Here is a 224162-nt window from a genome sequence, read left to right as displayed (position 1 = left end):
CCGCGAACCGGGCCGATGCTCGAGCTCGAAGGTTTCGTGTTCATTTCCTCGCCGGGCTCGATCACGCCGTTCCATTTCGATCCCGAACACAACGTGCTGCTGCAGCTGCGCGGCTCGAAGACGATGACCGTGTTCCCCGCGCACGACGACCGGCTGGCCGATCCGCGCATCCACGAGGCGTTCCACCTCGGCCAGCATCACCGCAACCTGCCCTGGCAGGAGGAATTCGGCGCGGCCGGCCAGGCGATGACGATCCGGCCGGGCCAGGCGCTCTACGTGCCGGTCAAGGCGCCGCACTGGGTGCAGAACGGTCCCGAAGTCTCGATCTCGCTATCGGTCACCTGGCGCTCCGAATGGAGTTTTGCCGAGGCCGATGCGCGCGCGTTCAACCACATGCTGCGCGGGCTGGGCCTGAACCCTGCGAGCCCCGCGCCCTACCCGCATCGCAACCTCGCCAAGTCGCTGGGCCACCGCGCGATCCGCAAGCTGCGCGGCGGCCTGGGCCGCTGACACCGGTGACTCGGGTCTACATCACGATCGATACCGAATATTCGGCGGGCATGGTCGTACGCCAGGGCACCGACTGCCGCGCCGAGAACTTCGCGCGCGCCATCGGCTGCGAGACGCCGTCGGGTCCGGTCGGCGTCGGTTACCAGCTCGACCGGTTCGACCGGCACGGTCTCAAGGCGGTGTTCTTCGTCGATCCGATGCCGGCGCTGGTCTGGGGCGTCGAAGCGATCGCCGACGTCGTCGGCCCGATCGTCGCGCGCGGGCACGACGTCCAGCTCCACCTGCACAGCGAGTGGCTGGCCTTCGCAGGCAACGCCAATCCGCTGGGCACGCGTGTGGGTACGCACATCAAGGACTTCACCTTCGACGAGCAATGCCGCCTGCTCGACTATGCGCGCGACACCTTGGTCGCAGCCGGAGCGCCCGCACCGATCGCCTTCCGCGCGGGCAATTACGGCGCCAACGACGACACCCTGCGCGCGCTCGCCGCGGTCGGCCTGGCCTACGACACCAGCCATTGCCCGGGCATCGCCGGATCGGACTGCGCGATCGGCCTCGGCCCCGACGATCGCCTGCCGGTCGAGCGCTGCGGCGTGATCGAGGTGCCGATCGGCGCGATCGCCACGCGCGGCGGCGGGCTGCGCCACGGCCAGCTCACCGCGCTCTCGGCCGGTGAGATCCTCGCCGCGCTGCGCCACACGCAGGCCGTCGGCGGCGAGAGCTTCACCCTCGTCTCGCACAGCTTCGAGCTCGCCAGCCGCGACCGGCTGCGCACCAATCAGATCGTCAAGCGCCGCTTCGAACAGGTCTGCGCCGGCCTCGCACGAATGCCCGGCGTCACCACCGCGACCTACGCCGACGCGCCGCCCGCCCTGCCCCGCACCGCGGCGGCACAAGGCGTTCTGCCGCACAGCGCCTGGCGCACCGGCCTGCGCCTGGTCGAGCAGGCCGCGGCCAACGTGCTCTACGGAGCCGCCTGATGCGACAGTGGATCGACGACCGCTTCGGAACCCCGCGCGGCGCCGTACGCCTCGGCCTGTCCTATGCCGAGGTCGCGAGCGGCCTGGCGCCGATCCGCCGCCCGCAGCGCGACGAAGTGCGCCGGCTGGTCTTCGTCTGCCACGGCAACATCTGCCGCAGCGCCTATGCCGAAGCCCTGGCCCAGCGCGCGGGCTATGCCACGGCCTCGTTCGGTCTCTCGACCAGCACCGGCAGCCCCGCGCACCCGCCGATCGCCGCGATCGCGGCCGAGCGCGGGCTCGACCTCTCAGCGCACCGCACGACGCGGGTCGAGGACTTCGAAGCCCTGCCCGGCGACTATCTGCTGGCGATGGAAGTGCGCCACTTGCGCAAGATGGCGGCGATCCCGGCGATCGCCCAGCTGCCGCGCGGCCTGCTGGGGAGCTACGCCGGCCTGCCGCTGCCGCATCTGCACGATCCCTACAAGCTCGGCGACGGCTATACGCGCGTCTGCCTGACGCGCGTCGAGCACGCGGTCGAGCGGCTCTGCGTCAGCTTCCCCGCCGCAAGGCGCGCCTGACGATCCCCATCATGTCGCCGAAGAACGGCTTGGGATCGCGCCACGACCAGACGTAGTAGCGCACGCGCGGATCGGCGAAATCGGTGACGAAGGCCACCGCCGCGCGCAGACGCCGGCCCAGCGGCAGGCTGGAATCGCGCAGGATCGCGACGATGTGCTTGCTGTCGGGGATGACATAGCGCGCGCGGCGTGACTTCAGCCTTGGCGCGGTAACGTCGCGCTCGCCGAGCATCCGGCAGCGATAGGTCTCCCAGGCAAAATGCGCGCCGGCGTGATAGGCGAGCGGGATCGAGCCCCAGAAGCGGCCGTTGATCTCCATCAGCCAGTAGGTCCCGGTCGCGGGATCGTGACGATATTCAACCATCGCCGGCCCCTGCCAGCCGATCTCGCGCAGCAGCGCTTCGGACAGCGCCATCTGCGCGGCGTGGCGGTCGAGCGGCACCGATTCGCAGAAGCTCGAGACCCCGCCCGAGGGCGGCCATTCGCGCAGGCGGCGGTGCTGGAAGCGCAGGGTCGCGCGGCCCGCGTGCATGTGCAGCATCTGGCCGAGCCCCTGGCCCGGACACCACGTCTGGACGAGCGGCCAGAGCCCGACCTTGTCATAGCGCGCGAGGATCGCGAGCAGCTCCGCGGCCGACTTCGCATATTCGACCTTCTCGAGATCGATCCCCTGCGCGGCGAGCGCCGCGACGACCCCGTTTGGATCGGGCCACTTGATCGCCACCGGATAGGCCAGCGCCGCGGCCCTGGCGGCGAAATCCTCGCCCAGGCTGGGCGACCAGCTCGCCGGCACGCTGATGCCGACACGCGCCGCGGCATCGAAGGTCTGCTGCTTGTCGAGCACCAGGGCGAGCTTGTCGGCATCGGGCGCGAGCACCGGGCAAGCGCCGAGATCGTCCTTGAGCGCTGCGAGCTGGAGCAGGTGATGCTCGGAATAGGCGAGCACCGCGGTGACGCCGTGCTCGGCGACGAGCTGCGGCAACCACGCGGCGATCGGCGCCGAGGTCGCCAGGAAGTGCTTTACATGCCGGGAATAACGGCCCAGCGCGTGCCCGGTCTTGCCCTGCGCGAGCACCGACAGGCCGCGTTCGCCGAGCTCGCGGATCACCGTGAGCCCGATCGGGCTGTCCGCTCCCAGGACGGCGATCATGCCTAGGAGCAGGCCTCGCACATGCCGCGCAGCTCGACCACGGGGCGCACGTCGGCGAAGCCCGCCGCCTTGGCCGCGCCGATCAGCGCGCCGGTCAGCTTGTCATCGTCGATGTGGACGACCTGGCCGCACGAATCGCAGATCAGGAAGATGCAGTCGTGGCGGCAGCCCGGATGGGTGTTGGCGACATAGGCGTTAGCGCTCTCGACCCGCCGCGCGAGATTGCTGCGCACGAACAGATCGAGGATACGATAGACGCTGTTGGCCGCGACGCGCTTGTCGCGCAGCTTGGAGACGGCCTCGGCGATGTCGTAGGCCGAAGCCGGCCGATCGCGCTCGGCCAGCGCGGTGAACACGTCGGCGCGCATGTCGGTCCATTGCTCGCCCGATTCGACGAGCGCGTGGCGCGCCGCGTCGATCAGGTTCTCGCCGCTGTGCTCGTGGTGGTGATGTTGCCCGGACATGGACCCGATATAGGCAGCAATCAGCGGCTGGTGAAGCCGGCCTTGTAGTATCCGGGAAACAGCTGGCGCAGCGCCGCCACCTTGGGCGCGTCCCAGCGCCGGATATAGGGGTGGTCGGGGTTCGCAGCCATGAAGTCCTGGTGATAGGCCTCGGCCGGGTAGAACCGGCGATAGGCCTCGATCCGCGTGACGATCGGCGCGCGCCAGACCTTCGCGGCGCGCAGCTGGGCGATATAGGCTTCGGCCACCGCGCGTTGCTCGGCGCTCAGCGGCACCAGCGCGTTGCGGTACTCGCGGCCGACGTCGGGGCCCTGGCGATCGAGCTGGGTGGGATCGGTGACGACCGAGAAGAACACGCGCAGCAGCTGGTCGTAGCGCACGCGCGCGGGATCGTAGGTCACGCGCACCGATTCGGCGTGGCCGCTGTCGCCGCCGTGGATCCGCTCATAGCGCGCGGTGTTCGCCTCGCCGCCGTGATAGCCCGAGACCACGCTGGTAACGCCGCGGACGTGGCTGAACACGCCTTCGACGCCCCAGAAGCAACCGCCCGCGAAGATCGCGGTCTTGGCGCCGCCCGGCTCGTTGGCCTGGCGCTCGGCGAGCGGGGCGACGACCGTGGTTTCGGCCGAGGCCGGGCTCGCCTGCTGGCAGGCCGCGGCGACCGCGAGGATGGGGATGAGGAGAACCCGGCCTAGCGAAGCGGAGGGCTTCACCGGCGCGGCCTTTACTGGGCCGATGCCGCGACGGCGGACGTGACCATGCCGCCCGGCTGTTCCTGGGTGCCGCCGATGCCGATCGTCGCGAGCACCAGCATCGCGCCGGCGCCGAAGCCCAGGGCGAGGTAGCGATAGAACTCGGCGTTGAAGATGGACATGGCAGCAGCTCGTGATTCGTCGTGTGGAAGGCTCCATGCCACCGCTGCTCTTGCAACGAAGTGAACAAAGCCACATTCCCGCGGCCCTTGCGACGAATTGCGCAGGCCGCGGGATCGGACCGTCTATTTAGTGACGGAAATGGCGCATTCCAGTGAAGACCATCGCAAGATTTGCTTCGTCCGCCGCAGCAATGACTTCGTCGTCGCGGATCGAACCGCCCGGCTGGATGATCGCCGTGGCACCCGCCTCGGCCGCCGCCAACAGCCCGTCGGCGAAGGGGAAGAAGGCGTCCGAGGCAACCGCCGAACCGACCGTGCGCGGCTGCGCCCAGCCATAGGTCTCGGCGGCTTCCTTGGCCTTCATCGCGGCGATGCGCGAGCTGTCGCGACGGTTCATCTGGCCCGCGCCGATGCCCGCGGTGACGCCGTCCTTGGCATAGACGATCGCGTTCGACTTGACGTGCTTGGCCACGGTCCAGGCGAACAGGCAGTCGCGCACTTCCTGGTCGGTCGGCTGGCGCTTGGTGACGATCTTGAGATCGTCCTGCGTGATCGAGCCGATGTCGCGGTCCTGGACCAGCAGGCCGCCGGCGATGACGATCTGGTTGAAGCCCTTGCGCGACGGATCGGGCAGGCCCTGGCTGATCAGCAGGCGCAGGTTCTTCTTCTTGGTGAAGGCCTCACGCGCCGCCGCGTCGGCGCCTGGCGCGACGACGACCTCGGTGAAGATCTTGCAGATCGCTTCGGCCGTGGGCCCATCGAGCGGGACGTTGGTCGCGACGATGCCGCCGAAGGCCGAGACCGAATCGCAGGCCAGCGCAGCTTCCCAGGCTTCGAGCAGGGTCGGCGCCGTGGCGACGCCGCAAGGGTTGGCGTGCTTGACGATGACGACGGTCGGCTGCTGGCCGGCGAATTCGCCCGCGAGCTCGAGCGCGGCGTTGGCGTCGTTGTAATTGTTGTACGACAGCTCCTTGCCCTGGATCTGCTCGGCCTGGGGGATACCCGTGCCGAGCGACGAGAAGGTCGGCAGGTAGAGCGCCGCGGTCTGATGCGGGTTCTCGCCATAGCGCAAGGTCGTGGCGAGCTTGCTCGCGACCGCGCGGGTCGGCGGGAAGTGCTGCTGCTGGTCGACCTGCGCGAACCAGCCGGCGATCGCCGCGTCGTAGCTCGCGGTCGCGGCGAAGGCCTTGGCCGCCATCGCCTTGCGGAAGTCGATGCGCGTCGCGCCGTTCGTCGCTTCGAGCTCGCCCAGCAGGGTCGCATAGTCGGCGGGGTCGGTCAGGATCGTGACATAGGCGTGGTTCTTCGCCGCCGAACGCACCATCGAGGGGCCGCCGATGTCGATGTTCTCGATCACCTCGTCGCGCGTGCCGCCCTTGGCCACGGTTTCGCGGAACGGGTAGAGGTTGACCACGACGAGGTCGATCGCGCCGATCTCGTGCTCGGCCATCGCCTTGGCGTGCTCGGCATCGTCGCGCACGGCCAGGAGCCCGCCGTGGACCTTGGGGTGCAGTGTCTTGACGCGGCCGTCCATCATTTCGGGGAAGCCGGTCAGCTCGGATACGTCCTTGACGGTCAGCCCGGCGTCACGCAGCGCCTTGGCCGTGCCGCCGGTCGACACCAGCTCGATCCCGCGCTGGCTGAGCGCCTTGCCGAGGTCGGCGAGCCCCGTCTTGTCGGAAACGGAAAGCAGCGCGCGGCGGACGGTCACATCGGTCATGGGGTGGGGCTCTCGTTGCTGGCGGAGGAGTCGCGGCTCCCCATAGGCCTTTGCGCGAAAATGGCCAGCCGGTGGACCCGGTTCAGCTCATCTTCTTCAACAGCCAGGCGAAGTTTCCGCCCCCGCGCGAGACCAGACCGCTGACCACGAGCTGCTGCGCGGGCACCGGCCGGCCCTGGCCGTCGACCCAGAACGAATCCTCGACCGAGACTTCGCCGCCCGCGGCGCGGAACTGCCAGTAGGAGCCGTCGGGCAGCGCGATGCCGACACCCTGGCCGTCCTCGGACAGGCCGAGCTCGATGTTCGGACCGAGGTGGAAGCGGATCGCGAAGCCGACCTTGCCGCGCTTGCCCTTCTTGCCCGTGGGCACGAGCAGGTCCTCGCCGCGCAGCTCGTTGCCGTCGTCGGCCAGGATCAGGATGCGGCGGTGGACCAGGCCATAGCGCGCGGCATAGCCGTTGTGGCTACCTTCGAGGCGGGTCGCGCGGCCGCGCTTCTCGCCTTCGAGCGTGCGGCGGTCGATGTCGACCTCGGACACGCCCGAACCGATGCCGCCATTGATCAGCACCGCGGTCGAATTGGCGTCGTCGAGCACCAGGGTCGAATGCGCGGCCGTGGCGCGCAGACCCTGTTCGAGGCGCACAGGCACGAGCCCGCCGGCGCAACCCGAGCCGCCGCAGTTGACGACGATGCGGTGGCCGCCCTGCGAGAATTCGAAGGCCAGGGTCGAGGCGCAGCCGTTGCGCGCGTGCTTGGCCATCGGCGGCGGCGCCGCGTCGAACAGCAGCAAGCCTTTCTGCGCGACCACGCGCTGGAAGCCCCACTGGCGCACGTCGCGCAAGGGCCGCGTGCGCACGCCGCTGGCATCGACCAGCCGCGCGATCGTCTCGGCATCGATCGCCCAGGAGCCCTGCCATGAGCCGAGCGAGCCGTCGCCATGGGTCAGCGCCAGCAAGGGCGGCACCAGCACCGCGATCAGGTTGTCGAGCGAGGCCGGCGGCTCACGCCGCGTCGCGCGGTAGCAGGCGCGCAGGGTGACGAGGAGGGCGATCGCCTCCATCTGGCCGAGCGGGCTGCGCGACAGCACGCCGCCGTCGTCGCCCATCAGATCGCCGAGCGCGCGGATCAGGCCGGCTTCGCCATAGAGCCGGCGCGGGCGACCGTCGGGCAGCAGCAGGCCCGAGGCGACGATGCCGCACCAGCCGGCGACGGCACCGAGCAGGTCCTCGGCCCGGCTGACATTCTTGTCGAGCCAGCGGGCCCCGTCGCTGATCGCGCCGAGAATCCGCGCCCGCAGGCGCTTGTCCTTGCCCGACAGGATCAGCGGCGCCTGGACCAGCCAGTTGAGCTGGCGCGAACCGGCGTTGGCCAGGCTCCAGGCCGGGCCCTTGCCGGGCTTCGACGGCGGCTTGCCATTGGCGTCGAGCCAGCAGGCGATGATCCGCTCGGCGACGGGCGCACCCTGCTCGCGCGGGCAGCTCGCTTCGAGATCGGCGAGCCAGGCGAAGCTGTGGACCACGCGTTCGAGCGGCGGGGTCATGCGGCCCGCACCGGCGAAGTCGATCTGCGCGATCGGGGTCTTGGCGCCGTGGACCAGGAAATGGCCAGCGCGCAGCGCGGTGCCGGCGGCGCGATCGCCGGGCAGCGGATTGGAGACGGTGGCGAGCAGGCGGGTCTTGGTGGCCTTGCCCAAAGGCGAGGTCAGCATCGACGTCGGCACGCCGAGCTTGTAGGCGAAGCGGACCAGCCATTCGCCGGCACCGAGCGACGGCGGCGAGAAATCGGCGAGCGCCAGCGCGCGGCCGGGCTCGATCAGCTCGCCCCGCCCTGCCGGAATTTCGGTCTCGGCATCAGGATCGCTGCCGCCCGTCTCGATCAATCCGCTCTCCTCGCCCGCTGCGACCAGCGGAATGGCTCCGTTGTCGGCGCCGGAGCGGCGCGTTGCGGCGAGATCGGAAATGGCCGTCTCGCCCATCGGTCAGTCGCCCAGCGCCTTGAGTGCGGCAATGTTGGCGGCATAACGATCGGGGCCGCCGCGGAAGGTCGCCGTGCCCGCGACCAGCACGTCGGCACCGGCCTCGACGCAGGACCGGATCGTCCCGACGTCGACGCCGCCGTCGACTTCGAGCCGAATGTCGCGGCCCGTCTTGTCGATCATCTTGCGCACCGCCTCGATCTTGCGGAGCTGGTTCGAGATGAAGCTCTGACCGCCGAAGCCCGGATTGACGCTCATGATCAGGACCAGGTCGATGTCGTCGATCAGGTAATCGAGCATCTTGGCCGGGGTGCCCGGGTTGAGCGAGACGCCCGCCTGCTTGCCCAGCCCCTTGATCGCCTGGACCGTGCGGTGGATGTGCGGGCCGGCCTCGGGATGGACCGTGATTATGTCCGCCCCGGCATCGGCGAAGGCCTGAAGATAGGAATCGACCGGCGAGATCATCAGGTGGACGTCGAAGGGCTTGGTCGTGTGCGGGCGCAGCGCCTTCACCACCATCGGGCCGATCGTAATATTAGGGACGAAATGGCCGTCCATGACGTCGACATGGATCCAGTCGGCCCCGGCAGCGTCGATCGCGCGCACCTCCTCGCCGAGGCGCGAGAAGTCGGCGGACAGGATCGAAGGCGAAATCAACGGCGCGGACATGGAACTAGCTCCTTGGCACGGCGATTAGACACCACATCTTGGGGCGACAAGGATGGAACGTGGCTTTTTCCACACGCGATGGCTTTATGCGACGACCACGGCAGAGCTTGCGCCGGATCGCCAATGGCGGGGCTTGCGCAAATTCAGTCTGTATTCAGCGCCCGAATCGCATATGGGAGGCGTTCGAAGGCGACACCGACCGCCTCGCTCTGGCCTCTTCGCCTTGAAAGCAACACATTGTTGCTGAGAAAGCCGCCCCCGCTCATATCCGATTCAACGTCAGGACCGAATAAGCCCATGACCCTGCCCAGCCGTCTGAGCGCCGCGGCGCTCGCCTGCGCCTCCGCACTGACCCTGTTCACGGCCCCCGCGGCCGCCCAACCGGCTGCGACGCCGCCGCTCGGCTGCACCGGCACACCCAGTTCCACCTGGATCAACGTCGTCGCGCAGGGCCTGCGCAACGGCAGCGGCCTGCTCGCGGTCACGCTCTACGAAGACAAGCCCAGCAAGTTCCTCGTCCGCCACGGCTCGCTCTACGTCGGCCGCGTCAACGCCGAAGCCGGCACCACGCGCATGTGCATCTTCGTGCCCAAGCCGGGCGTCTATGCGCTGGCGCTCTATCACGACGAGAACGGCAACCGCTCGTTCGACCGCACGGGCATCGGCTTCCCGGCCGAAGGCTATGGCTTCTCGAACAATCCGCCGACCCTGGCTGGCCTGCCCTCGTTCCGCTCGGTCCGCCTCAACATCCCGCGCGCCGGCCTGACCACGCGCGTGCAGATGAAGTATCCGTGATGTGATCCTCCCCGCTCGCGGGGAGGTGGCAGGCGCACAGCGCCTGACGGAGGGGGTTGTCCGGCAACGCAGCGTTCGCCGAGAGTCCCCTCCACCGCCTGCGGCGGTCCCCCTCCCCGTTCCGGGGAGGATTTATTACCCGTAGATTTCCTTGAGTTCGACCGGGGCCTCGGCCTCGGCGAGCGCATGGGCGCGCGGATCGTCGACGTCGAGCCACCAGGCTTCGCCGATGTCCATCGTGCCTGCGCGGCCCGCGTCGGCCAGCCGCTGCATGCCGTCGGACAGGCTGCCGGCCTTGCCCGAAGCCACGGCCGCGGCGATCGCCTTGGCCAGTTCGGGCGTGGCGAGGAAGGCGCCGCAATCGACCGCGTCGTATTCGGGAATCGTCTTGCCGATCGCACGGATGCGGCCGCAGGGATCGGTCGCGACCCAGGTCGCGTCGTCGGGATCGATCAGCGGGCTGGTGACGCGCCGGTCGACCGCCAAGGTCACGCCGCGCTCGGCCGAACCGGCCCGCGCCAGATCCTGGAGTATGCCGGCCGAAAAGATGTGATCGGCCATCATCAGCAGATAGTCGCCATCGATCCGCGCCGCGCCGGCCATGACCGAAAAGCCGTTGGGCTTCGACCAGTCGTCGACGCGCTGCGCGACGACGGGAATGCCCGCGATCTCGCCCAGGGCCGGCAGCACCGCCTCGACGCGGTCGGCCGCGTGCCCGGTCACCACGACGACTCGCGTCGCACCCGCCGCAGCGGCCTGGCGCACGCCGAGCTCGATCAGCGGCACGCCCGCGACCGGCGTCAGCGGTTTCGATTCGGAGATGTCCCGCAGGCGGCTCCCGTAGCCCGCGGCGATGATCAGCGCTTCCATCGTCCCTCTGGCATCGTCCTATTCGGCATTACAGCCGGTAATATGACAACGGCGCCGGCCAGAACGTGCTGACCGGCGCCGTCGCTATGCAGATCGCTGCGCTTACTCGGCGGCGAGCGCCGTGTCGGCGATGTACTCTTCGACCATCTGCGCGGCAACGTCGTCGTTGAACTGCTGCGGCGGATGCTTGCAGAAGTAGGCCGACGGACCGATCAGGGCTCCGCCTTCGCCGCGCTCCAGCGCGACTTTGGCGCAGCGGATCGCGTCCATGACGCAAGCTGCCGAGTTCGGGCTGTCCTCAACCGAGAGACGCAGCTCGAGGTTCATCGGCACGTTGCCCCACTGGTTGCCTTCGAGGCGCAGGAAGCACAGCTTGTTGTCCTTCTGCCAGGGAACGTAGTCCGACGGACCGACGTGGATGTTCTCGTCGGCCAGACGCTCGGCGAGCATGGCCTGCACCGCCTCGGTCTTCGATTCCTTCTTGCTGCCCAGACGCTGGCGGTCGAGCATGTTCATGAAGTCGGTGTTGCCGCCGGTGTTGAGCTGGTAGGTGCGCTCGACCTGGACGCCGCGGGCGGCGAAGAGGCTCGACAGCACGCGGTGGACGATCGTCGCACCGACCTGCGCCTTGATGTCGTCGCCGACGATCGGCAGGCGCTTTTCGCGGAAGCGCGCTTCCCACTCGGGGCGGCTGGCGATGAACACCGGCATGCAGTTGACGACGCCGACGCCCGCTTCGAGCGCGCATTCCATGTAGAACTCGGTCGCTTCCTGCGAACCGACGGGCAGGAAGTTCACGAGAACCTCGGCGCCCGACGCCTTGATGGCGGCGACGATCGATTCCTTGGTGGCTTCGGCTTCGTCGGCGACGACGAAACCGCGCTCGCCCATGTTGGTCATGTGCGGGGCGACGCCGTCCGAGACGCGGCCCATGATGACCTTGGCGCCGGTGGCGGGCACGTCGGCGTGGAACACGGCGGTGTTGTTCGGAGCTGCGAAGATGGCTTCCGCAATGTCCTTGCCGACCTTGCGCGCGTCGACGTCGACGCCCAGCACGAAGTCGACGTCACCAGCGCCGTAGCCGCCGATGCGATCGTGGATCAGGCCCTGCGAGGAATTGTTGGAGCGGTAGTGCGCAACCCCCTGCACCAGCGAGCTGGCGCAGTTGCCCACGCCGATCACGGCGACCTTGATTGGCTTCATTTGATTTCGATCCCTTTCGAAAGACGCTTTGGCGCCCTAATCGCACGTCATTGTTAAATCACGCGGCAAAAGCAAGAAGTTTGCGCGCGGTCAAGTCGGATGGTTGGGGATGATGGGTACAACCCCGCATAATCCCCACCTATTGTGGCGGATTTGCCAGTCGCCGCTGATGATTCTCCAACCGTACCCGGCCGCGCCGTTAGCCGATTGCAAGCGTTCCGACAAGCTGATCCAGCCGCTCCAGCAGCACGATCTGCGGATCGATCGCCCGGAAATCCTCGGCCGCGAAAGCCGATGTCAGCAGCGCACGAAAGGCGACACCGGTGTCGCGGGCGATGCGCGCGTCGTTGGGCGAATCGCCGGTGAAGACCATCCGTTCACGTCCCAGACCGAACCGGGACTCGAGCGCGCGGAAGTGGTCCTCACCCTTGCCGAAGCCGTCCTCGGGGCGGAATCCCAGCGCGAAATCGACCGGCCAGTCGCGCGCGAGACGATCGACGTAGACCTGCATGTTGTTCGACGAGATCGCCACGCGGAAACCGCGCTCGCGCCATTCGCCGAACAACTGCTCGACCTGCGCGGGCAGCACGATCGCCCGCAGATAGCCGTCCTTCCACTGCTCGAATCGCTCGGCGACGGCGTCGGTATCGGCGCGTTGCGGGTAGAGCTGGCGCAGCTGCTTCTGGAAGGGCAGGCCCGACGTGCGGAAATAGTCGGCGCGCGCCGCGTCCCAGGGCGTGCCGAGATGCGTCTCCATCAGGCTCGCCGCCTGGTCGGCATAGTCCTCCATCGTCGGCACCAGCGTGCCGTCGAGATCGAACACGAGCAGGTCGACGGTCATGCGCCGAGACCGCCACGGGCGAGATCGAGGTCCTCCTGGGTGTCGACCTCGTACCAGCGCAGGCCCTCGATCCACTGCAGGCGCGGCGCGGTCGCCGTGTCGCGCGCGAGCCGCGCCAGCACCATCTCGACCGAGGCGGTGCGGATGTCGGCCTCGGCCGCCACCGCGTCGAAAGCCGCCCAGTAGTGCGCCGTCCTATCGGCGCCGACCGCGGTCGTGCCGATATAGGCGCCATCATACTGCGTCAGCGTCTTGGCGATGTCGGTCAGCCGCTCGCCGGCGGCGAGCACCTTCATCTCGTCGTCGAGGATCGTGCGGTCGCGCTCGCAGGCGATCGTGACGTCGGCGCCGGGCCGGAAATGGTCGACATACATCGTTGCCGGGAACAGGTGATCGGCATTGGTGACGACGAAAGGCTCCTGCCCCAGCAGCGCGCGCGCGGCGCGCAGCGAGGTGAGATTGCCGGCTTCGAGATCGGGATTGCGCACCGTGCGGATCGGACGGCCGCCCCAGTGCTGCGCGAGGTGCGCCTCGACCTGGTCGGCCTGATAGCCGGTGACGACCACCACTTCGGACACGACGCCGAGCAGCGCCTCGACCGCGAAGTCGATGCAGGCGCGCCCGCCGACCGCGAGCAGGGGCTTGGGCAGCGACGCCGTCGCCTCGCCCAGTCGGCTGCCGCGTCCGGCGGCGAGAATGACACCCCTCATCGTTATGACTTGGACTTTACACGCATCGTGCATCGCGATGACGAAGCGCGATCACACCGTCAAGATACCTGCACAGATAGTCCATACCATTGAGTACGGTTGTACTCAGGCCTTCAGATGCGCGGGCAGTAGGTCGCCACTCTTGTCGGCGATGATCACCGGCGCGCACCACAGGATCGCCGCCAGCCAGATGCAGATGCCGCCGAGCGCGAGCTGCGGCACCAGCCAGGGAATGCCGGCGAGACACAGGCAGGCGGCGAACAGCGCATAGAAATCGCGCTTGAACAGCTTCTCGGCGGTGAGCACGACCGTGGCGAGCCGCGGGGTAGACGCCAGCCGCAAGGCCAAAGCCTGGCGCAGGACGTCGAAGCTGCCGCGCCGCGGGCCGAGGCGGACGAGCAGCGCCATCAGGCTCATGCACAAGGCGGCGATCACCACCATGGCTCCCGCGACCTGCAGCTGCCCCATGCCGTAGGTCCGCACCAGGCCCACGGTCAGCCCGCCGGCGAAGCCGAGATTGGCCAGCATGTCGAAGCCCGTATCGAGCACCGCGCCCGAGCGGCTGTTCTGGTGGCTGACGCGGGCGATGTCGCCGTCGACGCAATCGACCACCGAGACCACCTGATAGAGCAGCCCCCCGATCGCCAGCCACCACAGGCCACCGTGCGCGAGCAGCACGGTCATGACCACGGCGATGGCGAAAGTGGCCCAGGTGACGGCATTGGGCGAGACGTCGCGTCGCATCAGCCAGGCGGCCATGCGGAACGAGATCGGTCGGTTGAGATGGCGGCCGAACCAGCCCTCGCTGGGCTTCATCGAGGCCTGCAGCATCTGCCAGGTCACGGCATCGGGCGCGCCCGGTCCGAAACCGTCGCCGGGCGCGTCGAGCGCGGCTGCCGGATCCTCGACGAGCCGGCGCAGGCCCTGCTGCGTCAGCAGGCGGTCGGCGGGAAGCATGACCAGACGCGCCTGCGCGGGAATCTCACCGGCATCGGCGACGAAGACGACCTCGGGCAGCGGCCGCTCGCGCAGCGCGAAGCTGCGCGGCCAGTCGATCGGTTCGGCGCGCGACGAGACCACGTAGATGGTCCGCGCGCCGACGAGATCGGCGAGGATCACCGAACGGCCGATGCCGGTCAGGCCGCCCATGCGCTGGCGAAGAAACGGAGATGTCGGGATCGCGACCGAAAAGTCCGGCGAAATCGCGGGGGAGGAAGCGGACATTGTTATGGCGGAAACCGAGGTATGTAGAACTTGGCCGGCAATTTAGGTGCTGCCCCCGGTTGCGTCCACTGCGAAACGTTCGCCCTGCGCCGGTTGCCTTCGCGCGCGCCGCTCTCTAGGGAGCGGCCGGGTCCGCGCGGTGCGGGTCCGCCGCAGCCCCCGCCGGGAGTTCGACGCGTGACCAAAACAGGTTCCGACGGCAAGATCAGCCGGCCCGTGCGCGCCCGCGAGCTGCAGGACCCGCTCAACCACTATCTCTATCACCCGCTGGCCTGGCAGCTGGCCCGGCGCCTCGCGCATACGCCGCTGACCCCCAACATGGTCTCGGTGATCGGCGCGCTCTGCGTGATCGGTGCGGCCGTCGCCTATGCCCAGCCCGGCTGGCCCGGCCCCGCACTGCTCGGCCTGGTGCTGCACATGACCTGGCACGTCGTCGACGGCGCCGACGGCGATCTCGCGCGGATCACCGGCAAGTCCAGCCCCACCGGCGAGCTCGTCGACGGCCTCTGCGACTATCTCAGCCACATCGTGCTCTACTTCGTGCTCGGTTGGCTGCTCGACCAGCAGATGGGCTGGACCGCCTGGCTGTTCATGGTGCCCGCGGGGCTCAGCCACATCGTCCAGTCGAACCACGTCGAGGTCCAGCGCCGGCAGTACCAGTGGTGGGTCTACGGCACGCCGTGGCTGCGCAACACCGCCAAGGGCGACAGCGCAACCGGCAAGGGCGGGCTCGGCGCGATCGTCGGCGCCTATCTCGAACTCGCTTCGGGCATGACCCCGCACGCGCTGCGCATCGACGCCGCGGTCGAGGCGGCCAAGGGTGATCCGGCGCGGCAGGAAGCGATCCGCGCCGCCGTGCGCGCCGAGGCACCGCCGCTGCTGCTGATGTGCAAGTTCCTCGGCCCCAACCCGCGCGCGCTGGTGCTCGGCGCGTCGATGCTGTTGGGCAGCCCGATCTGGTACTTCCTCTACCAGGCCGTGGTGCTCAACCTATTGCTGGTGGTATCGGTCAAGATGCACAACGCCGCCGCCCGCCGCATTGCCGCCGAGATCGGCGCCTAAAGCCCGGGAACCGGCAATAGCCGACAACCGGAGCGCGCGATGAAACTGCAAGACCTGATAGCCGGCGCCAGCGAACTCGCGCCCCGCATCACCGAACTGCGCCGGGCGATCCATGCCGAGCCCGAGCTCGGCCTCCACACGCCCAAGACGCGCGACAAGGTCCGCGCCGCGCTGGCTCACCTGCCGCTCGAATGGCGCGAGGGGCCCTCGACCACGGGGCTCGTCGCCACGCTCAAGGGCGACAAGCCCGGGCGTTCGGTCTTGCTGCGCGGCGACATGGACGCGCTGGCGATGCCCGAGGAGACCGGGCTCGACTTCGCCTCGACGATCCCGGGGACGATGCACGCCTGCGGCCACGATGCGCACACCGCCATGCTCGCCGGCGCGGCCGAACTGCTCTGCGCGCGCCGCGACACGCTCGCCGGCGAGGTCCGCTTCATGTTCCAGCCGGGCGAGGAGGGCTATCACGGCGCGCGCTTCATGATCGAAGACGGATTGTTGGATCCGATGCCGGACGCGGCCTTCGCGCTCCACGTCATGCCGACCGCGCCGCATGGCCTGATCGCCGGGCGCTCGGGACCGCTGCTCGCCGCCGCCGACCAGCTCGATATCGTGATCGAAGGCCGCGGCGGCCATGCCTCTATGCCGCACCAGACGCTCGATCCCGTGCCTGTCGCCGCCGAGCTGGTGCTGGCCTTGCAGACGATGGTCACGCGCCGGTTCAACGCGCACGATCCGGTGATCGTGACGATCACCAAGATGGAAGCCGGCACCGCGCACAACGTCATCGCCGACCGCGTCTCGCTGCGCGGCACGATGCGGACCCTGAGCCGCGAGAACCGCGCGTCGCTGGCCGAGGCCGTGCGGCTGCTCGCAGCGGGGATCGCCGGCGCGCACGGGCTGACCGCCGAAGTGACGATCACCGAGGGCTTCCCCGTGACGATCTGCGATCCGCGCGCGGTCCAGTTCGGCGAGGCGCTGAGCCGGCAGATGTTCGGCGCGCAGAGCTTCCTGCGGCTCGAAGACCCGATCATGGGTGCCGAGGACTTCGCCTACGTGCTCGACAAGGTGCCCGGTGCGATGTTCTTCCTCGGCGTCAGCCATGCCGGCGAGGACTGGACCAAATGCTGCGGCATCCACTCGACCCGGATGATGCTCGACGAGAGCGTCATGCCGCAAGGCGCGGCCTTCCTGGCTGGGCTGGCCGAGAGCTTTCTGGAGAATGGCTTCGATTGAGCCGATCCTCCCCCACCGGGGGAGGGGGACCGCCGCCGCAGGCGGTGGTGGAGAGGGTGCGGCAGCGCCAGCGTAGCGGCTGCCCGCGCCCCCTCCGTCAGCCGCTGCGCGGCTGCCACCTCCCCCGTTGGGGAGGATCGGACAATTCGTCTGCAAGCGCGATTGCCGCGCCGGTCATCACCGCGCACTTGCATTGCCTGCGCGCCTGCCCTTGGTTCGCCGCCGAGGAGAGCAGGCATGGACAGGCTGGAACGGCTGGAAGCGATCGAGGAGATCCGCAGTCTCAAGGCGCGCTATTTCCGCCTGATGGACACCAAGCAGTGGGACGAGCTGCGCCAGGTGTTCGCCAGCGATCTCAAGGTCCTGACCCCCGAGGGCAAGGTCTATACCGAGGGCGGCGACACCTATGCCGCGGCGCTGCACCATTCGCTCGAACACGCGGTCTCGATCCACCAAGGCCTGATGGGCGAGGTCGAGATCGACGAGACCGGTGCCGAGCCGATCGGCCGCGCGATCTGGGCGATGCAGGACGTCATCTCGTGGGAAGATCGCCATCCCAAGACCGGCTGGAAGTCGATCCTCGGCCGCGGCCATTATCACGAAACCTACCGCCGCGAGGGCGGCCGCTGGCGTATCGCCACCTTGACGCTCACGCGGCTCTCGCTCGACATCATCTGGCCTGAAGGACACGAACCCGCATGACCGCCGACCTCAGCTTCGCCGACTATTTCGGCGAAGGCCGCGACGACAATCCCTATTGGAACGAGAGCGTCTGGTTCTCGTTCTCGATCCCCGAGCGGCGGATCCACGGGATGCTCCAGTACTACTTCCGCCCAAACATGGGCATGCTCAACGGCGGTCCCTGCATGTGGGATGCCTCGGGCACCTACCAGTGGAACGCGCTCTACTATAACTGGGCGCACCTCCAGGGCATGCCCGCGGGCGCGCAGAAGTTCGACATGCAGGCGCGCAATTCGCTCAAGGTGAAGATGCTCGAGCCGCTCAAGCGCTACAAGATCGACTACGACAAGGAAGGCTTCGAGATGGACCTCGTGTGGGAGGCGATCGGCCCCTGCCACGAGCTCAAGACCGGCGATCCCGGCCAGCAGTCGACCGCCAAGTTCCACATCGAGCAGCCCGGCCGGATGCAGGGCACGATCCGCCGTCACGGCGAAGAGTTCGCGATCGACTGCTTCTCGATGCGCGACACGTCCTACGGCGCGCGCGAGTACGAATCGCTGGCCACCGGCGGCTATTTCTGGGGCATCGCGGAAAACAGCTCGTTCCACGCGCTCTGCATGACCAGCGAAGGCCTCTATGGCCGCGAGGCCAAGTGCATTGGCGGCTACATCATGCAGGACGGCGAGATGGCCAGCCTGGTCTCGGGCAAGCGCACGGTGCTCGAATTCGGCGAATTCGGCCCGTCGAAGTTCGTCTTCGAGGGCACCGACACGCTCGGCCGTTCGATGACCGCCACGGGCACGATCGATCCCGGGCTGGTGTTCACCGGATATACCGACCACACCGTGGTCTGGTCGCTGGCCGAGTGGGACTGGAACGGCGTCAAGCACTGGGGCGACAACCAGGAGTTCTCGCCCGCCGAACCGTTCCGCCAGCTGGCGCGCGGCGAAATCAAGCTGGGAGAATGACCTTGGCCGAAACCACACCCGGTCAGATCGTCATCATCAACGGCACCTCGGGCTCGGGCAAGTCGACCACGGCCGAGCTGTTCCAGAAGCGATCCGACGACTACTGGCTGCTCTACGGCATCGACCACTTCCTGGCGGGCACCCAGCCTTCGCAATACGGCCACCACGGCCCCAAATCGCGCGAGGGCATCCATGCCGAGCCGGCCGATCCCGCCAAGCCCGACGGGCCGCTCAAGTGGGTGCTCGGCCCCAAGGGCGTCCAGGCCTTCGCGGCGCTGCACGAATGGCTGGCCGCCTCGTCGCGGGTCGGCTGCAACATCGTGTTCGACCACCTGCTGATGACGCAGACCCCGGTCCTGGCCGACTGCGCCTGGCGGCTCGAGGGGCTGCCCGTGCTGCTGGTCACGCTCAAGCCGCCGTTCGAAGTGCTCGAACAGCGTGTCGCCGAGCGGCAGATGGACAAGAAGATCCCGGTCGACCTGCTCGGCGAGGACGCCGCGCGCAAGATCGTCGACCGGCTGACGCGGCTGCGGCCGTGGTTCTACGAGGCGGTCTATGCCAACGACGAGGCCGATCTGACGATCGACACGAGCGTACACGGCCCCGACGCAGTCGCCGCGATGATCGCGGCGCGGCTGGCCGAGGGGCCGGGAACCGCCTTCGATCGCATCCGCGCGAAATACCCGCGGCCGTAGGGCGCGAAGAGCGCCACTCCACACACCAGAAACGAAAACGCCGCCCCCGCGCTAGCGAGGACGGCGTTTTCGTATGGGATCCCGGGCGAACCCGGGATCCTCACGATCGTCAGAACGAGGTCGGACGCAGGGTCAGGCGCAGGAACACCTGACGGCCCGGATCGGCGATACAGGCAAGTTCGTCGACGCCCGAGGCGTTGCGGCCCGGCGCGCCGGTCAGCGGCGGCGCCAGCACCTGGCCGGTGGCACCGCTGAACTGCGTGCAGTTACCCGCGGTGTACTTGTTGGTCAGGTTGTTGCCGATCACCGCCAGTTCCCACGAATCGTTGTCCGAGGCGAGGCTGACGTTGGCGTTGAGCTTGGCGAAGGCCGGTTGGTAGAAGTCCGCGCGGCGGCCGAGGTTCTTGAGGAACTTCGACGAGTACTGGACATTGACGCCGAGCCCGAGCTTGAGCCCGTTGCCGACGCTGCTGTCGTAGTCGAGCCCGCCGTTGGCGGTCCAGTCCGCCGCCTTGGGCAGCGGCAGGCCGGCGAGGTCCTGTGCCTGGAACCGGCCCGTGGCCGGGTTGAGCACGCGGTTGCAGCCGTCGGCGATGGTCTGGCCGCCAGCGCAGGGCGCATTGGCGAACTCGGTGAAGCGCGCGTGGTTCCAGTTGACCGCAAGGCGGGCGCTGAGACCTTCGAGCGAGGGCGGACGATAGGTCGCCTCGAAGTCGACGCCGTAGACGGTCGACTTGCCCGCATTGATCGTGCGGATCACCGGCAGGCCGCCCGCGGCGACTTCGTTCGCGCCGACCTGGAGGTTGTCGTACTTGTAGTAGTAGAACGCGGACTCGATGCTCAGCGCCCGATCGGCGAGACGCGCCTTGAGGCCGACTTCACCGCCGCGCACGCGCTCGTCGCCGAACGAGTTGTCGCCGCCCGGGGTCGCCGGCACGGTCATGATGAACGAGCCCGACTTGTAACCCTGCTTGAGCGCACCGAAGACGGTGAGGTCGTCGGTCGGCGTATAGGTGATCGTCAGCTCGGGCGACCAGTTCTTGGCACGCAGGGTCGGGTTGGCGATCGTGATCGGGGTCAGCGCCGAGAAATAGCTCGTCGCGCTGGCCGCATCGTCGTGACGGCGCTCGTCGGCATAGCGGACGCCGCCGGCGATCTCGAGCACATCGACCGGCTTCCAGCGGAGCTGACCGAACAGCGACCAGGCCTCGATCTTCACGTCGTTGATGCCCGAGGTCAGCGTGGCCGGGAAGCCATAGGCGGTGTTGCCGCCCACCCAGATGCGGTTCGAGACGCGCGCATTCTGGTAGTAGCCGCCGAGCAGGAAGTTGAGCGGCGTGTTGAAGTCCGATTCGAGGCGCAGCTCCTGGGTCCAGTCGCGGCGGCGGAAGCGGTTGTCGGCGATCAGGGTCGGGCCGGCGAAGCCCGAGTTGACGCCGTTGAGCAGGCCGTCGAAGCGCGTGTTGTAGTAGCCCGTGGTCGAGGTCAGGCTGAGCTGCGGGGCGACGTTGTAGCCGACCTCGAGCGTGCCGAAGCTGGTCACGTACTTCTGGAACGGCGTGCCGCCGTTGCGCACTTCGGGGAAGGCCGAAGGCAGGATGTCGACGATGTAGACGTTGCGATCGATCTTGCAGTCGTCGGCCGGGTTGATGAAGGGAATGCCCGCGGGCGCGCCGTTGCCGTCGGGGCACGAGCCCATCGGGGCGCCGCCGCCGACCACGCGCTTCTTGGTGTTGTTGACCTTGAGCCGCACGTTGACGTCGGCATCGGGCTTCCACACCAAGGTGCCGCGCAGGATGTATTCCTCGGTGGCGTTGTAGCGGTTGCTGCTCGGCGTCTTGGCGCCGGTGCCGGGGGCTGCGGTCGCCTTGTTGAAGAAGTAGCCGTCGTCGTCCGAATACATGCCGGCGAGGCGGATGCCGACGGTGTCGCTGAGCGGGCCCGAATAGATCAGCTCGCCGCGCTTCTCGCGGGCTTCGACGCCATAGGTGGCGCGGGCGATGACTTCGAGCTCGTCACCCGGATCGGCGGTGCGGATCGAGATCACGCCGCCGGGGCTGTTCTTGCCGAAGAACAGCGCCTGCGGGCCCTTGAGCACTTCGACCTGCGCCATGTCGAACATGCCGACCGCATAGGACGCGCCCTGGGTCAGCTGGAGGCCGTCGATGTTGAGCGAGACCGACTGGTCGACGCCCGCGTCGAGCGACGAGGTGCCGACGCCGCGCAGCGAGATCTGCGCACCGACCGACAGCACGTTGTTGCCGATCTGCAGGCCGGCGACCTGCTGGGTCAGGCCGGTGATGTTGGTGACCTGGCGATCGGCCAGGACTTCGGGGGTCAGCACCGTCTCGATGATCGGCACCTTGAGGATCGATTCCTGGCGCTTGCGCGCGGTGACGATGATGTCGCCGTTGTCGACGTAGGCCGACGAGGACTTGGGCTCCTCGGTCTCCTGCGCGAAGGCCGGCGCGGCCCAGACTGCGATCATCGGTACTGCGGCCGCGGCCAGCAGTGCTGCTTTCCTCATGTTCCCCTCCCTATGGCCGACGGCTTGGTGCCGCCGCGCACCCGGCCCACAGGCCGGGAACTCCGCAATTTTTGCGGCAGCGCGATCGCCCGGCTTCCCATCGGCGCGAGACCGGACAAGCGGGTGCATAGGGATTTGATCGACCAAGTCGCGCAGATTACGCGGCTTGCCGCGGCACCTGCCGCTTGCGTCAATTTTCGGCGCCGGCGCCTGCCGCCGCAGTCAGAAAACTGACCATCTGTTCAGCAAATTGCCCTACAAGACGAGGGGGCAGGAATCCTCAGGCGTGAAGGTCGGCCCACTCGGGGTGCCGCTTGAAGGCAACCGCGACGTAGCTGCACAGCGGGTGGATCTTGAAACCCTCGGCCCGGGCATCCTCGATCATGCGCTCGACGAGCTTCGCGGCGATCCCGCGATTGCCGATCTCGGGCGGGACCAGGGTGTGGTCGGCCACCTTGACGCCGTTGGCATCGACCCAGGTCAGGCGGCCCACGGTCTCGGTGCCGGGCACGTGCGCGCGGTACTCGCCGCCGGTGGCATGATCGTGCCGGGTAATCGTGAGGCCTTCCATGGACTGAGCTCCTGACGCTTGACGGAACCGCTCTCCGCCGCAAGGCATATGGTCATGCAGTTCATGTCCGACAATGCCGCCGCGGTGCACCCGAACGTCTGGGCCGCGCTGCTCGCCGCCGATGCGCCCGACGCGCCCTATGATGGCGATGCGCTCTCGGCCCGCCTCGATGCCGCTTTCGCCGAGGTCTTCGGGCGTCCCTGCTGGACCCTATGGGTGGCCAGCGGCACCGCCGCCAACTGCCTGGCGCTGTCGACCATGGTGCCGCCGCAGGGCGCCGCGGTGTGCCACAAGCTCGCCCATATCGAACAGGACGAAGGCGGCGCGCCGGGGTTCTTCACCCACGGCGCCAAGCTGCTGCTGGCCGAGGGGGATGGCGCCAAGCTCACTCCCGCGGGGATTGCCGGCGTGATCGATCCGATCAAGCGCGGCGTGCATTGGGTCCAGCCGGCGGCAATCTCGATCACCCAGGCAACCGAGCGCGGCCGCGTCTATACCCCCGCCGAGGTCACCGAGATCGGCCTGATGGCGCGCGACCGGCGGCTCTGGCTGCACATGGACGGCGCGCGTCTGGCCAATGCCGTGGCCTTCCTCGGCTGCGAGCCCGCGGCGATCAGCTGCGACGCCGGGGTCCACGCGCTGAGCTTCGGCATGGTCAAGAACGGCGGCATGAGCGCCGAGGCGATCGTCTTCTTCGACGAGGGCCTGGCCGAGATCGCCGGCTATCGCCGCAAGCGCGCCGGGCACCTGCAATCGAAGGGCCGCTTCCTCGCCGCGCAGATCCTGGCGATGCTCGAGAACAAGCTCTGGCTCGAAAACGGCTTGGCCGCGAATCAGGCCGCGGCGATCGTCGCGCGCGGCGCGGCCGACCGCCTGCTCGAGCCGGTCGAGGGCAACCAGCTGTTCCTGCGCATGAGCGCAGCCGAGCGCGCGCGGCTGCGCGAACAGGGCTTCGCCTTCTACGACCAGGGCCCCGACGGCGCGCGCATGGTCACCGCCTGGGATTCCAAGCCCGAACATTGCCAGGCGCTGGCCGAGGCGATCGCGGGGCTGTGACGATATCCTCCCTGTTTTTCGCGCAGCGACAAACGGGGAGGGGGACCGCCGGTGCGAAGCGCCGGTGGTGGAGGGGTAGTTGCGCCAGATACCCCTCCACCACCAGCCCCTGCGGGTCTGGCGGTCCCCCTCCCCATTTATGCTTCGCAGAAATAGGGAGGATCTAGATAAGATCAGCCAGCCCCTCACGATAGGTCGGATAGCGCGGGCGCCAGCCGAGCACGCGCCGCGCCTTGCCGTTGGCGACGCGGCGGTTCTCGGCATAGAAGCCGCGCGCGGCGGGCGAGAGGCCGGCTTCGTCGAGCGCCTGCATCGGCGGCTGCGCGATGCCCGCGAGCCGGCAGGCCTCCTCGATCACCGCGTTCTGGCCACAGGGCAGGTCGTCGGCGAGATTGTAGGCGCCGGGCGGCGCCCCATCCCCCTTGGCAAGCGCCGCGATCACCCCGCTGGCGATGTCGGCGACGTGGACGCGGCTGAACACCTGGCCCGGCAGGTCGATCCGATGCGCCTTGCCCGCACGCACGCGATCGAGCGCCGAGCGTCCCGGCCCATAGATCCCCGGCAGCCGGAACACGCGCGCGCCGCGCGCCAGCCATTCGGCATCGGCCTCCACCCGCGCCGACCGCCGACCGCCGCCGACCGGCGCGGTCTCGTCGACCCAGGCACCGCCGGTATCGCCATAGACCCCGGTCGAGGACAGATAGCCGAGCCAGCCATGATCGAGCGCGTTGCCGTAGCGCGTCAGCACAGGGTCCACGCCCTCATCGGTTTCGGCGCCCGGCGGGACCGACGAGAGGACGTGGCTCGACTGTGCGAGCTCCTGCCGCACGCGATCCTCGTCGTCGAAGCGCAGGTTGCCGCCGCCGGTCCCCGCGACGCTCCAGCCCCGCACGCGCAACTCGGCGGCGATCACCCCGGCCGAATAGCCGAGCCCGAAAATAAACAGGCGTTTCATGGTGCCGATTGATAGCGCAGCCGCTGGCAATCGGAAGCACGCGCGCTAGATAGTTTGCATGGACATCGCCAGCAGACCGTCGACCCCGATCGAGAACCCCGAGACGGCGGACGCCGCCGTGCCGCCGCAGGCGCCCGCGGTGATTCGGCGCGAGGAATACCAGCCGCCCGAGTGGCTGGTGCCCGAGATCAGGCTCGATTTCACGCTCGACCTCGATTCGACCAAGGTTGTCACCACGCTCGCGGTCACGCAGAACCCCCAAGGTTCGGGCGGGCAGACCTTGCGGCTCAACGGTGACGGCGTGGCCGCGCACGCGGTGACGGTCGACGGCCAGGCCGCGAACGACTGGCGGATGGACGGGCAGGACCTGTTGATCGAGCTGACCGGCGCGAACCACACGGTCGAGATCGAGACCGTGGTGAACCCCACGGCAAACAGCCAGCTGATGGGGCTCTATGCCTCGAACGGCATGCTCTGCACCCAGTGCGAGGCCGAGGGTTTCCGTCGCATCGCCTTCTTCCCCGATCGTCCCGACGTGCTCAGCGTCTATTCGGTGCGGATGAGCGGCGACAAGGCGCGCTTCCCCGTGCTGCTGTCGAACGGCAACTGCACGGCACAGGGCGACAACGCGGACGGCACCCACTGGGCCGAATGGCACGATCCCTGGCCCAAGCCCTGCTATCTCTTCGCGCTGGTCGCGGGCGAGCTGATCGCCAACCACGCGCAGTTTACCACGGCAGGTGGCCGCCAGGTCGATCTCAACATCTGGGTCCGCCCCGGCGACGAGGACCGCACCCAGCACGCGATGGATTCGCTGATCGCCTCGATGAAATGGGACGAGGAGGCGTTCGGCCGCGAATACGACCTCGACCTGTTCAACGTCGTCGCGGTCTCGGACTTCAACATGGGGGCGATGGAGAACAAGGGACTCAACGTCTTCAACACGCGCTACGTGCTGGCCGACCCCGAGACCGCCACCGACGCCGACTACGACGCGGTCGAAGGCGTGATCGGTCACGAATACTTCCACAACTGGTCGGGCAACCGCATCACCTGCCGCGACTGGTTCCAGCTGAGCCTCAAGGAAGGCTTCACCGTGCTGCGCGACCAACTGTTCTCGGCGGACATGGGCTCCGAGGCGGTCAAGCGCATCGAGGACGTGCGCGTGCTGCGCTCGGCCCAGTTCCCCGAGGATTCGGGGCCGCTGGCGCATCCGATCCGGCCCGATTCCTACCAGGAGATCTCGAACTTCTACACCTCGACCGTCTACAACAAGGGCGCCGAGGTGATCCGCATGATGCGCTCGATGTCCGGCGTCGAGGCCTTCCGCAAAGGCACCGACCTCTACTTCGACCGGCACGACGGCGAGGCCGCGACCTGCGAGGACTTCATCCAGGCGATCGAGGACGGCGCCGGGCTCGATCTGACGCAGTTCCGCCAGTGGTACAGCCAGGCGGGCACGCCGAAGCTGCGCGTGCGGCTCGATCACGAGGGCGACGTCGCCACCCTGCACCTGTCGCAGGTCGTGCCCGCGACGCCGGGCCAGCCGGTCAAGCAGCCGATGCCGATCCCGCTGCGCCTCGCGCTGTTCGATCGCGACACCGGCCAGCATCGCGGCGAGGAACTGATCGTGCTCGACGCCGCCGAGGCGAGCTTCGCCTTCTCGGGCTTCACGCGCACGCCCGTGCTCTCGATCAACCGGGGCTTCACCGCCCCCGTGGCGATCGACAGCGACGTGCCGACCGCCGACCTCGTCTTCCTCGCGGCCAACGACGACGATCCCTTCGCGCGCTACGAAGCGATGCAGAGCCTGATCGTCCAGCACCTCGTCGCTGCCATCGACGGCGGTATCTTGTGTGACGCCGAGCGCCAGGCCGGGCGCGACGCGATCGGCCGCGCACTCGCGCCGGTGATCGACGACAAGGCGCTCGACGACCTGATGCGCGGCGAGCTGATGATCCTGCCCTCGGAGGCCTATCTCGCCGAACAGCTCAAGGTCGCCGATCCCGGCGCGATCCACGCCGAGCGCGAGGGGCTCAAGGCCTGGCTCGGCCGCGAGCTGAAGGACCGGCTGACCGCGCTGCACGACCGCGTCTCCGCCCTGCCCTATGGCCGCAGCGCCGAGGCGCGCGGCGCGCGCAAGCTCAAGACCCAGGCGCTGGTCTATCTCGCCGCGGGTGCACCCGAAGAGGCCGCCCGGCGCGCGGCGGCCCAATATGCCGCGGCCGACAACATGACCGACCGCCAGGGCGCGCTGATGGTGCTCTGCGGGCTCGATACGCCGGCTCGCGAAGAGGCTCTCGCCGATTTCCGCGAACGCTACGACGGCAATGCCCTGGTCATCGACAAGTGGTTCTCGCTCCAGGCGGGCTCGCTGCACCCCAAGGTGCTCGAACACGTCAAGGCGCTGGCCGCGCACCCCGATTTCACCCTGAGCAATCCCAACCGCGTCCGCGCGCTCTACATGTCCTGCGCGGTCAATCCCAAGGCGTTTCATGCCGAAAGCGGCGAGGGCTATCGCACGATCGCCGATCTGATCCTCGCGCTCGATCCGATCAACGCGCAGACCGCGGCACGCTTCGTCGCGCCGCTCGGCCGCTGGCGGCGGATCGAGCCCAAGCGCTCGGCGCTGATGCGCGCCGAGCTCGAGCGCGTGGCCAAGGCGCCCAAGCTGTCGCGCGACACGCTCGAGCAGGTGACCAAGAGCCTTGGCTGAACCCGTCGAAGTCAACCGCGCCGAGGTGCTCGCCGGCATTCCGCACGGCTTCCTCGGCCGGCGCGGCGGTGTCTCCACCGGGCTGGTCGCGGGGCTCAACATGGGCCTGGGTTCGGGCGACGACGCCGCAGCCGTCGCCGAGAATCGCGCGCGCGGCGGCGCAGCAGTGCTGCCCGGTGCGCCGATCGTCGCCTGCTATCAGGTCCATTCGCCCGACTGCGTGACCGTGACGGAACCCTGGAGCGACGCCGAGCGCCCGCAGGCCGACGCCCTGGCGACGAACCGCCACGGCCTGCTGCTCGGGATCGTCACAGCCGACTGCACGCCCGTGCTCTTCGCCGACCGCGAGGCCGGCGTGATCGGCGCTGCCCATGCCGGCTGGAAAGGCGCGATCGGCGGCGTCACCGACAACACGATCGCGGCGATGGAAGCCCTGGGTGCACGGCGCGGAGCGATCGTCGCGGCAATCGGACCGACGATCGCGCAGGCCAGCTACGAGGTCGACGAGGGCTTTCGGTCGCGTTTCCTCGAAAGCGATTCGGCAAACACGCGGTTTTTCATGGCTGGGAAGCCCGGCCACTGGCAGTTCGACCTGCCCGCCTATGTCGCCGCCAGGCTGGCCGCGGCGGGGGTCGGCCGGGTCGAGGACTTGGCGCTCGACACCTATGCCCAGGCCGACCGCTTCTATTCCTTCCGCCGCGCGACGCATCGCGGCGAGCCTGCCTATGGACGGCAGATGGCCTTGATCGGTCTCTCCGAACGCTAGCTGAACCTCGCCCGCGGGCGTGCTTAAAACGCCAAAAAGGCTGTTGGCACGGTGGATTTTCGCGTCTATCAGCGCGCCAAGCCGGGGTCCGGCATGGGTAAAACCGTGCAGAATTCGGCGTCAGGGGGCTACTTCGCGTAGCACTGGGCGAATAGGTCCGCACCTTTTCTCGGTAGCGGACATTAAAGCAAGGCAAGGTCAACCATGGCACATGATGCGGGCACTGACACTCCGGAACTTATTGCCGGAGATGGGGTGCGGCGGCGCGATTTCATCAACATTGCTGCAGTCAGCGCGGCTGGTGTGGGCGGTGCGCTCACTCTGATTCCGCTGATCAGCCAGATGGCCCCTTCGGCCGACGTTCTGGCGGAGAGCTCGGTCGAGATCGATCTCTCGCAGATCAAGCCGGGCCAGGCGATCAAGGGCATCTTCCGCAAGCAGCCCGTGTTCCTGCGCAATCTGACCCCGCACGAAATCTCCGAGGCCGACAAGGTCGCGGTTTCGAGCCTGCGTGACCCGCAGTCGCTGGCCGAGCGCACCAAGCCCGGCAAGGAAAACTGGCTGATCACCATGGGTGTCTGCACCCACCTCGGCTGCGTCCCGCTGGGCGCCGGCGAGGGCGAGGTCCGTGGCGAGTTCGGCGGCTACTTCTGCCCCTGCCACGGTTCGCACTACGACACCGCCGCCCGTATCCGTAAGGGCCCCGCGCCCAAGAACCTCGAGGTTCCGGTTTACGAGTTCACCTCCGACACCGTCGTCAAGATCGGCTGAGGCCAAGAGATTCGCTGAGGACAAACCATGAGCTTTCCCTGGGCCAATAATTACACCCCGCAGCATCCGTTCATGAAATGGATGGACGAGAAGCTGCCGGTGCCGCGTCTCGTCTACAACTCGGTGGGCGCCGGCTATCCCGTGCCGCGCAACCTGAACTACTGGTGGAACTTCGGTTTCATGGCGCTGACCTGCCTCGCGCTGCAGATCGTCACCGGTATCATCCTGGCGATGCACTACGCGGCCAACGCGGGCGTCGCCTTCGATTCGGTCGAGCACATCATGCGCGACGTCAATTGGGGCTGGATGCTGCGCTATGCGCACGCCAACGGCGCCTCGGCGTTCTTCGTGGTGATCTACATCCACATCTTCCGCGGTTTCTACTACGGCTCGTACAAGGCCCCGCGCGAAATGGTGTGGCTGCTCGGCGTCGTGATCTTCCTGCTGATGATGGCCACCGCCTTCATGGGTTACGTGCTGCCCTGGGGCCAGATGAGCTTCTGGGGTGCCAAGGTCATCACGGGCCTGTTCGGCGCGATCCCGCTCGTGGGTGAGCCGATCCAGCACTGGCTGCTCGGCGGCTTCGCTCCCGACAACGCCGCGCTGAACCGCTTCTTCTCGCTGCACTACCTGCTGCCCTTCGTGATCGTCGGCGTGGTCGTGCTGCACATCTGGGCGCTGCACATCCCGGGTTCGTCGAACCCGACCGGCGTCGAGGTGAAGAGCGAGAGCGACACCGTGCCGTTCTTCCCCTACTTCATCGCCAAGGACGGCTGGACGCTCGGCGCCTTCCTGTTCATCTACTGCGCCGCGGTGTTCTTCGCACCCAACGCGCTGGGCCACCCGGACAACTACATCCCGGCGAACCCGATGAGCACCCCGGCGCACATCGTTCCCGAATGGTACTTCTGGCCGTTCTACGCGATCCTGCGCGCCTTCACCTTCGACTTCTTCATCGTGCCGGCCAAGCTGATGGGCGTGCTCGCGATGTTCGGTGCGATCCTGGTCTGGTTCTTCCTGCCCTGGCTCGACAAGTCGCCGGTGCGCTCGGCCAACTACCGTCCGCTCTACCGCAAGTTCTTCTACGTGCTGGTGTTCTTCATGGCTGCGCTGTTCTACCTGGGTGGCGCCCCGGCTGCCGAACCCTACGTGATGATGAGCCAGGTCGCGGCGTTCTACTACTTCGCCCACTTCCTGATCATCGTGCCGATCGTCTCCTCGATCGAACGGCCCGATCCGCTGCCCTTCTCGATCACCGAGGCCGTTCTCGGCCACGACGAGAAGCCCGCTTCGGCTCCGGCCGCCTGACCCTCAGAGAGACGGAAAGACAGACACATGATCCGCATGCTCTCCATCCTCGTCGGGCTGTTCTTCACGGTCGCGCTGGCGTGGTCGTTCGGTAACGGCGCCTACAACGCGATCACCGAGCCCGCCGCGCCCACCGCCGAGCACGAGTTCCACAAGCACCCGAAGGAGCTCGAGCTCGCCAGCAACGGCGCGTTCGGCAAGTTCGACAAGGCCCAGCTGCAGCGCGGCTTCCAGGTCTACAAGGAAGTCTGCTCGGCCTGCCACTCGCTGCGCCTCGTCGCCTTCCGCGACCTGAAGCAGCTCGGCTACAACGACGACGAAGTGAAGGCGATCGCCGCCGGCTTCCAGGTCCCGGGTCTCGATCCGGCCACCGGCGAAGCCAACACCCGTCCGGGTCTGGCGACCGACTACTTCCCCAAGCCCTTCGCCAACGACATCGCCGCGCGCGCCGCCAACAACAATGCGGTTCCGCCCGACCTATCGCTGATGACCAAGGCCCGCCACGACGGCCCGGCCTACGTCTACTCGCTGCTGACCGGTTACCAGAACCAGCCGGCCGAGCTGCTCAAGAAGTTCCCGGATTCGAAGACCGGCCCGGGCCTTCACTACAACCCCTACTTCGCCAACCTGAACCTCGCGATGGCCCCGCCGCTGACCGCAGAGGGCCAGGTGACCTTCGGCGACGGCACCAAGTCGACGGTTCCGCAGATGGCCAAGGACGTTGCCGCGTTCCTCGTCTGGACCGCCGAGCCCAAGCTCGAGAAGCGTCACCAGACGGGCTGGCCGGTGCTGCTGTTCCTGCTGTTCGCCACGGTCCTGGGCAACCTCGCCTACCGCAACGTGTGGCGCAACACGAAGCACTGAGGTCCAGACCTCGACGGCTGAACGAAATGCCCCCTGCATCCACGCGATGCGGGGGGTTTTTCTTTATGGGATGACGTGATGACCATCGATGACCTCAAGGCGCTGGTGCGCTCGATCCCCGACTTCCCGATCCCGGGCATCCTGTTCCGCGACGTCACCACCCTGATCGGCGACGGCGACGGCTTCGCCGCGACGGTCGCGCTGCTCGCCGAGCAGGCGCAGGCGATGGGCGCGCAGGCGCTGGCGGGGATCGAGGCGCGGGGCTTCATCTTCGGCGCGGCCGCCGCGGCCAGGCTCGGCCTGCCCTTCGTGCCCGTGCGCAAGCCGGGCAAGCTGCCCGTCCCCGTGCTCGCGCTCGACTATGCGCTCGAATACGGCACGGGCACGCTCGAGATCGATCCCGATGCCGTGAGCCAGGGCCAGCGCGTTGTGGTGCTCGACGACCTGCTGGCGACGGGCGGCACCGCGCTCGCGGCGACGCAGTTGCTGCGCAAGGCCGGGGCCCTGGTCGAGGACGCGCTGTTCGTCATCGACCTGCCCGACCTCGGCGGCGCGGAACGGCTACGCGGCGCGGGGCTGCGGGTCACGGCACTGATGGATTTCCCGGGGCACTGAGCGCCCCCCGGGATCCTTCCCTGCAAGGGGAGGTGGCAGTCGCGCAGCGACTGACGGAGGGGTGTCGCCCTCTCGATAGCGGGACACCCCTCCACCACCGCCCTTCGACAGCTCAGGACGGCGGCCCCCCTCCCCCACAGGGGGAGGATCAAGTATGGCTCAAGCCGCCTTTTCGACCTTCTTGGTGTCCTTGGCTTCCTTCGGCAGGCCTTCCTCGACCAGCGCGTGGACGGCCTTCGAGGCCGCCACGGTGCCGAGTTCCATCAGCGCGAAGTGGTTCGCCTCGATCTCGGCGAGATCGTAGACGTAGTTGACCATCACGCCGTGCGACTGGCGCAGGCCGTTGGCCGAGAGATCGGCGTTGGCGTGAATCGCCTCGAGCCGGGCACCGTTGCCGAGGTGGAAGCGCGCGACCGAATCGGCCGGGCCACCACGCTTCGAACGCGCCGTCGTCAGGTAGCGCGCGGCCTCGCGGCGCAGCTCCTTGGCGGCGGGCACCTTGGCATCCTTGCCCTTTTCGCCCGCGAGCCACTTGGCGAAGCCCGGCACCGGCGACAAGGTCGCGGTGCACTTGAGCTGGGGCAGTTCTTCCTTGAGCAGGCCGACGACGCGCTTGATCAGGTAGTTGCCGAAAGGAATGCCGCGCAGGCCGTCCTGGCAGTTCGAGATCGAATAGAAGATCGCGTGGCTGGCCTTGTGCGGATCGACCGTCTTGCGCTTCTCCGCGGTGATCTGGGCGATGCCGCTGGGCAGTTCGTCGGTCAGCGCGACTTCGACGAAGATCAGCGGATCATCGTGCATCTGCGGGTGGAAGAAGCCGTAGCAGCGGCGATCGACCGGTTCGACGCGGCGGCGCAGTTCGTCCCAGCCGGCGATCTCGTGCACGGCCTCGTACTTGATGATACGCTCGAGCAGCGCCGCGGGCGAATCCCAGGCGATGCGGCGCAGTTCGAGGAAACCGGCGTTGAACCAGGCGGTGAAAGCGTCCTCGAGCTCCTGGTCGAGCGCCTTGAGGCCCGGGGTCTGTTCGGGCGCGTTCAGCAGGTCCGAACGCATGGCGATCAGCCGCTGCGTGCCCTGCGGCGCAAGGTTGAGCATGCCGATGAGCTTCTGGCTCGGCGATTCGGCGGCGTCGCTGAGCGCCTTGGCCGAGGCCTCGTCGCGCTTGTCCTGCCAACGCGCGATCGCCTTGTCGATCGCCACGGCATCGCGCGGATGCAGGTCGTGGATCTGCGCGAGAAAGGCCTGGCGCGCCTTGAGGTCGCTGGCTTCGTAGAGATCGAAGAAGGCCGAGGCGAGCGCCGGCCCCGAGGCCTTGCCGCGCAGCGAGAGCAGCGCGCCGGCCAGGTCGAGCAGGCCTTCGCTGCTGGCCGGACGCGGCGCGATGCCGATCCGCGAGAGCAGCTTGCCGAGCCGGGAATTCATCACGAGCTCGAGCGGGTTGCGCCGCGCAGGGCGCGACCGGGGCATATCCATCGCCAAATCCTTCTTCCCCGCCGGGACGGACGAGAGCGTCGGTCCGGACGATTCGGTCTTAACCACAGTCCGTTTAGAATGAATGACCTGACAATGCCGTGACAAGTGCCTGTGGACGCGGTGAAACGATTCAACGCTGCGGCGTGCCGGATGTTGCCGCCCGAAGCGCACGAGCAATGCTTCGAAGATTGACCACGCAGTCGCGCTCGGGCATTGGGAGCGCCACACGAGCGGGTATAGCTTAGTGGTAAAGCTCCAGCCTTCCAAGCTGGCTATGCGGGTTCGATTCCCGCTACCCGCTCCAATCCTCCCTTCTCACAAAATTTCAAATCGGCTATAAACGCCCCCGAATTCTGGTGCTTTGAGCCAGTCTTCGTCCATCGGCGTCTTACGGCATCTCACTGCATCTGCTCCGATTCGGGGGCCACAGTGGGGGCCAGCTGGACGAGAAGAAATTGGTCGCTCCGCTGCGACAGCGGCAGGAAGGGGCTCTTGTTATGCCACTTTCGGACATCGCCATTCGCAATGCTCGCCCCCGTGCCAAGCCATACAAGCTTGGAGACGCGTTGGGCCTGTTTCTTCTTGTGCAGCCGACAGGTGGCAAGCTCTGGCGAGTGAAGTACCGTTTCCACGGAAAAGAGAACAAACTGGCGGTCGGGATTTACCCTGCTGTAGGCCTTGCCGAGGCAAGGCGTCGATGTGAGGGTGTCAAACAGCTGTTAGCAGCTGGCAAAGACCCTTCTCGTGAAAGAAAGCGCGAGAAGATCCGGACTCGAATTCAAGCCGAAGCCACGTTTGAGGCCGTGGCCAATGAATATTGCGAAAAGCGGAAGCGGGATGGAGACAAAGGCTGGGCGAATAGTACTTCAGTTCGATGCAAATATCTGTTGTCTCTCCTTAAGAACTCGATAGGAAATCTGCCAATCAGCTCCATCGAGCCGGCCGATGTCCTTTTTGCAGTGCGCAAGATTGAGAAGACAGGCAAATTGGAGAGTGCGAGGAGGACTCTGCAACTCGCAGGCTCGGTGTTTCGCTATGCGGTGGCCACAGCGCGATTGTCCTCCGATCCGACGCGAGATCTCCGCGGAGCCCTCACTACCCCGACGGTATGCCATTACGGCGCGATCCTTGACCCTTCACGATTGGGCGAACTGTTGCGAGCGATGGATAGGTACGACGGCCAGTTCGTAACCCGTGCGGCAATGCGGTTGGCGCCCCACCTGTTTGTCCGCCCCGGCGAGCTAAGGCAGGCGGAATGGGAAGAGATCAATCTTGAGCACGCACTTTGGACAATCCCTGGCCGCAAGACGAAGACGCGCAAGGACCACTTGGTGCCTCTATCACGGCAATCGATCGAGATGTTCAGACAGGTGCGCGCATTGACGGGGCCAAGCGGATACGTCTTTCCGTCTATGCAGACTCCAAACCGGTCGATGAGTGGCAACACGATCAATGCCGCCCTGCGACGCCTCGGCTTTGCTAGCGATGAGATGACGTCTCATGGCTTTCGGGCCACCGCTTCCACTCTTTTGAATGAAAGCGGGAAATGGCACCCGGACACCATCGAGCGGGCGCTGGGACATGGCGACGCGGACAATGTGCGATCTGCCTATCATCGCGGTGCACATTGGCAGGAACGAGTGGCAATGGCTCAGTGGTGGAGCGACCATCTCGATCAACTCCGACAGCCGCGCAGCAGTCCCGCCAATTAAGCCGGCAATTAGCTGCTGATCCAGGCCTATTTGGCTAGAGGCGCGTCTTTCTCGAGCCTGTAGCAATAGGTGCTGTCGGCGCTGTCTTCGCCCGGCTCGCCCATGACCAGGCGCACCTCGCCGTCGACTTCTTCGCGGCGCACGGGAAGTTTCTCCCAGCGGTCGAAGCCGATCGCGCGGTTGAGCATGATCGCGGCGGGGTTGGTCGACAGGACGTAGCCCGTCACCATGGCGACCCCGGCGTTCGCGAACAGCCAGTCGATCAGCGCACGACCCGCGATCTGCAGCAGTTTGGGGTGCCCGCCGCGTTCGCCGCGCATGGCATTGTCGAGCAGCACCGTGTCGTGGGTCAGTTCCTTGAAGCCGAAATGGCCGATCAGCACGTCGTCGGCCTCGATCAGGAAGATCATCTGGGTCGACGACGCGAGCACGCCGTTGCGCAGCCAGTTGCGCGTGCGGTCGGGTGTCGCGGTGAACTGGGTCAGGAACGAGCCCATGCTGGCGTTGCGCCAGTCGGTCAGCTTGCCGATCACCGTGTCGTCGGCCAGATGCGCCTCGGTCAGCGGCGCCAGGCGGCCGATCAGGGCGCCGGCGTCGTCGTGCAGTTCGATCGCCAGGCGCTCGCGCCCCTCGACCACGTCGCGGATCCGGCCCGCGATCCGGTTCGCCGGCTCAGGCGACATCGTCGCGCGCCAGCAGGGCACCGGCCTCGACGTCGCGCGCCAGGGTGCGGCCGATCAGCGTTGCAAGTTCGGTCGGCGGGATGCCGTCGCCGGGGCGTTTGGTCTCGAGATCGCCGGCGGCCAGGACCTCACCGGCCTTGAGGCCGCGCGCCGCGATCACGCTGCGCCGCATCTTGGGGATCTGGGCGAGCTCGGCATCGCTCAGCAGGCGTTCGGTCCCGCCGAGCGCGGCATGGACCGTGCGGCAGGCGGCGATCATCCGCGCCATGTCCGCCGGCTCGGTCGCCATCTGGTTGTCCATGCCGATCTTGCTGCTGTCGAGCGTGAAATGCTTCTCGATCAGGCAGGCGCCCAGCGCCACGGCCGCGGCGGGGATCTCGCTGCCCAGGCTGTGATCCGAATAGCCGATGGGATGCGCGGGAAACGCCTCGCGCAGCCCTTCGATGTTGCGCAGGCGGATCGTTTCGGGCGGCGAGGGATAGACCGAGGTGCAGTGCAGGATGACGATCTCGCCATTGCCCGCCGCTTCGATCGTCTCCACCGCGCGCACGATCTCGTCGAGCCTGCCCATGCCCGTCGACAGCACCAGCGGCACGCCGAGACCGGCCAGGTGCGCCAGATAGGGCAGGTTGTTGAGCTCCATCGAGGCCACCTTGAGGAAGGGGACGCGGCAGGTTGCGACCAGGAATTCGGCTTCGGCATGCGAATAAGGGGTGGAGGCGAAGTCGATCCCCACCGCGCGGCAATGGGCGGCGAGTTCGGCGAGTTCGGCATCGCTAAGCGCGAACTTCGTGACCATGCGCTTGGCGATGGGGTTCTGCCGGTAATAGGCCTCCGAATAGAGCGATTCCGCGCTCCACGACTGGAATTTGACGCAGTCGCACCCCGCCGCCTTGGCCTCGTCGATCATCGATCGGGCGGTATCCAGGTTGCCGAAGTGGCTCGTGTTGAGTTCGGCGACGAAATAAGGGGCGAGATAGTCGCCGACCAGCCGTCCGTTGGGCAATGCGATGGAAGACATGGGCAGCTACTCGTTGCTTTACTGGTCGATCGGATCGACGATCATTTCCGACAGGAACAGGTCGCGGTCGAGGAACGGCGCCTGGTCCTCGAGCGGACGGCGCACGAAGCGACGGTCGACCGCGCTGCGCGTGTGCCACATCTCGATATAGCCCTGATCCTCGCGGCCGAAAATCTCGCAGAGCACGGGGCCGCTGCGCGCGAACAGGTCGCTCAGGCCGCCGCGCAGATCCTCGGGCTTTTCGATCGTCGTGTAGTCGAGGCCGAAGCAGGCGGCGACCTGCGAGAATTCGGGGCAGCTCACGCCATTGGCCGGGTCGGTGCCGATCACGCGCTTGCGGAACAGCTCCTGCTGCCGCCGCCGGATGATCGAATAGACGTTGTTGTTGATGACCACGATCTTGATCGGCAGCGCATGATACCGGATCGTCTCCAGCTCCTGCAGGTTCATCATGATCGAGCCGTCGCCGATCACCGCCACCACCGGGCCTTGGCCCGCGAAACAGGCGCCGATCGCCGCGGGCAGGGCGAAGCCCATCGCCCCCTGCATCGCCGGATGCACACAGGCTTGGCCCTCGGCGAAGCGCACGTTGCTCGGCAGGATCACGTCGTTGAGCCCCGAATCGACGACCAGCGCCGCCGCCGGGGGCAACAGGTCGGACAGGCCCTCCGCCAGCTCGTAGAGATCGACCCGCTCGGTGTCGCGGAAGGCGGGCTCGACCTCGGCGAACAGCGCCTTCCAGTGCCGGCACTTGGCCACCCAGGCGGGATCGGTTCGCTTGGTCGTCGCGTCTTCCAGCGCTTCGAGGAAGCGCGCGACGTCGGCCTCGACGAAGCGGTCGATCCTGATGCCGTCCTTGCTGTGCTCGACGGGATCGATGTCGACCACGATGGTCTGCGCATGGCGCGCGAACTTGCAGAACTCGGGTCCGGTGACGAGCGAGGTCAGCCGGCAGCCGAGCACAAGCACGAGGTCGGCGTTCTGCACGGCGAAATTGCCCGCGCGCGAACAGCCTTGCGCCCCGACCGACCCCAGCGAGAGGTCATGCTGGCTGCCATAGGCATCGGGCGCCGACGGCGCATAGGTCACCGGAATGTCGCGGTCCTCGACGAAGCGGCGCAGCGCCGCCTCGGCCCCGCTCGATCGCACGCCGCTGCCGATCAGTACCACCGGCCGCTCGGCCGCGGCCAGCGCGGCGGCGACTTCGCGGACAGTCGCTGCATCGGGGCACGGGCGATCCTGCTCGCTGTCGAAGCGCGGGACCGGAATCGCGTCGAGGTCGATCTGTGCGCTTTGCAGGTCGAGCGGCACGTCGATCCAGACCGGTCCCTTGCGCCCCGACTGGGCCAGATGCAGCGCGGTTTCCAGCGCCTCGACGATCTCCTCGGCCGCGGTGATCATCCGCGCATATTTGGTGATCGGTTCGACCAGCGCGACGATGTCGGCCTCCTGCTGGCCATAGGTCCGCAGCGGAATGCCGGTGAAGCGGGTGGTCTCGCGCAGCACGTTCTGGCCCGAGATGAACACGCAGGGCACGCCGTCCTGCCAGGCCGAGAGCACGCCGGTGATCGCATTGGTCGAGGCGCAGCCGGTCGAGACCAGGCAACCACCGAGACCGCCGGTGCGGCTGGCATAGCCCACCGCGGCGAAGGCGGCCGACTGCTCGTGGTGGACCGAGACCGCGGTCAGGTCGGCATTCTTGGCCAGCGCATCGGTCAGGAACAGCGCGCCGCGCCCCGTGACGAGGAACAGATGGCCGATGCCGGCCTCCGCCAGTCGCTGCATGATGTAGTCGGCAACGCGCATGGGGTTCCGCCTAAAGCCTCAGGTCCGGGGTTTGAAGCGGTCGAGGATCGCGGGCACCGCGACGACGAAGTCGCCGCTGCACGCCGCCTGGCCGTCGACCGTGCTGCGCACCGATCCCTTGGCCACGCCGCGCTTGAACGAGTCCAGGCTGGCCTCGATCGTCAGCACGTCGCCGGGCACGATCTTGCGCTTGAACTTGACGTTGTCGATCGAGACGAAGCTCGTCTTCATGCCCTGGTATTCCTCGATGCAGAGGAAGCTCATGATGAAGGTCTGCGCCAGCGATTCGATCTGGACGAAGCCGGGCACGTTGGGGTCGTCCTCGAAATGCCCGGGGAAGAACCACTCGTTGTAGGTGAAGCACTTGATGGCCGTGGCGCTCTTGCCCGGATCGAAGGCGATCACGCGGTCGATCAGCAGCACCGGGAAGCGGTTGCGCTGGTGATGGATGATCGCCTGGATGTCGAGCGTCGCCGCGGCCTCGCGCATCAGACGGGCTCGATCTTCACGTCGTACTTGCTCAGGATCGCCTTGCCCGCCTCGTAGCTCGAGAACTCGATGATGTCGTCGATGTCGAGCTCGATGGCGAAGGCCTCTTCCAGCGCCGCGATCAGCGCCATGTGGCCGACGCTGTCCCAGGATTCGACCTCCTGGTACTTGAGCGCGGCCAGATCCTTCGGTTCCAGCAGGAACGTCTCGATGAAGGCTGCATCATACTTCTCGGCGCTGCTCATTTACTGCCTTCCTTGCCCATTTCCCCGGTCGCGAAGCACTGTGTCACGTCGCGGTGCTCACGCGCTATGCACGATCCGCGAGAGTTCTTCGACCAGCATATAGCCATCCCAGACGACGCCCATGTCGAGCGCCTTGCCCACCGGCACCACCCGGTCGATCCCGGGCAGCCCGCGGTCGACGATGAAGTCCACCACCTCCTGCCGGTCCACGCCGAAGCAGGTGAGCGTCTGATAGCGCTCGGTGACGATCGCCGCCAAACCTTCGAGGTCTTCCGCCGCATGTTCGAAGAAGGTGCCGAACTGGCCGCGATGCGCGGCGATGTCGGCGGGCAGGGCGGTGAGCGCGATGCGGTAGATCAGGTTGCCGTGGCGCGTGGCGCTTCGCACTTCCGCGACTTCGCTGGCCGTCCGGCACAAGTGGGTGAACTTGTCGACCGTCCGCGCATCGGCCAGCGGATAGGCGGCCTGCACCACGCGTTCGAGCGCCGGCCAGAAGCGTTGTTGCGCCGCCGCCACGCTCGCATCGGACCCGCGCCACAGCACGAGATGCGGTGACGAGCAGCCGTTCTGGTCGAACAGATAGCTGTCGTTGAAGAACCCGCGCACGAGCTCGGCCAGCGCCTTGTCGTCGGTCGCGAGCACCGCCTCGGCGCCGAGCAGGCACAGCGAATAGCGATCGGCGAAGGCGACGTCGACGCAGCGCGGGTGCGCGGGAAGTCGCTTGAGGTGCGCCACGGTCGCGTCGCCGCCCCAGATCATCCGGCCCTGACATTCGGCCGAGAGCGCGGCGGTGATCGCGTCGTCGCGCGGATAGCGCACGAGCCGGTTCATCGATGCCACCCGCGCATGTTCGGGCCGGTCGAACAGCGCGGCGATCGCGTCGCAGATAATCTCGACCTGGACGAAGCCCTCGGGAATGCGCACCAGGTTGGCATTGCCCGCGAGCAGGCCGAAGGCGAACGAATAGGCGAAGTTCACCGGCACGTTGCTCGGCGCGATATGCAGCACCAGTCCGCGCCCGAGCCGCGCATGGCGCCGGTCGAACTCGGCCGAGAGCCGCGCGAGATTGGCTGCGCGGCACCAGAAGGCGAAGGTCGCCACGTCGGGATGCTCGCGGACCTCGGCCTGGCTCAGCAGCGCCTTCGACAGCGCCGCCAGGAAGGCCAGCACCGGCTCGGCATAGGGCTTGAGCGGGCGCCGATCGAGCGTGCCCAGCGGTCCGCCGACGCGGATGGTCAACGGCAGATCAGGCAGCGGCTTCATAGGTGTCGCTACAGCCGCGGACTTCGGCGCGGGCCACGCGTCCGGCGATGGTGAAATGAGTGCCGCGCCGCCCGCAGGCGCAGTGGTCGAGGCCCTCGATCCGGCCGAGGTCCTCGGTCAGCAGGGCATGGCCCGGATAGGAGCGCGGGATCATCGACAGAACTTCGACGAGGCCCGTCTCGCCCGGTGGCAGGGTGCTGAAATCGCCGAGGTCGCGGACGATGACATCGGCATAGGCCGGCGCATGGAGAAAGCCCTCCTCGCATTCGAGGAAGATCGAGCCCGTCTGCTCGACCATGCCGTAATAGTTCACCACCCGGTCGATCCCGGCGCAGTCCTGCAGGGTGGCGCGGAAATCGCGGCTGGAGACCGCCTCGTCCTGCAGCTTCTTCCAGCCGCCGCCGTGCAGCAGCACCCCCTGGTCGATCGCCAGTCGCTGCCCCAAGGCCTGCAGCGGCTTGTAGAAGTGCTGCCAGATCATGAAGGTGAAGCCGAACAGGAACACCGGCTGGCCGGCATGCCGATCGAGAAAGGCCTCGATCGCCGGCAGGTCGAGGTTCATCTTATCGTCGAGCGCATAGGTCACGTTCTGGCCGAACATCGAGAAGCCGAGGATGCCCGCGCCTCGCGCCGAAAAGGCGTTGCGGTCCTTGAGCACGGAGGGCGAATCGATGACCAGCATCGGCAGGCGCTTGCGGCCGATCACTTCGCCCATGATGCGCGACAGGATCTTGGTCTGCAGCGCGGAGGTCTCGCGGTCGAGGAAGATCCGCGAGACCTGCTGGCCGCTGGTGCCCGACGAGGTCATGGTCTTGAACACCTGATCCTCGGGCACGCTGCGCAGGTCCATTTCCTTGAACAGCCGCACGGGGATGAACGGCACCTGGGCCAGGGTCTGCACCGGTCCGTCCGCGTCGGTGGCGACGTCGAGGATCCGGGCATAGGCCGGGCAATGCTGGCGGTGCCATTCGGTCAGCGCGTTCATCGTCTGCGTCAGCGCCGCGGCCTTGGCTTCCGCGTCCATGGCGAAAGGCGGCTGGTCGAGCCAGAAGGTGGGATCGAGGCCCGTCATGCCAGCAGCACCTTCTCCAGCCCGTCGAGCAGTCCGTAGAGGACCTTGCCCGCATCATTGCGCGGCACGCGGTCGATGGCAAAGACACCGATCGCCTGCGGCGTGACTTTCAGCTCGGCCGCCAGCGTCTTCTTCACCTGCTTGCCGACCTCGGCATCGGCATCGACGAGATAGACGTCGAGGCGATCGTCACGCCCGCCACACACCGCCTGATGGCCGGCGGCCTGGAGCGCATGCTCGACGTCCTGCAGGTTGATCCGGTTACCGAACAGCTTCACGAAGCGCTTGAGCCGCCCGACGATCGTGAAATCGCCCTCGGCGTCGCGCGTGGCGAGGTCGCCGGTGTGCAGCAGGCCCTGCCACTCGTCGCCGCGGCCGAGGTCGGCATGGCTCTCGGCATAACCCAGCGCCACGTTCGGTCCGCGATAGACGAGCTGGCCCGGCCGATCGGGCTCGGCCACGCGGGTGCCGTCCTCGTCCTCGAGCCATAGTTCGCCGCCGGGAATGGCCTGGCCGATCGAACCCGGCTTGGTCGCGGCCTTGTCGGGCGGCAGATAGGCCATGCGTGCGGTCGCCTCGGTCTGCCCGTACATCACGAAAAGGCGCCGGTTCCGCTCGGCACAGAGCACGGCGAAGTCCCGGACCAGCGCCGGATCCATGCGTCCGCCAGCCTGCGTCATGGTGCGAAGGTCGGGCAGGTCCATCTTCGCGAAACGCAGTTTGGCGAGCATTTCGTAGTGATAGGGCACGCCGGCGAAGCTGGTCACCCGGGCATCGCGCAGGAAGTCCCAGAAGCCACGGTCGAACAGTGTCTTGGCGGTCAGCGCGATCGTGCTGCCCGCGAGCAGGTGGCTGTGCAGCACCGACAGGCCGTAGGAATAAGTCAGCGGCAGGCTGGTGACCGGCACGTCGTCGGCGCCGATGCCCAGATAGTCGCGGATCGCGCGGGCATTGCCCAGCAGGTTGCCCTGCGAAAGCCGCACGAAGCGCGGGCTCCCCGTGCTGCCCGAAGTGCCGAGCAGCAGCGCCAGATCGTCGTGCAGCGGCACGGCCACCGACGTGCGCCGCGCGAGCAGGCCATAGCCGCGCTCGGACAGCACCAGGTCGGCGTCGGGGACATCGGCCATGCGCGCTTCGGGCAGCCAGAGGAAGCTTGGCTCGTAGGCTGCGATCAAAGTTTGCAGTCGCGGCGTCGGCAGTCCGGTCGCCACCATCATCGGCACCGCCTGCGCCTGCAGCAGCGCCAGGTAGCCGAGCGCGCCGCCCGGGTCGTTGTCGCTGAGGCACATCACCAGCCGTCCTCGGCAGGCGGCGATCTCCGGCCGCTGGGTCAGATCGGCGAGCGCGGCGACCGCGATCTCCGCCCCGTCGTCGGTCCTGAACAGCGGGCGCGTCCCATAGGCGGCGGCCAGGTCCGCGAACATGTCACCCATGGCGCGCCGCTGCCGTCATGACCGCGTGCGTTTGAGGAACCCGTCGGGCGAGACGGTGATCTGCAGCTTGTGCTCGATCGCCTTGTCGATGACGAAGTCGTCACGGTCCTTCAGAAAGGCGTGGACCGCGGTCTTGGGATTGTCGCCCTTGCCCCAGGGCCGGTCGGCCGACAGGTGATCGGGCGCGTCCTCGACGATCGTGTCGCTGACCACGCAATAGCAGCCTTCGGTGACCAGCGGCGCGTAGAGCTCGAGCTCGCGCAGCACATGGTCGTGGGTGTGGTTTGAATCGAGACAGACCATGATTCGCGCATGGTCGGCCGCGAAGGCGCGGACCTGCTCGGCGAGGCCCGGGTCGATGCTCGATCCCTGGAGCATGTGAATGCGCGGCGCCATCGGATGGGCCTCGATCGCCTCGCGGTTGTGCTGGCGGATGTCGATGTCCAGGCCGAGCACCTTGCGCTTGGGGGCGCGTGGATCGAGCACCTCTCCCGCCTCGAAGGCATCGGCATAGTCGAGCAGTGCCAGGGTGGCGGCATTGGCGATTAGCGAACCGCCGTGGGCGATCCCCGTCTCGATGATCAGGTCCGGCCGCGTCTCCCAGATGATCTCCTGGAAGGCGACCATGTCCTGCGGGAACTGGATGATCGGCCGCCCGAGCGCGCGGAAGTTGTAGGTATATCTGTGCCGGGCCGAGGCCAGGTTCCAGTCGAGCGACTGGCGCTGGAACGCGTCGTCGCGCCCCAACCCTTCGATGTTCCCGCGAACCTCTTCGGCAAAGGCTTCGTGCATGGTCGTGTCCTCGGCCTTTTCGTTTAGCGGTTGGCGAGCGCCGTGACGACCGCGCAGACCCGTGCGATGTCGTCGTCGGTCATGTCGTGATAGCTGGGCAGGTTGATCGCCCGGCCGGGAATGTCCCAGGCGTGGCGGTTCTCGGGTCGGGCCTCGAACATCGGCAGCTCGGACAGCGGATGGAAGAACACGCGCGCGTCGATGTTCGCCGCGGCGAAGGCCTGCTGCATGTCTTCGCGGGTGACGCCGCTTTCGCGCGCGAAGACCACCGTCGGCATCCAGGCGCCGTTGACCGTGCCCGCGGGCTCGGGGTTCATCGACAGGCGGGGCAGTCCATCGAGCGCGGCGCGATAGCGCGCCAGGATTGCGCGCTTGCGCGACACCAGATCCTCGATCCGCTCAAGCTGCGCGCAGCCCATCGCCGCCTGGACATTGGACATCTTGTACTTGAAGCCGACCATGTCGGGCCAGAACTGCTTGACCTGCCCGCGCGCGCGGCCGTGGTTCGACAGAGTCAGCACGCGCTCGTAAAGCGCGGCGTCGCTGGTCACGAACATGCCGCCTTCGCCCGTCGTCAGGGTCTTGGTGCCGTGGAACGAGAAGGTGCCGAACCGGCCCATCGATCCGGCGCGCCGGCCGCCGTGCCAGGCCGATCCGATCGCTTCGGCGCCGTCCTCGATGATCGGAATGCCGGTGCGTTCGCCCAGCGCCAGCAGCGCGTCCATGTCGGCCATATTGCCGTAGACGTGGGTGGCGACGATCGCGCGCGTGCGCGGCGTGATCGCGCGTTCCGCCGCCTGCGGATCGATGCACCAGCTGGTCGGGTCGATATCGACGAAGACCGGCGTCGCGCCCAGATGCACGACGGGCGCGACCGTCGCGATCCAGTTGGTATCGGCCAGGATCACCTCGTCGCTGGGGCCAATCCCTAGCGCCGCCATGCCCATGTGCAGCGCACCCGTGCAGCTCGAGGTCGCGATCGTGTGCGTGCTGCCCAGCCAGGCGCCGAACTCGCGCTCGAAGCGGATGATGTAGTCATAGCACTGCGCGCCCCAGCCGTTCGCGGCGGCATCGGCAGCATAGTCCCGTTCCAGCGCGGTGATGGACGGCTTGGTATAGAAGATCCGGTCGTTCACCGAAGGGCTTTCCCGTCCGCGTTCAGAGCAGGACGTGCTGGGTCAGGTCGAGATCGGAGAAGATCACGGTCGGACGGTAGCCCTTGGCCAGATAGTGGTCGCGCCGCGCTTCCTCGCTGACGAAGACGATCGAGCCTTCGATCAGTTCTTCGGCGGACAGGCCCGCGGGCTCCTCGGAGACGATCGCCACCTCGGCGGGCAGGCCGAGATCCTGGAGCAGCTCGGCCACCATTTCCGGGTCGGTCATGCCGTCGAGGATCAGGCGATCGATTCCCGTCATCGCGGCGACCTTGCCGGCCAGGGTCTGGAGCCCGACCATCGCGGGCAGGGTGTCGGCGATCTTGGTGACCTCGACGTTGTCGCCGTGGCCCGCGAAGATCATCCGCGCGCAGAGCTCGTAGGCCTTGATGTAGTCCTTGCGCGCGAACCAGAAGCGGATGGCCACGCCCATGCGCACCATCATGAAGTGCCGGCACATCTGATCGTAGGCGATCCGCGATTCGTCCGACATGTCGATGACGCCGCGCTTGGCGCCGATGTGGAGGAAATATTCGAGCCCGCCGCGATAGCGGTCCCACGAGGTCACGACGTCGTCGAAGCCCGCCTGCTGGCGCGACGGGGCGATCTTGGACACCGCGACCGAGCGGTAGAACGGCGTCTTGAGGAAGGTGACCGCGCCCATGTCGAGGAAGTGGGCGAGATGCGAGAAGGCGTAGAAGCACAGCTCACGCGGCACCCAGGCCGAACGCATCGCCGACGATCGGACGATCGCGATCTCGGGGAAGATGTGACCTTCGAACAGGAAGCAGAACAGCTCGAAGAAGTCGCGGCGTTCGAACCTGCGGTCCGCGGCGACGGCGTAGAACTGCGACAGGTCGAGGTCCTGCACCTCGTCGTAGATCGTCCAGGGGGCATGCGCCGCGACGACGTCGGGGTTCTCGTCGAGATAGCGGACCACGTTCTCCACCTCGGGCGCGATCAGCAGATCGTCGTCGGCGAGGTAGATCGTGTACTCGCCCACCGCGTGCTGGAAGGCGTTGATCTGGTTGGGCGTGGCACCGCCGTTGGTCTCGCGCCGGAAATAGCGGATCGGCAGGCCGCGTTCGATGAACTCGGCGACCATGGCCTCGGTGCCGTCGGTCGAGGCGTTGTCCGAGATGACGATCTCGTAGGGGAAGCTGAACGCGTAGTCCTGGCAATATTCCAACGCGTTCCGCAGGTAGGCCTCGCGGTTGTAGGTCGGAATGCAGATGCTGAGCTTCACCGGACTATCTCCTGGTCATAGGACGGATAGGTCGCATCGCGTTCTCCGATCACCACCGGCGCGAAAGGCCAGGTGATGCCGAACAGCGGATCGTCCCACCGGACCCCGCGGGCGAGGTCCGGGGCGTAGTTGGACGACAAATGGTAAATAAGTTCGCAACCATGTTCTAGGGTCAGGAAGCCGTGCGCGCAGCCGGTCGGTATGGCGAAGGCATTGCGCCGGTCGGCGCTCAGTTCGACCGAGGCCCAGCGCAGGTAGGTCGGTGATCGGGGGCGCAGATCGACGGCGACGTCGAACACCCTGCCGCGCGTCGCGCGCACCAGCTTGGCCTCGGCATGCGGTTCGAGCTGATAATGCAGCCCGCGCAGGGTGCCGCGACTGGTGTTCACCGAGACGCTGGCTTGCGGATAGAACGAGGGCAGGCCCTGGGCCGCGAAGGTCTCGGCGCAGAATGTCCGCGCGAACAGGCCTCTTTCGTCCACCGATGGCTCGACCTCGACCTCGAAGGCGCCGTCGATGGCCGTCGGCAGGAATTTCATCAGAACACCGTGAGTTCCGGCACCGCGACGACGAACTGCCCGCCCCATTCCCGGATGCCGCGATTGATCGAGACCACCTCATCGAGAATGTTCCAGGGCAGGACCAGCACGTAGTCGGGCCGCGTCTCGAAGATGCGCTCGGGCACCAGGATCGGCAGGCGACTGCCCGGCATGAAGCGGCCCTGCTTGGCGGTATTGGCGTCGACCGCATATTCGACGAGGTCGGTGGTCACGCCGCAGACGTTGAGCAGGGTGTTGCCCTTGGCGGCGGCGCCATAGACCGCCACGGTCTTGCCCTCGGCCTTGGCCTGCTTGAGGAAGCCCAGCAGCCCCTCGCAGATCGGCGCGACGCGGTTCTGGAACCCGGTATAGACCTCGACCTGGTCGAAGCCGGCGGCGGCCTCGTCGCGGCGGACCTGCTCGACGGCCGGCGTCACCCCATCGCGCATCGCCGAAGTGCGGCGCGCGAAGACGCGCAGACTGCCGCCGTGCGTGGGCAGTTCCTCGATATCGAACACAGAAAGTCCGTGCGCGGCGAAGATGTTCTCCACGGCCAGCAGCGACAGATAGTAGAAGTGCTCGTGGTAGATCGTGTCGAACTGCGCGCCGTTGATCAGGCGGAGCAGGTGCGGGAACTCCATGCTGAGCACGCCCTCGGGCTTGAGGAGCCGCGCCAGGCCACCGACGAAGTCGTTGACGTCGGGGGCATGGGCCAGGACGTTGTTGCCGATCACCAGGTCCGCGGCGAGCCCGCGTGCGACTAGGTCATCCGCCACGGCGCAGCCGAAGAACGAGGCTTCGGTCGGCACGCCGATGGCGCGCGCGATCTGCGCGACGTTCTCGGCCGGCTCGATCCCGAGGACGGGGATCCCCGCGGTCACGAAATGCTTGAGCAGGTAGCCGTCGTTGCTCGCGACCTCGACGACCTGCGAAGAGGCGTCGAGGCCGAAACGCTCGCGCGTCGCGGTGGTGAACCGGCGCGCATGCTCGACCCAGCTCTCGGAGACCGAGGACAGGTAGGCATAGTCGCTGAAGATCTCCTGCGGGGAGACGGCGACGTCGGTCTGCACCAGCCAGCACTGGTCGCAGACGCTGACCCGCAGCGGATAGGTCGGTTCGGGCTGCTGCAGCTGTTCGGCGGAAAGGAAACTGTTGGCCAGCGGGGTCGTGCCAAGGTCGACGAAGTCGTGCTGCAAGACCGCATCACAAAATCGGCACCGCCGCTCGCTCATCATTCAAATCCTCACAAGCCAAGCGGTTAGAGACGAAGCCCCCTCGGGCCGTCCCTGTCTTTCGATGTTCTCTTTGCGGTTCATGTTAGGCCGCTCGAACTTTCTTTTTCTTTACCGCCTGCGCCGTAGCGGGCCTGCCTTGGATGAATTCCAGGAGACCGGTCTCGTCCGATGCGTCGGCTGGCGCATCGGAGGCCCTTCCCCCGCAAGTTCCCCTGAGCCGGGGGTAGCGGGCCGGCGGCCCCCACACAAGGGGAACGCGGCGCGCGCTCCTATCATGGATGCAGATTTCGACAGGCTCGATGGCTACCCCGTCCGCGCCGGCTGGCCCGAAGCCAGGGCCAGCGCGCGGGCAAGGTCACACCAGGCTGATGTCGGGCGCGTCTTCCTGCTTCATGCCGACGACGTGGTAGCCCGCATCGACGTGATGCGTCTCGCCGGTGACGCCCGACGACAGGCCCGACAGCAGGTAGAGCCCGGCACCGCCGACATCGTCGATCGTGACGTTGCGGCGCAGCGGCGAGTTCAGCTCGTTCCACTTGAGGATGTAGCGGAAGTCGCCGATGCCGCTGGCCGCCAGGGTCTTGATCGGACCGGCCGAGATCGCGTTGACGCGGATGTTGCGCGGCCCGAGATCGTTGGCGAGATACTTGACGCTGGTCTCGAGCGCGGCCTTGGCCACGCCCATGACGTTGTAGTGCGGCACGACCTTCTCGGCGCCGTAGTAGGTCAGCGTCAGGATCGTCCCGCCGCCGGTTCCGTCTTCCTGGACGGGGGGCATCATCGCCGCCGCACGCTTGGTCACGGCGACGAGGCTGTAGGCCGAGATGTTCATCGTCATCAGGAAGTTTTCGAGGCTGGTGTCGACGTACTGGCCGCGCAGCTCGTTCTTGTCCGAGAAGCCGATGGCGTGGACCACGAAGTCGATCGTCGGCCAGCGCGCGGCGAGCGTTTCGAAAGCCGTGTCGAGCGCGGCCATGTCGGACACGTCGCAATCGATCAGGAAATCGCTGCCCAGGCTCTCGGCCAAGGGCTTGACCCGCTTGGCCAGCGCTTCGCCCTGGTACGAGAAGGCCAGTTCGGCGCCGTGTGCGTGCAACTGCTGGGCAATGCCCCATGCCAGCGACTTGTCATTGGCGAGGCCCATGATCAGGCCACGCTTTCCCTCCATCAGACCCGTCATTCTTCGATCGTCCTGCTTTCTGTACGTGTTTGGCGCGCTCTGTCGTCGGCCTGGCCGATCGCGTCGCGTTCTTCCGGCGTCTCGGCGAGCGCCGCGTTGAGCTCGGCTCCCATGACCATCCCTAGGCCAACCAGCCAGAAAAAGAAAAGCGCGATCATCACCCCGGCAAGGCTCCCGTAGGTGAGATCGTAGGAAAACAGATTCCTGAGGACACCGGGCAACAGTACCGTGATCGCCACCCACCAGACCGTCACCAGCAGCGCGCCCGGCCATTTCGGATAGCGGCGGTTGCGATAGGCCGAAGGCGTCAGCGACAGGAACAGCACGTAGATCGACAGGTAGAGCATCGCCGCGGGGATCAGCCGCGAGGTGGTCAGGGTCAGCGTCCAGGTATCGAGCAGCGGAAACCAGGCGGCGATCACCTCCTGCGCCGCGGTGATCGCGACCTGGGCGAACAGCGAGAGCAGCAGCAGGACCACGGCGCCGACGATGAAGGCGGTCGAGAACAGCCGATAGCGCCAGAAGGCCGCGGTCGGGCGCGTGCCGTAGGCGCGGCGCAGGATGTCGCGGATCGTCTCGATCAGGCTCGACACGGTCCACAGCCCGACCAGGCCGCCGATCCACAGCAGCCAGCCGCTGCGCGCCTCGCTGACCGACAGCGCCACGGGCTCGAGCGCGCGCGCCACCACCGGCGGCGCGGCCGAGAGGAAGGCGCGGATCGAGGCTTCGCGCTGGCTGCCCTCGCCGAGCGCGGTGATCACCGCGGTGATGACGATGACGAAGGGAAACAGCGCGAGGATCGCGGTATAGGCGAGGTTGCCGGCGTGGATGAAGCCGTCGGACCAGGCGCCGACGAGCACGCGCTTGACCACGGTGAACACGCGGCTGGCGGGGCCGAGGTTCCGGTCGAACTGCGCCTGGAGCTTGTCCCGGTCAAGCAGCGCCCGGCGGCGACGCGCCTCGGGCGACTGATCGATGGGCCCCGCGGGTGCGTCGATCGGGACTTCCTCCACGGCGCCTCAGACGCCGAGCTTGGCGCGCAGCGGCCGCGTATCCTGCCAGCCTTCGAGCCGGCGGATCAGATCCTCGTCACCCTCGGGCAGCGCGATTTCGAGCGTTATCAACTGGTCGCCGCGCGTCCCGTCCTTGCGTGTCATGCCCTTGCCCTTGAGGCGCAGGGTCTTGCCCGAGCTGCTGCCCGGCGCGACCGTCAGCATGACCGCGCCGTCGACCGTGGGCGCCTTGACCTTGGCGCCGTTGACCGCCTCGTCGAGGCTGACGGGCAGGTCGAGGCGCAGGTTGTCGCCGTCACGCTTGAAATAGGCATGCGGTTCGATGTGGATCGTGACGATCGCGTCGCCGGCGCCGCCCGGGCCGGGCTCGCCCTTGCCGCCGAGCCGCATCTGGGTGCCGTCCTCGACTCCGGCCGGGAGCTTGAGGTCGATCGTCTTGCCGTCGCCCAGGGTGATGCGCTGCGGCGCGAGTTTGGCCGCGTCGGTCAGCGAGACGCCGAGCCGGTATTGCAGGTTGTTGCCGCGCGGCGCCGCGCGGCCACGGCCGCCGAAGCCGCCGCCGGGGCCACCGCCGCCGCCGAATATGCCGCCGAAGATGTCGCCGAGGTCGATGCCCTCGGACTGGAAGCCGCCGCCGCCGAAGCCGCGATGCCCGCCACCGCCGAAACCGCCGCCGCCGAAGCCCATCGGGTTGCCGTCGCCGTCGATCTCGCCGCGGTCGAACTGCGCGCGCTTGTCCTTGTCGGACAGTAGGTCGTAGGCGCGCGTGACCTCGCTGAAGCGCTCGGCCGCGTTCGGATTGTCGGCGTTGCGATCGGGATGCAGCTCCTTTGCCAGCTTGCGATAGGCGGACTTGATGTCCTTCTCGCTCGCGCTGCGCGCCACGCCGAGAGTTGCGTAAGGATCTGCTGCCATGCGCGACTACCTAGGTGCGGTGGGCCGCTTGGACAAGCCGCGCTTTCCTACCGATTGCGCCGCGGCTATTCGTCGTGCGACGCAGCCTTCGCTGCGCAAGCGCATTTCATCGGCAGGACCGTGTCAACTATGTCAACTTCGTCACCTTGTACGGGAGCCTGCGTTGGAAGCTGAACAATTCGCCGATACGATCCCGACCGGCAATCCCTTCACCCTGTTCGACAGCTGGTATCTCGAAGCGCGCGGCGCCGAAGAGGATTCGAACGCCATGGCGCTCGCCACTGCGACCCCGGGCGGGCTGCCCTCGGTGCGGATGGTGCTGCTCAAGGGGCATAGACCCGACGGCTTCCTGTTCTACACCAACAGCCACAGCCGCAAGGGACAGGAGATCCTGGCCAATCCCAATGCCGCGCTGCTGTTCCACTGGAAGTCGCTGCGCCGACAGATCCGCATCGAGGGACCGCTGACCCCGGTCTCGGCCGAGACGGTCGACGCCTACTTCGCCAGCCGCACCCGCGATTCGCAGCTCGGCGCGGTCGCGTCGGACCAGTCGGCGCCGCTGGATTCGCGCGCGACCTTCCTCGCACGCTTCCAGGATGCCGAGGCGGAATTCGCCGATCGAGCGGTCGAGCGGCCCCGGCACTGGCTCGGCTTCTGCCTGACGCCGAGCGCGATCGAGTTCTGGCAGGACCGGCCGCATCGCCTGCACGAGCGGCGCCGGTTCACCCGCGCCGAAGGCGGCGGCTGGGTCTCCACACTGCTCTATCCATGAGTTCCGCGCGCCCTTGAGCATCGACCAGCATTTCGCGCGGCTCAACCGCAGCGCCGCCTATGCCTCGATCGGCGTGGCGCTGCTGCTCGTCGGGCTCAAGGCCTGGGCCGCCTGGTCGACGGGCTCGACCGCGATGCTCGGCAGCCTTGCCGATACCGCGCTCGACCTCATCGCCAGCCTGGTCACCTTGATCGGCGTCCACATCGCCGCCCAGCCGCGCGACGATCAGCATCGCTTCGGCCACGGCAAGGCCGAGGCGCTCGCCGCGATATTCCAGGTAACCCTGATCTCGGTCTCGGCGCTAGGTCTCGCCGCGCGCGCGGTCGAGCAACTCGTCGTCGGCGGGCGGACCGAAGCGGCGGAGGGCGGCATCGCCGTCTCGATCGTCGCGCTGGTGGCGACCCTCGGCCTGCTTGCCTGGCAGCGTCATGTGATCCGCCGCACGCGCAGCCTCGCGATCGAGACCGACCACGTCCATTACCAGTCCGATCTGCTGCTCAATCTCGCGGTGATCGCCGCGCTTGCGCTCGATCACTACCTCGGCCTCGCCGGGGTCGACCCGCTGTTCGGCCTTGCCATTGCCGCCTGGCTCGGCTGGGGCGCCTGGCAGGCGTCGCATCGCGCGATCGACGAACTGATGGACAAGGAGTGGCCCGAGGAGAAGCGCGCGCGCTTCGTCGCGGTTGCGGCGCGACATCCCGAGCTCAAGGGCATGCACGACCTGCGCACGCGCACGTCGGGCAACCGCGACTTCGTCCAGTTCCACGTCTGGGTCGATCCGCAGATGTCGATCCGCGACGCGCACAAGGTGATGGACGAGATCGAGGCGCGGCTGCGCGTCGAATTTCCCGGCGTCGAGATTCTGATCCACCCCGACCCCGAAGGCCTGATAGACGAGGCGGGACTGGCGGCCGAGGACGTGCTGCCGCAGCAGGACGATCGCCAGGAGCACGGCCGGACATGACGCTTTCCATTCCCTACTGGCACGTCGATGCCTTCGCCGACCGGCCCTTTGCCGGGAACCAGGCGGCGGTCATGCAGCTCGACTCTTGGCTCGACGATGCGACGCTCCAGGCGATCGGCGCCGAGAACATGTTCGCCGAGACCGCCTTCATCGTCCCCGATGCGAGTGGGGAAGCCGACTGGGAGCTGCGCTGGTTCGCGCCCGAGGTCGAAATCGGGCTCTGCGGTCACGCGACCCTGGCCTCGGGCCATGTCCTGCTGAGCCGCGATCCGGCGCGCGAGCGCGTCCGGTTCCGCACGCGCAAGGCCGGCGTGCTCGAAGTGCGGCGCCTCGGTGGTAACTACGAGGTCGGTCTCCCGGCGATCGCGACCGAACCCAGCAGCTGGCCCGAGGCCGTCACGGCGCTCGGTGCGGCGCCGCGCGAGGTCTGGCGCTCGCCGGCGGGTTACAATGCCTTCGTCTACGAGAGCGAGGCGCAGGTTCGCGGGCTCACGCCGGATTTCCGCGCGCTGGCCGCGCTCGGCACCGACCTTTTCGTCGTGACCGCCCCGGGCGGGGATACTGACGTGGTCAGCCGCGTCTTCGTGCCCGGCGCGGGGATCGACGAGGATCCGGTCACGGGTTCGGCCCATTCGGTGCTGGCGCCGATCTGGGCGGCCAGGCTGGGACGCGAACAGTTCACCGCCTTCCAGGCTTCGGTGCGGGGCGGGCGGATCGACTGTCGGCTCGACGGTGACCGCGTCTGGCTCGGCGGTAGCTGCGTCACCCTCGTCGAGGGGACCTTCTTCCTCTAGTCGCGCGGAAATACCGCAAGGATGTTCGCCAGCCGCTCGCGCAGGCGCGCGCGGTGTTCGCCGTCGGTCTTGCCGAGCCGCACCAGAGTCAGCTTCTGGCCGGGCGAGACGATGACATACTGGCCGAGGTGGCCGATGCAGGCGAAGGCGGTGCGCGATGCGCGGTCGGGGAACAGCATGTCCTCGCCGCGGGCATCGCCACCCGCGGGCTTGTTGAGCCACAGCTGCGCGCCATAGGCGGGGTTGCGCGGGCTCGAGGTCTTCATGAAGTCGATCCAGCCGCGCGGGACGAGCTGCGCGCCTTTCACCGCGCCGCCGTTGCGCAGGAACTCGCCGAACTGCGCCCAGTCGCGCGCGGTCGCGTGCATCAGGCTCGATCCGATCAAGGTGCCCGCGGCGTCGAATTCGACCATGGCCGATTTCATACCGACGGGATCGAGCAGCCGCGTGTGCAGATAGTCGCGCACCGCCTTGCGGCGGAAGGCGGGGTCGGGATTGTCGGTCAGCGCGCGCGCGGCGATGTCGGCGAGGATCACCGTCGTCGCCGACGAATATTCGAACTGGCGGCCCGGCTCGGCCTCGAGCGGCTGGGCCTCGGCATAGGCGGCCATGTCGTCGCGGCCGTCGAGAAACAGCATGCGCACCTCGTCCGAGTCGTAGACCGGCGATCCCGCCTCGGTGTGGCGCAGGCCCGAGCGCATCTGCAGCAGCTGGCGCAGGGTGATCTCGCCGCGCGGATCGCCCGAGCGCTGCCAGGCGGGCACCGGCGCGGTCTCGTTGAGCCGCAGCCGGCCGTCGGCGACCAATTGCCCGATCATCACCCCGGTGACCGTCTTGGCCATCGACCAGCCGATCAGCCGGCTGTTGCGATTATAGCCCTCGCCATAGCGTTCGGCGACGATCCGCCCTTCGGACAGCAGCACCAGCGCGCGAGTCTCGCCGGCATTCTCGTCGGCGAACAGCTCGTCGACCGCGCGCGCCAGCCGTTCGCGCTCGACGCCGGGCTGCTCGACGACGGCGGCCAGGGCCGCGGGTTCGAGCGGCGGCGGCGCCTTATCGCCGCTGCCGCAAGCGACGAGGCTTGGCACCAGCAGCAGGGCGAGGATATGGGGCAGGCGGCGCATCGTCATGAAGCGTCGTCCATGCGCAAGCCGGAGTCCAATGGCAACAGCCAAGCCTATCGCCCGCACGGGGCCCCGACGTCGCTGGAAGCTGCGGCTGGCGCTGCTGGCTGCGGTGATTGCCGTCGCGGCGGCCGCCTGGTTCTGGCACCCGCTGCGATCCTATGCGCTGACCGGCGCCTCCTATGGCGCGCGCGTTGCCTGCTCGTGCCGCTACGTCGAGGGCCGGCCGCTGGGTTCGTGCCGCGATGATTTCGAGCCCGGCATGGGCCTGGTCCACCTCAGCGAGGACGAAGCGGCGCGCAGCGTCACCGCGACTTTCCCGCTGCTGTCCCGCCAGACCGCGGTGTTCCGCGAGGGCGAGGGCTGCGTGCTGGAGAAGTGGGGAAGTTAGATCGCCGCTTCGGTCGAATCGATCCAGCCGCCGCCGACCACGCGGTCGCCGGCATAGATCACCGCGGCCTGGCCCGGGGCGACGCCGTATTCGGGGCTGGCGAAGCGGATCGTGGTTTCCGCGCCGTTGCCGAGCGGGCCGTCGAGCGTGATCGGCACGGGCTTGGCCAGCGAGCGGACCTTGGCGGTCAGCGGCGTATCGGGCAGCGGACCGATGCGGTTGGTCTCGACGACCCGCGCCGCGGCGACCGCGAGCAGCCGCTTGGGGCCGACGAGCACGCGGCGCGCGGGCGCGTCGATGCCGGTGACGTAGAGCGGTTCGGGCTGGCCGCCGATCTCGAGGCCGCGGCGCTGGCCGACCGTGTAGTGGATCACGCCGCGATGTTCGCCGAGCACTTCGCCGCTCGTTGCATGGACGATCTCGCCGCCGGCCACGCCTTCCGGGCGCACCTTGCGCACCACCGCGGCATAGTCGCCCTCGGGTACGAAGCAGATGTCCTGGCTGTCGGGCTTGGCGGCGTTCCTGAGCCCGGCGGTCTCGGCGATGCGGCGCACTTCGCTCTTGGGCAGACCACCCAGCGGAAAGCGCAGGAAGTCGAGCTGGGCCTCGGTCGTCGCGTAAAGGAAATAGGACTGGTCGCGCGCGGGATCGCTGCCTTTGTGCAGCTCCGGACCGGCCGCGCCGATTTCGCGGCGCACGTAGTGGCCGGTCGCCAGGCAATCGGCGCCGAGCTCGCGCGCCATGGCGAAGAGATCGGTGAACTTGGGCCCCATGTTGCAGCGGATGCAGGGAATCGGCGTGCGCCCGGCGAGATAGTCGTCGGCGAACTTCTCGACCACGTCCTCGCGGAAGCGTGACTCGTGATCGAACACATAGTGCGCGATGCCCAGCCGATCGGCCACGGCGCGCGCATCGCGGATGTCCTCGCCCGCGCAGCAGGCACCCTTGCGACCCGTCGCGGCGCCATGATCGTACAATTGCAGAGTTACGCCGATAACCTCTGCGCCGCTCGCCGCGGCGAGTGCGGCGACGACCGAGCTATCGACCCCGCCCGACATGGCGACGACGATCCGTCGGCCCGCAAGCGGTTCGGACAACTGGAAAAGTGCGGCGGCGTCGAGGCCGGAGAGGGCGGCGTTTGCGGGCATGTGGCGCCCATATAGGGCATGCCGCGGCTTGCAAACAGAGGCCTGTCGCGCGGTTAACCTCTGTCAATGGGTGGTAAAGCCCGCTTTTACCTCCCTTTGACCAGTCCTCGGTATAAGCGTCTCCATGAACGTGGATTTTGACATGGAGAACCGGCTCGCGGCTGCGGCTGCGGGAATGACCGGAAACCATGCGGCTCAGCCGTTGGACTGGCATGGCCTGCGTGCGCGCATGGCTGCTGCCTATGCTGCACGGCCTGTGCTGGAGTGCGCTCAGCCGCGGGAAACCGTGATCGATGGCGGAAGCTTCGATCGCGGTTCGGCGCGCGTGCTCGCTGTCTACGGCCGCGGCCATGACGCTGGGTTAGGCACTGTTAACCCAACTGCTTTAGCTAATGGCAATTCAGGGTGCGACACAGATGCGGACGTCGACGGTACACAAACGGCCGGCGATTGAGGATAGAGATGATCGAAAACCAGAAAATCCGTCCTGCTATGGTGATCGGGCCTCTCGGGGAGCCCCTTAGCTTGGATTCGTTGCCGCCGCCGTCCACGACCCGTTGGGTCGTACGGCGCAAGGCGGAAGTCGTCGCGGCGGTCAATGGGGGCCTGCTGTCGATCGACGAAGTGTGCGAACGCTATTCGCTGACCCTCGAGGAGTTCGCCTCGTGGCAGCGTGCGGTCGACCGCTCGGGTATGCAGGGGCTGCGCGTGACGCGGATCCAGCACTACCGCGACCTCTACGAGCGCCAGCAGAAATACTGAGCTCGTAAATACGGAGCTTGGCGGCGGCCCCCCGGCCGCCGCATCTTCCCGCCACAAACATCGCTTTCCGACTCATCCTGCCCTAGCCGGCAGGGCGACTTCGCATTGCCTCGCGGCAAGCGCGGGTCTATGTCGCCAAGCGAATATTCCGAGCGCCGCGGCAGCCCTATGGATGTCCGCGGCGTTTGGAATCGGATAATGGCAGGTGCCGTCTCGCCAAACAGGGCGCAGCGCGGCACGACCCGGGTGAGCTCGATGAACTACGACGCCAAGATCGATGCGATGGGCGGAGAGGAGAATTCCTCTTACAATCCGCTCGTGGCAGGCGACGAAGATCGTGCGTCGACCCGTCGCATGTGGATTCTCGGCGCCATCGGCGTCGTGCTGCTGATCGGGCTCTGGTTCCTGCTCCATCGCAAGGATGCACCGGCGCCGGCCGATGCCACGGCCCAGGTTCCCGTCGTCACCGTGATCGCGCCGGGCCGCGGTACGGTTGCGGGCGAAATCAGCGCCACCGGCACGGTCGCCGCGCGGCGCGACATGCCCGTGGGCTCGGTGGGCGAGGGCGGCGAAGTCGTCGACGTCCGCGTCGAGCCCGGCCAGTGGGTCAAGCAGGGCCAGGTGCTGGCGGTGATCGACCGTTCGGTCCAATCGCAGCAGGAGCTGGGTCTTGGCGCTTCGGTCCGCGTGGCCGAAGCCGATGCGCGCCTCGCCCAGGCGAACCTCGAGCGCGGCCAGAAGCTCGTCGGCCGCGGTTTCATCTCCAAGGCCGACATCGACCGGCTGACCGCCACGCGCGACGCCGCCCAGGCGCGCGTCGGCCTGGCCCGCGCGCAACTCGGCGAGCAACGCGCGCGTATCGGCCGGCTCAACATCGTCGCGCCGGCCGACGGCCTGCTGCTGTCGCGCGCGGTCGAGCGCGGTCAGGTCGTGAGCGGCGGCAACACCCCGCTGTTCCGCATCGCCAAGGGCGGCGAGATGGAAATGCTCGCCCGGCTCACCGAACAGGATCTGGCGGCACTGTCGACCGGCGTTTCCGCCGCGGTCACGCCGGTCGGATCGACCAAGGTCCTGACCGGTCAGGTCTGGCAGATTTCGCCGATCATCGATCCGCAGACCCGCCAGGGTACGGTCCGCATCGCTCTGGCCTATTCGCCCGAGCTGCGTCCCGGCGGCTTCGCCAACGCGCGAATCGCCTCGGGCTCGGTGGTCGCGCCGATCCTGCCGGAATCGGCGCTGCTGTCCGACACCAAGGGCAGCTACGTCTACGCGGTCGGCAAGAATGAGAAGATCGAGCGTCGCGACATCAAGACCGGGGCGATCACCGATCACGGCGTAGTCGTGCTCGAAGGTCTGTCGGGTAACGAACGTGTGGTCCTGCGGGCCGGTGCCTTCCTCTCGGTGGGCGAGACGGTGAAGGCCAAGGCAGCGCCGAAGAGCTGATCCGAGCCATGGACTTCAGCAAGATCTCAGCCTGGTCGATCAAGAACCCCATCGTTCCGATCGTCATGTTCACCGCGCTGATGCTCGCCGGCATCGTCGCGTTCATGCGCATGGACGTGCAGCAGCAGCCCGACATCGAGTTCCCGATGGTGATCGTCACGATCAGCCAGCCGGGCGCCGCACCGACCGAGATCGAGAACCAAATCACCCAGCGGATCGAAAGCTCGATCCGTTCGATCAACGGCATCGCCGCGATCAGCTCGACCGCCTCGGAAGGCAGCAGCCAGACCCAGATCGAATTCGAGCTGGGCGAGGACATCAACCAGGCGGTCAACGAGGTGAAGAACGCCATCGACCGCGTGCGCGGCGAGCTGCCCGACGGCATTCTCGAGCCGCAGGTGTTCAAGGCCAACACCTCGTCGCAGCCGATCGCCTATTTCGTCGTCGAGGCCGACGACATGACGATCGAGCAGCTTTCGTGGTTCATCGACGACACGATCGCCAAGCGCCTGCTTAACGTCGAGGGCATGGCAGAGGTCACGCGCAACGGCGGCGTCAACCGCGAGATTCTGGTCACGCTCGATCCGCCGCGGATGCAGGCGCAGGGCGTCACCGCCAGTCAGGTCAACCAGGCGCTGCGCGGGCTCAACGTCAACGCCGCGGGCGGCAAGGCCGAGATCGGCAGCACCCGCCAGTCGCTGCGCGTGCTGGGCAATGCGCCCAATGCCTATGCGCTGTCGCAGACCGACATTCCGCTCGGCATGGGGCGCTCGGTCAAGCTGGCCGACATCGCCAGGGTCGAGGACAAGTACGGCGAGATCACCTCGATCGCCAAGTTCAGCGGCAAGCCCGTGGTCACCTTCGGCATCGCGCGCGCGCGCGGCGCTTCCGACGTCACCGCCTATGACGGCGCGATCGAGGAAATCGGGAAGATCGAGAAGGAATACCCGGGTATCCACATCAAGTCGATGTTCACCCAGGTCGACTACACCAAGGAGCAGTACGAAAGCTCGATGGCATCGATGGTCGAAGGTGCCATCCTGGCCGTCGTCGTCGTGTTCTTCTTCCTGCGCGACTGGCGCGCGACGATCATCGCGGCGATCGCCATTCCGCTGTCGGCGATCCCCACCTTCTGGTTCATGGAGCTGATGGGCTTCAGCCTCAACCAGCTCTCGCTGCTGGCGCTGGGCCTGGTCGCCGGCGTGCTGGTCGACGATGCGATCGTCGAGATCGAGAACATCGTGCGCCACATGCGCATGGGCAAGACCGCCTACCAGGCCTCGATCGACGCGGCCGACGAGATCGGCCTGGCCGTCGTGGCGACGACCTTCTCGATCGTCGCGGTGTTCCTGCCGGTCGGCCTGATGCCCGGCGTCTCGGGCGAGTTCTTCAAGAACTTCGGCCTCACCGTCGTCGCCTCGGTGCTGATGAGCCTGGCCGTCGCGCGCATGATCACGCCGATGGTCGCGGCCTATTTCCTCAAGGCGCACGGTGAGGAGGAACATGCGGGCGGGCCGCTGATGGAGCGGTACCTGACGGTGCTCCACTGGTCGCTCGACACGCGCAAGGCCCAGGCCTTCCGCGCCCAACGCCGCCGCGCCGACGGTACACTCTCGTGGATGAACCGGCTGCGCGCCAGGCTGCGCGATCACCGCGTCTGGATGATGGGAACGGGCATCGGCTCGCTGGTGCTGACCGTGGCGCTGTTCGGCGTCATCCCGATGGAATTCTTCCCGACGCAGGACAACGACACCAGCGCGGTCGTGATCGACATGGTGCCCGGCACCACCCTCGCGCAGACCGAGGCGGTATCGGATCAGGTCAAGCGCATCCTCGCGGCCCAGCCCGAGACGGGCAACGTCTATCAGCGCATTTCCGAGGGCAACAGCCGCGTCATGGCAATGCTCAAGGACGATCGCGCGCGCACCAGCCTGAAGTTCGAGGCCGACCTGACCCCGCAGCTCCAGGCAATCCCCGACGCGCGGATCACCTTCCAGAACCTCAACAGCGGCCAGACGGGTACGGGGCGGCCGATCTCGGTCATGCTGTCGGGCTCGGATCCGGTGGTGCTCGAACACGCCGCGGCGACCCTGGTCGAGCAGATGAAGGGCGTGAAGCAGGTCGTCGCGCCGCGCATCAGCGCCGACATGCGCCGGCCCGAAGTGATCATCAAGCCGCGGCTCGACCTCGCCGCCAGCCTCGGCGTGTCGACCCAGGCGCTGAGCCAGGCGATCCGCATCGCCACGATCGGCGAGATCGACCAGAACGCGGCCAAGTTCTCGCTGGCCGACCGCCAGGTGCCGATCCGCGTGCGTTTGCCCGAATCGGCGCGGCGCGACCTGTCGACGATCACCAACCTGCCCGTGCCGACCGCCGACGGCGGTTCGGTGCCGCTGTCGCGCGTGGCCGAGATTTCGCTCGGCTCGGGCCCGACGACGATCCAGCGCTACAACCAGCAGCGCCGCATCTTCGTCGGTGCTGATCTCGCGCGCGGGGTGGTCAAGAGCGAGGCGACCGACGCGATCAACAAGCTGCCGATCATGGTCAACCTGCCGCGCGGCGTCAGCAATGCGCCCTATGGCTCGGACCGCTGGCAGGCCGACATGCTGAGCAGCCTGGCCGTGGCCGTGCCTTCGGGCATCCTGCTGGTCTTCGCCGTGCTGGTCCTGCTCTATCACCGCGTGATTTCGCCGCTGGTCAACATGAGCTCGCTGTTCCTGGCGCCGCTGGGCGGTCTGCTGGCGCTGCTGATCACCGGCCAGCCGCTGTCGATGTCGGTGTTCATCGGCATCCTCATGCTGTTCGGCATCGTCGCCAAGAACTCGATCCTGCTGATCGACTTCGCGATCGAGGAGATGAAGGCGGGCGCCAGCAAGTTCGAGGCGATCATGGAGGCCGGGCACAAGCGCGCGCAGCCGATCATCATGACCACCGTCGCGATGACCGCGGGCATGCTGCCGACGGCGATCGTCATCCCCGGCTGGACCTCGGGTGACGGTGCCTGGCGCGCGCCGATGGGCACCGTCGTGATCGGCGGGCTGATCGTCTCCACATTGCTGACCCTGATCATCGTGCCCGCGGCCTTCAGCCTGGCCGACGGCCTCGAAAAACGGCTCGGCCCCAAGCTGCGCCGCGGCATCCTGACCTACGAACCCGAACATGGCGAGGCCGCGCGCCGCAAGGAGCGCGAAGAGGGCGCCTTGCCGGCCGAGTGAGCGAGAACCTCACTTCGGACCGGGCGCGGCGCATGCGTCTGATCGCCACGGGGCTGCTCGTGGTGATGGCGGTGAGCTTTCTCGCCGCCCGCGAGTTGGCCACCGTGTTCCCGCATCCGGCCTGGGGCTTCGTCATTGCCTTCACCGAGGCGGCGATGGTCGGCGGCCTGGCCGACTGGTTCGCGGTGACCGCGCTGTTCCGCCATCCGCTGGGCCTGCCGATCCCGCACACGGCGATCATTCCCGAGAACAAGGATCGCATCGCCGACACCATGGCGGTGTTCCTGCGCACCAATTTCCTGACCCCGGCCGTGGTCGCGCGGCGGATCCACGGCTTCAACCTCGCGCTGGCGGCGGGCAACATGCTCGTCGAACAGCGCCGCGGTGGCCAGTCGCGCCTGCGCGAAGGCGCGATGAACCTCTTTGCCGACCTGCTCGAATCGCTCGATCAGGAGCAGTTCGGCGGGGTCGTTAAATCGGGCCTGCGCAAGCAGCTCGCCAAGCTCAACCTCGCGCCGCTACTCGGCCAGCTGCTCGAGACCGCGATCGCCGACAAGCGCCACCTGCCCGTGCTCGAAGGGCTGATCCGCTGGGCGGCGCTGACGATCGAGGCCAACGAGGACCTGCTGCGGCAGATCATCCACCAGCGCGCCAATGCCCTGCTGCGCTGGACCGGGCTCGACGACAAGGTCGCCAATGCCGTGCTCGACGGGCTCTACAAGCTGCTGGCGGAGACCCTGGTGGTGCCCGACCATCCGATCCGCGCGAAGATCGAGGAAGGCCTCGAAACGCTCGCCCATGCGCTGCTCCACGATCCCGAGATGCAGGAGCGCGTCAACAAGCTCAAGGACGAGGTCCTGGCCAATCCCGCCATGGCCGCCTGGATCGACGGCATGTGGGAGCGCACGCGCGCAGGCCTGCTCAAGGCCGCGCGCAACCCGCAAGGGCTGATGTCGGGCGGCATCGGCGTCAGCCTCGAACAGCTCGGCAAGACCCTGGCCGAGGACGCGCCGCTGCAGTTCATGGTCAACCGCTTCGCGCGGCGCACGTTGGTCGGCGCGGTGTCGCGCTACGGTGACGAGATCGTCCGCATCGTCTCGGAGACGGTCAAGCGCTGGGACGCGCATACCGTGACCGATCGCATCGAGGGCGCCGTCGGCCGCGATCTCCAGTTCATCCGCATCAACGGCACCCTGGTCGGCGGACTCGTCGGCGTGCTGATCCATTGCGTGGACGTACTGCTGTGAGCGACACCCCGCTCCTGCGCACCGAACGCTTCGAGCTGTGGCAGCCGCGTCTCGGCGACTTGCCTGGGCTGGTCGAGCTGATCGCAGATGAAGAGACGCGCCGCTTTCTCGGGGCGGCGGTGGCCGACGAGAAGACACAGTTCGAAAAGCTGCTCAAGAACGCGGGCGGATGGTCGCTCTATGGCTATGGCGCCTTCCACGCGCGGCTGCCGGGCGAGGGTGCCATCATCGCGAGCTGCGGCGTCTTCCACTCGTGGCGGGGGTTCGGACACGGGATGGACGACGTGCCCGAGGCGGGCTGGGTCATCCACCGCGACCACTGGGGCCAAGGCGTCGCCAAAGAGGCGATGCGCGCGATCCTGGCCTGGTTCGACGCCGTCCACGGGCCGCGTCGGATCGCGGCGATGATCGAGGACGGCCATGTCGCCTCGTTCAAGATCGCGGCCGCACTGGGCTTCGTCGCCTATGGTCGACAGGAGCATGAAAGTGCTCCCGTGACCCTGCTCGAGCGGCTGCCCGGCTAGGCGCCCACCTCGTGGAGCCACGGGTTGCCGGCGTGGTTTAGCCCCAGTGCGGCATAGGAGCGGTCCTCCTGCCCACGGCGCGTCGGCTCGAAACCGCGGCCAGCCAGGAAATCTGCCTCGATCGGCTGCGAATTCGACCATTCGCGCACGCAGACCCGCTCCTTGATCCGCCATGAGCCGCCTTCGCGCACCAAGCGGTCGACATAGCGCCCGCCGAGCTGGTTGAGCCGGTCGGCCGTGCCGTTGCGGCCGGGATAGATCAGGGTCGCGATGAAATAGGTCTCGGCCCCGGCGCTGTCGCCGTCGACCTTGATCAACGACTGGCCGAGCTGGTGGCTGACGACCTTGGTGGTGCGCAGCGATTCCTCGACCGTCTCGATCGAGAAGCGCCGCCCCTCCATCTTGCGCGGGCCGTGGTCGTCCCAGGAGTCGGCGGCATAGGTCCCCGCCATCTCGACCTCGTCGCCGCGGTCGCAACCGTGGCAGTAGGTCGCCAGGAGCTGGCGTATCTCGTGGTGGTCGAGCATGTCCTGCAGGCGTGGATCCAGATCCATCTCTTGGCCTCTCCTCTTGTTGTTTTGCGGGAGAGACTATCGCCGCGCACCGGCTTGGCAAGCCGGCCCGAAAACAGGCATGGCCGTTGCGGTCATGGCGAGCGGGTGCGGCGGGTGATAGGCAAGTTCATGGCCGAAGTGGAACTGACCTGGACAGGATCGGTGGCGACGATCGCGCTGGCGCGCGGCGCCAAGCGCAACGCCGTGACGATCGCCATGCAGCACGAACTGCTCGCCGCGCTCGACCGCGTGGCTGCCGATCCCGAAACGCGCGCACTGGTGGTGACGGGGCAGGGCGGCGACTTCTGCGTCGGCGGCGATCGCGAGATCATCGCGCGCATGGGCGAGGACGCCGCGTTCCGCACCGAGACCGCGGGCCTGCACAACCGCCTGGTACGCCGGCTCTTCGCTTTCGACATTCCGCTGATCGCCGCGGTCGAGGGGGCGGCACTCGGCTTCGGCGCCGAGCTCGCCGCCTGCTGCGACATGGTGCTGATGGGCGATACCGCGCGGCTCGGCGACCCGCACGTCCGCTTCGGTCTGCCGCCGGCGCCGGTGGTGCTGCTGGTCTGGCCGCAACTCGCCTCGCGCCTCGCCGTCGCCGAACTGATCATGACGGGGCGCGACGTGCTCGCGCCCGAGGCGGTGTCGCTAGGCCTCGCGAGCCGCATGGTCCCCGCCGGTACCGCGCTGGCCGAGGCGCAGGCGCTTGCCGCAACGATGGCCGCTTTGCCGGCGCACGGCATAATCCAGGCCCGCCGTGCGATGCGGCTGGAGATTGCCGACATCGACCGGCTCTATTTCGACGCGCCCTGAACCAAAAAGGGCGGCCGTTGCCGACCGCCCTTCTCGTGTTTGCGTTTTCGCGTCGCCGCTCAGAGCTTGCCGGTCAATTCCGGCACCGCGGTGAACAGGTCGGCGACGAGGCCCAGGTCGGCGACCTGGAAGATCGGCGCGTCCTCGTCCTTGTTGATGGCGATGATGGTCTTCGAATCCTTCATGCCCGCGAGGTGCTGGATCGCGCCCGAGATGCCGACCGCGATGTAGACTTCGGGGGCGACGATCTTGCCGGTCTGGCCGACCTGGTAGTCGTTGGGCACGTAGCCCGCGTCGACCGCGGCGCGGCTGGCGCCGACGGCGGCCTTGAGCTTGTCGGCGAGCGGGAAGATGACCTGTTCGAACGTCGGGCCGTCCTTGAGCGCACGACCGCCCGAGACGATGACCTTGGCGCTGGTCAGCTCGGGGCGCTCGCTCTTGGCGATCTCGGCGCTGACGAAGCTCGACAGGCCGGCGTCGCCGCCGCCCGAGACGGCCTCGACCGCACCCGAACCACCCTCGCTGGCGGCCTTGGCAAAGGCCGTGCCGCGCACGGTGATGACGAGCTTAGCGTCAGAGCTCTCGACCGTGGCGATGGCGTTGCCGGCATAGGTCGGGCGCGTGAAGGTCTTGGGACCTTCGACCGAAAGGATGTCCGAGACCTGTGCGACGTCGAGCAGCGCGGCGACGCGCGGCGCGATGTTCTTGCCGTTGCTGGTGGCCGGCGCGACGAAGGCGTCGTGGCTGGCCATCAGCTCGACGATCAGCGGCGCGACGTTCTCGGCCAGGGCGTTGGCGAAGGCCGGGCTGTCGGCGAGGTGGACCTTGCCGACGCCGGCGATCTTGGCAGCGGCATCGGCCACGGCCTGGGCGCCCGAACCGGCGACCAGCAGGTGGACTTCGCCGAGCTGCGCGGCGGCGGTCACGGTCGACAGCGTCGCGTCCTTGACCGTGGCGTTGTCGTGTTCGACCCAAACAAGCGTTTTCGTCATGTGTCTGTTCTCCGCAAAGGGACCGGCCGATCAGGCGATCCCCAGCTCCTTGATCTTGGCGACGAGGGCGTCGACGTCGGCAACCTTGATGCCGGCGCTGCGCACGGGCGGCTCGGAGACCTTGAGGGTCTTGAGGCGCGGCGCGGTGTCGACGCCGTAGTCGGCGGGGGCCTTGGTCGCGAGCGGCTTCGACTTCGCCTTCATGATGTTCGGCAGCGAGGCATAGCGCGGCTCGTTGAGGCGCAGGTCGGTGGTGACGATGGCGGGAAGCGAGAGCTTCACGGTCTCGAGGCCGCCGTCGACTTCACGCTTCACCGTGACCGAATCGCCTTCGACCGTGACTTCCGAAGCGAAAGTGCCCTGCGGACGGCCGAGCAGCGCGGCGAGCATCTGGCCCGTCTGGTTGCTGTCGTCGTCGATCGCCTGCTTGCCCAGGATCACGAGACCCGGGGTCTCTTCCTCGGCGATCGCCTTGAGGATCTTGGCGACGGCCAGCGGCTCGACCTCGTCGTCGGTCTGGACGAGGATGGCGCGGTCGGCGCCCATGGCCAGCGCCGTGCGCAGCGTTTCCTGCGCCTTGGCCGGGCCGACGGAAACCGCGACGATCTCGGTCGCCACGCCCTTTTCCTTGAGGCGGATGGCTTCCTCGACGGCGATTTCGTCGAAGGGATTCATGCTCATCTTGACGTTGGCGAGGTCGACGCCGGTACCGTCGGACTTCACCCGTGGCTTGACGTTGTAGTCGATCACCCGCTTGACGGGCACGAGGATCTTCATGGGATGAGGTCCTTCCTCTCGGCAGTGGAAAATTCGGCGGATTTAGTCGCACGCTTAACCGCGCGATTAAACTGAATCGACGGACGCCATTGCCGCATAGGCGCAGAACGTCAAGCCCCGCCGCGACGGGATCGCGGCGGGGCCAGATTCATAAGCAGGAATTCGTCGGAACGATGAAGGCTCAGGCGGCCTTCTTCACCTCGGCGACGATCTTCTTGGCGGCGTCGCCGAGATCGTCGGCGGGGACGATGGCGAGGCCCGAGTTGGCGAGGATCGCCTTGCCCTGGTCGACGTTGGTGCCTTCGAGGCGCACGACGAGCGGCACCGAGAGGTTCACTTCCTTAGCGGCGGTCACGATGCCTTCGGCGATCGTGTCGCACTTCATGATGCCGCCGAAGATGTTGACGAGGATGCCCTTCACGGCCGGATCGGCGAGAATGATCTTGAACGCCGCGGTGACCTTCTCGGTCGTGGCGCCGCCGCCGACGTCGAGGAAGTTCGCCGGGAACATGCCGTTGAGCTTGATGATGTCCATCGTCGCCATGGCGAGGCCGGCGCCGTTGACCATGCAGCCGATGTCGCCGTCGAGCTTGATGTAGGCGAGGTCGTACTTCGAGGCTTCGACTTCGGCCGGATCTTCCTCGGTCTCGTCACGCAGCGCGGCAACGTCGGGGTGACGGAACAGCGCGTTCGAATCGAAGCTGACCTTGGCGTCGAGCACCTGGATCTTGCCGTCTTCGGTCTCGATCAGCGGGTTGATCTCGAGCATCGACATGTCGGTCGCGACGAAGGCTTCATAGAGCTGCGCGGCGATCTTCTGCGCCTGCTTGTTGAGGTCACCCTTCAGCTTGAGGCCGAACGCCACGGCGCGGCCGTGGTGCGGCTGGAAGCCTTCGGCCGGATCGATCGTGATCGTGGTGATCTTCTCGGGGGTCGAGTGGGCGACTTCCTCGATGTCCATGCCGCCCTCGGTCGAGACGATCATGGCGATGCGGCCGGTGGCGCGATCGACGAGCATCGAGAAGTAGTATTCCTTGGCGATGTCGGCGCCGTCGGTGATGTAGAGGCGGTTGACCTGCTTGCCGGCTTCGCCCGTCTGGATCGTCACCAGCGTGTTGCCGAGCATGTCGGTGGCGTTGGCGCGGACTTCGTCGAGCGTCTTCGACAGGCGGACACCGCCCTTGGCGTCGGGGCCGAGTTCCTTGAACTTGCCCTTGCCGCGGCCACCCGCGTGGATCTGCGCCTTCACGACGTAGAGCGGCCCGGGCAGCTTGCCCGCGGCTTCCACGGCCTCATCCACGGTCAGCGCTGCATGTCCCGCGGGGACGGAGACGCCGAATTTCGCCAGCAGTTCCTTGGCCTGATACTCGTGAATGTTCATGGATGTGGTCGCTTTCCGCTGGTGCCCATGATTCCGGGGAGGAGGGGCAGGTTGGTGCGGCGCCGCATAAGCACAACACGCGCGGCTTGAAAAGTCCCGCGAACGGGCCGATTTCGACTCTTTCCCTCGCAGACAACACGGAGACCATACGGGCCGCATGATCGATCGCCAGCGTCTTGAAGCCATCCTCCGCGAAGCCGGCCGCATGGCCATGGCCTCCTGGCCCGGCGACGGGCACGCGCTGCAGGCCTGGGAGAAGGTGCCGGGCAGCCCGGTCTGCGAGGCCGATCTCGCGGTCGACGCCTATCTGAAAAGAGAGCTCACCCGGCTGCTGCCCGCGGCCGGCTGGCTTTCGGAGGAAACCGTCGATGCGCCGGAACGCCTTTCCGGCGGGCTGATCTGGTTGGTTGATCCGATCGACGGCACGCGCGACTATATCGCCGGGCGACGCGGCTGGGCGGTCTCGGTGGCGCTGATCAGCGCCGGTCGGCCGCTGTTCGGCATGCTCTGCGCCCCGGCGAGAGGCGAGTTCTGGCACGCCGAGGCGGGGCAGGGCGCCTCGCGCAACGGCGAGCGGCTGGTGGCGAGCCGGCGTACCGAACTGCCCGGCGCGCGGGTGCCGGCCAAGCAGGTGAGCGCCGAGGATGCCGATCTGGTCATGGTCGACCAGCCCAATTCGATCGCGCTGCGCATGGCGCTGGTCGCCGCCGACGAGGCCGATCTCGTCGCGACCCTGCGCTGGGGTTTCGAGTGGGACATCGGCGCCGCCGCGCTGATCGCGCGCGAGGCCGGGGCGACCGTGACCGATGCCTTCGGCGGGCCGCTCAATTATAACAAGCCCGATCCGCGAGCCTTCGGCGTGCTCGTTACCGCCCCCACGATACATGCCGCCGCGGTCGCGCGGCTGGCCGATCGCGCGAAAGTGCTCGCCGCCAAGGGCTAGTCGGCGAGCACCGCGGGAAGCGCCTTAGCGCTGGCGCGGGCGCTCGCGACGAGGCGGTCGGCATCCCAGCCTTCGCGTGCACGCGCGGAGAGGCCCGAGAGCAGCACGTCAACCAGATCGGCCGCCGGTTCGGCGCGCATCGGTCGCGTCGCGGCGACGAAGTCGCGGATCAGCGCGTGGCTGGCCGTGCGATAGGGCTCGGCCGCGGTGGTCGGTACCTCGTCCGCACTGGGATGCACGGTCTCGAGTACCAGGCAGCCCCGCGCTGACGGCGTCGCCGCATAGATCCGCGCGGCGGTCTCCAGCAGATCGGCCAGCGCCTCGGCCGGGTCGCGGCCGGGCTGGAGGATCCGGTCGAGCGGCAGCGCCGAGGCCGCATAGCGTTCGAGCACGCGCGCGAAGAGCCCCGCCTTGCTGTCGAAGGCGGCATAGAAGCTCGGCGGGTTGATCCCGAGTTCCTCGGACAGGTTGGCCACGCTGACGCCGTCGTAGCCGCGCGCATGGAACAGCGCCTCGGCCTTGGTCAGCGCGGCCTCCAGATCGAAGGCCCGGGGGCGCCCGCGCGGCTTTTTCGTTTTTTCTGTATCGATCACTACAAAATACCTTGACCTGCGTTTCTGATGAATTATGTAGTGCATCATACAGATTGATCAAGGAGCTTTCCCATGACCCAATTCACCGACAAGAACGTCCTCGTCATCGGCGGCAGCCGCGGCATCGGTGCCGCTATCGTCGAGCGTTTCACCGCCGACGGCGGCAAGGTCGCCTTCACCTATGCCGGCTCGCAGGATGCGGCCGAGGCCCTCGCGGCGAAGACCGGCGCCGAGGCGGTCCGTTCGGACGCCGCCGATCGCGCCGATCTGGTCGAGACCGTGCGCAGCCGCGGCCCGCTCGACGTGCTGGTGTTCAATGCCGGCCAGCTCGTGCTCGGCGATCCGCTCGAGCTCGATCCCGACGCGGTCGACCGGATGATCGACGTCAACGTCCGTGCGCCCTACCACGCGCTGGTCGAGGCGGCGCGGCAGATGCCCGACGGTGGCCGCCTGGTGGTCATCGGCTCGGTCAACGGCGATCGCATGCCCTTCGCCGGCGGCGCGGCCTATGCGCTGACCAAGTCGGCGTTGCAGGGCATGGCCCGCGGCCTGGCGCGTGATTTCGGCCCGCGCGGGATCACGGTCAACGTCGTCCAGCCCGGACCGACCGACACCGACATGAACCCGGCCGACGGCCCGATGGCCCAGGACATGCACAGCTTCATGGCGATCAAGCGCCATGGCACCGCGGCCGAAGTGGCCGGCCTCGTCGCCTATCTCGCCGGCCCCGAAGCGGGGATCGTCACCGGCGCGCTGCATACGATCGACGGCGGCTTCGGCGCCTGAAGGCCGATGTCGCGACCCGCTCCGTTGCGGAGCGGGTCAGCCGTCGTTCGGCTGGGCGACGAAGCTCGTGAAATAGGCGGCATCGACGCCGCCGGCATAGCCGTCGCTCTGCAACTGCTTGTTGATCGCCGCGGCAATCGCCGCCTCGAGCTGATGCTTGCCGGCATCGCTCATCGCCGTCTCTTCCGAAGCACTGGACAACACGTCGAGCACCACCGATCGCAGGGCTGGGCTGTCGGTCTTGAGCGCGTCGATCGTCGTGGCGAAGCGCGAACTGAGCGCGACTTCGACCTGGATCATGTCGGCGTTGTACTTGAGGTTGGCGGTGAACGGCTTGTCGAACGAGTAGTAGAGCGGCTGCGACTGCGCGACGGCATCGTCGGGCAGGGAGGCGACGTCCTTGACCGCGACCTTGGCGTCGCTCTCCACCGCGTCGGCGACGCCATCGCGCTGCATCCATATCGCGCCGGCGGCTCCGGCCCCCATGATGGCGATGCCGGCGACGGCGCCCAGTACGATCCGTTTGCTGTTCATGCGTCCCGCTGCGTGATGTCTGATCGCCGACCGGCGAGCCGGCGTTCCCTAGCGCGCCGGGTTTAGGATCGGGTTACGGCGGGGCTTTCGCTATTGCGCAAGGCGGAACGATCGCGGCGAGAGCGCTTGTCTTCGCGGCATTATGCGCGTAGGGGCGGGGCGTCATCTGGGGAGTAGCCAGCCGCCGAGAGGCGGGCCCTTGCGTCAACATACTTGGTCGAGAGGCCATGGCGCAGGGGGAGCGGGAATACCGTTCGGGCGAGACCAATGGCATGGCGCCTCCGCCTGGCCGGGCGGGATGCGCGATGCCGTTGCTTGTCTCGCGCCCGGCCCGGAGAAGTCCTTTGGAAGCCCTGCTCACCTCCACCGCGGTCGTCGCGCTCGCCGAGATCGGCGACAAGACCCAGCTCCTTGCGATCGTCCTGGCGACGCGCTTCAAGCGGCCGGTGCCGATCATCGCCGGCATTCTCGTCGCCACCCTGGCCAACCACTTCCTCGCGGCGCTCGTCGGCGAACAGGCTGCGGCCTTCCTCGATGGCCTGTGGTTCCGCTACGTCGTCGCGATCTCGTTCATCGTCATGGCCGGCTGGACCTTGATCCCCGACAAGTTCGACGAGGACGAGGCCAAACCCGCCAAGTTCGGTGCCTTCCTGACCACGCTGGTGGCCTTCTTCCTCGTCGAGATGGGCGACAAGACCCAGCTCGCGACGATCGCGCTCGGCGCGCGCTTCCAGGCGGTGGTGCCCGTCATGCTCGGCACGACCCTGGGCATGATGCTGGCGAACGTGCCGGCGGTGTTCCTCGGCAATGCGCTGATCAAGCGGATCCCGCTGAACACGGTGCGCGTGATCGCGGCGCTGCTGTTCCTGGCGATCGGCCTGTGGCTGCTGGCGCAGACCGCCGGCTGGATCTGAGCCTGCAAGGTCATCTGCGTCGCTAGACCGATAACCGCGTCATCCCCGCGAAAGCGGGGATCCATCTCCGGGGCTCTCCAACGGCGCCGCGGTGCGATTTGACAGCTCGGGTGATGGATCCCCGCCTGCGCGGGGATGACGAAAGTTAGGAGGGCGAGTTACGAGGGCGGAAGGCGCGCCTCAATACCCCTGCTGTTTCGCCGCCTGGACCTGTTCCTGGCTGATCGGCACGATCTTGATCTCGACGCGGCGGTTGCGGCGGCGGCCTTCGTCGGTGGCGTTGTCGCCGATCGGCATGGTTTCGCCGAAGCCCTGGCTGCGGATGCGTGCGCCCGAAACGCCCTGCATCGTCAGGTAGTTGGCGACGGTGCGCGCCCGGTTCTCGGACAGGGTCTGGTTGTACTGGTCCGAACCCGTCGAATCGGTGTGGCCGTAAACGTCGACGAGGCTGTTCGGATACTGGTTCAGGCTCTGCGCGATCTGGTCGAGCGTGGTGCGGAAGCTCGGCTGCAGCGCGGCGCTGGCGACATCGAAGGTCACGCCCTCGGGCAGGTTGACGAGGATTGCCTGGCCGTTGTCGGTCGGCGTGATGTCGACGCCGCTGCCCGCGGTCTGCTCGCGCAGCTCCTTGATCTGCTTGTCCATCGTATAGCCGATGGCGCCGCCGGCGAGGCCGCCGATGCCCGCGCCGATGATGCGGCCGGTGCCGCCGCCGATCAGGCCGCCGAGCAGGATGCCGCCGATCGTACCCACGCCCGCGCCGATCGCGGTGCGCGAGACCTTGCGCTCGCCGGTGTTGGGATCGGTGACGCAGCCCGACAGCGAGACCAGCGAGATCGCGGTCACGCAGGAAATCAGCAGACGGGATTTCGGCATGGTTTCAACCCTTTCCTTCACGAAAGCCTCGGCGGGCCGGTCTGTCGGCCCGGTCAATTCGGCCTTGTCGATTTGCCAACATGAATGGGCGCTGCACCGCCACCTTGTCAACGAACACACTTCCTCACGCATCGGCGCGAACCCGCCCCCTTCGCGCCGCCGCCTTGTTCTGCTAGGTCCCTGCGCGTGACGCCGTTTCCCTGGACCGATGTCCTCATCATCGCGGGCCTGATCCTGCTCAATGGCCTGTTCTCCATGTCGGAGCTGGCGATCGTCTCGGCGCGTGCCGCGCGGCTGAAGCTCGCGGCCGAAAAGGGCAGCGGCGGTGCCAAGTGCGCGCTGGCGCTGGCGCAGGATCCGGGCAAGTTTCTCTCGACCGTGCAGATCGGCATCACGCTCGTCGGCATCGTCGCGGGTGCCTATTCGGGCGCCAGCCTCGGGGGTCCCGTGGGCGAGCGCCTCGTTGCGCTCGGCGTGCCGGTGCGCGCCGCCGACGAGCTCGGCTTCGCGCTGGTCATCGTCGCCACCACCTATTTCAGCGTCGTCGTCGGCGAACTCGTGCCCAAGCAGGTGGCCTTGCGCCTGGCCGAGCCGATCGCGCTGCTCGCGGCGCGGCCGATGACCTGGCTGTCGACGGCGATGGCGCCCTTCGTCTGGCTGCTCGACAAGTCGTCGCGCGTGCTTCTCGGCCTGATCGGCATGCGCCAGTCGAGCGATCAGGAGGTCACCGCCGAGGAACTGCACATGCTCTTCGCCGAGGCGACCAAGTCGGGCGTGATCGAGGAAGAGCAGCAGCAGATCATGAGCGGCATCATGCGCCTGGCCGACCGCCCGGTGCGCGAGCTGATGACCCCGCGCATCGAGATCGACTGGGTCGACGTCGGCGCCAGCGAGGACGAGATCTTCGCGCGCATCCGCGAGACGCCGCATTCGCTGATGCCCGTGGTCGAGGGCGCTCCCGACAACATCATCGGCGTGCTCAAGATCCGCGACCTGCTCGCACAGCGGCTCGCGGGTGAGCCGATCTCGGTGGCCAAGCTGATGCGCAAGGCCGAGGTGGTCCCCGACCAGCTCGACGCGATGGACGCGCTGCGCATCCTCCAGCAGTCCGACGTGTCGATGGCCATGGTCCACGACGAGTACGGCCACCTCGAAGGCGTGGTGACCCCGGCCGACCTGCTCGCGGCGATCGTCGGCAACTTCGTCAGCCACCAGGACGAGGGCGACGAGCCGATGGTGGTCGAGCGCGAGGACGGCTCGCTGCTGATCGCCGGCGCGCTGCCCGCCGATGCCCTGGCGCAGCGGCTCGGCCTCGAACTCGACGACGACCGCGAGTTCGCCACCGCGGCGGGCTACGTGCTGTCGGTGCTTAAGCGGCTGCCCAAGGAAGGCGAACACTTCACCGACCAGGGCTGGCGTTTCGAGGTCGTCGACATGGACGGCCTCAAGATCGACAAGCTGCTGGTCGCGCGCGAGCAAGCGGGCGGCGAGCAGGCCGAGGCAGAGAGCGCGGCTTAGGTCAGCGGTGGTCGGAAGTTGGAGCGGGTAGCGGGAATCGAACCCGCTGCAAATGATGCTGGATCAGAAGAAGAATTCCCGGGGTCGATCCGATATGGCCCCCATACTAGCCCCTCATTTTTTTGGCTTTAGTGAGACGGTCTGAGACAGCCCACTTCCCCATTCCAAACGCAGCTCGTAAGCGCCTGCCCCCTTCAAATCTGCTCAGCCTGTGAGAGGCGACTTAAACAGACGGTCGGAAGGATTCTGTTCACCGCGAGTCAGAAAATAGGCGTTCGATGTCAATCGGTGAACCCACCTAGTGACATGCCAGTATCATCGATGGCTGCACAGTACAGTGGATTTTATCCAGTTCATAATCTCTGATTCTAACCACCCAGAACAGCGAGCGCTGAGCTTGCGTTGACACGGGAAAGTACCATCTAAGATTTTGCGATAAACTGTTGCACGACTGAGTCCCGTTCGAACAAGAACTTCCTTCAGACGCAAAATTCTCTCGGGCGATTCCTCTGTCATTACAAATCCCTTCAACTGCCAGGGTCGAATTCCCCTTTGTGGAAAGTTGAGAACGAAATGGCGTTTTCGCAATCGTATAACTACGCACCCCCATTTCTTGGTATTTGATCCTTCGCCCTAGCCATTCAGGGGCGAAATTATCAAACCGAATGAAAAATTGCGCCTGAGCGCAATGGCATCGGTTCTTCAGGCGTGAGAGCCGACCATGCCTGTCGCGGCTACGCGAGTCGTGAGCCAATCGCCGCTGTGAGGTGGGCACACCCGCGATGCTGCAAGGCGCGCGGCGTACTCGCCCGCCGTCCGAGCCCCATCCCCCTGACGAACGTCGTAAAATTTAGAAGCCCACGCGGCTAAGTTCAAATAGCAGTGCGCGAGGTCATACGCTGCCTACGGACACGCAATGGCACTTGGTCAATTTGCGTGGCTGCCGCCTTCATATGGATGCATTTCAAGCGGCCTGTGCGGGCGAGTTGACAAGCCCCCTCCACGTTGAGCGTCGCTACTTTTTGATTAGGGCGAGAACGCGCACCTGGTGCCGCGGTCACACATGGATTCGATGGTAACAGCACACGTTGGCAGTATGGTCCAAACCAGATGCGCTATCCGCTTAACGAAGGGCAGCTTGGGCGATCCGAGTGCGAAGTCCGGTCACTCGCCTTCGTCCAACGCGTTTGCCAATCTAGGGGCGGGCCAGCTGGGCGATATGAGCCTCGCACACTTCTATCACAATGCGTCGTAAATGCTTCGACTGCTCATAAAGTTCATTGAGATCCTCAGTTGAGATGCGGTAGTTCGATGAGTATCGTGCCTCGACGTAAGCCCGCTTCAACTGTTCAAACCGCCGACGATCGAGTTTAGTTGCCCGAGGCCATGCTCTGCTGAGCTCATGATTCTTGGATTCAGAAAGGGATCGAAGGAATTTAATATTATGCGATTTCGGGAAATAGAAAGACGTAGTAAGAAGGAAGCAGGCGTAAATCTTCTCGACAGCTTGATGTAATGAGAATGCCGCTGCCTTTCGCCATTTTAGGTGTTTCATGCCGCGCACGGCTTGGAATTGCACAGTTTCCAGCTGAACTTCGATGTTTTCTGAAGTCTCAATGAAATACCGTTCCGCCATCCTGACGGCGTCGAACTTCGATAGCGGCATTGGCGCCGCCAGTGGATGCCCGGGCAGCTCGTAGAGTAGGATGCCGTCGCGCACGATGTCGGCCCAGAAATACTCGCCGCGCTTGAGCGCCTGGTTTACGTCGCTGAGATCGTGGACAATGATGTTGACCTGGCGGTCGATCATCTCGTCGCGCAGAATCTTGTCCTCCGCTATGTACCAGTACTCGGCGATGTCGGTCAGCTTCTCGTGGCTGACCACGACGAGCAAATCGAAATCTGACTGGTAGCCGTTCTGCGGGTCGTCGACCCAGTCGTGCCGCGCGTAGGATCCGAATAGGATCACTTTGAGGATCCGGCCCTCGCGCTTCCAGGTCGCGTTGGCCAGCGCGGTCGCCTTCTCGAATTCCTCCATGAGAATCTTACTCGCGCGGGCCAGTTCCGCCTGCTGTTTTGCTGGGAGATGCGAAAGGTCGTCGTGCATGTCAGGCGTGCTAGGCGGTGCGGTGCGGGCTAGGTTCGGACGTGAGAAGGAGGGTGGCGCGGATCATGGCGCAATCTCGCCGCCTCGCGCGCAAAAAGCAATGGCGCCGGGTTCGGGACATGCGAGCGGTTGGTGCGCCCTGAGCCGCGGTTGGATAGTTCTGCCTCTTTGAATAGTAAGGTCGCACATTCCATAGGTTCTGGTCGCAGTGATTTGAAAATGCCGCGGCGATGCGGTGCGCCGGTTCCGAAGGGGGCTATGGGATCGCTCCATTCTGAATTAGTCTTAGTCAACACCTGGAAACGTAGGTATGGCAGGGGGCGCCGTCCAACTATATTTTGATGACAGTTGGAGTCGCGCACATGACTGATGATCGCTCCCCACTATTGTTGAATTCCGTCCACGGTGGCATTGATCTCTCGAGATTTTCGGAGATCGAGGATCGCCTGAGGTCGTCGCTCGGGATGGATGTGCTGTCGGAGCATCTCGGTCTGGTGGCGCGAGAGCTCGGATTTCCCTTTCACGCCCTCGTCGAACACGCCGATCTGACCGACAGGCCACCAGGCTTGATCTTCCTGCAGAACTATCCGGTCCGATGGGCAGAGACCTATGTGAAGGCCGGGCTCCATCGCCACGATCCGACGCGGCGGCTGGTGCGCCAGGGACCGCGAAGTTTCGCGTGGCGTGAACTGCACGCCCTGTTGTCCTTATCCGACGCGGAGCGCCGCATGCTCGACGATGCGGGTAAGGCGGGCCTCGGTGAGGGTTTCACCGTGCCGCTCTACGTGCCCGGCCAGCGCGCGGCCTCTTGCTCTTTCGCGACCGAGACCGGTCAGCCCTTGCCGGTCGGCGCGCTCGGGATGGCAAGGCTATTGGCCCAAGCGGCTTTCGAGGCACTGTTCTATCTGCGACATCCCGGCGGTCTTCCTCGCGCGCCGCACTTGAGCCGGCAGCAATTGAGGTGCGTGGAACTCGCTAGCCAAGGTAAATCCGACAAACAAATTGGTAGGGAACTCGGCCTAGCGCCGTCGACGGTCACCACCTATCTCAAGTCCGGACGCGGAAATCTCGGCGTGTGTCGGCGCGGCCAGCTCGGGCTGGCCGCTGTGGACTATGGGCTGCTCAGCCTCGACGAGCTGAGAACCTGGACCATCCCCATTTAGGGGGATTGTCCCACCGCCTTCTAGCGATCCATACTGCTGGCGTTCTCGGCGCGGCGATTGCGGACCGAGAGTAGCTTCCGGTGCCTCAGCGCCAAGTGCGTGTTCATCAATCAGATCCTCTCTTGGAGGTCCTTATGGCCGACGACGCGTTCGCGCGGGCACTAGAGCCTGGCGCTTGCCCCTTCGTCAATCCCAAGCTGGTCGCATACTATCTGGGCGTGTCGCTGCGCTATCTCGAGCAGCTTCGAGCGCGGGGTGAAGGGCCGCGATATCGCCGGCACTGCAGGCGCATCAGCTACCATGCCAAGGACGTCGTGCTTTGGTCGGAAAGCACGGGAGGGGGAGGCAAGATTGTCTGAGCTGCCCGCGGATTGATGGAGGACAGGCAATCGGTACGGGCGAACCTTTGGTCTAAGGGCGCGGGACCTGGTGGCCCGTCGCCGCCATCCTTAAGGTGGCGAAGCGAGTGGACCGAGGGCTTGTGCTGGCCAAAATTGCAAAGGAACGCCATGGCCCGCCCGCTAGCGGATCAAGGCGGCTTCGTCATTTTGGTTGCGACCGTCGGTGCGAGCTTTCCCCGCCTTTTGTCGCTTCGAGGTAGATCGTCGTCAGACCTTGAGCGCCTTTGCCGCCTCATCCAGCTTTGTCCGGCCGTTGCCGTGTTGCTCGATCAGCCTCTCGGCCTGTTCGATCGAGATGTCATGTCGTTCCGCGAAATGGCGGACCTCGTAGTCCTCGCCGGATGCGACGAACCTGCGGTCGATACCCTGCTCCGTCTTGTCGTCTGACATTCGTCTATTCCTTCTCTGGTTGTTGTGATCCGCGTCACTGGCGGTGGCAGCCGAGCTTGGGGAACGCTGGGTCGGCCATGCGGTCGCATCGGGGAGGATCCTGCTCATCGCCGCCGCAGAGCTGTTCGTAGACCTCGGGGGGAACGTCTGAGAAATCTTAGCGGCGACTGCCGCGGAACCAGACGGGTCAATGCCCTGGTGCCCGGGTCGTAGCCGACGCGTTCGATGGGGGCGGGATCCCTGTGATCGTGATTGCTATGCCCTGGACTATGCGGGGAGAGAGTCTCGGGTTCCTCTGCCCTCTAACCTCTGCGTCGAGGCGAATCCGGCGAGCGTCGGAGCGAGTCCAGCCTGAAGGACATTCGCCGCCTCGCCCCGGCGGGGCGACCACGCTCTACTGCGCTAGGCTCGCTTGCCGCTCGCCAAGCTCCGCCGGGCCGCTCTGCGTCCCGGCCGAAGGTGACGATCCTGTGGCGGGCCGGAGCGCCGTCGCGCTCCGGGAAGCGGACGCCGCGCCTCGTGGGCGCGGCGTCGTTGTTGGTGGCCTGTCCCCGACGCGCGGCGGGTGAGCGGCGCGCCCTTCTGGCCGCGCGCCGGTGCCCCGCAAGCCGGCGTTCCGCCGGCTCCTCCACTCCGTTGCGGCCCTACGGGTGCGGGCCCCCTCCTGGGCGCGGCCGGCAGGTCGTCTCGCCGCCCACCCTCCGCTTTCGGGGGAAGGCCATGGGGCTTTTGGGGCGGCGTGTGGAGGTGATCCTTGCGCCAGCATCCCAACCGTTCCGTCAACCGGCAATCTTGCGCGCCGCGCCGAGAAGCGCGGGCCTGTCTCTACGACGAGGTGACGAGCCGCATTCTCGCCGAGCTTGCCGAAGGCCGCCTGCCATGGGTGCAGCCTTGGGGGCTTGCCGGGGCCACGGGCGCGGGGCTGCCGCGCAATGCGGCATCGAGGCGGCCCTACTCGGGGATCAACGTCCTCATCCTCTGGAGCGCGGTCATCGCGGGCGGCTATCCCTCGCAGGGCTGGCTGACCTTCCGGCAAGCACAGGACCTTGGCGGCTCGGTGCGGCGCGGCGAGAAGGGAACCGGCGTCGTCTATGCCGACCGCTTCACGCCCGAGAGCGAGAAAGCGCGCGCGCTCGAGACGGGCGGCGAGGCGCGGGACGTGCCCTTCCTCAAGCGCTTCACCCTGTTCAACGTCGCCCAGTGCGATGGCCTGCCCGAACGGATCGAGGCCACTCCCGCGCCGCTGCCCGAACGCGAGATCGTCGTTGCGGCCGAAGAGGTCGTCGCGGCCTCGGGCATCGATTTTCGGATCGGCGGGGACAAGGCCTTCTATCGGCCTTCGGCGGACTTCGTGCAGGTGCCGCCCCAGCCGCTGTTCTTCGACCAGATCAATTTCTATCGCACGGTCTTCCACGAGCTGACCCACGCGACGGGGCATGCTTCGCGGCTCGCGCGGCCGATGGACGATCCCTTCGGCTCGCCCGGCTATGCACGCGAGGAACTCGTTGCCGAGATGGGCTCGGCTTTCGTCTGCGCCGCGCTCGGGATCGTCCCGACCGTGCGCCATTCCGACTATATCGGCGCCTGGTTCGAGGTGCTGAGCGAGGACAACCGCGCGATCTTCCGCGCGGCGAGCCAAGCCAGCAAGGCTGCCGACTGGCTGCTCGGCCGCCATGCCGAGGCCAAGATTGTGCAGGGTAGAGCCGGGCAAATCGGTGACGAAGTCGCCGATGGCGAATTCGAGGATACCGGACTAAGCGCTGCAGCGCGGGTGGGGGACGCGGCATGATCGTCCTGCCTCCCGCGCTACGCGCCTCGCTCCGCTTCAATCACTTCGCGCGCCGCACCGCCGACCGCGATGGCATGGAAGCGCCCGATCCCATTCCGGTCGTCAAGCTGTTCAATCCGCTCGGCCCGGCGACGTGGCTCGCGAGCGAACTCTATGCCGACGACGACACGCTGTTCGGGCTCGCCGACCTCGGATTCGGGTTCCCGGAACCCGGCGTGTTCAGCCTCTCCGAGATCGCCGACGTACGCCTGCCCTTTGGCCTCAGGATCGAGCGCGATCTCGGTTTCAGGACCGACAAGACCTTGTCGCAGTGGACCGAGGCCGCGCGCCGCGCCGGGTCGATCCTTCATGCCGAAGCCAGCTTCCGCGCCGCCGCGCGCCATTCCGATGGTGCGTCAGGCCGCTCCCAGCTTCCGCCCCGCGCCGATCGAGACGGCGAGGACTAGGCGGATGACGCGGGCGGCCGTTCGCCGCCCATCCAAAGCCGGCCCGCCGCAAGGGATCGAAGCCAATAGGCGGACCGGCACCCATGTTGAGGTACCTGTCATGAAACTCCAATTCATCGCCTTGGACAAGCTCAGCGTCAGCAAGGCCAACATGCGCCATTCGCGCAAGGCTCCCGATATTTCGGATATCCTGCCGACCGTGCGCCAGCGCGGCGTCATCGTGCCGCTGCTGGTTCGGCCCAATTGCGCGCCGGACTGTTTCGAGGTCGTCGCGGGCGCGCGGCGATTGCATGCGGCGCTGACCGTGGCCGAGGAGCGCCGTGCCGCCTGCGGGGAGGACGAGGCGTTCGAAGCCGACCCGATGCCCTGCGCGATCCTCGACGAGGGCGACGATGCCGCCGCCATCGAGGCCTCGCTGATCGAGAACGTCGCGCGCCGCGATCCCGACGAGGTCACCCAGTGGGAAACCTTCGTTCGTCTCGTGAAGGAAGGCCGCGACCCCACCGAGATCGCCGAAACCTTCGGCATGCCCGATCTCATGGTCCGCCGCGTGCTCGCACTCGGCAACCTGCTGCCGCGTATCCGCGACCTCTATCGCCGCGAGGAGATTGACCGCGCGACTGTTCGGCACCTGACGCTCGCGAGCAAGGTGCGCCAGCGCGAATGGCTCGCGCTCCTGGACGATCCCGAAAAGCGCGCCCCGATGGGCCAAGGCCTCAAGTCCTGGCTGCTCGGCGGGCAGTCGATCCCGCTGCGCTTCGCGCTGTTCGATCCCGAGGGCATGGCGCAGGTCGCCGACCTCTTCGGCGACGATGCCTATTTCGCCGATGCCGACGCGTTCTGGGCCAAGCAGGACGAGGCCATCGAGGCGCGCCGCGCCGCCTATCTTGAAGCGGGCTGGCGCGAAGTCGTCGTCGTACCGCGCGGCGAGTGGTTCCACGCGTGGCAGCACCAGAAGGCGGCCAAGCGTAAGGGCGGGCGCGTCTACATCGACGTGGCGCAAAGCGGCGAGGTCACCTTCCACGAGGGCTATGTCAGCCAGAAGGAAGGGCGTGCGGCCGAGAAGGGCGAGGGCGGGCAACCCGCCGCAAAGCCGGTGCGTGCCGAGGTCACGGCCAATCTCGGGACCTATGTCGATCTGCACCGCCACGCTGCGACGCGCGCGGCCTTGCTCGGCTCTCCGGGCGTGGCGCTGCGGCTGATGGTCGCGCATGCCGTCGTCGGTTCGCCGCTCTGGACTGTCAGGCCCGAGCCACAGGCTACCCGCGATGATGGGGTGTCTCAGAGCGTTGCGGCGTCGAAGGGCGAGGCCGAATTCGATCTCGCCCGGCTCAAGGTGCTGCGCCTGCTCGGCTTGGCCGAGGACGAGCCGCGCGTGACCGGTGGCAATGGCGATGGCTTCCGTCTCTCAGGGCTTTTCCTGCGTCTCATGGCGCTCGGCGACGAGGACGTCATGGCGGTGCTGGCCGTCGTCATGGGCGAAACGCTCCACGCCGGGAGCCCTGCCGTCGATGCCGTCGCGAGCGAAATCGGTGTCGATATGGCGCAGTACTGGCAGGCCGACGACGTGTTCTTCGACCTCTTGCGCGACCGCGAAGTGCTCGTCGCGATGGTCGAGGACGTGGCGGGCGCGCGGGTCGCGCAAGCCAATGCCAAGGAGAAGGGCAAGACCTTGAAGGGCATTATCGAGGCGCATCTCGCCGGGGCCGATGGCCGCGAGAAGGTCGAGGGCTGGGTGCCGCGCTGGCTGGCCTTCCCGCCCTCGGCCTACACAGAACGCGGCGGCGTGGGCTCGGTTGTGGCGGCTGAGATCGTCGAAGGCGCACGTGAAGCGATGTCGTGCGAGGCGCCCGGCGAGGATGAGGCCGGGGAAAACCGCGCGCCGCCGCCGCAGCCTTTGGCCGCGTGATTGCCGGAGGGTGGCGCGGTGCCGCGCCACCCTCTTATCTTCGCATAGAACAGGCGGAATTTTCGGCCGCCCCGCTCGCCGCTGATGCGGCTCGCGGGGCGGTTTTTCGTTAGTGCAAAGGGCGAATGCCGGGGCGCACAGGAAGAGTTACGGACGTCGTGTCAACGGACACCAACTTCCCCGCAGTTAGGGGACACGAACCTTCCCGCATGTGAACTGGATTGATCACCGGATTAGGGCGTGGAGATTGCGGCGAAGCCGTCGATCCCGGCCAGTTCGTGGGTGTGGAGCTCGACGGGTTCGCCCGGCGCGAGATCGAGGCGCTCGGCAATGCAGACATCGCATACCGGGGCCGACGCCAGCCTCTCGATCAGCCGCCGCACGCTGTCGAAACTGTTGTTCTGATCCCCCATCTCGTTGAGTTTTAGCGTCTTTCCAGTGCCTCTGAACAGTGTGGATCATCCCGCTTTGGGATCGCCGGGGCGCTGATGCCCGGTCGGCATTGGACACGTCCTCGTTGACATCTCGGCCGATTCCAGAGCTCCGGCCAGGACCTGGAACGGCTTGCCACGCGCCCGAAACCATCGCGTTCGAACTGATTTCCCCGCCGCCTGGCGGCGGCTCCTCGCGCCCGCTTCGCGTCCAAATCAGCCCGTCCGCTCCGGTCCTCCGCTGCGCTGCGGCCTGCGGTTTGCCGCGCGGCTGGAAGCCGTCCCCAGCGGTCGGCCATCGCCCGGAATTGGTCCGGGCGGGTTTACGAGGAGATCTACCATGCCCGCAATCGGTCACGTCAGCCGCCAGCAGGACGGCAGCTTCAAGGGTTCGATCCGCACGCTTTCTGTGAGCGCCGAGATCCAGATCGTTCCCAACCGCGCCAAGATGGGCGAGCAGCCCGACTACCGGGTCTTCGCCGGCGGCGTCGAACTCGGCGGCGGCTGGATCCGCACCGGTGAGGTCAGCGGCAACGAATACATTCGTATCTCGATGGCGGCGCCCGAACTCGGCAACCGGCCGCTCTTCGCGAACCTTGGCCGCGCCGCCGGTCAGGACGATGACGACACCTTCGCGCTGATCTGGAACCCCAGCAACTGAACCGGAAAGCCCCGCGCGGAGCGATCTGCGCGGGGGCCTTTTTGTGCATCCGTCGCTTACCGGATGCGCCGATTTTTCATCCTGAAATGGCAGGGTGGGGAACGAATTTTCTGCTCGGGTCCGCCCAGTATCCGGCGCTGCGCGACCCGCCTCAAGGACGATCGGGACCCACCATTTTTTGCGGGCGGCGCGGGACTTGCGCAGGCCCGCTAGCGCCGTTCGCCCGCAAAAAATCGTTACCCCAATCGCCGCTGACGCGGCCGCTTCGCGGTACTTGACCCGGGCCGCGCAGCGCCGGGCGCGCCTCCCGTCATTACGACAATCGGGAGGAAATCATGTCCATCGAACAGCAGATCGAAGAGCTTCGCGCCGAACTTTCCGCATGTGACGAGGCTGCAGAACGCGACCAGATCGCGGCCGAATTGGAGCTGGCCAGGGCCGAACTTACGGCTCAAGAACAAAGCCCTTGAACAGCAGATCAGGGCTTCCGGGCGCCGTCGCTCGGGAGCCCTTTTTGCGTCCTCGCCGGAGGTGAAAGCGGCCAGCGATGTTTGGAAGCGAGTGAGAGGGTGGCGGGAAGCGGAGATGGCGAGATAGAGACCAAATCTCGCGATTTGGTAAGTTGTTGTCTGCACATCCTTATTTTGGGGCTTTCGCGAGATAGGCTCTTTCGTCGCGAGACACGGTTTTCGAAAGCCGCAGAAAAGCTGGGGTCTTGAGGCGATTTTGCGAGACTCCTTGTGCGCTGGGGGCGTCGTCCCATGTTTTCGCCGGGGAGCAGGGCTCTCCGCGGAGAGGCGCGATGGCGGACGAAGACTTCGAACCGGTGCTGGGACGCATGGGCAAGCGCGGCAAGGCGCCGTCCTACCGGAACCAGGTTATGGCTGCCGCTGTCCAGATCGGGCTCAAGCGCGCTGGTTCGCGGGGGCGTTTCGATGGCCGGCGCATCGGTCGCGGCGCGAGCCTTGCCCGGGCCCTCTCATCGGGCGATCGCAGTGCGGCCTTTCGGGCGCGGCGCGTGATCGTCAAGGCGCGGCTCGTAAAGCTCATGGGCAAAGGGATGGGCGCGGCACAGGCGCACCTACGATACGTACAGCGCGACGGCGTGACGCGAGAGGGGGATCCGGGCCAGCTCTATTCGGCCGATCGCGACATCGCCGACGGGAAGGACTTCCTCGCGCGCTCGGACGGCGACCGGCATCAGTTCCGTTTCATCGTCTCGGCCGAGGACGCCGATCAGTATCCCGACCTCAAGCCCTACGTCCGCCGGCTCATGACGCAGATGGAACAGGACCTGGGCACTCGCCTCGAATGGGTAGCGGTCGATCACTACAACACCGGTCACCCGCACACGCATGTCATCCTGCGCGGCAAGGACGACCGCGGCGAAAACCTGGTCATCGCGCCCGAGTATATCAGCCAGGGCCTGCGTGAGCGCGCGATGCAGATTGCGACGCTCGACTTGGGCCCTCGCACCGACCTCGAGATCGAGGCGCGTCAGCGCCAGGACATCAGCGCCGAACGACTGACCGGCATCGATCGGCAATTGCTGAGGGACATGGGCGATGATCGGACAGTGCGGGTTGGCGGCGCCGACCCGTTCCGACATTCGCTGCGCGCCGGCCGCCTGCAGAAGCTCGCTGCGATGGGGCTTGCAGAACAGCTTGAAGGAGACCGCTGGCGCCTAGCCAAGGATCTCGAACAGACGCTTCGCCGAATGGGGGAGCGCGGTGACATCATCCGCACCATGCAACGCGAGCTCTCCGCGCAGGCGCCTGGCCGCGCGGCGGGGGAGCGCCTGATCTTCGATCCAGCTATGCCGGATGCGCAGCACGTCATCGGCCGCCTCGTCATGCGCGGGCTAGCCGACGAGCATCGCGATACCCATTATCTGATCGTCGATGGCATCGACGGACGTGCGCATTATGTGTCGATCGGTAGAAGCGATGCGGTCGAGCCGTTGCCCGCCGATGCCATCGTGCGCGTGACGCCGCGGCTGGCTGCGGTGCGCGACGTCGACCGGACCATCGCCGCCGTCGCGGGGGCGAGCCATGGCCTGTACTCGTCCGAAGCGCATCAGCTTTTCGACGCGCGAGCGTCGGAGGAATACATCGCCGCGCATGTTCGCCGCCTCGAGGCGATGCGGCGGCTCACGCGTGAGCCGGAAAGGAACCCCGCTGGCGCCTGGACGATCGGCGCCGATCACATCGCAAAGGCGGAGGCTTTCGAAGCGCGGCAGGTTCGCGATCGACCGGTCATGGTCGAAGTGTTGTCGCAGGTGCCAATCGAGCGCTTGCCGGGCGTCGAAGGCGCGACCTGGCTGGACCAGGAGCTCATCAGTTCTGTGCCGGTGCCGGTTCGCGATGCGGGCTTCGGCCGCGAAGTCGAGACCGCGAAGGCTGCGCGCCGGAAATGGCTGGTGGCCGAGCAACTCGCGCAGGAGCAGAGTGGGCAGACGCTCTACGCGCCAAATCTCCTCACGAAGCTACGGCAACGCGACCTGCTGCGCTCGGCTGGAAGCCTTTCGGCGGAGTTGGGGCTGCCTTTCGCGCCGGCCCAGCAGGGGGAGGCGATCGAGGGGCGGTTCGTCCGGCGCGTAAATCTTGCGAGCGGACGGTTTGCGCTCATCGAGCGGTCGCGCGATTTTACACTCGTGCCTTGGCGACCTGTGCTCGAACGGCAGATTGGCAAGGAGGTATCGGGCATCATGCGTGACGAGGGGCCCAGCTGGTCGTTTGGGCGCCGACGCAGCGGGCCGACGATCAGTTGAGGAGGACAGGTCGAGGCGGGATCGTGAGCTTGCCCCCCTCACCCGGACACCCTGCTGTCGAGTCCTGGGGCGGAATGCGGTGAGATTCGGCGTAAGGGTCGTTCGGTCGAGGTTTGCCTCGTGGGAAAATGTCCGGTGGTTTTCTCTTGCTTAGGACTGAACCAATGACACCCACGAAATTGCTGATCGGTCAGGTTTTGGTTGTTTTCGCCATCGTCGTCGGCGGTGTCTGGGCCGCCACGCAGTGGTGTGCCGCCATGCTCAGATATCAATCCGAGCTCGGGCCTGCTTGGTTCGAGTTCTTCGGCGTGCCGATTTATAGGCCCTATCAGCTCTTCCCGTGGTGGTACCACTACGAGGCCTATGCGCCCCAGGTCTTCGACAAAGCCGGGACGCTCGCCGGGACAAGTGGATTTCTGGGATGCGCGGCCGCGATCATCGGGTCACTCTGGCGCGCGCGCCAGGCGCGGCACGTGACAACCTACGGTTCCGCGCGCTGGGCAACGGCAAGGGAGATAAGGAAGGCCGGGCTCTTCGATGGCGCCGGCGTGTTCCTGGGATCGCTGCGGGGCCGCTACTTGCGACACGATGGTCCCGAGCATGTGATCGCCTTTGCTCCAACCCGTTCGGGCAAGGGCGTGGGTCTCGTCGTCCCGACGCTTCTCAGCTGGCTAGGTTCAGTCGTCGTCCACGACATCAAGGGCGAGAACTGGAAGACGACCGCGGGCTGGCGCGCACTGTTCTCGCACGTGGCCCTGTTCAATCCGACGGATCGGTCGTCGGCGAAGTACAATCCGCTCCTCGAAGTCCGGCGCGGCAAAGATGAGGTCCGGGACGTCCAGAATATCGCCGATATCCTCGTCGATCCCGAAGGCGCGCTCGAGAAGCGGAGCCACTGGGAGAAGACGAGCCACAGCCTGCTCGTCGGTGCGATCCTCCACGTGCTCTACGCGGAGGAGGAGAAGACACTGGCGCGCGTCGCAACCTTCCTATCCGACCCCGATCGTACGTTTACGGCGACCCTGAACCAGATGATGTCGACCAACCACCGCGGTACCCCGGAGGCGCCGGAGGTCCACCCAGTTGTCGCTTCGTGCGCGCGCGAAGTGCTGAACAAGAGCGACAACGAGCGCTCTGGCGTGCTGTCGACAGCGATGAGCTTCCTGGGTCTCTACAAGGATCCGACGGTTGCCGAGGTCACGTCCGCCAGTGACTGGCGGATCGAGGACCTGGTGAAGGGTGACCATCCCCTGTCGCTCTATCTGATGGTGCCGCCTTCGGACATCAGCCGCACCAAGCCGCTGGTGCGGCTGATCCTCAATCAGATCTGCCGTCGCCTTACCGAAGAAACGGTCGGTGAGGTGGAAGCGAGCCAGCGGCGGGAAGTGCTCTTGATGCTCGACGAGTTTCCGGCGCTCGGTCGGCTCGATTTCTTCGAGACGAGCCTGGCTTTCATGGCCGGCTACGGAGTGCGGGCCTTTCTGGTGTCGCAGAGCCTCAACCAGATCGACAAAGCCTACGGCGAGCACAATTCGATTCTCGACAACTGCCACGTGCGCGTCGCCTTCGCGACGAATGACGAACGGACCGGCAAGCGGATCTCCGATTCCCTGGGTGTCGCAACCGAGCAGCGCGCGATGCGCAACTATGCCGGGCATCGGCTAGCCCCCTGGCTCGCCCATGTCATGGTCAGCCGCCAGGAGACCGCGCGGCCGCTATTGACCCAAGGCGAAGTGATGCAGCTTCCTCCCCATGAGGAGATCATCCTGGTTTCAGGGACATCGCCGATCCGCGCCAACAAGTTTCGCTACTTCGAACATCGAGCCTTCCAGTCGCGCCTGTTGCCACCTCCCGTACTGGCGCAGGAGCGCGCTGCGAGTTTGCCGCAGCGCAGGTCAGACGATTGGACGGGCTGCATACGGCGCGCCGACGCGCGGTTGCTGCCATCTCACAGGGCGCCGCCATCCACCTCGGATAGCTCGCCCGAGCAGGGCCGCGAGCCCGGTATCCCCGAAGATCAGCTTGGAAAGCCCGACGTCGGTCGGGAGATCGACAACCTGGGTTTTGATTCGGACGACGTCGATCCCGCCGCCGACAAACGTGGCATGGGCCCGTCCGACGGTCTCGATCCGATCAATCGTGCGCATGGCATCAACCGAGCGTCGAACCCCGACGATCCCGACATTCCGGAATTCTGAGGAGCAAGGCGATGAAGGAAGAAAGGGTCCGCTATCAGCTTTTCTTGCCCAAAGGTCTGGCTTACCGTTTCGAGGCGCTGGCAGCCAAGCCGGGCGTTTCGAAATCGAGCATCCTCGCAGATGCGCTGGCGGCCTGGATCGAGGGCCAGGCCCGGTCGGATATCGAGAAGCGCTTCGGTCACCGACTGGATCGTTTGACGCTGGCACTCGGCCGCGTCGAACGGGATGGGCAGGTGACTCAGGAAACGCTCGCCCTCTTCATTCGCTATCAGCTCATGGTGCAGGCGCCGCTGCCAGAGGCGGATCATGCCGGGCGCGCCGTTGGCAGGGAGCGTTTCGCAACATTTGTTCGCAGGGTCGGCGAGGCCATTGCCGGCGGCCGGCGTACCTTGCGCTGACCTTTTGACAGCCGGAAGGCTGAGTAATCCGGTCGGCATAAACGCGAGCCTAAACGCCTGCAGGGCGGCTTAAGGTCAGTGCACACCTTTACGGAGCTCGGCTACCGCGGCAGGTGCTCAGCCGGAATGCTTCGTTGCCGATAGTGGCGGGCTGAGCCGCGGCTCACTCTAAACTCCGGTGCAGTTTGCACGAGCGAGATCACCGGCACTGCATTTTCGATTCCCATGGACTTCGACCTGACGACCCGCCTGAGCGTTGAAGCAGAACGATCCTCTGACACTTCTGATAAATCTGCCATTCAGCCGGCCTGCACCACAGGCGCGGCCGAGACGACATGGCGCGCCGTGGGGGCGGGCGATGTGGTTGACCAAGTCACGGACGTTGACGGGATACCGTATTGGTACCTAATGACTTCGTGATCAGGGGTGATCGACAGGAGCAAATTGTTGCCAAAGGCTGTTATTCTGGCCGGAGGTCTGGGCACGCGGCTGGGCGAAGAAACGTCCCTGCGCCCCAAGCCGATGGTCGAGATCGGTGGGATGCCGATCCTCTGGCACATCATGAAGATCTATTCCGCCCACGGCGTGAACGACTTCGTGGTCTGCCTTGGCTATAAGGGCTACATGATCAAGGAGTTCTTCGCGAACTACTTCCTCCATGCCGCCGACGTCACGATCGATCTCGCGCAGAACAGCCTCGAGGTGCACGAGAAGCGGTCCGAGCCCTGGAAGATCACCTTGGTCGAAACCGGTGCCGAGACGCAGACGGGTGGACGCCTCAAGACCGTGCGCAAGTACCTTGCCGACGACGAGCCGTTCCTCATGACCTATGGTGACGGCGTCTCCTCGGTCGACGTCACGGCGCAGCTCGCCTTCCACAAGGCGCATGGCCGCAAGTCGACGATCACCGCCGTCGCACCCCCGGGCCGTTTCGGCGCGCTCGAGTTCGACGGCGACAAGGTGACCGCCTTCCGCGAGAAGCCCGCTGGTGACGGCGGCCTGATCAACGGCGGCTTCTTCGTGCTCGAACCCAGCGTCATCGATCTGATCGACGCGCCCGAGACTCTGTGGGAAAAGGAGCCGATGGAGACTCTCGCGGCGTCGGGCGAAATGGTCGCCTGGCGTCACGAAGGCTTCTGGCAGCCGATGGACACGCTTCGCGACAAGCAGAACCTCGAGCAGCTCTGGCAGGACGGCGCGCCGTGGAAGATCTGGTGACACCACCTTCGATCGACGATGATTTCTGGCGCGGCCGCCGCGTCTTCGTCACCGGGCATACGGGCTTCAAGGGATCCTGGCTGGCGCTGTGGCTCTCGCAGCTGGGCGCCGAGGTCACCGGCTTCGCCCTGCCCGCTGAAAGCCCGAGCCTGTTCGAACAGGCGCGTGTTGCCGAACTCGTTACCCACATCGAAGGCGACATCCGCGATCTCGCGGCGGTCGAGGCGGCGATGCAGGCGGCGCAGCCCGAAGTGGTGTTCCACCTCGCCGCGCAGCCGCTCGTGCGCCTGTCCTACAGCACTCCGGTCGAGACCTTCGCGACCAACGTCCAGGGTACGGTCCACGTGCTCGACGCCTGCCGTCGGATCGCCGGTCTCAAGGCCGTCGTCGCGATCACCAGCGACAAGTGCTACGAAAACCGCGAGACCGATCGTCCTTACCGCGAGGACGACGCGATGGGCGGGCACGACCCCTACAGCGCTAGCAAGGGCGCGACCGAACTGGTCGTCTCCGCCTATCGCCGCAGCTTCTTCTCGGACGGCGCGATCAAACTCGCCTCGGTCCGCGCCGGCAACGTCATCGGCGGCGGCGACTGGGCGGCCGACCGTCTGATCCCCGACCTGATCCGCGCGATGATCGCCGGAGAAACGCCACTGATCCGCTCGCCGGATTCGATCCGCCCGTGGCAGCACGTGCTCGAGGCGCTCGGCGGCTATCTGCTGATCGCACAGCGACTGTTCGCCGGTGACGATGCCACTGCGACCGGCTGGAACTTCGGCCCGGCCGAGGCCGACACGCGGCCCGTGCGCTGGATCGCCCAGCACATGACCACGGCCTGGGGCCGACCCGGCTGGGACCAGCCCGAAGGCGTCCAGCCGCACGAGGCGAAGCTGCTCAAGCTCGATTGCACCAAGGCCCATGCCGAACTCGGCTGGCGCCCCGCCTATACTCTCGACACGGCGCTGACGCGCATCGTCGAATGGCATCGCCACGTCGCCGTTGGCGGTGATGCGCGGGCCATCTCGTTGGCCCAGCTCGACGACTACCGCGACCGTTTCCGCCGCGCGCTCTCCCAGAAAGGGGCTGCATGACCGCCGATACTCCGATGTTCGATCCGTCCGGCCTCGACGAGGCGCAACTGCGCGCACTCATCCTGGACATGACGGGCGAATATGCCCGCCGCTTCCACGCGCCCAAGCCCTTCGTGCCGGGGCAGAGCCCGGTGCAGGTCTCGGGCAAGGTCTACGACGAGACCGACATGCGCATGCTCGTCGATTCCTCGCTGGACTTCTGGCTGACCACGGGCCGCTTCAACGAACAGTTCGAGGCCAAGCTCGCCGAGCGCCTGGGCGTGCGCTTCGCGCTCACCACCAATTCGGGCTCTTCGGCCAACCTGCTCGCGCTGTCCTCGCTGACTTCGACGCGCTATGTCCGCGACAAGGCGCTCAAGCCCGGCGACGAGGTCATCACCGTCGCCACGGGGTTCCCGACGACGGTCAATCCCTCGCTGCAGTACGGGTTGGTGCCGGTCTTCGTCGACGTCGACATCCCGACCTACAACATCAAGCCCGAGATGATCGAGGCCGCGGTCACCGACAAGACGCGCGCGATCATGGTCGCGCATACCCTGGGCAATCCCTTCGACCTCGGCGAAGTGATGCGCGTCGCCAAGAAGTACGACCTGCTCGTGGTCGAGGACTGCTGCGATGCGCTTGGCGCGACCTACAACGGCCAGGGCGTCGGCACCTTCGGCGACATCGGCACGCTGAGCTTCTATCCCGCGCACCACATCACCATGGGTGAAGGCGGCGCGGTCTTCACCAACAAACCCAACTACAAGCGCGCGATCGAAACGATGCGCGACTGGGGCCGCGACTGCTATTGCGCGCCTGGTGTCGACAACACCTGTAACAAGCGCTTCTCGCAGAAGCTGGGCACGCTGCCCAAGGGCTACGACCACAAGTATACCTATAGCCACGTCGGCTATAACCTGAAGATCACCGATATGCAGGCCGCAGTCGGCCTCGCCCAGCTGGGCCACCTCGACGGCTTCATTGCCGCGCGCCAGCGCAATTTCGACATTCTGACCGAACTGCTGCGCCCGCTCGAGGACGTGTTCATCCTGCCCGAGGCAACGCCGAACAGCGCGCCCTCGTGGTTCGGCTATCCGATCACGATCCGCGAGAAGAGCGGTGTCGATCGCGACGAACTGGTCCAGTACCTCAACGAGTACAAGATCGGCACGCGCCTGCTGTTCGGCGGCAACCTGCTGCGCCAGCCCTACATGAAGGGGCAGAACTATCGCGTCGTCGGCGACCTCACCAACGCCGACATTGTCACCAGGAACTGCTTCTGGATCGGACTTTTCCCCGGCTTGACCCCGGACCACCTCGCCTACACGGTCGAAACGATCGCAGGCTTCGTGGCCACGCGCCGCAACGGATGACAGCCCGCGCATGACCGCCTTTCCCGCCACTGCCCGCTTCGTGCTGACCGGCCCTTCGGGGTGGATCGGTCAGGCGATGCTCGATGCGCTGGCGCGGGTTCTAGGCGGACAGCTGGATGGACGCGTTACGGCTTTCGCCTCGCAGGCGCGGACCATGGAGCTGCCTTGGGGCGAGAGCCTGGCCGTGCGCGCGCTCGACGCGATCACGCCCGATGACGTCGCCGATGCCCATGTGATCCACCTGGCCTATCTGACCAAGGAAAAGGCCGACCTGCTCGGCGACGACGCGTTCGACGCGGCCAATGACGCGATCGACGAAGCCCTGCTCGCCGCGCTGCGCGGCGCACCGGCCGCCAGCCTGTTCGTCGCCTCGTCGGGCGCGGCCGCGCTCGCCGAACGCGGCGATCGCCATGCCTACGGCATGGCCAAACTGCGCCAGGAAGCGCGCTTCCTCGACTGGGCGAAAGCCGCCGGCATACCCGTGATCGCCGGCCGCATCTTCAACATCGCCGGCCCGCACATTAACAAGCTGCGGTCCTATGCCATCTCGGACTTTGCGTTGCAGGCGCAAGAAGCCGGCGCGATCCGCATCCAGGCCGGCGTGCCGGTGTTCCGCTCCTACCTCCACGTAGAGGATCTCTGCGCGCTCGTGCTCGAGGCGGCCCGCCGCGGCATCGGCCGCGGCACGGCGATCGACCTTTGCGGCACCGAGATCGTCGAGATGGACGATATCGCCGCGCTGGTCGCTGCAGCGTCGCAGGGTAGCATTACGATCGAGCGCGGACCCGTGAATTTCGGTCAGCCGAGCCTCTACCTCGGCGACGCTACCCAAACCAAGGTGCTGGCCATGGAGCTCGGGATCGAACTCCGACCGCTATCCGTTCAGGTTGCAGACACCCTCACTTGGCTTTGGGGCGTAACCGTTCCGAGCAAGATTACGTTAGTGAAAATGGCTCAGTGAATTTCCGTAAAAAGATCGGTGAAAGTCCGGCTCGGTGGCGCAAAACAATCAGAGCGCGCGCTACTGAAAAAGAATCGCAATAGGGTGGACGCCGGTGGGATGGCCGGTATAGAACCCCCAACACGTTTGGAGACGCTTCGTGGCAGTTGATATCTTTGAAGATTTGTTCGTTCTGGAACTGGCGAACAACCATTGGGGAAAGCTGCAGCGCGGCCTCAAAATCATTGATGATTTCGCCGCGGTTGTGAAAGCCAACGGCGTCCACGCGTCGATCAAGCTGCAGTTCCGCAACGTCGACGAGTTCATTCATCGCGACTACCGCGATGCCGAAGACGTCCGCTACATCAAAAAGACGCTGGCCACCCAGATGCCCTGGGAAGAGCTGCGCGCCATGGTCGATCGGGTGCGCGAACACGGCATGGTGGCGATGGTCACCCCGTTCGACGAGGTTTCGGTCGACAAGTGCGTCGAGTTCGGCGTGGAAATCCTCAAGATCGCCAGCTCGGACATCCGCGACAAGACGCTGCTGCGCAAGATCGCCTCGACCGGCCTGCCGGTGATCGCCTCTTCGGGCGGCGCCGAGACGCACCACCTCGACGCGCTCGTTAGCTACTTCACCTCGCGTAAGATTCCCTTCGCGCTCAACCATTGCGTTTCGCTCTATCCGTCCGAGGACGGCGACGTCGAGCTCAATCAGATCGACTTCCTCAAGGCGCGCTATCCCGACATCACGATCGGCCTGTCGACACACGAGCAGTACAACTGGCACGATTCGGTGCAGATGGCCTATGCCAAGGGCGCGCGCACGTTCGAGCGTCACGTTGACATCGATTATGAGGGCGTTCCCGTCAGCGCCTACTGCACCAAGCCCGAGCAGGCGGACGTGTGGTTCAAGGCCTTCAACAAGGCCAAGGAAATGTGCGGTGGGCCCAGCACTATCAAGCGCGTGGTGCCCAAGGCGGAGCGTGAATACCTCGATGCCCTGGTCCGCGGCGTCTACATCAAGCGCGACCTGCCCGCAGGCCACGTCCTGACCGACGACGACGTCTACCTGGCGGTGCCGCTGCTCAAGGGTCAGATCTCGACGCGCGAGTTCGAGAGCGGCGAAGTACTCAAGCTGCCGCTGGCGGCCGACGAGCCGGTGCTGCTCGGCGACATCAACGCCGCTTACGTCAACGACCCCGAGGTCCTCGCGCTGGTCCCCGATCGCGGACTTGAGCGCCGGCTTCCCGACCTCAAGGTCGCGGTCAACCAGTAAGATCTGCCAATACCATCCGGGCCCGGCTTAAGCCGGGCCTTTTTCGCAGCCCGTGCCATCGGGCTTGCCGCTCGTACGCACCCGGCATATCCGGGGCGAAGCCTCGCGTTTTTCGGGAGCGTATATGACCAAGGTCCGCCTGTCCGACTATGTCGCCCGCCGCCTGCACGATCACGGTGTGCGCCACGTCTTCATGCTCACCGGCGGCGGTGCCATGCATCTCAACGATGCCATGGGCCGCGTCGAAGGCTTGCAGTACGTCTGCTGTCATCACGAACAGGCTTTGGCCATGGCGGCCGAGAGCTATACCCGCCTCTCGGGCCGGCTCGCCGCGCTCAACGTCACCACCGGCCCCGGCGGCATCAACACGCTGAACGGCGTGCACGGCGCCTATACGGATTCGATCGCGATGATCGTCGTCTCAGGCCAGGTGAAGCGCGAGACCCTGGCCAGCAATGCCCCCGTCCGCCTGCGCCAGCTCGGCGACCAGGAGGTCGACATCGTCTCGATGGTCAAGCCGATTACCAAGTTCGCGGCGATGGTCACCGATCCGCGCGACATCCGCTATCTGCTCGAAAAGGCACTGTGGCTGGCCGAGACGGGTCGCCCCGGCCCGGTCTGGCTCGACATTCCGATCGACGTCCAGTCTGCCCTGATCGAGACCGACGACCTGCACGGCTTCGATCCCAAGCGCGAAGGCTATGGCCGCGACTTCGCCCTGCCCGCCGAATACGGCTGGCTGACCGGCGACGCGCTCGACGCCGCCGCGCGCGAGGTAGTCGCGGCGATCAAGGCGGCCGAACGCCCGGTCATCCTGCCCGGCACCGGCGTGCGCATCAGCGGCGAGTACGACCGCTTCCTGCGCATCTGCGAGAAGCTTGGCGTCGGCGTCGCCCCCGCCTGGAACGCGCAGGACCTAGTCGAGGAAGACCACCCGCTCTACGTCGGCCGCCCCGGCACGGTCGGTGATCGCCCGGGCAACTTCGCCGTCCAGAACTCGGACTGCGTGCTGGTGCTCGGTTGCCGGCTCAACATCCGCCAGATCAGCTACAACTTCGCCTCCTTCGCGCGCGCCGCGAAGAAGATCATGGTCGATGTCGACGCCGCCGAACTGGCCAAGCCGACCCTGTCGATCGATATGCCGGTCCACGCCAATCTCAAGGACTTCCTGCCTGCGCTCGAACGCGCGCTCGAGGGCTACGAGACGCCGGCGGCGCACAAGGATTACGTCGCCTGGGCCATGGAGCGCCGCGCCAAGTATCACCCCGTCCTGCCCGAATACTGGGATACCAAGGGCGTGGTGAACCCTTACTGCTTCACCGAGGTGCTGTTCGAACAGCTCGAGGAGAACGAGGTCGTCGTCATGGCCGATGCCACCGCGGCCGTGGTCACGGTCCAGGCGGCGCGGCTCAAGAAGGGCCAGCGGCTCTATTCAAACTCGGGCGCGGCCTCGATGGGCTACGACCTGCCCGCAACGATCGGCGCCTGGCATGCCCTCCAACTTGATACTGGGCCGAAAGATTCGAAGCGCATCATCTGCATGGCCGGCGACGGCTCGATCATGCAGAACCTGCAGGAGCTGCAGACGATCGCAGGCCAGGGCATTCCGGCCAAAATCTTCCTCTACAACAATTCGGGCTACCACTCGATCCGCCAGTCGCAGCAGGCCCACTTCCAGGGCTTCTCGGTGGGCTGTGGTCCGGATTCGGGCGTGACCTTCCCCGATTTTGGCAAGGTCGCAGCCGCCTTCGGCTTCGCCTATACGCGCACTTCGGACCACGACGACATCCGCGACGCCGTCGCGCGCACGCTCGCGGCCGAGGGTCCGGCGATCTGCGAGGTGATGACCGACAAGGCGCAGCAGTTCGCGCCGAAGCTGTCGTCGAAGAAACTCGAGGACGGCACGATGGTCACGGCCCCGCTCGAAGATCTCGCCCCGTTCCTCCCGCGCGAGGAACTCGAGGCCAACATGATCATTCCGCTGATGAGCTGATCGGCCGATGCCGGTGCCGCTGCTTTTCGATCTCGACGGCACGCTGGTCGACAGCGCGATCACCATCGCCCTGGCGCTGGGCGAAGTGTCGGCATCCCGCGGCGGCGGCGCGGTCGACGTCACACGCGTTCGCAAGCTGGTCAGCCAGGGCGCAGCGGTGCTCGTGCGCGAGGGGCTCGGACCGGTCGCAGGCGATCCCGCCGAAGACCTCGCCGCCTTCCGCGCGATCCTCGCCGATATTCCGGTCGATCCGAGCGCGATCTACCCGGGCGTCGTCGATAGCCTGACCGCGCTGGCGGCCCACCCTTGCGCGATCGTGACCAACAAGCCCGAGAGGCTGGCCCGGCTGCTTCTCGACGAGCTGAATCTTACCCGCTTCTTCGATGTGGTGGTCGGTGGCGACACGCTGACGGTCTGCAAGCCCGATCCCGCGCCTTTGCTTCATGCCCTTACAGAAATCGGCACCGATCGGGCCGGCGCGTTGATGATCGGAGACAGCATGGTGGATGCCGCTGCAGCTCAGGCTGCAGGGATGCCGTTCCTTCTGTTCGAGGGCGGCTATGGTCCGGTGGACAAGGACTCGCTCGGTGTTCATATGTGCTTCCGGGATTTCGCGGGTCTGCCGCCGCTCGTAGCGCAATGCGGGCTAGCGGCGCGGGTAGAGCCAGAAGCATGATGGATGGGACGGCGCTGCGCGAGACATCGCGAGTGGACAGGATAGGGGTGCACGCCCAGCGGCCGCACTCGACAGCCAGACGGATCGGACGGAACTGAGTACAATGGCGAATGTTAGTAATGAGCGCCTGAGCGTGGCGGCGACGCGCAGATCTTCGCGTGCCTGGTTGCGGACCGCGGTGGCCGTTCCGGTGTTGATTTCGCTGGTGTCCGCTCAGGTCGCAATCGCCCAAGTCAATATGCCCATGGGCTCTCCGCTGGACCCTAGTCAGACCAACCAGCGTACCCAGACCGAACAGGACAACCGGTCGTCGAGTTCTGCCCCTCCCAGCGTTTACGTCGATCCTACGGGTAGCGCGCAAACGATCAGCCCTACCCAGATTAAGAATGATGGGCTCGCCAGCCTTCCGACTGTCAGCAGCAATTCGCCCAATCCCCGGGTCAAGCCCGCCGCACCGCCGAACGAGTTCGAACGCTATGTGGCGAATTCGCTGGGCCGGAGCCTGCCGCGTTTCGGCGCCGGCCTGCTGCTGCCCGACAATCGCGACTATGCGCTGCCCGCCACGGCGACGGTGCCGCCCGGATATATCCTCAGCGTGGGCGACACGGTCGCCATCTCGCTCATCGGCTCGACCGAGGGCAGCATCGAGCGGCAGATCGACACAGACGGCAAGATTTTCCTGCCCAGCATCGGTTCGGTGATGCTGGCCGGCGTGCGCTATGCTGATCTCAAGGATCGCGTTTCTGCCGCGATCGGGCGGCAGTATCGTGGTTACGAGGTGACCGTTTCGGTTCGCCAGCTGCGCGGTATCCGCGTCTACGTTACGGGCTTCGCGAACGATCCCGGCGCCTATTCGGTCAACAGCCTGTCGACCATGGTCAATGCCGTGCTCGCAGCAGGCGGCCCTTCGGCCGGCGGCAGCTTCCGCTCGGTGCAGCTCTATCGGCGCGGCAACCTTGTCGGCGAATTCGATCTCTACGATCTCGTCCGTCGCGGTGACCGCAGCAACGACCAGGTCCTGCAGAACGAAGACGTGCTGTTCATCCCGCCGCTCGGCAAGCAGGTGGCGATCACCGGCAGCGTCAACGAAGAGGCGATCTACGAAGCCAAGCCGGGCGAGACCATGCAGGACATGCTGCGGATCGCCGGCGGCCCGAACAACCTCGCCGACGAAACCCGGGTGATGCTGTACCGCGCGTCGGACCTGTCTTCGAGCGGCGCGATCCAGATCACGGCGGGCGAACTCGCCAGCCAGACCGTCAGGGGCGGCGACCTCATTCAGGTGCTGTCCGAAGGCTCGCTGCAACGCCCGCTCGCCGGCCAGTCGGTGCTCGTGCGCATCGAGGGCGAGGTGAACAAGCCGGGTAACTACTTCGTCCCGGCCAACAGCACGATGGCCGACATCATGAACCAGGCCGGCGGGACCACCCCGCGCGCCTTCGTGTTCGGAACCCGCCTCGAGCGCAACTCGGTTCGCGTGCAGCAGCGCGAAGCCTTCCGCGAGGCGATCGAACAGCTGGAAATGTCGCTAGCGGCCGCGCCGCTCACGGCCGGCCAGACCTTGGATGCCGGCGAAAGGGCGAACCAGTTGGCCGGTGCCCGCGCCGTCCTCGAGCGGCTCCGTGCAGCCGAACCCGATGGCCGCGTGGTCCTCGACATTCCGCCCAGCGCGACGGCGGTTCCTGAGACCCTGCTGATGGAAAACAACGATCGTATCGTGATCCCGCCGCGGGCCACGACGGTCGGCGTCTTCGGTTCGGTCTATCGCCCCGCGTCGTTCTATCTCGATGAGCGCGCCGGCAGGCCGATGAAGGTTTCGGCCTATATCGATCGTGCGGGCGGCCCAATGCGCTCGGCGGACAAAAAGAGCATCTTCGTCGTACGGGCGAACGGCTCGGTTCTGTCCCGGCGGAACGGCGCATTGAATGCCCATGTGCTGCCAGGCGACGTCATCTTCGTGCCCGTTAGGACGCAGTCGACCTCGGTGTGGACCAAGATTCGCGAGATCTCGACGATCATCTTCCAGATGGGCGTCAGCGCCGCTGCCCTGGCGGCCATCAAGTGACGCCGCGCCGCAGCATGGTCGGCACGCTCGCGCTCAGCCGGACCTTCGCCAATCCCTTGCGCCGACGCGTCATCTTCGGCGTGCTGATCGTCATCGCGGCGATCCTGTCGCTGTTCCCCGAACGCTATCGCAGCGCGGTATCGGTCGCGCCGTCGGATCCCAGCACGCTCGGCCTCAGCGGCGCACTCAGCCAGCTCGGCGCCGCAAGCAGCGTGTTCGGCAACCAGGCCGCAGTCGAGATCACGCTCCGCGTCGCGAACAGCAAGGTGGTTCGCGATCAGGTCATCGACCGGTTGGGCCTGATAAAGCGCTTGAACATGTCTTCGCGGGTGGAGGCACACCGCTGGCTGCAGCAGCAGGTTTCGATCCGCTCGATGCGCGGCGGCATCGTGCAGATGGAACTGAAGCAACGCGATCCCCGGTTCGCCGAGCAGGTGATCAAAGCCTATGCCGAAGGCGTGCGCCAGCGCCTGGCCGTCATCAACAAGCAGCAGACCGATTACAAACGCACGGTCTTGCTGGAACTGGTCGAAAAGGCCGGCCGCGACTTCGATCAGGCGCAGGCTGAATACGATCAGTTCCGACTCAACACGCGCTATTCCGATCCGCGTCGCGCCATCGAATCGATCGGCGAGCGCATTCCGGTACTTCAAGCCGCCATCAAGGCCAAGCAGGTCGAACTGGCAACGGCGCGCAAGTTCGCCACCGACGATAACATGGCCGTCAAGCAGATCATCGCGCAGATCGCGGTGCTCGAACAGCAACTCGCCCAGCAGCAGGCGCTCAATCCGAGCGAGCAGAATTCGGTTGGCCGCGTGGTCGAGCAATCGACGGTCGCGCGCCAGCTCGAACGCAAGCTGACCCTCGCCCAGTCGCTCTACGAGGCCTATCGCCGTTATCTGCAGGGCACCTCGGTCGAAGATCTCACCGCCACCGCCAACCTGCGCGTGATCGAACCGCCTTTCGTGGACACGACGCGGCAATTCAACGTGACCTTCGTCGCGCTGACCGTAATGCTTATCCTGATGGCCGCAGCGATCGAATTCTACACGCTCCGGCCGCCGCTTGAGGCACGCCCCGATGCGCGCTGACGGCAGCCAGGCCCGGCCGGACATCTCGGTCGTCATCCCCTGCTATAACGAGGAAGAGAACGCCGCGGCGATCTGCGCGGCGGCCATCGCCGAGCTCGAACCGCGCGGCGTGAGCTTCGAGATCGTCATGATCGACAACGATTCGCGCGATCGGACGGTGGAGATCATTCGCGAGATTTGCGCGCGAGACCCCCGTGTAAGACTTATCGTCAACACCCGGAACTTCGGGCAGATGCGCTCGCCCACCCATGCGATCTACCAGTGCCGCGGGCGTGCGGTGATCGGCCTCTGCGCCGATTTCCAGGATCCGCCCGAGATGATCCCTCAGTTCATCGAACGCTGGCGCGCGGGTGCCGACATCGTCCTCGGCGTGCGGCAGACCGAGGACAAGGTCGGTTTCATCCATGGCCGCATGCGCGCGCTGTCATACTGGCTCGCAAACAAGTTCGGCGACTATCCGGTGATCCCGAATGCGACCGGCTTCGGCCTCTACGACGCACGCGTCGTCGAAGCGACGAGACAGCTGGAGGAGCCCGAGCCCTTTTTCCGCGGCATGCTCGTCGAGACCGGCTTCAAGCTCGAGACCATCGGTTATGTCCGGCCGCCGCGCGCCGCGGGCGAATCGAAGAACGATTTCTTCGCGCTGCTCGAATTCGCTATTTCCTCGCTCACGGGCGCCTCAAAGCGGCTACTGCGCGTGCCGATGTACATCGGCGCCATCGCCGCGCTACTCACCGTATTGATGCTGCTGGGCGGGATCGTTGCGTTCTTCCTCGGTCGACCAATCGCCGGCTGGTTCATCGCTGCCGTCGTGCAGGCGCAATTCGCGCTGCTGTTTGGGTTCCTCGGCCTGTTGGGCGACAATGTGCGCATCATTTCCGAGCGCACGCGCCGCACACCGCTGGTGATCGAGCGCGAACGGATCAACTTCACCTCGGACGAGTAAGGTGGCGCCCAATCTCTCGCGCGCCCGCGTGGCGGAACTCTGGCGCTACTACCAGGCGGGAATCGTCAACACCGCCTTCGGGCTCGGCGCCTACTGGCTGCTGGTCTGGCTCGGTCTCAACATGTTCGTCGCGCAGCTGATCAGCCACACGATGGGCGTCGCGTTCAACTACCTGACCTACAGCCGCCACGTCTTCCGCGATGCGCAACCAGCCAAGCTACGCTTCGTACTTTCCTATGCCGGCAATTACCTCGCCGGCCTGGCGACGCTCTGGGCCGTCTCGCAGTTCGTCGCGAACCCCTATCTGGCAGGCCTTGTCGCCGCCGTGATCGTGTCTGTGGTCAACTACTTCGCGCTCAAGCATCTCGTCTTCGTGCGGAAGTCGGCATGAGGCAGTTCTTCGGCAAGCTCACCCCGGTCAACCGCTGGCTCGAGCCGCTGTTCTGCATCGTCATCGCCGGTGCCCTCGCACACGCGGTCTGGCACATGTTCACCTATGGCTGGCTGCCGCAGCCCTATTTCTACGAACCCTTCGACATGTGGGGCGACTGGTTCAACGTCAGCTACTGGGCGCACGATCTCGGTAGCTACGACACCTATGGGGCGGTCTATCCGCCGCTCAGCTTTGTCTTCCTGGACCTGTTCAGCCTCGACAAGTGCTATCCCGTCGCCAACTCCGCCGGCGATTTCGGCGCGGGGCTCGCAGCACGCAGCTGCGACTGGCTCGGCGTCGCGATGGTCCAGGTGGTCTACATCGTCAACATCGTGGTCATCGCGCTCGCCTATACCAAGCACGACCGCAAGACCGCCCCCTGGCGGGCCTTCGCGCTTGCTGCGGGCTTCCCGACGAGCGAGGCCTTCGAACACGCCAACCTGATCATTCCCACGCTGACTCTGGTCGTCCTCGGCTATGGTCCGCTGCTCAAGTCCAGCTGGGCGCGCTGGCTCTGCATCGGGCTTGCGGTCAACTTCAAGGTCTACGTCATCGCCACGATCATCCCGCAGCTCCTGCGGCGACGCTGGCGCTGGGCTGAAGGGGCTCTCATCTCGGTCCTCGCGGTCTATCTGACGACCTATGCCATTCTCGGCCGCGGCACGCCGATGGAGATCTACGAGAACATCACCAAGTTCGCAGCGACCGGCGCGTCCCAATTGCTCGACGTGTGGTTCCCGGCGACCTTCCTTGCGCTCGAAGCGCTGCTCGACAACTGGCAGAGCCCGCTGATGGGAATCCTCGGTTCCTACTGGGTGAACTTCCTGCTCGTCCTGCTGCCGGCATTGCAGCACACGGTCCAGGCCACGATCGTCGTCGCCTCGGTCGCCGCCTGGATGCGACCCGAAGCGATCACTCGCTATCGCCTGTCAAACCTCGGCATATCGCTGGCGCTGATCACCTCGGAATCGGGCGGCTATTCGGTCATCCTGACCTTCTTCTTCACGCTGCTCGAACCCTGGAAGGGCTTCGGTCGCAAGTGGGCCATCCTCATGGTCTACATCCTGTGCATTCCGCTCGACATTCCGATCGACAAGGCGCCTGAGATCGTCCGCGACACCTTCCTGCCGGCGCGCACCGCGATCGCGAGCTACAGCATCATGATCGGGCCGTTCATCCGCCCGCTGTTCTTCTATTCGATACCCTTCGCGCTGTCCCTGGTAACCCTCCGCGAGGTGTGGGACGACATCCGCAAGCAGGGCTGGAGCCAGCGCTATCGCTTCCGGCACGACGCACCGCTGCTCCCGGGCATCACGCCGCCGACGCGCGCGACCGCCTAGAAGTCGACGTAGAGCACCGTGTCGTAACCGTTGTATCCGTGCTGGCGGATCGCATAGCGGCCGCCGGGAAACATGCCGTCGATCTTGAAGGCGAGTTCCCAGAGATCGGCGGGCTTGTGATAGATCGCGATGGCGAGCCGCGGTCGATGGCGACCGATCAGGCGCGCCATGCCGTCGATCGCGGCCGCCTCGAAGCCCTCGACGTCGAGCTTGATCATATCGATGCGATCGGCGTGGACGACATCGTCGACACGAACGATCGGCACGACCACGCCCGCCCCGGCATCGTCCTCACCCATGGCGCGCGAGGCATCGGCCGCGCCTTCGGCGAACCGGACCAGGCCCGTGGCATCACCGACACCGCAAGGGAACAGCGAGCCGGACTTGAACCCGCCGCCCGCGGCGACCTCACATAGCTGGCGAAAGTTCGCGGGATCGGGCTCGAAGGCGTACCAGTTCTCGAGCTGCAATCCCGCCCCGGCCGTCGAACCGAGCATGTCACCCGGGAAGGCACCGCAATCGACCAGGCTGATGGCCGTTTGCGGCAGCGGCAGGTCGACGGGGAAATACTGGTGATCGCGATCGACTTCGGGATGGTCCTCGGGCCGCCCGCTAATGCGGAAGCGCACGAGTTGCTCGAGGATTTCGCGCGAACGCGCATCGCCGAGCATGGCGTGGAAGCGCGCAATCGTGTCCGCCTCGGCGCGGATCAGGCCACGTTCGCCCTGCCAGTAATGTCCAAGCTCGCGACCGAGCAGGTCGGGCAGTTCGGCCACGAAGATGATCTCCGCGAAAGGCACGCCGCGCGCCCACGCGACGACCTCCGCGACCGGTACCTTGAAGTTGTTGATGGCGACGATCAGCGCCGCCCCGGCCTCACCCTCGAGTTCCGCCGGCCGGCGGCACGGCAACCCGTCGACCAGTTCGCCACCGCCCTTGAAGGTGTCGAAAAAGCCATGGACCACATAGCCCTTGCCGCGAACTGCCGCCGCCACTTCCCGGCCGTAGCCGCCCGCGCCATAGACATAGCATCCGCGCTCGGCGAGCACTGCGCGCAGGGCCTCCACGCTGCGATGCTCGTCGGCCCAGCTCGCGGCGTTTTCGATTGTCTTTATAAGTGATTGGGTCATGCGCGCGATCTGCTAGCCGGCGCCGGATGGCGCCGCGGTGAACGGACTTGCTAGGTCGCCATGCCGGCGCTGTCCAGAGAGGCACGGCGTCCGATTATACGTGTTGCAGGACCATGGCCCGCTGGCTAAGGCGCGGGGCGTGAGCACCACTGCGACCTCGCATCGTCCAGCGCCAGCGGTGGTTTCGCGCGGTGCGATCGCGGCCTTGGCGCTTCCCGCCATTCTCCTGCTCGCGCTCGCCATCCGGCTCTACAGCGTCACCTTCGGCCTACCCGCGCTCAACGATCCCGACGAACTGACCTTCGAGCTCGGCGCGATCAAGATGCTGAGCGGGCCGACGCTGAACCCTGGCTGGTTCGGCCATCCCGCGACGACGACGATGTACGTTCTCGCGGTGCTGACCATCGCCGTCTTCGGCCTGGGCCATCTGCTCGGCCGCTTCCCGACGATCGAGTCCTTCGCCGATGCGATCTACGCCGATCCCAGCTGGGTCCTGCTGCCGGGGCGCGTGGCGATGGCGGTCTTCGCGGTCGCAACGATCTATCTGGTCTATCGGCTCGCCCGTGAGTTGTTCGACCGCAACACGGCGCTCGCCGCGGCGGCGCTGCTGACGGTCAATCCGGTTCACGTCACTTGGTCGCAGATCATTCGTTCGGACATGATGGCCTGTTTCTTCATGCTGCTCGGCATGCTCGCGGCGCTGCGGATTCTGCGCGAGAACCGCTGGCGCGACTACGTGCTCGCCGCAGTCTGGCTCGGGGCGGCGATGGCAACCAAATGGCCCTATGCGCTGACCGCGCTCGCGGTGATCGGCGCAGTGGTTGCACGCGGTGCAGCGCATCCGGCCGAGCGATCGCAGGGTCTTGTCCGCCTTGCGCTGTGCGGCAGTCTCGCCTTGGTCTTCCTATTTCTGATCTCGCCCTACCTGTTGCTCGACCACCAGACCGCGCTGCGCAACATGCACGGCGAAGCGCAAGTTCGTCATCTTGGCGCCACCGGTGGCGCGCCTTGGGAAAATGCCTGGTGGTATCTAGCCGGCCCGCTCGCCACGGGGCTGGGATGGCTAGGGCTCGGCTTCGTCGCCGCAGGTCTCGCGATCATCGCGCGGCGGCGCGAAGCCGCCTTCGTGGTCCTGCCGGTGGTTCTTGGCTTTGCGATGGTTCTCTGCGTGCAGAACCTCGTGTGGGAGCGTTGGGTGCTGTCGCTGATGCCGCTGCTGGCGATTGCCGCGGCGGTGGCCTTCATGTCGCTGGCGCGCCGCATCTGCGCCTTTCCGCAGCCGTTCGCGCGGGTGGCGATGGCAATGGTAGCCTTGGCGATCCTCGTGCCGCTGGCGCTGCGGACGGAGAGCGATGCGCGGGCGCGGCTCAACGATACGCGACAGCGGGCCTCGCGCTGGGCCGAGGCGCATGTCGCGCCGGGCAGCACGATCCTGCTCGAGCATTTCGCCTTCGACCTGCTACCGCGCCCCTGGCATTTCCTTTTTCCTTTCGGTTCCGTCGGTTGCATCGATGCGCGGGCAACGCTCGGCGGCAAGATCCAGCTCTCGACGGTGCAATCGGGGCGCGGATCGCGGACGAATATCGACTACGGCACGGTCGCCGCGGACAAGCGCGGGTCCTGCGCGGCGGACTATGCGATTTTGACGCAGGCGGATCGCTATGCCGCGGAAAGCCAGGCTTTTCCCGAGGAGGCGGCGGCCTATCGGACGCTGATGGCGCGGGGGACACTGGTCGCGAGCTTCGTTCCCGAAGCCGGCAAGGTCGGCGGACCGGTGGTGCGGATCGTGAAATTCTCGCGCTAATTCAACGCATATAGGCGCTGGGATCGACGGCGCGGCCGTCGACGAGGACCTCGTAGTGGAGGTGCGGGCCGGTCGAGCGGCCGGTCGAGCCGACGTAGCCGATGATCGAGCCCTTGGTCACCCGTTCACCGGGGTTGACGGCCAAACGCGACATGTGGCCGTAGCGGGTTTCGGTGTGATTTCGGTGGTTTAGCTCTACCATCAGGCCGTAGCCGCCCGACCAGGCGGCGCGGGTGACGGTGCCGTCGGCGGTGGCGCGGATCGGCGTACCCTCGGCGGCGGCGAGGTCTATGCCTTTGTGATTCTTCATGATTCCGAGGATCGGATGGAGCCGGTAGCCGAAAGCGCTGGTCTGGCGGAAATGTGCGAGCGGGGCACTGCTCGGCGCGACCCCTTCGACAGGCTCAGGGTGAGCGGAAGGGGTTGAATTCAGGGACTTTTTCGGGGCGGCGTCGAGCAGGGCGGCGAGTTGGGGGACCGGGCTGGGGGCGGTGTGCCAGCCCTGCATCATCCGCTCGAACTGGGCATCGCCGAAGCCCTTGGAATCGGCAGAAATGGCTGATTCGGAAGGCTTTTCCGGGGCTGCCTTGAGCGGCGCGGCGGCGAGAAGCAGGAGCCCGGCAGCGCTCGCGAGGGGAGAGAATGCGGTCATGAAAGTTCCGGAGTTAAGCTGCATTCCAAGCCGCATTTGCGCCGTAAATGCAAGGATTTCCGAGTTTTGCGGCGGTGGAACGGGAGGGGAACGGGGCGATCGCCTCGCAACCGTGCCGCGACCGTCGGACACCGCCCGCATGCCACCACGCGGCGACCGGGGACGGGTTCCGGAGGGGATGGGGCCGCCCTTCGACAAGCTCAGGGTGAGCGGAGGTTGCGCGAGACCGCTACCCCTCCACCATCCTTCGACAGGCTCAGGATGAGCGGAGGGGAGCGGAGGTTGGGTTTGGCAAGGGTGCCCCTCCACCATCCTGCGGATGGTCCCCCTCCCCGAGCGAGCTCGGGGAGGAATTGGATTCGGTCAGACGATCTGGAGCTGGCGGAGGAGGGGGATGATCTTCTCGAAGAAGGTGGCGGCCTGGCTCTTGAGCTCGGCGAGGTTTTCCTCGGGGGAGTTCAACGGCTTACCTTCCTTGAGGATCGCCTGGCCCTGGGCCTGAAGGACGTCCCAGGCGAATTGGGCGCAGTCGTCGGCGGTCTTGCGGCCCTGCTCCTGGGCGAGAAGGAACAGCTGCTGGAAGCGCGACATGGGAATGCCGCCGCCGGTGACGGGCGAGGCGAGGTTCTGGAAATCGGCGTTGTCGCGCGCGTGCTTGAGCACGGCCGAGTTGAAGGCCTTGGTGTGCTTCTTGCGCTGGGCGTCGCCGCGGGCGGGGAGACAGGGCTGGACCTGGCCCGAGCCGACGAGGATGACGAGCGCCTCGGCCAGGCGGTTCCAGCCGAGCGCGGCAACCGCGGGCGTGCCATCGACCAGCTGGCGGACGGTGGTGGGGCCGGCGGCGAGGGCGTCGAGGATCGGGGCGTAGACGTCGGCGTGGAGATCGGCCTCGCCGATGCCGCCGCGGATCTTCATCGAGACGTCGGCGCGGGCGACGGTCAGCGCGAAGCGCTGTTCGAGCCAGGCCTCGCGGCGGGCGCTGTCGGTCAGCGGGATCGCCCCCTTCGAGAAGACATCGCGGCGGAACTGCTGGTTGACGATGTAGTCGCGCACGGTCTCGCGCAGGATGGGATCGGTGATGCCGTCCATGATCGCCTTCTGATCGGCAGTGAAGTTCACCGCATCGATGTGATCGAGGACATTGGCCGAGCCGAGATAGCCGAGCTTAGCCTCGCCGAGTTCGGCGGCGACGTCCGAATGGTAGAACAGGGTCCAGGCGTCGTTGAGATATTCGTGGGCCAGGTAGTTCTTGTTCTGCTTGGTCAGGCTCTCCTGGCGCGCCTTGAGCGCGGTGTTGGCGACGAAATACTTGGCCTCGGCACCGATCATCTTCTCGATGAAGGCCAGTGCGGGATCGAGACGGCCGATCGTGGGGCCGCCCTGGGCCTTACCGTGGAGGTACATCAGGTGGCGCATCGGCGCGGCGGGGGACCAGCCGGGCAGGCAGTTGTAGGAGATGTAGACGAGGCCGCCGGGCTTGAGCTTGCGGCGGATGAATTCGACGATGGTCGCGCGGTGTTCGGCGGCGATCCAGGTGTAGATACCGTGGAGGCTGATGACGTCGAACTGCGGCAGTTCGGGCCGCTCGAGAAAGTCGGCGAAGGCATCGTCGTAGAAGTGGACGTTCTCGGTCCCCGCCTCGCGCGCGAGCGCCTGGGCGCCGACGATGTGCGCGGGGTTGAAGTCGGTCGCGTGGAACTGGATATGCGGGTTGGCGGCGGCGAGCAGATTGGCCGAATAGCCCTGACCGCAACCGAGCTCGCAATAGGTGATGGCGCCGGCGCTGTCGGGGCTGCGCAGGCCCTTCGACGTGGCGACGAATTCGAGCACGACGGGGGTCAGCTCGCGGTAGAAACCATGCGTGTAGCCGATGTCGGCCACGTAGCCCGAATTCCAATCGCTCATGCCAATCCCTCATTTTTTGCCGAGGGCTAGGCATACCAGCCAAGGTCTTGTGCGCAAACGGAAACGGCGGGCTATCCGAAGATAGCCCGCCGCTCTGTAAGCTAGGCTGCTGGAAGCAGCCGTCCCTTAATTAGGCAAAGGTAAGGATCGAAGCAGCGAATGCCGACGTGCTCAGATCAAGCGTACCGGTGAGCTTGATGACCGAGTCGGTCGCCGCAAACGTCCCGCCAGCCGTGTTGTCGATCACGAGGTACGTGTCCGAACCGAACGTGAACCACTTCGCCTGAGCGGCAACCGCAGCGCCGTCACCGGCAGCAGCAGCATCCAGGTACTGATCGAAGGTTGCGCCCGCGCCGAGCGTGACCTTGGCACCGAGAGCCGCGTTGGCAACCGCCAGGGTGTCAATGCCAGCAACGTCGATCTTGTCACCCTTGGTGAAGTCGGTGATCGTCACGAACGACGTCTTCGTACCAAGAGCGTTGATATCGAACGTATCAGCGCCCGTACCACCGGTGAAGGTGTCGGTACCACCGGTGTAGACCAGCGTGTCAGCGCCTGCGCCACCGATGATGGTGTCGTTAGCCGTAGCCGTACCGGTGAGCACGTCGTTACCCGAACCGCCCTTGATCGTGACGTTCTCACCAACCGTGGCGTTCACCGAAGTGAAGGTCACGCCGAGAGCCGCAGCATTCGCCTCGGTGCCCGAGACGCCGCTAGCGTCGAAGTTGGTGATTGCGGTGTTACCAGCGTCGTTGGTGACGGTCAGACCGGCGTTACCCGTGACGACGACCGACTTGGCAGCAGCGTCAACCAGCGTGATCGAGTTGGTCTGAGCCGTCGTGTTCGTGTCGGTGTTCGTGATGTTGATCGTCTCAACACCCGCCAGCGACACGCTACCAGCGACAAGAGCCGCCGACGACGACAGCGTCAGGTTGAACACGTCGGCAGTGCCCGTTGCGTTGGCCAGCGTGACGACGGTGTTGCCGGTCGGTGCGGCAAGGATCGTCAGACCCGTACCAGCAGCAACGCTCGTGAAGGTGACGCCAGCAGCGGTTGCACCGAGCTCGAGAGCGGTGAAGCCGTTTGCGTTATGCGAACCCTGAGCAGCTGCACCAGCGACGCGCAGAACTTCGAAGCCACCGAAGGCCGGGTCAGCGATGAAAGCCGAACCGTTGGTGTTGGCCACCAGGGTGTCGCGACCGTCACCACCGTTGAGCGTGCCACCCGCGCCGAGGGTAGCCGAGTTGAGCGTAACGACGTCGTCGCCAGCGCCCATGTTGATCGCCTTGGTGGTTGCACCGAGCGTGATCTCGTCAGCGCCCGCTCCACCCGTGAAGTTCGTGCCAACGGCCAGGGCCGAGCCGAGCTTCACGCCAGCAGTGTTGGTGACGACAACGTCGGTCAGCGCAGCAAGCGTCTGAGCGGTCAGCGAGACCTTGGCATCGCCAGCGACGTTCAGCGTCTTGACGCCCGCGCCAACCAGCGACGCGATCGTCGAAGCAGCGGTCGAACCGGTCACGTTCAGCGTCGTGATGTCGGTGTCGACGGTCACTGCGCCCGTGGTGGTCAGGCCATTGGTGTTCAGCGCGAGTGCCGTGTTGGCAGCCGTGGTCAGTGCACCGAGCGTGCTAGCGTCGACCGAAGTGATCTTACCCGAGAGGTTCAGGGTCTTGAGCGCACCCGAGTTGACGGTGACCGCACCGGCGTTGTTGACGCTGACGGTTGCGATCGTGCCCGCAGCCGTGGTCGAGGCACTGTTGACGTCGGTCACCGTCACGGCGCCGCCGACAATCGCTGCCTTGCCGTCAGTTCCAACAACGTTGGTGGCCTGGGCCTGAGCAGCCGTCTGCGTGACGTTGACTTCCGTCGTGGCGCCAGTGCCGGTCACGGTCACGGCGCCAAGCGTCAGCGCGTCGAGAGCGTTTTCCGAACCACCGGAAACCGAACCGGTCGAGGTGACATTGACCTTGGTGCCGCCCGTGACGCTGATCGCGCCCTGGGTCGCCGTCGTTGCACCCGCGGCGTCTGCCAAGGCGGCGCCAGCCGACGTCACGGCAACCGTTCCGGCAGCACCGGCAACCGTCGTCGTACCGGTGGTCACGCCCGTGGCGTTCACTGCGACATTGTTGCCGCCGGTAACCGAAACAGCGGTAGCAGCCTGAAGCGTATTCGTCGCGGTGACGTTCGTGGTCGCCGCAGCAGTGAGCGTCTGAGCGAAGCCCGTGGTGTTGGCGTTCAGAGCGGTGAGGCCGGCGAAGGAGCTCGTGGTGTTCAGCGTGATCGCAGCGCCCGAGGTCGCGTTGAGCGTTTCGATGCTGGTGACCGACGAACCGGCAGGCAGAGTGGTGATCGCCGCAGCCTGAACCCAGTTCAGAGTGTCGTTGCCGGCACCACCGTTGATCACGTCACCGACGGTGAAGGTTGCAGCACCAGCGACTTCGCCGGCGGTGAAAACGTCGTCACCAGCGGTACCGATCAGGTTGTCCGTGCCGGTCGTGAGCGAGAGGGCGAGCGAACCCGTACCCGCGCTGGCATCGATGACAGCGGGAACGACGGCGCCAGCGGCCGTGGCCGGAACCGTGGTCGTGCCGAGCGTGATGGTCGGCGGCGAACCCGCGACGATCTTGGCTTCAACGCGGCCGTTCTGGAAAGCGATCAGGGTGCCGTTGGCGTCATCCTGCAGCGAGATCTTGGCGACCTGGGTGGTGCCGCTGAACACGACGAGCGAGGTGCCCTGCTGCTGGAAGGTGTACGACGACGTCGAACCGGCGAGGCGGACTTCCTCAACGTTGGCGTCGACGACGATGCCCGAGACACCGCCAGCGTAGGAAATCGACTCGCTGCCAGCAGCGCCGAAGACGTTACCGCCGAAGTTCAGGCCGGTGATTGCATCACCCGACGAGAGATAAAGATTAGCCATTTTTCATGCTCCAGAAAACTGGGTGCCCCAGTAAGGTCATTTGGTCTTGAATGGAAAACGTCTCGCCCCGAAGGGCGAGACGCTTAAATCAGGCGATGGTTCCCGCGCCGAAGACGGTGTTGATACCGTTCAGGCTGATGATGCCCTGATCCTGCGCATTGGTCAGGCCGGTCAGTTCGATCTGGGTCACAACGCCGTTGTTGGCGTACTGAACGATCGCCTTACCATCGGTGAAGCTGTCGTTGACGACCGTGCCGGGGTTGCCGGCGGGGCCAACGATCTTGTCGCCCGCGCCGAAGCCGGTGATCGTGTGGAGGTAGTTGCCCGAGGTCACGGTGTAGGTGATGTTGCCGGTGGCAGCGTTCGAGGTGCCAGCCGCCGAGATCGTGGCCGTGCCGGCTTCGTCGGCACCAGCGACCTTGAAGGTCAGGCTGCTGTCGGCAGTACCGCCCTTGCCGTCCGAGACGGTGAACTTGACGGTGTAGTCCTTGAACTCACCCGACTTCAGCGCCTGGTAGTCCGAACCCGTGGTATCGATCGTGTAGGAACCGTCCTTGTTGAGGACGAAGCCCTGCGGCGCGGTGCTGCCGGTTGCGATCGCGAAGGTGATCGCGTCGCCATCGGGGTCGGTCGCGGTGATCTTGCCCGAGGTCTTCGCGTCCTCGTTGATCGCGACGGTAGCGGGAGCCGTGATCGTCGGCGCCTTGTTGGCGGCCGGGGTCGGGGTCGGCGTGGGGGTCGGCGTGGGGGTCTTGTCGTCGTCACCGCCCGAAGCGGCGATGGCGATGCCCGCACCGACGAGCACGACGCCGCCGATGATCAGGGGGGTGGAGTCACCACCGAAAGCGCCGCCGCCTTCGCCGCCCGAATCCTGGGCGAAGGAGTGCACGCCGGCGAACGAAGCGCCGGTCGCTTCCATCATCGAAGCCGACGAAGCGGCGTCCGACATGGCGGCCGAGAAGGTGAAGTCACCCGCGAGGGTGTTGTCGCTCTTGACGTCATGCACGGCGAGAGCCTGCGCATCATCGTTGGAGTGATCGGGAACGACCACTTCGGCCGTCTTGTGGTTCTGTTCGCCCTTAAGGGCCTTGGCCCGGGCCTGCGCCTTTGCACGAGCCGCGGTGGTCGCCGTCACGACAGATTTACTCATCGAATCCCCCAACATGGAAGCCTAAAGCTGGGGGCACACGCCACCCGCTTCCGCGTGGGTAGCAATGGCGCTTTGGTTTGGCCAAGGCAATTGCAACCATTTTGGTAGAGTGTTGGAAGTAAATTCGGGCGGGAATCCAAGGGTGAATTTAAGGTTAATGGGATGAGGGAGGAGTTGGGAGGGTAAGTGCGAGATTGCCCGGCGATGTGTGAGGAGAGACCTGGCGATGGATCCCCGCCTGCGCGGGGATGACGGGAAAAGAAGCGGGGGCCGTCGGAAAAGAATCGGTTTGGGGTGAGGTTTGAGGAGTCTTGGTTGTTCCGCTGAGCCATCCGGCTCAGCGGCGGCACCAGCCCGCTCCCCCACCCGGCCACCCATAGGGTACTATCGTAGGGTGGCCGGGTGGGGGAGCGGGCTGGTGCCGCCAAGGCAGGGATGGATGTCCCTGCCGCACCCAACAAAACGCCCTACTTCTCCGTCATCGCCTCGCTCATGGTCTTGTTGATCGGCTTGGTCAGGTAGTGCCAGACGGTGTTGCGGCCGGTCTGGATCTCCGCGGTCGCGGTCATGCCGGGCTGGATCTCGATCTTCTCGCCAGGCAGGTGCGGCTTCATCGGGCTCGGGTCGGCGGTGATGTGGATGCGGTAGAACACCTGCTCGCCCTGGGGGGTCTGCTCGGTCAGCGTATCGGGGCTGACATAGGTCACCTTGCCGATCGCCGAGCCGTAGATCGAGCTGTCGTAGGCGTCGAACTTGACCGAGGCGCCCTGGCCGACGCGGACATAGGCGATGTCGCGCGGGCTCATCTTGGTCTCGAGAATCAGCTTGTCGCCGGTGGGGACGATCGACAGCACCTCTTCCGAGGGCCGCAGCACGCCGCCGACCGTGGTCAGCTTGATGTTCTTCACGATGCCGTCGACCGGGGCGAGGATCTTGGTGTCGGCGAGCGCGTCGCTGCGCTGGGCGAGCACTTCGCGCGCGGTGACGAGGTCCTCCTCGGTCTTGGTATATTCGGCCTGGAGGTCCTGGATGTACTTGTTGCGGACGTTGACCATCTGCGACTTGATGTCCGAGACGCCGCGCTGGAGGCGCAGTACGTCGGCGCGGCTGACGTCGCCCTGCTTGAGCAGCGGCATGTTCATGTTGAGCTCCTGCTCCATCAGCCCGAGCATCTGCTTGAGCGAATTGAGCTGGTCCTGCAGCGCCTGGCGGCGCTTCTGGTAGAGCAGCGTCTGGTTGGCCATGAAGTCGGGGAACGGCTTGACCTCGTCGGGGAAGATCAGCGGACGGTCGAACAGCTCGGCGTTGATGCGCGCCATCGAGCTCATCAAGGAGGCGACCTTGCCGCGCGCTTCGCCGACGGCGGCGCTGATCTTGGTCGAGTCGAGCTCGACGAGGGTCTGGCCCTTGGACACCTTGTCGCCCTCGCGCACGAGGATCGATTCGATCTTGCCGCCGTCGGTCGACTGGATGACCTGGACGCGGCCGGTCGGGATGATCTGTCCCGGCGCGCGCGCGACCTGGTCGAGCTCAGCCCAGAACGACCAGGCCAGCGCGATTCCGAAGAAGGCGATGATGCCGATGATGATCAGCCGCGAGGGGTTGAGCCAGCGGTTGCGGAATGCGGGTGAGATCTTCATGCGCCGGCCCCCTGGTCAGCATCGATGGCGGCCGGCGGCGATGGTGGCGCAGCGGCGGGTGCGGGTGCTTGCAGTCGTTTCATGACCTCGCCGGTCGGCCCGTCGAGCAGGATCGAACCGTTGGCCATGACGAAGACGCGGCCGACCATGTTGACCAGCTGCAGCTTGTGCGTGACGAGAATCAAGGTCGTGTCGGGCTGGAGGCTGGCGGCGAGCGTCTTGAGCACCAGCGCCTCGGTATCGACGTCGAGATTCGCGGTCGGCTCGTCCAGCAGGATCAGCTTGGGCTTGGCGAGCAGCAGGCGGGTCAGGCCGGTCAGCACGCGCTGGCCGCCCGAGAGGCCGCGGCCGCCCTCGCTGATCTGCAGGTCGAGCCCGCGCGGGTGCGCGGTGATCAGGCCGGCGAGGCCGGTGCCGCGCGCGGCTTCCATGATCGCCTCGTCGCCGGGATCGGACAGGCCGAGCGTGATGTTGTCGCGCAGCGAGCCGTTCACCAGGCGATAGTCCTGCGGCAGGTAGCCGATGTGGCCGCGCAGCACGTCCTCGGCGATCTGGTTCATGTCGAGCCGATCCATCAGGATCTGGCCCTGCTGCGGCGCATAGAGCCCGGCCATCAGCTTGAGCAGGGTCGACTTGCCCGAACCCACGCCACCGATGATGCCGATGCGCTCGCCCGCGGCGATCTCGAGGCGCTGTACGCCGACGCCGGTGCGCGCGCCCGGATAGGCGAAGCCGACGTTGGTGAACGACAGCGCCGGCGAGAGGCGGTTCGGGCGCAGCTGCTCGACATCGGCCGGACGGTCGACGGGCAGCTGGAGGATGCCGTCGAGCATCTGCAGCGAGATCTTCGAGTAGGTCCACTGCACGAGCAGCGACGGCAGCTGGCCGAGCAGCGGCCCGTTGACGCGGCCCGAGAGGATCGAACAGGCGATCAGCGCACCCATCGAGATGTGGTTCTCGAACACTTCGACCGCACCCCAGGCGATCAGGCAGATGTACGAGATCTGCTGGAGGGTGCCGAAGATCGTGCCCGAGATGGTCTGGAGCCGGCGCACGGGGATTTCGGCCTCGTGGACCTCTTCGAGCAGGCGGTTCCAGCGCGACAGCAGGTACCACTGGCCGCGATTGGCCTTGACCGTCTCGGCCGCGTCGAGCGATTCGACGAGCAGACCGTTCTTGCGGTTACCGCTGATCTGCGCCTTGGCCGTATCCTCGCGAATCATCTTGGCGAAGACGAAGGCGACGCCGATCGCGATCGGGAACGAGATCGCCATGACCACGGCGATGATCCCGCCGAGCTTGGCGATGACCAGGATGAACAGCACGGCGAAGGGCAGATCGGCGAGCGCGAACAGGGCCGCCGACGACAGCATGACGCGGACCTGTTCGAGACCCTTGAGCTGCGCGGCGGTGGTGCCGATCGACGGCGGCCGCGCATCGAGGCGGACCTCGGCGGTGCGCGAGAAGAAGAATTCGGAGACCTCGGTGTCGATCTTGACCGCCTCGTCCTCGAGCATGTTGGCGCGGATCACGCGCAGCACGAAGTCGAACAGGATCGCGACGATCGCGCCGATCGACAGCACCCACAGGGTCGAGAAGGCGCCGCGCGGCACGACGCGGTCGTAGACCTGCATCGAGTAGAGGCTGGTGACGAGCGCGATCAGGTTGACCACGAAGGTCGCCAGGACGGCGAACAGGATCGTGTTCTTGCGGCGGAACACCGCCGACTTGAACACGTCGAAGGCGTTGTCGAAGGTCAGCTTGCCCGCGGGCAGCGGGATGACGATGTCGTAGAGGTGCGCCTGATCGGCATCGCGCCAGGTCGTGCTGATGCCTTCCTTGACGATGCCCAGGCGGTTGTCGCTTTCGACCCGCTCGGCCACGGCCCAGCCGTTGCTCTCGTGATAGACCAGCAGCGGGAACTCGTGCGCACGCGGCGCCTCGCTATAGGCCGTCGCCGGCGCCCAGCCGATCGCCTGGCAGACGAGGTCGAGGCCTTCCCGATCGTCGCGCTCGACCTGATGCGCAGCATCGGCCCAATCGGGCCGCAGGTCGATCCGGCGCATCCGGGCGAGCGTCGCGATCGCCGCGACAATGGAGTTCGACACGTTCAGTTTTCCTTAGAGACCGGCGCCGTGGCCGGTTGTTCGAAGACGGGATGCCAGCGGCCGCTGCGCAGCAGCAGTCGCACCGAGGCGGACATCGCTCCGACCTGGGCGTCGACCAGGCCGACCTGCGCGGTGACGGCCTCGCGCAGCGCGTTCATGACGTCGAGCCACGACCGGCGACCGGCGATGAACTGGCGCATGTAGCTCTCGCTCACGCGCGATGCGGTTTCGGAGGCGCCGGTCGAGATCTGCGCACGCGCCTTGGCGGCGTCGTACTCGATCAGGTCGTTGGCAATCTCGCGGCGCAGCTGCTGGTCGGTGACGCGTACGTCCTCGAGCGCGCCCTGGATGCGCAGCTTGGCACCGTCGACCTGCGCGAGCTGGCTGAGCCCGCCGCCCGACGACTGCTGGCGCAGCACGAAGCCGACGCGGCTGCCGAAGACGTCGTCGTACGAATACTGGGCGTTGAGCTGCGGGAACAGCGACGCCTTGCGCGAATCGAAATCGGCGCGCGCCAGGTCGACCAGCGAGTTCAGCCGCTTGAGCGTGGGATCATAGGCGATCGCCTGTTCCTCGAGCGCGTCGCGATTGGTCAGCTCGACGATCTTGTAGGGCGGGATCGGCCCGAGATCGTAGTTCGGATCGGCGATCAGCTCGGCCAGGACGCGCAGGGTCGAGCGGCGCTGCGCCCGCGTGACGGTATATTCCTGCTCGATCTGCGCGGCGCGCGACTTTGCCAGCTCGAGATCGGCCAGCGGGCTGACTTCCTGCTGGACGCGGCGCTCCATCGTGCCGACGAGACGCTGGTGCTCGCGCACGCTGTCGGCCAGCAATTGCTCGCGCTGGGCCAGGCGGGCGACTTCGAAATAGGCCTGGGCCGTGGTCTGGGCCAGGGTCTGCACGGTGACGACATAGTCGGCCGAGGTCGCGTCTTCGGCGGCCTTGGCGCGGCGGATGCCCGCGCCGATGCGGCCCGCGGTCCAGACCGGCAGCTCGACCGCGACCTGCGGATCGGGTTTGCTGTCGTTGTCGAGATAGGAGACCGTTCCGCTCAGGTTCGGCGCGCGCAGCCACTTGGCGCTGGTGACGTCGGAGGCGGCGGCGGCCAGCGCGGCGCGCGCCGACTTGGCCGAAGGATAGTTGCGCGTGACGATGCTGATCGCCTCTTCGAGCGCGGGCGGCACCTGCGGCGGCGTCGCGTTCCAGCCGATCTGGGGAATCTTGCCCTTGCGGGCCTTGGGTGCCGGCGGGCCATAGACCTCGACCCCCGGGGCCTGCACGGCCGGCGGATCGAAGGTCGGAGTCTGGCCCGGCTGGAGCCGCGCGCCGCCGCGATCGGGCGTGGGCGGCGGCACGTCGACGGGCTTGGCCATCGTGCCCGGATCGGAGGTCGTCGCGGAATCGCCCTGGACCGCGGCATTGGTCGCCGGGTTCGGCTTCACGTCCTGCGCCATGGCGAGCGCGGGCCACAGCGCCACGACCGCCGCCATGGTAACCGCCATGGTCACCGGTGCGGCGCTGCGGGACGCGCGCGAGCCAGCTTTGCGTTCAAAAGCCAAAGTTCGATCCTAGTTGATGCTGCCGGATGCCCCGAAACATCATGTCATCCCTGCTGCTCGACGGTCAGGTTGCGCGCGCGCTGGTCCTGCTCGTCCTTTGAAATGTTCACCAATCCCGCCTGCTTGAGGCGCTCCAGCACCGCATAGAAGCCGCGATACGACGTGCCGGCGACCTGCATCGCCTCGTTCACGCGCAGCGGTCCGGACATCATCAGACAGAGCAGGACTCGCGCTTCGGGGGTCAGGAGCCGCAGCTTCTTCTTCTTGAAGAGCTTGGCGTCGAACTCGACCAGTTCCTTCCAGCGCGGATCGGCCGCGTCGATCGTCAATACGTCCTGGGCGCCCTCCCCTTCCATCTGCCGTTCGGAATCCCTGTCTGCCCGCGAGTCGCGATGCCTGTACCGAGTATATGCAAATTTAACACGCAAAAATTCACCATATCTGTGGATTTCACGACGGAGCGTCGCCCCGGCCCGCGCGATGCCCGCGGCGGCAGCGCAAAAGCATCCCCATTTCGGACGTATCAACCGCGCATTTGGGGGATGTCACGAGAGCAAGGCGCGGTTAAGCGCGGGCCGGGCAGAGCGATTTTCCTCGTGAAAAAGCCGCCGGCTTGCTACTTGTGTCGGATAGTCACGCAGGCGTCGCATAAGGTTCAGGGTTGAGAGGTTTATCAGTGATGGCGACCCAAATTCTGGAAGTACCTTCGCTCGTCGCCGATTCCTCGCCCGTCCAACTGCCTTCGGTGCTCGTCGTCGAGCGTGAGGATCACGGCCTCGCCCACTGCATGAGCGTGCTCAAGAGCCTGGGCTACGAGCATTCGGGCGTGACCAGCGCCGAAGAGGCGATCGACCGCATCTGCCGCGACAGCGCGATCCAGATCGTCCTGACCGATCAGCGCATGCCGGTGATGGACGGGCTGACGATGATCGAGGAGATCCGCACGCGGCTGGGCACCGCGCGCACGATCGCGCCGATCGTGCTGACCGACGCGATCACCGCCGAACTGGCGATGAAGTGCCTGCACCTCGGCGCGGTCGACGTGCTGTGCCGGCCGCTCGACCTGATGGCGAGCTCGGCCGCGCTGCGCCGCGCCGTCGCGCATCTGCGCAGCCGCGACGACCTGCAGCAGCAGGCCAGCCTGTCGAGCTTCGGCAGCCAGCTCAGCCGGCTGGTCTCGGCGCTCGAAGGCCGCGGCCACGACACCCGCCTCGCCGCGGCGCCGACCAACGAGGACCTGGCCGCGACCCTGCGCGCGATCATCACCTCGCGCGCGCTACGCGGGCGCTTCTTCTCGAGCCAGCTGTTCGCCGACCCGGCCTGGGAAATCCTGCTCGACCTGACGCGCGCGCAGCTCGAGAACCAGGAAGTCTCGGTGTCGAGCGTCTGCATCGCCGCCTCGGTGCCGATGTCCACGGCGCTGCGCTGGGTGGCGCAGATGACCGACGCCGGCCTGCTGCGCCGCTGGCCCGACGCGCGCGACGGCCGCCGCGACCTGATCGCGCTGACCGACGCGACCGCGGGTCACATGCGCGAATATCTCTGCGCGGTGCATGCGACGATGCGGCGGGTTTGAGGGGCAGCGCTGCACCACCCTCACCGCTGCGACTAGCTTCACTGCGTTCAGCAAGTCTCGCCGCCTCTCCCGCCAGCGGGAGAGGGGATGGAGCGCCCCACCCTTCTCCCGCTGGCGGGAGAAGGATAGCGTAGCTTGCTCCGTCATTAGCTAGCGAAGCTTGGATGAGGGTGGCGCGTCAGTTCCCTGCCGGCGCCGGCACCGCAGCTTCGGCCTCGCGGCGCTTGCGCGCGTCGTACTCGCGCTCGGCCTCTTCGACGCGGGTCTGCGTCTCGGCGGCTTCGGCGTCGAGCGTCGACAGGCGCTTCTCGCGTTCGGCCTGGATCAGCTCGCCGAAGCGGATCGAAGGGTCCTGCCCCTTTTCGGCATAGGCGCGGTTGATCAGCTGCTGGGTGCAGCCGAGCGCCCCGCCCGCGCCGACGGGCGAGCACGACTGCGTGCCGGTGCGACCGACGGTCTCATACGCGAGGACCTTGTTGTTCCAGGCGTCGTTGCTCGGCGACTGGCTGCCGCGCAGCGGCTCGGGAATGCGATAGCGCTCGCGTTCCTCCTTGCGCGCGCAGACCGTGATCTCGTCGGCCTTGCCCTGCGGACATTCGTCCTGGCCGTAGACGATGACGAGATTGACCTTTTCGTCGGGGCTCTGCGCCATGGCGGGCGCGGCGGGAAGCAGGAACGCGGAAGCCAGGGCGGTCACGGCTACGAGGGAAAGGCGGGTCACGGCGTGGTTCCTTGGCTGATCGTTCGCAGGGCTAGGCAGATATAGGGTCTGCACCCGTGAATGCTAAATGAAGCGGCGCCAGCATGACTTTGTTCCGCCGCAATGCAAGGTGTCAGATCCGCTCGGACAGACGGATCGCCAGGCGACAGCCCATGCGAATCGCCGCCGAGATCAGCGGATAGGCGGGCGCGCGCTCGGCCCCCGCGGCCAGCGCGGCCTCGCGGTGCTCGCGCTCCTCGACGCGGAAGGTCTCGATCATGCCCGAAAGCTCGGGATCGCTGTCGCCGAGCTCCTCGAGCTGGCGCGTATAGTGGCGGTCGATCTCCTCCTCGACCGCGGCGGTGCAGGCCATCGCCGTCGCCGGGCCGGCCAGCGCCGTCACCGCGCCGAGCGCGAAGCCGGCGACGTCCCACAGCGGCTGCAGCGCGGTCGGCCGCACGCCGCGTTTGGCCAGCAGCGCATCGAAGCGCGCGCGGTGCTCGGCCTCCTGCGCGGCCATGGCCGCGATCTCGCCGGCGCGCGGACCGCGGTTGCCCATGACCGCGAGCTGGCCCGCGTAGATCCGCGTCGCGCCATATTCGCCGGCCTGGTCGACGCGCAGCATGGTCTTGGTATCGGGCTTCATCGTGCCGTCTCCCGGCTGCGCAGCAGCAATACCGCGATCGCCAGCGCCGCGGCGCCCGAGAACAGGAAGTTCCAGCCCGCGAGCGAGACGCCCAGCAGGTCCCACGGCGCTACGTCGCAGCGGATCAGCGGCGCGTTCATGATCGCCGCCAGCGGATCGGCGCTGGCCGCGACGGTGCTGGTGCAGGCGGTGAAGCCCTGCCACCAGCCGTATTCGACGCCGGCGTGATAGCCGCCGATCAACCCCGAGACCGCGATCGCGAAGGCCGCGAGGCCCAGGATCGCGCGGCTCTCGCGCAGGAACAGCGCGACCAGCGCGAGGCCGAGCGCGGTGAAATGGGCATAGCGCTGCCACCAGCACATCTCGCAGGGGAACAGGCCGAAGGCGAACTGGCCGATATAGGCGCCGCCGAGCAGCGCCAGCGGCGTCGCCAGCGCGACCAGGCGCGCCAGCTTCAGCGCGGTATTACCCCCCGCCATGCCCACTTGCGTCATGCCCGGCTCAGCGCTTGCGCGAAGCCAGCAGGCCCGGCTGCGCGGTGCGCCGCAGGGTGTCGACCGCATAGGAGAGCTGGAAGTCGGTGATGCCCTTGGCCTTGAGCTGCTCGGCGGTCATCTTGAAGCGCGGATCGTCCTGCTTGTCGGTCTCGAGCTGCTTGTCCTCGAGGTTGACCTCGTTGATCAGGTGGCCGCGCAGGTCGCTCTCGCGCAGCGCCCGTTCGGAGCGCTTGCGCGCGTCGGGATCGGACAGCTGCGGCACGCGGATGTCGGGCTCGATGCCGCCTTCCTGGACCGAATGGCCCGAGGGCGTGAAGTAGCGCGCCGTGGTCAGCTTGACCGCCGAACCGCGGTCGAGCGTGAACATCGACTGGACCGAGCCCTTGCCGAAGGTCCGCTCGCCCATGACGATCGCACGGTCCTGGTCCTGCAGCGCGCCGGCGACGATCTCCGAGGCCGAGGCGCTGCCCGCATCGACCAGCACGACGATCGGCAGGCCCTTGGCGACGTCGCCCTTGTAGACCGATTCGGCCTTGTAATATTCGTTCTCGCTGGCGACGCGGCCGCGCTGCGAGACGATGTCGCCCGAGGTCAGGAACAGGTCCGACAGGCCGATCGCCTCGTCGAGCGAACCGCCGGGGTTCGAGCGCATGTCGAGCACCAGCCCGGAGAGCTTGCCGCCGCTCTTGGCCTTGAGGTCGAGCACCGCCGTGTTGACGTTGCGGCCGACGTTGCGCGAGAATTCGTTGATCGTGATCACGCCGACATTGCCGTCGAGCTTCCAGGTCACCGGCTCGAGCTGGATCACGCCGCGGCTGACCGTGACGTCGAAGGGATCGTCGCGGCCCGGGCGGAAGATCGTCAGGCGGATCGAGGTGCCCGGCTGGCCGCGCATCTTGGCCACGGCCTCGTCGAGGTCGCCGCCGTAGTAGAGCTTGCCGTCGAGGTGGGTGATGAAGTCGCCGGCCTTGATCCCCGCTTGCTCGGCCGGGCTGCCGCGGAACGGCGAGACCACCTTGACCGCGCCGTCGTCCATCACGACCGACAGGCCGAGGCCCGAATAGTTGCCGTCGATCATCGTCTCGAGCCGCTGCAGGCTGGCGCCGTCGAGGTAGGACGAGTGCGGATCGAGGCTCTCGAGCATGCCGTTGATCGCGCCCTTGAGCAGCTTGTCGTCGTCGACGTTGTCGACGTAGTTCTGCCGCACCAGCTGATAGACCGCGACGAGCTTGCCGAATTCGGGCCCCGAGCGGCTGTCGACCGCGGCCAGGCCCTGCGTCGTCACCGGCAGGAGCGCGACGGCACTGACCAGCAGACCGGCGCGGGCGATGGACATCAGAGACTTGCGATTAAGGGCGGGCATAGAGCGTCTTCCAACCATGATCGGCGCTTTTATCGCGCCCGGGCGATGAACGCCAGATGGCGCTTTGTCGCGAGATTGCCAGCGAAAAGCGAGCGGGCAGTTAAGCTACCCACTCCCAGCGATCGCTACTGCCCCCGCATCGCGCCGAGCGGATCGACCGGCACGCCGTCGCGGCGCAGTTCGAGCGTGACCAGCGACTGGCCGTCGCCCGCCGCGCCGAGCGGCGAGCCGGCGAGCAGTTGCGCGCCGACGCTGGTGTCGAGCCGCGCGAGGCCCGTGACCAGCGAGGTCCAGCCGCCCGGATGCTCGACGATGACGATGTTGCCATAGCCGCGATAGGGCCCGGCAAAGGCCACGCGCCCCGCCGCCGGGGCCACGAGCTGCGCGCCGACGCGCGTCGCCAGGGCAATGCCGCGCACACGCGCGCCGCCGCCGCGCTGGCTGTCGCCGAAGCCGCTGACCAGCCGGCCGGTCACGGGCAGCATATAGCCGGGCAGGCCGGTGGTGGTGGGTCCCGGAGCATCGCCGACATTGGTGACCTGCGCCGCCTCGGGCCGCGCCGGGCGCATGATCGGCCCGGGCAATTGCGCCAGCCGGTCGCGCAGCGCGCCGGCCTTGCGCAGATCGTCGGTCAAGGTGCCGAGATCGCGCGCCTGCTCGGCCAGCGCCAGCGCGCGTTCGGCCTCGCGATCGGCAGCGCCGGTGACCTGGCGCGATTCGAGCCGCTGGCGGGTTTCGAGCCCGGCGAGCACGCCGCGCCGCGCGGTCAGTCGGCGCTGGCTCTCGCGCAGGTTCTGCGCGGCCAGCGCCGCGCGCCGCTGCAGCGCCTTGCCGCGCTCGATCTCGGCGCGCAACGCGGCGGTGCGGCGCTGGACCTCGGGCAGCATCGTCGCGAGCAGCGCGCGCATGTACATCGTCTCGCGCACCGAGCCCGGACGCAGCAGCGCCAGCGCCGGCGGCCGGCGCGACAGCCGCTGGAGCGAGGCGGTCAGCCGCACGACCGGCCGCTGGCGTTCGGCCAGTCGCGCGCGCAGGACTTCGCGCTCGCGCCCGATCAGCGCGACCTGGGCCTGGTGGCCGGCGATCTCGGCCTCGGTCTGCTGGATGCGCGCGGCGATCGCCGCCGCCTCGTGCGCGGTCTTCTCGGCCGCGGCCGATGCGCGCGCGGCCTCGGCCTCGAGCCGTTCGGCGCGCGTGCGCGCGGCCGCGCCCTGCGCCTGCGCCTCGACCAGCGCGCGACGCGCGTCGGCAACATCGTCGAAACGCGCGGCCTGCTGCGCGTCGAGCGAGGCCGACGCGCTCAGCCCCGCGAGCAGGCTCGCGGGCAGCAGAAAGGACAGAACACGGCGCGACGACGTCATCGCCGCACGTCTAGCGATTGATCTACTGACGTGGAAGCCGATCCACATGCGGGACAACGAGAGGCCGCCGCTCGCCAGCACTCCCTTGGTGCTGGCTCCATAACCGTCGCCCCTGCGCAGGGGCGACGGATGAGTATCGGTCTTGGCGGGTTTCCGAGCCTTCACGCTCGGATCCGCCCTAACCCGCGCGATGATACGGATGGCCGGCGAGAATGCTGGTGGCGCGCCACAATTGTTCGGCGAGCATCGCCCGCGCCAGCATGTGCGGCCAGGTCATGTTGCCGAAGCCGATCAGCAGGTCGGCCTTGTCGCGCAGGGCATCGCCATGACCGTCGGCCGCGCCGATGAGGAAGCGCGTCTCGCGCACGCCCTCGTCGCGCCAGCGCCCGAGCAGCGCGGCGAATTCCTCTGAAGAGAGCTGACGGCCGCGCTCGTCGAGCAGCACCTCTCGATAGGGTGTTGCCGAAGGCGCCGGCAGCGTGCCACCCGTATCGGGCATTTCGCTGATCCGGAAAGGCCAGGTGATCCGCTTGGCATAGCGATCGACGAGATCGGCCTCCGGCGAACGGCCGATCTTGCCCCTGGCAATGACGTGCAGTTTCAGATCACGCGGCTCCGACCGGACCGTCGCCGAAGCCCCACATGCGCTCGAGATTGTAGAAGCTGCGCACTTCGGGCCGGAACAGGTGCACGACGACGTCCCCGGCATCGACCAGGACCCAGTCCGCGGCGGGCAGGCCTTCGATGCGGGCATGACCGAAACCGGCCTGCTTGATCCGCTCGGCAAGCTTCTGCGCCATGGCGGTCACCTGACGGGTCGAGCGACCCGAGGCGATGACCATGTGGTCGGCGATCGAGCTCTTGCCTTCGAGCGGGATGGAGACGAGCTCCTGCGCCTGATCGTCGTCAAGCGAGCCGAGCACCAGCGCGTGCAGCGAGTCGGGCTCGGCTGCGATCACGTTCTGGGCCGGCGCTGTTGCCGGGGCGGCGGCGCCGGCTGCGGCCGGCTGGTTCTGCGCCTGGTTCATGTAAGTCGAAATTGCTCCTCTGAGGCAGTGCTGTCTGTCATGCGACGCGCGTCACATCGGTCAATGCGGACGATGATTGATCGTTCTGTGTGACCGAAGGAAGTCAGCGCGAAGTCCCGAAGAACCGCCACGCTCACGCCGCATCTGCCGGGATTGGACGGTGCGAAACCCCATCGCGCAGACCACCTGTTGCGAGGCTGTCTGCCCAGTGCGGATCGGCTTGACGGATTGCCGTGGCCGAGCGCCGATCGGGATCGAAACGCAGGTACACCAGCGCCGGAGCGCTCCATCCAGTCCGGTTGCGGATACCGGCAGCAGACGTCCGGTAACGCCTGAGCCAGGCCATCGCAGGGCTCGCGACAGCGGCATCGTCATAGCCCGGACGGGCCAAAACTGCAATCGGCATGGTCCGGGCGATCTGGCGCCAGTTCTTCCAGCGCGAAAACTGCGCAAGATTGTCCGCGCCCATCAGCCAGACGAAGCGCCGCTTGGGCCAGCGTCGCGCGAGCTTGCGCAAGCTATCGACGGTATAGCGCGTGCCCATTTCGCGCTCGATCGCCGAGACGCGGATCGGCGCGCGCCGCGCCTGGCGGCGGGCCGAGGCGAGCCGCACGGCGAACGGCGCCATGCCCTTGGCCGGCTTGAGCGGATTGCCCGGCGAGACCAGCCACCAGACCTCGTCGAGGCCCAGCGCTTCGCGCGCGAACAGGCTGATCCGCCGATGCGCGCCATGCGCTGGATTGAAGCTGCCCCCGAGCAGACCCGTGGTGACGGCGCCTGGCTTCATTTGGGCTCCCGCCGCGGCGAGGCGAGATCGGCGCCGGCGCCCATCGTTTCGAACATCCAAGCCGGATATTCGCGCGGCAGGGCAGAGACCCGGTCGAGCGCGGCCAGTTCCTCGCGCGTCAGTTCGACCGCGCAGGCGGCGACATTGTCGGTCAGCTGATCGGCACGCTTGGCGCCGACGATCACCGTCGAGACCACCGGCTGGTGCAGCAGCCAGGCAATCGCGATCTGGGCGATGCCGACGCCGCGCTTTTCGGCGATCGGCGCCATCGCCTCGATCGCGGCATAGGTGCGATCGAGATCGACCGGCGGGAAATCGAACTGCGCGCGGCGCCCTTCGCCGTCACCCGAAGTGCCCTTGCGGTACTTGCCCGACAGCAGGCCACCGGCGAGCGGGCTCCAGACCATCAGGCCCAGGCCTTCGCTTTCGAGCATCGGCACGAGCTCGCGCTCGAGGTCGCGGCCGGCGATCGTGTAATAGGCCTGGAGGCTGACGAACTTGTCGAAGCCGCGCCGCTCGGCAATGCCGAGCGCCTTGGCGATCTGCCAGGCGGCCCAGTTCGACACGCCGATATAGCGCGCACGGCCCGAGCGGACGATGTCCTCGAGCGCGCGCAGCGCCTCCTCGATCGGGGTATGCGCGTCCCAGCCGTGGATCTGATAGAGATCGATATGGTCGAGCCCGAGCCGGTCGAGGCTGGCGTCGATCTGCGCGAGCAGGTGGTAGCGGCTGGTGCCGCCGTCGTTGACCCCCTCGCCGATCCGCCCCTTAGCCTTGGTCGCGACGATGACGTCACTGCGTCGCACGCCGAGGTCCTTGAGCGCCTGGCCGGTGAAGCGCTCGGACTGGCCGGCCGTGTAGATGTTCGCCGTATCGAGGAAGTTGATGCCGGCATCGAGCGCCTGGCGGACCAGCGCCGTGCTCTGCGCCTGGTCGAGCCCGGCGATCGCCGAGAAGCGGCTGGGATCGGTGCCGAAGGTCATCGTGCCGAGGCACAGCTCGGACACGACGAGGCCGGTGGAGCCGAGACGGTTGTAGCGCATGGCAAGCTGCCCTTCTTTGTTGTCCGTCATCCCCGCGAAGGCGGGGATCCATCACCGATGCTCTCCGCCGGCACGGCAGCGCGAGGCGCGGACTCGGGAGATGGATCCCCGCCTTCGCGGGGATGACGGGGATCTGTGGTCGCAGCTATCCTGCGCAGCAGGCCAGACGGGTCAAGCCCGCACAAGTCAGAGCCGCGCCGATCAGGGCCGCGTCTGGCCCGTGCCGCGCACCACCCACTTGTAGGTCGTCAGCCCTTCGAGCGCGACCGGGCCGCGCGCGTGGAGGCGGCCCGTGGCGATGCCGATCTCGGCGCCGAGCCCGAATTCGCCGCCGTCGGCGAACTGGGTCGAGGCGTTGACCATGACGATCGCGCTGTCGACCTGGTTGAGGAAGCGTTCGGCCGCGGCGTCGTCGGCGGTGACGATCGCGTCGGTGTGGTTCGACGAGTGGCGCGCGACGTGATCGAGCGCCTGGTCGAGCCCGTCGACCACGGCGACCGAGAGGATCGCGTCGAGGTACTCGGTGCCCCAGTCCTCGTCGGTCGCGGGCTGCACGCGCGGGTCGAGCGCGCGGGCGCGGGCATCGCCGCGCAGCTCGCAGCCGGCCTCGATCAGCGCGGTCACGACTTCGGCGTTGTGCGGGAAGCGCGCGTCGAGCAGCAGGGTTTCCATCGCCCCGCAGATGCCCGTGCGGCGCATCTTGGCGTTGAGCGCGACGGCCTTGGCCATGTCGCGATCGGCGGCGACGTGGACATAGGTGTGGCAGATGCCGTCGAGGTGCGCGAGCACGGGCACGCGGGCGTCGGCCTGAACGCGCGCGACCAGGCTCTTGCCGCCGCGCGGGACGATCATGTCGATCGCGCCGGCCGCGGTCAGCATGGCGCCGACGACGGCGCGGTCCTGCGTCGGCACGAGCTGGATCGCGTCGACTGGCGCACCGACCGAGGCCAGCCCGCGGCTCAACGCGGCGAGGATCGCCCGGTTCGAATTCACCGCCTCGCTGCCACCGCGCAGCAGCACTGCATTGCCCGAGCGGAAGCCAAGCGCGGCGGCATCGGCGGTGACGTTGGGGCGGCTCTCGTAGATGATGCCGATCAGCCCGATCGGCACGCGCACGCGCGTCAGCACCAGGCCGTTGGGGCGCTGGCTGCGGTCGATCACCTCGCCCACCGGATCGGCCAGGCCCGCGACCTGGTCGACCGCCTGGGCGATCCCGGCGAGGCGGCCGGCGTCGAGCTTGAGCCGGTCGAGCATGGCCTTGGTCAGGCCGTTGGCCTCGCCCGCGGCGATGTCGCGCGCATTGGCCGCGAGAATCCCGGGCTCGTCCTCGCGCAGCGCCGCGGCGGCGGCGCGCAGCGCGGCGGCCTTGTCGGCATCGGACAGCAGCGCGAGCTGGCGCTGCGCGGCGCGGCCGGCCGCGGCCATGCGCGCGACGAGCGCCTCGGGGGTTTCCTGCGCGGTTTCCGGGTTGAGAGTCTGCGTTGCCATGGGCCGGGCGCTAGCATCGCGCCCCGGCCTTGTCATCCACGCGGTTTTACTTTGGCGATGCTGGGGCGGCGCCGGGGCCGACTTGGCGGATTCGAATCGATTCCTCCGCTTTGGCGCTATTCTTGGTGAACGGTTTCCACAGAACCACTCGGTTCGTCGACACCAGGCCTCGCTTCGGCGTGAATTGAGTGCGCGGATTCGCTTGGTCTTCGGCAAACTGCTAGCCGCCGCGCCGGTGGGAAAAGACTAAGCACGGGGTCGTCTTGAAAGGTATGAGCGCCAGCGGCGTAATGGACCGCTTGCGGACTCTATTCCCGGAACGCGAATTCTTCATGCGTTCGCAGGGTCAGGTCCGTTTCATCAAGATTTCCTCGAAGCTGCAGATGGCGGCTGCGGGTGTCGTTGCGGCCTTGCTGCTCGCCTGGGTGGTCACCATGGCCACCGTCGCGATCTCGCAGATCCTGTCGACGCACGATCGCATGGCCCTGCTCAACCGCGAGGCCAAGGTCACCACGGCCGAGAGCCGCGTCGCCGAATATCGCAACGATCTCAAGGCCGTAGCTGCCGACCTCAACCGCCGCCAGGACTTCATCGACAAGATGGCCGATTCGCAGTTCGGCGTCCTGCCGAGCGATCCGCAGGCCGGCGAGACCGTCTCCGACAGCCGCGGCGAAGCCGGGCGCACGGTCGACAAGGTCAGCGCCGCGCTGCCCGAGGCCACCGGCCTCGCGCGGATCGAGGCGCGCCAGCTCGCCTTCGTCGAACGCCTGACGCGCATGGCCGATCGCCGCGCGCTGCGCGCCGCCGATGCGATCCGCACCTTGGGGCTCAATCCCGAGCAGATGATCACCCAGCTCAACGATCGCAGCGCCCAGGGCGGTCCGCTGCTGCACCTCGCCACTTCGGCCGACGGCACGATCGACCCGCGCTTCCAGCGCATGGGCATGAGCCTGGCGCGGATGAACCTGCTCGAGCGCGGCCTCGCGGGCATCCCGCAGGTCGAACCCGCCGACATGGACTACGTCTCGTCGGGCTTCGGCTACCGCGCCGATCCCTTCACCGGCGAAGGCGCGTTCCACGCCGGGCTCGACTTCAAGGGCCCGATCGGCGCGCCGGTCCACGCCGCGGCCAAGGGCGTCGTCTCCTTCGTCGGCCAGAAGCAGGGCTACGGCAACTGCCTCGAGATCGACCACGGCAACGGCCTGCTGACGCGCTATGCGCACCTTTCCGCCTTCCACGCGAGGGTCGGCCAGCCGGTCAAGGCCGGCGACTTCGTCGCGCAGATCGGCAGTTCCGGCCGTTCCACTGGCCCGCATCTGCATTTCGAGGTCCGGATCAACGACCGGCCCGTCAACCCACGACCCTTCCTGGAGGCTGCGCCCCATGTTCTCGAAGAAGCCCGGGTCGGTCGGCCCGGCCTCCGCAAGTAGCGCCGTCATGAACGGTTCGACCTTCTCCGTCCTCGGCGCCGACACGACGATCCGCGGCGACATCACCGCCTCGGCCGATCTCCATCTCGACGGCAAGGTCGAGGGCGACATCACCTGCGCCGCGCTCGTCCAGGGCGAATCGAGCCATGTCACCGGCGCCGTCACCGCCGAGACCGCGCGGCTCGCCGGCACGGTCACGGGCACGATCACCGCGCGCGAGCTGGTGATCCTCAAGTCCGCACGCATCGAGGGCGACGTCCACTACGACGCGCTGACGATCGAACAGGGCGCCCAGGTCGACGGCCGCCTCTCGCCGCGCGCCGCCAAGGCGCCCGAGCACGAGACGCACCTGGTGCTCGCCGCCTCGCAGGATTGATCGGGGGCGGGGCGGACGCTCCGGGCCTTACCCACGCTAACAAATACCCGTCATCCCCGCGAAGGCGGGGATCCATCTCCGATGCTCCCCGAAGGCACCGCGGTGCAATGCGAAAGCTGGGGTGATGGATCCCCGCCTTCGCGGGGATGACGGGTTATTTTGTGTTTCGGGAGATGCGCGAGACCGCCCCCCTCACCCCTCTGCCGCGACTTCCTCGCGCAGGGCCTTGCGGTCGAGCTTGCCGACCATCGTCTTGGGCAGGCTGCCGCGGATCACCACGGCGTCGACTCTTTCGTGCTTGCCGAGCCGGTCGTTGACCCAGCTCTTGAGCGCATCGGCGCCCTCCTCCGCCTCGTCCTGCAGGGTTACGAAAGCGCGCGGCACCTCGCCGCGGTAGGAATCGGCGACGCCGATCACCAGCGCCTCCTTGATCGCCGGGTTCTGCAGGATCACCGCCTCGAGCTGGCTGGGGAAGACCTTGAAGCCGCCGACCGCGATCATGTCTTTCGAGCGGTCGACGATGCGCGTGAAGCCGTCGGGCTCGATCACCGCGATGTCACCCGTGCGCAGCCAGCGCTCGCCGCCGATGTCGGCGAAAGCCGAAGCCGCCGCCTCGGGCCGGTTCCAGTAGCCGAGCATCACCTGCGGGCCGAGCACCGCGAGTTCGCCGGGCTCGCCCGGCGGCGCCCAGCGCGTAGGATCCTCCTTGTCGAGCAGCGCCAGCCGCGTGCCGGGCAGCGGATGGCCGATCGTGCCCGGGCGCTCGACATCCTCATAGGGGTTAGCCGTAGCGACGCCCGAGGTCTCGGTCAGCCCGTAACCCTCGATCAGCCTGGCGCCGGTCGCCTCCTCGAACTGCTTCTTGAGCGGTGCCGGCAAGGGCGCCCCGCCCGAGACGCAGACACGCAGGCTCGAAAAGTCGGTCTTCTTGAGATCGGGATGGTCGAGCAGCGCCTGGTACATCGTCGGCACGCCGGGCATGGCCGTGGCCTGCGCGCGCGCCAGGGTCTTGAGCGCCTGGCCCGCCTGGAAGCGCGGCAACATGGCGATGCAGCCGCCGTCGTGGATCGTGCGGTTGAGCACGCAGGCGTTGGCGAAGACGTGGAAGAACGGCAGCACGCCGACGATCATGTCGCGCTCGCCGCGGTGCGGGTCGATCGCCACGACCTGTCGGGCATTGGCCGAGAGGTTCTGGTGCGTGAGCATCGCCCCCTTGGGCGTGCCCGTGGTTCCACCCGTGTACTGGAGCAGCGCGAGATCGGTCAGCGGATCGATCGCCACGGGTTCGGGCGTCTTGTCGACCAGCGCGTGGCGCCACTCGACCACGTCGGCCTGTTGCGGGATCGGCATGATGTCGCTGCGGCGGAACAGGCGGATGCCGATCGACTGGACGAAAGGCAGCATGTGCTCGAGCCGCGCGATGATCAGCTTTTCGAGCGAGGAACTGCGCAGCACTTCGAGCGCGGTCGGCTGGAGCGCCGGCACGTCGAGCGTGACGATGATTTTCGTCCCCGAATCCTCGACCTGCGCCTCGAGCTCGTGCGCGGTGTAGAGCGGCGAGAAGTTGACCACGGTGGCGCCGGCCATCATCGCGCCGAAATAGGCGGGGATGTAGACGGGCACGTTGGGCAGGTAGAGGCCCACGCGATCGCCCTTGGCCACGCCCATCGCCTGGAGCCCGGCGGCGAAGCAGCGCGCCTCGGCCATCAGGGTCTTGTACGAATAGAGGCGGCCGAAGAAGTCGACCAGCGGGGCATCGCCCTTCTCCGCCGTGGCGCGAGCGAAGAGCTCGGTCATCGCCAGAGGCGGGAACTGCTGATCCCAGGCGCACGGATGCGCATAGCGCGTCCGCCAGATTTCCGTCCCGCTCCCGTTTGTCATGGCGGCGAGTGTGTACGCTTGCCGCACGAAGGGCAAGGGGCGTTGTTTACACCTGTGTCAGTGAGGAAGAGCCATCCTCCCCGGAACGGGGAGGGGGGACCACCCGAAGGGTGGTGAGGGGGTTATCGGCCTGCTGCGACGTAGCCGGCCGTAGCGTGATCGGAAAACCCCCTCCGTCAGCGCTTCGCGCTGCCACCTCCCCGCGAGCGGGGAGGATGAGTAAGCGAACCTCAGGCCTCGCCGGCGGCTTCCGCGGCGCGCTTGGCTTCGAGCCAGGCGGCGGCTTCGGCTTCCTGGGCGGCCTCGCCGGCAGCCTTGTGGGCGGCCTCGCGCTCGGCGCGCAGTTCCTCGATCAGCGCCTCGCGATCGTCGCCCAGGCGGATGTCCTCGCTGCCGTCGTCGACGATGCCGGCCTTCTTGGCGGCCTTGGCGACCAGCGCGTCGAGCTCGCGCTGCGAGCACAGGCCCAGGGTCACCGGGTCCTTCGGCTGGATGTTGGCGATGTTCCAGTGCGAACGGTCGCGAATCGCCGCGATCGTGTTGCGCGTCGTGCCGATCAACTTGCCGACCTGCGCGTCCGAGATCTCGGGGTGGTGGCGCAGGATCCAGGCGATGCCGTCGGGCTTGTCCTGACGCTTCGACACGGGGGTATAGCGTGGGCCCTTGGTGCGGCTGACCGTGACCGGCGCCTTCTGCATCTTGAGCGCATAGTTGGGATCGGCCTGACCCTTCTCGATCTCGGCCATGGTCAGCTCGCCCGCGCGCACGGGATCGCGGCCCGTGTACTTGCTCGAGGCGAGGTCGTCGGCCATCGCCTGGACTTCGAGGATGTGCAGGCCGCAGAATTCGGCGATCTGTTCGAAGGTCAGCGCCGTGGTGTCGACGAGCCAGGACGCGGTCGCGTGCGGCATCAACGGAGTGGGCTGGGTCACGGTGATTCTCCCGAAGGCGCCTCTTGGAAACAGGGCGCCCTGCAAGCTGAAAACAATAAGGGCCGCCCCTTGCGGAGCGGCCGTACCATGAACCATTTAGGCGCAATCGCCGGGTTCGGCAAGTAAAACGCGGCACTAGGCCAGTCGATCGGCCGAATTGCTTCGGCGTTTCAATCCATCGCCACGTAGCCGGGCAGAGCCGCGACGCGCGCGAGCCAGGCTTGGACCGCCGAATAGTCGGCCAGCCGGAAACCGCCGGCCTCACTGACATGGGTATAGGCATAAAGCGCGATGTCGGCGAGCGACGGCCCCTCGCCCGCGAACCAGCCGCGCTGCGCGAGGTGCTGGTCCATCAGCGCGAGCGCCGCCTCGCCCGCCGCGCGCTTGCCCGCGATCTGGCCGCGCTGCGCCTCGGTCAGGTTCGCCTCGCCGATCAGGCTCAACCAGAAGCGCAGGGTCGCGACGTTGGGTTCGTGGTTGTACTGCTCGAAGAACATCCAGCGCAGCATGTCGGCGCGGTCGAAGCGGTCTTCGGGAATCAGCGCGGTGCCGTCGGCCAGGTACCAGCAGGCGGCATTGCTCTCGGGCAGGAAGCGCTCCCCCACCTGCAGCACGGGAATCCGCCCATTGGCATTGACCTCGCGCAGGAACTGCGGCGTCCGCGTCTCACCCTTGGTGATGTCATAGAACCGCCGTTCGAGCGGCAGCCCGAGCAGCGCCGCGGTCAGCCGGATCTTGTAGCAATTGCCGCTGCACGGGTCTTCGTGGAGGATCAGGGTTTCCATGGGGCGATGCTACGCGCGAATGCTGCGGCGGTCTTCGCGGAAATTGGCGGGTAATGGCAAGCAGGGCTGATAGATCGCGCCGCGGTTGCTGCATCGAGCATCGGAGATGGATCCCCGCCTTCGCGGGGATGACGGTGAAGGAACAGGAGACCTTCCAACCCAAAACCCCGTCATCCCCGCGAAGGCGGGGATCCATCTCCTGCCCTCTCGACCAGAACCGCATCAGCAGTTGATCACGAACCACAGGTCGTCCCACTCGGGATTGGCGCGCTCGATCGCCGCGATCTTCCAGTCACGGCGCCACTTCTTGACCGCCTTCTCGCGCACGATCGCGTCCTCGATGGAATCGTAGGGCTCGGCGTAGACCAGCTTCGTGATCCCGTGTTCCTCGCAGAACGCGCTGCCCTTGCCTTCGCGATGCTGGACCATCCTGGCGGCGATGTCCGAGGTGACGCCGGTGTAGAGCGCGCCGTACTTGCGGTTGGTCAGGATATAGACCCAGCCGCCGCGCATCGGGTCAGCTCGGGAGATGGATCCCCGCCTGCGCGGGGATGACGGAAATTTGGGCGAGAGCGTCTTTCAAACTACCCCCCTCTTTGTCACCCCCGCGAAGGCGGGGGCCCATCACCGATGCTCTCCGCTCACCCGGCAGCGGCGGTGAATCACCCCACCTCCAGCACGATCTTCCCGACATGCGCGCCCGCCTCCATATGCGCGTGCGCGGCGGCGGCATCGGCCAGGGGGAAGGTCCGGTCCATCACCGGGCGGAGCTGGCCGAGTTCGACGAAGGGCCAGACGTTGCGCACGATCTCCTGCGCGAGCAGCGCCTTGAACTCGGCCGAGCGCGGGCGGAGGGTCGAGCCGGTCAGGGTGTAGCGCCGGCTCATGACCACGGCCATGTTGACCTCGGCCTTCACCCCGCCCTGCACCGCGATCGTGACGTGACGGCCGTCTTCGGCCAGGCACTTGAGATTGCGCGCCACATAGTCGCCCGCGACCATGTCGAGCACGAGCTGGACGCCGCGGCCATCGGTGATCCGCCGCACTTCCTCGACGAAGTCCTGGGCCTTGTAGTCGATCGCATGGGCCGCGCCGATCGCCATCGCCTGCGCACATTTCTCGGGCCCGCCGCAGGTGACGATCACGGTCAGGTCGAACAGCTTGCCGAGCAGGATTGCCATCGTGCCGATGCCGGAAGTGCCGCCGTGGACGAGGATCGTTTCGCCCTCCATCGCCCAGCCGCGCTCGAACACGTTGTGCCAGACGGTGAACAGAGTCTCGGGCAGCGCCGCCGCCTCGGCCATCGACAGCGCCTCGGGCACGGCGAGGCAGTGGTCGGCACGCGCCAGGCAATATTCGGCATAGCCGCCGCCGGCGACCAGCGCGCAGACCTGCTGGCCGGGGATCAGTTCGACCACCCCCTCGCCCAGCGCGGCGACCTGCCCCGAAATCTCGAGCCCGGGAATCGGCGAGGCGCCGGGCGGCGCCGGGTAATTGCCCAGGCGCTGGACCACGTCGGGCCGATTGACCCCCGCAAAGGCCACCTTGATCAGGACTTCGCCGGGCCCTGGCGTGGGCACGGGCAGGCTTTGCGGCCGAAGCACTTCGGGTCCGCCGGGCGCGTCGAAACCTATCGCGATCATGGTCTGCGGAACGCTTGCCGGCATCGAGCCCCTTTCCAGCGGAATTCCTTTGGCATTCCTAAGCCATGGTGCCGGTTGACAGCAAGCCAAGAGCGTCCGATGTTTCGATGGTAATGGACGACGACGATCGACCACGGCCACGCGGAGACTCCGCCAGCCGACTCGCCGGCGAGAGCCTCGACAGCTATTCGCAGGAGGAGCTCGACTTACGCGTCGAATTGCTCGAGGCGGAGATCGCCCGCGTCACCGCCCACAAGGACCGCGCCGCCGCGCACCGGCTTGCCGCCGACGCCTTCTTCAAGCCCAAGGTACCATGACGCGGCCCGCTCTTTCGCGTGGCCTTCGCAATGGCCCTGATGCTTCCCATATGGGATTCGTTAACCATCTATCTTCATGTTTCCGACCCATCGGAGACTCTCTCTCCTCAGCGAAAGACCGATAATGCCCAGTTTCGCCCAGAACCTCGAAAAGACGCTGCATTCGGCGTTGGCCCAGGCCTCCGAGCGCAGCCACGAATATGCGACGCTCGAGCATCTGCTCCTCGCGCTGATCGACGATCCCGATGCGGCGCAGGTCATGGAAGCCTGCGGCGTCGATCTCGGCGATCTCGGCGACGTGGTGCGGCAGTACCTCGACCAGGAATACCAGTCGCTGAAGACGCAGGACAAGGGCGACCCCGCCCCCACCGCGGGCTTCCAGCGCGTGATCCAGCGCGCCATCCTCCACGTCCAGTCCTCGGGCAAGGACACGGTGACCGGCGCCAACGTGCTCGTCGCGCTGTTCTCCGAGCGTGACAGCTACGCGGTCTACTTTCTCCAGCAGCAGGACATGAGCCGGCTCGACGCGGTGAGCTTCATCAGCCACGGCATCGGCAAGGGCGGCCGCCGCATCGAGGATCGCACGCCCAAGGGCAACAGCGAGAGCGAGACCCCGCAGGCCGAGGAAAAGAACGAGGCAAAGGCCACCAAGAAGGATTCGGCGCTCGACCAGTTCTGCGTCAACCTCAACGAGAAGGCGCTGACCGGCAAGATCGACCCGCTGATCGGCCGCGGCCCCGAGGTCGACCGCACGATCCAGATCCTCTGCCGCCGCTCGAAGAACAACCCGCTCTATGTCGGCGATCCCGGCGTCGGCAAGACCGCCATCGCCGAGGGCCTGGCGCGCAAGATCGTCGAGGGCGAAGTGCCCGAGGTGCTGACCGACGCGGTGATCTATTCGCTCGACATGGGCTCGCTGCTGGCGGGCACGCGCTATCGCGGCGACTTCGAGGAACGCCTCAAGCAGGTGGTCTCCGAACTCGAGAAGATGCCCGAGGCCGTGCTGTTCATCGATGAGATCCACACGGTGATCGGCGCCGGCGCAACCAGCGGCGGCGCGATGGACGCGTCGAACCTGCTCAAGCCGGCGCTGTCCAGCGGCACGATCCGCTGCATCGGCTCGACCACCTACAAGGAGTTCCGCAACCACTTCGAGAAGGACCGCGCGCTGCTGCGCCGGTTCCAGAAGATCGACGTGAACGAACCGACGATCGAGGACACGATCAAGATCCTCAAGGGTCTGCGCACGGCCTTCGAGGACCACCACAAGGTCAAGTACACGCCCGACGCGATCAAGACCGCGGTCGAGCTGTCGGCGCGCTACATCAACGACCGCAAGCTGCCCGACAAGGCGATCGACGTGATCGACGAGGTCGGCGCGATGCAGATGCTGGTGCCGCCGAACAAGCGCAAGAAGACGATCACCGCGCGCGAGATCGAGGCCGTGATCGCGACGATGGCGCGCATCCCGCCCAAGTCGGTGTCGAGCGACGACAAGAAGGTGCTCGAACATCTCGAGCGTGACCTGAAGCGCGTGGTCTTCGGCCAGGACAAGGCGGTCGAGAAGCTCTCGATCGCGATGAAGCTGAGCCGCGCGGGCCTGCGCGATCCCGACAAGCCGATCGGCTCGTTCCTGTTCTCGGGCCCGACCGGCGTCGGCAAGACCGAGGTGGCCAAGCAGCTCGCCGCGATCATGGGCATTCCGATGCAGCGCTTCGACATGTCCGAATATATGGAGCGCCATTCGGTCAGCCGCCTGATCGGCGCGCCTCCGGGTTATGTCGGCTTCGACCAGGGCGGCCTCCTGACCGACGCGGTCGACCAGCAGCCGCATTCGGTCCTGCTGCTCGACGAGATTGAGAAGGCGCACCCGGACCTCTACAACATCCTGCTCCAGGTGATGGACAACGGTCGCCTGACCGACCACCACGGCAAGACCGTCGACTTCCGCAACGTCGTGCTGATCATGACGACCAATGCGGGCGCCTCGGACATGGCCAAGCAGGGCATCGGCTTCGGCGACGTCTCGAAGGAAGACGCCGGCGACGAAGCGGTGAAGCGGATGTTCACCCCCGAATTCCGCAACCGCCTCGATGCGATCGTGCCCTTCTCCTATCTGCCGACCGAGGTCATCAGCCGGGTCGTGGACAAGTTCATCCTCCAGCTCGAACTGCAGCTGGCCGAACAGAACGTCCACATCCAGTTCGACGGCGACGCGCGCGCCTGGCTGGGCGAGCGCGGCTACGACAAGCTCTACGGCGCGCGTCCGATGGCCCGCCTGATCCAGGACAAGGTCAAGCAGCCGCTCGCCGAGGAACTGCTGTTCGGTAAGCTCGCCCACGGCGGCGAGGTCCACGTCTCGGTCAAGGACGACGCGCTGAGCTTCGAACTGACCCCGGCACCGCCGAAGCTGGTCAAGAAGAAGGCGCCGGCTAAGGTGGCCAACCCCACCGCGCGCGCCGGTCGCAAGCCGGCGGCGAAGAAGGCTTCGTCCTCGGAGCCGAGCACCGACGGCGAATAAGGCATAGCCCCAGACACCGAAGCGGCCGTCCCGAAAGGGGCGGCCGTTTTCGTTGGAGCGCCGAGCTCACACAAACACACCCCGTCACCCCCGCGAAGGCGGGGGCCCATCTCCCGAGCTCTCCGATCGAACCGCCGTGCAGGACGAGAGCCCCGGTGATGGATCCCCGCCTTCGCGGGGATGACGGGAATTTGATGGGTATGGCTGTCAACGAGCCACTGGAACAAACCGCCCTGCCCAACCATCTTGCCTAGATGCCCGCCGCCACCTGGATTCGTCCCGAATCGCACGGGATCTACATCCCGCCCGCCGATTGCTGGATCGACCCGGCGCGGCCGGTCGCGCGCGCGCTCGTCACCCACGGCCATGCCGACCACGCGCGCGGTGGACATGGGCGGACCTTCGCGACCCCCGCCACGCTCGACATCATGAGTCTGCGGTACGGCGTCGAGACCCAACACGCCGTGCCCGCTGCCTATGGCGAGACGATCGAACTCGCGGGAAAGGTCACCGCGACCTGGCTCCCCGCGGGCCACGTGCTCGGCTCGGCGCAGATCCTGCTCGAACATGCCGGCGAGCGCGTCGTCGTCACCGGCGATTTCAAGCGCCGCGCCGATCCGACCTGCCCGCCGTTCGAACCCGTGGCCTGCGACGTGCTGATCACCGAGGCGACCTTCGGCCTGCCCGTGTTCCGCCACCCGCCGATCGCCGAGGAGATCGCCAAGCTGCTCGCCGCGCGCCAGGCCAATGCCGATCGCTGCGTGCTGGTCGGCGCCTATGCCCTGGGCAAGGCGCAAAGGCTGATCGCCGAGCTGCGGCTCGCCGGCTATCGCGCGCCGATCTACCTCCACGGCGCGATGGAGCGGATGTGCCGGCTCTACCAGGAGCACGGCGTCGACCTCGGCGATCTCCAGCCCGTTGCGGGTCTGCCCAAGGCGGCGCTGATGGGCCAGATCGTCGTATGCCCACCCTCGGCACTCAACGACCGCTGGAGCCGGCAGCTGCCCGATCCGATAACGGCCATGGCCTCGGGCTGGATGCGCGTCCGCCAGCGCGCGCGGCAGCGCAATGTCGAGCTGCCGCTGGTGATCTCCGACCACGCCGACTGGGACGAGCTGACGCGCACGATCGAAGAGGTGAACCCGACCGAGACCTGGATCACCCACGGCCGCGAGGAAGCCCTGCTGCGCTGGTGCGAGCTCCACCAGCGCAAGGCCCGCGCGCTGGCGCTGGTGGGGTATGAGGACGAGGATGATTGAGGGGGTGAGCTTCATCCTCCCCGGCACGGGGAGGGGGACCGCGACGCCGCAGGCGGCGTGGTGGAGGGGGCCCTCGTTCAGGCGCGACCTCGCTACGCGGCTCCAGGCGGAGAGCCCCCTCCACCACCCGCTGCTCGGGCGGTCCCCCTCCCCGTATCGGGGAGGATGAATGGAAGACTTCGCCCAACTCCTCGACGCGCTCGTCTACACCTCGTCGCGCAACGCCAAGCTGCGGCTCCTCGCCGATTACCTGCGCAAGACCCCCGATCCCGACCGCGGCTGGGCGCTCGCCGCGCTGACCGACGGGCTCGACTTCCCGGCGGTCAAGTCGGCGGTGATCCGCAACCTGCTGATGGAGCGCGTCGATCCCGTGCTCTACGCTCTGTCGCGCGACTATGTCGGCGATACCGCCGAGACCGCGAGCCTGCTCTGGCCCGAACCGGCCGAGCCGCCCTCCCCACCCAGCGTGTCCGAGGCCGTCGACATCCTCGCGAGCATGACCCGCGCCACGGTCACGCGCGAGCTGCCGGCCCTGCTCGACCGGCTCGACGCGAACGGCCGCTATGCCCTGCTCAAGCTGGCGACCGGGGCCATGCGCATCGGCATTTCGGCGCGGCTCGCCAAGACCGCCTTCGCCCAGGCCTTCGACGTCTCGGTCGACGATGTCGAGGAATACTGGCACGGCCAGACCGCGCCCTACCTGCCGCTGTTCGACTGGGCGGCGCGCGGCGCCGAGCCGCCCTCGGGCGAGGACCTGCCGCTGTTCCGGCCCTTCATGCTCGCGCATCCGCTCGACGAGACCGTGGTCGACATGGCCGACTATGCGGCCGAGTGGAAATGGGACGGCATCCGCGTCCAGCTCGTCCATGTCGCCAATGATTCTGGCGGCGAGACCCGCGTCTATTCGCGCTCGGGCGACGACATTTCGGCCACTTTCCCCGAGATCGCTAGCGCGCTCGACATTCCCGCGGTGCTCGACGGCGAACTGCTCGTGCGCGGTTCGCACCAGGGCGGCGAACGCGCCGAACAGGCCGGCGCGGCGAGCTTCAACGCGCTTCAGCAAAGGCTCGGGCGCAAGACCGTCTCGAAGAAGATGCTGGAGGACTACCCTGCCTTCGTCCGGCTTTACGACGCGCTGATCGTCGAGGGCGAGGACCTGCGCGAATTGAGCTGGGAGCAGCGCCGCGCGCGGCTCGAGGCCTTCGTCCCACGGCTCGATCCGGCGCGCTTCGACGTGAGCGAGGTGATCGAGGCCGCGACGCTCGACGAGCTCGCGACGATCCGCGAACGCGCGCGCGACGAGGCGATCGAAGGGGTCATGCTCAAGCGCCGCGACAGCCCCTATGTCGCCGGGCGCCGCACCGGGCTCTGGTACAAGTGGAAGCGCGATCCGCTGCTGATCGATTGCGTGCTGATGTATGCCCAGCGCGGCTCCGGCAAGCGTAGCTCGTTCTATTCGGATTACACCTTCGGCTGCTGGGACGGCGATCCCGATAAGGGCGCGGAATTGCTCCCGGTCGGCAAGGCCTATTTCGGCTTCACCGACGAGGAGCTCAAATGGCTCGACCGCTACGTCCGTCAGCACACGGTCAAGACCTTCGGCCCGGTGCGCGAGACCGACAAGAGCCTGGTCTTCGAGGTCGCCTTCGATTCGGTCCATGCCAGCAAGCGCCACAAGTCGGGCCTCGCCATGCGCTTCCCAAGGATCAGCCGCATCCGTATGGACAAGCCCGCGCACGAGGCCGACCGGATCGACACCTTGCGCGCCCTGATCAAAGATTGAGCCGATGAAAACGCCGCCCTCGCCGTCAACCCCACCGCGCTCACGCCTGCGCCGGCTGATCCTGCCCGGCGTGGTGGCTTGCGTGGCGATCGTCGCGGCCTTCGCCTTCAACGCGGCGCGCGGCCCCGCCGGCGCCTGGACCTACAGCACCGAAAAGGGTGCCGATGGCAACGAGGATCATTTCGCCACCCTGCTCAGCAGCAACCGCATAAGCCAGAAGCCGCCCTACGATGCCGAGACGACGATGGAGATCGTCGTCGGGCAGACCGCCAAGGGCCCCGAAGCGACGCTGAGAGTCAGCTCGGGGCAGTTGATGTGTCCGTCCTATGCGGGCTGCACGGGCACCGTCCGCTTCGACGACGGGCCCGAGCGCGAGCTGCGGCTCGAAGGCTTCCTGCAGAGCGGCACCCGCACGGTCTTCGTCAAGGAACCCAAGCCGTTCATCGCCGCACTGATGCGCGCGCAACGCGTGACGATCCGCAAGGCCATGCTCGGCGCGGGCACGCCGCGCTTCGAGTTCGCCGTGGCGGGGCTCGACTGGGACTATTGAGCGCGGCGCTCGGATTGCAAACGCGATCTCACCAAAAAACCTCGTCATCCCCGCGAAGGCGGGAATCCATCTCCGGCGCTCTCACCCCGCACCGCACTTCGATCGGAGAACTCGGGTGATGGACCCCCGCCTTCGCGGGGATGACGGAAAGAGTTAGGTGCTGGTATGTGGCGGGAGAGCAAAGGTGGGAGGCCCGTCGCCCCCGCCTCACGCCACCCGCAGCAACTTCTCGCGCGAAGTTGCGCCGCGCAACAAGGTGACCCGCGAGGGTGCGATGTCCAGGGCCGAAGCCACCAGCGCCAGCAACGCCGCCGTGGCCTTGCCGTCCTCGGGCTTGGCGCGAACTTTCGCGAGCAGGCGCCCTTCGGCGATCTCGAGCGCCTCGGTCCGGGCGCCGGGGGTCACGCGCAGCGCCAGCCGGCCCTCGGCGTCGACCAGCGCACGGATCGCCTCGGCCGCCGGTGCGTCAGCCTTCGGCCGCGCCATCGAGCGCCGCGCCGTGGATCTTGCCGTTGATCACATAGCCCTTCACGCCCATCTGCATGTCGGCCAGCGCCTCGTCGGTGAGGTCGCGGACATATTTGGCGGGGCGGCCGACCCACAGCTGGCGCGATTCGATGACCTTGCCCTGGGTCAGCTGCGCGCCCGCGGCGAGCATGCCGTCCGAATGGATCGTGCAGCCGTCCATGACGATCGCACCGAGCCCGACGAAGGCGCGGTCCTCGAGCGTGCAGCCGTGGACCATGGCGAGGTGGCCGATCAGCACGTCGTCGCCGATGATCGTCGGGAAGCCGTGCGGGCGCTTGGGCTTGGGGCTGTCGCAGTGGACCACGGTGCCGTCCTGGATGTTGGTGCGCGCGCCGATGACCACGCGATTCACGTCGGCGCGGATCACGCAATTGTACCAGACCGAGGCGTCGGGTCCGATCTCGACATCGCCGATGATGCGGCAGCCCGGGGCGATGAAGGCGCTCGAATGGATGCGCGGCGCCTTGCCGTTGATCGCGATCAGGCTGATGTCGATGCGCTTGCTCAGGTCGGTCATGGTTGTCTCAACATGTTGTCCCAGCGGATGTAGGGAAGGATCGAGGCGTAGTCGTCGGTCCAGACCTGCGCCCCAGGTTTCTCCAGCCTGGTCCACGGCGCATCGGGTCGCAACTGTGACAAAGTCTGGAGCTGCGCGGGATCGCGCGTCAGCAGCACCCAGGCCGAGGGCGTCAGCACGGTGCGGTCCTGCGGATTGTCCGAGCGCACCTTGGCGGTAAGCCCGCGATGCTTGGCGATCGCCGCGAGCACGGGCTGGAGCCCGATATAGCGGTTCGAGATGTGGATCAGCAGCACGCCCTTGGGCGAGAGCGCGCGCAGATAGACGCCCACGGCCTCGTCGGTCAGCAGGTGCAGCGGAATCGCGTCGGACGAGAAGGCGTCGATCGCCAGCACGTCGAACGAACCCGGCTGGGCCTTGGCCAGCTCGAGCCGCGCATCGCCGATCGCGACCTCGGGGTTGTGCGCGCAGTGCGACAGGTAGGTGAAGGTGCCGTTCTGCGACAGGCGCAGCACCGCCGGATCGATCTCGTAGAAGCGCCAGTGCTCGCCCGGCTGGTAATAGCCGGCGAGCGTGCCCGTGCCGAGCCCGACCACGCCGATCCGCGCGCCTTGGCCATAGAGCTGCTGCGCCTGGCCCATGACGATGCCCACGCCCGAACCGGGTCCGTAATAGGTCATCGGCGCGCATTCGAGCGCCTTGTCGGTCGATTGCTGGCCGTGCAGCGTCGTCCCGTGCGCGAGCGAGCGCAGCTTGAGCGCGTCGTAGTTGCGCACGGTGTAGATACCGAAATAGCTGCGCGTGCGCATGCCCTGGCCCGATCCGTGGACCGTCTCGAACCCGCCCTGCCCCAGCATCAGCAGGACGAGCACGCCGGTGAACAGCGGCCGCCAGGGCACCAGCACGAGGCCGATCAGGACGATGCCGGTGGTGAAGTAGAGCCGCGTGACCGGCGGATCGGGCATCGCCGAATAGCCGGCCTGCAGCCAGCAGAGGAAGGCCGCGACCGCGAACAGCACGTAGGACGCGAGCCGCGCCATGCCCGGCTCGATGCCCGGCAGATTGCGCAGGTCCTCGAGCGGACGCAGCGGCATCAGTAATGCCGCGGCGATGACCAGCAGCGGATGCTCCCAGACCCAGTCGAACACCACGGGTGCGATCAGCGCGGTGAACACGCCGCCGAGCGCGCCGCCCGCCGACATGACGAGGTAGAACAAGGTCAGCTTGGAGGCCGGCGGGCGCAGCTCGTACATCCGCGCGTGGAGCACGACCGCGACGACGAAGAGCAGCGCGACCGAGCCCATCGCCAGCATCATCGTGCCCGAGCTGCGCGAGATCATCGCCGTGCCGCCCGCGAGCAGCATGACCGCGGGCGCCGCCAGGGTGATCGTGCCGGCGAGCCCGCGTCGGTCGGAAAAGGCGACGACGAAGCTCAGCAGGTAGAGCCCGAGCGGGATCACCCAGAGCAGCGGCATGGCGAAGACGTCGGTCGTCAGGTGCGTCGTGGTCGACAGCATCAGCCCCGAGGGCACGGCCGAGAGCCCCAGCCACAGGAGAATCCGCTTCCAGCCGATCGCCTCGGCCTGATCCTCCACCGGGGCATCGACGACGGATGCCGCGGGCGTACTGCGCCAGCGCGCCCGCGCCGACAGCGCGACGAGCACGATCAGCCCGGCATAGCCCAGGCTCCAGCCCAGGCTCTGCGCGCGGATCGACAGCAGCGGTTCGGCGAGCAGCGGATAGGCGATCAGCCCGACGAAAGAGCCGACGTTCGAGGCAGCGTAGAGCGCCCAGGGCTCGCCCGCGCGGGGGTTCAGCGAGAACCAGCGCTGCATCAGCGGCGCCTGGGCCGAGACGAGGAAGAACACCGGCCCGATCGTCACCGCGAACAGCGCGGGCACCCACAGCACTTCCCAGCCGGGCGCGGGCGCGGGCAATGCCACCAGCGCGACGGGCAAGGTGACCGCCGCGACCACCAGCAGGATCAGGTGCAGCCTGGCCGCGCGCCGGATCGGCATCTGCCCGAGCTTGTGGGCATAGGCATAGCCCGCAAGCAGCAGCGCCTGGTAGACCAGCATCGCGCTGTTCCAGACGTTGGGCGCACCGCCGAGCCGCGGCAGCGCCATCCGCGCGACCATCGGCTGGACCAGGAACAGCAGGAAGCTGCCCGTGAGGATCGTCGCGACGAAAAGCGCGCGGTTGACCGGCGCCGGCTGTTCCGCGCTCATTGCGGGCGGGCGATCCGATAGAGCATGTGCCGCTTCAGCGGATCACCGTCGGGCACCGCGGGATGATCGAAGTCCGCATCGGGATCGCGCGTCATGCCCAGCCGTTCCATAAGCCCCCAGCTCCTCTCGTTGGCCGATACCGTGATCGCCACCACCGTCTTCGCACGCAATTCGCGCCAGGCCCAGTCCAGGCAGGCCTCGGCCGCCTCGCGCGCATAACCCTGCCCCCAGGCATCGCGCGCCAGCCGCCAGCCGATCTCGGTCTCGCGCAAAGGCGCGCGCGGCGCCATCAGGCCGCAAAAGCCGAGAAAGCGGCCGTCCTGCTTGCGCTCGACCGCCCAGAAGCAATGGCCGTGGTTGGCCTGTGCCGTGATCAGCCGATCGACCACGCTGTCACTTTCGGCGCGGCTCGCGATCGGCAGGAGGAAACGCATGACCTCGGGATCCTGCGCCATCGCCCAGAACGGCGCGCGATCACTGTCGCGCCAGCGCCGGACCAGAAGCCGATCAGTCTCGATCACGCGCCCAGCAGCCGCGCCGCGTGGGCGGCGTGGTAGGTCAGCACGCCCGAGCAGCCCGCGCGCTTGAACGCGGTCAGGGTCTCGAGCACCAGCGCATCGCGATCGCCCGAGCCGACCGTCACCGCCGCCTCGATCATCGCGTATTCGCCGCTGACCTGATAGGCGAAGACCGGCACCTCGAAGCGCTCCTTCACCCGGCGCGCGATGTCGAGATAGGGCAGGCCCGGCTTGACCATGACCGAGTCCGCGCCCTCGGCCAGGTCGAGCGCGACTTCGCGCAGCGCTTCCTCGCCGTTGGCCGGGTCCATCTGGTAGGTCATCTTGTTGCCCTTGAGCAGCCCGCCCGAGCCCACGGCATCGCGGAACGGGCCATAGAAGGCCGAGGCATACTTCGCGGCATAGGCCATGATCTGCATGTTGTGGTGGCCGGCCTCCTCGAGCGCGGCGCGGATCACGCCGATGCGGCCGTCCATCATGTCCGAAGGCGCGATGATGTCGGCGCCGGCCGCGGCCTGGTTCAGCGACTGGCCGACGAGCACTTCGACCGTGGCGTCGTTGAGCACGTAGCCGGCCTGGTCGATCAGCCCGTCCTGGCCGTGGCTGGTATAGGGATCGAGCGCGACGTCGGTCAGCAGGCCGATGCCGTCGCCCACCGCATCGCGGACCGTGCGGATCGCGCGGCACATCAGGTTGTCGGGATTGAGCGCCTCGCGCCCGTCCTCGCTGCGCCGGCCAGGCTGGGTGTTGGGAAACAGCGCCAGGCAGGGAATGCCGAGCGACACCGCTTCCTTGGCGCGCGCGGCGATGCCGTCGAGCGACCAGCGCGAGACCCCGGGCAGCGAGCCGACCGGCTCCTCGACGCCGGAGCCGTCGGTGACGAACAAAGGCCAGATCAGATCGGACGGAGACAGGTAGGTCTCGCGGTGCATCGCCCGGCTCCAGGCCGTGGCGCGCGTGCGACGGAGGCGCAGGGCGGGATAGTTCGCGGTCATGGCCGGGTGTCTAGTGCATCACGCCGGCAAATGTGAACGATTTTGCGCAACGGCCGGTGCGTGAAACGGCATCCTCCCCGGAACGGGGAGGATCTAGAGCGTCACTTCACGCCCGCATATTTCGGCGACAGCTTCTGCAGCGCCGCGCCCGGGGCGACGCCCTTGAGCTGGGCGATCTTGCCCTTGAGCGCGTCGAGCTGGCCCTTTTCCATGCCGGCAGGGGCACCCCCTACCGTCTTGAAGTTGACGCTGACCGACAGCGGATTGACCGTGCGGCCCTGCTGATAGACCTCGTAGTGGAGATGCGGCCCGGTCGAGAGCCCGGTCGAGCCGACATAGCCGATCACCTGCCCGGCCGAGACGCGCGCACCGGCCGAGACGGCGATCCGGCTCATGTGGCCGTAGCCCGAGCCGAGCCCGCCGCCGTGTTCGATGCGCACGTAGTTGCCATGGCCGCCATGACGGCCCGCGAAGGAGACCACGCCGTCGCCCGTGGCGAAGATCGGCGAACCCCAGGCCGCGCCGAAATCGACCCCCGCATGCATGCGGACATAGCCGAGGATCGGGTGACGCCGCGCGCCATAGGGTGACGTCATGCGGCCGTTGACCGGCATGATCATGCCCCCGCTCATCACCTGCGCCGGCGCCGCCATCAGGCCCCCCGTCCCCATGGCCCCGCTGTTGACGGCATCGACGAACTGGCCGTCCTTCCAGCGCACGAGTTCGGCGACCGGCTTGCCGTCGCGCTCGAGCCCCGCATAGACGAGATCGCCGACCTGGTTCTCGCCATTGGCCGAGCGCTTGTAGGCGACGATCATGTCGAACTGGTCGTTGGGCGTGACCCCGCCGTCGAGGCTGACGTGCGCGGCCAGGGTCTGGAGATATTGTTCGATCGCCTTCATCGGCGCACCCGCGGCGCGGGCCGAGCGGAACAGGCTGGCGCCGACCGTGCCGCGCACGCGCAGCGGCGTCGCGTCGACCGCCACCGGCTGGCGCGCGATGCCGAGACTGCCGTTCTGGCGCGCGATCGCGAGATCGAGATCGAAGCGCGCGCGGAAGGTGAGCTTGTCGAGCGCGCGCGGTTCGCCCGGCGCCACGCGGCTGCCGAGCGTGATGGCGAATTGGGTGCCCGCCTTGACGTCGCTCAGCGGCATGACCGCGGCGACCATCTGCGAGGCTTGGGCCGCGTCGACCAGGCCGACACCGGCGCGCTGGAGCATCTGGCCGAGGCTATCGCCCTCGCCCAGCGTCGCGACCATCTGCAGGCTCGCGCGCTCGGGTACCGCAGCGAGCGGGATCACCCGCGCGTCGGCGCGCATCGGCCGACCGCTGTTCGCCCCCAGCGCGAGCGGCGCGATTGCCTGGCTGCGCAGTTCGCGGCGCACGGCGTCGTCGGGATGGCTCGTGGTGGCGGCTTCGACCGCCGAGAAATCGGGCCAGAAGGCGAGCGCGCAGGCGCCGAGCGCGAGCATCGTGCCCATGCCACGATACCAGCGGCGGGTGCCGATCTCCTCAGCTAGGTCGTGGACGAGGTCGAGCGCGTGGAAACGCCGCTCGAACCGCTCGCGCCAAGTCGGAGGCGACGCGGGCAGCACGCGCACCGGCGGAGCCGGCTCGGCCCGCGGGCCGGCAGCGATACCGTCGAGTTCGTCGTGTGGCCTGTACAAGCGGCGAATCCCCGCGCGCGGTCCATCGGGACCGGCGATCGCTCCCCCCTGCACGATCAAGGTTAATCTTCGGCTAAATTCGGCCTGCATCCGGCTATGCACAAGGCAAGTCCTGTGTCTGAAACGCAAGGCTGTCGCATATGAACTCCGTCACCCCGGGCTTGACCCGGGGCCCCGATGCCTTTTTCCACCGCTGCGCAATTAAGCGGGATCCCGGGTCAAGCCCGGGATGACGGGGCGGGGAGCGCTGGGCGGTTCTCGACAAGCTTGCGTTGCTTAAAATTCCCTCGCAACGAAACCTGTGGATTTTGGCGCAGAGGCGGGCCGGATCATGGCCCACGGCTTGCGGGTGCCAAGTGCCGATGCCACATTGATTTTCGACATGGCCACCTATCCGCCCACACAGGCAGATTCCCGGGTCAAGGCGGTGCTGGGCCCGACCAACACCGGCAAGACCCACCTCGCGATCGAGCGCCTCTGCGCCCATTCGAGCGGCGCCATCGGTTTCCCGCTGCGCCTGCTCGCGCGCGAAGTTTACGACCGGGTCTGCGCGATCAAGGGCGAGAACAGGGTCGCGCTGATCACCGGCGAGGAGCGGATCGAGCCCAAGGACGCGCGCTGGCTGCTGTGCACGGCAGAAGCCATGCCCATCGAGCGCGACCTGGCCTTCATGGCGCTCGACGAGGCGCAGCTCGCCGCCGATCGCGAGCGCGGCCACGTCTTCACCGATCGCTTGCTCAACATGCGCGGCCGCGAGGAGACGATGCTGCTCGGCTCGTCGATCCTCGAGCCGATGGTCAAGGCGCTGGTGCCCGAGGCCGAGGTGATCACCCGCCCGCGCTTCTCGACCCTGAGCCACACCGGCGCGCTCAAGCTCAGCCGCATTCCGCCGCGCAGCGCGATCGTCGCCTTCTCGTCCGAGCAGGTCTATGCCATCGCCGAGATGCTGCGCCGCTTCCGCGGCGGCGCCGCCGTGGTCATGGGTGCGCTGAGCCCGCAGACGCGCAACGCCCAGGTCGCGCTCTACCAGTCGGGCGAGGTCGACTACCTCGTCGCCACCGATGCGATCGGCATGGGGCTGAACCTTGACGTCACCCATGTCGCCTTCGCCGGGCTCTCCAAGTTCGACGGTCAGCGCCAGCGGCGGCTGACTACGGCCGAAATGGCGCAGATCGCCGGCCGCGCCGGCCGCCACCAGCGCGACGGCACCTTCGGCACGCTTGCCGGGACGGGCAGCCACGATGCCATGTTCACCGACGAGGAGGTCTATGCGATCGAGGAGCACCGCTTCCCGCCGCTGACCCGCCTGTTCTGGCGCGAGCCCGAGCCGCGCTTCGACAGTGTCGACCGGCTGATCGCCGATCTCGAGGCACCACCGCGGTCGCCCGAACTCGTCGCCGCGCCCGAGGCGATCGATCTCGCCGTGCTCAAGCGGCTGGCCGACGATCCGGCGGTCGCCGACACCCTGCGCTCGAAGGCCGCGGTGCGTCGCTTCTGGGACGCCTGCCGCCTGCCCGACTTCCGCCACCAGGGGGTCGAGACGCACAGCCGCTTCGTCGCGCGGATCTGGGAAGACCTGCGTCGCGGCGCGCTGGGCGGCGATTACGTCGCCAGCGCGATCGCCGCGCTCGACAACGTGTCGGGCGACATCGACACCCTGCAGCACCGCGTCGCCTCGATCCGGTCCTGGGCCTATATCGCCCAGCGGCCCGACTGGGTCGTGGCCAAGGACGAGATGGCGGCGCGCGCCCGCGCGGTCGAGGCGCGGCTGTCCGACGCACTCCACGCGCGGCTGACCGAACGCTTCGTCAACCGCCGCACCGCCGTGCTGATGAAGAAGCTCGGCCCTGACGCAGCGCTGTTGCCGGTCGAACTCGCGGGCGAGCAAGTGCTCGTCGACGGCGAGGCGATCGGCGCACTCAACGGCTTCCGCTTCGTGGTCGATCCCGCGACGCGCCACAGCGATCGCAAGTTGCTGCTGGCCGCGGCCGAGCGCCATGTCCCGACCCTGCTCGCCGAGCGCGCCACCGGGCTGGCCGGCGCCTTGGGGGACGGCTCCGCAGCCTTGACCCTCGCAGCCGGCGCGATCGCCTGGGACGGCCAGATCCTCGCCCGGCTGACGCGCGGGCGCAGCCTGTTGGCACCGCAGATCGTGCCCGATCCCGCGCTGGACGCCCTGCCCGCGCCCGCGCGCAAGAGCCTGCTGGCCGCGATCGACACCTGGTTGACCGCGGCGCTGGCGCCGCTCGATCCCCTGCGCAAGCTCGAAGCCGCGACCACCGATCGCGAGGCCGGGCCCGAGCTGCGCGCGCTGCTGATCCGGCTGGTCGAGGCCGGCGGCCTGATGACGCGCGACGAATCGGGGCTCGATCGGCTCGACAAGGGCCAGCGCACGATGCTCGCGCGGCTCGGCGTGAGAGTCGGCGCGCTCGACCTGTTCCTGCCGGCCATGCTGCGACCCGCGGCGCTGGCCGCCTGGCGCGAGCTCGCCGAACGCAAGGGCGTCGCCCCCGATCCCGCGATGCCGCCGACCCTGACCGCATCGGGCCGCGCGAAACCGCCCGGCTATCGCGCGCTGGGCCAGCAGTGGCTGCGGCTCGACATGGCCGAGAAGCTGCTGCGCGACGCCCATGCCGCGCGGATCGCCGCCGGCCGCCGGCCTTTCGCGCTCGATCCGGCCAAGGCCGTGTCGATGGGGCTGACCACCGCCAGCTATGCGCAGCTGCTGCGGCTCGCGGGCTTCCAGCCGCTGATGCCGCGGGCGCTGCGCGACGGTGCGCATGGCGCGCCCGCGCCGCTGACCTGGCGCTGGCGGCCGCCGCGTCGCCAGGCCGAGCCCGAGATCCGTGCACGGCTGCGGCCCGAGGGCGCCTTCGCGGCGCTCGCCGAGCTGGTCCGGTAACGCCGTGCGCATCGACAAGCTGCTCTGGTACCTCCGCCTCGCCAAGACGCGCACGCTTGCCCAGTCCCTGGCCGAAGAGGGCCATATCCGCCTCAACAGCCGCCGCGTCGATCGTGCGCACCAGAAGGTCGCGCCCGGCGACGTGCTGACCCTGCCGCTCGGCCCGCGCGTTCGCGTTATCGAATTGCTGGTGTTGCCGACGCGCCGCGGCCCCGCGCCCGAGGCGCAGAGCTGCTACCGCGTGCTTGACGAGCCTAGCGATTTCCCCTTAGCAGCGCCGAATCGTTCCGACGCTGCCACAGAGGACCTGCAGCCATGACCTATGTCGTCACCGACCAGTGCATCCGCTGCAAGTATATGGATTGCGTGGAAGTTTGCCCGGTCGACTGCTTCTATGAGGGCGAGAACATGCTCGTCATCAACCCGAGCGAATGCATCGACTGCGGCGTCTGCGAGCCCGAGTGCCCGGCCGAGGCGATCCTGCCCGACACCGAGAGCGGTCTCGAGCAGTGGATGGAGCTCAACGCCAAGTATTCGGCGGAATGGCCCAACCTGACCTCGAAGAAGGACACGCCGCCCGACGCCGACGAGTTCAAGGGCGTCGAGAACAAGTTCGAAAACCTGTTCTCGCCCGAGCCCGGCGAAGGCGACTGATCGTCGCCTGACCACGCGGCCTCGGCCCGCGCCGGTCCCCGTTCCGCTATGAAACCACGAGGCGGGAATCCATGAGGATTCTCGCCTCTGGCAATTTTGTTACAGAGGTGCTATATAGGCTCCCGACTGCCGGGGCTTTCTGCCCGCAGATGGCAGCTGGAATCACGAAAGGCAGGGTCGCAAACAGATCGGTTGATGGGCTCATCGGACCGCGCGAAGTGATTCGCCGGCTTTTGCTGTCTCCGATCCACACGCCGTTCCAGGCGCCCTGCAGGCGAAAGGACTATACATGGCAGCCAAGGCTGACGCCTTCGACGTTGGTGATTACGTTGTTTACCCGAAGCACGGTGTGGGCCGGGTGATCGAACTGCAAAAGCAGGAAATCGCCGGTATGCAGCTCGAGCTCTATGTGCTTCGCTTCGAAAAAGAACGGATGACTCTGCGCGTTCCGGTCAACAAGGTCGAAGCCATCGGCATGCGCAAGCTGTCCTCGGACAAGACGCTGCGCGAGGCGCTCGACACGCTCAAGGGCAAGCCCAAGGTCAAGCGCACGATGTGGTCGCGCCGCGCCCAGGAATACGAAGCCAAGATCAACTCGGGCGATCTCGTCTCGATCGCCGAGGTCACGCGCGACCTATTCCGCGCCGACGACCAGCCCGAGCAGTCCTATTCGGAGCGTCAGATCTTCGAAGCCGCCTCGTCGCGCCTCGCGCGTGAGCTGGCCGCGATGGAGAAGACCGACGAGCCGGCCGCGCTCAAGAAGATCCTCGCGATCCTCAACGAGCACGCACCCAAGTACTACGAGGCCGCTCCCGCCTGAGGCAGAGCGTCCGATTGCGATCTTTCGGGATCACCGAGGGGGCCGTTCCGCAAGGAGCGGCCCTTCTTCGTTATCGGTGATCCGCTTCATAAGGGCCTCCACTGGCCGCAAATTCATGGGACGGTAAGGCCTGAACGCCTATGACCCGCGCCATGCCTCGTTCCCCTCGCCTTGCGCTGGCCGCCCTCGCCGCTTCGCTGCTCCTGTCGGGCTGCATCGCCAGCACCGCCGCGAGCATCGTCACCGCACCGGTGCGCATCGCCGGCAAGGGCGTCGACATGATGACCACCAGCCAGTCCGAGGCGGACGAGAAGCGCGGCCGCAACATGCGCAAGCAGGAAGAGCGGCTCGGCAAGCTCCAGCGCAGCTACGATCGCCACAACCGCGACTGCATGGACGGCGATCGCGAAGCCTGCGAACAGGCGCGCCTCGACTATGCGGAAATCCAGAACCTGCGCAGCAACTGGCCCTGAGGTCAGCCCCATGCGCCGCCTGACGCAAGCCGCCGCCGTCGCGCTGCTGCTGACGCTGTCGGCCTGCGGCAGCAAGACCTCGCGTCAGGACCTCGAAGCGAAGATCGCCGAGCTCGAGGACGAGAACGACCTGCTCAAGCAGCAACTCGCCGACGCGCGCCTCCAGGCCGAGGAAGCCATGATCGCCGCCGAACGGGCCAAGGCCCCCGCCACCTCTTTCGCACCACCGATGCTGCCGATGGCGCCCGAGGTGCCGCCCGACCTGTTCGTCGACGGCGGTCACGACGATCCCGACGCACCCGATCCTGCCCCACGCCGCGCTGCCGGGGCCGGTAGCAGCGCTGGTACCGGAGCGAGTGCCGGATCCGCGGCCGCAGCCGCCGCCGAAGCGGCCGAAACCGCGCGCAAGGCCTTGGCGAACTAAGCCGCCGCGCGGCGCAGGCGGTCGTTGATGGCCAGGCCGATGCCGTCTTCGGGAATCGGCGCCACCGCGATCCGCGGTGCAGCCGCCGCGGCAGCTTCGTGCAGCACCACATAGAGCCGCGCCGCCGCCTCGGCGAGATCGCCGCTGGCCGACAGCGTGACGTCACCCGCCACCGCGCCGAAGCCGATATGGAACTCGTCGGCCTGCGCCGCCTCCGCCCCCAGCCGCACCGGCTTGCCCGGCGCATAGTGGCTGGCGAGCTGGCCCGGCGCTTCGATGCCGGCTGCCGACATCGTGACGTCACTTTGACCGCCGAGCAGCACCGCGATCTGCGCCGCGGTGATCGGGCCCGGACGCAGCACCTGCCAGCCGCCATCGGCGCGCAGGGCGACGATCGTCGATTCGATGCCCGCTTCGCAGGCGCCGCCATCGAGCACCAGATCGAGCTTGCCCGCGAGCGAGGCGGCGACGTGCGCGGCAAGCGTCGGGCTCACCGCACCGCTGCGGTTGGCCGAAGGCGCCGCCAGCGGTAGCCCCGCCGCGGCCAGCACCGCGCGCATGACCGGATGTGCGGGACAGCGCAGCGCCACGGTCGGCAGGCCCGCGGTCACCGCCGCAGCCAGTGGCGCCTCGGCGCGGCGCGGCAGGACCAGAGTCAGCGGTCCCGGCCAGAAGGCTTCGGCCAGCGCCTCGGCGCGCACGTCGAGCACGGCCAGGCGCCCGGCCTGCTCCAAATCCTCGACGTGGACGATCAGCGGATTGAAATCGGGCCGCCCCTTGGCGCGATAGATTGCCGCGACCGCATCATCGCTGTCGGCGCGCGCGGCGAGGCCATAGACGGTCTCTGTCGGCAGCGCGACGAGTCCGCCGGCGCGCAGCGCCGCGGCGGCGCTGGCGATCCCCGCGGCGTCGGCCGGATGGATCGAGGCTTGGCTGTTGCCCGTCATGGCTCGCCGCTATAGGCCTTGGCCCCCTAAAGCCAAGAAAAAGGCATCAGGCCGAGGAACCGTCGAAATGGATTTCACGCCCCCCACCCCCGACCAGATCTTCGCGCTCAAGGTCAACGCCGGCATCGACGAGCTCGCGGCGCACGACCGCTTCGCCGCCGCCAGCGCCGACATGGTCGAGGCGATCGCCGAGGGCATCGGCCAGTTCGCCCAGGGCGAATGGGCGCCGCTGAGCCGGATCGGCGATCTCGAGGGTGCCAGGCTCGAGAACGGTGTCGTGCGCCTGCCCGCGGGCTATGCCGAGGCCTACCAGGGCTTCGTCGCAGCCGGTTGGGGCGCGGTCTCGGCACCCGAGGCCTTCGGCGGCCAGGGCCTGCCCTATGCGCTCGCCTGCTGTACCTTGGAAACGCTGGGCGCGGCCAATTTCGCCTTCACCCTGCTGCCGATGCTGACCGTCGGCGCGATCGAGGCGATCGACCATCACGGCAGCGCCGACCAGAAGGCGCTCTACCTGCCCAAGCTGATCAGCGGCGAATGGTCGGGCACGATGAACCTGACCGAACCGCAGGCCGGCAGCGACGTCGGCGCCTTGCGCACCACCGCGACGCCGATCGCCGACGGACCGCACGCGGGCAAGTACAAGATCAAGGGCACCAAGATCTTCATCACCTTCGGCGAGCACGAGCTGGCCGGCAACATCGTCCACCTGGTTCTCGCGCGCCTGCCCGGCGCGCCCGCGGGATCGCGCGGCATCTCGCTGTTCCTCGTCCCCAAGTACCTGCCGAAAGAAGACGGCACGCCGGGGCCGCGCAACGATCTCAAGGTCGTCAGCCTCGAGCACAAGATGGGCATCCACGCCTCGCCGACCTGCGTCATGTCCTATGGCGACAACGACGAGTGCCTGGGCGAGATCGTCGGCGCCGAGAACGGCGGCCTGCGCGCGATGTTCACGATGATGAACTCGGCGCGGATCAACGTCGGCAGCCAGGGCGTGCAGGTGGCCGAGGCCGCAACCCAGCGCGCCATGGCCTATGCGCGCGAGCGCGTGCAGTCGGCGCGCGCCGGCTCGCCCGACAAGAGCCCCGTGGCGATCATCGAGCATCCCGACGTGCGGCGCATGGTCCTGCGCATGCGCGCGCTGACCGAAGCGTCGCGCGCGCTGCTCTATTACACCGCCGGCCAGGTCGATCGCGGCACTCTGGGCGACACGGCCGCGCAGATGCGCGCCGAACTGCTGGTGCCGCTGATCAAGTCTTGGGGCACCGACGTCGGCTGCGAGGTCGCCTCGATCGGCGTCCAGGTCCACGGCGGCATGGGCTTCATCGAAGAGACCGGCGCCGCGCAGCACTATCGCGACGCGCGCATCACGCCGATCTACGAAGGCACCAACGGTATCCAGGCGGCCGACCTCGTCACGCGCAAGCTCGGCCTGGAGAACGGCGGCGTGCTGGCCGCGCTGATGGCCGAGATCGCCGGCGATGCGGGTGACGTCACGACGCTGGCCGAACTGGCCAAGGCCTGCGCAGCAGTGGGCGAATGGATGACCGGCAGCGCCAGCCTCGACGACAGGCTCGCGGGTTCGGTGCCGTTCCAGACGATGTGCGCGGTCGCGGTCGCCGGCTGGCAACTGCTGCGCCAGAGCCGCGCGGCCGAGACAGAAGGCGCGCCCGGCCGGATCGCACGGAGCAAGCCCGTGATCGCCCGCTATTTCCTCTCGCGCGTGGTTCCCGAAGCGCTCGGCCTCCAGGCCGCCGCCACGGCCGGCGCGGCGCTGCTCTACGAACTCGATAGCGAAAGCCTGACTGCATGACTCTCGATCAGGGCGAACCGCTCGCCCGTATTGCCGATGCCCTCGAACGTCTGGCTCCCCCGGCACCGCCCGCGACCGACTGGCTCGCCTACCCCGCCTATGTCTGGGACCGCCAGGGTGCGCGCGCGGTCGAGGCGATCCACGCGCCGGCGCTGCCCCTGCTCCAGGGCATCGACGCGCAGAAGGAGACGGTCACCGCCAACGTCGCGCGGCTCGCCGCGGGCCATGCCGCGCACGACATGCTGCTGTGGGGCTCGCGCGGCATGGGCAAGTCGGCGCTGATCCGCGCGAGCGTGGTCGCCGCGCAGGCGGCCCATCCGGGCGGCATCGCGCTTGTCCAGGTCGCGCAGGACGCGATGGCGGCGATCGCCGGACTGTTCACCGGTCTCGGCAAGATCGACCGGCGCTTCCTCGTCTATATCGACGATCTCGGCTTCGAGGACGGCGACGGCGGCGGCCCGCGCCTGCTGCGCTCATGGCTCGAAGGTGGGGTCGAGGCACGTCCGGGCAACGTCCGCCTGGCGGTGACGTCAAACCGCCGCGCGATCGTGCCGCGCCACGCCAGCGAGCAGGACGACCCGCTCAATCCGCGCGATGCGGTCGACGATCGGCTGGCGCTGGCCGATCGCTTCGGCCTGTCGGTGGGCTTCCACAATTGCAACCAGGACGACTACCTGGCGATCATCGCCGGCTATGCCGCGCATTTCGGGCTCTCGTTCGAGGCCGCCGACGCACTCGAATGGTCGCGCCGCCGCGGCCAGCGCTCGGGCCGCGTCGCCTGGCACTACGTCACCGAACTGGCCGGACGCGCGGGGACGGCGATCTAGCGGCAGAGTGGGAAGTTCCTCCCCTGCAAGGGGAGGTGGCAGGCCCGTAGGGGCTGACGGAGGGGTGTCCCCGTCTCCGAGAGGGTTACACCCCTCCACCACCAGCTTCGCTGGCGGTCCCCCTCCCCCTACAGGGGAGGATCGGGTCAGCCCCTACTTCTGCTCCATCGAGTTCTGCGCCTCGCCGAGCTTGGCCTCGAACTGCGCCTCGGGATCGCTGAGTCCCTTCTGCACGGGCATCGGCGCGGTCACCACCGGCTTGGGCGCGATCGACGGAGTCGCGCCCGGCGCCACGACGCGCCAGATCACGCCCGCGGTGTCGTCGCTGACGAGCAGCCCGCCGGGCTTGTCCCAGGCCAGCCAGACCGGGCGACCGTGGGTCTTGCCGTCACCGGCGAGGAAGTCGGTCAGCACGGGCAGCGGCTTGCCCAGCGGGTTGCCGTTGGCGTCGAACTTGACGAAGACCACATCGTAGCCGGCGAAAGGCTTGCGGTTCCACGAGCCGTGGCGCGCGATGAAGGCGCCGTTGGCATAGGCCGGGCCCATGACGTTGCCGCCGGTCGAGAACAGCAGCCCGAGCGAGGCGGTATGCGCGCCCAGCGCGAATTCGGGCTTGCGCGTATATTCGGTCAGGTAGTCGGGCATCGGCTCCTTGACGCGCCAGTCGATCACATCCTTCCAGTAGACCCAGGGCCAGCCGTACTGCGCGCCGACGGGGACGTTGGTCAGATAGTCGGGCACGAGATCGGGGCCGAGCTGGTCGCGCTCGTTGACCGTGGTCCAGAGCTCGCCGGTCGAGGGGTTCCAGGCGAGGCCGTTGGGATTGCGCAGGCCGGCCGCGTACTGGCGGCGGCTGCCGCTGGCGAGGTCGATCTCCCAGATCGCCGCGCGGCCGGTCTCGGCGGCCATGCCGTTCTCGCCGATGTTCGAGGCCGAGCCCACGGCGACGTAGAGCTTCTTGCCGTCCTCGCTGAGCAGCAGGTTGCGCATCCAGTGGTTGCCGCCACCAGGCAGGTCCATCAGCTTCTTCGGCGCCCCGGCCAGGGTGGTGGCGCCGGGCGTGAAGTCGAAGGCCAGCACGGCATTGTGGTTGGCGACGTAGAACTTGCCGTCGCGCCAGGCCATGCCCGAGGGCGAATCGAGGTCTTTCTCGCGGAACACCGAGCGCTGCTCGGCCTTGCCGTCGCCGTCGGCGTCGCGCAGCAGGACGATATTGTTCGGCGACGGCGCCCCCGCGCCGACCCGGCCCATGAACAGCTTCATGAACCAGCCGGTGATCCCCCCGCCCTCGCGCGGCGGGCTGTTGGTCTCGGCGACGAGCACGTCGCCGTTGGGCAGCGCCAGCAGGGTGCGCGGATGATCGAGCCCTTCGGCGAAGCGTGCGACGGCGAGGCCCTGCGCCGGCTTCGGCGCCTCGTTGGCCTTCCAGCCGATCGTCTCGGCAAGGCCGACGCTGGGAATGCGCTCGACGTCGGCCTCGACCAGCAGCGGATCCTTGCCCGTGGTCGCGTCGCTCGGGCGATCGGACGGATTGCCGTGACGCACCCAGAGGAAGAAGCCCAGGAGAAGGACGAGGATCACGCCGAGCGTGATGAGCGGCTTGCGCAGACGAGGGTTCATGCGGGAAGAAATAGAGCCCGCGCGGTTAGGTTGCGAGCGGAAAGATTGGGGGTGAAAGTCGATATAGATCCTCCCCTGCAAGGGGAGGATTATTATATTTTAATTCAACAACTTATATCCCACCACCGGTCAGACGCTGGCAGATCAGGTCGAGCTGGTCGAGCGTGCGATAGCGGATCGTCACCGCGCCCGAGCGTGGATCGGCGTCGGCCAGGATCTTGACCGGCAGGCCGAGGAATTCCTCGAGATGGCCCTGGACCGCGGCAATGTCGGCATCGTCGGCCGAGCTGCGTTCGGCGCGTGCGGTGCGCGGCGTGCTCGGCGCCGAATCCCCGCGCGTCTGCTTGCGCACGAGCTTTTCGACCTCGCGCACCGACAGCTGCTTCTCGACCGCCGAGGCCGCGAGCGCTTCGGCCCCGTCGGCACCGATCAGCGCGCGCGCATGGCCCATCGACAGCTTGCCGATCTCGACCAGCGACATCACGCTTTCGGGCAGCAGCAGTAGGCGCTGGATATTGGCGACGTGGCTGCGGCTCTTGTCGACCATGCGGGCGATCTCGGCCTGGGTCAGGCCCTCGCTCTCGGCGAGACGGTGATAGGCGCGCGCTTCCTCGATCGGATTGAGATCCTCGCGCTGGAGGTTCTCGATCAGCGCCAGCGCCATGACCTCGCGCTCGGACAGGTCGCGGACGATCGCCGGCATCTCGTGCAGCCGCGCCTTCTGCGCCGCGCGCCAACGCCGCTCGCCTGCCACCAATTGATAGCGTCCGCCCGCCAGCGGCCGGACGATGACCGGCTGGATCACGCCGCGCTGCGCGATCGAGGCGGCCAGTTCCTCGAGCGCCGCTTCGTCGAAATGACGGCGCGGCTGTTCGGGGTGCGGCTCGATGTCGGAAACCGCCAGAGTCGCCAGGCCGCTCTTCACCGGCGCCGTGGCCGTGCCCCCCTCACCGCGCACCGGCGCGACGACGGGTTCCTCGCGGCGCGTCTCGCCCATCAGCGCGCCAAGCCCGCGACCGAGCGCGGGCGGCTTCTTCTTGGCGGCCGGCGCGGTGATGCGGACGACGGGTTCCTCGCTCATGCGGCTTTCCTCTGTTCGGGCAGCCGGGCGATCAGTTCGCGCGCCAGGGCCATATAGGCGCGGCTGCCCGCGCAGGCGTGATCGTAGACGAGCGCAGGCAGGCCATGGCTCGGTGCTTCGGACAGGCGCACGTTGCGCGGGATCGTCGAATCGAACACCAGCCCGCCCAGGCATGAGCGCACGTCGTCGGCGACCTGGTCGGTCAGGCGGTTTCGGCGATCGAACATGGTCAGCGCGACGCCGATGATGCCGAGATCGGGATTGAACCGCTGCTGCACGCGTTCGACCGTCTGGAGCAGCTGGCTCAGGCCTTCGAGCGCGAAGAACTCACACTGCAGCGGCACGAGCAGGGTATCGGCCGCGGTCAGCGCATTGAGCGTCAGCAGGCCCAGCGACGGCGGGCAATCGATGAAGGCGATGTCGTAGCCGTTCTCGCGCGCCAGCGCATTGCGCAGGCGATCGGTGCGATTCTCGACCGCGACGAGTTCGACCTCGGCGCCCGATAGGTCGACCGTCGCGGGCAGGATGTCGAGGCCGGGGATCGCTGTCGGCATCACGCATTCGGCCACGGTCGCTTCGTCGACGAGCAGGTCGTAGGACGAACGCAGCCGGTCGGCTGCGGCGATGCCGATCCCGGTCGAGGCGTTGCCCTGCGGATCGAGGTCGATCAGCAGGGTCTTCCAGCCGGTCGCGGCCATGGCCGTGGCGATGTTGATTGCGGTGGTGGTCTTGCCCACCCCGCCCTTCTGATTGGCGATGGCTACGCGAATCACGAAGCTTTTCCCTTCCGAATCGGCTTGGCCGATCCCTGCAATGTCCCGGTGATGACGCCGGCTTCGGGATCGGTCAGCGATTGTTCCACGTGGAACATATGATGCCATCCGCGAAGCATCTCTAATTCTTGCTTCGCCGACCGGCCCTTGGGCAACAGCCAGATCGTGTCGCTTGTGGAAAATCGTGCGGATAGTTCCAGCAATCGGTCGAGTGGGGCGAAAGCCCGTGCCGATATGACCGCCGCGTGTCGGCTTGGCACATCCTCAAGCCGCGCGCCGTGCACCTGCACATGCGTCAGCTGCAAGTCGGCAGCGGCGCGTTCGAGCCATTCGATTCGGCGCTTGCGCGATTCGACGAGCAGAACCTCGCACTCGGGGCGCAGCGCCGCGATGACCAGGCCTGGGAAACCCGCCCCGGTCCCGAGATCGAGCCACGGCGATGTTCCACGTGGAACACGCGTCAGCAGCTGCGCGCTATCGACGATATGCCGGCGCCAAACCTCGCCAAGACTCGCGGCCGAGACGAGGTTCTGTCGCTGGTTCTCATCGGCCAGCAGTTCGACCAGACGCTCGAGCCGCGCCATGCCAGCCGCGTCGCATTCGGGTAGCTGTCGCAGCCAATCCTTGGCCTGCGCTTCCGTCTCGATCATGCCGCAAGCCTGCGCGCATGGACGAGCAGCGCGGCGAGCGCCGCCGGGGTGACTCCCGCCACGCGTCCCGCCGCGGCCAATGTCGCGGGCCGGGCCTTGCCCAAGCGCTCGACCATTTCGCGCGACAGGCCGGGGATCGCGGCATAGGGAAAATCGTCGCCGAGCGGCAGAGCCTCGCTCGCGCGCAGATCGCGCAGCTCGGCAGCCTGGCGCGCAAGGTAGGGCGCATAGGCGGCGTCCTCGGCGACCTCCTCGGCGAGATCTCCATCGACCAGCAGCGCAGTGTCGATCCACGGCGTCAGGCTCTGCATGTCGATCGCTTCGAAGCGCAGCCAGTCGCGCAGCGACTGGCGCCCGGCATCGATCTTCACCGGCAAGCCCTCGGCGGCGAGTACCGATCCGGTCACCTCGCGATCGAGCGCGGCCGACAGCTGGGCCCTCGCCTCCTCGCGGCGGTTGAACCAGGCGGCACGCTCGGCACCGACACAGCCCGCGGCGATTGCGAGCGGCGTCAACCGGGTACTGGCATTGTTGGCCCGCAAACGCAGACGATATTCGGCACGCGCGGTCAGCATGCGATAGGGCTCGCTCACGCCCTGCAGGGTCAGGTCGTCGATCATCACCGCCATATAGGAGTTCGCGCGATCGAGCGCCGCGGGTTCGCGACCGAGCACCGCCGCCGCGGCATTCATCCCGGCGACGAGGCCTTGCGCGGCGGCTTCCTCATAACCGGTCGTGCCGTTGATCTGCCCCGCGCAATAGAGCCCGGGGATCGCGCGGACCTCTAGGCTGTGGCGCAAGGCGCGCGGATCGATGTGATCGTATTCGACCGCATAGCCGGGCACGACCATGTCGACCGTCTCGAGCCCCTCCATCGTCCGCAGCATCGCCAGCTGGACGTCGGCGGGCAGCGAGGTGCTGATGCCGTTGGGATAGACCAGATGCGTGTCGAGGCCTTCGGGTTCGAGGAATATCTGGTGACCGTCGCGATCGGCGAAGCGGTGGATCTTGTCCTCGATCGACGGGCAATAGCGCGGACCCGAAGCGCCGATCGCGCCGCTGAACAAGGGCGAGCGATGGAGGTTGTCACGGATGACCTGGTGGCTGGCTTCGTTGGTCCGCGTGATTGCACAGAACACTTGCGGGTTCACACGGCCTCCGCCGAGCGGCGACATCGTCCAGGGATCGAGATCCGAAGGCTGTTCGTCGAGCCGCGCCCAGTCGATCGTGCGTCCGTCGAGCCGCGGCGGCGTGCCGGTCTTGAGCCGCGCCATCGGCAGGTCGGCGGCGCGTAGCTGCGCCGCGAGCACCTGGGCCGAGGCCTCGCCGATGCGGCCGCCGGTCATCCGCTCCTCGCCGCGGAACAGGGTGCCGCCGAGGAAGGTGCCCGTGCAGAGCACGACCGCGGGTGCCGCGAGCTCGGTGCCGTCGGCGAGCTTCAGCCCGGCGACGCGCTCGCCCGCCAGGACCAGTTCGGCCGCCTCGCCCGCTATCAGGGTGAGATCGCCCTGCTGGCCGAGCAGCGACTGGATCGCCGCCTTGAAGCGCTTGCGGTCGGCCTGGACTCTTGGCCCCTGCACCGCACTGCCCTTCGAGCGGTTGAGCATGCGATAATGGATCGCGCCGGCGTCGGCGGCGCGCGCGATCAGGCCGTCGAAGGCATCGACCTCGCGCACGAGGTGGCCCTTGCCGAGACCGCCGATCGCGGGGTTGCAGCTCATCGCGCCGATCGCCTCGAGATCGAACGAGACCAGCGCCGTGCGCGCGCCCATGCGCGCGGCGACAGCCGCCGCCTCCACGCCGGCATGGCCGCCGCCGATCACGATGACATCGAAAGACTGCATGGCCCGCCCTTACCCGAGCCGCGGACTCGGGTCAAAGCCCCGATCGCCCATGATCGTATGTCGCATGTTCCACGTGGAACAGTTGCGCTCACTTGCCGATGCAGAAGCGTCCGAACAGCGCGTCGAGCATGTCCTCGGTGGTCGCGCGGCCGATCAGCGCGTCGAAGGCCACGCGCACCAGACGCAGATTTTCCGCGACGATCAGAGGATCGCGCGAGCTCTGAGCATCGGCGAGCCCGGCGCGCGCCTGGGCCAGCAGCGCATGCTGTCGCCGGTTGAGCGCCGCCTCGCCGGGCTTGGGCAAACGATCGCGCGCGGTGCCGACGAGATCGCCGCGGAGCGCGTCGACCCCCTCGCCGGTCAGCGCCGAAACGCGATGCCGCGGTGCGAGCTTGGCTGCATGATCGGTGCGATCGGATTGCGGCTCGATCTCCCAGGCGCCATCGGGTCCTTCGGCTTCATCGCCGAGCCACAGCACGAGGTCGGCCTGGTCGAGCTCGCCGCGCGCGCGTTCGACGCCGATCGCCTCGATCGCATCGCCGGCCTCTTCTCGCAGCCCGGCCGTATCGACGAAGAGGAACGGCACCCCCGCGATCGCCACCGGACGCGTGAGCACGTCGCGCGTGGTGCCGGCGATCGGCGCGGTAATCGCAGCCTCGCTTTCGACCAATGCATTGAACAAGGTCGACTTGCCCGCATTGGGCGGCCCGGCGAGCACGACACGGAAGCCTTCGCGCAACGCCTCGGCGCGCGGCCGTGCGAGCCAGTCGCCGATCTCACCGCCAAGCGCTTCGAGCCGCGCGGCGAAGTCCTCGGGCAGGACCGCGACGTCGTCCTCGTCGGCAAAGTCGAGCACGGCCTCGACCGCCGCCGAAGCCGTCAGCACGCGCTCGCGCCAGCCCTCGACTTCCCGCGAAAACGATCCGCCCGCCATGGCCAGCGCCGAACGACGCTGGAGTTCGGTTTCGGCCGAGAGCAGATCGGCCAGCCCTTCGGCCTCGGCGAGATCGATGCGGCCATTGGCAAACGCACGGCGCGTGAACTCGCCGGGTTCCGCGCGCCGCAGACCCAAGGCCGCGAGCGCGACCTCGACCGCGGCGATCACCGCCCTGCCCCCATGGCAATGCAGCTCGACCGTGTCCTCGCCGGTGGCCGTGCCCGGCCCGGGCAGCCAGAGCACCAGCGTTTCGTCGAGCACGGCGCCGGTACGGTCGTGCAAGCGACGGAATGCGGCACGGCGAGGCGGTGTCAAGCTGCCCGCGAGCGCGGCCAGCGTATCGCCTGCCATTGGGCCGCTGATGCGAACGACACCAATCGCCGCCGGCGGCGCACCGCTCGACAGCGCGAAGATCGTATCGGTCATGGCCGATGCAGCTTCACGGGAAACAGCGTTACTTCTTCGCGCCGACTCCGCCGGCCGACAGGAACTGTTCGAACAGCTTCATGCCCATCTGGCCCATCGGCGCGAGCTGCTTCGCATATTCCTGCAGCTGCTCGAAGCTGCCCACGCCCTGCATCGCCTTCATCGTCGCGTCGACATAGGCCTCGTTGGCCTTGCTGACGTCGGGCAGGCCCAGGAACCGCCGCGCTTCCTCGGGCGAACAATCGATCTCGACGTTGACTTTCATGACGCTTCCTCGGGGCTTTGCGCAGATGCAGCATGGGTGACACACGCCCTTGGCAAAGTCCACCGCCGGGGCCTAGGAATAGCGCGAGAGATACCCCCCGCAGGAGAGCCACGATGACGACCAACACGACGATCCCGACGCTCGATGGCGCCGGCACCATCCCTGCCTATGTTGCGAAGCCCACGGGCACGCCGCGCGGGGCGATCATCGTCATCCAGGAGATTTTCGGGGTCAATCCGGGGATCGAGAAGAAGGTCAACGACTGGGCGGCCCAGGGTTATCTCGCCGTCGCGCACGACGTGTTCTGGCGGCAGAAGCCCGGCATCGAACTCGATTCCGACGTGCCCGAACAGTTCCAGGAGGCCGTCGGCTACATGATGAAGCACGACTTCGATCTGGGCATCCAGGACGTCGAAGCCGTGATCCACTGGATCCGCCGCGAAGCCGGTGTCGCCAAGGTCGGCCTGGTCGGCTTCTGCATGGGCGGCAAGGTCGCCTACATGGCCGCCGCGCGCACCGACATCGATGCCTCGGTCGGCTACTACGGCGTCGGCATCGACCAGATGCTCAATGAATCGCACGCGATCGCCAAGGCGCTGCTGCTCCACGTACCCACGGCCGACGGTTTCGTCCCGCCCGAGGCGCAGAAGGCGATGCACGAAGGCCTCGATGACAATCCGCACGTCACGCTCTACGACTACGAAGGCCTCGACCACGGCTTCGCCGCCGAACACGGCGTCCGCCGCAACGACGAAGCGGCCAAGCTCGCCGACAAGCGCACGGCCGAGTTCTTCGCGCAGCACCTGGGCTAACCAGCGCCAGCATCCTTCGACAAGCTCAGGATGAGCGGAATTTGGATCGACCTCCTTCCCGCTCGTGCTGAGCTTGTCGAAGCACCAAACACGACAGAGGCGTAAAGATGACCCAGCCCTGGCGCATGGTGGTCCGCAAGTTCGGTGGGCCCGAAGTGATCGAACGCGAGGATTTCGACCCCGGCCAGCCCGGCCCAGGCGAAGTGCTGGTCGCGAGCGAGGCGATCGGTCTCAACTTCATCGACACCTATTTCCGCACCGGCCTCTACGATGCCCCCTTCCCCATCGCGCTCGGCTCGGAGAGCGTCGGCAAGATCGTCGCTCTGGGCAGCGGGGTGAACGGCTTCGCTTTGGGCGATCGCGTCGGCTCGGTTTCGGCGCCTGGGGCTTATGCGACGCACCGGATCCTGCCCGCCGATCGCATTGTCGCGATCCCCGACGGCATATCCTCCGAAGACGCGGCGGCGACGATGCTCAAGGGTTTCACCGCCTGCTATCTCGCCGAGGACACGATCGCGCTGAAGCCCGGTCAGGTCGCGCTGGTCCATTCGGCTGCGGGCGGCGTCGGTTCGATTCTCGTGCCCTGGCTCCGCGACAAGGGCGTGGTGGTGATCGCCCATGCCGGTACGCCCGAAAAGGCCGCGAGCGTCAACGCTGACCATAGCCTGACGGGATCGTTTACCGATCTGGTACAGCAGGTGCGATCCATTGTGCCGAATGGGGTCGACGTGGTCTACGACGGCGTCGGCAAGGATTCGTGGTCAGCCTCGCTCGCCTGCCTCGCACGGCGCGGGCTGATGGCCAGCTATGGCAATGCCTCGGGCGCGGTGCCGCCGGTGAGCCTGCTCGAGCTGATGCGCGGCGGCTCGCTCTATGCGACGCGGCCAACCCTGGCCGACTACATCGCCACCCCCGAGGCGCTCGCGCATACCGCCGAGCGACTGTTCGATCGCATGCGTCGCGGCGTGGTCAAGGCCGTGATCGGCCAGCGCTTCGCCCTAGCCGACGCGGCGGAATCGCACCGGGCGTTGGAAGCAAGGCAGACCACGGGATCGACGGTGCTGGTTCCGTAGGAATGCGAGAGCAATAAACCAAACCCGCTCGTGCTGAGCTTGTCGAAGCACCATACCCAACGGTTGCGCCAACACCCTTCGACAAGCTCAGGGTGAGCGGGGTTGGGGTTTGTAATTGCGGTCGCAGATACAAAAAGGGGCGCCCGAAGCGCCCCTTTCCTTTTATCCGAAGACGTAAGGCGTGACTTCCGCCCAGCCGTCGATGATCATCTTCACCGCGACGTAGAGGATCACCGCGAGGCCGATCCAGCCGATCCAGCGATAGCGCTCGATGTACTTGGCGATGATGTTCGCCGCGACGCCCATCAGCGCGACCGCGAAGATCAGGCCGACGATGAGGATGCCCGGATGCTCGCGCGCCGCACCGGCGACCGCGAGCACGTTGTCGAGGCTCATCGAGACGTCGGCGACCGCGACCGCCCAGGCGGCCGAGGCGAAGCTCTTCGAGGCGGTCAGGCCCGACTTCTCGTCGCCCTCGATCTCGGGCGAGCCCGGCGACTGTTCGGCGCCGCTATGGCCCTGGATATCGCGGTACATGCGCCAGGCCACCCACAGCAGCAGGACGCCACCTGCCAGGACGAGACCGACGATGCCGAGCAGCCAGGTCACGGTCAGCGCGAAGATCACGCGCAGCACCAGCGCGGCGAGCACGCCGATGGCGATGACCTTCTTGCGCTGCGAATCCGGCAGACCCGCCGCCAGCGCGCCGACGACGATCGCATTGTCGCCGGCGAGGACGATGTCGATCATCAGCACCTGCGCGAAGGCCGCGAGCGCGGTCGGCGTGCCGATATTGGCGAAATCCCTGACGATCAGGTCCCAGATGTTGCCCGTCGTGAGATCGGGTGCGGCGGCCGAAGCCGCCGCGGCGAGAAGAGCCAGATCCATCATTTACTGGTTCATCGTCGCGAAGAAGTCCTCGTTGGTCTTCGAGTCCTTCATCTTGTCGAGCAGGAATTCCATCGCGTCGATCGTGCCCATGTTCATCAGGATGCGACGCAGGACCCACATCTTCGAGAGCTGATCCTTGGGAACCAGCAGCTCTTCCTTGCGGGTGCCCGACTTGCCGATGTCGAGCGCCGGGAAGATGCGCTTGTCCGAAACCTTGCGATCGAGGACGATTTCCGAGTTACCGGTGCCTTTGAACTCTTCGAAGATAACCTCGTCCATGCGGCTGCCCGTATCGATCAGGGCCGTGGCGATGATCGAGAGCGAACCGCCCTCCTCGATGTTTCGAGCCGCACCGAAGAAGCGCTTGGGGCGCTGCAGGGCGTTGGCGTCGACACCGCCGGTCAGGACCTTGCCTGAGCTCGGCACCACGGTGTTGTAGGCGCGGCCGAGACGCGTGATCGAGTCGAGCAGGATGACGACGTCGCGCTTGTGCTCTACGAGGCGCTTGGCCTTCTCGATCACCATTTCGGCGACCTGGACGTGGCGCTGTGCGGGTTCGTCGAAGGTCGAGGAGATGACCTCGCCCTTCACCGAGCGCTGCATGTCGGTGACTTCCTCGGGGCGTTCGTCGACCAGCAAGACGAGCAGGAACACCTCGGGGTGGTTGTCGGTGATGGCCTTGGCCATGTTCTGCAGCAGCACGGTCTTACCCGTGCGCGGCGGCGCGACGATCAGCGCGCGCTGGCCCTTGCCCTGCGGGCTGATCAGATCGATGACGCGCGCCGACTTGTCCTTGCTGGTCGGATCCGAGGTGTCGAGCACCAGCCGTTCCTCGGGATAGAGCGGCGTCAGGTTGTCGAAGTTGACGCGATGGCGGACGGCGTCGGGATCGTCGAAGTTGACCGCGGTCAGCTTGGTAATCGCGAAATAGCGCTCGCCATCCTTAGGCGCGCGGACTTCGCCTTCGACCGTGTCACCCGTGCGCAGGCCCCATTTGCGGACCTGGTTCGGCGAGACGTAGATGTCGTCGGGGCCGGCCAGATAGTTCGATTCCGGGCTACGCAGGAAGCCGAAGCCGTCGGGCAGGACCTCGATCGTGCCGAGGCCCATAATTTCCTCGCCGTCTTCCGCCACTTCCTTGAGGATGGCGAACATCAGGTCCTGGCGGCGCAGGGTCGAGGCACCCTCGATCTCGAGCTCTTCGGCCATTTCGACCAGCTCGGCAGCGGTTTTCTTTTTCAGTTCTTTGAGATGCATTGTGAGTCCGATTTGCGGATGTTTGAGCGTCTGGATGGCCGGCCGATCGAAGGGCTTGGAGAAAGCGGATCGCGAAGGCGCAGAAAATCGCCGTCGACTGCCGGTAGAGACGATGTCTCACATAGGTCCGGGCGGCGCCGACGTCAATCGGCCGCGCGCCGAACTAGGGCTTCGCTGCGGTGGGTCCGGCGGGGTCGGTCTTCCCGGTCTCGGGCGCGTCGCCCAGGCTCGACAGGTACTTGCCGCGTTCCTCGGCCTCGGCGCTGCAGCGCTCGATGTCGGCGGTAAGCAGGGCCGAATAGCCAGGCGCGGTGACGAGGTTGGTCACTTCGCTGCGCAGATCGGCATCGGGCCGCCGGGCATAGAGCTTGCCGAGGAAATACATGACGATCGCCTGCATGCCGGCCTTGTCCTCGGCCGGGATCGAAGCATCGTCCTGGGCATCACCGGCCACGACGAGGTAGGCCGACATACAGCGGAGGTCCAAGTCCTTCGAAAAGGGCACCTGATTGGCCGCCGCAGCGGCGAGCAGGAACGAAAACATCGGCTAGACCCCTTCGGAACGGCTGGCTTCAGAACGGCCAATTTCAGAACGGCTTGACCACGACCAGCACGACGATCAGCGCTGCGGCGATACCCGGCACTTCGTTGAGCAGACGCAGCTTCTTGCCCGTCAGTTTCCAGTGGCCTTGCGCCAGGGCCTTGGCATAGCCGGCCAGCCAGACGTGATAGGCGGTCAGCGCCAGGACCAGCGCCAGCTTGGCGTGGAACCAACCCTGCGAAAAGGCCCCGATCGACATGGCCAGCGCCAGGCCGAGCACCCAGACCACGGTCAGCGCCGGCCAGAGGATGATCTTGAGCAGCTTGCGCTCGCGATCGATCCACAGCTTCTCCTCGGGCGAACCCGGCTCGGCCTCCTGGTGATAGACGAAATAGCGCGGCAGCATGAACAGCCCGGCCATCCAGAAGATCACGAAGATGATGTGGCCGGCCTTGAGCCAGAGATAGGTCATCGCGAGAGCCTGTTGCATGGCCCGACCATAGCCGGGGCTTAGGGACGCCGCCAGCCGCGCACGAGCGCGAGCAATTGCTCGACGTGTTCGATCGGCGTGTGCTGGCCGATGCCGTGGCCGAGGTTGAACACGTGCGGGCGATCGGCGAACGCATCGAGGATCCGGCGCGCCTGGATGTCGATCTCCGATCCACCGGCCTCGAGCAGCAGCGGATCGAAATTGCCCTGGACCGGCAGGCCTTCGGGCAAGGCCTTAGCCGCCCACAGCGGATCGATCGTTTCGTCGAGGCCCAAGGCATCGACGCGGGTTTCGCGCGCATAGGCGGGCAGCTTCTCGCCGGCGCCCTTGGGGAAACCGATGATCGGCAGCTCGGGGAAACGGCGCCGGAGCGCGGTGACAATCGCCGCATTGGGTGCGATCACCCAGCGCTCGAACTCGCTCGGCGCCAGGCTGCCCGCCCAGCTGTCGAACAGCTGCACCGCCTCGGCCCCGGCGGCGACCTGGCCGGCGAGATATTCGACGGTGACCGCGATGATCGCGTCGATGATCGCCTGGAAGGCTTGCGGATCGCGATAGGCCAGCGCGCGCGTGACGTGCTGGTCGCGGCTGCCCTCGCCCGCGACCATGTAGGTGGCCACGGTCCAGGGACTGCCGGCAAAGCCCAGGAGGGTCCTTCCAGAGCCGAGTCCGGCGCGGACCTTGGTCACGGTCTCGTAGATCGGCGAAAGGCGCTCAGGGACGGCACTGAGGGCTTCCAGCGAGCTGTCGACGAGCTTGGGCGAGAGCCGAGGCCCCTCGCCCGCCAGGAATTCCAGGTTCTGGCCCATCGCATAGGGCACGATCAGGATGTCGGAAAACAGGATCGCGCCGTCGAAGCCGAAGCGGCGGATCGGCTGGAGCGTGATCTCGGCAGCCGCGTCGGTATCGTAGACGAGCGCGAGGAATCCGCCCTTCTCCGCACGCAGCTGGCGGTATTCGGGAAGGTAGCGTCCCGCCTGGCGCATGAGCCAGACCGGACGTTCGGCAGCATTCTCGCCGCGCAGTGTTCTCAGGAGGAGACCGGGCATCTCGGATAGGTCCAATCCAATAAATAATAGATTTATATAAGGATTCTGTAAGTTATTGGCCCTGTGGATATCGGGGTTTGCGGCGCCTTGCCCGATTTGTCCCGCCGTGAACAGGGGGCAGCGGGTTCCGACTCCGTGAACCGCGCCGTCAAGCACGGCTTATCCCCCCTATCCCCAGCCTGTGGGAACCTGCGTCCACATGTCCACAAGTGCCGGGCGAAGAGTCCGGAATCGGGGAGCGAATCCCCTGCCGAAGTTGTCAGACCTCTTATCGCGTGGTTTATGCTGACACTTATCCACAAGTGACCCGATCGGCCGAAATGTCCCGTCTCCACCTCCATCTCCTGTCGGATTCCACCGGCGAAACGCTGGAGATGGTGGCCAAGGCGGCGCTCGCGCAGTTCGAGGACACCGACGTCGTCCGTCATTTCTGGCCGATGGTCCGCTCGCGCCAGCATCTCGACCGGATCATGACCGACATCGCCGCCAATCCGGGGCTCGTGCTGTTCACCTTGGTCAACAGCGAGACGCGCACCCGGCTCGAGGAGCATTGCCGCGCGCTCGGCCTGCCCTCGGTGCCCGCGCTCGACGCCGTGACCGATGCGCTCGAGGACGTGCTCGGGCAAGAGGCCAAAGGCAAGCCCGGACGCCAGCACCTGATGGACGACGCCTATTTCGAGCGGGTCGAGGCGATCCAGTTCACCATCGCGCACGACGACGGCGTCGCCTGGGAGGACTGGGAAGAGGCCGACATCGTCCTCGCCGGGGTCTCGCGCTCGTCGAAGACGCCGACTTCGATCTACCTCGCCAACCGCGGCTACAAGGTCGCCAACATTCCGGTCGTGGTCGAGAGCCCGCCCCCGTCGGCACTGTTCGGCCTGCGCCGGCCGCTGATCGTCGGGCTGACGACGGCGCCCGAGCGGCTGATCCAGGTGCGCCGCAACCGGCTGTTGTCGCTGAACCAGGCGCCCGAGACCGCCTATGTGGATATCGAGAAGGTAAATCGCGAAGTGCAGTTCGCACGGCGCATGTTTGCCGATAACGGCTGGCCGGTGATCGACGTCACCCGACGCTCGATCGAGGAAACCGCCGCGGCCGTGATCAATCTGCTCAACGAACGGCACGCCGCGGGTGAGCCAGCGCCCGGAGCCAAACCGCTATGACCGTGATTTCATGCTGATCCTCGCCTCGCAGAGCGGATCGCGCAAGGCGATGCTTGCAGCCGCCGGCGTGCCTTTCCAGGCTATCCCCGCGCATATCGACGAGCGCGCGATCGAGGAGAGCCAGGCCGGCAAGCCGCCCGAGGTGATCGCGCTGTTGCTGGCCGAGCAGAAGGCCTTCGCGGTCTCGTGCGAGCATCGCGACGCGCTCGTGCTCGGCAGTGACTCGCTGGTCGCGGTCGACGGCAAGCGTTTCGACAAGCCGCGCAGTCGCGAGGAGGCCGAGGCGCACCTGTGCTTCTTCTCGGGCCGGACGATGCACCTGCACAGCGCCGCGGCGCTGGTCCGCGATGGCGCGACCCTGTGGACCCATGCCGCGACCGCGACCTTGCACGTCCGTGAAATGACGCAGGAATTCATCGAGGCTTATCTCGATGCCGAATGGCCGGCGGTGGCGGGCTGCGTCGGCGTGTTCCGCATCGAGGCGCTGGGCGTCCAGCTGTTCGACGCGATCGAGGGGGATCACTTCACCGTGCTCGGCATGCCGCTACTGTCGGTGCTCGGCGCGCTGCGTCAGTTCGAGGAACTGCCCGCGTGAACACGGCCTACGCCGAGGTCATCGGCGATCCGATTGCCCAGTCGAAGTCCCCGGCGATTCACGGTTTCTGGCTTGAAAAGCTCGGGCTCGACGGCAGCTATGGCCGCAGCCTCGTCGCACCGGCCGACCTGCCCGACTACCTGGCGCGGGTGCGCGACCAGGAGAACTGGCGCGGCTGCAACGTCACGATGCCGCACAAGCAGGCGATCATGCCGCTGCTCGATGCGATCGATCCGCTGGCCGCGCGGATCGGTGCGGTCAACACCGTCGTGCGCGGCGATGACGGCCGGCTGACCGGCTACAATACCGATGCCGGCGGCTTCCTCGAACCGCTGGCGGCGCGGCTGGCGGAGAAGCACTATTTCCGCATGGCGCGCGTGCTCGGCACCGGCGGCGCAGCGCGCGCGATCGTCGCGGCGCTGTCCGACCGCGGCTGCGTCATCGTGCTCGCCGGCCGCGATCCGGCCAAGGCGCGCGCGCTGCTCGACGAGCTGGCCAAGGGCACCGACCACCACGCGATCGCGCTCGATCATTTCGCCGATCCCACCGATTTCGCCTTCGACGATCGCGAGGACTGTCTCGACTTGATCGTCAACGCCAGCCCGCTCGGCATGGCCGGCCAGCCCGAACTCGCCTTCGATTTCAGCCATGCGCCGCCGGGCTCGGTGGTCTACGACATCGTCACCCATCCGCTCGACACGCCGTTCCTCCAGCGCGCGCGCGCCGCGGGTTTCGCCACGATCGACGGCTTGGCCATGCTGATCGGCCAGGCGGCCGAGGCTTTCGAGCGCTTCTTCGGCGTGGCCCCGCCGCGTGAGCACGACGCCGAACTGCGTGCGCGGCTGACGGCATGAGCGCAGGCAAGCCCTATATCCTCGGCCTCACCGGCTCGATCGGCATGGGCAAGAGCGCGGTCGCGGCGATGTTCGCCGGGCTCGGCGTGCCGGTGTTCGATGCCGACGCCGCGGTCCACCAGCTCCAGGGTCCGGGCGGCGCGCTGCTGCCCGCGATCGAGGAAGCCTTTCCCGGCACCACCGGGCCGCAGGGTGTCGATCGGCCCAAGCTCGGCGCCGCGGTGTTCGGCGACAAGGATGCGCTCAAGCGGCTCGAGAAGATCGTCCACCCCGCGGTCGGCGCGATGCGGCAGGCGTTTCTGGCCGAACACGCCGAAACGCCGCTGATCGTGTTCGACATTCCGTTGCTGTTCGAAAAGGGCGGCTGGGAACAGGTCGATGCCGTGGTCGTCGTCTCGGCCCCGCCCGAAGCCCAGCGAGAGCGAGTACTCGCCCGCCCGGGCATGACGGCCGAGAAGTTCGCGCAGATCCTCAAGCTCCAGGTTCCCGATGCCGAGAAGCGCGCGCGCGCGGATTATGTCATCGATACCGGCACTTCGCTCGCCGAGACGCGCCACGCGGTGCAACATCTGGTCCATCGACTGACCGGACGCGAATAATCGCCGTTTCCCCTTGCCTCTCGCGCCGGGGAGGCAGATATTCCTTCTAATGCGTGAGATCATTTTCGATACCGAGACGACCGGCCTCGATCCGCAGCGCGGCGACCGGATGGTGGAAATCGGCTGCATCGAAATGGTCAACCGGGTGCTGACCGGGAATACCTTCCACGCCTATTTCAATCCCGAACGCGACATGCCGGCCGAGGCCGAGGCGGTGCATGGCCTGTCGGCGGCCTTCCTCGCCGACAAGCCGAAATTCGCCGAGCGCGCGGCCGAGCTGATCGAATTCATCGGCGATTCCCCGATGATCGCGCACAATGCGGGCTTCGACTTCGGCTTCCTCAACGCCGAGCTCGCGATCTGCTCGATGGAAGCGGTCTGCCGTAGCCGCATGGTCGATACCGTGGCCCTCGCGCGCACCCGGCATCCGGGCGCGAAGCTGTCGCTCGACGCGCTCTGCACGCGCTACGGTATCGATCGCAGCCACCGCACCAAGCACGGCGCTCTGCTCGACGCCGAACTGCTCTCGCAGGTCTATGTCGAACTGCGTGGCGGCCGCCAGATCGGCCTCGAACTTGCGGCAGATCAACGCGAGGAAATCGTGACCGTGGCTACGGTCCGCACCGACCGTGTGTTCCGCCCGGCCCGACCCCATGAAGCGAGCGAGACGGAACTTGCGGCCCACGCGGAGTTTATCAAGACTCTGAAGGCTCCGCTCTGGAGTACCGAGGCACCCTAGCCCTTAGCCCCCAAGGAGGATGAACCATGGAAATTCGCGTATCGGGTCATCAGGTGAGTACGGGCGAAGCGCTGCAGTCGCATGCCAGTGAACGTCTGACCACGGTGGTCGACAAGTACTTCAGCCGCGCGCTGTCGTCGCAGGTGACGTTCGGCCGCGCCCCGGCCGGCGCATTCCGCTGCGATATCGTCACCCACGTCATGCATGGCCTGGTGCTCAAGGGCGCCGGCATCGCCCAGGACGCGCACCTCGCGCTCGATGCGGCGACCGCCAAGATCGACAAGCAGCTGCGCCGCTACAAGCGCCGGCTGACCGACCGGCACGAGCAGTCGCAGCATGCCCAGAAGGCCGAAGACGCGGCCTATGTCATCTTCGAAGAGCCCGCCGAGGATCACGAGGAAATCACGGTCGATGCCCCGGTGGTGATCGCCGAGACCCGCGTCGACGTGCCCGAAGCGACCGTTTCGGACGCAGTGATGATGCTCGACCTGCGCAATACCAATGCGCTGCTGTTCAAAAACGCTGGTACCGGCAAGCATAATATGGTCTACCGCCGCGGCGATGGCTCGATCGGCTGGGTCGAGCCGTCCTGACGCTCAATCGCGCCTGCTTCCAGATCAGGAGATGCCGCGTCCCCGGGAAATCCCGGGGCCGCGGTGCTTACACCTTCTGGCAACGGGCGGTGGACTATGTTTGACTGGTAATGGCTGCTCTCTTCACACTTCTGCCAGAAGCCGTCGGAGCCATCCGCGCCGATAGCAAGTCCGCGATTCTCGGCCTTCTCGCCGATCGCTTCGCTGCGGTCTATTCGCTCGACCGCGCCGATGTCCTGGCCAAGATCGAACAGCGCGAGAAGCTGGGCAGCACCGGTTTCGGTCGTGGCGTCGCCATTCCGCATGCCCGCGTTCCCGGGGTCAGCCGCCCCGTCGCGGCGCTGCTGCGGCTCGAAGCGCCGGTCGCCTTCGATTCCGTGGATGGCCGCCCGGTCGACATCGTCTTCGGCCTGCTTTCGCCCGAACATGCGGGTGCCACCCATCTCCACGCCCTCGCCGCGATCTCGCGGCTGATGCGCGACGAGGAGATGCACGCGGCGCTGACCGCTGCGCCGGGTCCCGAGGCGATCTACGGCCTGATCTGCAATGTCATCGATCGCGACGCCGCCTGACAGCGTGACGCAGCCGGAAGTCTCGGGTGCGGCCCTGCACTGGCGCGCGCTCGAGGGGCTCTATGCTTCGGCGCCGGTGAACCAGCTGTTCGATTCCCGGCTCGAAATCCTCGGCGAAGGTCGCGCGCGGATCGCCTTCGAGGTCCAGGAACGCCACTACCATGCCGCCGGCGCTGCGCACGGCACGATCTATTTCAAGATGCTCGACGATGCCGCCTTCTATGCGGCGAATACGTTGGTCACCGATCGCTTCCTGCTGACGACCTCGTTCAACCTCCACTTCACCCGTCCGGTGCGCGTTGGTCCGGTCGTCGCCGAAGGCCGTTGGATCAGCGGTCGTCGCCGCGTGCTCGTCGCCGAATCGCGGCTGATCGACGGCGATGGCGAGGAGATCGGCCGCGGCACCGGGACCTTCCAGCGCTCGCGCATCCCGCTCGCCTCGCTCGCCGGCTATGCCGAGGCGCTGCGCTGACGATGGACGACAGACTGCCGGCCCATCTCGAAGCCGCGGCGCTGATTTGGCGAATCCAGGCCGAAGGCGGCTTCGCCACGGTGATTCAGAAGGGCGAACGCGAGGCCGGAACGCTTTTGCTGGTTCTGTGTGAAAATGGCACGAATCTGCGAGCTTACGAGCGGATGCCGCAGCTCGATGGCAGCCGGAAATGGCAGGAATCGCGCGCTCAAGATCTTGAAAATAAACAGGAATTCAGCGACTATATCACCCGTCGTGGAGCCCAGGATCGAGACCTGTGGATCATAGAGCTGGACATCGCTCAGGCGGAACGATTCATCGGATAACCTTCAGACGAAAGTTGACTCCGGACTGAACGGGCAACAGAGGGGCGCCTCACCTACGCGCAGGCGGCGGGATTTGCGGATCGGCAATCCTCGCAAGCACGCAGACGGGGGGCAGCCGGCAGGAGCCCACGAATAGTCAACGCCGTTCGCGGCGGTTCGTTCCTCCTGCGTCGGGCGCGTTCACCGCATTCGAATTCGGTTTGATGAAGTTCAAGTTGTTTCCGGCCAGCACGGTAGCGGTTGTCGCTACGCTCGTGACGGCTCTTGCAAGCGCCCAGGGTTCGGGCGCCGTGGCTCAGGACAAGATGTTCCAGCCCGTCCAGATGGAACCCCTCCTCACGATTTCCCAGCCCGTGATCCAGCCGCTTCCGGGAGAAGCGCAGGTGCAGAGCGCAGACGCCGCACCGCAGGATGACGAAGCTGAAGCCCCCGCCGCGACTCTCGCTGAACTCGTCAGCGATCAGGAGACCGGCGGCGAACTCTCGCCCGAAATGCGCTGCCTCGCCGGTGCGATCTACTTCGAAGCCAAGAGCGAATCACTCCCCGGCCAGCTCGCGGTCGGTCGGGTGGTCGTGAACCGCTCGAAGTCGGGTCGCTTTCCCGCCTCCTATTGCGGCGTGGTCTACCAGCCCTCGCAGTTCTCCTTCGTGCGCGGCCGCTCGATGCCCGCGATCAACACGGGCTCGCAGGACTGGCGTGAAGCCGTCGCGATCGCGCGCATCGCCGATGCCGGCTCCTGGCGCAGTTCGGCCGAAGGCGCGCTGTTCTTCCACGCCGCGCGCGTCTCGCCCGGCTGGCGCCTCGCCCGCGTCACGCGGATCGACAATCACGTCTTCTATCGGTGATCTGGCGGCTTTCCCGGCAGGGAAAGCTCGCGGTCTCCCCTCCAACATCGTCATCCCCGCGCAAGCGGGGATCCATCACCGGGACTCTCCATCCGCACCGCGGTGCAGTGTGAAAGCTCGGGAGATGGATCCCCGCCTTCGCGGGGATGACGAATTCTTGGGGTAGCGAATTGCTGCGATCCCCGCTGAGGGGACGCCTTCACATCAATCGCGGATCTGCACCCAGACCGGGGTGTGATCGCTCGATTTCTCGCGGCCGCGATATTCCTTGTCGACACCGGCGGCGACCAGCCGGTCGGCGATTTCGGGCGACAGCAGTGCGTGGTCGATGCGGAAGCCGTGATCCTTCTGCCAGGCACCCGCCTGATAGTCCCAGAAGGTCCAGACGCCGCCGCGCGGATTGTGCAGGTCGAGCGCGTCGGTCCAGCCATCGCCGAGCAGCCGCGCATAGGCATCGCGCGATTCGGGCTGCATCAGCGCGTCCATGGCCATCGCCGGTGGCGACCAGACGTCCTTGTCCTCGGGAATCACGTTGAAATCGCCGGTGACGATCGCGGGCACTTCCTCGGCGCTGATCTCGCGCATGCGCCGGCGCAGGCGTTCCATCCAGCGCAGCTTGTAGTCGAACTTGGGTCCGGGCTGCGGATTGCCGTTGGGCAGATAGAGGCAGGCGATCCGCAGGCCGAACACGTCGGCCTCGATGTAGCGCGAATGCTCGTCCTCGGGCTCGCCCTCGAGCCCGCGGCGGACCTCGACGGGCTCGACCCCGTCGGCGAGGATGGCGACGCCGTTGAAGCCCTTCTGGCCGTGCCAGATGGCCTTGTAGCCGATCGCCTCGATGTCCTTGATCGGAAAGCCCTCGTCCTGGCTCTTGATCTCCTGGAGGCAGGCGACCGAGGGACGCGTTTCCTGGAGCCATTCGAGCAGGCGCGGCAGACGGGCCTTGACCCCATTGATGTTGAACGTGGCGACTTTGATCATGTCGCCGTCCTAGAGCATCGCGCGGAAAAGTGGGAACCGGTTTTCCGCAAACGGCGATGCGGCGACTTTGGTCAGACGGCGAAGCTGGATCCGCAACCGCAGCCGGCCACCGCATTGGGATTCTCGACGCGGAAGGCCGCGCCGCCCAGCGATTCGACGAAATCGACGACGCAGCCTGCAACGAGATCGAGGCTGACCGGATCGACCACGAGCTTCACGCCGTCGGTCTCGGTGACGAGATCATCGCCATCGGGGGCTTCGGCCAGGCCGAACTGGTACTGGAAGCCCGAGCAGCCGCCGCCCTCGACCGAAAGCCGCAGGATCGCGGGCTTGCCCGTCTTGGCGGCAATCGCCGACACGCGCGCGGCGGCCGAAGGGCTCAGGGTGAGCGAGGCTGTGTCCATGGGGCCGATGTAGGGGTTGGGGGGCGATGCGGCAAGCGGTGGGGGAATCTTCGGATCCTCCCCTGCAAGGGGAGGGGGACCGCGACCGGAGGTCGTGGTGGAGGGGTGTAACCCTCTCCGAGACGGGGATACCCCTCCGTCAGCGCTACGCGCTGCCACCTCCCCTTACAGGGGAGGATCCCGGCGCCTAGAACCCGTAGACGAAGGTCGCGCGGCTCTGGGTGTTGAGCCCGGCGGTGCCGATTGGCGGATTGCGTTCGTACTGGACGTTGTACGAGAAGCGCGCCTTGAGATTGCCGATCAGCTTGGTGTCGAGCGCGGTATTGGCGATGAGGTTGCCGTCCTCGCCTTCGAGATAGACCGCGGTCTTCTGCGAGAAGCTCAAGGTCGGGGTGACGCGCCAGTTGAAATTCATCGAGCCGCGGCCGGCCAGGCGCGACTGGACGTCGCCGTCGACCTCCTGGACGCGGCGCAGGGTCGGGCCACCCTCGAACTCGAGCTTCACCCGGTCCGAGCTCAGCGCGCGATAGCCGAGGCCGCCGCCCAGGGTGTAGCGATCGTCGTAGCCGGCGAAGGGATCGTGCTCGTACTGCGCGAGGCCATAGGCGTAGGTCTTGGCCTGGAAGCGGTAGTTGGGCTGCCAGGCGGCGAAGGTGCGTTCGGTGGTGGTCTGGCCGTTGGTCCGCTGGACTTCGGCGCGTGCCGAGACCTGGTGGGTCCAGTCGATCCCCTCGCGCTTGAGGTCGAGCGCGCCGAGCAGGCCGAAATTGGTGGTGCTGCCGGTCGAGCGCGAGGCGCCGAATTCGACCTCGCCCTTCCAGTTGTCGAGCGCGCTGGCGGCGCGCAGTTCGGCCAGGTGCCGTTCTTGGGCGAGCGTCTTCTGCTCGGCCAACTGGGCGCGCCATTGCTGTTCGAGCGCGTCGATCTCGGCCTTGGCGTCGGGTGCGGCCTGGCGGGCCACGGCGAGCACGCTGGTGACGGTCGCCTCGTTGCCCTTGGCCACGGCCGTTTCGATCATCTTGCGGATGCCGGGATCGAGCGTGGCGACATCGGCCACGGCGGGAGCATCGCCGGCGGTCTGCGCGGATGCGATGGTGGGAACGAGCGCTAGGGTGGCCAGCAGGGTTCTGACGGTCATAATTCTTCTATGGCGACAGCGCGTCGCGGCCTTGTCTGCAAGCATAGCGCGATCAGGCGGTCTGGATATAGGCCCGCATGGCTTCGGCCTCGGACTCGATGCGCTCGATGCGGTATTTGACGAGGTCGCCGATCGAGACGAGCCCGACCATCTGGTCGTCGCGGACCACGGGCAGGTGGCGGATGCGCCGCCGCGTCATCAGCGACAGCGCGGCGAGCACCGAGGTCTCGGGGTCGACGGTCACCGCCGGGCTGGTCATGACCGTACCGAGCTTCGCCTCGAGCATGGCGGGGCCCTGGGCCTGGAGCTGGTAGATCACGTCGCGTTCGGAGAAGATCCCGGCGACCTTGCCGTTCTCGAGCACGGGCATGGCGCCGATGCGGCGTTCGGCGAGAAGCGCGATCGCCTCGCGCACCAGGGTTTCGGTGTTGCAGGTAACGATGGCAGCGTCTCTGCCTTCGATCAGGCGCGCAATGGTCATGGACTGCTCTCCCGGTTCGCCGTTGTTCAGGACTGGGGGCAGCCGACTATGCCACAGCGCGGGGGCAAGTGCCAGTTTGTCGCATCGACGCTTGCGACGAGCCGCGGCAAGGCGCAAGGCGGTGCGATGATTCCCCGTTCGCCCCTCGACGATCCCGCGGTCGCCGCCTTTGCCTGGGCGCGATTCCGCCGGCTGATGTGGCTGATGCTGTCGGTGACGATCACGATGGTGGTCGGCGCCTGCGTGCTGCTCTATCGCGAGAACGGCTTCGTCTCGGTGCACTTCTACATCGCGACCGCGCTCGGCATCGGCTTCATGATGCTGCTGATGTCGGCGCTGATGGGGCTGGTGTTCCTGTCGCACGGCACGGGCCACGACGATGCGATCACCGATCCGCTCGAGGACGAGGAAGACCAGCGCTAAACGGCCGGGCTAGTCGATCGGCGGATTGAGCCGGTATTCTGCCACCGGGGTCCCGCCGATCACATGCTCCTGGATGATCCGTTCGAGCACGGGCGGGGTGCACGAATGGTACCAGATGCCCTCGGGATAGACGACCGCCACCGGCCCGGCCATGCAGACGCGCAGGCAGCCGACCTTGTTGCGCAGCACCCCGGCCTTGCCGCCGAGCCCGAGTTCGCCCAGCCTTTTCTTGAGGAAGGCCCAGGCCTCGGCCCCGGTCTCGTAGTCGCAGCATTTGGCCTTGTCGGCCTCGGCGCAGATCATGATGTGGCGCCGGGTGTCGAAGCCGCCGAGGATCTTGAGCGCGCGTTCGGCCTGAGCCACCGTCTCCGCCGACGCGGCCTGGCTCACGCGCGCATCATCCAGCGTTCCGAGCTCGACCGGAAGGCCTCGGGAAGCGGTGCCGGGCCTTGCGCATCGACGCAGACCATCACCGCCTGGGCATAGGCCACGACCTGGCCGTCCTGGGTGACGAGCTGGTTCAAGGTATAGCTGGTATTGCCCAGCCGCGCGGGGGCGACGTGCATGTCGAGCGGCGCGGGAAAGTGGCTCTGACCAAGGTATTCGACGGTGATGCTGGCCACCATCGAGCTCGGGCCCTCGCCCTCACCCGGTGTATAGCCGGCCGCGCGGTGGAAGCGCACGCGCGCTTCCTGCAGCATCGATACCAGCGACACGTTGTTGATGTGCTGGTTGACGTCGATGTCGCTGAATCGCGTCTCGATCGCGCAGCGGAACGGATAGCGCGCCGGATCGAGCAGCGCGGGATCGGGTTTGGGCATTGGACTATCGGCTCCGGCCTGAGGTCGACGGGGGCCGGATCAGCCCTTCTTGCCGACGATCCGGGCGATTTCGGTGGCGACCATGCGCTCGACCATCGGCGGCAGGTTCTTGTCGAGCCACTTGGCCAGCTCGGGGCGCAGCAGATCGCGGACCATGCCTTCGAGCGAGGTCTCGCCCGAACGGACGATCTGCGGCGGCGTGCCCGGCTGCGCCAGCATGGCGAGCGCGGCGAGCGAATCCTGCATCGAGACGCGCGCGTCCTCGGTCAGCAGCGGCGCATCCTGGACTTCGTCCTCTTCATCGTCCTGCGCGAGGTCGGCCGGGGCGAACTGGCCTTCTTCGGCGAGATCGAGCACGTCGTCCTCAGGCTCCGCGACGGTCTGCGGGAAGGCGGTCTCGGCCACGCCGTGGGTCTCGCGCTGGCGGCGCGTCTCGACGGCACCGGCGCGGTTGTCGCGCGCGATCACCTTCTTGATCGATTCGAGGATCTCCTCGACGGTCGGTTCACCGGCATTACGCATCTGCGCTACTTACCCCCTGGCGCATTGGTATTGGTCGACTGAATCGTCGTAGCTTCCGAACCGCGAATTTCGCCGTCCTGGGGCGGCGTGTCAACGGTGCGGGTGGATTGCGGCTTCGGCGCCGCATCGTCGTCCCAATCGAACCACTTGCCGCGCACGCGCTTGTAGTTGACGTCGGGGTCGTAGAGCGGCCCGCCGTCGAGCCCCAGATCCTGCGCTTCGGCCTGGCCCATCGCCGCCAGCAGCGAGAAGCCCGCGACATAGGCGTTGCGCCGCGCGGTGACGAGCTGGACGCGTGCGCGCAGCAGTTCCTGCTCGGCGTCGAGGATGTCGATGATCGTGCGGTTGCCGACCGAGTTCTCGGCGCGGACGCCTTCGAGGCTGAGCCCGGCGGCGTCGACCGCCGACTGGGTCGAGGTGATGATCTCGTTCGAGGCCTGCCACGACGAATAGGCCGAGCGCACCTGCGCGATCACGCCGCGCTCGACCTCGATCTCCTGCTCCATCGCCGCGCCTTCGCGCGCCTGGGCCTGGCGGCGCTGCGCGGCGGGGCGGCCACCCTGGAAGATGGGAATGCTGGCGCGCAGGCCGACCTGCGCGGTCGTCTCGCTCTGAGTGAAGGTCTGGGTGCTGCCGAGGCTGCCGCCCAGGGTGCCGTAATAGTCGTTGTAGGTGCCCTGGCTGAAGGCGCTCAGGGTGGGCAGGCGGCCCGCGCCGGCGACCTTGACGTCATAGCCGGCCGCCTTGCGACGCTCGTGCGCGGCAGCGAGATCGGGATTGTTGTCGATCGCGATCGTCACCGCGTCTTCGGGGCTCGCGGGGAGGCCCGGCAGCGGCGGCGGCGCTTCGAGCATGCCGGGCACCTGGCCGACCAGGCGGATGTAGCGTTCGCGCGCTTCGACCAGATTGGCCTCGGCGGTGCGCGCATCGCCGCGCGCCAGCGCCAGGCGCGACTGCGACTGGGCGACGTCGGTGCGGGTGAGGTCGCCGATCTCGAAACGGTCGCTGGTGGCCTGGAGATTGACCTCGAGCACCTGAACGTTGTTGCGGTTGAGCCCGACCACGGCCTCGTTGAGGATCACGTCCATATAGGCGCCGACGACCTGGCTGAAGACCGAGCTCTCGGTCCCGCGCAGGTCGGCCTGGCCGGCCTCGACCCGGGTCTCGGCGGCCTTCACGCCATTGCGCACCGAGCCACCCGAATAGAGCGGCACCGACAGCGAGAGCTGGGCGTTGAGGTTGCGATCGGGGGCGGTGAAGTTGTTGCCGCTCTGCTTGACGAACTCGGTGTGCGTCGCCTGGCCGGTGATCGAGGGGCGGCCGGGGGCCTTCTGGATGGCCACGTCTTCGTCGGTGGCACGCTGGCTGGCGCGCGCGCCCTGCAGGGTGGGATTGGTGTTATAGGCGGCGATCAGTGCGGAACGCAGGTCTTCTGCCTGCGCGGGGGCCCACGCCGGGCCTGCGCCCAGAGTCGCCGCGAGGGCGGCTCCGGCCAAAAGCCAGACACGCGGACCGAATGATGGCACGTTCAGAAGCTCCAGCGCTTCGGGGCCGCGAATTCGGGAAGGGCGGGGATGCCGAGCTCGGCGAGCGGCAGCAGGGCCACGTCGCCGGCGGCCTTGCGGCCCGCGGCGAGGCGGGTGACGCCGCGCAGCACCAGGCCGGTGACGATACGACCGCCCTCGGCCAGCTGTGCGCCGAGCGCGGCGGGCAGTTCCTCGATCGCGCCGTCGACGACGATCAGCGAATAGGGGCCCTTCGAGCGGCGCTTGGCCGCGTCGGCGGGGTCGAGCGCATCGAGCGAGCCGACCAGCGGGCCGAGCAGCGCGGCGAGATAGCCCTTGGCGTCGCCGACGATCAGCGCCTTGTCCTCGGCGCTCGGGCGCGCCTCGGTCAGCATCATGCCGTGGACCACCGGGGCGGCGAGGAAGCGACCTTCGCCCAGCGGCACGGCGCGGTCGATATAGGCCGATGCCTTGGCGTTGTCGGGCACGAAGTCCTCGCGCGCGACGCGGGCCATGGCGGCGAGCACCCAGGGCTCGTTGACGCCGCTGGTGCGGAGCTGGCTGTCGATCATCGCGCGGCGGGCCGCGTCCGAAGTGGCAGCGGGCGGGTTCTCGGTCAAAGTCATCGAATGCAATCCCTATTGCGCCCTTTGGGGAGAGGCCCCGTACTGACGTTCCCCCGGCGCGAAGCCGCCCGCTTCTAGGCGAACCCCGCAAGCTCGCCAAGCGCTTTGACGGGGACCGCTCTCGCGCCTATGGCGGCGGCGCATTTCTGGCCTCAAGAGCCGAGCATAGGGATACGCATAATGGCTGACATGGTGACGATCCGCGAGGAAGATCTGATCGAGAGCGTCGCGGACGCGCTGCAGTACATCAGCTACTTCCACCCGATGGACTACATCCGCGCGCTGGGCGAGGCCTACGAAGCCGAGCAGGGCCCGGCCGCCAAGGACGCGATCGCGCAGATCCTGACCAACAGCCGCATGTGCGCCGAGGGCCATCGTCCGCTCTGCCAGGATACCGGCATCGTCAACGTCTTCATCGAATGGGGTCAGAACTGCCGGCTCGAGAGCGACAAGTCGCTCCAGGAAGTGGTCGATGAGGGCGTGCGCCGGGCCTACAACCATCCCGAGAACAAGCTGCGCGCCTCGGTCCTGACCGATCCCGCCTTCACCCGCCGCAACACCAAGGACAACACGCCGTCGGTGCTGTCGGTGTCGATGGTCCCGGGCAGCAAGATCTCGGTCGACGTCGCGGCCAAGGGCGGCGGCTCGGAGAACAAGTCGAAGTTCAAGATGATGAACCCGTCGGATTCGATCGTCGACTGGGTGGTCGAGATGCTGCCGCAGATGGGCGCCGGCTGGTGCCCGCCGGGCATGCTCGGCATCGGCATCGGCGGCACCGCCGAGCACTGCGTCAAGCTCGCCAAGCAGAGCCTGATGGAGCCGATCGACATGGGCCAGCTCAAGGCGCGCGGCCCGCAGAACGACATCGAGGCGCTGCGCATCGAGATCTTCGACAAGGTCAACGCGCTGGGCATCGGCGCACAGGGCCTCGGCGGCCTGTCGACCATCCTCGACGTCAAGATCCTCGACTGGCCGTGCCACGCCGCGGGCAAGCCGGTCGCGATGATCCCCAACTGCGCCGCCACGCGCCACGCGCACTTCACGCTCGACGGTTCGGGTCCGAGCTTCCTCGAGACGCCGAAGCTCGACGAGTGGCCCAAGGTCCAGTGGGCGCCGAGCAAGGAGGCCAAGAAGGTCAATCTCGACACCCTGACCCCCGAAGAGGTCCAGGGCTGGAAGCAGGGTGATCGCCTGCTGCTCAACGGCAAGATGCTGACCGGCCGCGACGCCGCGCACAAGCGCATTGCCGACATGCTGGCCAAGGGCGAGCAGCTGCCCGTCGATTTCAAGGGCCGCGTGATCTACTACGTCGGCCCGGTCGATCCGGTGCGCGACGAGGTCGTCGGCCCGGCCGGCCCGACCACGGCCACGCGCATGGACAAGTTCTCCGACACGATGCTCGACCTCGGCCTGCTGGCCTCGGTCGGCAAGTCCGAGCGCGGCCCGGCGGCGACCGAATCGATCGCCAAGCACAAGTCGGCCTATCTGATGGCCGTCGGCGGCGCGGCCTATCTGGTCGCGCGCGCGATCAAGAAGGCCGAAGTCATCGCGTTCGCCGACCTTGGCATGGAAGCGATCTACGAGTTCACCGTCGAGGACATGCCGGTGACCGTCGCGGTCGATAGCGAGGGCAAGAACGTCCACACGCTGGCGCCGCCGGTCTGGCAGAAGAAGATCGCCGACGAGGGGCTGCTGCCGGTTTCGTAGTTCCTGGATCCTCCCCGCTCGCGGGGAGGATTCCACCAACGCCCTACGCGGATCGACCAAGCGACTGGCGCGATCTGCCCCGAACGCGCTATTCCGCTGGTGATGAGCGAATCCATTGCCGGGCCCGTGCGCGTTCCGCCGCGGCTGGTCCTGGCCTCCATCTTCGGGCTCTGGGCCACCTATTTCCTCCTCGCGACCCTGCGCGGGGTGGTGCTCGACTACGAGTTCAACAGCGCCTTCTTCTCGCGTCGCCTGCTCGTCACCCTGGCCTCGATGGCCGGGACCGCGCTGCTCTGGCCGCTGCTCGTGGCCATGGCGCGGCGCCCGCTGTGGCAGCGCGTCGGTGCGGTCATGGTGCTGGGCCTGCCGCTCGCGGTCATGCTGACCACGATCAACGGCAAGGTCTTCGCCGACCTCGATCACCAGGCCAAGACGCGGCTCGAGGCCCAGGGCGGCATGGACATCCTGCGCGACGAGCGGGGCTCCTCGGTCGAGATGGGCAATGGCCGGCTGGTCGTGCGCAGCAAGAACGGCCGCGTGGTCGAGATGCAGAACGGCCGGCTGATCATCCGCAACGGCGACGAAGCCGGCGAAGTGCCTGCGCCGCCGTCTCCGCCGAGCCCGCCCGCTCCACCATCGCCCGACGAGGTCTCGCCCGCGCCGTCCGACGCGGCGAAGAGCACGACCCGCGTGATCGTCGCGCAGAAGAAGAAGGAGGCGGGCTTCTGGGAAGACAACGCCGACCTGATCCTCGGGCGCTACTTCCTGCTGCTGGCCTGGGCGGCGATCTACCTGGCGCTCGCCAGCGCCGAACAGGCGCGCGCGGCCGAACGGCGCGAGGGCGAATACCGCCGCGCCGCCCAGGCTGCCGAGCTGCGCTCGCTGCGCTACCAAATCAACCCGCACTTCCTGTTCAACACGCTCAACTCGCTGTCGGCGCTGGTCATGACGGGGAAGGGCGAGGCGGCCGAGCGGATGATCCAGACGCTGTCCACCTTCTACCGCCGCAGCCTGACTGGCGATTCGACCGGTGACGTCCGGCTGGAGGAGGAGATCGGCCTGCAGAAGCTCTATCTCGAGATCGAGGCCGTGCGTTTTCCCGAGCGTCTGCGCACCGCGATCGAGGTGCCGCAGGCGCTCGCCGACGCGCCCGTGCCGGGGATGATCCTGCAGCCGCTGGTCGAGAACTCGATCAAATATGCGGTGGCGGCGAGCAAGACGCCGGTGACCGTGACGATCACCGCGCGCGCCGAGGAGCGGACCCTGGTGCTCACGGTCAGCGACGACGGTCCCGGTATCGGCCCCGGCAGCAAGTCCGAGGGCTGTGGCATCGGTCTCGCCAACGTCCGCGACCGGCTCAAGGCGCGGTTCGACGGAAAGGCCAGCCTCGAAGCCGGGCCGCGGCTGGGGGGTGGTTTCGCCACGGTGATTCGCCTACCCTTGGGGAATGGGTGAGGTCCTTCGCACGCTGATCGTCGACGATGAACCGCTGGCGGTCGAGCGGATGCAGATCGTCTGCGCCAATCTGCCGGGCATCGCGGTCGTCGGTACGGCCAGCGACGGCGCCCAGGCGCTGCGGCTGATCGAGGCGCTGACCCCCGATCTCGTCCTGCTCGACATCACGATGCCCGAGATGGACGGGCTGACCTTCGCCAGCGCCCTCGCCAAGCAGACTCCTGCCGAGGGCACGGTGCCGCCGGTGGTGATCTTCGTCACCGCGCACGAGAACTTCGCGGTCGAGGCCTTCGATCTCGAGGCGGTCGACTACGTGCTCAAGCCCGTCGCGCCCGATCGGCTCGAGCGCGCCGTCGGCCGCGCGCTGGCGCGCCGCGCCACGAACGAGCGCGATTCGGGCGAATGGCTCGACGAGTTCTGGGTGCCGCACCGGTCGGAACTGCTGCGCGTCGGCGCGACCGAGGTCGATCGCATCGATGCCGAGCGCGACTATGTCCGGCTGCACGTCGGCGAGACCAGCTATCTGCTGCTGCACACGGTCTCGGGGCTCGAGACGCGGCTCGATCCGGCGCGGTTCATCCGCCTCCACCGCTCGTGCATCCTGCGTCGCGACCGCATCCGCGGGCTCAAGCACGACGGGCTGGGGACCTGGTCGGCCGAACTCGACGACGGCAGCCTCGTGCGTATCGGCCGGACCTATCTGCCCCGCGCGAAAGCCATGGCCGGGCGCTGAGATTTAGGTGCGGGCCGGTGCCGCTTGCGCTGAAAGCGGACAGACACGAAAATGCCCGGCCCGGCTTGGGTGCCGGACCGGGCAAGGCTGAACCAGCCGGAGTCCCGTCCGCTGGTTCGGGTCGTGCGCGAGGGGGCTGCCCCGCGCGAGTGACCTTCTTAGCGGGCGCTGCTGGCGACGCGGCCGGGAGCCATCTTCGCCGCGATCTGCGTCTTCATCGCGTTGCGGGCATCGGCCAGGCAGGTCGCCGAGGCGCCGCGCGAGATGCGGCTGCCGGTGATCGCGCCGGGCGAGCAGACCTGCTGGGCGGCGGCGTCGATGCGGCTGTCGAGTTCGGCCTTGCCCGCGTCGGTGCTGAGGTCGAGGTCCTTCCACACGAGCTTGGCGTCGGCGGCGAGGGCCGGGCTGGCGGCGAGGATCGAGGCGGCGATGGCGAGCGAGTTGATGAAGATCTTGCGCATTTGGTTTTCCCTTCCTTCCTGAATTCCTGGAGGAAGTATTACTCCGCCCGGCGCGTCGCTTCCCGCATCCTTCGACCAAAGCCGGCTTCGCACGATCAAGGACGTCGGCGCTCGACGAGCGACGATCTCGGGCCGACGAACGTCATGGGCGGGGGCGGAATCGCGAAAGCTGGCCTTCGTCGCGGGTCCGGCCTAGAGTCGCGCCGTGGCCATCGTCGTGCTCTTCCTGCTCGGCATCGCCAATTTCGCGATGCACAAGGCGGTGCTCCAGAGCGGGCACGTTCTGCTCGGCCAGGTCTCGTGGTTCGTCCACATGCTCGGCGGTCGGTTCAGCCTTGTCGTCGAATTCCTCATGCTGCTCGGCGCGATGCTGATGGTCGACGCGGGCGCGATCGGCTGGGCCTGGGGCTATGCGATCTACAGCCTGGTCAACGCTCTGTCGGCTTGGCTGATCCTTTCGGGGAAAGTCTAGGGAACCTCGGCGCGCAAAATGCGCTGTCTTCGCCATGTTCGAAGGCAAAACCATCTGGCTCGCGGTCAACGCGGCAAGCGGCAGCAACAACGATGCGGCCCTGGCCGAGCTCGAGCAGGCTTTCGCCGATGCGGCCTGCGTGATCGCGCGCCGGGTCGGCTTCCACGACGAGGGCGCGCCGACGATCGAGGCCTTGCAGCGGAACCAGGTGGACATGCTGGTGATCTTCACCGGCGACGGCACGATGAATTCGATCGTGACCGGGCTCTACGGCTGGGAGGGCACCATCCTGGTGTTGCCCGGGGGCACGATGAACATGCTGGCCAAGCGGCTCCACGGCGAGGCGACGGCGCAAGAGATCATCGCCCGCGTCGGCGCCGGCTTAGCCCGGCGCGAGCGGCCGGCGCTGGTGCGCTCACCGCACGGCGACGGTCTCTCGGGCATCCTTGCCGGACCTGGCGCCGCCTGGGCCGACGTGCGCGAGGCTCTGCGCGACACCGACGTTCTGGGCACGATCAAGGGCGCTGCCGAAGCCATCGGGGAATCGACCGGCGGGCCGAAGGTCTATTGCCGCGCGCCCGACTGCGGCCGGCCAGAGGGCTATTCGGCGATCCAGATCATTCCGGGCCGCAACGGGCTTGAACTCGAAGCCTATTATGCCGAAACACTGTCCGACTATGCCCTGCAGGGACTGGCCCTGCTGCGGCGCAATTTCCGCGAAGGACCGCATGACAGCCTGGGATGCTACCAGTCGGTGCGGCTTGCCTGCCCGGAAGGGGACGAAATGGGATTGTTGATCGACGGCGAAGCCGCCTCGCCGGCGGCGACGGAAGTGGAGTTCGTCCTCGCCGATTGCGACGTCGACATGCTGGTCACGGCACATGGCTGATCCCGCCCCGCTGCGGCTGTTCCATTTCAGCGATATCCATTTCGGGCTCGAGGACCGGCGCGCGCTCGACTGGGCCAAGCTGTGCATCGCCGGCGAGGATCCCGCCGCGGTGGCGATCACCGGCGATCTGACGATGCGTGCGCGCAGCCACGAATTCGCCGCGGCCTGCGACTGGATCCTGGGGCTCGAAGTGCCGGTCACGGTGGAGGTCGGCAACCACGACCTGCCCTATTTCAACCTGTTCGAGCGTTTCACCGATCCCTATCGCCGGTTCCGCAAGATCGAGGGTCTGATCGAGCGCAAGCTCGAGCTGCGCCAGGGCACGGGCGGGGTGGCGATCGTGCCGCTCAAGACCACGGCACGCGCGCAGTGGCGTCTGAACTGGTCGAAGGGCTGGGTGACCAAGGCGGCACTCGAACGCACCCTGGGGCTGATCGACGCGCTGCCCGCGGGAACGCGCGTGCTCGTCGCCTGCCACCATCCGCTGGTCGAGACTGGCACGCGCGGCACCGCGCTCACCCGCGGCGGCCAGCGCGCGCTCGAGGCGCTGGCCACGCGCAACGTCCTCGCCGTGCTGTCGGGGCACGTCCACGATGCCTTCGATCTGTCGCACGACACGCGCTTCGGGCCGGTGCGCATGATCGGTGCGGGCACGCTGTCGCGGCGCATCCGCTCGACCCCGCCGAGCTTCAACGAGTTGACGATCACGGGGCGCGAGATCGGCGTGAAGGTCCGCAATCTGGAAGCCGTGCCGACCCCGGCGATGCAGATCCCCGAGGTTCCCCCCGATGCCCTGCCGCCGCGCAGCGCCGACGAGCCGGTCGCGCCGGTCCAGGCGGTCCCCGCCGAGGATCCGCCGGTTCACTGAGTCTTGGTGGGTGCGGCAAGGACATCCGTCCTTGCCTCGCGGCACCGGCCCACACCCCCACCCGACCTCCCTCTAGGATGCTACCGTAGGGAGGTCGGATGGGGGTGCGGGCCGGTAATCAGCCGTCGGGCTGGAATCAATAATCGTTGTCGATCGAGCCGAGGCCGTTGGTGCGGCTGGTCAGGACCGCCGGCTTGCGGTGAAGGCTCACCGAGCCGGCGCCCGTGATCGCCACGTCGACCTTGCCGCGGGCGTTGAGGTCGATCGAGCCGACCCCTGAGATTTCGGCTTTGGCATCGCGCGCGTCGAGCCGGGCCAGGTCCAGCGAGCCGACCCCGCTGGTGCTGACGTCGAGCGTATCGACCCGGCCGCGCGCGTCGACACTGGCGGGGCTGCGGACCTCGAGCTTGAGCGAGGACTGATCGAGATCGCGCAGTTCGATGTCGCCGGGGGCGTTGAGGATCAGCCCGGCGAACTGCGGCGCGGTGATCGTCAGGCGCAGGCTGCGATGTTCGGTGTCCTGATCCTTGCCGCGGAGCGAGAGTTCGTCGTTTTCCCAGACCAGCGCGTTGATCGCGGCGGCCGGGCCCGAGACGGTCATCTCGGTCTTCTCGCCGCGGACGAAGCGCATTTCGACGGGGACGCTGACGGTCAGCAGGCGTGCGCCGTCGAAGGTCAGGCTGCGCGTGGCCTGCGGCGTGCCGGCATCGCGATCGTCGTCATCGACGTCGATGGAGAAATGGTGGTCGCGCTGGATCCGGGTCATCAGGTCCTGACCCCCGATCACCCAGGCGGCGCTGAGCGCGACGATCGACAGCGCGAAACCGCTGGCGAAGACGATGAGCAGCTTCTTGATCATGTCGCAGGCCCCCTTCAGGCTTGAGCGTCGATGGCGGGCTTGACCACCCGGTAGTGGAGGCGGCCGAACCACATCAGGGCATTGACCAGCCCGATCGTGACGATGGTCAGCAGCGCGGTACCCGCGACCGACGCGGCCATCATGCCGAGACCGGTGAGGATCGCCGCGGCGCCGCCGCCGGGAAAGCCCTGGAACGGGCCGATGATGAGGACCCCGCCGCCACCGATGAACAGGCCGATCATCGCGACGAAGATGCCGAACATGACGCCGACCACCGACGCGAGGATCGGCAGCAGGATCAGGATGTCGATCGCGCCGAGCCCGAGCAGGGCGATCACCGCGGTCCAGGCGTTGGACGGCGAGCGGACCTCTTCCCAGTTCTTGATCCCGGCCTCGAGCCGCAGCTCGCGCGCCAGGCGGCCCGGATCGCCGAGCGCCTCGGCGACTTCGGTCTCGGAGCGGCCGTCCTCGGCCGCGGCGTCGAAGTGGGCGGTATAGTCGCTCAGCACGTCTTCGATGCGATCGGCGGGCAGCCCGGCGAGATCGCGCCGCATGCGCTTGAGGAATTCGTCACGCGTCATGATTGCCTCCCGCGCGGTCCTGGTTGTCGATGGGTGCGCCATCGGTCGGTGGAGATGCCGCGTCGACATGGCCGATCAGGCCCTCGACGGCAGCGGTGAAGGAACGCCATTCGGCGAGCTGCGCGGCCAGGCTGTCGTGGCCGGCGGCGGTCAGCTTGTAGTACTTGCGCGGCGGACCCGAGGGCGATTCCTCGAGATAGGTCGCGACCAGACCCTCGTTCTGCATGCGCCGCATGAGCGGGTAGATCGTGCCTTCGCCCATATCCACCGCATGCGAGAGCTTGCTGGCGATCTCGTAGGCGTAACTGTTTCCACGGGAAAGCAGCGCCAGGACGCAAAGTCCCAGCACCCCCTTCTTGAGCTGTATCTCGATGGCCTCTGGCACGAATCGGTCTCCTGCTATGGAGACTGTCTATAACATGGTACTGTTTATTGCAAGATAGCTTGTGATGCGTGGTTCCTTTTTATGAATGGTAGGGTTGAATTCGGATGGCAATCCTCCCCGGCACGGGGAGGTGGCGCGCGCGAAAGCGCGTGACGGAGGGGGCTCTCCGCTACCGCAGCGTCTGGTCGACGGCCCCCTCCACCACCGGGCTCCGCCCGGCGGTCCCCCTCCCCGTGCCGGGGCGGATGAAACGCGCAACGAAAAAGGGGCCGGCCTTGCGGCCGACCCCCTGGTCGTTCGAAACCTCGAAAAAGCTTAGCGCTTCGAGAACTGGAAGGAACGGCGTGCCTTGGCGCGGCCGTACTTCTTACGCTCGACGACGCGGCTGTCGCGGGTCAGGAAGCCGGCGGCCTTGACCGCGCCGCGCAGGGCGGGCTCGAACTTGCTGAGCGCCTGGGCGATGCCGTGCTTGACGGCACCGGCCTGGCCCGAGAGACCGCCGCCCTTGACGGTGGCGACGACGTCGTACTGGCCGGCGCGGTCGGCAACCTGGAAGGGCTGGTCGATCACGAGGCGCAGAGTCGGACGCGCGAAGTAGACTTCCTGGTCGCGGCCGTTGACGGTGACCTTGCCCGAACCGGGCTTGATCCACACGCGGGCCACGGCGTCCTTACGGCGGCCGGTGGCATAGGCGCGGCCCTGGGCATCGACTTCCTTGTCGCGCAGCGGCGCGGGGGGAGCGGTGCGGACGGGGGCTTCGCCAGCAGCTTCGGGAGCGGCAGCGGGAGCGCCGGCGGCGAGCTGGCCGAGGTCGGCCAGATCGGTGACGGTGTTATCGGACATCAGGCACCCACCTTGTTCTTGCGGTTGCGGCTGGCAACGTCGAGCGGCTGGGGCTGGGTGCCACCATGCGGGTGCTCGGCGCCGGCGTAGAGATGCAGCGCGCGCATCTGGTCGCGGCCGAGCGGGCCGCGCGGGATCATGCGCTCAACGGCCTTCTCGAGCACACGCTCGGGGAAGCGGCCTTCGAGGACCTTGGCAGCGGTGACCGCCTTGATGCCGCCGGCGTAGCCGGTGTGCTTGTAATAGGTCTTCTGCTTGAGCTTGTTGCCCGTCAGACGCACCTTGTCGGCGTTGATCACGACGACGTGATCGCCGCAGTCGACGTGCGGGGTAAAGCTCGGCTTGTGCTTGCCGCGCAGGATGTTGGCGATGATCACCGCGAGGCGACCGACCACCAGACCATCGGCATCGATCAGATGCCAGTTCTTCTCCACCTCGGCCGGCTTGATCGACCGGGTGACCTTGCTGAGCGCCTTCATGGCCCAATCTTCCTTATACTAAGGAGGGTCAATTCCCTTGGATTCCGCGCGAATCCCTATCGAGGAGGCGCAGCGAAGGCGGCCCAATCGTGGAAAGCGCCCGCAAAGTCAAGCGAATCGGGCGTTTTGCGAGGAGGTAAAATAATACCTCTCAATTCAGGGCGCTGGCGCCAGCGTCCATTCTTCGACCACCACGCGGGTGTTGCCGCCGAGATCGGTGGTCACCTTGCGGCTGAACGCGGCGAGCAGACCCGAGGCGGCGTCGGCGCGCGCGGCGATCTCGGTGGTCACTTGCCCCTGGAGGCCGTCGGCGATCGTGATCGCGCGCTGCTCGCGCCGGTCACCGGGCGCGGGACGGAACAGGTCGCGCGGCCAGGCGGTGCGATAGGGCCGGGTCTGGAGCTGCGAGACGAAGCCCTGCGCTTCGGCGGCATCGTCGGGCGCGAGATTCATCCGCGTGATGTGGTCGGCCGCGACCCCGATCGCGCGGCGCTGCACGAGGCTGCTGGCAGGCTCGGGCGCCGCCTTCAGCCGGCCGCCGGCATCGAGCTGCATGGGGAACAGCGCGACGTCGGGCCGCTTGCGCTCGAGCGCGGCGAGCGCCTCCAGCCCCGGCGGCGCTTCGACCGTGACTTCGGCCAGTGTCCCGTCGAGCCGGAAACCGTCGCGCTCGGCCACGAATTGCACGCGATAGGCGCGGCGGGTGACCACGGCCTGGCCGTCATGGAGCTGATGCCGCAAGGTGCGCGTAAGCAGCAGCGGAGCGGCGGGGGGATTGAACGCGCCCGTCATGGCCGGTGCCTGCGCCGCGCTGATCGCCGCCATGGGCACGATCGCGGCGGCGCCGGCGATCCAGACCATGCGGCTCGTCGGGCCGCTCACCGCGTCAGCGCTCCGAGCCAGGCGGCGGTTGCCGGCGCCGCCTCGTCGCAACGCCAGGCCAGGATCGCGGGTTCCTCATAAGGGTGTTCATCGCCCAACCGAGCGATCACGCGCTGCAGCAATGCCGCGTCCGTCTTGAACAAGGCCCCCGCCTCCGTCGCCTCGCCGCGTTCGCCGTTCCATTCGAACAGCGAGAGCATGGCCGGCAGGATATTGGCGCAGGCTATCAGCCTTTCGTCAAGCAGCGTTTTCGCGGTCGCGGCGGCCGTCGCGGCATCGGGGAAGGGACACCAGATCAGCGCGGGGCCTTCAGGTTCCATCACGCTTTACACCCGCCGAGAGCATGCGCGCCCCAGGTGGTCGCGGCGACCAGCAGCGCACCCACGAGCTGGTGCGCCACGGCGAGCCACAGCGCGATGCCCGACCAGACGGTGAAGATGCCCAGGATCACCTGGGTGCCGAAGGCGCTGTGCAGCGCGATCGACGGGCGTCGCTGGCCGTGTGCCTTGAGCTTGCGGCCCATGACGATCAGCACGGCGACGACCGCCCAGGCCCACCAGCGGTGGACGAAGTGGATCAGGTAGGGATCGTTGAGCAGCGCGTGAATCGGCCCGAGCGCCCATTCGACGCCCTCGGGGAACAGGCTTCCCTGCATCAGCGGCCAGTCGTTGGCGACATGGCCCGCGCGCAGGCCGGCGGTCAGCGCGCCGAAGAACAGCTGGATCACCAGCATGACCAGCGCCAGCGCGGTGAACCGGCTCAGCCGCGAGCGCGGCTCGCCGCGCGCCAGCGCGCGCAGGTCGAGCGCGGTCCAGACGAGCCCGCCCAAGGTCGTCAGCGCCACCAGCAGGTGCGCGGCGAGGCGGAAGTGGCTGACCTTGACGTCCTGCGTCAGACCCGACGAGACCATCCACCAACCGACCGCGCCCTGCAGACCGCCGAGCGCGAGCAAGGCCACCAGCCGCGGCTTGTAGCCCGCAGGGATCTGCTTGCGCACCCAGAACCACGCCAGCGGCAGCGCGAAGGCCAGCCCGGAGATCCGCGCAAGCAGGCGGTGGACCCATTCCCAGAAGTAGATGAACTTGTACTGGGCCAGGGTCATGCCGGCGGGACCGTTGACCTCGGTATATTGCGGGATTCGCTGATAGTGCGCGAATTCGGCCTGCCACTGTGCCTCGGTCAGCGGCGGAATCGCGCCGGTCACGGGCTTCCATTCGGTGATCGACAGCCCCGACTCGGTCAGGCGGGTGATACCGCCGACCGCGACGATCAGGATGACGATGGCGGCGACCGCGAAAAGCCAGCGGGCGAGGGCCAGCGGCCGAGCCGTGACGGGCCGCAGATTGGTGGAATCGAACATGGCCGAGGTCCCTGCGCCCGGCCCGGCAAAAGCGCAAGTCGGGGTTTCCCTGCAGCCCGATGCCATAAATTCGCCGTCGTGGGTTGCATGATGATACAACGTTACATAAGTGGGGCGACATGACCCGCGCCATTCTCTCGATTCGCAATCGTCTCGACCGCTTTGGCATGTTGCTTTCGGGGCTTTGCGCGCTGCACTGCGTGGCCGGCATCGTGCTGGTTTCGGTCCTGGGCCTGGGCGGGCAGGTCCTGTTGTCGCCCGCGATTCACGAGATCGGCCTGCTGCTGGCGATCGTCGTCGGCATCTTCACTCTGGGTCTCGGCGTCCTGCGCCACGGCCGCCCTGCGCCGTTGCTGATCGGCGGTGCCGGCATCGCGCTGATGACCGCGGCCTTGTTCGTCGGTCACGGCCTGCCCGAGGCCCTGCTGACGATCGCCGGCGTCGCGCTCGTGGCCACGGCCCATATACGGAACTTGCGTCACACGGCCTGAGCGCTATCTGCCTCGGTCATGACCGCTGAACTTTCCCTTACCGTCAACGGCGAACCGCGCCGCATCACCGCCGGCGCCACGATCGCGCAGCTCGTCGAGAGCCTCGAGCTCAACCCGCTCAAGGTGGCGGTCGAACGCAACGGCGAGATCGTCCCGCGCTCGACTCTGGCCGAGGTGGTGCTGGGCGATGGCGACGTGCTCGAGATCGTCCACTTCGTCGGCGGCGGCGATCAGGCGCCGGGCGATGACGATAGCTGGACCGTCGCGGGGCGGACTTTCCGCTCGCGGCTGATCGTCGGCACGGGCAAGTACAAGGACTTCGCGCAGAACGCCGCGGCGGTCGAGGCCTCGGGCGCCGAGATCGTCACCGTCGCGGTGCGCCGCGTCAACGTCAGCGATCCCAAGGCGCCGATGCTGACCGACTTCATCGATCCCAAGAAGATCACCTACCTGCCCAACACCGCGGGCTGCTTCACCGCCGACGACGCGATCCGGACCCTGCGCCTGGCGCGCGAGGCGGGCGGCTGGGACCTGGTCAAGCTCGAGGTGCTGGGCGAAGCGCGCACGCTCTATCCCGACATGCGCGAGACCTTGAAGGCGACCGAGATCCTGGCCAAGGAAGGTTTTCTTCCCATGGTCTACTGCGTCGACGATCCGATCGCGGCCAAGCAGCTCGAGGAAGTCGGCGCCGTCGCGGTCATGCCACTGGGCGCGCCGATCGGCTCGGGCCTGGGCATCCAGAACAAGGTCACCGTGCGGCTGATCGTCGAGGGTGCCACGGTGCCCGTGCTTGTCGACGCCGGCGTCGGCACGGCTTCGGAAGCCGCCGTCGCGATGGAGCTCGGCTGCCACGGCGTGCTGATGAACACCGCGATCGCCGAGGCCAAGGACCCGATCCGCATGGCCCGCGCGATGAAGCTCGCGGTCCAAGCCGGCCGCGACGCCTACCTTGCCGGTCGCATGGCGACGCGCAAATATGCCGACCCGTCGAGCCCGCTGGCGGGATTGATCTGAGGCAGGCGCGCGTAAGTCGTTCGAGGACGATCGCTTGCGCAAACATACCCCGTCATCCCCGCCTTCGCGGGGATGACGGACAAAGTGGTGATGGGCGATGTGTCGCAGCACGCCCAATGACCCCACCTTCAACCAAAGTCTAACGCCGGATCGGGCCTCGTGCGTGGCTTGGTTAACCCGATGATAACCCTATTCTGGTGAACTCTCCTTGTCGGGCGATCAGGCCCGCGACGAGGGTCTTTTGTCATGGCCAGCACGGGTACGGCTTCTCTGACGATCAACGAGCTGCGCGAGTTCGCCAGCTTCACCTCCTGCGAGCAACGCTACATTCGGCGCAGCCTCGATATCGGCCTCGGCCGTCAGGACGCGTTCAAGCTCTGGGCGCGCGATGCCGCCGAGGTGGCTTCGATCCGGTCGCAGTACGTCGCCTATCAGGAGCTCAAGGCCCTGCGCGGCGAGACCCCCGACGAGAACGGCTTCGAAGGCCTCGACGAATTCATGGGCAAGCTGGTCCGCGTGACCGGCTTCGACCTCGCCCAGGAGCGGATCACTTGCTTCTCGGCCTACCGCTTCCTCTACGAGCGTCTGCTTGGTGCCGCGGTGCGTCCGTGGCTGCCCAGCGCCTTCTGCGCCGCCGCCGCGCTGCCGCAGATCCGTCCCGACCGCCGCAAGAAGCTGCTCCATTCGATCAGCGAAGCCGCCGCCACGGCGCCGGGCTGGTCGACCCGCGAGCCCTGCTTCTTCCCCGAGTGGATCGAGAAGGAAGCCGCGTAAGCTAAGGTTTCCCAAGGCCTTGCCGGCCTTGGCCTGAGGTTCATCGCGGCTATAGTGCCGCGATGAACGATAATGCACCGGCACGATCCGGCTTCCCCACCTTCGGCCTCGCCCCCTGGGCGATCGTCGTTCCGCTCCTCGGCCTCGCCGCCATCGCGCTCGGCAAGCCGTCTTCGCTCACGCTCGTCCTGATCGTCGCCGTCCTGCTGGCGGCGATCGTCATGACCGCGGTCTACCACGCCGAAATCCTCGCCCATTTCCTCGGCGAGCCCTTCGGCACCTTGGTGCTGGCGCTGGCGGTCACGGTGATCGAGACCTCGCTGATCGTCTCGATCATGCTCAGCGACGGCGCCCCCAGCCTCGCGCGCGACACCCTGATCGCGGCGATCATGATCACGATCAACGGCATCGTCGGCGTCTGCCTGCTCGCCGGCGGGCGACGGCACCACGAACAGGCCTATACCCAGTCGGGGGTCAGCGCCGGGCTCGCCATGCTGGCGACTCTCGCGGTGCTGACCTTGGTCCTGCCCAATTTCACCACGAGCGCGGGGGCGGCGCTCTATTCGGCGACCCAGCTGGCCTTCGTCGCGGTGGTCTCGCTCGTGGTCTACGGCACTTTCGTGGTCGCGCAGACGATCCGTCACCGCGACCATTTCCTCTATCCCGAAGAGGACGATCACGCGCACGAGGCGCCCGTGCCGCGCGTCAAGGCCATGGCTTCGGCGGTGATGCTGATGGTGGCGCTGATCGGCGTCGTGCTGCTGGCCAAGGCGCTGTCGCCGTCGATCGAGGCCGGCGTCCGTGCGGCCGGCGCGCCGCAGGCGATGGTCGGCATCATCATCGCCGCGCTCGTGCTCGCGCCCGAGGGATTCGCCGCCTATCGCGCGGCGCGCGCCAACCGCGTGCAGACCAGCCTCAACCTGGCGATCGGCTCGGCGCTGGCGACGATCGGCCTTACGATTCCGGCCGTGGCGGTGACCGCGCTGGTGATCGGGCTCGATCTCGAGCTCGGCCTGTCGATGCGCGGCGTGGTCCTGCTGGCGCTGACCCTGCTGGTCGCCTCGCTGACCTTGGGCACGGGCCGCACGACCGTGGTCCAGGGCGTTGTCCACCTGGTGATCTTCGCGACCTGGCTGTTCACGACTCTGGTGCCGTAGGAGCCTCGATCCTCCCCGTGGCCGGGGAGGATGGTATCCGCTAAGCCTTGTACAGCGCGTCCAGCCTGGCCCCGTAGCGCTCCCTCAGCTTGTGGCGCTTGATCTTGAGGCTCGGCGTCATCTCGTCGTTGTCGATCGCGAAGGCCTCGTCGGCGAAGCAGAACTGGCGGACCTTCTCGATCACCGAAAGGTCGCGGTTCACGCGGTCGATCGCCTCGCGCACCGCGGTGCGGAAGGCGGGCAGGCCCTGCAGGGCCTTCATGTCGAACTTCTCGTCGTTGGCGCGCGCCCATTCGAGCGCCCATTCGGCGTCGGGGACGACCAGCCCGACCAGGTAGGGCCGCTTGTCGCCGGCGACCATGGCCTGGGCGATTTCGGGCTGGAGCGTGAGCATGCCCTCGACCTTCTGAGGGGAGACGTTGTCGCCCTTGTCGTTGACGATCATGTCCTTCTTGCGGTCGGTGATGACGATACGGCCCAGGGCATCGAGATGGCCGATGTCACCGGTGCAGAGCCAGCCGCCTTGCAGCACGCGCGCGGACTCGGCCTCGTTGCGCCAGTAGCCGTGCATGACCAGCTCGCCGCGCACGAGGATTTCGCCGTCCTCGGCGATCTTCACCTCGACCCCGCGCAGCGGCGGGCCGACCGTGTCCATCTTGATCCCGCCGCCCCTGACCGCACCGATGTTCGGCCGGTTGACACTGACCACGGGACCGGCCTCGGTCTGGCCGTAGCCCTGGAGCAGGGTCAGCCCCATGGCGTCGAAGAACACGCCGATGTCGGGATTGAGCGGCGCGCCGCCCGAGACCAGCGCCTTCATCCGTCCGCCGAAGCGCGCGCGGATCTTGGGGCGCAGCGTGCGTTCGAGGATCAGGTCCATCGGCCGGTCGATCAGCCGTGACTTGCCCTGCGCCTGGCGCTCGCCCAGCGAGAGCGCGCGGTCCATCAGGTAGGACGCCAATTTGCCCTGCTTCTCGACCTGCTTCATGATCCGCGTGCGCAGAACCTCGAACAGGCGCGGCACTACGACCATGATCGTCGGGCGCACTTCCTCGATATTGGCGGAAAGCTTCTCGAGCCCCTCGGCGTAGTAGATCTGCGCGCCCATGCCGATCGGCAGATATTGCCCGCCGGTGTGCTCGTAGGCGTGGCTCAGTGGCAGGAACGAGAGGAATACCTCGTCACCCCAGCCGAAATCCTCGGCGAGGACGTGCGCGGCACCGTCGACGTTGCACAGGATCGCGCCGTGGTGCTGCATGACCCCGCGCGGCGCGCCGCCGGTGCCGCTGGTGTAGATGATGCAGGCGAGGTCCTCGCGCCCGATCGTCGCCAGTCGCGCGTCGACCGCGGCGCGCGCGGCCTGCGCGTCGCCCGCGAGCAGGCTGTCCCAGGCGTGATAGGCGATCGCGCCCGACTGGTTGGCGCGCAGCGGCTCGAGGCTGATGACATGCTGCGCCAGGTTCGAACGCAGCACCGCGGGCAGCAGCGGCTTGGCCAGCTTGGCGTCCGAGACGATGACCGCGCAGGCGCCCGAATTCTCGAGGACGTGCAGGTGATCGCGTTCGGTGTTGGTGGTGTAGGCGGGCACGGTGACGCAGCCCGCGGCCATCACGCCGAGATCGGCGAGGCACCATTCGGGGCGGTTCTCGGAGACGAGCAGCACGCGATCGCCGGTCTTGAGCCCCAGCGCGCGCAGCCCTTCGGCGATCAGGCAGACGCGCCGCGCCGCCTCGGCCCAGGAAATGGATTGCCAGGCGCCGTCGCGCTTGGCCCAGAGCATCGGCTTCTCGCCGAATTCGTCGGCGCGCGACAGGAACAGCGCGACGAGACTGCTGCTGGCATCGAAATCGGAAAGCTGCACCCCTGCTCGCCTCTCACCGTTATTACGCGATAACGTCTAGGGCGCGCAGAGGCTGCCAGCAAGGCTGCGGCTATTCGGAAATCGCCGCGCCCTCGCTGCGCGGATCGGCAGCGCCGCGCAGCTTTCCGCCGATCACCTCGATGGCATTGGCCTTGAGCGGCAGCTCGCGCGGGATCACCTCGGCATGGCCGAGTGCCTTGAGCGCGGGGATCATCGCTTCGAGCGCCGAGCCTTTCTCGACGAAGACCTGGGTGCCGCCGGGCGCGAAGAGCACGGGCAGCGCGAGCGCATCGCCGACCGGCAGGTTCCAGTCGATCACGCCGATGATCGCGCGCAGCACCTGGACCGGGATCGTCGCGCCGCCGGCCGCCCCGACCGCGAGCCGCAGCTTGCCGTCGGGACCATAGACCAGGGTCGGCGCCATCGAGCTGCGCGGCCGCTTGCCGCCCTCGACGCGATTGGCCACGGGCTTGCCGTCGCGCTCGGGGGCGAGGCTGAAATCGGTGAGCTCGTTGTTGAGATAGTAGCCGTTGACCATCAGGCCCGAACCGAACGAGCTTTCGATCGTCGAGGTGTTGGTCACGGCCTGGCCGTTCCGGTCGATCGCGACGAAGTGCGAGGTCGAAGGCACGTCGGGGGTCAAGCTGTCGGCGAGCGCGGTGGTGGCGCCGGCGGGCGTGCCCGGTTCGGCCGCGGGGATCGTGCGGTCGAGCGCGATCAGTTGCGAGCGCTGCGCCAGATAGTCGCGTGCGACGAGGCCGGCGACGGGCACCGACAGGAAATCGGCATCGGCGAGATAGCGATCGCGGTCGGCATAGGCGAGCCGCTCGGCCTCGGCGATCAGGTGCCAGGCTTGCGGCGAATCCTTGCCCATGGCGCCGATGTCGAAGCGCTCGATCATGCCGAGCACGCCCTGCACCGTCGTCGCGCCCGAGCTCGGCGGGCCCATGCCGCAGACCTTGTAGGCGCGATAGGTGGTGCAGACCGGCGCGCGCGGCTTGGCGCGATAGGCGCCCAGGTCGGCCGTGGTCATCGGCGCGGGATTGCGCGGCGCGGTCGCGACCACCTGGGCGATCGCCGCGGCATTGGTGCCGGTGTAGAAGGCCTTGGGGCCCTCGTTTGCCAGCCGGGTCAGGAAGGCTGCGAGCGCGGGATTCTTGACGAGGGTGCCGACGGGCAGCGGTTCGCCGTCGGCGCCGAAGTAGAGCGCGCGACCTTCCGCGGTCATCGCCGCTATGCTGCGCGAGCGGTCGAGATACTGGCGCATGCGCGGCGAAATCGCGAAGCCGTCGCGTGCCAGCGCGATCGCCGGATCGAACAGCCGCTTCCAGGCGAGCTTGCCGTGGCGGGCGTGCGCCTGCGCCATCAGGCTGAGATTGCCCGGCACGCCGACGCTGCGCCCGCCGGGGATCGCCTGGGCCACGGTCAGGACCTTGCCGTCGACCTCGAACCATTGCGGGGTCGCGGCCTTGGGGGCGGTCTCGCGGCCGTCGATCGTCTCGATAGTACCCGTGCCATCCGCAAGCAGCATGAAGCCGCCCCCGCCGATGCCCGAGCTCTGCGGCTCTACGACGTTGAGCGCGAGCAGCATCGCCAGTGCCGCATCGGTGGCGCTGCCGCCTTCGCGCAGCACCTGTGCCCCGGCCTCGGCCGCGCGCGGATCGGCGGCGCTGACCATGCCTTTTTCGTAGACGGGGCCGGCACTGGCCGTCGGTGCCTTCGGGGTGGTGGCGCAGCCCGCGAGAAGCAGGGCGGCGGCAAGCGAAGCGAGAAGCCTGTGTTGCATTGCAGCAGAGGCTATCCGCTTCCGACCGCCTCCGCAATCGAGGAGAAGCCGTCACGCTGCATCAGGCCTTCGAGCCCGCGCGCGATCCTGCGGGCGATACCCGGGCCTTCGTAAACCATCGCGCTGTAGACCTGGACCAGGCTCGCACCCGCACGGATGCGCGCCCAGGCGTCATCAGCCGTGGCGATTCCGCCGACCCCGATCAACGGCAGCGCGCCGCCCGTGGCCTTGCGGAAGTCGACGATCCGCTGCTGCGCCAGGTCGCGCAACGGTGCGCCCGAGAGGCCGCCGGCCTCGCCGGCCTGGCGCGATTGAAGAGGCGGGCGCGAGATCGTGGTGTTCGAGACGATCAGCGCGCCGAGTTGCTTGTCGATCGCGATCCGCGCGATCGCGTCGATGTCGGCAGGCTGGAGATCGGGCGCGACCTTGAGGAAGACCGGCGGCCCCGGATGTCCGCGCGCTTCGAGCACGGCGTCGAGCAGCGCGGTGAGCGCGCCCTCGTCCTGCAGCGCGCGCAGGCCCGGGGTGTTCGGGCTCGAGATGTTGACCGCGAGGTAGGAGGCGAACGGCGCCATCAACCGCGTCATCATCGCATAGTCGGCGATGCGGTCGGCCGAATCCTTGTTGGCGCCGACGTTTATGCCCAAGACGCCGGGCTTGCTGCCGCGCAGCCGCAGCCGCTCGACCGCCTCGGCCGCACCGCGGTTGTTGAAGCCCATGCGGTTGATCACCGCGCGATCCTGTTCGAGCCGGAACAGCCGCGGCTTGGGGTTGCCCGCCTGGGGCAGGGGTGTGATCGAGCCGACCTCGGCGAAGCCGAAGCCCAGGCCCAGCAGCGCGTCGGGGATCTCGCCGTCCTTGTCGAAACCCGCCGCCATGCCGATCGGATTGGGGAAGGACAGGCCGGCGACTTCGACCGCCAGCGGTCCGCCGGCCGGCGCGCGGCGACCCGCGGGGGCCAGCTTCAGCGCGTTGAGCGCGAGGACGTGCGCGCGCTCGGCGTCGAGTCGGAACAGGGCGGGTCGGAGAAAGGAATAAAGCATCGTTTCGGCCATAGCCTCGGTTGGCCGGTTGGCTCAATCTGCGACAACTTGATCGTGCACGGCGCCGTTTATCGTAAAACTACGGGGTCGGCCTGCTATCGTGTCGCATTCGTACAATTTTTTGCTGCAGGCCAGGCATAACGCGGGCTTGCGACCCGAAGGGCTCGCGGCAATCTTGCAGCGAGTTCTCGACTTTTGCGGCGGCCCCCGACTCGATCGGGGGCCGCCTCTTTTTTGTCCAATCCGCAACGCGGATCGCAGGTTGAAACTTCGCTGCAGCGCAACTAGGTGAAACCGGAACGAATCACTCCGATTTTGCGAACGGTTCTCAAATGCGCCTTTCTTCCATGGCAGACTACGCTGTCGTCACCATGGCCGCGGCCTCGCGGCACTGCGGTGGCGCGCGCGTTTCGGCGGCGCAACTGGCCGAGGAAACCGGCCTGCCCGCGCCGACCGTGCAGAAGCTGGTCAGCCGGCTGACCGCCGCGGGCCTGCTGCGCTCGTCGCGCGGCGTCGGTGGCGGGCTCAAGCTCGCACGCCCGGCCGCGGCGATCACTCTCGCCGATATCGTCGAGGCCGTCGAAGGACCGATCGCGCTGACCGCCTGTGTCGAGCATGGTCGCAACGACTGCACGCTCGAATCCGCCTGCATGGTTCGGCCGCACTGGCCGATCGTCACCGCCGCGCTACGCGGCGCGCTGGCGCAGGTGTCGCTGACCAAGCTGGCGGAGGTTCAGCCCCGCCCCGAGCAGGCGTATCTTACAGAGACTGCCCTATGACCGAGGAAATCACCCTGAAGGATCAGGCCGCGCGCGATGCCGCCGCCAAGGTCGCCGACTACGAGCACGGCTGGTCGGCCGACATCGAGCAGGAGTTCGCGCCCAAGGGTCTGTCCGAGGACACGGTCCGCTTCATCTCGGCCAAGAAGAACGAGCCCGAATGGATGCTCGACTGGCGGCTCAAGGCCTATCGCCTGTGGCTGACGATGACGCCGCCCGACTGGGCCAAGCTCAACGTCCCGCCGATCGACTACCAGGACGCCTATTACTACGCCGCGCCCAAGGTGAAGAAGGAGCTGGCCTCGCTCGACGAGGTCGATCCCGAGATCCTGCGCGTCTACGAGAAGCTGGGCATTCCGCTCGAGGAGCAGAAGGTGCTCGCGGGGGTCGAGGGCGCGCGCAAGGTCGCGGTCGACGCGGTGTTCGATTCGGTCTCGGTCGCCACGACCTTCCGCAAGGAGCTCGAAGCCGCGGGCGTGATCTTCCGCTCGATCTCCGAGGCGATCCGCGAATATCCCGATCTCGTGAAGAAGTGGCTCGGCAAGGTCGTGCCGACGCACGACAACTACTTCGCCGCGCTCAACTGCGCGGTCTTCTCCGACGGCACCTTCGTCTACATCCCCGAGGGCGTGCGTTGCCCGATGGAGCTGTCGACCTATTTCCGCATCAATGCCGAGAACACCGGCCAGTTCGAGCGGACCTTGATCGTCGCCGACAAGGGCTCCTACGTCTCCTACCTCGAAGGCTGCACCGCGCCGCAGCGCGACGAGAACCAGCTCCACGCTGCCGTGGTCGAACTGGTCGCGCTCGACGATGCCGAGATCAAGTATTCGACCGTGCAGAACTGGTACCCCGGCGATGCCGAGGGCAAGGGCGGCATCTACAACTTCGTCACCAAGCGCGCGCTGTGCCAGGGCAAGCGTAGCAAGGTCTCGTGGACCCAGGTCGAGACCGGTTCGGCGATCACCTGGAAGTACCCTTCCTGCGTGCTCAACGGCGAGGATTCGGTCGGCGAGTTCTATTCGGTCGCGGTGACCAACAATTACCAGCAGGCCGACACCGGCACCAAGATGATCCACAACGGCGCGCGCAGCCGCTCGACGATCGTCTCGAAGGGCATCTCGGCAGGCAAGAGCAACAACACCTACCGCGGCCTCGTCCGCGTCGGCGCCCAGGCCGAGGGCGTGCGCAACTTCACCCAGTGTGACAGCCTGCTGCTCGGCGGCGACTGCGGCGCGCACACCGTGCCCTATATCGAGGTGCGCAATCCCTCGGCGCAGATCGAGCACGAGGCGACCACCAGCAAGATCAGCGACGACCAGCTGTTCTATGCGATGCAGCGCGGGCTCGACCAGGAATCGGCCGTGGCGCTGATCGTCAACGGCTTCGCCAAGGAAGTGCTCCAGCAATTGCCGATGGAGTTCGCGGTCGAGGCGCAGAAGCTGCTCGGCATTTCGCTTGAAGGATCGGTCGGTTGACCAAGAAGACTCTCTCCGTTCGCCCGATCGACGAGCGCGCCGATGCGCCGCAGCTGCAGAAGAAGGGGCGCGGCTGGAACATCGCCGAATCGCGGCTCGACACCCTGCACGAGACCGCGCGCGAGATGCGCCGCGCGCCGACCGAGGCGCAGACCACGCTGCACGAGGCGCTGATCGCGGCCGAGCTCGGCAAGTACCGCTTCCGTCGCCAGGTGGTGATCGGTTCGGCGATCGTCGACTTCGCCTCGCAGTCGCTCAAGATCGCGGTCGAGATCGAGGAGGAAGGCGCCAATGCCGAGCTCGACCGGCGGCGCGATGCCAGCCTCGAGCTGGTCGGCATCAAGGTGCTGCGTTTCCCCGCGGCCGAGGTGCTTGCCGATGTCGAGACGGTCACCGCGAAGATCGTCGCCGAGATGAAGGCGCGCTATGCCGAGCAACGCGCGCGGCCACGGCCCGGCAGCCGGGGTGGCTACAAGGGTGACCGTCTGAAGAAGGACGGCGGGCGGTGATCACGCTCGCGCTTCTCGCGCTCCTGCAGGCCGCGCCAGTGGCCGCGGAAGAGGAGATCACGGTGATGGGTCGCCGCATGGCGGCGCTGTCGGTGATCCTCGGGCGCGATGCCAAGGGCAAGCTCGCCTGCAATCTCTCCGAATCGAGCGGTGATCACGGCGTCGACGCGCAGCTCTGCAAGACCGCCGCCGGCTGCTTCCGGCAGGGCGCGGTCGCGGCCGAGCCGATGCGGACCTGCATCGAAGCGCGCAAGCCGGCCATTCTCGAAGACTTCGCGGCGCGCGTGTGTGCGCGGGAGGCTGCCTGATGAGCGCTGCCAGCTGGATCGCGATCGCGGTCGCCGTGTTCCTCCCGATCATTTTCGCCACCAGCCGGCGGCGCAAGAAAGACTGACATGCTCAAGATCGACAATCTCCAGGCCAACGTAACCGCTTCCGGGGCCGACAAGCCGATCCTCAAGGGTCTTTCGCTGAGCATCAATGCCGGCGAGATCCATGCGATCATGGGGCCGAACGGCGCGGGCAAGTCGACGCTCGGCTATACGCTCGGCGGACGGCCCGGCTACGAGGTGACCGGCGGCTCGGTCGAGTTCGACGGTCAGGACCTGCTCGCGCTCGATCCGCACGAGCGCGCCGCGGCGGGCTTCTTCCTCGGCTTCCAGTACCCGGTCGAAATCCCCGGCGTGTCGAACGTCCAGTTCCTGCGCGAGGCGGCCAATGCCCAGCGCGCGAGCCGCGGCGAGCCGGCGCTGTCGGGCGGCGAATTCCTCAAGCTGGCCAAGGAGAAGGCCGCACTGCTGCGGATGGACATGGAAATGCTCAAGCGGCCGGTCAACGTCGGCTTCTCGGGCGGCGAGAAGAAGCGCGCCGAAATGGTCCAGATGGGCATCCTCGATCCCAAGTTCGCCGTGCTCGACGAGACCGATTCGGGCCTCGACATCGACGCGCTGCGCATCGTCGGCGAAGGCATCAACGCGATCATGCGCAAGCCGAACAAGGCAGTGCTGCTGATCACCCACTACCAGCGGCTGCTCGACTACGTGAAGCCCGACTTCGTCCATGTTCTCGCCGGCGGCCGCATCGTCCGCACCGGCGGTGCCGAGCTGGCGCTCGAGCTCGAAGAGCAGGGCTACGAGGCGGTGGCGTGAGCGAACTCGCGCCCCTGCCGACGCGCAAGGACGAGGCGTTCCGCTACTCGGACCTCGACGCGCTCGCGGGCGTCTGGCCGGTGGCGCGCGAGGAAATCGTCGTGCCGACCGGCCAGTCGACGTCGCTGAGCGTGGTCGAGGAAGGTGAGGGCGCCGTTGCCCGCCACCTGCTGATCGAGATCGAGGCGGGGGCGAAATTCGACCTGCGCATTCTCAACGCCGGCAACGTCTTCGGCCGTGTCGCGGTCGACGTAAGGCTGGGCGAGGGTGCCGAATTCACGATGGGCGCGGCCCAGCTCGGCTCGGGCGCGCAGACGCTCGAGATCGTCACCGAGGTCAGCCACGAGGCGCCGAACGCGATCAGCAACCAGATCGTGCGCTCGGTGCTCGGCGAGCAGGCGACGGGGACCTACCTCGGCAAGGTCGCGGTCGCGCGCGGCGCCGACGGCACCGATGCCGGCCAGTCGGTCCGCGCCATGCTGCTCGACCGCACGGCGACGGCCAATGCCCGGCCCGAGCTCGAGATCTACGCCGACGACGTCAAGTGCGCGCACGGCTGTGCGGTGGGCGAGCTCGATGCCACGGGCCTGTTCTACCTGCAGTCGCGCGGGCTGACCCCGCCGCAGGCCAAGCGCCTGATGCTCCAGGCTTTCATCGCCGAGGCCTTCTCGGGCGCGCCCGAGGAAGACCGGCTGAGCGAAGCGGCGCTGGCGCGGCTGGGAGCGATCCTGTGAGCACGGCTGCAACGCTGATCCGCCCGGTGCGCGACGACTTCCCCGGCCTGGTCACGGCCGAGGGCAAGCCCTGGCACTACCTCGACACGGCCGCCACCGCGCAGAAGCCGCAGGCGGTGATCGATGCCACCGTGCGCGCGATGGGCGTGGACTATGCGACGGTCCACCGCGGCGTCTATGCGCGCTCGGCCGACATGACCCTGGCCTACGAGGCGGCGCGGCGCACGATCGCGGGCTTCGTCGGCGCGCCCGAGCACGAGCTGGTCTTCACCCGCGGCGCGACCGAGGCGATCAACCTTGTCGCCCACGCCTGGGGCAACACCCACCTCAAGGCCGGCGACCGGATCCTGCTCTCGACGCTCGAGCATCACGCCAACATCATTCCCTGGCAGCTGCTGCGCGAGCGTGTCGGCATCGAGATCGACGTCTGCCCGCTTACCACCGATGGCCTGATCGATCTCGCCGCGGCTGAGCGGATGCTGACGCCGGCGCACAAGCTGGTCTCCTTCGCGCATGTCTCGAACGTGCTCGGCTCGATGCTCCACGTGGAACATGCCGTGGCTCTTGCACGGTCGGTCGGCGCGAAGGTGCTGATCGACGGCTGCCAGGCCGTGCCGCGGCTGCCGATCGACCTCGCCACGCTCGGCGCTGACTTCTACGTGTTCTCGGCGCACAAGATCTATGGCCCCACGGGCATCGGCGCGCTGTGGGCGCGGGCCGAAATCCTCGAATCCATGCCGCCCTGGCACGGCGGCGGCGCGATGATCGATCGCGTGACCTTCGAAAAGACCACCTATGCCCCGCCGCCGGCGCGGTTCGAGGCCGGCACCCCGGCGATCATCGAGGCGATCGGTTTCGCCGCGGCGGTCCACTATGTGAAGGCCATCGGCGTCGAGGAGATCGCCGCGCACGAAATGGCGCTGACCGCCCAGGCGCGTGACGAGCTGCGCCGGCTCAACTCGGTTACCGTGTTCGGGCCCGAAGAGTCGGCCGGCATCGTTTCCTTCGCGCTCGACGGGGTACATCCGCACGACCTCGGCACCATATTGGACGAAGAGGGCGTGGCGATCCGCGCCGGGCATCATTGCGCGCAGCCGCTGATGGACTGGCTCGGCGTGCCGGCGACGGCGCGCGCCAGTTTCGGCGTCTACAGCGACGAAAGCGACATTGCCGCGCTGCTGCGCGGTATCGAGAGGACCAAGAGGATCTTCGGATGAGTGAGGAAGCCAAGTTCACCGTGGAAGAGGTCGAGAGCGTGAGCGCGCCACCGCGCGCGCGGGTCGACGACATCGAGGCGCCTGCTGAAAAGCTCGAGCGCAAGCGCGACTATCTCGACGGCTTCCTCGCGGCCAAGCCCGAAGGCATTGCCCCGGGCCAGCCCGGCGGTTCGATCTACGATGGCGTGATCGAGGCGCTCAAGGAGATATTCGACCCCGAGATCCCCGTGAACATCTACGAACTCGGCCTGATTTACGGCGTCGAGGTGTCGGACGAGGGTTCGGTGGCGATCACCATGACCCTGACCACGCCGCATTGCCCGGTCGCGGAATCGATGCCCGGCGAGGTCGAGCTGCGAGTCGGCGCAGTGCCCGGCGTGCGCGATGCCGAGGTCAATCTCGTCTGGGATCCGCCGTGGGATATGGCCAAGATGAGCGACGAGGCCAAGCTCGAACTGGGAATGCTCTGATGCCTGAGGTCAAAGCCCGCCAGCGCCCCGCCGCCGTCATCCTGACGCCCTCGGCCGAGGCACGCATCGCCAAGCTGATGGCGCAGGCGCCGGCCGACGCGATCGGCGTCAAGCTGTCGACCCCGCGCCGCGGCTGTTCGGGTCTCGCCTATTCGGTCGACTACGTGACCGAGGCCAATGGCTTCGACGAGCGCATCGAGACGCCGGGCGGCCTGTTCTTCATCGACGGCGCCTCGGTGCTCTACCTGATCGGCTCGACGATGGACTGGGTCGAGGACGACTTCACCGCGGGCTTCACCTTCCAGAACCCCAACGCCAAGGGTTCCTGCGGCTGCGGCGAGAGCTTCACGGTCTGATCGTTTCCGGGAACCACGCTTCGGTGCGTGACGTTCCCGATCCATGCTCGACCATACCGGCATCGTAGTCACCGATCTCGCCAAGGCGCGGCGCTTTTACGATGCCATTGCCAAGCCGCTCGGCCTGGCCACCAAGAGCAACGGCCCGGACTCGTTCCTGTTCGGCAAGAGCGCCGAGGAGCCGATCCCCTATCTGTGGATCGGCACCCTGATACCGTCCTACTGGGTCGAAGGCTCGCGACCCGGTATCAACCAGATGCACGTGGCCTTTCGCGCGCCCGACGAGGTTGCCGTCCGTGCCTTTCACGCCGCCGCGCTGGCGGCCGGCGGCCGCGACCACGGTGCGCCTGGCTCGCGCGAGGGTGTGCCGAACTACTATGGCGCCTTCGTGCTCGATCCCGAGGGCAACAACATCGAGGCCGCCTATCGCGGGTGAACGGCTTGGGGCCAGACGGTGTAGCCGTCAGGGTTTCCTGAACGCCTGGATGCAGGCCGCGCGATCGACGTCGCGGCCGTCGCTGCGGCGCGCGTCGACATAGGTCGCCTGCGGCTCGGCCCCGGCCGCGCGGGGATAGAGGTAGACGTCGAGCACGCAGGCCGTGCCGGTGAACTGCAGCTTGCGTGCATCGCCTTCCCATACGTCGAGCCGCGCGGTGCCGAACTGGCGGGTCAGCTGCGCCGTGGTCGATCCGATCACGCCTTCGAGCCCGGGAAGCTGCTGGACCTGTGCCGGCGGCGGCGGGCGCTTCACCGGGGTGCGGACGGCCTCGCGCGGGCGGCCCTCGCGGATCGTCGGCGGCTTGCGCGGCGTCGATCCGGCACCCGGCTTGCCGCCGGTAGAGCTACAGGCGGAGACCGTGACGGCCAGCGCCAGCAACAGGGGGATCGCACGCAAGCTAGGCATGCGCCGGGGCATCGCCGCGACGGCCGGCGCTGTCAACGCCTGATGGGTAATCGCTTGCCGCTCGCCAAGCCGGCGGCTAGGCCCGCGCGCAATCCGAACCACAGCACCCAGGAACACCATCCGCATGTCCCAGCCTTCCGTCGACGTGATCGCCATCGGCAACGCCATCGTCGATGTCATGGCCCCGAGCTCCGACGACCTGATCGCCGAGCTCGGCCTCGTGCGCGGCGGGATGACCCTGGTCGACACCGACCGCGCGCGCGAACTCTACGACGCGATGGGCCCGGCGCGCGAGATCTCGGGCGGTTCGGCCGCGAACACGCTGGCCGGCCTGGCCGCGCTCGGCGCCCGGTGCGCCTTCATCGGCCAGGTCGCCGACGACCAGCTGGGCGAGGTCTTCGCGCACGACATCCGCGCCGGCGGCATCGATTTCACCACGCCTTCGCGCGAGGGTGAGCCGCCGACGGCGCGCTGCCTGATCTTCGTTTCGCCCGACGGACAGCGCACGATGAACACCTATCTCGGCGCCTCGCAGTTCCTGCCGGCCGAAGCGCTCGACGAGGCGGCGATCGCCGATGCCGCGGTGCTCTATCTCGAAGGCTACCTCTGGGATCCCGAGGAGCCGCGCGCGGCGATGCGCAAGGCGATCGCGGCGGCCAAGGGCGCGGGCCGCAAGGTCGCCTTCACCCTGTCCGACGCTTTCGTGATCTCGCGTCACGGCGACGATTTCCGCAAGCTGATCGAGGCCGGCGAGATCGACATCCTCTTCGCCAATCAGGACGAGCTCGCGGCGCTGACCGGCGAGAGCGACTTCGACGCTGGCGTCGCCGCACTGGCCGGCAAGGTCGAGGTGCTCGCGGTCACGCGCGGGGCCGAGGGTGCCGTCGCCGTGGCGGGCGGCGAGCGTGCCGAAGTGGCGGCCGAGCCGATCGACAAGGTCGTCGATACCACCGGCGCGGGCGATCTCTTCGCCGCGGGCTTCCTGTTCGGCCATGTCCGCGGCCGCTCGCTGGCGGAAAGCCTCAAGCTCGGCGCGATCTGCGCGGCCGAGATCATCTCGCACTACGGCGCGCGGCCCGAGGCCGACCTCAAGGCGCTGACCGCATCGGTATAACCCTTCCGATCCTCCCTGTTTTTTTGGCGAAGCCACAAACGGGGAGGGGGACCGCCAGCCCGCTTGGGCTGGTGGTGGAGGGGTATCTTGCGCAACCTACCCCTCCACCACCGACTTCATCGGCGGTCCCCCTCCCCATTTATGCTTCGCAGAAATAGGGAGGATCTTGAGGACTTACCCTTCGCGCTCGACCTCACGCCAGCCGATGTCGCGGCGGCAGAAGCCTTCGGGGAAGCGCACGGCGTCGACCGCGGCATAGGCGGCCGCCTGCGCCGCGCGCACGGTCTCGCCGCGTGCGGTGACGTTGAGCACGCGGCCGCCATTGGCGGTCAGCACGCCGTCGATGCCCAGCGCGGTGCCGGCGTGGAACACCTTTGCCCCGTCCTGCTCCGCCGTACGGATGCCGTCGATGCGGCCGCCCTTTTTCGGCGTACCCGGATAGCCTTCGGCGGCCATGACCACGGTCAGCGCGGTGTCGCGCGAGAAGATCGGTTGCTCGCAGGCCGACAGGCGGTTCTCGGCGCAGGCCATCAGGATCTCGACGAGATCGCTCTCGAGCCGCATCATCAGCACCTGGCATTCGGGGTCGCCGAAGCGCGCGTTGTATTCGATCAGCTTGGGCCCTTCGGCGGTCAGCATCAGGCCGGCGTAGAGCACGCCCGAATAGGGCATGCCTTCGTCGGCCATGGCGCGCACCGTCGGCGCGACGATCTTCGACAGGACCTCGCCCTCGAGCAGCGGTGTCAGCACGCGCGCGGGGCTGTAGGCGCCCATGCCGCCGGTATTGGGGCCGGTGTCGCCGTCGCCGACGCGCTTGTGGTCCTGGGCAGAGCCGAAGGGCACGATCGTCGAGCCGTCGGTCAACGCGAAGAAGCTGGCTTCCTCGCCTTCGAGGAATTCCTCGATCACGGCTTCGGCGCCCGCGTCGCCGAAGCGGCCGGAGAAGATCTCGCGCACGGCCTCTTCGGCTTCGGCCATGGTCATGGCGACGGTGACGCCCTTGCCCGCGGCGAGTCCGTCGGCCTTGATCACCACGGGCGCGCCGAACTTGGCCAGCGCCGCGAGGCCCGCGGCTTCGCTGGTGACGCGTTCGTAGCCCGCGGTCGGGATGTTGGCGCGCGCGCAGAGGTCCTTGGTGAAGCCCTTGGAGCCTTCGAGCTGCGCCGCCTGGCGGCTCGGGCCGAAGACTGCGAAGCCCGCGCTGCGCAGCGAATCGGCGAGGCCGTCGACCAGCGGCGCCTCGGGACCGATGACGATCAGGCCGACGCGATGCGCCTCGCAGAAGGCGACCGTGGCGGCGTGGTCGGTGACGTCGAGCGGCACGAGTTCGGCATGTTCGGCGACGCCGGGGTTGCCCGGCGCGGCGAAGAGCCTATCGCAAAGCGGCGATTGCGCGAGCTTCCACGCCAGCGCATGTTCGCGCCCGCCCGAGCCCAGCAGCAGGATGTTCATTGCCCGTGCCTTCTCAATATGACGACGATGCCGCCCATCTATCCGGGGGGCTCGTAGCGAAGGATACACCGGGGGACAACGCCGCCCCGCTTTCGGTGAGCGAGATTTCGGGCCGGCTGAAACGCACGGTCGAGGAGCGCTTCGGCTTCGTGCGCGTGCGCGGCGAGCTTTCGGGGGTCAAGCGCGCGGCCTCGGGGCATCTCTACATGAGCCTCAAGGACGAATCGGCGCGGCTCGACGGGGTCATGTGGCGCGGCCAGGCGGGTAACCTGCCGTTCCGCGTCGAGGACGGCATCGAGGTGATCGCCCAAGGCAAGCTGACGACCTATCCGGGTCGCTCGAACTACCAGATCGTCATCGACCGCATGGAAGTGGCGGGCGAGGGCGCGCTGCTGGCGCTGCTCGCCAAGACCAAGGCCCGGCTCGAGGCCGAGGGGCTGTTCGACCGTGATCGGAAGCGGCCGATCCCCTTCCTGCCGAACGTGATCGGCGTGGTGACCTCGCCCACCGGCGCGGTGATCCGCGACATTCTCCACCGTCTGGCCGATCGCTTCGGCTGCCATGTCGTCGTCTGGCCGGTGCTGGTCCAGGGGCAGGGCGCGGCCGAGCAGGTCGCCGCGGCGGTCAACGGCTTCTCGCGGCTGGAGCCCGGCGGTCGCGTACCGCGGCCCGACCTCGTCATCGTCGCGCGCGGCGGCGGCTCGATCGAGGATCTCTGGGCGTTCAACGAGGAAGTCGTGGTCCGCGCGATCGCCGCCTGCTCGATTCCGGTCATCTCTGCCGTCGGCCACGAGACCGACACGACCCTGGCCGACTTCGCCGCCGACTTGCGCGCGCCGACGCCGACCGCGGCGGCCGAGCATGCCGTACCGGTGCGCGGCGACCTGATCAACCAGGTTGCCGAACTGGCGCTGCGCAAGCGCCGCGCGGTTGCGCGGCCGGTCGCGCTCGGGCGCGAGCGGCTCGAGGCGCGCGTCCAGCGCCTGCCCAAGGGCGAGGCCGTGCTCGCGCCCTTCGTCCAGCGGCTCGACGACCTGTCCGAACGGCTGCGCCGCGGGCTGTCCGAACGCATCGTCGTCGCGCGCCAGCAACTGCAGGGCGATCGCGCGCGGCTCTCGGCGCCGCTGCTCGCGGCGCGGCTCGATCACGCGCGCCACCGGCTGGCGTCGCTGCGGATCACGCCCGCGCTCGTCACCGCGCCGCTCGCGCGGCGGCAGGATCGGCTCGAAGCGCTGGGCCGGCTGATGGTCTCGCTCAATCCCGACAATATCCTCCAGCGCGGCTATGTCCGCGTCACAGGCGCCGACGGACGGACTCTGGTGAGCAAGGCGGCGGCGGCGCAGGAAGTGTCGCTTTCGCTGCATTTCCGCGATGGCGAACTGGCGGTATCACCCGGCGGTGTCGCCGCCGGTACGGGCCTTGGCGGCGCCCCGCGCCCCGCACGCGCCGCACCGAAGGACAAGCCCGCGCCGCCCGAGCAGGGCAAATTGCTTTGACCGGCGCGGCTCGCTAGAATGGCGCCATGCTGATGTCCTCGAACGATCGCCCTGCCACCCTGCACTATGGCCCCAACGGCTTTCGCGTGGTGACCACGGGCAGTCATGTGGTCTGCGCGGTTTCGGGCGAGAAGATCCCGCTCGACTCGCTGCGTTACTGGAGCGGCACCCTGCAGGAGGCCTATGCCAGCCCCGAACTGGCGACGCGGAGACTGCTGGAGCGCCGCTGATGCGCCCGCTGGTCCTCGGTCTGGCCGGTGCGACGCTGCTGCTGGCGGTGGGCGTTGGCGTCACGCGCCTGTCGGCCAGCGCCGCTCCCGCCGCGCGGGGCGACATCGCGCTTGCCGGGGAGATGACCCAGGGCGGGTGGGCGCGCGGCACCGCGCCGCTGGGCACGATCGCCTTGACGCTTGACGACAAGCCCGTCGCACTCGCACCCGATCGCAGCTTCTTCCTCGCCTTCGACCGCGACGCTGGCACCGCGGCGCGCGTGGTCGCGAAATTCGCCGATGGCGGTACCGTGGTCCGCGCTCTGACGATTTCGCCGCGCGCCTGGCGGATCGAGCGCATCCCGCTCGGCCCGAAGCCGGGTACGCCGCCGAGCGAGGCCTACCGCATCCGCCGCGAAGGCGAGCTCAAGCAGATCAACGCTGCGCGCGCGATCGACAGCGGCAGCCAGGGCTGGCGGCAGCGGTTCATCTGGCCCGCCAAGGGGCGTCTGTCAGGCGTGTTCGGCTCGCAGCGGATCTACAACGGCGTGCCCGGTTCCTACCATTCGGGTACCGACATCGCGACGGGTGGCAGCGGCACGCCTTTCGCCGCGCCGGCCGACGGCGTGGTCATCCTCGCGGCCGCGAGTCCGTTCTCGCTCGAGGGCAACCTGCTGATGATCGATCACGGCATGGGGCTCAACAGCGCCTTCCTCCACTGCTCGCAGATCCTGGTGAAACAGGGCGAGGCGGTGAAGCAGGGGCAGATCATCGGCCGCATCGGCGCGACCGGCCGTGCGACCGGCCCGCATTTGCATTGGTCGATCAAGTGGCGCGATTCGCGTCTGGATCCGATCCTTTTCACCGGACCGATGCAATAGCCGCCTGCGGCTGACTTTCCTTCCTGATTTCAGATGTTTGAACCCCTCGGGCAAGCCTTTGCCCGGGGCGATCTCTGTTGCAGGAATGTTACATGCGTTCAAAAATACACCTACATCGCTGTCAGCAACTGGCTGAAACAAAAACTTTCAGACATGTAAGTTGTTATCCACGAGGCTGCTTGAAACGCCTGTCGCCTGCGCTTTTCCCGGAGCGCGGGCATGCCTTTGTGCGGCAGGCGAAGGGCGGCCCATATCAGGGGTCCCAACCATGAAAACCACCTCAACCTATGCTGCTCTGAAGGCAGGCGCAGCCGCGCTCGCCGTCGGCGTAGCGCTCGCCGGTACCTCGGCCTTTGCGCAAGATGCCGCGCCTGCCGCCGCCCCGTCCGACGACGGCGAGGCGATCATCGTCACGGGTTCGCGCATCGCGCGTCCCGAGCTGACCGCTTCGTCGCCGGTCTCGGTTCTTTCCACCCAGGACATCAAGCTCCAGGGCGCGAGCCGCGTCGAGGACGTGCTGAACTCGCTGCCTTCGGTCTATGCCAGCCAGACCTCGGCCACGGCCAACGGCGCCGACGGCACCGCCTCGATCGACCTTCGCGGCCTCGGCACCACGCGTACGCTGTCGCTGGTCAACGGCCGCCGCCTGCTGCCGGGTGACCCGAGCCCGACCAGCGGTTCGGCCGCCGACATCAACATGATCCCCGCGGCCATGCTCAAGCGCGTCGAGGTGCTGACCGGTGGCGCCTCGTCGGTCTATGGTGCCGACGCGGTCGCCGGCGTCGTCAACTTCATCCTCGATACCGATTTCGAGGGCTTCCGCATCGACGCGAACTACAACTTCTACCAGCACAACAACCGCGACAAGTTCCTGACGCCGCTGCTCGACACGCGCGCCAATGCCGGCCTAGCGGGCTACGACTATCCCAAGGGCAGCGTCGCCGACGGCCACACCGTCGACGCCACGGTGGCCTTCGGCACCAAGTTCGGCGACGACCGCGGCCATGCGATGGTCTATTTCGGCTACCGCAAGGTCAATCCGGTACTCCAGCGCAACCGCGATTACAGCGCCTGCGTGCTGCAGAACAACGGCGCCGGTCGCCCGCAGTGCGGCGGTTCGGCGACTTCGGACAACGGCAACGTTCTGCTGTTCGATCCGGCGGTGAACGCCGACAGCTCGACCTTCTACACCTTCGCGCCGAACGGTGGCTTCGAGAACAGCGCCACGCTCTACAACTTCGCGCCGCTCAACTACTATCAGCGTCCCGACAAGCGCTACACGGCCGGCCTTTTCGCCGACTACGAGATCAACGACGCGATCAAGCCCTACGTCGAGTTCATGTTCATGGACGACAAGACGGTCGCGCAGATCGCCCCGTCGGGCAACTTCGGCAACACGCTGTCGATCAACTGCGACAACCCGCTGATGTCGGCGACGCAGCGCGCCGTGGTCTGCAACCCTGGCAACCTGATCAACGGCTTCCTAGGCGATTTCCCGCTGGCCGCGGCCGCGCCGTACAACGACGGCACCAACGGCACGCCCGGACCGGGCGGTGCGCCGATCAACTTCGTCGATTCGCGCGGCACCCAGTATCAGCGCGGCTTCTTCCAACTGCTGCGCCGCAACGTCGAGGGCGGTCCGCGCCAGGCCGAACTGCAGCACACCAACTACCGCGCGGTGCTCGGCTCGAAGGGCCAGCTCGGCGAGGCCTGGTCCTATGACGCCTACTACCAATACGGCCGCTCGAACTACACGCAGATCTACCGCAACGAGTTCTCGATCGCGAAGCTCAACCGCGCGCTCAACGCCGTGGTCGATACGCGCCCGGGCAGCGCCACCAACGGCCAGGTCGTCTGCCGCTCGGTGATCGATGGCAGCGACACGAGCTGCGTTCCCTACAACGTCTTCGCCGGCGCCGGCGGTGCCAGCGCGGCTTCGGTCGCCTACCTGTCGAGCACGGGCTTCCAGAGCGGCAGCACCACCGAGCAGGTGGCCAACCTGTCGTTCACCGGCGATCTCGCCAACTACGGCTTCAAGACGCCCTGGGCCAACGACGGTGCCGTGGTGAACTTCGGTGTCGAGTGGCGCCGCGAATCGCTCGACCTGCAGACCGACGAGGCCTTCAGCAAGGGTGACCTCACCGGCCAGGGCGGTGCGACCCTGCCGCTCGCGGGCAACTTCAAGGTGCTCGAATTCTTCGGCGAATTGGCCTTGCCGATCGTTCAGGACGGTTTCGTCAAGGATCTGACCTTCAACGCCGGCTATCGCCGTTCGGACTACAAGACGAGCGCCGGTCGCAAGTACGGCACCGACACCTACAAGTTCGGTCTCGACTTCGCGCCGATCCCCGACATCCGCTTCCGCGGCGTCTACAACCGCGCGGTGCGCGCCCCGAACATCCAGGAACTGTTCGCGACGCCGACCGTGGGCCTCAACGGTTCGAGCGATCCCTGCTCGGGTCGCACGCTCACCGCGACCGACTATGGCTGTATCGCCCAGGGTCTGCGCGCGGGTAGCGGCACGGTCGCCAACCCGGCGGGTCAGTACAACGGCCTGATCGGCGGCAACCAGGATCTGCGCCCCGAACGCGCGACGACCAAGACCTTCGGCGTCGTGCTGCAGCCCAGCTTCCTGCCGCGCTTCGCGCTGACGATCGACTGGTTCGACATCAAGGTGCAGGATGCCATCCGCTCGTTCGGCCAGGACGCGATCCTGTCGGACTGCGTGACCAATGCCACGGCCACCTTCACCCCGGCCTCGTGCGGCCTGGTCAAGCGTGACGCGGCCGGTTCGCTCTGGCTGACGCCCGGCGGCTACGTCATCGACACGCCCGGCAACGTCGGTTCGGTTCAGACCAAGGGTCTCGAGATCAACGGTTCGTACTCGCACGACGTCGGTTTCGGCAGCCTGTCGTTGACCTTCAACGGCACCTACCTCGACGAGTACAAGGTCAACAACGGCCTGACCCCGGCGTACGACTGCGCCGGCTACTATGGCCCGACCTGCTCGAAGGGCGGCACGACCGACAGCGGCGCGCCGCTGCCGCGCTGGCGCCACAAGGCACGTCTGTCGCTGAACACCGAATCGAACATCGGTGTCTCGCTGCAGTGGCGCTTCATCGGCAAGGTCAGCGCCGAGACGCTGTCGGACAACCCGTCGCTGGCCGCGCCGACCAACTTCGATCCGGGCCTGCGCATCAAGAGCCAGTCCTATTTCGACCTGGCCGCGTCGTACAACTTCAAGGATGCCTACACCCTGCGTCTGGGCGTCAACAACGTGTTCGACAAGCAGCCGCCTTACATCACGTCGGGCAGCGGCGCGGTTCCGGGCACGAACCTCTGCCCGACCGGTCCGTGCAACGGCAACACCTACCCCGGCACCTACGATGCGCTGGGCCGCTACCTCTACGCCAGCGTCACGCTTGACTTCTAAGCGGGGCTGACACCACGATCGCGGAGGGCTCCCCCGGGGGCCCTCCGCTTTCCTTTTGAATTCGGAGCGCATGGCCGACCCTTCCCCCGATCAGCTGCTGCCCGCCGCGCTCGACGCCGCGCGGCACGGTGATCTCGACCGGGCGCGGGCATTGGCCGAACAGGGGCTCCAGCGGGCACCCGATCCGGTTCCGTTCCACGCCTTCCTCGGCATGCTGGCCGCGCGCGACGGCGAGCCGGCTCTTGCCGCCCGTCACCTGCAGGCTGCGCACAATGCCAAGCCCGGCGACGTCACGATCGCCTGCAATCTCGTGGCCGTGCTGATGCAGACCGGTGACGACGAAGCCGCGCTCGCGGTGGCCGGTGAAGCCCTGGCCGCGGCCGATCCCTCGCTGCGCGTCGCGCGCTATCGCGGCTTCCTCGCGCAGAAGCTCGGCCGCTTCGCCGAGGCGATCGCCGCCTACGATCACATTCTCGGTCGCGTGCCCGATGATTTCGAGACCTGGAACAACCTCGGCAATGCCCGCTCGGGTCTCGGCGATCATGCCGGTGCGGTCGAGGCGCTAGGCCGCGCGATGCAGCTCGATCCCGAGGCCGCGCCGGTCCGGCTCAACCTGGCTTCGGCGCTGATCGCGCTCGATCGCGCCGACGAGGCCCAGACGCTGCTCGAACGGGCGCTGCACGACTTCCCGCAGGACCCGCGCGCGGCGTTCGAGCTCTATGTCCTGCACAAGCGCGCCGAGCGCCAGGAGCCGGCCTTGGCGGCGCTCGAAGCGGCCACCTCGCGCGATCCGGCCTCGGCCGACTTTCAGCTCAAGCTCGGCATCGAATATGGCCTGGCGCGGCGCACCGAGGCGGCCGAGCGCGCCTATCGCCGCGCGATCGCGCTCGATCCCGCGCTGACCGACGCCTATCTCGGCCTGGCGGTCCAGTACGAGCACACCAACCGCGAGAGCGAGTTCGCGCCGCTGGCGGCGCTCGCACGCGACAGCGGCGCCGATCCGGGCGCGGTGGCGCTGATCGAGACGCTCGACCTGCGCCGTGCCGGTCGTTTCGACGAAGCCCTGGCGCGCATGGTGGACGTGCCCGCGGCGATCGAGCCCGAGCGGGCCGAACACATCCGTGCGACCCTGTTCGATCGCCTGGGGTGCACCGATCAGGCATTCGCCGCCTATGCCGCGGCCAATCGCCTGCTCGAGAGCAATCCCACCGATCCGCTGGCGCGCGCCGCCGCGCTGCGCGACAAGCTGGGCCAGGAAATCGCGCTGCTGACCCCCGAATGGCGCGAGGACTGGCAGACGGTCGAGATCGCCGACGATCATGCCGATCCCGTGTTTCTCGTCGGCTTTCCGCGCTCGGGCACGACCCTGCTCGATACGATCCTGATGGGGCATCCGCGCGCGGTGGTGCTCGAGGAACAGCCGCCGCTCAACCTCGTCGACGAGATGGTCGGTGGCATGGCGATGCTGCCCGATCTCGACGCGGCCGGCGTCGCCGCTGCGCGCGAGCGCTATTTCGCCGAGGTCGGCAAGATCGCCGCGGTCGCGCCGGGCCAGCTGCTGATCGATAAGTCGCCGCTGTTCCTCTACCGGCTGCCGCTGATCCGCCGGCTGTTCCCGCGCGCGCGGATCATCCTGGCCATGCGGCATCCCTGCGACGTCGTGCTCAGCTGTTTCATGAGCAATTTCCGGCTCAATTCGGCGATGGCCAACTTCCTCCGGCTCGAAGACGCCGCCGCCTTCTACGATCTGGCCTTCGCGCACTGGACGCGCGCCGAGGAGCTCTTCGCACCCGACAGCCGCACGATCGTCTACGAGCGGCTGATCGAGGACGTCGGCGCCGAAGTAAGGCCGCTGTTCGACTGGCTCGGGCTTGAGTGGGACGAGGGCGTGCTCGATCACACCAGCACGGCGCGTGCGCGCGGGCTGATCACCACGGCCTCCTATTCGCAGGTCACCGAGCCGATCTACAAGCGCGCGGCCGGGCGCTGGGAACGCTATCGCGCGCATCTCGCTCCGGTACTGCCCGTGCTGGAGCCCTGGGTCGAACGCTTCGGCTATTCGTCGCTCTGACGCTTGCGGCCCCGGCCTCGTCCGCTATGGCCCTGCCCGTGCGCCGTGCCCTTCTTGCCCTGCTGATCTTCGTCGGGCTCGTGCCGGGAACGCTGGTGTTCGAACCCGGCGAACCGTGGAACGAGACTTTTTCCTTGCGGTTCGCGCCGCTGAAGGTCCCGTCCAAGGCCGAGCGTAGCGCGCTGCTCGGCCCCTTCGATCTGGTCGGGGCCTGGGCGATGCAGAGCCCCTATTCGGGCTTCGGCGGCTATTCGGCGCTGGTTCCGCTCCCCGAACAGCGCCTGATGGCGATCAGCGACAGCGGCAGGATCCTGACCTTCTCGCCGCCCGGAGCGCCGCAGATCGCGCCCGAACGCGGCACGATGCTGCCCGAGGCGCGGCGCCGCAAGTTCGACGTCGATGTCGAAGCGGCAACGCGCGATCCCGCGACGGGCACGATCTGGCTGGCGCGCGAATATCTCAATGCGATCTCACGGCACGATCCGCAGTTCCGCACGATGGTCAACGTGCAGCCGGCGGCGATGCGCGACTGGGGCGACAATACCGGCCCCGAAGCCCTGGCGCGATTGACCGACGGGCGCTTCCTGGTGCTGCGCGAGGGTTTCACCGGCACGTTCGAATGGCGCCGGCACGCAGCGCTGCTGTTTCCCGGCGATCCCGTCTCGGGCGCGAAGCCGCTGCAGTTCACCTTCGACGGTAGCACCGGCTACAGCCCCACCGACGTGGCGCAGCTGCCCGATGGCCGCGTGCTGATCCTGATGCGCCGCCTCGCCTGGCCGCTGCCGCTGCGCTTCGCGGGGCGCATCCTCGTCGCCGATCCCGCGACGATTCGTGCGGGCGGAGTCTGGCGTACGCGCGAGGTGGCGCGGCTCGAAGCTCCGCTGCCGACCGACAATTTCGAAGGCCTGGCGATCGAACCGCGCGCGGACGGGCGCGTCACCGTCTGGCTGATCTCGGACAAGAACGCCGCGGCGACCCAGCGCACCTTGCTGCTCAAGCTGGTGCTCGATCCCCAGCGGCTGCCACGCCTGCGCCAGGCACGCAAAAAGGCGCGAGACTGAAGCCTCGCGCCCTTTGACTACGCTCGAAGTGGATCAGGCGGCTGCGGCCTGCTTCTTAGCCAGCTCGCGCTTCACCTTGACGGCGCGCGGCGAGAGCTTGGTGTCCGAGGTCTTCAGCAGCCAGTTGTCGAGGCCACCGTTGTGCTCGACCGAGCGCAGACCGTGGGTCGAGACGCGGAACTTGAAGCTGCGCTCCAGGCCGTCCGACAGCAGCGTGACGTTCTGCAGGTTGGGCAGGAACACGCGCTTGGTCTTGTTGTTGGCGTGGCTGACGTTGTGGCCGATCTGGCGACCCTTGCCGGTCAGTTCGCAAATACGGGACATGGCTCTACTCGCTTCAAGAATTTCGAGTCCCAGATGACGACCTGGAACGTGGAGGCGGCCGCATAGCGATTCACCCGCGCCGGGTCAAGTTGTACACAGGCTGGCGACCTGATAGCGCGCCGGAATGACCCGCTGGCCGCTTCCCG

224 protein-coding genes, 1 tRNA gene and 1 riboswitch (2 of these 226 cut by a window edge) are annotated in these 224162 nt (G+C 67.3%); of the genes, 113 read left to right on the top strand and 112 right to left on the bottom strand.

Features of this window, described 5'->3' with window-relative positions; all coding sequences use genetic code 11:
• The 3 genes in view from OLX23_RS09980 to OLX23_RS09970 are tightly spaced (at most 5 nt apart) and all read left to right on the top strand, a layout consistent with a single transcriptional unit that may run on beyond the window.
• Positions 1–510 carry the 3' portion of a bifunctional arginine demethylase and lysyl-hydroxylase gene (locus OLX23_RS09980; protein WP_264444783.1) on the top strand. Its footprint begins 348 nt before the window's first position, so only the last 510 of its 858 coding nucleotides appear in the window; its start codon lies off the left edge, out of view; it ends in the stop codon at positions 508–510.
• A gap of 5 nt (positions 511–515) precedes the next feature.
• Positions 516–1490 (top strand): polysaccharide deacetylase family protein, encoded by a 975-nt coding sequence (locus OLX23_RS09975; protein ID WP_264444781.1) that lies wholly within the window; start codon positions 516–518, stop codon positions 1488–1490.
• Complete coding sequence (locus OLX23_RS09970; protein WP_264444780.1) at positions 1490–2050, top strand: phosphotyrosine protein phosphatase; 561 nt, start codon at positions 1490–1492, stop codon at positions 2048–2050. Before OLX23_RS09975 ends, OLX23_RS09970 begins: the two co-directional genes overlap by 1 nt.
• Here the strand turns inward: OLX23_RS09970 and OLX23_RS09965 are convergent.
• The 7 genes from OLX23_RS09965 to rpe all read right to left on the bottom strand — a co-directional run bounded on the left by OLX23_RS09965 (position 2022) and on the right by rpe (position 8902).
• Entirely contained in the window at positions 2022–3200 is a 1179-nt protein-coding gene (locus tag OLX23_RS09965) for a carboxylate--amine ligase (protein ID WP_264444779.1), read from the bottom strand. The two genes, OLX23_RS09970 and OLX23_RS09965, sit on opposite strands and share 29 nt — an antisense overlap.
• Positions 3201–3202: 2 nt before the next feature.
• Positions 3203–3664, bottom strand: coding sequence for a Fur family transcriptional regulator (locus tag OLX23_RS09960; protein ID WP_264444778.1), 462 nt, complete (start codon positions 3662–3664; stop codon positions 3203–3205).
• Positions 3665–3684: 20 nt separating this feature from the next.
• The gene (msrA, locus tag OLX23_RS09955) at positions 3685–4377 is read right to left on the bottom strand and encodes a peptide-methionine (S)-S-oxide reductase MsrA (RefSeq protein ID WP_264444777.1); all 693 of its coding nucleotides are present in this window, start codon (positions 4375–4377) and stop codon (positions 3685–3687) included.
• An 11-nt stretch (positions 4378–4388) separates the two neighbouring features.
• Positions 4389–4538, bottom strand: coding sequence for a hypothetical protein (locus OLX23_RS09950; RefSeq protein ID WP_264444776.1), 150 nt, complete (start codon positions 4536–4538; stop codon positions 4389–4391).
• A gap of 127 nt (positions 4539–4665) precedes the next feature.
• Complete coding sequence (gene purH / locus OLX23_RS09945) at positions 4666–6258, bottom strand: bifunctional phosphoribosylaminoimidazolecarboxamide formyltransferase/IMP cyclohydrolase (protein ID WP_264444775.1); 1593 nt, start codon at positions 6256–6258, stop codon at positions 4666–4668.
• Between the two features lie 82 nt (positions 6259–6340).
• Entirely contained in the window at positions 6341–8233 is a 1893-nt protein-coding gene (locus OLX23_RS09940; protein WP_264444774.1) for a heparinase II/III family protein, read from the bottom strand.
• A gap of 3 nt (positions 8234–8236) precedes the next feature.
• Entirely contained in the window at positions 8237–8902 is a 666-nt protein-coding gene (rpe, locus tag OLX23_RS09935) for a ribulose-phosphate 3-epimerase (RefSeq protein ID WP_264444773.1), read from the bottom strand.
• Positions 8903–9199: 297 nt separating this feature from the next.
• Between rpe and OLX23_RS09930 the strand changes: the two genes are divergently transcribed.
• Complete coding sequence (locus tag OLX23_RS09930) at positions 9200–9697, top strand: DUF2141 domain-containing protein (RefSeq protein WP_264444772.1); 498 nt, start codon at positions 9200–9202, stop codon at positions 9695–9697.
• Positions 9698–9832: 135 nt separating this feature from the next.
• Here the strand turns inward: OLX23_RS09930 and OLX23_RS09925 are convergent, their stop codons facing one another.
• The 5 genes from OLX23_RS09925 to OLX23_RS09905 all read right to left on the bottom strand — a co-directional run bounded on the left by OLX23_RS09925 (position 9833) and on the right by OLX23_RS09905 (position 14545).
• Positions 9833–10567, bottom strand: a complete 735-nt coding sequence (locus OLX23_RS09925; protein WP_264444771.1) for an NTP transferase domain-containing protein — start codon at positions 10565–10567, stop codon at positions 9833–9835.
• A gap of 102 nt (positions 10568–10669) precedes the next feature.
• Entirely contained in the window at positions 10670–11770 is a 1101-nt protein-coding gene (locus tag OLX23_RS09920) for an inositol-3-phosphate synthase (RefSeq protein WP_264444770.1), read from the bottom strand.
• Between the two features lie 199 nt (positions 11771–11969).
• A complete protein-coding gene (locus OLX23_RS09915) occupies positions 11970–12611 on the bottom strand; it encodes an HAD family hydrolase (protein WP_264444769.1) in 642 nt (213 codons plus the stop codon).
• On the bottom strand, positions 12608–13321 hold the full coding sequence (locus tag OLX23_RS09910; protein WP_264444768.1) for an NTP transferase domain-containing protein: 714 nt from the start codon (positions 13319–13321) through the stop codon (positions 12608–12610). The genes OLX23_RS09915 and OLX23_RS09910 overlap by 4 nt, the downstream gene beginning before the upstream one ends.
• Positions 13322–13426: 105 nt before the next feature.
• On the bottom strand, positions 13427–14545 hold the full coding sequence (locus OLX23_RS09905) for a CDP-alcohol phosphatidyltransferase family protein (protein WP_264444767.1): 1119 nt from the start codon (positions 14543–14545) through the stop codon (positions 13427–13429).
• A gap of 177 nt (positions 14546–14722) precedes the next feature.
• On the opposite strand from OLX23_RS09905, the gene OLX23_RS09900 reads away from it, so the two are divergent.
• The 5 genes from OLX23_RS09900 to OLX23_RS09880 all read left to right on the top strand — a co-directional run bounded on the left by OLX23_RS09900 (position 14723) and on the right by OLX23_RS09880 (position 19187).
• Positions 14723–15607, top strand: a complete 885-nt coding sequence (locus tag OLX23_RS09900; RefSeq protein WP_264444766.1) for a CDP-alcohol phosphatidyltransferase family protein — start codon at positions 14723–14725, stop codon at positions 15605–15607.
• Between the two features lie 39 nt (positions 15608–15646).
• The gene (locus OLX23_RS09895; RefSeq protein WP_264444765.1) at positions 15647–16843 is read left to right on the top strand and encodes a M20 metallopeptidase family protein; all 1197 of its coding nucleotides are present in this window, start codon (positions 15647–15649) and stop codon (positions 16841–16843) included.
• A 237-nt stretch (positions 16844–17080) separates the two neighbouring features.
• Complete coding sequence (locus tag OLX23_RS09890; RefSeq protein WP_264444764.1) at positions 17081–17545, top strand: nuclear transport factor 2 family protein; 465 nt, start codon at positions 17081–17083, stop codon at positions 17543–17545.
• Positions 17542–18492, top strand: coding sequence for a hypothetical protein (locus tag OLX23_RS09885; RefSeq protein ID WP_264444763.1), 951 nt, complete (start codon positions 17542–17544; stop codon positions 18490–18492). The genes OLX23_RS09890 and OLX23_RS09885 overlap by 4 nt, the downstream gene beginning before the upstream one ends.
• Positions 18493–18494: 2 nt before the next feature.
• Positions 18495–19187 carry a phosphotransferase-like protein gene (locus OLX23_RS09880; RefSeq protein WP_264444762.1) on the top strand — a complete coding sequence of 231 codons (693 nt, stop codon included), beginning with the start codon at positions 18495–18497 and terminating at the stop codon, positions 19185–19187.
• A 109-nt stretch (positions 19188–19296) separates the two neighbouring features.
• On the opposite strand, the gene OLX23_RS09875 is transcribed toward OLX23_RS09880, so the two are convergent.
• The gene (locus OLX23_RS09875) at positions 19297–21714 is read right to left on the bottom strand and encodes a TonB-dependent receptor (RefSeq protein WP_264444761.1); all 2418 of its coding nucleotides are present in this window, start codon (positions 21712–21714) and stop codon (positions 19297–19299) included.
• 280 nt (positions 21715–21994) lie between these two features.
• Positions 21995–22285 carry a GNAT family N-acetyltransferase gene (locus tag OLX23_RS09870; RefSeq protein WP_264444759.1) on the bottom strand — a complete coding sequence of 97 codons (291 nt, stop codon included), beginning with the start codon at positions 22283–22285 and terminating at the stop codon, positions 21995–21997.
• 54 nt (positions 22286–22339) lie between these two features.
• Here OLX23_RS09870 and OLX23_RS09865 point away from each other — a divergent pair, with 54 nt between their 5' ends.
• The gene (locus OLX23_RS09865) at positions 22340–23341 is read left to right on the top strand and encodes a threonine aldolase family protein (protein ID WP_264444757.1); all 1002 of its coding nucleotides are present in this window, start codon (positions 22340–22342) and stop codon (positions 23339–23341) included.
• Between the two features lie 163 nt (positions 23342–23504).
• Here OLX23_RS09865 and OLX23_RS09860 read toward each other — a convergent pair whose 3' ends face one another.
• Positions 23505–24296, bottom strand: a complete 792-nt coding sequence (locus tag OLX23_RS09860; protein ID WP_264444756.1) for an SDR family NAD(P)-dependent oxidoreductase — start codon at positions 24294–24296, stop codon at positions 23505–23507.
• Between the two features lie 58 nt (positions 24297–24354).
• Here OLX23_RS09860 and pepN point away from each other — a divergent pair, with 58 nt between their 5' ends.
• From pepN to OLX23_RS09830, 6 genes are all read left to right on the top strand, one after another.
• On the top strand, positions 24355–27012 hold the full coding sequence (gene pepN / locus OLX23_RS09855; protein WP_264444755.1) for an aminopeptidase N: 2658 nt from the start codon (positions 24355–24357) through the stop codon (positions 27010–27012).
• Positions 27005–27778 carry a peptidoglycan editing factor PgeF gene (pgeF, locus tag OLX23_RS09850; protein WP_264444753.1) on the top strand — a complete coding sequence of 258 codons (774 nt, stop codon included), beginning with the start codon at positions 27005–27007 and terminating at the stop codon, positions 27776–27778. The genes pepN and pgeF overlap by 8 nt, the downstream gene beginning before the upstream one ends.
• A 204-nt stretch (positions 27779–27982) precedes the next feature.
• Positions 27983–28549, top strand: a complete 567-nt coding sequence (gene petA, locus OLX23_RS09845; protein ID WP_264444752.1) for a ubiquinol-cytochrome c reductase iron-sulfur subunit — start codon at positions 27983–27985, stop codon at positions 28547–28549.
• Positions 28550–28576: 27 nt separating this feature from the next.
• Complete coding sequence (locus OLX23_RS09840) at positions 28577–29857, top strand: cytochrome b (protein WP_264444751.1); 1281 nt, start codon at positions 28577–28579, stop codon at positions 29855–29857.
• A gap of 27 nt (positions 29858–29884) precedes the next feature.
• A complete protein-coding gene (locus OLX23_RS09835; protein WP_264444750.1) occupies positions 29885–30721 on the top strand; it encodes a cytochrome c1 in 837 nt (278 codons plus the stop codon).
• Between the two features lie 78 nt (positions 30722–30799).
• A complete protein-coding gene (locus OLX23_RS09830; RefSeq protein WP_264444748.1) occupies positions 30800–31336 on the top strand; it encodes an adenine phosphoribosyltransferase in 537 nt (178 codons plus the stop codon).
• Positions 31337–31495: 159 nt separating this feature from the next.
• On the opposite strand, the gene OLX23_RS09825 is transcribed toward OLX23_RS09830, so the two are convergent.
• Positions 31496–32812, bottom strand: coding sequence for a malonyl-CoA decarboxylase (locus OLX23_RS09825; protein ID WP_264444746.1), 1317 nt, complete (start codon positions 32810–32812; stop codon positions 31496–31498).
• A 230-nt stretch (positions 32813–33042) separates the two neighbouring features.
• On the opposite strand from OLX23_RS09825, the gene OLX23_RS09820 reads away from it, so the two are divergent.
• Positions 33043–33116: transfer RNA gene (locus OLX23_RS09820), tRNA-Gly, on the top strand.
• Between the two features lie 193 nt (positions 33117–33309).
• A complete protein-coding gene (locus tag OLX23_RS09815) occupies positions 33310–34524 on the top strand; it encodes a tyrosine-type recombinase/integrase (protein ID WP_264444744.1) in 1215 nt (404 codons plus the stop codon).
• 26 nt (positions 34525–34550) lie between these two features.
• Here OLX23_RS09815 and OLX23_RS09810 read toward each other — a convergent pair whose 3' ends face one another.
• The 16 genes from OLX23_RS09810 to OLX23_RS09735 all read right to left on the bottom strand — a co-directional run bounded on the left by OLX23_RS09810 (position 34551) and on the right by OLX23_RS09735 (position 50610).
• Positions 34551–35207, bottom strand: a complete 657-nt coding sequence (locus OLX23_RS09810; RefSeq protein ID WP_264444742.1) for a GNAT family N-acetyltransferase — start codon at positions 35205–35207, stop codon at positions 34551–34553.
• Entirely contained in the window at positions 35197–36228 is a 1032-nt protein-coding gene (locus tag OLX23_RS09805) for an N-acetylneuraminate synthase family protein (protein ID WP_264444741.1), read from the bottom strand. Before OLX23_RS09805 ends, OLX23_RS09810 begins: the two co-directional genes overlap by 11 nt.
• An 18-nt stretch (positions 36229–36246) precedes the next feature.
• Positions 36247–38034 carry a thiamine pyrophosphate-binding protein gene (locus tag OLX23_RS09800; RefSeq protein ID WP_264444740.1) on the bottom strand — a complete coding sequence of 596 codons (1788 nt, stop codon included), beginning with the start codon at positions 38032–38034 and terminating at the stop codon, positions 36247–36249.
• 18 nt (positions 38035–38052) lie between these two features.
• The gene (gene fabZ, locus OLX23_RS09795) at positions 38053–38523 is read right to left on the bottom strand and encodes a 3-hydroxyacyl-ACP dehydratase FabZ (RefSeq protein ID WP_264444739.1); all 471 of its coding nucleotides are present in this window, start codon (positions 38521–38523) and stop codon (positions 38053–38055) included.
• On the bottom strand, positions 38523–38768 hold the full coding sequence (locus OLX23_RS09790; RefSeq protein WP_264444737.1) for a phosphopantetheine-binding protein: 246 nt from the start codon (positions 38766–38768) through the stop codon (positions 38523–38525). The genes fabZ and OLX23_RS09790 overlap by 1 nt, the downstream gene beginning before the upstream one ends.
• Before the next feature lie 57 nt (positions 38769–38825).
• Entirely contained in the window at positions 38826–40031 is a 1206-nt protein-coding gene (locus tag OLX23_RS09785) for an acyl-CoA reductase (RefSeq protein ID WP_264444736.1), read from the bottom strand.
• Positions 40015–41103: an acyl-protein synthetase gene (locus OLX23_RS09780; RefSeq protein ID WP_264444734.1), complete on the bottom strand. Its 1089-nt coding sequence runs from the start codon at positions 41101–41103 to the stop codon at positions 40015–40017. Before OLX23_RS09780 ends, OLX23_RS09785 begins: the two co-directional genes overlap by 17 nt.
• Positions 41100–42536 (bottom strand): AMP-binding protein, encoded by a 1437-nt coding sequence (locus OLX23_RS09775; protein ID WP_264444733.1) that lies wholly within the window; start codon positions 42534–42536, stop codon positions 41100–41102. Before OLX23_RS09775 ends, OLX23_RS09780 begins: the two co-directional genes overlap by 4 nt.
• A 15-nt stretch (positions 42537–42551) precedes the next feature.
• Entirely contained in the window at positions 42552–43328 is a 777-nt protein-coding gene (locus OLX23_RS09770; RefSeq protein WP_264444732.1) for a cephalosporin hydroxylase family protein, read from the bottom strand.
• 23 nt (positions 43329–43351) lie between these two features.
• On the bottom strand, positions 43352–44464 hold the full coding sequence (locus OLX23_RS09765; protein WP_264444731.1) for a DegT/DnrJ/EryC1/StrS family aminotransferase: 1113 nt from the start codon (positions 44462–44464) through the stop codon (positions 43352–43354).
• A 22-nt stretch (positions 44465–44486) separates the two neighbouring features.
• Positions 44487–45728 (bottom strand): glycosyltransferase family 2 protein, encoded by a 1242-nt coding sequence (locus tag OLX23_RS09760; RefSeq protein WP_264444730.1) that lies wholly within the window; start codon positions 45726–45728, stop codon positions 44487–44489.
• Positions 45725–46267, bottom strand: a complete 543-nt coding sequence (locus tag OLX23_RS09755) for a dTDP-4-dehydrorhamnose 3,5-epimerase family protein (RefSeq protein WP_264444729.1) — start codon at positions 46265–46267, stop codon at positions 45725–45727. The genes OLX23_RS09760 and OLX23_RS09755 overlap by 4 nt, the downstream gene beginning before the upstream one ends.
• On the bottom strand, positions 46267–47499 hold the full coding sequence (locus tag OLX23_RS09750; RefSeq protein ID WP_264444727.1) for a class I SAM-dependent methyltransferase: 1233 nt from the start codon (positions 47497–47499) through the stop codon (positions 46267–46269). The genes OLX23_RS09755 and OLX23_RS09750 overlap by 1 nt, the downstream gene beginning before the upstream one ends.
• Positions 47500–47857: 358 nt before the next feature.
• Positions 47858–48682, bottom strand: a complete 825-nt coding sequence (gene fabI, locus OLX23_RS09745; protein ID WP_264444726.1) for an enoyl-ACP reductase FabI — start codon at positions 48680–48682, stop codon at positions 47858–47860.
• Positions 48679–49695 (bottom strand): YihY/virulence factor BrkB family protein, encoded by a 1017-nt coding sequence (locus tag OLX23_RS09740; RefSeq protein ID WP_264444724.1) that lies wholly within the window; start codon positions 49693–49695, stop codon positions 48679–48681. The genes fabI and OLX23_RS09740 overlap by 4 nt, the downstream gene beginning before the upstream one ends.
• A gap of 6 nt (positions 49696–49701) precedes the next feature.
• A complete protein-coding gene (locus tag OLX23_RS09735; protein ID WP_264444723.1) occupies positions 49702–50610 on the bottom strand; it encodes a DnaJ C-terminal domain-containing protein in 909 nt (302 codons plus the stop codon).
• 163 nt (positions 50611–50773) lie between these two features.
• Between OLX23_RS09735 and pdxH the strand changes: the two genes are divergently transcribed.
• Genes pdxH through OLX23_RS09720 form a run of 3 tightly spaced genes read left to right on the top strand, consistent with a single transcriptional unit; the run spans position 50774 to position 53140 of the window.
• The gene (pdxH, locus tag OLX23_RS09730; protein ID WP_264444722.1) at positions 50774–51382 is read left to right on the top strand and encodes a pyridoxamine 5'-phosphate oxidase; all 609 of its coding nucleotides are present in this window, start codon (positions 50774–50776) and stop codon (positions 51380–51382) included.
• 19 nt (positions 51383–51401) lie between these two features.
• Positions 51402–52346: a cation diffusion facilitator family transporter gene (locus OLX23_RS09725; RefSeq protein ID WP_264444927.1), complete on the top strand. Its 945-nt coding sequence runs from the start codon at positions 51402–51404 to the stop codon at positions 52344–52346.
• The gene (locus OLX23_RS09720) at positions 52343–53140 is read left to right on the top strand and encodes a PhzF family phenazine biosynthesis protein (protein ID WP_264444721.1); all 798 of its coding nucleotides are present in this window, start codon (positions 52343–52345) and stop codon (positions 53138–53140) included. The genes OLX23_RS09725 and OLX23_RS09720 overlap by 4 nt, the downstream gene beginning before the upstream one ends.
• On the opposite strand, the gene OLX23_RS09715 is transcribed toward OLX23_RS09720, so the two are convergent.
• Positions 53137–54270 (bottom strand): serine hydrolase domain-containing protein, encoded by a 1134-nt coding sequence (locus tag OLX23_RS09715; protein WP_264444720.1) that lies wholly within the window; start codon positions 54268–54270, stop codon positions 53137–53139. The two genes, OLX23_RS09720 and OLX23_RS09715, sit on opposite strands and share 4 nt — an antisense overlap.
• A gap of 31 nt (positions 54271–54301) precedes the next feature.
• Between OLX23_RS09715 and OLX23_RS09710 the strand changes: the two genes are divergently transcribed.
• Positions 54302–54655 (top strand): hypothetical protein, encoded by a 354-nt coding sequence (locus OLX23_RS09710; protein ID WP_264444719.1) that lies wholly within the window; start codon positions 54302–54304, stop codon positions 54653–54655.
• Here the strand turns inward: OLX23_RS09710 and mnmA are convergent.
• Entirely contained in the window at positions 54652–55803 is a 1152-nt protein-coding gene (gene mnmA / locus OLX23_RS09705) for a tRNA 2-thiouridine(34) synthase MnmA (protein ID WP_264444718.1), read from the bottom strand. The genes OLX23_RS09710 and mnmA overlap by 4 nt on opposite strands.
• A 124-nt stretch (positions 55804–55927) precedes the next feature.
• Here mnmA and OLX23_RS09700 point away from each other — a divergent pair, with 124 nt between their 5' ends.
• The 6 genes from OLX23_RS09700 to OLX23_RS09675 all read left to right on the top strand — a co-directional run bounded on the left by OLX23_RS09700 (position 55928) and on the right by OLX23_RS09675 (position 62994).
• Positions 55928–56257: a hypothetical protein gene (locus OLX23_RS09700; protein ID WP_264444717.1), complete on the top strand. Its 330-nt coding sequence runs from the start codon at positions 55928–55930 to the stop codon at positions 56255–56257.
• 8 nt (positions 56258–56265) lie between these two features.
• On the top strand, positions 56266–56565 hold the full coding sequence (locus tag OLX23_RS09695; protein ID WP_264444716.1) for a DUF1153 domain-containing protein: 300 nt from the start codon (positions 56266–56268) through the stop codon (positions 56563–56565).
• A 255-nt stretch (positions 56566–56820) separates the two neighbouring features.
• Positions 56821–58008, top strand: coding sequence for an efflux RND transporter periplasmic adaptor subunit (locus tag OLX23_RS09690; RefSeq protein ID WP_264444926.1), 1188 nt, complete (start codon positions 56821–56823; stop codon positions 58006–58008).
• 8 nt (positions 58009–58016) lie between these two features.
• On the top strand, positions 58017–61223 hold the full coding sequence (locus tag OLX23_RS09685; RefSeq protein WP_264444715.1) for an efflux RND transporter permease subunit: 3207 nt from the start codon (positions 58017–58019) through the stop codon (positions 61221–61223).
• 32 nt (positions 61224–61255) lie between these two features.
• On the top strand, positions 61256–62470 hold the full coding sequence (locus OLX23_RS09680) for a DUF445 domain-containing protein (protein WP_264444713.1): 1215 nt from the start codon (positions 61256–61258) through the stop codon (positions 62468–62470).
• Positions 62467–62994 carry a GNAT family N-acetyltransferase gene (locus OLX23_RS09675; RefSeq protein ID WP_264444712.1) on the top strand — a complete coding sequence of 176 codons (528 nt, stop codon included), beginning with the start codon at positions 62467–62469 and terminating at the stop codon, positions 62992–62994. The genes OLX23_RS09680 and OLX23_RS09675 overlap by 4 nt, the downstream gene beginning before the upstream one ends.
• Here the strand turns inward: OLX23_RS09675 and OLX23_RS09670 are convergent.
• Complete coding sequence (locus tag OLX23_RS09670) at positions 62991–63548, bottom strand: nuclear transport factor 2 family protein (RefSeq protein WP_264444710.1); 558 nt, start codon at positions 63546–63548, stop codon at positions 62991–62993. The genes OLX23_RS09675 and OLX23_RS09670 overlap by 4 nt on opposite strands.
• A 129-nt stretch (positions 63549–63677) precedes the next feature.
• On the opposite strand from OLX23_RS09670, the gene OLX23_RS09665 reads away from it, so the two are divergent.
• On the top strand, positions 63678–64364 hold the full coding sequence (locus tag OLX23_RS09665; protein WP_264444708.1) for an enoyl-CoA hydratase/isomerase family protein: 687 nt from the start codon (positions 63678–63680) through the stop codon (positions 64362–64364).
• Between the two features lie 59 nt (positions 64365–64423).
• Here OLX23_RS09665 and OLX23_RS09660 read toward each other — a convergent pair whose 3' ends face one another.
• From OLX23_RS09660 to sucC, 3 genes are all read right to left on the bottom strand, one after another.
• Complete coding sequence (locus tag OLX23_RS09660) at positions 64424–65356, bottom strand: electron transfer flavoprotein subunit alpha/FixB family protein (protein ID WP_264444706.1); 933 nt, start codon at positions 65354–65356, stop codon at positions 64424–64426.
• A gap of 30 nt (positions 65357–65386) precedes the next feature.
• Entirely contained in the window at positions 65387–66133 is a 747-nt protein-coding gene (locus tag OLX23_RS09655; RefSeq protein ID WP_264444704.1) for an electron transfer flavoprotein subunit beta/FixA family protein, read from the bottom strand.
• Positions 66134–66314: 181 nt separating this feature from the next.
• Positions 66315–67514, bottom strand: coding sequence for an ADP-forming succinate--CoA ligase subunit beta (sucC, locus tag OLX23_RS09650; RefSeq protein WP_264444702.1), 1200 nt, complete (start codon positions 67512–67514; stop codon positions 66315–66317).
• 157 nt (positions 67515–67671) lie between these two features.
• Between sucC and OLX23_RS09645 the strand changes: the two genes are divergently transcribed.
• Positions 67672–68457 carry a 3'(2'),5'-bisphosphate nucleotidase CysQ gene (locus OLX23_RS09645; RefSeq protein WP_264444700.1) on the top strand — a complete coding sequence of 262 codons (786 nt, stop codon included), beginning with the start codon at positions 67672–67674 and terminating at the stop codon, positions 68455–68457.
• On the opposite strand, the gene OLX23_RS09640 is transcribed toward OLX23_RS09645, so the two are convergent.
• Entirely contained in the window at positions 68454–69050 is a 597-nt protein-coding gene (locus OLX23_RS09640; protein ID WP_319641307.1) for a TetR/AcrR family transcriptional regulator, read from the bottom strand. The two genes, OLX23_RS09645 and OLX23_RS09640, sit on opposite strands and share 4 nt — an antisense overlap.
• Before the next feature lie 72 nt (positions 69051–69122).
• On the opposite strand from OLX23_RS09640, the gene bdcA reads away from it, so the two are divergent.
• Positions 69123–69836, top strand: coding sequence for an SDR family oxidoreductase (gene bdcA, locus OLX23_RS09635; protein ID WP_264444698.1), 714 nt, complete (start codon positions 69123–69125; stop codon positions 69834–69836).
• A gap of 36 nt (positions 69837–69872) precedes the next feature.
• On the opposite strand, the gene OLX23_RS09630 is transcribed toward bdcA, so the two are convergent.
• The gene (locus OLX23_RS09630; RefSeq protein ID WP_264444696.1) at positions 69873–70370 is read right to left on the bottom strand and encodes a flagellar basal body-associated FliL family protein; all 498 of its coding nucleotides are present in this window, start codon (positions 70368–70370) and stop codon (positions 69873–69875) included.
• A gap of 155 nt (positions 70371–70525) precedes the next feature.
• A riboswitch (yybP-ykoY riboswitch) is annotated at positions 70526–70626 on the top strand.
• A gap of 88 nt (positions 70627–70714) precedes the next feature.
• Between OLX23_RS09630 and OLX23_RS09625 the strand changes: the two genes are divergently transcribed.
• Positions 70715–71284, top strand: coding sequence for a TMEM165/GDT1 family protein (locus tag OLX23_RS09625; RefSeq protein WP_264444695.1), 570 nt, complete (start codon positions 70715–70717; stop codon positions 71282–71284).
• Between the two features lie 180 nt (positions 71285–71464).
• Here OLX23_RS09625 and OLX23_RS09620 read toward each other — a convergent pair whose 3' ends face one another.
• Positions 71465–72160 carry an OmpA family protein gene (locus OLX23_RS09620; protein ID WP_264444693.1) on the bottom strand — a complete coding sequence of 232 codons (696 nt, stop codon included), beginning with the start codon at positions 72158–72160 and terminating at the stop codon, positions 71465–71467.
• 186 nt (positions 72161–72346) lie between these two features.
• Between OLX23_RS09620 and OLX23_RS09615 the strand changes: the two genes are divergently transcribed.
• The gene (locus OLX23_RS09615) at positions 72347–73678 is read left to right on the top strand and encodes a hemolysin family protein (protein ID WP_264444692.1); all 1332 of its coding nucleotides are present in this window, start codon (positions 72347–72349) and stop codon (positions 73676–73678) included.
• A gap of 315 nt (positions 73679–73993) precedes the next feature.
• On the opposite strand, the gene OLX23_RS09610 is transcribed toward OLX23_RS09615, so the two are convergent.
• Both OLX23_RS09610 and OLX23_RS09605 read right to left on the bottom strand, forming a co-directional pair.
• Positions 73994–74194 carry a helix-turn-helix transcriptional regulator gene (locus tag OLX23_RS09610; RefSeq protein WP_264444691.1) on the bottom strand — a complete coding sequence of 67 codons (201 nt, stop codon included), beginning with the start codon at positions 74192–74194 and terminating at the stop codon, positions 73994–73996.
• Positions 74195–74873: 679 nt separating this feature from the next.
• On the bottom strand, positions 74874–75785 hold the full coding sequence (locus tag OLX23_RS09605) for a HEPN domain-containing protein (protein WP_264444689.1): 912 nt from the start codon (positions 75783–75785) through the stop codon (positions 74874–74876).
• A 362-nt stretch (positions 75786–76147) separates the two neighbouring features.
• On the opposite strand from OLX23_RS09605, the gene OLX23_RS09600 reads away from it, so the two are divergent.
• On the top strand, positions 76148–76948 hold the full coding sequence (locus OLX23_RS09600; protein ID WP_264444687.1) for a helix-turn-helix transcriptional regulator: 801 nt from the start codon (positions 76148–76150) through the stop codon (positions 76946–76948).
• 134 nt (positions 76949–77082) lie between these two features.
• Complete coding sequence (locus OLX23_RS09595; RefSeq protein ID WP_264444686.1) at positions 77083–77307, top strand: DNA-binding protein; 225 nt, start codon at positions 77083–77085, stop codon at positions 77305–77307.
• A gap of 249 nt (positions 77308–77556) precedes the next feature.
• On the opposite strand, the gene OLX23_RS09590 is transcribed toward OLX23_RS09595, so the two are convergent.
• On the bottom strand, positions 77557–77739 hold the full coding sequence (locus OLX23_RS09590; protein ID WP_264444685.1) for a DUF3606 domain-containing protein: 183 nt from the start codon (positions 77737–77739) through the stop codon (positions 77557–77559).
• A 754-nt stretch (positions 77740–78493) separates the two neighbouring features.
• Here OLX23_RS09590 and OLX23_RS09585 point away from each other — a divergent pair.
• The 3 genes from OLX23_RS09585 (at position 78494) to OLX23_RS09575 (ending at position 81883) form a co-directional block, all read left to right on the top strand.
• A complete protein-coding gene (locus OLX23_RS09585) occupies positions 78494–79528 on the top strand; it encodes an ArdC family protein (RefSeq protein WP_264444683.1) in 1035 nt (344 codons plus the stop codon).
• A complete protein-coding gene (locus OLX23_RS09580) occupies positions 79525–79974 on the top strand; it encodes a DUF2958 domain-containing protein (RefSeq protein WP_264444682.1) in 450 nt (149 codons plus the stop codon). The genes OLX23_RS09585 and OLX23_RS09580 overlap by 4 nt, the downstream gene beginning before the upstream one ends.
• 100 nt (positions 79975–80074) lie before the next feature.
• Entirely contained in the window at positions 80075–81883 is a 1809-nt protein-coding gene (locus OLX23_RS09575) for a ParB/RepB/Spo0J family partition protein (RefSeq protein WP_264444680.1), read from the top strand.
• A gap of 233 nt (positions 81884–82116) precedes the next feature.
• Here the strand turns inward: OLX23_RS09575 and OLX23_RS09570 are convergent, their stop codons facing one another.
• Entirely contained in the window at positions 82117–82296 is a 180-nt protein-coding gene (locus OLX23_RS09570) for a hypothetical protein (protein WP_264444679.1), read from the bottom strand.
• A 358-nt stretch (positions 82297–82654) separates the two neighbouring features.
• Here OLX23_RS09570 and OLX23_RS09565 point away from each other — a divergent pair, with 358 nt between their 5' ends.
• The 17 genes from OLX23_RS09565 to OLX23_RS09485 all read left to right on the top strand — a co-directional run bounded on the left by OLX23_RS09565 (position 82655) and on the right by OLX23_RS09485 (position 102768).
• Complete coding sequence (locus OLX23_RS09565; protein WP_264444678.1) at positions 82655–82975, top strand: DUF736 domain-containing protein; 321 nt, start codon at positions 82655–82657, stop codon at positions 82973–82975.
• 335 nt (positions 82976–83310) lie between these two features.
• Positions 83311–83445, top strand: coding sequence for a hypothetical protein (locus OLX23_RS09560; protein WP_264444677.1), 135 nt, complete (start codon positions 83311–83313; stop codon positions 83443–83445).
• Between the two features lie 332 nt (positions 83446–83777).
• Positions 83778–85745 carry a relaxase/mobilization nuclease RlxS gene (gene rlxS / locus OLX23_RS09555; RefSeq protein WP_264444676.1) on the top strand — a complete coding sequence of 656 codons (1968 nt, stop codon included), beginning with the start codon at positions 83778–83780 and terminating at the stop codon, positions 85743–85745.
• A gap of 164 nt (positions 85746–85909) precedes the next feature.
• Positions 85910–87943, top strand: coding sequence for a conjugal transfer protein TraG (locus OLX23_RS09550; RefSeq protein ID WP_264444674.1), 2034 nt, complete (start codon positions 85910–85912; stop codon positions 87941–87943).
• Positions 87944–87954: 11 nt separating this feature from the next.
• Positions 87955–88341, top strand: coding sequence for a CopG family transcriptional regulator (locus OLX23_RS09545; RefSeq protein ID WP_264444673.1), 387 nt, complete (start codon positions 87955–87957; stop codon positions 88339–88341).
• Positions 88342–88788: 447 nt separating this feature from the next.
• Positions 88789–89559 (top strand): glucose-1-phosphate cytidylyltransferase, encoded by a 771-nt coding sequence (rfbF, locus tag OLX23_RS09540; protein WP_264444671.1) that lies wholly within the window; start codon positions 88789–88791, stop codon positions 89557–89559.
• On the top strand, positions 89556–90650 hold the full coding sequence (gene rfbG, locus OLX23_RS09535; protein ID WP_264444669.1) for a CDP-glucose 4,6-dehydratase: 1095 nt from the start codon (positions 89556–89558) through the stop codon (positions 90648–90650). The genes rfbF and rfbG overlap by 4 nt, the downstream gene beginning before the upstream one ends.
• Positions 90647–92005 (top strand): lipopolysaccharide biosynthesis protein RfbH, encoded by a 1359-nt coding sequence (rfbH, locus tag OLX23_RS09530; RefSeq protein WP_264444668.1) that lies wholly within the window; start codon positions 90647–90649, stop codon positions 92003–92005. The genes rfbG and rfbH overlap by 4 nt, the downstream gene beginning before the upstream one ends.
• 10 nt (positions 92006–92015) lie before the next feature.
• On the top strand, positions 92016–92966 hold the full coding sequence (locus OLX23_RS09525) for an NAD-dependent epimerase/dehydratase family protein (protein ID WP_264444667.1): 951 nt from the start codon (positions 92016–92018) through the stop codon (positions 92964–92966).
• Between the two features lie 139 nt (positions 92967–93105).
• Positions 93106–94224 carry an N-acetylneuraminate synthase family protein gene (locus OLX23_RS09520; protein ID WP_264444666.1) on the top strand — a complete coding sequence of 373 codons (1119 nt, stop codon included), beginning with the start codon at positions 93106–93108 and terminating at the stop codon, positions 94222–94224.
• 124 nt (positions 94225–94348) lie between these two features.
• Positions 94349–96217, top strand: a complete 1869-nt coding sequence (locus OLX23_RS09515; RefSeq protein ID WP_264444665.1) for a thiamine pyrophosphate-binding protein — start codon at positions 94349–94351, stop codon at positions 96215–96217.
• Between the two features lie 7 nt (positions 96218–96224).
• Entirely contained in the window at positions 96225–96893 is a 669-nt protein-coding gene (locus OLX23_RS09510) for an HAD family hydrolase (RefSeq protein ID WP_264444664.1), read from the top strand.
• 244 nt (positions 96894–97137) lie between these two features.
• Positions 97138–98958 carry an SLBB domain-containing protein gene (locus tag OLX23_RS09505; RefSeq protein WP_264444662.1) on the top strand — a complete coding sequence of 607 codons (1821 nt, stop codon included), beginning with the start codon at positions 97138–97140 and terminating at the stop codon, positions 98956–98958.
• Entirely contained in the window at positions 98955–100049 is a 1095-nt protein-coding gene (locus OLX23_RS09500; protein ID WP_264444661.1) for a hypothetical protein, read from the top strand. The genes OLX23_RS09505 and OLX23_RS09500 overlap by 4 nt, the downstream gene beginning before the upstream one ends.
• Entirely contained in the window at positions 100039–100995 is a 957-nt protein-coding gene (locus OLX23_RS09495) for a glycosyltransferase family 2 protein (RefSeq protein ID WP_264444659.1), read from the top strand. Before OLX23_RS09500 ends, OLX23_RS09495 begins: the two co-directional genes overlap by 11 nt.
• Position 100996: 1 nt before the next feature.
• Positions 100997–101386 carry a GtrA family protein gene (locus OLX23_RS09490; RefSeq protein WP_264444658.1) on the top strand — a complete coding sequence of 130 codons (390 nt, stop codon included), beginning with the start codon at positions 100997–100999 and terminating at the stop codon, positions 101384–101386.
• A complete protein-coding gene (locus OLX23_RS09485; protein WP_264444657.1) occupies positions 101383–102768 on the top strand; it encodes a glycosyltransferase family 87 protein in 1386 nt (461 codons plus the stop codon). The genes OLX23_RS09490 and OLX23_RS09485 overlap by 4 nt, the downstream gene beginning before the upstream one ends.
• Here OLX23_RS09485 and OLX23_RS09480 read toward each other — a convergent pair.
• Positions 102765–103898: an FkbM family methyltransferase gene (locus OLX23_RS09480; protein ID WP_264444656.1), complete on the bottom strand. Its 1134-nt coding sequence runs from the start codon at positions 103896–103898 to the stop codon at positions 102765–102767. The genes OLX23_RS09485 and OLX23_RS09480 overlap by 4 nt on opposite strands.
• 139 nt (positions 103899–104037) lie before the next feature.
• On the opposite strand from OLX23_RS09480, the gene OLX23_RS09475 reads away from it, so the two are divergent.
• Positions 104038–105702, top strand: coding sequence for an ArnT family glycosyltransferase (locus OLX23_RS09475; RefSeq protein WP_264444655.1), 1665 nt, complete (start codon positions 104038–104040; stop codon positions 105700–105702).
• Position 105703: 1 nt separating this feature from the next.
• Here the strand turns inward: OLX23_RS09475 and OLX23_RS09470 are convergent, their stop codons facing one another.
• The 8 genes from OLX23_RS09470 to OLX23_RS09435 all read right to left on the bottom strand — a co-directional run bounded on the left by OLX23_RS09470 (position 105704) and on the right by OLX23_RS09435 (position 117992).
• On the bottom strand, positions 105704–106354 hold the full coding sequence (locus tag OLX23_RS09470) for a M23 family metallopeptidase (RefSeq protein ID WP_264444653.1): 651 nt from the start codon (positions 106352–106354) through the stop codon (positions 105704–105706).
• Positions 106355–106717: 363 nt separating this feature from the next.
• Complete coding sequence (locus OLX23_RS09465) at positions 106718–108259, bottom strand: class I SAM-dependent methyltransferase (protein WP_264444651.1); 1542 nt, start codon at positions 108257–108259, stop codon at positions 106718–106720.
• Positions 108260–108389: 130 nt separating this feature from the next.
• A complete protein-coding gene (locus OLX23_RS09460) occupies positions 108390–111179 on the bottom strand; it encodes an S-layer protein (RefSeq protein ID WP_319641306.1) in 2790 nt (929 codons plus the stop codon).
• Between the two features lie 88 nt (positions 111180–111267).
• Positions 111268–112329, bottom strand: a complete 1062-nt coding sequence (locus OLX23_RS09455; protein WP_264444649.1) for an Ig-like domain-containing protein — start codon at positions 112327–112329, stop codon at positions 111268–111270.
• A 467-nt stretch (positions 112330–112796) separates the two neighbouring features.
• Positions 112797–113969, bottom strand: a complete 1173-nt coding sequence (locus OLX23_RS09450) for an HlyD family efflux transporter periplasmic adaptor subunit (RefSeq protein ID WP_264444648.1) — start codon at positions 113967–113969, stop codon at positions 112797–112799.
• A complete protein-coding gene (locus OLX23_RS09445; protein WP_264444647.1) occupies positions 113966–116077 on the bottom strand; it encodes an ATP-binding cassette domain-containing protein in 2112 nt (703 codons plus the stop codon). The genes OLX23_RS09450 and OLX23_RS09445 overlap by 4 nt, the downstream gene beginning before the upstream one ends.
• Before the next feature lie 2 nt (positions 116078–116079).
• On the bottom strand, positions 116080–117567 hold the full coding sequence (locus OLX23_RS09440) for a TolC family protein (protein ID WP_264444646.1): 1488 nt from the start codon (positions 117565–117567) through the stop codon (positions 116080–116082).
• Between the two features lie 113 nt (positions 117568–117680).
• Complete coding sequence (locus OLX23_RS09435) at positions 117681–117992, bottom strand: helix-turn-helix domain-containing protein (protein ID WP_264444645.1); 312 nt, start codon at positions 117990–117992, stop codon at positions 117681–117683.
• A 323-nt stretch (positions 117993–118315) separates the two neighbouring features.
• Here OLX23_RS09435 and OLX23_RS09430 point away from each other — a divergent pair, with 323 nt between their 5' ends.
• A complete protein-coding gene (locus tag OLX23_RS09430) occupies positions 118316–119212 on the top strand; it encodes a response regulator (protein ID WP_264444643.1) in 897 nt (298 codons plus the stop codon).
• A 178-nt stretch (positions 119213–119390) separates the two neighbouring features.
• Here OLX23_RS09430 and OLX23_RS09425 read toward each other — a convergent pair whose 3' ends face one another.
• From OLX23_RS09425 to OLX23_RS09380, 10 genes are all read right to left on the bottom strand, one after another.
• Positions 119391–119933 carry a hypothetical protein gene (locus OLX23_RS09425; RefSeq protein ID WP_319641305.1) on the bottom strand — a complete coding sequence of 181 codons (543 nt, stop codon included), beginning with the start codon at positions 119931–119933 and terminating at the stop codon, positions 119391–119393.
• 112 nt (positions 119934–120045) lie between these two features.
• On the bottom strand, positions 120046–120558 hold the full coding sequence (locus OLX23_RS09420; RefSeq protein ID WP_264444642.1) for a demethoxyubiquinone hydroxylase family protein: 513 nt from the start codon (positions 120556–120558) through the stop codon (positions 120046–120048).
• Positions 120555–121052 carry a disulfide bond formation protein B gene (locus tag OLX23_RS09415; RefSeq protein ID WP_264444641.1) on the bottom strand — a complete coding sequence of 166 codons (498 nt, stop codon included), beginning with the start codon at positions 121050–121052 and terminating at the stop codon, positions 120555–120557. Before OLX23_RS09415 ends, OLX23_RS09420 begins: the two co-directional genes overlap by 4 nt.
• Positions 121053–121059: 7 nt before the next feature.
• A complete protein-coding gene (locus tag OLX23_RS09410) occupies positions 121060–122391 on the bottom strand; it encodes a S41 family peptidase (protein ID WP_264444639.1) in 1332 nt (443 codons plus the stop codon).
• Between the two features lie 152 nt (positions 122392–122543).
• Positions 122544–123779, bottom strand: a complete 1236-nt coding sequence (locus OLX23_RS09405; RefSeq protein ID WP_264444638.1) for a murein hydrolase activator EnvC family protein — start codon at positions 123777–123779, stop codon at positions 122544–122546.
• Between the two features lie 178 nt (positions 123780–123957).
• Positions 123958–124383, bottom strand: coding sequence for a 23S rRNA (pseudouridine(1915)-N(3))-methyltransferase RlmH (locus OLX23_RS09400; protein ID WP_264444923.1), 426 nt, complete (start codon positions 124381–124383; stop codon positions 123958–123960).
• 1 nt (position 124384) lies between these two features.
• Positions 124385–124807 carry a ribosome silencing factor gene (rsfS, locus tag OLX23_RS09395; protein ID WP_264444636.1) on the bottom strand — a complete coding sequence of 141 codons (423 nt, stop codon included), beginning with the start codon at positions 124805–124807 and terminating at the stop codon, positions 124385–124387.
• 133 nt (positions 124808–124940) lie between these two features.
• The gene (locus OLX23_RS09390; protein ID WP_264444634.1) at positions 124941–125594 is read right to left on the bottom strand and encodes a nicotinate-nucleotide adenylyltransferase; all 654 of its coding nucleotides are present in this window, start codon (positions 125592–125594) and stop codon (positions 124941–124943) included.
• Positions 125591–126637, bottom strand: a complete 1047-nt coding sequence (locus tag OLX23_RS09385) for an aldo/keto reductase (protein ID WP_264444633.1) — start codon at positions 126635–126637, stop codon at positions 125591–125593. The genes OLX23_RS09390 and OLX23_RS09385 overlap by 4 nt, the downstream gene beginning before the upstream one ends.
• Before the next feature lie 201 nt (positions 126638–126838).
• Positions 126839–128125 carry a glutamate-5-semialdehyde dehydrogenase gene (locus OLX23_RS09380; protein WP_264444632.1) on the bottom strand — a complete coding sequence of 429 codons (1287 nt, stop codon included), beginning with the start codon at positions 128123–128125 and terminating at the stop codon, positions 126839–126841.
• Positions 128126–128397: 272 nt separating this feature from the next.
• On the opposite strand from OLX23_RS09380, the gene OLX23_RS09375 reads away from it, so the two are divergent.
• Positions 128398–129555 carry a M23 family metallopeptidase gene (locus OLX23_RS09375; protein ID WP_264444922.1) on the top strand — a complete coding sequence of 386 codons (1158 nt, stop codon included), beginning with the start codon at positions 128398–128400 and terminating at the stop codon, positions 129553–129555.
• 7 nt (positions 129556–129562) lie between these two features.
• The gene (locus OLX23_RS09370) at positions 129563–129931 is read left to right on the top strand and encodes a bactofilin family protein (RefSeq protein ID WP_264444631.1); all 369 of its coding nucleotides are present in this window, start codon (positions 129563–129565) and stop codon (positions 129929–129931) included.
• Between the two features lie 192 nt (positions 129932–130123).
• Here OLX23_RS09370 and OLX23_RS09365 read toward each other — a convergent pair whose 3' ends face one another.
• The 5 genes from OLX23_RS09365 to OLX23_RS09345 all read right to left on the bottom strand — a co-directional run bounded on the left by OLX23_RS09365 (position 130124) and on the right by OLX23_RS09345 (position 135196).
• Positions 130124–131812 carry an AMP-binding protein gene (locus OLX23_RS09365; protein WP_264444629.1) on the bottom strand — a complete coding sequence of 563 codons (1689 nt, stop codon included), beginning with the start codon at positions 131810–131812 and terminating at the stop codon, positions 130124–130126.
• 230 nt (positions 131813–132042) lie between these two features.
• Positions 132043–132744, bottom strand: a complete 702-nt coding sequence (locus OLX23_RS09360; protein WP_264444628.1) for a DUF1013 domain-containing protein — start codon at positions 132742–132744, stop codon at positions 132043–132045.
• Between the two features lie 170 nt (positions 132745–132914).
• Positions 132915–133529 carry a glutathione S-transferase family protein gene (locus tag OLX23_RS09355; protein WP_264444627.1) on the bottom strand — a complete coding sequence of 205 codons (615 nt, stop codon included), beginning with the start codon at positions 133527–133529 and terminating at the stop codon, positions 132915–132917.
• A 222-nt stretch (positions 133530–133751) separates the two neighbouring features.
• A complete protein-coding gene (locus OLX23_RS09350) occupies positions 133752–134042 on the bottom strand; it encodes a GIY-YIG nuclease family protein (RefSeq protein WP_264444626.1) in 291 nt (96 codons plus the stop codon).
• 149 nt (positions 134043–134191) lie between these two features.
• Positions 134192–135196 (bottom strand): NAD(P)H-quinone oxidoreductase, encoded by a 1005-nt coding sequence (locus tag OLX23_RS09345; protein WP_264444624.1) that lies wholly within the window; start codon positions 135194–135196, stop codon positions 134192–134194.
• Between the two features lie 89 nt (positions 135197–135285).
• Between OLX23_RS09345 and OLX23_RS09340 the strand changes: the two genes are divergently transcribed.
• From OLX23_RS09340 to OLX23_RS09320, 5 genes are all read left to right on the top strand, one after another.
• Positions 135286–135489 (top strand): DUF1192 domain-containing protein, encoded by a 204-nt coding sequence (locus OLX23_RS09340; RefSeq protein ID WP_264444623.1) that lies wholly within the window; start codon positions 135286–135288, stop codon positions 135487–135489.
• Positions 135490–135613: 124 nt separating this feature from the next.
• Positions 135614–138010, top strand: coding sequence for an ATP-dependent Clp protease ATP-binding subunit ClpA (gene clpA / locus OLX23_RS09335; protein ID WP_264444622.1), 2397 nt, complete (start codon positions 135614–135616; stop codon positions 138008–138010).
• Positions 138011–138264: 254 nt separating this feature from the next.
• The gene (locus OLX23_RS09330) at positions 138265–139269 is read left to right on the top strand and encodes a ligase-associated DNA damage response exonuclease (RefSeq protein ID WP_264444620.1); all 1005 of its coding nucleotides are present in this window, start codon (positions 138265–138267) and stop codon (positions 139267–139269) included.
• Positions 139270–139438: 169 nt separating this feature from the next.
• The gene (locus tag OLX23_RS09325) at positions 139439–141052 is read left to right on the top strand and encodes a cisplatin damage response ATP-dependent DNA ligase (RefSeq protein ID WP_264444619.1); all 1614 of its coding nucleotides are present in this window, start codon (positions 139439–139441) and stop codon (positions 141050–141052) included.
• Between the two features lie 4 nt (positions 141053–141056).
• A complete protein-coding gene (locus OLX23_RS09320) occupies positions 141057–141602 on the top strand; it encodes a hypothetical protein (protein WP_264444618.1) in 546 nt (181 codons plus the stop codon).
• A 207-nt stretch (positions 141603–141809) separates the two neighbouring features.
• Here the strand turns inward: OLX23_RS09320 and OLX23_RS09315 are convergent, their stop codons facing one another.
• The 6 genes from OLX23_RS09315 to OLX23_RS09290 form a co-directional block, all read right to left on the bottom strand.
• Positions 141810–142088, bottom strand: coding sequence for a DUF167 domain-containing protein (locus OLX23_RS09315; RefSeq protein WP_264444617.1), 279 nt, complete (start codon positions 142086–142088; stop codon positions 141810–141812).
• Positions 142069–142647: a gamma carbonic anhydrase family protein gene (locus OLX23_RS09310; RefSeq protein WP_264444615.1), complete on the bottom strand. Its 579-nt coding sequence runs from the start codon at positions 142645–142647 to the stop codon at positions 142069–142071. Before OLX23_RS09310 ends, OLX23_RS09315 begins: the two co-directional genes overlap by 20 nt.
• The gene (locus tag OLX23_RS09305) at positions 142644–144875 is read right to left on the bottom strand and encodes a hypothetical protein (protein WP_264444613.1); all 2232 of its coding nucleotides are present in this window, start codon (positions 144873–144875) and stop codon (positions 142644–142646) included. The genes OLX23_RS09310 and OLX23_RS09305 overlap by 4 nt, the downstream gene beginning before the upstream one ends.
• Entirely contained in the window at positions 144872–145396 is a 525-nt protein-coding gene (locus OLX23_RS09300) for a GNAT family N-acetyltransferase (protein WP_264444612.1), read from the bottom strand. Before OLX23_RS09300 ends, OLX23_RS09305 begins: the two co-directional genes overlap by 4 nt.
• Complete coding sequence (gene hemB, locus OLX23_RS09295; protein ID WP_264444611.1) at positions 145393–146388, bottom strand: porphobilinogen synthase; 996 nt, start codon at positions 146386–146388, stop codon at positions 145393–145395. Before hemB ends, OLX23_RS09300 begins: the two co-directional genes overlap by 4 nt.
• Before the next feature lie 101 nt (positions 146389–146489).
• On the bottom strand, positions 146490–148055 hold the full coding sequence (locus OLX23_RS09290; protein WP_264444609.1) for a M23 family metallopeptidase: 1566 nt from the start codon (positions 148053–148055) through the stop codon (positions 146490–146492).
• 382 nt (positions 148056–148437) lie between these two features.
• Between OLX23_RS09290 and OLX23_RS09285 the strand changes: the two genes are divergently transcribed.
• From OLX23_RS09285 to OLX23_RS09260, 6 genes are all read left to right on the top strand, one after another.
• Positions 148438–150957 carry a helicase-related protein gene (locus OLX23_RS09285; protein WP_264444608.1) on the top strand — a complete coding sequence of 840 codons (2520 nt, stop codon included), beginning with the start codon at positions 148438–148440 and terminating at the stop codon, positions 150955–150957.
• Positions 150958–150961: 4 nt separating this feature from the next.
• Positions 150962–151276: an RNA-binding S4 domain-containing protein gene (locus OLX23_RS09280; protein WP_264444606.1), complete on the top strand. Its 315-nt coding sequence runs from the start codon at positions 150962–150964 to the stop codon at positions 151274–151276.
• Positions 151273–151611: a ferredoxin FdxA gene (gene fdxA, locus OLX23_RS09275; protein WP_264444605.1), complete on the top strand. Its 339-nt coding sequence runs from the start codon at positions 151273–151275 to the stop codon at positions 151609–151611. Before OLX23_RS09280 ends, fdxA begins: the two co-directional genes overlap by 4 nt.
• 289 nt (positions 151612–151900) lie before the next feature.
• Positions 151901–152431, top strand: coding sequence for a CarD family transcriptional regulator (locus tag OLX23_RS09270; RefSeq protein ID WP_264444603.1), 531 nt, complete (start codon positions 151901–151903; stop codon positions 152429–152431).
• 152 nt (positions 152432–152583) lie between these two features.
• Entirely contained in the window at positions 152584–152904 is a 321-nt protein-coding gene (locus tag OLX23_RS09265) for a hypothetical protein (RefSeq protein WP_264444601.1), read from the top strand.
• A gap of 10 nt (positions 152905–152914) precedes the next feature.
• Positions 152915–153328, top strand: a complete 414-nt coding sequence (locus tag OLX23_RS09260; RefSeq protein ID WP_264444599.1) for a hypothetical protein — start codon at positions 152915–152917, stop codon at positions 153326–153328.
• Here OLX23_RS09260 and OLX23_RS09255 read toward each other — a convergent pair.
• Complete coding sequence (locus tag OLX23_RS09255; RefSeq protein WP_264444598.1) at positions 153325–154275, bottom strand: L-threonylcarbamoyladenylate synthase; 951 nt, start codon at positions 154273–154275, stop codon at positions 153325–153327. The two genes, OLX23_RS09260 and OLX23_RS09255, sit on opposite strands and share 4 nt — an antisense overlap.
• A gap of 67 nt (positions 154276–154342) precedes the next feature.
• Here OLX23_RS09255 and OLX23_RS09250 point away from each other — a divergent pair, with 67 nt between their 5' ends.
• Positions 154343–156085, top strand: coding sequence for an acyl-CoA dehydrogenase (locus tag OLX23_RS09250; RefSeq protein WP_264444596.1), 1743 nt, complete (start codon positions 154343–154345; stop codon positions 156083–156085).
• Positions 156082–156912: an ATP-binding protein gene (locus OLX23_RS09245; RefSeq protein ID WP_264444595.1), complete on the top strand. Its 831-nt coding sequence runs from the start codon at positions 156082–156084 to the stop codon at positions 156910–156912. The genes OLX23_RS09250 and OLX23_RS09245 overlap by 4 nt, the downstream gene beginning before the upstream one ends.
• A gap of 153 nt (positions 156913–157065) precedes the next feature.
• Here the strand turns inward: OLX23_RS09245 and OLX23_RS09240 are convergent, their stop codons facing one another.
• The 7 genes from OLX23_RS09240 to OLX23_RS09210 form a co-directional block, all read right to left on the bottom strand.
• A complete protein-coding gene (locus tag OLX23_RS09240) occupies positions 157066–158532 on the bottom strand; it encodes a PQQ-dependent sugar dehydrogenase (RefSeq protein ID WP_264444594.1) in 1467 nt (488 codons plus the stop codon).
• A 112-nt stretch (positions 158533–158644) separates the two neighbouring features.
• Complete coding sequence (locus OLX23_RS09235) at positions 158645–159613, bottom strand: ParB/RepB/Spo0J family partition protein (RefSeq protein ID WP_264444593.1); 969 nt, start codon at positions 159611–159613, stop codon at positions 158645–158647.
• Positions 159610–160386 (bottom strand): ParA family protein, encoded by a 777-nt coding sequence (locus OLX23_RS09230; protein ID WP_264444591.1) that lies wholly within the window; start codon positions 160384–160386, stop codon positions 159610–159612. Before OLX23_RS09230 ends, OLX23_RS09235 begins: the two co-directional genes overlap by 4 nt.
• Positions 160383–161036 carry a 16S rRNA (guanine(527)-N(7))-methyltransferase RsmG gene (gene rsmG, locus OLX23_RS09225; protein ID WP_264444590.1) on the bottom strand — a complete coding sequence of 218 codons (654 nt, stop codon included), beginning with the start codon at positions 161034–161036 and terminating at the stop codon, positions 160383–160385. Before rsmG ends, OLX23_RS09230 begins: the two co-directional genes overlap by 4 nt.
• Positions 161033–162880 (bottom strand): tRNA uridine-5-carboxymethylaminomethyl(34) synthesis enzyme MnmG, encoded by a 1848-nt coding sequence (mnmG, locus tag OLX23_RS09220; protein ID WP_264444588.1) that lies wholly within the window; start codon positions 162878–162880, stop codon positions 161033–161035. Before mnmG ends, rsmG begins: the two co-directional genes overlap by 4 nt.
• Positions 162881–162968: 88 nt before the next feature.
• Positions 162969–164243 (bottom strand): tRNA uridine-5-carboxymethylaminomethyl(34) synthesis GTPase MnmE, encoded by a 1275-nt coding sequence (gene mnmE / locus OLX23_RS09215; RefSeq protein ID WP_264444587.1) that lies wholly within the window; start codon positions 164241–164243, stop codon positions 162969–162971.
• A gap of 28 nt (positions 164244–164271) precedes the next feature.
• Positions 164272–164508 (bottom strand): DUF6489 family protein, encoded by a 237-nt coding sequence (locus tag OLX23_RS09210; RefSeq protein ID WP_264444585.1) that lies wholly within the window; start codon positions 164506–164508, stop codon positions 164272–164274.
• A 113-nt stretch (positions 164509–164621) separates the two neighbouring features.
• Between OLX23_RS09210 and OLX23_RS09205 the strand changes: the two genes are divergently transcribed.
• Positions 164622–165320 carry a dienelactone hydrolase family protein gene (locus tag OLX23_RS09205; RefSeq protein WP_264444583.1) on the top strand — a complete coding sequence of 233 codons (699 nt, stop codon included), beginning with the start codon at positions 164622–164624 and terminating at the stop codon, positions 165318–165320.
• A 107-nt stretch (positions 165321–165427) separates the two neighbouring features.
• Entirely contained in the window at positions 165428–166393 is a 966-nt protein-coding gene (locus OLX23_RS09200) for a quinone oxidoreductase family protein (protein ID WP_264444582.1), read from the top strand.
• 162 nt (positions 166394–166555) lie between these two features.
• On the opposite strand, the gene OLX23_RS09195 is transcribed toward OLX23_RS09200, so the two are convergent.
• The 5 genes from OLX23_RS09195 to hemE all read right to left on the bottom strand — a co-directional run bounded on the left by OLX23_RS09195 (position 166556) and on the right by hemE (position 170621).
• Complete coding sequence (locus OLX23_RS09195; protein WP_413629807.1) at positions 166556–167284, bottom strand: YjbE family putative metal transport protein; 729 nt, start codon at positions 167282–167284, stop codon at positions 166556–166558.
• Positions 167285–168541, bottom strand: coding sequence for a transcription termination factor Rho (gene rho, locus OLX23_RS09190; protein WP_264444580.1), 1257 nt, complete (start codon positions 168539–168541; stop codon positions 167285–167287).
• A 163-nt stretch (positions 168542–168704) separates the two neighbouring features.
• Entirely contained in the window at positions 168705–169013 is a 309-nt protein-coding gene (locus tag OLX23_RS09185) for a hypothetical protein (RefSeq protein WP_264444579.1), read from the bottom strand.
• Between the two features lie 115 nt (positions 169014–169128).
• A complete protein-coding gene (locus OLX23_RS09180) occupies positions 169129–169572 on the bottom strand; it encodes a CopD family protein (protein ID WP_264444578.1) in 444 nt (147 codons plus the stop codon).
• A 20-nt stretch (positions 169573–169592) separates the two neighbouring features.
• Entirely contained in the window at positions 169593–170621 is a 1029-nt protein-coding gene (hemE, locus tag OLX23_RS09175) for a uroporphyrinogen decarboxylase (protein WP_264444577.1), read from the bottom strand.
• A 320-nt stretch (positions 170622–170941) separates the two neighbouring features.
• Here hemE and OLX23_RS09170 point away from each other — a divergent pair, with 320 nt between their 5' ends.
• The 10 genes from OLX23_RS09170 (at position 170942) to OLX23_RS09125 (ending at position 177379) form a co-directional block, all read left to right on the top strand.
• Positions 170942–171784 (top strand): pyruvate, water dikinase regulatory protein, encoded by an 843-nt coding sequence (locus OLX23_RS09170; protein ID WP_264444576.1) that lies wholly within the window; start codon positions 170942–170944, stop codon positions 171782–171784.
• A gap of 10 nt (positions 171785–171794) precedes the next feature.
• Positions 171795–172379 (top strand): Maf family protein, encoded by a 585-nt coding sequence (locus OLX23_RS09165; RefSeq protein WP_264444920.1) that lies wholly within the window; start codon positions 171795–171797, stop codon positions 172377–172379.
• A complete protein-coding gene (aroE, locus tag OLX23_RS09160; protein WP_264444575.1) occupies positions 172376–173233 on the top strand; it encodes a shikimate dehydrogenase in 858 nt (285 codons plus the stop codon). Before OLX23_RS09165 ends, aroE begins: the two co-directional genes overlap by 4 nt.
• Positions 173230–173832 carry a dephospho-CoA kinase gene (gene coaE / locus OLX23_RS09155; RefSeq protein WP_264444574.1) on the top strand — a complete coding sequence of 201 codons (603 nt, stop codon included), beginning with the start codon at positions 173230–173232 and terminating at the stop codon, positions 173830–173832. The genes aroE and coaE overlap by 4 nt, the downstream gene beginning before the upstream one ends.
• A gap of 49 nt (positions 173833–173881) precedes the next feature.
• Positions 173882–174571, top strand: coding sequence for a DNA polymerase III subunit epsilon (gene dnaQ / locus OLX23_RS09150; protein ID WP_264444573.1), 690 nt, complete (start codon positions 173882–173884; stop codon positions 174569–174571).
• Positions 174572–174597: 26 nt separating this feature from the next.
• Entirely contained in the window at positions 174598–175164 is a 567-nt protein-coding gene (gene hpf / locus OLX23_RS09145) for a ribosome hibernation-promoting factor, HPF/YfiA family (protein WP_264444572.1), read from the top strand.
• Positions 175165–175274: 110 nt separating this feature from the next.
• On the top strand, positions 175275–175736 hold the full coding sequence (locus OLX23_RS09140) for a PTS sugar transporter subunit IIA (protein ID WP_264444570.1): 462 nt from the start codon (positions 175275–175277) through the stop codon (positions 175734–175736).
• Entirely contained in the window at positions 175711–176208 is a 498-nt protein-coding gene (locus tag OLX23_RS09135; RefSeq protein WP_264444569.1) for a PaaI family thioesterase, read from the top strand. The genes OLX23_RS09140 and OLX23_RS09135 overlap by 26 nt, the downstream gene beginning before the upstream one ends.
• 2 nt (positions 176209–176210) lie before the next feature.
• Complete coding sequence (locus tag OLX23_RS09130) at positions 176211–176534, top strand: DUF1491 family protein (RefSeq protein ID WP_264444567.1); 324 nt, start codon at positions 176211–176213, stop codon at positions 176532–176534.
• Positions 176535–176737: 203 nt separating this feature from the next.
• Positions 176738–177379 carry a cell wall hydrolase gene (locus OLX23_RS09125; protein ID WP_264444566.1) on the top strand — a complete coding sequence of 214 codons (642 nt, stop codon included), beginning with the start codon at positions 176738–176740 and terminating at the stop codon, positions 177377–177379.
• Between the two features lie 204 nt (positions 177380–177583).
• On the opposite strand, the gene xth is transcribed toward OLX23_RS09125, so the two are convergent.
• The 4 genes from xth to OLX23_RS09105 all read right to left on the bottom strand — a co-directional run bounded on the left by xth (position 177584) and on the right by OLX23_RS09105 (position 180383).
• Positions 177584–178357: an exodeoxyribonuclease III gene (xth, locus tag OLX23_RS09120; RefSeq protein WP_264444919.1), complete on the bottom strand. Its 774-nt coding sequence runs from the start codon at positions 178355–178357 to the stop codon at positions 177584–177586.
• A gap of 74 nt (positions 178358–178431) precedes the next feature.
• Positions 178432–178764, bottom strand: coding sequence for a HesB/IscA family protein (locus OLX23_RS09115; RefSeq protein WP_264444564.1), 333 nt, complete (start codon positions 178762–178764; stop codon positions 178432–178434).
• A 187-nt stretch (positions 178765–178951) separates the two neighbouring features.
• Positions 178952–179902, bottom strand: a complete 951-nt coding sequence (locus tag OLX23_RS09110; protein WP_264444563.1) for a YdiY family protein — start codon at positions 179900–179902, stop codon at positions 178952–178954.
• Positions 179903–179954: 52 nt separating this feature from the next.
• Positions 179955–180383, bottom strand: coding sequence for a CBS domain-containing protein (locus OLX23_RS09105; protein ID WP_264444562.1), 429 nt, complete (start codon positions 180381–180383; stop codon positions 179955–179957).
• Positions 180384–180509: 126 nt separating this feature from the next.
• Between OLX23_RS09105 and OLX23_RS09100 the strand changes: the two genes are divergently transcribed.
• The gene (locus OLX23_RS09100; RefSeq protein ID WP_264444560.1) at positions 180510–180806 is read left to right on the top strand and encodes a hypothetical protein; all 297 of its coding nucleotides are present in this window, start codon (positions 180510–180512) and stop codon (positions 180804–180806) included.
• A gap of 9 nt (positions 180807–180815) precedes the next feature.
• Here OLX23_RS09100 and OLX23_RS09095 read toward each other — a convergent pair whose 3' ends face one another.
• From OLX23_RS09095 to OLX23_RS09075, 5 genes are read right to left on the bottom strand one after another with little or no spacing between them, the layout of a single operon-like run.
• Entirely contained in the window at positions 180816–181196 is a 381-nt protein-coding gene (locus tag OLX23_RS09095; RefSeq protein WP_264444559.1) for a (2Fe-2S) ferredoxin domain-containing protein, read from the bottom strand.
• The gene (locus tag OLX23_RS09090) at positions 181193–181627 is read right to left on the bottom strand and encodes an acyl-CoA thioesterase (protein WP_264444557.1); all 435 of its coding nucleotides are present in this window, start codon (positions 181625–181627) and stop codon (positions 181193–181195) included. Before OLX23_RS09090 ends, OLX23_RS09095 begins: the two co-directional genes overlap by 4 nt.
• A gap of 39 nt (positions 181628–181666) precedes the next feature.
• Positions 181667–182149, bottom strand: a complete 483-nt coding sequence (locus OLX23_RS09085; RefSeq protein WP_264444556.1) for a DUF2497 domain-containing protein — start codon at positions 182147–182149, stop codon at positions 181667–181669.
• Between the two features lie 5 nt (positions 182150–182154).
• Positions 182155–183675, bottom strand: a complete 1521-nt coding sequence (locus OLX23_RS09080) for a TolC family outer membrane protein (protein ID WP_413629799.1) — start codon at positions 183673–183675, stop codon at positions 182155–182157.
• A 2-nt stretch (positions 183676–183677) separates the two neighbouring features.
• Positions 183678–184280: a protein-L-isoaspartate O-methyltransferase family protein gene (locus OLX23_RS09075; protein ID WP_264444555.1), complete on the bottom strand. Its 603-nt coding sequence runs from the start codon at positions 184278–184280 to the stop codon at positions 183678–183680.
• Between the two features lie 180 nt (positions 184281–184460).
• Between OLX23_RS09075 and OLX23_RS09070 the strand changes: the two genes are divergently transcribed.
• From OLX23_RS09070 to OLX23_RS09060, 3 genes are all read left to right on the top strand, one after another.
• The gene (locus tag OLX23_RS09070) at positions 184461–185987 is read left to right on the top strand and encodes a fumarate hydratase (protein WP_264444554.1); all 1527 of its coding nucleotides are present in this window, start codon (positions 184461–184463) and stop codon (positions 185985–185987) included.
• Between the two features lie 102 nt (positions 185988–186089).
• Entirely contained in the window at positions 186090–187442 is a 1353-nt protein-coding gene (locus OLX23_RS09065) for a sensor histidine kinase (protein WP_264444552.1), read from the top strand.
• The gene (locus OLX23_RS09060) at positions 187435–188175 is read left to right on the top strand and encodes a LytR/AlgR family response regulator transcription factor (RefSeq protein ID WP_264444550.1); all 741 of its coding nucleotides are present in this window, start codon (positions 187435–187437) and stop codon (positions 188173–188175) included. The genes OLX23_RS09065 and OLX23_RS09060 overlap by 8 nt, the downstream gene beginning before the upstream one ends.
• A 158-nt stretch (positions 188176–188333) precedes the next feature.
• On the opposite strand, the gene OLX23_RS09055 is transcribed toward OLX23_RS09060, so the two are convergent.
• A complete protein-coding gene (locus OLX23_RS09055; protein WP_264444549.1) occupies positions 188334–188636 on the bottom strand; it encodes a UrcA family protein in 303 nt (100 codons plus the stop codon).
• A gap of 205 nt (positions 188637–188841) precedes the next feature.
• On the opposite strand from OLX23_RS09055, the gene OLX23_RS09050 reads away from it, so the two are divergent.
• Genes OLX23_RS09050 through OLX23_RS09040 form a run of 3 tightly spaced genes read left to right on the top strand, consistent with a single transcriptional unit; the run spans position 188842 to position 190865 of the window.
• On the top strand, positions 188842–189108 hold the full coding sequence (locus tag OLX23_RS09050; protein ID WP_264444548.1) for a hypothetical protein: 267 nt from the start codon (positions 188842–188844) through the stop codon (positions 189106–189108).
• Between the two features lie 34 nt (positions 189109–189142).
• Positions 189143–189997, top strand: a complete 855-nt coding sequence (locus OLX23_RS09045) for a diacylglycerol kinase family protein (RefSeq protein WP_264444547.1) — start codon at positions 189143–189145, stop codon at positions 189995–189997.
• Positions 189990–190865, top strand: coding sequence for a metallophosphoesterase family protein (locus OLX23_RS09040; protein ID WP_264444546.1), 876 nt, complete (start codon positions 189990–189992; stop codon positions 190863–190865). Before OLX23_RS09045 ends, OLX23_RS09040 begins: the two co-directional genes overlap by 8 nt.
• A 136-nt stretch (positions 190866–191001) precedes the next feature.
• On the opposite strand, the gene OLX23_RS09035 is transcribed toward OLX23_RS09040, so the two are convergent.
• From OLX23_RS09035 to OLX23_RS09000, 8 genes are all read right to left on the bottom strand, one after another.
• On the bottom strand, positions 191002–191724 hold the full coding sequence (locus OLX23_RS09035) for a DUF2807 domain-containing protein (protein ID WP_264444544.1): 723 nt from the start codon (positions 191722–191724) through the stop codon (positions 191002–191004).
• A 14-nt stretch (positions 191725–191738) separates the two neighbouring features.
• Positions 191739–192305 (bottom strand): DUF1700 domain-containing protein, encoded by a 567-nt coding sequence (locus OLX23_RS09030; protein WP_264444543.1) that lies wholly within the window; start codon positions 192303–192305, stop codon positions 191739–191741.
• Positions 192295–192690, bottom strand: coding sequence for a PadR family transcriptional regulator (locus OLX23_RS09025; protein WP_264444542.1), 396 nt, complete (start codon positions 192688–192690; stop codon positions 192295–192297). Before OLX23_RS09025 ends, OLX23_RS09030 begins: the two co-directional genes overlap by 11 nt.
• Positions 192691–193005: 315 nt before the next feature.
• Positions 193006–193533 (bottom strand): 30S ribosomal protein S9, encoded by a 528-nt coding sequence (gene rpsI / locus OLX23_RS09020; protein ID WP_264444541.1) that lies wholly within the window; start codon positions 193531–193533, stop codon positions 193006–193008.
• The gene (gene rplM / locus OLX23_RS09015; protein WP_264444540.1) at positions 193533–194012 is read right to left on the bottom strand and encodes a 50S ribosomal protein L13; all 480 of its coding nucleotides are present in this window, start codon (positions 194010–194012) and stop codon (positions 193533–193535) included. The genes rpsI and rplM overlap by 1 nt, the downstream gene beginning before the upstream one ends.
• 156 nt (positions 194013–194168) lie before the next feature.
• Positions 194169–194894 carry a hypothetical protein gene (locus OLX23_RS09010; protein ID WP_264444539.1) on the bottom strand — a complete coding sequence of 242 codons (726 nt, stop codon included), beginning with the start codon at positions 194892–194894 and terminating at the stop codon, positions 194169–194171.
• The gene (cutA, locus tag OLX23_RS09005) at positions 194891–195214 is read right to left on the bottom strand and encodes a divalent-cation tolerance protein CutA (RefSeq protein ID WP_264444917.1); all 324 of its coding nucleotides are present in this window, start codon (positions 195212–195214) and stop codon (positions 194891–194893) included. Before cutA ends, OLX23_RS09010 begins: the two co-directional genes overlap by 4 nt.
• Positions 195214–196254, bottom strand: a complete 1041-nt coding sequence (locus OLX23_RS09000) for a COX15/CtaA family protein (RefSeq protein ID WP_264444538.1) — start codon at positions 196252–196254, stop codon at positions 195214–195216. The genes cutA and OLX23_RS09000 overlap by 1 nt, the downstream gene beginning before the upstream one ends.
• A gap of 119 nt (positions 196255–196373) precedes the next feature.
• On the opposite strand from OLX23_RS09000, the gene OLX23_RS08995 reads away from it, so the two are divergent.
• From OLX23_RS08995 to OLX23_RS08975, 4 genes are all read left to right on the top strand, one after another.
• On the top strand, positions 196374–196745 hold the full coding sequence (locus OLX23_RS08995; RefSeq protein ID WP_264444537.1) for a MerC domain-containing protein: 372 nt from the start codon (positions 196374–196376) through the stop codon (positions 196743–196745).
• 18 nt (positions 196746–196763) lie between these two features.
• Positions 196764–197759 (top strand): sulfur carrier protein ThiS, encoded by a 996-nt coding sequence (gene thiS / locus OLX23_RS08985; protein ID WP_319641304.1) that lies wholly within the window; start codon positions 196764–196766, stop codon positions 197757–197759.
• Positions 197760–198005: 246 nt separating this feature from the next.
• Positions 198006–198533, top strand: coding sequence for a hypothetical protein (locus tag OLX23_RS08980; RefSeq protein WP_264444536.1), 528 nt, complete (start codon positions 198006–198008; stop codon positions 198531–198533).
• Positions 198534–198595: 62 nt separating this feature from the next.
• A complete protein-coding gene (locus OLX23_RS08975) occupies positions 198596–199690 on the top strand; it encodes a calcium:proton antiporter (protein WP_264444534.1) in 1095 nt (364 codons plus the stop codon).
• 40 nt (positions 199691–199730) lie between these two features.
• Here the strand turns inward: OLX23_RS08975 and OLX23_RS08970 are convergent, their stop codons facing one another.
• The 3 genes from OLX23_RS08970 to OLX23_RS08960 all read right to left on the bottom strand — a co-directional run bounded on the left by OLX23_RS08970 (position 199731) and on the right by OLX23_RS08960 (position 204380).
• Positions 199731–201551 carry an AMP-dependent synthetase/ligase gene (locus tag OLX23_RS08970; RefSeq protein WP_264444532.1) on the bottom strand — a complete coding sequence of 607 codons (1821 nt, stop codon included), beginning with the start codon at positions 201549–201551 and terminating at the stop codon, positions 199731–199733.
• Positions 201552–201621: 70 nt separating this feature from the next.
• On the bottom strand, positions 201622–203337 hold the full coding sequence (gene ggt, locus OLX23_RS08965) for a gamma-glutamyltransferase (protein ID WP_264444531.1): 1716 nt from the start codon (positions 203335–203337) through the stop codon (positions 201622–201624).
• Positions 203338–203348: 11 nt separating this feature from the next.
• Entirely contained in the window at positions 203349–204380 is a 1032-nt protein-coding gene (locus OLX23_RS08960; protein ID WP_264444530.1) for a quinone-dependent dihydroorotate dehydrogenase, read from the bottom strand.
• A 332-nt stretch (positions 204381–204712) separates the two neighbouring features.
• On the opposite strand from OLX23_RS08960, the gene OLX23_RS08955 reads away from it, so the two are divergent.
• From OLX23_RS08955 to OLX23_RS08910, 10 genes are all read left to right on the top strand, one after another.
• Positions 204713–205159, top strand: a complete 447-nt coding sequence (locus OLX23_RS08955; RefSeq protein ID WP_264444529.1) for an SUF system Fe-S cluster assembly regulator — start codon at positions 204713–204715, stop codon at positions 205157–205159.
• Complete coding sequence (sufB, locus tag OLX23_RS08950) at positions 205156–206637, top strand: Fe-S cluster assembly protein SufB (protein ID WP_264444528.1); 1482 nt, start codon at positions 205156–205158, stop codon at positions 206635–206637. Before OLX23_RS08955 ends, sufB begins: the two co-directional genes overlap by 4 nt.
• Positions 206634–207146, top strand: coding sequence for an endonuclease domain-containing protein (locus OLX23_RS08945; RefSeq protein WP_264444527.1), 513 nt, complete (start codon positions 206634–206636; stop codon positions 207144–207146). Before sufB ends, OLX23_RS08945 begins: the two co-directional genes overlap by 4 nt.
• A complete protein-coding gene (locus OLX23_RS08940; RefSeq protein ID WP_264444524.1) occupies positions 207143–207454 on the top strand; it encodes a hypothetical protein in 312 nt (103 codons plus the stop codon). Before OLX23_RS08945 ends, OLX23_RS08940 begins: the two co-directional genes overlap by 4 nt.
• 87 nt (positions 207455–207541) lie before the next feature.
• Positions 207542–208294, top strand: a complete 753-nt coding sequence (sufC, locus tag OLX23_RS08935) for a Fe-S cluster assembly ATPase SufC (protein ID WP_264444523.1) — start codon at positions 207542–207544, stop codon at positions 208292–208294.
• Positions 208291–209028 carry a SufD family Fe-S cluster assembly protein gene (locus tag OLX23_RS08930; protein WP_264444521.1) on the top strand — a complete coding sequence of 246 codons (738 nt, stop codon included), beginning with the start codon at positions 208291–208293 and terminating at the stop codon, positions 209026–209028. The genes sufC and OLX23_RS08930 overlap by 4 nt, the downstream gene beginning before the upstream one ends.
• Positions 209025–210245 carry an aminotransferase class V-fold PLP-dependent enzyme gene (locus OLX23_RS08925; protein ID WP_264444519.1) on the top strand — a complete coding sequence of 407 codons (1221 nt, stop codon included), beginning with the start codon at positions 209025–209027 and terminating at the stop codon, positions 210243–210245. The genes OLX23_RS08930 and OLX23_RS08925 overlap by 4 nt, the downstream gene beginning before the upstream one ends.
• On the top strand, positions 210242–210715 hold the full coding sequence (locus OLX23_RS08920) for an SUF system Fe-S cluster assembly protein (RefSeq protein WP_264444518.1): 474 nt from the start codon (positions 210242–210244) through the stop codon (positions 210713–210715). The genes OLX23_RS08925 and OLX23_RS08920 overlap by 4 nt, the downstream gene beginning before the upstream one ends.
• Complete coding sequence (locus OLX23_RS08915) at positions 210715–211071, top strand: HesB/IscA family protein (protein ID WP_264444517.1); 357 nt, start codon at positions 210715–210717, stop codon at positions 211069–211071. The genes OLX23_RS08920 and OLX23_RS08915 overlap by 1 nt, the downstream gene beginning before the upstream one ends.
• A gap of 43 nt (positions 211072–211114) precedes the next feature.
• Complete coding sequence (locus tag OLX23_RS08910; protein WP_264444516.1) at positions 211115–211507, top strand: VOC family protein; 393 nt, start codon at positions 211115–211117, stop codon at positions 211505–211507.
• A gap of 27 nt (positions 211508–211534) precedes the next feature.
• On the opposite strand, the gene OLX23_RS08905 is transcribed toward OLX23_RS08910, so the two are convergent.
• Positions 211535–211975, bottom strand: a complete 441-nt coding sequence (locus tag OLX23_RS08905) for a hypothetical protein (RefSeq protein WP_264444515.1) — start codon at positions 211973–211975, stop codon at positions 211535–211537.
• A 124-nt stretch (positions 211976–212099) separates the two neighbouring features.
• Here OLX23_RS08905 and OLX23_RS08900 point away from each other — a divergent pair, with 124 nt between their 5' ends.
• The gene (locus tag OLX23_RS08900; RefSeq protein WP_264444514.1) at positions 212100–213089 is read left to right on the top strand and encodes an adenosine kinase; all 990 of its coding nucleotides are present in this window, start codon (positions 212100–212102) and stop codon (positions 213087–213089) included.
• 174 nt (positions 213090–213263) lie between these two features.
• Here the strand turns inward: OLX23_RS08900 and purD are convergent, their stop codons facing one another.
• Positions 213264–214541 carry a phosphoribosylamine--glycine ligase gene (purD, locus tag OLX23_RS08895; protein WP_264444512.1) on the bottom strand — a complete coding sequence of 426 codons (1278 nt, stop codon included), beginning with the start codon at positions 214539–214541 and terminating at the stop codon, positions 213264–213266.
• On the opposite strand from purD, the gene xseA reads away from it, so the two are divergent.
• The 6 genes from xseA (at position 214541) to OLX23_RS08865 (ending at position 223692) form a co-directional block, all read left to right on the top strand.
• Positions 214541–216037, top strand: coding sequence for an exodeoxyribonuclease VII large subunit (gene xseA, locus OLX23_RS08890; RefSeq protein WP_413629796.1), 1497 nt, complete (start codon positions 214541–214543; stop codon positions 216035–216037). The two genes, purD and xseA, sit on opposite strands and share 1 nt — an antisense overlap.
• 26 nt (positions 216038–216063) lie before the next feature.
• Positions 216064–216267, top strand: coding sequence for a DUF2093 domain-containing protein (locus OLX23_RS08885; protein ID WP_264444509.1), 204 nt, complete (start codon positions 216064–216066; stop codon positions 216265–216267).
• A complete protein-coding gene (locus OLX23_RS08880) occupies positions 216267–217127 on the top strand; it encodes a M23 family metallopeptidase (RefSeq protein ID WP_264444508.1) in 861 nt (286 codons plus the stop codon). Before OLX23_RS08885 ends, OLX23_RS08880 begins: the two co-directional genes overlap by 1 nt.
• 268 nt (positions 217128–217395) lie before the next feature.
• On the top strand, positions 217396–220560 hold the full coding sequence (locus OLX23_RS08875; protein ID WP_264444506.1) for a TonB-dependent receptor domain-containing protein: 3165 nt from the start codon (positions 217396–217398) through the stop codon (positions 220558–220560).
• A gap of 70 nt (positions 220561–220630) precedes the next feature.
• The gene (locus tag OLX23_RS08870; RefSeq protein ID WP_264444504.1) at positions 220631–222631 is read left to right on the top strand and encodes a tetratricopeptide repeat-containing sulfotransferase family protein; all 2001 of its coding nucleotides are present in this window, start codon (positions 220631–220633) and stop codon (positions 222629–222631) included.
• A gap of 38 nt (positions 222632–222669) precedes the next feature.
• On the top strand, positions 222670–223692 hold the full coding sequence (locus tag OLX23_RS08865; protein ID WP_264444502.1) for an esterase-like activity of phytase family protein: 1023 nt from the start codon (positions 222670–222672) through the stop codon (positions 223690–223692).
• A 33-nt stretch (positions 223693–223725) separates the two neighbouring features.
• Here the strand turns inward: OLX23_RS08865 and rpmB are convergent, their stop codons facing one another.
• Positions 223726–224016 (bottom strand): 50S ribosomal protein L28, encoded by a 291-nt coding sequence (gene rpmB, locus OLX23_RS08860; RefSeq protein ID WP_264444500.1) that lies wholly within the window; start codon positions 224014–224016, stop codon positions 223726–223728.
• 124 nt (positions 224017–224140) lie between these two features.
• Here rpmB and OLX23_RS08855 point away from each other — a divergent pair, with 124 nt between their 5' ends.
• A protein-coding gene (locus tag OLX23_RS08855; RefSeq protein WP_264444498.1) for a nucleoside deaminase crosses the window boundary here: on the top strand, positions 224141–224162 show its 5' end (the start). It continues 434 nt past the right edge of the window; 22 of the gene's 456 nt are visible here — the first part of the coding sequence; it begins with the start codon at positions 224141–224143; its stop codon lies off the right edge, out of view.

It is taken from the genome of Novosphingobium sp. JCM 18896, from assembly GCF_025938095.1.
Lineage (GTDB): Bacteria > Pseudomonadota > Alphaproteobacteria > Sphingomonadales > Sphingomonadaceae > Novosphingobium.
This window is presented reverse-complemented; position numbering and strand designations above follow the sequence as displayed.

Coding starts and splice junctions, on each gene's coding strand:
- OLX23_RS09970 (WP_264444780.1), top strand. CDS start 1,490: ATGCGACAGTGGATCGACGACCGCTTCGGAACCCCGCGCGGCGCCGTA.
- OLX23_RS09965 (WP_264444779.1), bottom strand. CDS start 3,200: ATGATCGCCGTCCTGGGAGCGGACAGCCCGATCGGGCTCACGGTGATC.
- OLX23_RS09960 (WP_264444778.1), bottom strand. CDS start 3,664: ATGTCCGGGCAACATCACCACCACGAGCACAGCGGCGAGAACCTGATC.
- OLX23_RS09950 (WP_264444776.1), bottom strand. CDS start 4,538: ATGTCCATCTTCAACGCCGAGTTCTATCGCTACCTCGCCCTGGGCTTC.
- purH (WP_264444775.1), bottom strand. CDS start 6,258: ATGACCGATGTGACCGTCCGCCGCGCGCTGCTTTCCGTTTCCGACAAG.
- OLX23_RS09940 (WP_264444774.1), bottom strand. CDS start 8,233: ATGGGCGAGACGGCCATTTCCGATCTCGCCGCAACGCGCCGCTCCGGC.
- rpe (WP_264444773.1), bottom strand. CDS start 8,902: ATGTCCGCGCCGTTGATTTCGCCTTCGATCCTGTCCGCCGACTTCTCG.
- OLX23_RS09930 (WP_264444772.1), top strand. CDS start 9,200: ATGACCCTGCCCAGCCGTCTGAGCGCCGCGGCGCTCGCCTGCGCCTCC.
- OLX23_RS09925 (WP_264444771.1), bottom strand. CDS start 10,567: ATGGAAGCGCTGATCATCGCCGCGGGCTACGGGAGCCGCCTGCGGGAC.
- OLX23_RS09920 (WP_264444770.1), bottom strand. CDS start 11,770: ATGAAGCCAATCAAGGTCGCCGTGATCGGCGTGGGCAACTGCGCCAGC.
- OLX23_RS09915 (WP_264444769.1), bottom strand. CDS start 12,611: ATGACCGTCGACCTGCTCGTGTTCGATCTCGACGGCACGCTGGTGCCG.
- OLX23_RS09910 (WP_264444768.1), bottom strand. CDS start 13,321: ATGAGGGGTGTCATTCTCGCCGCCGGACGCGGCAGCCGACTGGGCGAG.
- OLX23_RS09905 (WP_264444767.1), bottom strand. CDS start 14,545: ATGTCCGCTTCCTCCCCCGCGATTTCGCCGGACTTTTCGGTCGCGATC.
- OLX23_RS09895 (WP_264444765.1), top strand. CDS start 15,647: ATGAAACTGCAAGACCTGATAGCCGGCGCCAGCGAACTCGCGCCCCGC.
- OLX23_RS09890 (WP_264444764.1), top strand. CDS start 17,081: ATGGACAGGCTGGAACGGCTGGAAGCGATCGAGGAGATCCGCAGTCTC.
- OLX23_RS09885 (WP_264444763.1), top strand. CDS start 17,542: ATGACCGCCGACCTCAGCTTCGCCGACTATTTCGGCGAAGGCCGCGAC.
- OLX23_RS09875 (WP_264444761.1), bottom strand. CDS start 21,714: ATGAGGAAAGCAGCACTGCTGGCCGCGGCCGCAGTACCGATGATCGCA.
- OLX23_RS09870 (WP_264444759.1), bottom strand. CDS start 22,285: ATGGAAGGCCTCACGATTACCCGGCACGATCATGCCACCGGCGGCGAG.
- OLX23_RS09865 (WP_264444757.1), top strand. CDS start 22,340: ATGCAGTTCATGTCCGACAATGCCGCCGCGGTGCACCCGAACGTCTGG.
- OLX23_RS09860 (WP_264444756.1), bottom strand. CDS start 24,296: ATGAAACGCCTGTTTATTTTCGGGCTCGGCTATTCGGCCGGGGTGATC.
- pepN (WP_264444755.1), top strand. CDS start 24,355: ATGGACATCGCCAGCAGACCGTCGACCCCGATCGAGAACCCCGAGACG.
- petA (WP_264444752.1), top strand. CDS start 27,983: ATGGCACATGATGCGGGCACTGACACTCCGGAACTTATTGCCGGAGAT.
- OLX23_RS09840 (WP_264444751.1), top strand. CDS start 28,577: ATGAGCTTTCCCTGGGCCAATAATTACACCCCGCAGCATCCGTTCATG.
- OLX23_RS09835 (WP_264444750.1), top strand. CDS start 29,885: ATGATCCGCATGCTCTCCATCCTCGTCGGGCTGTTCTTCACGGTCGCG.
- OLX23_RS09830 (WP_264444748.1), top strand. CDS start 30,800: ATGACCATCGATGACCTCAAGGCGCTGGTGCGCTCGATCCCCGACTTC.
- OLX23_RS09825 (WP_264444746.1), bottom strand. CDS start 32,812: ATGGATATGCCCCGGTCGCGCCCTGCGCGGCGCAACCCGCTCGAGCTC.
- OLX23_RS09815 (WP_264444744.1), top strand. CDS start 33,310: ATGCCACTTTCGGACATCGCCATTCGCAATGCTCGCCCCCGTGCCAAG.
- OLX23_RS09810 (WP_264444742.1), bottom strand. CDS start 35,207: ATGTCGCCTGAGCCGGCGAACCGGATCGCGGGCCGGATCCGCGACGTG.
- OLX23_RS09805 (WP_264444741.1), bottom strand. CDS start 36,228: ATGTCTTCCATCGCATTGCCCAACGGACGGCTGGTCGGCGACTATCTC.
- OLX23_RS09800 (WP_264444740.1), bottom strand. CDS start 38,034: ATGCGCGTTGCCGACTACATCATGCAGCGACTGGCGGAGGCCGGCATC.
- fabZ (WP_264444739.1), bottom strand. CDS start 38,523: ATGCGCGAGGCCGCGGCGACGCTCGACATCCAGGCGATCATCCATCAC.
- OLX23_RS09790 (WP_264444737.1), bottom strand. CDS start 38,768: ATGAGCAGCGCCGAGAAGTATGATGCAGCCTTCATCGAGACGTTCCTG.
- OLX23_RS09785 (WP_264444736.1), bottom strand. CDS start 40,031: ATGAAGCCGCTGCCTGATCTGCCGTTGACCATCCGCGTCGGCGGACCG.
- OLX23_RS09780 (WP_264444734.1), bottom strand. CDS start 41,103: ATGACGGGCCTCGATCCCACCTTCTGGCTCGACCAGCCGCCTTTCGCC.
- OLX23_RS09775 (WP_264444733.1), bottom strand. CDS start 42,536: ATGGGTGACATGTTCGCGGACCTGGCCGCCGCCTATGGGACGCGCCCG.
- OLX23_RS09770 (WP_264444732.1), bottom strand. CDS start 43,328: ATGCACGAAGCCTTTGCCGAAGAGGTTCGCGGGAACATCGAAGGGTTG.
- OLX23_RS09755 (WP_264444729.1), bottom strand. CDS start 46,267: ATGAAATTCCTGCCGACGGCCATCGACGGCGCCTTCGAGGTCGAGGTC.
- OLX23_RS09750 (WP_264444727.1), bottom strand. CDS start 47,499: ATGAGCGAGCGGCGGTGCCGATTTTGTGATGCGGTCTTGCAGCACGAC.
- fabI (WP_264444726.1), bottom strand. CDS start 48,682: ATGACGGGTCTGATGGAGGGAAAGCGTGGCCTGATCATGGGCCTCGCC.
- OLX23_RS09735 (WP_264444723.1), bottom strand. CDS start 50,610: ATGGCAGCAGATCCTTACGCAACTCTCGGCGTGGCGCGCAGCGCGAGC.
- OLX23_RS09720 (WP_264444721.1), top strand. CDS start 52,343: ATGACGCTTTCCATTCCCTACTGGCACGTCGATGCCTTCGCCGACCGG.
- OLX23_RS09715 (WP_264444720.1), bottom strand. CDS start 54,270: ATGACGATGCGCCGCCTGCCCCATATCCTCGCCCTGCTGCTGGTGCCA.
- OLX23_RS09710 (WP_264444719.1), top strand. CDS start 54,302: ATGGCAACAGCCAAGCCTATCGCCCGCACGGGGCCCCGACGTCGCTGG.
- mnmA (WP_264444718.1), bottom strand. CDS start 55,803: ATGCCCGCAAACGCCGCCCTCTCCGGCCTCGACGCCGCCGCACTTTTC.
- OLX23_RS09700 (WP_264444717.1), top strand. CDS start 55,928: ATGAACGTGGATTTTGACATGGAGAACCGGCTCGCGGCTGCGGCTGCG.
- OLX23_RS09695 (WP_264444716.1), top strand. CDS start 56,266: ATGATCGAAAACCAGAAAATCCGTCCTGCTATGGTGATCGGGCCTCTC.
- OLX23_RS09690 (WP_264444926.1), top strand. CDS start 56,821: ATGAACTACGACGCCAAGATCGATGCGATGGGCGGAGAGGAGAATTCC.
- OLX23_RS09685 (WP_264444715.1), top strand. CDS start 58,017: ATGGACTTCAGCAAGATCTCAGCCTGGTCGATCAAGAACCCCATCGTT.
- OLX23_RS09680 (WP_264444713.1), top strand. CDS start 61,256: ATGCGTCTGATCGCCACGGGGCTGCTCGTGGTGATGGCGGTGAGCTTT.
- OLX23_RS09670 (WP_264444710.1), bottom strand. CDS start 63,548: ATGGATCTGGATCCACGCCTGCAGGACATGCTCGACCACCACGAGATA.
- OLX23_RS09665 (WP_264444708.1), top strand. CDS start 63,678: ATGGCCGAAGTGGAACTGACCTGGACAGGATCGGTGGCGACGATCGCG.
- OLX23_RS09660 (WP_264444706.1), bottom strand. CDS start 65,356: ATGACGAAAACGCTTGTTTGGGTCGAACACGACAACGCCACGGTCAAG.
- OLX23_RS09655 (WP_264444704.1), bottom strand. CDS start 66,133: ATGAAGATCCTCGTGCCCGTCAAGCGGGTGATCGACTACAACGTCAAG.
- sucC (WP_264444702.1), bottom strand. CDS start 67,514: ATGAACATTCACGAGTATCAGGCCAAGGAACTGCTGGCGAAATTCGGC.
- OLX23_RS09645 (WP_264444700.1), top strand. CDS start 67,672: ATGATCGATCGCCAGCGTCTTGAAGCCATCCTCCGCGAAGCCGGCCGC.
- bdcA (WP_264444698.1), top strand. CDS start 69,123: ATGACCCAATTCACCGACAAGAACGTCCTCGTCATCGGCGGCAGCCGC.
- OLX23_RS09630 (WP_264444696.1), bottom strand. CDS start 70,370: ATGAACAGCAAACGGATCGTACTGGGCGCCGTCGCCGGCATCGCCATC.
- OLX23_RS09620 (WP_264444693.1), bottom strand. CDS start 72,160: ATGCCGAAATCCCGTCTGCTGATTTCCTGCGTGACCGCGATCTCGCTG.
- OLX23_RS09610 (WP_264444691.1), bottom strand. CDS start 74,194: ATGACAGAGGAATCGCCCGAGAGAATTTTGCGTCTGAAGGAAGTTCTT.
- OLX23_RS09605 (WP_264444689.1), bottom strand. CDS start 75,785: ATGCACGACGACCTTTCGCATCTCCCAGCAAAACAGCAGGCGGAACTG.
- OLX23_RS09600 (WP_264444687.1), top strand. CDS start 76,148: ATGACTGATGATCGCTCCCCACTATTGTTGAATTCCGTCCACGGTGGC.
- OLX23_RS09595 (WP_264444686.1), top strand. CDS start 77,083: ATGGCCGACGACGCGTTCGCGCGGGCACTAGAGCCTGGCGCTTGCCCC.
- OLX23_RS09590 (WP_264444685.1), bottom strand. CDS start 77,739: ATGTCAGACGACAAGACGGAGCAGGGTATCGACCGCAGGTTCGTCGCA.
- OLX23_RS09580 (WP_264444682.1), top strand. CDS start 79,525: ATGATCGTCCTGCCTCCCGCGCTACGCGCCTCGCTCCGCTTCAATCAC.
- OLX23_RS09575 (WP_264444680.1), top strand. CDS start 80,075: ATGAAACTCCAATTCATCGCCTTGGACAAGCTCAGCGTCAGCAAGGCC.
- OLX23_RS09570 (WP_264444679.1), bottom strand. CDS start 82,296: ATGGGGGATCAGAACAACAGTTTCGACAGCGTGCGGCGGCTGATCGAG.
- OLX23_RS09565 (WP_264444678.1), top strand. CDS start 82,655: ATGCCCGCAATCGGTCACGTCAGCCGCCAGCAGGACGGCAGCTTCAAG.
- OLX23_RS09560 (WP_264444677.1), top strand. CDS start 83,311: ATGTCCATCGAACAGCAGATCGAAGAGCTTCGCGCCGAACTTTCCGCA.
- rlxS (WP_264444676.1), top strand. CDS start 83,778: ATGGCGGACGAAGACTTCGAACCGGTGCTGGGACGCATGGGCAAGCGC.
- OLX23_RS09550 (WP_264444674.1), top strand. CDS start 85,910: ATGACACCCACGAAATTGCTGATCGGTCAGGTTTTGGTTGTTTTCGCC.
- OLX23_RS09545 (WP_264444673.1), top strand. CDS start 87,955: ATGAAGGAAGAAAGGGTCCGCTATCAGCTTTTCTTGCCCAAAGGTCTG.
- rfbH (WP_264444668.1), top strand. CDS start 90,647: ATGACCGCCGATACTCCGATGTTCGATCCGTCCGGCCTCGACGAGGCG.
- OLX23_RS09525 (WP_264444667.1), top strand. CDS start 92,016: ATGACCGCCTTTCCCGCCACTGCCCGCTTCGTGCTGACCGGCCCTTCG.
- OLX23_RS09515 (WP_264444665.1), top strand. CDS start 94,349: ATGACCAAGGTCCGCCTGTCCGACTATGTCGCCCGCCGCCTGCACGAT.
- OLX23_RS09510 (WP_264444664.1), top strand. CDS start 96,225: ATGCCGGTGCCGCTGCTTTTCGATCTCGACGGCACGCTGGTCGACAGC.
- OLX23_RS09505 (WP_264444662.1), top strand. CDS start 97,138: ATGGGCTCTCCGCTGGACCCTAGTCAGACCAACCAGCGTACCCAGACC.
- OLX23_RS09495 (WP_264444659.1), top strand. CDS start 100,039: ATGCGCGCTGACGGCAGCCAGGCCCGGCCGGACATCTCGGTCGTCATC.
- OLX23_RS09485 (WP_264444657.1), top strand. CDS start 101,383: ATGAGGCAGTTCTTCGGCAAGCTCACCCCGGTCAACCGCTGGCTCGAG.
- OLX23_RS09480 (WP_264444656.1), bottom strand. CDS start 103,898: ATGACCCAATCACTTATAAAGACAATCGAAAACGCCGCGAGCTGGGCC.
- OLX23_RS09470 (WP_264444653.1), bottom strand. CDS start 106,354: ATGACCGCATTCTCTCCCCTCGCGAGCGCTGCCGGGCTCCTGCTTCTC.
- OLX23_RS09465 (WP_264444651.1), bottom strand. CDS start 108,259: ATGAGCGATTGGAATTCGGGCTACGTGGCCGACATCGGCTACACGCAT.
- OLX23_RS09460 (WP_319641306.1), bottom strand. CDS start 111,179: ATGGCTAATCTTTATCTCTCGTCGGGTGATGCAATCACCGGCCTGAAC.
- OLX23_RS09455 (WP_264444649.1), bottom strand. CDS start 112,329: ATGAGTAAATCTGTCGTGACGGCGACCACCGCGGCTCGTGCAAAGGCG.
- OLX23_RS09450 (WP_264444648.1), bottom strand. CDS start 113,969: ATGAAGATCTCACCCGCATTCCGCAACCGCTGGCTCAACCCCTCGCGG.
- OLX23_RS09440 (WP_264444646.1), bottom strand. CDS start 117,567: ATGGCGGCGGTCGTGGCGCTGTGGCCCGCGCTCGCCATGGCGCAGGAC.
- OLX23_RS09435 (WP_264444645.1), bottom strand. CDS start 117,992: ATGGAAGGGGAGGGCGCCCAGGACGTATTGACGATCGACGCGGCCGAT.
- OLX23_RS09430 (WP_264444643.1), top strand. CDS start 118,316: ATGGCGACCCAAATTCTGGAAGTACCTTCGCTCGTCGCCGATTCCTCG.
- OLX23_RS09420 (WP_264444642.1), bottom strand. CDS start 120,558: ATGAAGCCCGATACCAAGACCATGCTGCGCGTCGACCAGGCCGGCGAA.
- OLX23_RS09415 (WP_264444641.1), bottom strand. CDS start 121,052: ATGACGCAAGTGGGCATGGCGGGGGGTAATACCGCGCTGAAGCTGGCG.
- OLX23_RS09410 (WP_264444639.1), bottom strand. CDS start 122,391: ATGTCCATCGCCCGCGCCGGTCTGCTGGTCAGTGCCGTCGCGCTCCTG.
- OLX23_RS09405 (WP_264444638.1), bottom strand. CDS start 123,779: ATGACGTCGTCGCGCCGTGTTCTGTCCTTTCTGCTGCCCGCGAGCCTG.
- rsfS (WP_264444636.1), bottom strand. CDS start 124,807: ATGAACCAGGCGCAGAACCAGCCGGCCGCAGCCGGCGCCGCCGCCCCG.
- OLX23_RS09390 (WP_264444634.1), bottom strand. CDS start 125,594: ATGAAGCCAGGCGCCGTCACCACGGGTCTGCTCGGGGGCAGCTTCAAT.
- OLX23_RS09385 (WP_264444633.1), bottom strand. CDS start 126,637: ATGCGCTACAACCGTCTCGGCTCCACCGGCCTCGTCGTGTCCGAGCTG.
- OLX23_RS09380 (WP_264444632.1), bottom strand. CDS start 128,125: ATGGCAACGCAGACTCTCAACCCGGAAACCGCGCAGGAAACCCCCGAG.
- OLX23_RS09375 (WP_264444922.1), top strand. CDS start 128,398: ATGAGCGCCAGCGGCGTAATGGACCGCTTGCGGACTCTATTCCCGGAA.
- OLX23_RS09370 (WP_264444631.1), top strand. CDS start 129,563: ATGAACGGTTCGACCTTCTCCGTCCTCGGCGCCGACACGACGATCCGC.
- OLX23_RS09365 (WP_264444629.1), bottom strand. CDS start 131,812: ATGACAAACGGGAGCGGGACGGAAATCTGGCGGACGCGCTATGCGCAT.
- OLX23_RS09355 (WP_264444627.1), bottom strand. CDS start 133,529: ATGGAAACCCTGATCCTCCACGAAGACCCGTGCAGCGGCAATTGCTAC.
- OLX23_RS09350 (WP_264444626.1), bottom strand. CDS start 134,042: ATGCGCGGCGGCTGGGTCTATATCCTGACCAACCGCAAGTACGGCGCG.
- OLX23_RS09345 (WP_264444624.1), bottom strand. CDS start 135,196: ATGCCGGCAAGCGTTCCGCAGACCATGATCGCGATAGGTTTCGACGCG.
- OLX23_RS09340 (WP_264444623.1), top strand. CDS start 135,286: ATGGACGACGACGATCGACCACGGCCACGCGGAGACTCCGCCAGCCGA.
- clpA (WP_264444622.1), top strand. CDS start 135,614: ATGCCCAGTTTCGCCCAGAACCTCGAAAAGACGCTGCATTCGGCGTTG.
- OLX23_RS09330 (WP_264444620.1), top strand. CDS start 138,265: ATGCCCGCCGCCACCTGGATTCGTCCCGAATCGCACGGGATCTACATC.
- OLX23_RS09325 (WP_264444619.1), top strand. CDS start 139,439: ATGGAAGACTTCGCCCAACTCCTCGACGCGCTCGTCTACACCTCGTCG.
- OLX23_RS09320 (WP_264444618.1), top strand. CDS start 141,057: ATGAAAACGCCGCCCTCGCCGTCAACCCCACCGCGCTCACGCCTGCGC.
- OLX23_RS09315 (WP_264444617.1), bottom strand. CDS start 142,088: ATGGCGCGGCCGAAGGCTGACGCACCGGCGGCCGAGGCGATCCGTGCG.
- OLX23_RS09310 (WP_264444615.1), bottom strand. CDS start 142,647: ATGACCGACCTGAGCAAGCGCATCGACATCAGCCTGATCGCGATCAAC.
- OLX23_RS09305 (WP_264444613.1), bottom strand. CDS start 144,875: ATGAGCGCGGAACAGCCGGCGCCGGTCAACCGCGCGCTTTTCGTCGCG.
- hemB (WP_264444611.1), bottom strand. CDS start 146,388: ATGACCGCGAACTATCCCGCCCTGCGCCTCCGTCGCACGCGCGCCACG.
- OLX23_RS09285 (WP_264444608.1), top strand. CDS start 148,438: ATGGCCACCTATCCGCCCACACAGGCAGATTCCCGGGTCAAGGCGGTG.
- fdxA (WP_264444605.1), top strand. CDS start 151,273: ATGACCTATGTCGTCACCGACCAGTGCATCCGCTGCAAGTATATGGAT.
- OLX23_RS09270 (WP_264444603.1), top strand. CDS start 151,901: ATGGCAGCCAAGGCTGACGCCTTCGACGTTGGTGATTACGTTGTTTAC.
- OLX23_RS09265 (WP_264444601.1), top strand. CDS start 152,584: ATGCCTCGTTCCCCTCGCCTTGCGCTGGCCGCCCTCGCCGCTTCGCTG.
- OLX23_RS09260 (WP_264444599.1), top strand. CDS start 152,915: ATGCGCCGCCTGACGCAAGCCGCCGCCGTCGCGCTGCTGCTGACGCTG.
- OLX23_RS09255 (WP_264444598.1), bottom strand. CDS start 154,275: ATGACGGGCAACAGCCAAGCCTCGATCCATCCGGCCGACGCCGCGGGG.
- OLX23_RS09250 (WP_264444596.1), top strand. CDS start 154,343: ATGGATTTCACGCCCCCCACCCCCGACCAGATCTTCGCGCTCAAGGTC.
- OLX23_RS09245 (WP_264444595.1), top strand. CDS start 156,082: ATGACTCTCGATCAGGGCGAACCGCTCGCCCGTATTGCCGATGCCCTC.
- OLX23_RS09240 (WP_264444594.1), bottom strand. CDS start 158,532: ATGAACCCTCGTCTGCGCAAGCCGCTCATCACGCTCGGCGTGATCCTC.
- OLX23_RS09235 (WP_264444593.1), bottom strand. CDS start 159,613: ATGAGCGAGGAACCCGTCGTCCGCATCACCGCGCCGGCCGCCAAGAAG.
- rsmG (WP_264444590.1), bottom strand. CDS start 161,036: ATGATCGAGACGGAAGCGCAGGCCAAGGATTGGCTGCGACAGCTACCC.
- mnmG (WP_264444588.1), bottom strand. CDS start 162,880: ATGCAGTCTTTCGATGTCATCGTGATCGGCGGCGGCCATGCCGGCGTG.
- mnmE (WP_264444587.1), bottom strand. CDS start 164,243: ATGACCGATACGATCTTCGCGCTGTCGAGCGGTGCGCCGCCGGCGGCG.
- OLX23_RS09210 (WP_264444585.1), bottom strand. CDS start 164,508: ATGAAAGTCAACGTCGAGATCGATTGTTCGCCCGAGGAAGCGCGGCGG.
- OLX23_RS09205 (WP_264444583.1), top strand. CDS start 164,622: ATGACGACCAACACGACGATCCCGACGCTCGATGGCGCCGGCACCATC.
- OLX23_RS09200 (WP_264444582.1), top strand. CDS start 165,428: ATGACCCAGCCCTGGCGCATGGTGGTCCGCAAGTTCGGTGGGCCCGAA.
- OLX23_RS09195 (WP_413629807.1), bottom strand. CDS start 167,284: ATGATGGATCTGGCTCTTCTCGCCGCGGCGGCTTCGGCCGCCGCACCC.
- rho (WP_264444580.1), bottom strand. CDS start 168,541: ATGCATCTCAAAGAACTGAAAAAGAAAACCGCTGCCGAGCTGGTCGAA.
- OLX23_RS09185 (WP_264444579.1), bottom strand. CDS start 169,013: ATGTCGGCCTACCTCGTCGTGGCCGGTGATGCCCAGGACGATGCTTCG.
- OLX23_RS09180 (WP_264444578.1), bottom strand. CDS start 169,572: ATGCAACAGGCTCTCGCGATGACCTATCTCTGGCTCAAGGCCGGCCAC.
- hemE (WP_264444577.1), bottom strand. CDS start 170,621: ATGCCCGGTCTCCTCCTGAGAACACTGCGCGGCGAGAATGCTGCCGAA.
- OLX23_RS09170 (WP_264444576.1), top strand. CDS start 170,942: ATGTCCCGTCTCCACCTCCATCTCCTGTCGGATTCCACCGGCGAAACG.
- OLX23_RS09165 (WP_264444920.1), top strand. CDS start 171,795: ATGCTGATCCTCGCCTCGCAGAGCGGATCGCGCAAGGCGATGCTTGCA.
- coaE (WP_264444574.1), top strand. CDS start 173,230: ATGAGCGCAGGCAAGCCCTATATCCTCGGCCTCACCGGCTCGATCGGC.
- dnaQ (WP_264444573.1), top strand. CDS start 173,882: ATGCGTGAGATCATTTTCGATACCGAGACGACCGGCCTCGATCCGCAG.
- hpf (WP_264444572.1), top strand. CDS start 174,598: ATGGAAATTCGCGTATCGGGTCATCAGGTGAGTACGGGCGAAGCGCTG.
- OLX23_RS09140 (WP_264444570.1), top strand. CDS start 175,275: ATGGCTGCTCTCTTCACACTTCTGCCAGAAGCCGTCGGAGCCATCCGC.
- OLX23_RS09135 (WP_264444569.1), top strand. CDS start 175,711: ATGTCATCGATCGCGACGCCGCCTGACAGCGTGACGCAGCCGGAAGTC.
- OLX23_RS09130 (WP_264444567.1), top strand. CDS start 176,211: ATGGACGACAGACTGCCGGCCCATCTCGAAGCCGCGGCGCTGATTTGG.
- OLX23_RS09125 (WP_264444566.1), top strand. CDS start 176,738: ATGAAGTTCAAGTTGTTTCCGGCCAGCACGGTAGCGGTTGTCGCTACG.
- OLX23_RS09115 (WP_264444564.1), bottom strand. CDS start 178,764: ATGGACACAGCCTCGCTCACCCTGAGCCCTTCGGCCGCCGCGCGCGTG.
- OLX23_RS09110 (WP_264444563.1), bottom strand. CDS start 179,902: ATGACCGTCAGAACCCTGCTGGCCACCCTAGCGCTCGTTCCCACCATC.
- OLX23_RS09105 (WP_264444562.1), bottom strand. CDS start 180,383: ATGACCATTGCGCGCCTGATCGAAGGCAGAGACGCTGCCATCGTTACC.
- OLX23_RS09100 (WP_264444560.1), top strand. CDS start 180,510: ATGATTCCCCGTTCGCCCCTCGACGATCCCGCGGTCGCCGCCTTTGCC.
- OLX23_RS09090 (WP_264444557.1), bottom strand. CDS start 181,627: ATGCCCAAACCCGATCCCGCGCTGCTCGATCCGGCGCGCTATCCGTTC.
- OLX23_RS09085 (WP_264444556.1), bottom strand. CDS start 182,149: ATGCGTAATGCCGGTGAACCGACCGTCGAGGAGATCCTCGAATCGATC.
- OLX23_RS09075 (WP_264444555.1), bottom strand. CDS start 184,280: ATGACTTTGACCGAGAACCCGCCCGCTGCCACTTCGGACGCGGCCCGC.
- OLX23_RS09070 (WP_264444554.1), top strand. CDS start 184,461: ATGGCTGACATGGTGACGATCCGCGAGGAAGATCTGATCGAGAGCGTC.
- OLX23_RS09065 (WP_264444552.1), top strand. CDS start 186,090: ATGAGCGAATCCATTGCCGGGCCCGTGCGCGTTCCGCCGCGGCTGGTC.
- OLX23_RS09060 (WP_264444550.1), top strand. CDS start 187,435: ATGGGTGAGGTCCTTCGCACGCTGATCGTCGACGATGAACCGCTGGCG.
- OLX23_RS09055 (WP_264444549.1), bottom strand. CDS start 188,636: ATGCGCAAGATCTTCATCAACTCGCTCGCCATCGCCGCCTCGATCCTC.
- OLX23_RS09045 (WP_264444547.1), top strand. CDS start 189,143: ATGTTCGAAGGCAAAACCATCTGGCTCGCGGTCAACGCGGCAAGCGGC.
- OLX23_RS09040 (WP_264444546.1), top strand. CDS start 189,990: ATGGCTGATCCCGCCCCGCTGCGGCTGTTCCATTTCAGCGATATCCAT.
- OLX23_RS09035 (WP_264444544.1), bottom strand. CDS start 191,724: ATGATCAAGAAGCTGCTCATCGTCTTCGCCAGCGGTTTCGCGCTGTCG.
- OLX23_RS09030 (WP_264444543.1), bottom strand. CDS start 192,305: ATGACGCGTGACGAATTCCTCAAGCGCATGCGGCGCGATCTCGCCGGG.
- rpsI (WP_264444541.1), bottom strand. CDS start 193,533: ATGTCCGATAACACCGTCACCGATCTGGCCGACCTCGGCCAGCTCGCC.
- rplM (WP_264444540.1), bottom strand. CDS start 194,012: ATGAAGGCGCTCAGCAAGGTCACCCGGTCGATCAAGCCGGCCGAGGTG.
- cutA (WP_264444917.1), bottom strand. CDS start 195,214: ATGGAACCTGAAGGCCCCGCGCTGATCTGGTGTCCCTTCCCCGATGCC.
- OLX23_RS09000 (WP_264444538.1), bottom strand. CDS start 196,254: ATGTTCGATTCCACCAATCTGCGGCCCGTCACGGCTCGGCCGCTGGCC.
- OLX23_RS08995 (WP_264444537.1), top strand. CDS start 196,374: ATGACCCGCGCCATTCTCTCGATTCGCAATCGTCTCGACCGCTTTGGC.
- thiS (WP_319641304.1), top strand. CDS start 196,764: ATGACCGCTGAACTTTCCCTTACCGTCAACGGCGAACCGCGCCGCATC.
- OLX23_RS08980 (WP_264444536.1), top strand. CDS start 198,006: ATGGCCAGCACGGGTACGGCTTCTCTGACGATCAACGAGCTGCGCGAG.
- OLX23_RS08975 (WP_264444534.1), top strand. CDS start 198,596: ATGAACGATAATGCACCGGCACGATCCGGCTTCCCCACCTTCGGCCTC.
- ggt (WP_264444531.1), bottom strand. CDS start 203,337: ATGCAACACAGGCTTCTCGCTTCGCTTGCCGCCGCCCTGCTTCTCGCG.
- OLX23_RS08960 (WP_264444530.1), bottom strand. CDS start 204,380: ATGCTTTATTCCTTTCTCCGACCCGCCCTGTTCCGACTCGACGCCGAG.
- OLX23_RS08955 (WP_264444529.1), top strand. CDS start 204,713: ATGCGCCTTTCTTCCATGGCAGACTACGCTGTCGTCACCATGGCCGCG.
- sufB (WP_264444528.1), top strand. CDS start 205,156: ATGACCGAGGAAATCACCCTGAAGGATCAGGCCGCGCGCGATGCCGCC.
- sufC (WP_264444523.1), top strand. CDS start 207,542: ATGCTCAAGATCGACAATCTCCAGGCCAACGTAACCGCTTCCGGGGCC.
- OLX23_RS08920 (WP_264444518.1), top strand. CDS start 210,242: ATGAGTGAGGAAGCCAAGTTCACCGTGGAAGAGGTCGAGAGCGTGAGC.
- OLX23_RS08915 (WP_264444517.1), top strand. CDS start 210,715: ATGCCTGAGGTCAAAGCCCGCCAGCGCCCCGCCGCCGTCATCCTGACG.
- OLX23_RS08910 (WP_264444516.1), top strand. CDS start 211,115: ATGCTCGACCATACCGGCATCGTAGTCACCGATCTCGCCAAGGCGCGG.
- OLX23_RS08905 (WP_264444515.1), bottom strand. CDS start 211,975: ATGCCTAGCTTGCGTGCGATCCCCCTGTTGCTGGCGCTGGCCGTCACG.
- OLX23_RS08900 (WP_264444514.1), top strand. CDS start 212,100: ATGTCCCAGCCTTCCGTCGACGTGATCGCCATCGGCAACGCCATCGTC.
- purD (WP_264444512.1), bottom strand. CDS start 214,541: ATGAACATCCTGCTGCTGGGCTCGGGCGGGCGCGAACATGCGCTGGCG.
- OLX23_RS08885 (WP_264444509.1), top strand. CDS start 216,064: ATGCTGATGTCCTCGAACGATCGCCCTGCCACCCTGCACTATGGCCCC.
- OLX23_RS08880 (WP_264444508.1), top strand. CDS start 216,267: ATGCGCCCGCTGGTCCTCGGTCTGGCCGGTGCGACGCTGCTGCTGGCG.
- OLX23_RS08875 (WP_264444506.1), top strand. CDS start 217,396: ATGAAAACCACCTCAACCTATGCTGCTCTGAAGGCAGGCGCAGCCGCG.
- OLX23_RS08870 (WP_264444504.1), top strand. CDS start 220,631: ATGGCCGACCCTTCCCCCGATCAGCTGCTGCCCGCCGCGCTCGACGCC.
- rpmB (WP_264444500.1), bottom strand. CDS start 224,016: ATGTCCCGTATTTGCGAACTGACCGGCAAGGGTCGCCAGATCGGCCAC.